Origin of the sequence: Streptomyces sp. NPDC096136 (assembly GCF_044763325.1) — a bacterium.
Lineage (GTDB): Bacteria > Actinomycetota > Actinomycetes > Streptomycetales > Streptomycetaceae > Streptomyces.
Genome location: NZ_JBIWFZ010000006.1, coordinates 1 through 224,038, shown reverse-complemented (window position 1 = coordinate 224,038; position 224,038 = coordinate 1). Strand labels below are relative to the sequence as shown.

The following is a 224,038-nucleotide window of genomic DNA, read 5'->3' as shown; positions in this document are numbered from 1 at the left end:
GGTTCGGCGCCCGCGCGGTGATGCTCTGGGCCGACCTGGCCCGCGTCCTGGCCACCGCGGGCGTGGCCGCCCAGGTCGCGGCGGGCGGCCGGAGCGTGTGGGCGATCGCCGCCTGCGGGCTGCTGCTGGGCCTCGGCGACGGGGCGTTCGAGCCCGCGTTCACCCTCGCCTTCACCGAGTTGCTGCCGAAGGCCGAGCTGCTGGCCGCCAACTCGCTCCAGGCGATCGCCCTGCGCACCGCGGGCATCGCGGGGGCGGCGCTCGGCGGGATCCTGCTGGCAGCGGCCGGCGCCGCCGTCTCGCTGGGGCTGGGCACGGCGGGGTTCGCCCTGGCCCTCGCCCTGGTGCTGCTGGCGGGACGGTGGCCGGTGGCCGACCGGCCCGCCTCGGGGGACGGCCTGTTCAAGGAGGCCACCGGCGGGATCCGCTACGTCTTCTCCCACGCCTGGCTGTGGGTCTCCATCGGCAGCTTCGGTGTCAGCGTGGCGCTCGTGGTGGCCCCGGCCAAGGCCCTGCTGCCGCTCGCCTCCGCCGACGTACTCGGCGGCGGCGCGAGCACGTACAGCCTGCTCGTCGGCAGCCAGGCCGCCGGCGCCCTGCTGGGCGGGCTGCTGGTGGGCCGGCTGCGGCGGATCCCGCCGGGCCTGCTGATCTTCGGCGGAATGGCCGTCGTCTGCGGGGGCTTCGTCGTGCTCGGCCTGTCCCCGTCGGTGATCGCCTCCGTTCTGGTGGCCGCCCTGGTGGGAGCCGTTCTGTCGGCCGCCACCGTGGCCTGGGCGGCCACCCTGCAGAGCAGGGTGCCCGGTGAGCTGATCGGCCGGGTCTCCAGCGTCGACTGGCTGATCTCGCTGGGGGTCTCGCCGCTCGCCCTGGTGGCCGTACCGCACCTGCTGGCCTACGGCGCCCCGGCGACCGTCCTGATCACGGCCGCGTCGGTCGCCCTGGTGGTCAGCGCGGCGACCGCGCTGGTCCCGGCCGTACGCAGCCTGGCCTGGCCGGCCGCACCAGCCTGAACCCCGGCCCGTACGACCCCTGTTCGTTCCGTTCACCGCCCCTTGCACGCACCGCTTGCACGCACCGCACTCCCAGGAGGAAACCATGGACGACCGCCGACTGTTCACCGACGCCCCCGCCGCGCCCGCCGCCAACGAGACCGAGGCCGCGCTGGTCCGGCTCTGGGAAGAGGCGCTCCAGGTCCGCCCGGTCGGGCGGGACGACAACTTCTTCGAGCTGGGCGGCACGTCGATGCTCGCCTCCCGGATCTGCGCCGGCGTGGAGCGGGTCACCGGCACCCGGCCCTCCGTCCACGAGCTGTTCGACACCGACACGCTGGCCGACTTCGCCCTTCACGTCACCGCCCCCGCCCCGGGCCGCGCCCTGGTGACGGCCGCCTGATGGCCCGCGTGCTGATGGTGGACCCGATCCACCCCGACGCACTGCACGACCTGCGCCGCCGCTACCAGGTGGCCCTGCACCCCAAGCCCGACCCCGGCCGGCTCGTGGAGCTCGCCCGGACCGCCGACGCCCTGGTCCTGCGGGCCGGGGTGCGGGTGACGCAGGAGGTGATCGCCGCCGCGCCCCGCCTGCGGACGGTGATCCGGGCCGGCGTGGGGCTGGACAACATCGACCTCGCGGCGGCCGCCCGGGCCGGGGTCGAGGTGCGCAACGTGCCCGGCGGCTCCGGCGACGCGGTGGCCGAGCTGGCGCTCGGGCTGATGCTCGCCGTGTGCCGCCGGATCGTGGTGGGCGACCGGCACACCCGGTCCACCGTGTGGCACAAGCAGGGGCTGATGGGCAGCGAGCTGCGCGGCAAGACGCTCGGACTGATCGGTTTCGGCGGCATCGGCTCGCGGATCGCCTCGCTGGCCCAGGGGTTCGGCATGGAGGTGGCCGTGGCGGTCGCCCGCCCCGGGCGCGACCGGGCACGCCAGCTGGCCGAACGGGGGATCCGGCTGGTGTCCCTGGGCGAACTGCTGCCCGCGGCGGACGTCGTCTGCCTGTCCGTGCCGCTGACGGCGGACACCCGCGGGCTGATCGGCCGCGCCGAACTGGCCCTGATGAAGCCGGACTCGTACCTGGTGAACGTGGCCCGGGGAGGGACGGTCGACGAGGAGGCCCTGCTGGAGGCGCTGCGGTCCGGGGCGCTCGCGGGAGCGGCGACCGACGTACTGGTCCGGGAGGGCGCGCCCACCGAACTGGCGGCGCTGGACAACGTGGTGCTGACCCCGCACATCGGGGCGCTGACCCGGGAGGCCCAGCGCCGAATCGGGGAGCGGGTGGTCGAGCTTCTGGACGAGGCGCTGGCCCCGCTGGAGCGGCTCAAGCTCACCGCCTGACCAGGCAGTCTTCGAGTTTGAATAGTATTCCACAATGTGAAATTACATTTCCAAAACAAACCCCCTGCGGTAGCATCCGCGCTGGAATTCTCAGACCTGCAGGGGGGAATGCATCGTGAGTCTGATGAGTCTGGGACTGAGCCGGGGCGAGGAAAGCGTCTATCGGCACTTCCTCCGCACACCGGATTTCGGTCCCGACGCGGCGGGCGAGAAGCTGGGGATGAGCCGGGACGAAGCGGACTCCGCTCTGCGCAGCCTGTGCCGGCACCAACTGGTCCGGGACGCCGGTGGGGGACGATGGGTCGCGATCGACCCCGCGCTCGGGATCGAGCGTCTGATCGAGCAGCGGCTGGGGGAACTCAACGAACAGCTCCGGCTGGTCTCCTCGGCCCGCTCGCTCATCCCCGAACTGGTGGAGGAGGCGCGCGCGGCGGACCGCGCGGAGAGCCCGGCCGGCGGGATCGAGCGGATCGACGGGCTCGCCGAGATCCGGGCCCGGCTGGACGACCTCGCCTTCTTCGCCCGCGAGGAGATGTCCGCGCTGCAGCCCGACGGGCCCCTCACGCCGGCCTTCATCGAGGCCGCCCGCCCGCTCGACCTCCGATGTATCAGGCGCGGGATCACCATGAGGACGGTGGTCCTGCGCACTGCGCTGGAAGACTCCGCCACCCGCGGCTACCTCTACGAGATGGCCGACCTGGGGGCACAGTTCAGAGTGGTCGACAAGGTCATGGACCGGATGGTCATCTACGACCGGGCCACGGCGGTCGTGCCGCTCGACCCGGCCGACAGCGCCCGCGGGGCGCTCCTGGTCCGCCAGAGCGGGCTCGTGTCCAACATGGTGGCCCTCTTCGAGAAGGTGTGGGCCTCGGCGGAAACCCTCCCGGGCAAGGACGGGAGCGCGGACTGCGACACCCTCACGGAGACCGACCGCGAGGTGCTGACCCTGCTCTCGCGGTTCGACAAGGACGAGGTCGCGGCCCGCGAGATGGGCATCTCCATCCGCACGTTCCGCCGGCACGTGGCCGACCTCCTCCTGCGGCTGGGGGCGTCGAACCGCTTCCAGGCGGCCATGCTCGCCAAAGACCGCGGCTGGATGTAGCCGTACGAGCCGTACGGGCCGCACCGCACCGCGCGCACCACGACATGCGCGCATGACAAAAAGGGCCTGACCACTGCACCCAGTGGATCAGGCCCTGCTCCGTATGCGTACGCCCGCACCGCGCGGCTCATCCGACCTCGCGGCAGGACAGGAACTCCCAGCCGTCCATGGCGGGATCGCTCAGCGCGCGCCGCGCCTCGGCGCAGGCGCGCGACACCGCGACGTCCCGGTCCCGCGAGAACCGCAGGACGATCGAGAGCCCGTCGTCCCCCAGGCCGTGGAACCGCGCCTGCCAGGTGGCGGGCAGCAGCGCGAGCCAGCGGACCACGCTCAGCGGCGCGCCTTCGGCGATGGCCGCCGAGCCGGCGCGCGCCACCAGCTCGATCTGCCGGCTGCGGACCGGCGCGCGGTGCTCCAGACGGGCGGTCACTGCCAGCCGTTCTCGGACTTGTCCAGGGGGGCGACCTGCCAGCCGTTCGCGAGGACGGCGGTGGCGGGCGTCGACTGCCAGCCGTTCTCGGCCCGCGCGGCCGGCTCTTCGGCGGTGGCCACGACGCCCAGCGCGATGGCCGTACAGAGACCGATCAGGACGGCGGCGGCCTTGGTACGGGTGGTGGGCTGGGCGTTCATGTCTTCCTCCGAGTGGGTCGTCGTGTGCTGGTGACAGGGAGAAATCTGTCACCCGCGGAAGCCCGCTCCAATGACCCACGACGCCAGCAAACTGCCGCCGGAGCTGCAGTTTGCTGCCAGACGCCCGACGCCGGCCGTGCGGGCCGGTACCGTGAAACAAGACGAAGCCCCGCAGGAGACCCGCCCATGCCCCAGCCCGGCCGCCCCACGTACCGCGTCGAGTTCACCGAGTCCGCCGCAGCCGTGCGCGACACCCTCCCCGCGGAGCGCCGGGCCCAGCTCGCGCGCGGCATCCGCGTCCTCGCCCGCGACCCCTACACCAAGTACTCCGCCCCCATCGGCCCCGACGACTACAGCCGCAAGGCGATGGTCGCAGAGTCCCTGCTGATCGAGTACGGCATCCTCGAAGGCGTCATGATCGTCATCGTCGTGGCGGTCCTCGACGACATGCAGTTCATCGCCGACGACGAGGACTGACCCGTTCCCGCACCACGGTGAGCCCCCGCCGGTCGAGCGCGTGGTCGGATTTCGGCCAGCGTCCGCCGGCTCCGCCACGCAGTCTGAGCGCATGACAGCAACAGCCCATCACCCGTCGGCCATCGCTCCACACGTCCTCCGGGAGCTCCGCGACCACGACGACGCCGGTGCCGTTCCCCGCCCTTATCCGTACGACGCGGCAGGAGCGCCTCTGCGCTGCTGTCTGCGGCGTGGCCGCGCCGAGGAGCGGATCTCGCTGGTGTCGTACGCTCCGCTGCGCAGGTGGGCGGCGGAGGTGGGCTGCGACCCGGGAGCCTACGACGAAACCGGCCCCGTCTTCATCCACACCGACCGGTGCGAGGGGCCGGATCCGGCCTCCGGCCATCCGTTCGCCGAGACCGGTGCGCTGCGCGCGTTCCGCCGCTACGACGGTGAAGGCCACATCGCGGGTGGCGCGATGGTACGGCTGCCGGACGACCCCGCCCGGTCTCAAGAGGCCGTGGACCAGGCCCTGCGCACCGCCTTCGCCTCACCCGACGTCGCCCTCGTCCACGTCAGGGCCGTGGAGTACGGCTGCTTCCTGTACGAGGTGCGCAGGCCCTGACCGGAGCCCGGTCGATCCGGGTGCGGTGAGCGCCCGTCCCGGTTCCTTCAGCCGGTGTCGATGACGAGGTCGGCCCGGTGGCGGCCCGGGGCGACGAGGCGGGCGTTGGGCTCGTCCGACCGGGCCACCCAGTCACGCGCGCGGGCCGGGTCCTTGCCGTGCCTGACATGGCGGGCGATCAGCCGGTCCAGGCGCAGGTCATCGGCCGGGGCGAGGTACCAGGCCTCGTCCAGCAGGGGCCGTACCGAGGCCCACTCCCCCGCGTCGTGCAGCAGGTAGTTCCCCTCGGTGATCACCAGCGGTACGTCCGGGGCGACGGGGATGCTGCCCGCGATCGGCTCCTCCAGGGAACGGTCGAAGGCGGGCGCGTACACCGTGGACCCCTGCCGCGGTACGCGCAGCCGCCGCAGCAGGGCCACGTAGCCGGCGGCGTCGAAGGTGTCCGGGGCGCCCTTGCGGTCGGCGCGGCCCGTCCGCTCCAGCACGGCCTGCGCGAGGTGGAAGCCGTCCATCGGGACCACCACGGCCCGCCGGGGCCCGAGCGCTTCCGCGATGCGGGCGGCCAGTGTCGACTTTCCGGCCCCCGGGGGCCCGGCGATGCCCAGGACGCGCCGCCCGCCCCTGGCGGCCAGCGCCTCCGCCCTCGCTACCGGTTCCGTCGTCCGCATCCGTCCATCCTGCCCGAGGAACACCGCCCGCCCGTACCGGTTCCGACCGGTCGGCTAGAGGAGCGGTCGGCTGCCGTCGAAGCCGCTGATCATGGTGTGCAGGCCGGTTTCGAACCAGCGCCGGCAGTACTCGTCGCTGGCGGCCTCAGCCGGGGCGCCCCGCGCGCGCCGCGCCGCCCGGGGGCCGGGCGGCCGAACGCGGAATGGATTCTTCGCCCGTCGATGGAGTGACGTCCCCCCGCCGCGGGCCTGTCGGCCGGCCGCCGCGGCCGTACCGGGCCGAGTGTGGAGGTCAAGCCGGTACGTCCGGTTCCTGGCGACTCCGAGGGAGAAACGGCCATGGACTACAGCAAGCTCGCACCCCAACTGGCGGCCACCTACACGAGGTACCAGCAGGAGGGCCGCCGACGCTCCCCGCTGGCGGCGACGGGCCGGATGCTCGGACTCGTCTCGCTCCGGGAGCGGGCCAAACCGCTGCGGGTGGTGGTCTCGCTCGTGTGCGATCCGGACGTACCCCTGGACGGCGACCTGGGGGAGGGCGTCGAGCTCAACGCGGGCGGCCGGCGGATCCGTACCGCCATCGTCCCGCTGGACTCCCTGGCGGACCTCGCCGCGCACCCGGGCGTCCGGCGCATCCTCCCGGCCACCCGGCTGCGCCCGCTCCTCGACCGGGCGCAGGCCAAGGTGCACGTGCCCGACTTCCGGACGCGTACCGAACTCACCGGCAAGGGGGTCGTCGTCGGCATCGTCGACACCGGTATCGACCCGAGGCATCCGGCGTTCACCGGCCGGATCGACCGCATCTGGGACCAGACGGTCCAGGGCGGTGGGGGAGTGCCGGAGGGCGGCTACGGCGTCGAGTTCACCGGAATCGGAGCGGCCACCCCGTCCCGGGACACGGAGGGGCACGGGACCCACGTCGCGGGCATCGCCGCCGGCAAGGACGGCGTGGCTCCCGAGGCCCGTCTGGTGATGGTCAAGACCGACTTCCAGGACGCCCACATCACCGACGGCATCCAGTACGTCTTCCGGGTGGCACGCGATCTGGGCCTGCCGGCGGTGGTGAACCTCAGCCTGGGCGGGCACCACGACGCGCACGACGGCAGCGACGCGATGTCCCAGGCGATCGCGGAGGAGTCCGGACCGGGCAGGATCGTCTGCTGCGCCGCGGGCAACGAGGGCGAGGACGACATCCACGCGCAGCTCACGGTCACCGAGGACGCCACCGTCTCCGTCCCCTGCCACCCGGGCGTCCTGAACGGTCGTCCCGACACGTTCTGGCTCAACGGCTGGTACGCCGGCACGGACCGGTTCGAGGTCGCCGTCGCCGCGCCGTCGGGCGCCTCGACCCCCTTCCAGCCCGTACGCGGGCCCGGGGAGGAGACGGTGGAGTTCGACCTGCCGGAGGGCACGGTCCAGATCACCACTCCGGGCCCCAGCCCGGACAACGGGGACGTCAACTTCTTCGTGCAGGTGGATCCCGAGCCCCTGGGCCCCCACACCTCCCCTACCCCTCCGGGGAAGTGGCGGCTGCTGGTGAGGGGTGACGCGGTGAACGGCGACGGCAGGGTCGACGTGTGGATCCTCGGGGACGCCGAAGCCCGGCCCCAGCCGCAGTTCAGCGGTCCCGAGGTGCACGACGCGATGAAGATCGGCTCGCCCGGCGCCGCCGCGTCGGCGATCACGGTGGCCGCCTTCACCACGCGTACCGACTGGAAGGACATCGACGGCGTCGCCGAGCAGGCGCCGTCGCTGGAACTGGGGAAGATCGCCGGCTTCAGCAGCGAGGGCCCCCTCCGGGACGGCTCGCAGAAGCCGGACGTCACCGCCCCCGGCGCCATGGTCGTCTCCTCGCTGTCCCGGGAGGCCGTCGACCAGCCGAGGGCGCTCGTCATCAGTCAGCGCGAGGTGGCCATGGCGGGGACCAGCATGGCCTCGCCGTTCATCGCGGGGATCGCCGCGCTCGTGCTCCAGCGCGATCCGCACTGCGACCCGGCCGCGTTCAAGTCCCTGCTGATCGCCAACGCGGCCATTCCCGGGAGCCCCCAGGGCGCCGTCGACCACAAGTGGGGTCACGGTCTCCTGGACGCCACCGGGCTCTGAGGACGTACGTGGACTACCGCAAGCTCGACGCCGCCCTCGGGCGGGCCGTCGGCGCCGGGGACGCCGACCCTGCGGCCCGGGACCTGCTGGTCCTCGTCCGCCTCACGGAGCCGCCGTCGCAGGCGCAGCTGGAGCAGCTGCGCCGGGCGGGGGTGAACGGCACCGCCGGCGGGCGCACGGTCCTGACGGGCACCCTGTCGCGTCGGGACGTCGAGACGCTCTCCGAGCAGCCCTGGGTCCGCTCGCTCTCCCTGTCCGGCAGCAGACGCCCGCTGTAGGCCGCCTCTTCCGGATCCCGCTCCGGACGGGGCGGTCTTGTCCCCGAGGGCATCAGATGGTTTCGGGCAGGTCATAGTCATAGCGGACGCCTTGTGCCCCGTGTTCGGGAGGTTCGGAAGGTTCGGAAGGTTCGGGCCAGGCTCCTTGGAGGGATTCCGTCCGATCGGCGGCGGAGGGCCGGGGGAACAGGAAGTTCTCGAAGGCGTCCAGTCCGAACGGCATCAGCAGGACCATGAGCGACAGGAGCAGGGCCGTCACGACCATGGCGCCTCCCGGAAGGTCAGTGATCACGGGACCCGGCGGTGAAGACCTCGGTGGGGCCAGGCTGTGCCGCTCACCCCCTCGACGCGAAAGCTTGTAGGCCGTCCGGGTGAAAGGCGGTGAGGTGCCGTCCGCGCTGTTGCGCGGGGCCGGCCAGGCGGTGACCATGTTCGACGGTCCCGGCTCGGACGGGCGGGGCTGCCGCCCTCGCCGTAGACCTTGACGGGGCGGGGGCGAGCGAGGTCATCACCCTGTGGCTCCGGACGCGAAGGCAAGAACGTCTCGGACCGCTTCGCGCAGACTGCCGAAGTGACGGTGCACGCCATCGACTGCCGCAGGGGCGTTGACGCCCCACACCGTCATCCCGGCACGCAACCCCGACCGCACCCCCGAAGGGGCGTCCTCGATGACCAGGCAGTCCCCGGGATCGGCACCGAGTCGCGCGGCTGCCTGGAGGTAGGGCACCGGCGACGGCTTGCCTTCCGCCACGGCGGCCGCGTCCACGACGACCTCCGGGACCGGCAGCCCCGTCCGCGCGAATCGTCCGCGTACCCGGTGCTCGTAGTTCGAGGTCACGAGCGCCCACGCCCCGGGCGCCAGGGCGCCCAGCAGTTCAGAGGCTCCGTCGAAGGCCTCATAGGAACCGGACCGGACGTCCTCGTCCTCCAGCTCGTGCAGTGCGGCCAGGCACTCCCGGGGGTCCTGGTCCGGGGCCACCTGCGCGAACGTCTCCATCGGCCTGGTCCGCAGCGCCACTCGGTGGACCTCGTCAGGATCCAGTCCGTACCGCTGCGCCCATGTGCGCCAGACCAGGCGCTGGTTGTCCACGGCGTCGATCAAGGTGCCATCGACATCGAACAGAACGTACCTCATCGGGCCGGGACGGCCGGGTTCACTGATCACGCCTCGATCCTGCCATCAGCCCCTGGGCGGGCGGTCCGCGAGGGCGGCCCCGCTCGCTCCGCCGTCCCTCACCTGTGGTCGCGCAGGAAGGCGGGGATCTCCTCGCGGGTCGGGTAGTCCGGCAGGGGCGCCGGCCGGTCCTCGAGGAACGCGGTGATGACGGCGACGGCGCGGTCGTTGTTGTCGTCGAGGCCGTTCCACATGTGGTGTCCGACTCCGGGCATGTACTGCGTGCGCTGGACGGCGGGGTCATGGGCGAGGACGGCGGTCTCCCATGGGCGGACCTGGGAGGAGCACTCGGCGATCATCAGCATCGCGGGGGTCCGGGAGCGGTTCAGCTGCGGGGCGATGGAGGGCGAGTCCTTGACCGTCTGCTGGATGCGGAGGCTGGCGGCGGGGCTGAAGGAGAAGTTCTGCGCGGTGTCCTCGACGGGGATGCGGTGCGCGTCGCGCGCGCAGTAGGCGGACGCGGTGTCGCCACCGAGGTCCGCGGCGGTGAAGGCGTTGTCGCCTTCGGCCTGTCCGATCAGTCCGGTGCCGGGGGTGAGGAGGCCGAGCCGCATGAGGCCGAACGCCACGGCGTACCGGGGGAGGCGCGTCGATCGCGGTCCGGTCGGGGCCGGCGCGAGGCCGCGTGCGGATTGCCGGCCCGTGTGCCCGGCGGTGCGTGCGGTGGGGCCGTCCATGGGGCCGGGCTCGGCGATGACGGCCCGGTGCAGGCGGGTGGCGACGCCCGGGTCGGCCAGGGCTCGGGTGAGGACGGCCCCGCCCGAGGAGAACCCGAGGACGTCGACCTGGCCTCGGTCCAGGCGGCCGATGAAGGCGTCGAGGTCGCGGACCGACCTGGAGATCGCGTACTGGCCCGCGGGGAGCAGGTCGCTCCGTCCGCCACCGGCCTGTTCGTAGGCGTAGACGTCGTAGCCCTGGGCTGCCAGGAGTTGCAGGAACCGGTGGTCGAGCACCGAGATGCCGCGGACCGGACCGCCGTTGAGGTACACGAGCGGCACGGGGTGCCGGGTGCCGGGGCCGGTGGGCGGGTAGTGGTACACCGCCACCCGGCTGCCTGTGGCCAGGCTCCACTGCTGCGCGGCCACGAAGGGAAGGGCGGGCGGGTACCGCCGGGTCGTCGGCACGGTCGGGACGCAGACCGTCGCCGTCAACGCCGCCGCGACGACCACCGGCAGGAACGGCACGAGCCGCGCCGGCCAGGTGCGGCGCCGGCCCCGCCACAGCGCGAGGACGACCCCGGCCCCGAGGGTCGCCGACCAGGCGGCGAGCCCCGAACCCGCCCCGTCCGTGAGGGCGATCAGCGCGAGGAAGACGACGACCAGCGTCGCGACGGCGGCGAGGGCCGCCAATAAGCGTCCGGTGAAGCGGACGGGACGCAGGGCGGACGCGGACGCGGGCACGGGCACGGCGGACGTGGGCACGGCGGACCTCCGAGAGTTTCAGAACGCTGTTTCAAAACGACGTTATCAGAGGAGGTAGGCTGCTGACCGTGGGTAGGCCCAGAACGAACGACGAGGCCGTGCGAGACCGGCTGGTGGAGTGCGCGACCGAGATGCTCGCCACGCGCCCGCGGGAGTCGGTCACGGTCCGCGCCGTGGCCGCTGCCGCCGAGGCGTCGACGACGGCGGTGTACTCGTTGTTCGGCGGCAAGGACGGGCTGATCGGTGCGGTGCGCGACAGGGCCGTCGCCGGCCTGTTCCAGGACCTGTCGGCCGTGCGGGCCTCCGCGGAGCCTCTCGCCGACCTCTACGCGCTGGCCGTCGCCTACCGTCGTTGGGGGTGCGGACACAGCCACCTGTACACGGTGCTGTTCGGTGGCGTGCAGTCCTTCGACCCCTCGGGGGACGTCGGTGCCGGCGACCCGATCCGTCCGCTCCTCGCGGCGATCGACCGCGCCCTGACGGCGTCCGTCCTCGCCGGCGACGCAACCGCGATCGCCCTGTCGATCTGGGCCGCCCTGCACGGGATCGTGACCCTCGAATTGGCCGGGGCCCTCGACGCCGCCACGGCCGAGGCCGCGTTCCGCTCCTCGATCCACGCCACGCTGCGCGGGTGGACCACCCCGGAGGTGTTCCGCGGCCTCCGCCGGGCCGAACCCGCTCGGTGACGGGATCGGGGCCGGCGTCCGGGCCCTGCGGGTCCCGGCCGCAGCCGTGGTGCCTGCCCGGTGAAGACCGGCATGCCGAGGTCGGCCGGCTTGCGGCCGTCCCCCAGCCGGAGCCCGCTTGGTGCGCTGGTGCGTTGGCGCGCTGGTGCGCTGGCGCGCTGGTGCGCTGGTGCGTTGCTGCTGTGAACGGTCGGGTCCGCGAAGCCGACCCGACCGGCATCCCGCGACCCGTCACCGCACCCGCGGGGTCCGCCGCGTGCGCGCGGCGGCCGGACGGTGCCCCGTTCCACTCCGTTCCGTTCTACTCCGCCCCGGACGAGCTGCCCGCCCACGAGGGCGCCGGCCCGCGCCGCCCGGCGACGAAGGACGGGGGCGACCTGCGCTTCACCGGATCATCGACATCAGCAGCCCGTGGGTCTCGTCGTCCGCGGCGACCACGAGCCCACGGCCCGCCTCGCCGATCGGGGCACCGTCGATACCGGTGACGGTGCAGCCGGCAGCCCGGCACAAGGCGATGCCGGCCGCGAAGTGCACGCTCCCGGAGAGGTCGCCGCCGTCGGTGACGTACGCGGCGCGCTTTCCGGCGGCCACCCAGGCCAGCGCCAACGTCGTGGAGACGACGCGCGGCCGGAATCGATCGATGAATTCGGGGTGGGCGAGCAGGTCCACGGCCCGGAATCCCGGCGCGTTCGGGAACGGCGGATCCAGGTTGACGTCCACCAACCGGGTCGCGGGCGTGGGCGTCAGCGGTACGTCACCGGCCCCGTCGCGCCGCACCCAGGCGCTCTCCCCGTCGGTGAAGTAGACCTCGCCGCCGAACGGGTCGGCCACGGCCGCCGCTCCGTCGCGCAGCGCCACGTTGACGGCCACCAGCATGGTGCCGACGGCGTAGTTCAGCGTGCCGCACAGGGGATCCACCAGCCACTGGCGCCCGGCGCCGAGGGCGCCCTGCTGCCCGCCTTCCTCGCCGAGGACCGCGTCATCCGGCCGTGCGGCACGGATGACGCCGAGGATGGCCTCCTCGGCGTCCACGTCGGCGGCGGTGGCGAAGTCCCCCGCACCCTTGTCGATGCGGTCGAGCCGCCGGCCGTACATGCTGCGGACCACGTCCGCGCCGGCCCGCGCCCCGGCTATCGCGACGGCGGCATCGTCGGAACGCGCACATGAGTCGATCATGCCGCGCAGCCTATCGAGGCGGGGCCACCGCCAGGGCGCACTTTCCCGGTCGGAGCACTGGAGGCGAGGTGCGGACACGCCGCCCGCGCAGCGCCGGGACACCCGGTCCGCTGCATGGCTCTGACCAGCGAAAACAACCGCGTGGCAGCTCCTACCCGCATGCGGTGCTTGAATGGACCTTCGTTCGTGGTCTGACAAGGAGAAGTGCTGTGCCCCTGGTGTCTGTCGTGATGCCCGTGTACAACTCGGCAGCGACCCTCGGTGCGGCCGTCCGATCAGTGCTCACCCAGACGCACAGCGATCTGGAGCTGCTGGTCACCGACGACCAGTCCTCCGACGGCTCCATGGACCTGCTCCGCGAGTTCGCCGAGCAGGACGAGCGCGTCCTGCCGGAGCGGGCTCCCGAGCAGGGCGGCGCGGGCCGGGCGCGCAACCGCGCGATCGAGCGGGCCCGCGGGGACTACGTCGCCTTCCTCGACAGCGACGACATGTGGCTGCCGGAGAAGACCGAGAAGCAGCTCGCCTTCGCCGCGCAGTCCACCGCGCCACTGACGTTCACCTCGTACTTCAAGATGGACGCCGACCACGCCGGCGAGAGCACCGAGTGGGTCCCGAACGGACGCGTGGTCCGTGCGCGGGAGCACGTGGACTACCGCGCGATGCTGGTCCGGGACCACATCGGAGCCCTCACCGCCATGTACGACCGCAAGGCCCTGGGCACGCGGCTGATGCCGGAGATGCGCAAGCGCCAGGACTACGCCCTCTGGCTGTCGATTATGCGCGACGGCGCCGACGCCCGGGGCCTGGCCGAACCGCTCGCGGTGTACCGGGCCCACCAGGCGGGATCGCTGTCCTCCAACAAGATGTCGCTCGTGCAGTACAACTGGGCGCTGTACCGCGAGCACGAGCACCTGTCGGTCCCGCGGGCGACGCGGGCGCTGGCCGGCGCGGTGTGGCAGTCGGTGCGCAACTCGCGCATCTAGCGCGCGGGGGCCGCTGCGTGCCCGCTTCCGGGTGGTTCACAGGGCCCGGCCGGGGCACCCGGCGGCGCGGTCGGCCATGCAGCCGGGTCGGTGTCGGCAGGCGTGCGCAGGACGAGCCGGAGGAACGACCGGCGGTCGGCGACCGGAACGCCCGCCGGGCCGTGCTGCGGCCAGGAGGGCGGATCGCCTGCGCCAAGGACCTCCCCGGCCCCCACGACCGCACCCCCGGGATCACCGTGGCGGCGGTCCTGCCCCGCGAGGACGTCCGCGACGCCCTCGTCCTGCCCGCGGGCCGGCCGCCCGCCGCCCTGGCCGAGCTCCCGCCCGGCACCCGCATCGGCACCAGCGCACCCCGCCGGGCCGCGCTCCTCAGGGCGCTCCACCCCCACCTCGTCCCCGTACCGATCCGGGGGAACGCCGACACCCGGCTGAACGCCCTCGACGCCGGAACCCTCGGCGTCGACGCGATGATCGCCGCGCTGGCGGGCCTGCGCCGCCTCGGCCTCGCCGACCGCGCCTCCCAGATCCTGGACCCCGGCCTCTGGCCACCGGCCGCGGGCGCCGGGATCGTCGTCATCGAGCACCGCATCGACGACCACACCACCGGCAGTCTGCTGGCCCCGCTCACCCACGCCCCGACGCGGCTCCTCCTGGACGCCGAACGCGCCGCCCTGGCCACCCTCCACGGCGGGTGCCTCACCGCAGCCTCCGTGCACGCCACCCTCGACGAAGCCGCCGGACAGGTCACGGTCCACGCGACCGTCCTCGATCCGGCCGGTGGCGCCCCGCTCCGCTCGGCGGCCACCGGCCCCCTGTCCGCCCCGGCCAGGGTCGGACGCCACGCAGGAGAGCACCTGCTGGACAACGGCGCCGCGCGACTCCTGGAGGCGGGCCCGCCGTGAACGGCGCGGCGACTGCCGGAAGAGGGCGGGTGCGGTGCATGCCGCCGGACGGCCGTCCCGGCTGGCAGGGGGTGCGGCGGCGGGTGAGCATCGAACGGGCCGCGCCCGCGACGCGCGACGAGCGCGCGGGCCGGGGTCCCCGAGAGCCGCCTGGAAGGACGTCCCATGAAGCGCAGCTCGTTCGCCGAGATCGATGCGATGGTCGGCGAGGGCAAGGTCGTCATGTCGGCGGACGACAGCGCGGTCGTGGCGGCCGTGCAGGACGCCCTCAGGGTCGGCAGATCGGTGACCTTCTACCTGTCCCTGAAACAGGCCGACGCGTTCAGATCGTGGTACTGGAGTCCCCGGCGCATCAAGGACCGGGGCATGGAACCCGTATCGCGCGAGGAGCGCAGGAGGATCACCTCGAAGCTGGGCGTCAAGGACATCGGGCCCGCGTACTCCAACCGCCTCGACTGCGCGTGCGGGGCCCGGTACGGCGCCTTCGAGTTCATCGAGCAGGGCATCGCCGAACACGGCAGGGAGGCCGTCGAGGCCGTGCTGGCACTGGAGAACACGTACGTCCTGCGGGTGAACCCCGCGACGCCCGCCGTCTGCTCCGTCTGCCGCTCCGTCGTCCTGGTCGGCCACGAGTACGACATGACCGGCAGGTACGGATGCAGCCGCTCGGAGCCGTCGGTCCTCTTGTGAGCCCGCCGCGTCCCCACCCGGGCCCGGTGACGGGGCGGGGTGCCCGGGAGCGTCGGGCGCGGGCGGTCATCGGGGGGCGGTCATCGGGGGGTTGAGGCGGGCGAAGCCCTCCTGGCGCTCGTACGGGAAGTACGGGTACGGCGCGGGTCGGTGGCTGGCGGTGTCGAGGCGGGCGATCTGTTCGGGGGTCAGCTCCCAGCCGACGGCGCCGATGTTCTGGCGCAGCTGCTGCTCGTCGCGGGCGCCGACGAGGACGGTGGAGACGGTCGGGCGGCGCAGCAGCCAGTTGATGGCCACCTGGGGGATGGTCCGGCCCGTCTCCTGGGCGACGTCGTCGAGGGCGTCGACCACGTCGTAGAGGTGGGCGTCCTCGACGGGCGGGCCGTAGTCGGCGGTGGCGTGCAGGCGGCTTCCGGCGGGCAGCGGGCGGCCGCGGCGGAGTCTGCCGGTGAGGCGGCCCCAGCCCAGGGGGCTCCACACCATCGCGCCGACGCCCTGGTCGTGGCCTAGGGGCATCAGCTCCCATTCGTAGTCGCGGCCGACGAGGGAGTAGTAGACCTGGTGGGCCGCGTAGCGGGGGAAGCCGTGCCGGTCGGCGGCCGCGAGGGACTTCATCAGCTGCCAGCCGGCGAAGTTGGAGACGCCGGTGTAGCGGACCTTGCCGGAGCGGACCAGCTGGTCGAGGGTGGACAGCACCTCCTCGACGGGGGTGGCGGCGTCGAAGCCGTGGAGCTGGAAGAGGTCGATGCGGTCGGTGCCGAGGCGGCGCAGGGCGTCCTCGACCGCGCCGATCAGGCGGGAGCGGGAGGTGCCGAAGTCGCCGGGGCCGTCGCCGGTGGGCAGCCCCGCCTTGGTGGAGATGAGCACCTGGTCGCGGCGGCCCTTGACGGCCCGGCCGAGGACTTCTTCCGAGGCGCCCGCCGAGTAGACGTCGGCGGTGTCGAAGAGGGTGATGCCGGCGTCGAGGCAGATGTCGACGAGGCGGCGTGCTTCCTGGGCGTCGGTGCTGCCCCAGGCGCCGAAGACGGGGCCCCGGCCGCCGAAGGTGCCGGCGCCGAAGCCGAGGGCGGGGACCTCGAGGCCCGACGCACCGAGCTGCCTGTATTCCATGACGGACTCCTCCCTATGAGCAGTAATGGGATTGCAGACCCATTAAGATGATCCCAACGTAACAGCCGATCACGATTAATGGAACCAGGGACCCGTTATGACGTTGCCGAGTGATGCCCCGATGTCCGCCGACGGCGCGCGGGACGCCGAGGATGCGGGGGCCGCGGGGGGCGGGGCCGCCGAGCCGGGGACCGTGCGCCCCGGGGGCCGGACGGCCCGGGTGCGGGCCGCCGTACTGGACGCGGCCGGGGACATGCTGGCCGAGCAGGGCTTCCACGGCCTGGACCTCGCCGAGGTCGCGCGGCGGGCCGAGGTCGGCAAGACCACCGTGTACCGGCGCTGGGGCACCGTGGCCGGCCTGGTCGCCGACCTGCTGACGGACATGGCCGAGCAGTCGCTCCCCCGCACCGACACCGGCTCGCTGGCGGAGGACCTGCTGGCCAACGCCCGGCTCGTCCTGCGCACCCTGACCGACCCGCGCCAGGGCCCCCTGTTCAAGGCCGTCATCGCGGCCGCCACGGGTGACGCCCGGACGGCCGAGGCCCTGCACCGCTTCTACGAGGTCCGGGTCGCGGAATGGGCGCCCTGCGTCCAGGAGGCCGTCGCGCGGGGGGAGTTGCCCGAGGACACCGACGCCGCCGAAGTGGTACGGGCCGTCTCCGCCCCGCTGTACTACCGGCTGCTGACCACCGACGCCCCGCTGGACGAGGCCGCGGCCCGGCGGGCGGCCGCGGCGGCGGTCGCGGCGGCCCGCGCGGGAGCCTTCGTACGGACTCCGTGAGCGCCGGCGACCCGCCGGGGAGCGGCCCCCGGGGGACGGCCGGGGATCGCCTGCCGCGGGGTCGGGCTCCGGCCTCCGGCGCGCGACGAACCGGCCCGTTTCCGCTCGCTCCCCAGGAGGACGCACGTGTTCAAGGTCAACGAGTACTTCGACGGCACGGTCAAGTCGATCGCCTTCACCCGGGAAGAGGGTCCGGCGACCATCGGGGTGACGGCACCCGGCGCGTACGAGTTCGGCACCGCCGCCCCGGAGACGATGCACGTGGTCAGCGGGGCGCTGACCGTGGAGCTGCCCGGATCGGACGGCTGGGAGACCTTCCCCGCCGGCAGCCGCTTCCAGGTCCCGGGCGACAGCACCTTCCGGCTCACCGTCGCGGTCGAGACCGCCTACCTCTGCGAGTACCGCTGACCGACGGCGGGTGCCGCTGCTCCTCGGCCGCTCACCAGGCCCCTGGGAACCGACCCTCTACGCTTGCGCGATGACTGAGGGGCAGGAGCGGGTGCAGCCGTCGGGCGTGTGGGCGACGGCGGTGGGGGTGGCCCGGGTGCGGGCGCTGGAGACCGAGCGGAAGGACGCGCTGTTCCGCGACCCGCTGGCACGGGCCTTCGCCGCCGCCGGCGGCCTGTGGCCGTCCTCGCCGCCGCCCGGTGACGAGGACGCGCGACGCCGCCGGCTGGCCGTGTCGTTCTCCATCGTCATCAGGACGAGGTTCCTCGACGACCTGGTGCAGGAGGCCTGCGCGTCCGGGGTCCGGCAGGTCGTGCTGCTCGGCGCCGGCATGGACAGCCGGGCCTTCCGGATGGACTGGCCGGAGGGCACCCGGCTGTTCGAGGTAGACACCGCCGCCCCGCTGGACTTCAAGGCTTCGGTGCTCCGCCGGGAGCGGGCCGTGGCGCGCTGCGAGCGGATCGCCGTCGCGGTGGATCTACGGGAGGACTGGCCGGGCGCGCTCGCCGCGGCAGGGCACGACCCGGCCGTGCCGACTGTGTGGATCGCCGAGGGGCTGCTGATCTATCTGCCCGAGGACGCGGTGGAGCTGCTGCTCGCCCGGATCGGCGCGCAGTCGGCGGCAGGCAGTCGGATGGGGCTGACGCTGGGCTCGCGCGGCGTGATCGAACGCTTCGGTGCGGACGCCGCGCCGGGATCGGCGGCGTCCCTGTGGGTCTCGGAGATGCCCGACGACCCGGTGGGCTGGCTGGCCGGGCATGGCTGGAAGGCCAAGGGCCACACCCTGCGCGAGCGCGCCGCCGCCTACGGCCGCCCGACCGGCACCCCGCCGCAACGCGAGGAGCCGCGGTACGGCGGGCTGATCTCGGCGGTCCGCCGGTAGCGGTCCGCCGGTAGCGTCCTTCCCGCCCGCGGCACGCACGAGCCGTCGGCCGCCGGGCGTCCGGACCCATTCCGCCGTCCTCAGGCCGGCCTGCTGCCGGCCGACACCGAAGTGCGAGGTCGCCGGAAGCGGCCCTGCCCCTTGGGCGGGGGGACGCGGATCACCCGTGCCGCGGGCGAACGAGCCTGCCGCCCACAGCGCGAGGGCGGGCTTGCGCAGGGCGGCGATCCGCCGGGCGGCAGCCGCGTCCAAGGGCGGCGGGGGCGGCGTCGTCGCCAGCTGGTGCTGCGCCTCCCATTCCGTGGGCGAGCCCGCGGCGACGGCCGCCAAGGTGGTCGCTTCGCTGCTGGAATGGCGCGACTGGCTGGAGGAGCTGGCCGAGCGGTTCGCGCACTTGGCGCCACCCGCCGGGGCGGATGCCGAGGAGCGCAGCCGGCACCTGGAACGGGCGGCCACCCGACTGGTGACGGTGGTCGTGGACCGCACGGGTACCGAATGCGGCTGGTACGGCCTCTGCCACACGGTGCTCACCTGGTTCCTCACCTCCACCGGCATGGGCCGGGAGGCGGCGAGGGAAGCGGTCCGTGCGGCGATCGGCGGAAGGTTCGAGAGCTGGACGCAACCGTCACGGGCCTTGGTCGACTCCGTGGGAGAGGACCTCGCCCTGGGCCTGACCGGGGAGCCTCCGTACCGTGACCGCTGACGCCTTGGCCGCCTGGTGCCGTGTGCGCAGCGAGATCGACTGGGCTTCCGTGGTCGGGGAGACGCCGGCCCCGGTCGAGGCCGCTGTCGACGGCCTCTACAGACCACGCGCTACGCGGACGACGCCGCCGGCGCGGCGGACCCGGCCGTGCTGGTCTCCGTCCTCATCCGCTCGGCCCATCGCCGGGCGGCCTCGCCCTCGCTCCACTGACCGCCCGCTCCCGGGCCGGGCCTGCTACGGCAGATGGCGGGCGAAGAAGGCCCCCACCCGCCGCCGTACCCCGGCGCGCGTCACCGCCGGGTCGCCGGTGCCGACGAGGGCGGCCCGTACCGTCGCGGTGACGAGGCCCGCGGCCTGGAGCTGCGGGACGAGCGCGCCGTAGTCGGTGAACGCCCAGTGGTTCGCGCCGGCGAGCAGCGCGCGGCGGCCGGGCAGGCCCGCCCAGGAGGACTCGATGCGGGCGGCGCCCTCGAATCCGTCGGTGCGCAGCAGGAGCAGCGGCCGGCCGAGGCCGGCCGGCGTCGGGTACAGGTCGAGGTAGCCCTCCAGGTTGGCCACCGCGCCGACCCGGCGGTCGCCGCGGGCCGCGTACACCGCTGCCGTGCCGCCTGCGGAGTGCCCGTACAGCCCGATCCGGTCCGGGTCCATGACCGGGGCGAGCGGGAGGCCGCCGAGCCGGTCCAGGACGCATCGGAGGTCCGCGATCCGGGTGTCCGCCATCGTGCGGAAGGTCGCCGGGTCCGGCGGCCCGGTCAGCACGGTCCTGCGCATCCCGGTGGGCAGCTCCACCTGGGAGGCGTCACCGGGATGGTCGACGAGGACGACCACCCGGCCGTGGCTCGCCAGGTCCTCGGCGAGGCCCGTGCCGAGCGTGCGGGAGTCGCCGCCGCCCGGTGAGTACACCAGCACCGGCCACCGCCCGGGCAACGGCGGCGCGCCCGCGTATCCGTGGGTGAGGACCGCTCCCCAGTCCACCGCTCCCCGTTGCGGCAGCCCCTGGTGGACGTGCGGCGCGTACTCGGCGAACGCCTCGGCCTCGGCCGGGGTGAGCTGCGGGGCCCGGGAGCGGCCGCGCACCGTCCGGGCCGGGTACAGGACGGTCAGCATCAGCTCCCGTACGCCGCCCACCCACGGGTCGGTACGAGCCGGGTCCGTGAGGTGGACCGTCCGCAGGCCCACGGGGTACGGGCCGGAGGGTGCGGGCAGCCGGAGCAACGGGCCGCCACCGGAGGCGGATGCGGCCGTGGGCAGCAGGGCGGCCGCGCTCCCGAACAGGGTGCCCTTCAGAAGGGTGCGTCGAGACGTCATACCGGGCATCCTGGGGGCGGGGGTCGTCGTGATGCGAAGGTTCAGGCCCTGACCGAAAGGCCGGCCCAGGACGGGGAGTTGTGAGCGGTGAGGGCGCTGCGCATCCATTTCACCGGGGAGGACTTCGCCCGGGTCCGCTTCGCGCCCCGCGCCGCGCCGCTCCAGGAGCTGCACGCCGCCCTGACGACGGCCGTGGCACCGCGTACGGGGCCTCTGTTCGCGCCGTGGCGCGGCCGTGTCCTGCGCTCCCTTCCGGCTGCCGCCGGCCCGCTGGCCGACCTGGTTCCGGTCGGCCGTCCGCCGTCGTTCCTCGACGTCCTCGGCGACACCCTGGCGGACGGCTTCGGGCTGATCCGCGCGACCGGGCCCGGCCTCGTCCGCTCCGAGCTCGAGCGGGTCTACGGGGCGGTGCCCGCGCCCCGCTGGATCCGTGGCCTGCACGCGGGCGACGAGACGGCCTGGCGCACCGTGCGCCACGCCCAGCTGGCCGCGTACGAGACGGTCCTCGCCCCGGTCTGGTCCGTCGTACAGGACCTGCACCGCGAGGAGTTCACCCGCTACGCCCTGGCCGTCGCCGAGCACGGCGTGGCCGCCGCGCTGATCGGCCTGGCCCCGGGCAGCCGGCTCCACGGGGGCGTGTGGGAATGGCCCGGCGCGGCGCCGGCCCGGGACGTCCGCCTCGACGGACGCGGCCTGGTGCTGCTCCCGACCTTCCACCACCCGTCGGGCCCGCTCCTTCAGGACGCCCCGGGCCGCCCCGCGGTCCTGACCTACCCGGCCGGCCCCGGGCTCCCGCCCGCCGCCGGGGGCGCGGCCGTTCCCGCCGAGGCCCTGGCCGCCGTCCTGGGCCGCACCCGGCTCGAAGCCCTGTGCCTCCTCGCCGAGCCCCACACCACGACGTCCCTGGCCCGCGCCCTCCGCGTCAGCAACGCGACCGCCTCGTCCCATGCGGCGGCGCTCAGATCGGCGGGCATGGCGAGGACGACCCGTACGGGCCGCTCGGTCACCCACGAGCGGACGGCCCTCGGCACACTGGTGGCGGGCGGGGGCGGGCCGCGCTAGGCCTCAGGGCCGAAACGGTCGCCGGGGGTCGTCCATGAGGCCCTGAGCCTCTGCCGGATCGTTCGTCACTGCCGGATCGTTCGCGCGCCGGGCCAGCAGGTCGGTGACCAGGGCCAGTGGCGGCCAGTCGAGGCGGCCCGGGTGGGCCAGGGCGTGGGCGCGCAGGGTGACGGGCGGGCCGGACAGCGGTACGAGGTCCACCGCGGGGAAGGTCGGGGTGCCCACCGGCAGCAGGCCCACGCCGAGTCCGGCGGTGATCATGCCCTGGACCAGGTCGAGGCTGTCGGCCTGGTGGGTGATGCGGGGGGTGAACCCGGCCATCGAGGCCAGGGTGCGGATCACCGTCTCGTCGGCGGTGTTGCGGGAGTTGACGATCCAGTCGTGCGCGGTGAAGCGCGCGAAGACCTCCAGCGTGCCGGCCCCCTCGGGCACCTCGGCGCGGGCCGGGACGCCCAGGCCCCAGGGGGCCGTCCACAGGGCGGTGGCGTGCACGGCGGGATCGTGGTCGGCCGGGGCCAGGTCGTAGTCGTAGGTCAGGGCCAGGTCGGTCTCGTCGGCGGCCAGCAGCCGCAGGGCCTCGGCGGGCTCGTGCTCGCGTACCAGGATCCGCAGGCGCGGCACCGTCCGGGCCAGCTCGGTGATCAGGGGCAGGAGGTGGACGCGGATGGCCGTGGAGAACCCGGCCACGCGCAGGGTGCCGTTCGGCTCGGCCCCCGGGGCGAGGTCGAGCCGGGCGGTCTCCACCGCGGCGAGGATCGTCACGGCGTGCTCGGCCAGGCGGCGGCCGGCCGGGGTGAGGCGTACGCGCCGCCCGTCCGGTTCGATCAGGGCGGCGCCCATCTCCTTCGCGAGGACGGCGAGCTGCTGCGAGACCGTCGAGGTGGTGGCGCCCGTCGCGTCGGCGACCGCGCGCATCGAGCCCAGGCGGGACAGTTCCGCCAGCAGGCGCAGACGTCGGGTTTCCATCCTGTGATTGTCCGGGTTTTCCGAACGAACTGTCCATGATCGGCACGTGGACATGAACGATGCCGGGGACATCTACTGGGGCCCATGACCCCTGAGACCCCCGCGGCGCCCCGGACGCCCGCGCCCGGACACGGGCCCGGAGCCGCGCCCGGACACCGGCCGAGCCCCGCCCGCGCCGGCGTGCTGATGGCCGTGGCCGCCATGTCCGCCGTGCAGCTCGGCTCGGCCCTGACCGTGCCGCTGTTCGACCAGCTCGGCGCGCCGGGCGCGGCCGGGCTGCGGCTGGGCTGGGCCGGCCTGCTGCTGTTCCTGTGCATACGGCCCTGGCGCCGCGACTTCGGGCGCGGCGACCTGCGGGCCTGTCTCGCGCTGGGCGTGGCGACCGCCGGGATGATGGTCTTCTTCACGCTCGCCCTCAGCCGCCTGCCCCTGGGCACCGCGAGCGCCCTGGAGTTCCTCGGCCCGCTCGCGGTCTCCTTGTACGGGCCCGGGCGCGGGCGCCGGGTGTGGACGGCCGCGGCGGCGCTCGGCGTCGTACTGCTCACCGAGCCCTGGCACGGGTTCCTCGACGCGCTCGGCATCGGATACGCGCTGGCCGCCGCGGCCTGCTGGGCCGCGTACATCCTGCTGACCCAGCGGGTCGGCGACAGCGTCACCGGGCTGGCGGGCCTGGCCGTGTCCATGCCGGTCGCGGGCGTGCTCGGGATGCTCGTCGCCGCCCCCGCCCTCACCGCGCACCTGACCTGGTCGGCGCTGTGGGTCATGCTGGCGCTGGCGCTGCTGAGCCCGGTCCTGCCCTTCGCCCTCGAATTCCTCGCCCTGCGCCGGCTCACCACCTCCGCGTTCGGCACCCTGATGAGCCTGGAGCCCGCTTTCGCCACCGTGATCGGGCTCCTGGTCCTCGGGCAGAGCCCCGGCCCGGCGCCGGCCGTCGGCATCGCCTGCGTCGTGATCGCCGGCGTGGGCGCGACCCGCGCCGGCGGCCGGCAGGCCGCGGACGCGTCCGCCGCACCGGGCACACCGCGGCCCTCCACCTACGGCACGGCCGACGGCCCCGCGGCCCCGGCCCGCTGCCCGAGCTGAACCGCAGGGACGGATGACCCCGGCGGGGGCGACGGGCCAGGGGGCTCGGCCGAATCGTCGGGCGCGGCGACGGGGCGCGGCGACGGGGCACCGCGACGGGACGCGGCACGGTCGGTGCCCCCGGCGGGCGGCCGTCGCGCGGGGGAACACGGGCCGCCCCCGCGGTCGGCTGATCGCCGCCCCAGGCGTGCCGTTCCCTCGCGGCCGCCCGGATCGGGGCCATGCTGGCGGCAGCGGGTACGCCCCCACGGTCCCGTCGGCCACGGCGGTACGGCCCCTTCGCGGAAGGCTTGCTCATGTCGGCACCTCACCACCTCGGACCGCTCGCGCCGGCCCGTGAGCTGTTCGACATCCCCGATGACGTCGCCTACTTCAACACCGCCAGCCTGGCTCCCACCCTCCGGGCCGGGCTCAGCGCGGGAAGCGCGGCACTCCGCTGGAGGGCGCAGCCCTGGCGGATCCGGGCCGATGACTGGTTCGGCGGGGCTGAAGAACGCCGGGCCCTGTTCGCCGCGCTGATCGGGGCGGGTGCGGACGACATCGCGCTGGTGCCTGCGACCAGTTACGGCATGGCGGTGGCCGCCGCCAACCTGGACGCGCCGCCCGGCAGCCGGGTGCTGGTCCTCGCCGACGAGTACCCGTCGGGGATCTACACCTGGTGGCGATTCACCGAACGCACCGGCGCCCGCATGCTGACCGTACGGCGCGAGGCCGGCCAGACCTGGACCGACGCCGTGCTGGCCGCGCTGGACGAGACGGTGGCCGTGGTGTCGGTACCCCAGGTGCACTGGACCGACGGGACATGGCTGGAACTGGACCGTATCGCCGGGGCCGCCCGCGCCGTGGGCGCGGCTCTGGTCATCGACGCGAGCCAGTCCGCCGGCGCCGTCCCCCTGGACGTGTCGTCCCTGCGCCCCGACTTCCTGGTGTCCGTGGGGTACAAGTGGCTGCTGGGGCCCTTCGGCCTCGGCTACCTCTACGCGGCACCCACCCACCAGGACGGCCGGCCGCTGGAGGAGAACTGGATCCTGCGCCAGGACGCCCAGGACTTCGCCCGGCTCGTCGACTACCGCGACACCTACCAGCCCGGCGCGCGCCGCTTCGACGCCGGGGGCCGCACCGCCTTCGAACTCACCCCCATGGCGATCGCCGCCCTGCGCCGGCTCACCGCCTGGACCGTCCCCCGCGTCAGCGCCACCCTGAAGGACACCACCGCCCTCATCGCCCGGCACGCCGGTCGGCGCGGTCTGACCGTCCCGGCCCCCCGCGGCCCGCACATGCTCGGCATCACCGTCCCCGCCCACGTCCAACAGGCCACCGTCCGCGCGCTGGAACGATCCGGCGTGTTCGTCGGGGCCCGCGGCGACGCCCTGCGGATCAGCCCCCACCTCCACACCACCACCCACGACATCGACCGGCTCTTCGCCGCACTCGACACCGCCCTCGACGCCCCGCCCACCCCCTGACTTCTCCGGCGGGCCGCCGATGGCGCGGATCCGGGTCCGGGTCCGAACGGGTGACGGCGAGGGGCACCACCCGCAGAGCTCGGCGAGGGCTCCAGCGGGTGCGTCGCAAGGGGCTCGGGGCGGCGGTGTCAGTCTCCGTCGTGGAGCGCTTCCAGCAGGCCCAGCGCGTACACGCGATCCGCCTCGCCCGCCGCCACGCGCGCGCGGACCGCGGCCGCGCTGTCCGGGTCGGCGGCGACACCGGGCTCGACGACCGCCCAGCCCGGCCGACCGCCCGCAGTGGGAACGGCGATGACCTCCAGGTCGCAGCGGCCGGTCATCAGGACCGCGAGGAGCGCCAGGTACTCACGCTGCAGCGCAGGACCGAATCCTTCGCCGTCCGGGCCGGCCAGCACCGCCGGATGGCCCTCGGCGAGCATGGCGCAGGTGTCACTGGCCGCAGCGACGACCGCCTCGAACCCCGTCGGCCCGCACCGGGCCGCGAGCGCCGCCAGGTAGACGCCGAGAACATCCCCCTGCCCGTCAGGCCCCGGCGGGCCCTGCGAGGAGGCCGGTAATGGTCCGCTCACCGGCTCGCCACCCCCGCTCGATTCGGCTGAAAGTTCAACTGCCCGTCAACCCTACCGCCAATCCCCGCTCCTGAGCGGCGGGTTCGGGCCAGACCACCGCCCGGGCGGTGCGGGCCGGGTCGGTGCTTCGCCCGGACGTCGCGCGCCCGGCCCATCCGCTGTTGCGTAGTGCGGGTCACGCGCCGAGGCTGGGGCTTGACCTGGGCCGGATCGCCCCGGTCGAAGCGGCCCGGCACGATCGGAGTCACGGGAGGGCCATGACGACTCCGGACGGGTCGGACGACGGCGGGAGGGCATCGCCGCGGGCGTCGGACTCGGCTCAGCGCGGTTTCGGGCCTGCGGTCGCGATCGCCCTGGTCATCGGCACGATCACCGGCGTCGGGGTGTTCAACCTGCCCACGTCGCTGGCCGCCTACGGGCCGATCGGTCTGGTCTCGATGGGGCTGACGACCGTCGGCGCGCTGGTGCCGGTCGGGCTGTGGCTGCCCGCGTGGGTGAACCTCGCCGGGGCCCGGCGGAGGGGCCCGGTCCAGGTGGTCACCACGGTGCTGAAGTTCGTGGCGCTGGCGTTCATGGCGACCGTCGGGCTGTTCTTCGTGGACGGGGCGAACTACGGCCCGGCGGTGCTCTCGCTGGTGTCGCCCCCGGCCGGGCCGGGTGCCTGTTCGCCACCGCAGGTGCGTCCAACGCCGGCCTGTACCCGGCCGCGGGCCTGTCCGAGCGACTCGTCGACAGCGGTCTGTTCCCGTCGGTCATGGCCCGGAAGGTCGGCGGGCCGGTGCGGTCCTGGTGGCCTTGCATCGTCACCACCCTGGTCCACGAGCCCGCCTCGATCGTCACCCTGCCGGCCATCCCGGCCAATCCTGGCGATCAGCGTCGGGCTGGACTTCGGCCGGCACGGCCGGCGCGGCGGCCGGCCCCGCAGCACGGGCACCACCACGGCCGAGAGGTGACCGTGTCGGCCGCCTCGGCCCCGATGCCCGACGCCGGGGCCCGCGGGGCGGGAGGGGGCGCGGGCGCGCCCAGGACGCGGAAGCCACTCGGCGCCCGGTTACGTGCGCCCCTCGGCCGGAGCTCGTAGCCCTGGTCCATGGCGGAGGCCACACCCGACCGCGGGCCGGACAACAGCCACGAGACGGGCGACGCCTCCGGACGAACTCCTTCCGACCGCCCCGCGGCCTCCGCGACCGAGGGCGACGCAGGAGCCGACCTGCTGCCCGCAGGGACCAAAGCCCTCGGCTGGTGCGGAGTCGCCGGGCTGATCTACCTGCTGATCTGCGCGGTCAGCATCATCAGTCGCGGCTTCGCGGGGCTGGGCGGCGATGCGGCGCACACCATGTTCGCCTTCGCCGCGCACCCGTGGGTCGGGCTGAGCGTCAGCATCCTCGGTACGGTCCTGATCCAGTCGTCGACCACGACGACGGCCATCGCCGTCACCGCCGTGGGGTCGGGCGCGTTGCCCATCCAGGGCGCGATCCCCCTCATCCTCGGCGCGAACGTCGGCACCACCGTGACGACGAGCCTGGTCGCACTGACCTTCATCGGCAACCGCACGGAGTTCCGCAGGGCGCTGGGCGCCTCGACCGTCCACGACTTCTACAACTGGCTCGCGCTGCTGGTCTTCTTCCCCGTGCTGATCCTGGTCGCCGTCCGCTACCTGGGGAAGCTCCTCAAGGTCCTCATGGTCGGCAGGGCCCGCGACGTCCTGATCAAGGCCGTCGGCCGCAACGCCTACCTCGCCATGGCGTCGGGCATGGGAGTCACCGTCGTCACCCAGTCCTCGACGATCACCACGTCCGTGCTGGTCCCCTTCGCCGGAACGGGCATCCTGACACCGGCCCAGGTGTATCCCGTGGTCGTCGGATCCAACCTCGGCACGACGTTCACGGTGGTCTTCGCGGCGTTCGCAGGCGTCGGACAGGACGCGAAGATCGGCCTGCAGGCGGCCTTCGTCCATCTGATCTACAACCTCTTCGCGATCGTCGTGATCTACGTGATCCCGCTCCTGCGCCCCGTACCGCTGTTCTGCGCCGAGACCCTCGCCCGCGTCGCCTCCGAACACCGGTGGGTCCTCGGCGTCTACCTCGGCACCGTCTTCGTGGCACTGCCCGCGCTGGTCATCGTGCTGGTGGGCGTGCTCTGAGGGCCGGCCGGGCGATGTCGGAGGCGGATCGTAGAGTCCCCCTCATGGGTACCTACTTGTGCAGCGTCGACGCCGGCGACTGGTCGGACGATGACATCCTCGGGCCGGCTGCCCGGCTGCTCGACGGCGAACTGCTGAGGCGCGGCCTCCCGCCCTGCACACCGCCGCCGGCGGCCGGCCCCCTGCGGCGGGGCGGAACGTCGTTCGCGGAGAAGATGTACCGGCCGATGCGGACCTTCGAGGATCTGTGCCGGGCCCAGCCCGGGGGCGAGGAGTGGTGCGAGGCCCTGCTCGGCTGGGACCTGCTGGTACCGGTCGACTTCGAAGGGGCCGTGACCCTGCCGGTGTCGGGCCCGTACAGCGAGACCACGACCGTCCACAGCGCACATCGCGTCCTCGGGGTGGCGCGGCGCCTGGCCGCCCGGATCGCCCTGCCGCCGCAGGTGCCCCGGCACTGCGACGACCTCGACCTCGGCAACTGGTTCGACGGCCCGGCCGCCACCGAGGCCGCCACCACCCACCCCGGCCCGTGGGCCGAGGACCCGGACGCCGCGTACTACACGGCGCTCTACCTCCGCGCCGCCGAACACTCGCTCCGCAGGCAGTGCCCCATGAACTACGTCTGACGGACCGACGGCCGCACGCGTGAACGGACCCCACGGCCGGGCCCCGCGAGCCGCTCCACCAGCTCGCGCGGAGTCAGCCCTCGGGCCCTCACCGTCAGCGGACGGTGAGGCTGGCGCTGCTGACGTGACGTCCACCCCTCAGGAGACAGGCCCCTCCCGACGTGGGCGGTAGTCCTGCCGGCCGTGCTGGGAGCAGTCGCGGTGGCGGCGGTGACGACGTCGATGTTCCGGGGCGGCACGCCCGCCTCCGCCGGCGGCTCCGAAGCGCCCCGGGGCGCGGCCGCGTGGATCATGAACGCCTGCTACGCGCCGCTGGTGCTGTGGGGGCCGCTGCTCGCCGTCGTCACGTTCGCCTACGCCCTACGGCGCCGCCGCACCGCCTGACCGGCGCCCGCGGACGACCTCCGTCATGCGCGGGGCGAAGACGTTCCGGCGGCTCCTGGCGTCGGGCTGACCGGGCCGCGCGCCGCGTGTTCGCGTACCGCGATCCGAGCCAGTTTCGTGAGCATCATGCCGTTGCGGACGGCGACGACGTAGTCCACGGGGAGGCCGTGCATCCGCGTGCCGGGTCCCCGGAGGGGGTGCCAGTCGAGGGTGAACAGGGTGTGCTCGCCCCACGGGATCAACCGCATGGCGATGCGGGCCGCGCCGAAGGGGCCCGCCTTCGCTTCGAGTTGCAGGCGGTGCAGTGGTTGCGAGATGCGGACGACGCAGGTGTCGTCGAGGGTGAGGGGGCCGGCGCCGACGCGGACCTTCAGCCGTGCGCCGACGTCCGGCCAGTGCGGGTCCACGGCGAGGACCTCCTGGGTTCCCGTCACCCACTCCCCGTAGCGGTGGCCGTCGGAGAGCAGGTCCCAGACTTCGGACGGCGAGCTGAGGATCAGACGGCGGTTCCGGGCCATGGTCACGCTCCTGGGGGAAGGACGGCATGGCGCCCCGTGGGCTTGGCTTCCAGCGTCATGCCGGGCGTGGTGTCTGCACAGCCCGGGGACTCCGGACGGGTGACGCGTGCCGGCTGCCCTGCCGCCTGCGCGTTCGTCCATGCGGTCCCGCCGTTTCAGGGGGCGTGGCCGGTGGCGTGCAGGGTGCGGTGGGCGGTGGTGCGCAGGTGGTCGAGGACGTCGGGGTCGGCGTCCAGGGTGTAGGCGGCGGGGAGGCCGGCCAGGGTCTGGGCGATGCGGGTGAGGGAGTCGTCCGAGGCGTCGACGAGGCAGGTGGACTCGTCGAGGGGGCGGATGCGGGTGTCCAGGTGGCGCGTGCGGGTGCGGACGCGGTCGGCGGCGGCGTGGACAGTGGCGACGGCGCGGTGGCGGGTGGGGGCGGCGGTGAGGCGGGCGGCGACGAAGGCGGCGGGGTCTTCGCCGGGCAGGGCGCGGGCGGGGACGCGGTGGCCGGTGGCGGTGGCGCCGGTGATGCGGTCCAGGCGGAAGACGCGCCAGTCGTCCCGGTCCCGGTCGTGGGCGAGGAGGTACCCGAGGTCTCCGGAGGCGACGAGGTGCTGGGGTTCGACCCGGCGCGGCAGGGTCGTGCCGGTGCGGGCGGCGTAGGCGAAGGTGATGATCTCGTGGTCGCGGCAGGCCGCGGCGAGGGTGGCCAGCAGGGCGGGGTCGGCACGCGGGCCGCGGGTTTCCCAGGCGATGCCGGACAGGGACTGCTGGAGGGCGGTGACCTGGGTGCGCAGGCGGCGGGGCAGGACCTGTTCGAGTTTGGCCAGCGCCCGGAGGGCGGTCTCCTCGATGCCGGTGAGGCCCCCGGCCGCGGTGCGCAGGGCGACGGCGATGGCGACGGCTTCGTCGTCGTCGAGGAGGAGCGGGGGCAGGTCGGTGCCGGCGGCGAGGCGGTAGCCGCCGGCGTGGCCGCGGGCGCTGTCGACGGGGTAGCCCATGTCGCGCAGGCGGTCGATGTCGCGGCGGACGGTGCGGACGGTCACCCGGAGGCGGTCGGCGAGGTCGGGGCCGGACCACTCACGGCGGGTCTGCAGCAGGGACAGCAGGCGGAGCATGCGGGCCGTCATGTCGCTCGTCATGGTCCCCACTATGACCGGGTCAAAGGACACCTCGTGTCCTCAAAGGGTCCTACGGTGGGAGCTGCCCAAACCCCCCGAAACGGAAGACATCCCCATGAAGATCGCCGTTCTCGGTACGGGTGGCGGTGCCCGTGCGCACGCGGCCAGGCTCGTCGGACTCGGGCACGAGGTGTTCGTCGGCACCCGCGACCCCGAAGCCACCCTGGCCCGCAGCGAGCCGGACATGATGGGCAACGTGCCCTACGGCCAGTGGCTCGCCGGGCACCCCGGCATCACCCTCACGTCCTTCGGTGACGCGGCGGCCGCCGCCGACGAGCTCGTCATCAACGGCATCGACGGCCACAGCGCCGTCGCCGCCCTGACGGCGACCGCCGGCCCGCTCACCGGCAGGACCCTGATCGACTACGCGGTCCCCTATGTCTACCGGCATCGGAGCGAGCACCCGTGGCCCACGCCGTGGGGCGTCATGCCGAAGCTGGACCCGTGCGACACGGACAGCCTCGGCGAGCAGATCCAGCGCGCCCTGCCCGGGGTGAAGGTCGTCAAGTCCTTCGTCACCCAGGAGCAGGCCACCGTCGTCGACCCGCGGTCCGTCGGCGGCGGCGACCACACCATGTTCGTCGCCGGCGACCACGCCGACGCCAAGCAGCGGACCACCGGCCTGCTGGAGTCCTACGGCTGGACGGACGTCCTCGACCTCGGCCCCCTGGTCTGCGCCCGCGGCATGGAGATGTACGCCCACATGCACTCCGCCATCGGGTTCGGCCTCGGCCAGCGGTTCGGCGGCCACTTCGGCATCAAGGTCGTCCGCTGACACACGGGCCGGGGCGGCGGTTCAGAGCCGATACCAGTCGTCTCCGCCGGTACGGAGCGAACGACCGAGGTAGTCCCGCAGGTCGTTGGCCACCCATCGGCGGCTGTCGCTCTCGTGTTCCCAGACGAATACGTCCGGACGCCCGGGCTTCTGCACGAAGGCGAACTGGTCACCGCCTCCGTTGTCGCCGAAGAACAGGAGGGCGTCGAAGGACATGTACAGCCGGGCGAAGGACTCGTCGGACCAGAAGAGCAGGTTCTCCTGGACGATCCGGTCGACGGTCCAGACGGTGTCCACGTGGCTGCGGCCGATCACCCCGTTGCTTTCGAGAAGCAACTGCCTGAGCTCCCCGGGCAGCGTTCGCCCCAGCCGCTTCTCGGCTTCGACGATCTCGGACACCTGAGCCGGCTCCTGGAGGCCCGCCTCGGCGAAGACCTCCCGGACCACTTCATTCCACATGACCGAGAGCATAGCCAGCCGGTACGTGGAACCCCATCTGTCCAGGTCAGGAAGGGAGTTGCTACTGTGCCCATCGTTTGGCCCGTCATCGTGACCGGGCCTTGTTCTATCTGTACAGATGGGTTCTCTCGTGAAGAAGTCGTTCGCCTCCCTGGCGGTGGCCGGCCTTGCCGCCGCCTCCGTCATCACCCTGGCGCCCACCGCCTCGGCCTCCGGCTGCACGTCGACCTGGCTGAGGAGCCCCGGCACGACCACGGACGGCGCCATGGTGGCCACCAAGGCCAACTCGCCCTGCCACGACCTGAACGTCTCCTGGTCCCACAACCCCTACGGCAACGGCTCGGGCTACTTCGGCCTGTACCGCAAGTCGAGCACGTCGGGCTGGATCGGCGGCTCCAGGGGCTACGTCCAGATGGACAACGGCTACCACGACATCAACAACTCCTACTTCGCGCTGGTCACCGACCTGACGCCCGGTACGCAGTTCACCGTGATCAGCCGCAACCCCGGCGACGAGGTCACCATCGTCCACTGATCCGGCTCCGTGTCTGCCGGCCATGCGGTCCGGTCCGGCAGGCACGGCTCCGCGTACCCGATCCACCCTCGTCATCGGAGGTAGGCGGTATGTCCAGACCCGCCCGGCTCTTCCGCCGCCCCCTTCTCCTCAGCGCCTTCAGAGCAGTACTGGCCGGCACCCTGTTGGTGCTGGCGTCCGCCTGCTCGGCGCCCGAGCAGCCCGATTCCGTCCCGGGCGGCGCCCCGGCGGGCGCGGCAGCCGCCGACCCCGCCGCACCGGTGTCCTACGGGATTCCGCAGGACGTCACCGCCATGGTGCTGCCCGCCACCGGCAAGGACACCCGGCTCACGCAGGGCCTCGAAGGCTTCGCCGGCCTGGTCCGCTCACAGTCCCTGCGGGACTGCCTGGCCACCGCGCACACCCCTGTGCCCGACATGCCTCCGCCCATGTTCATCCGGCTGTTCGAGATCCCGGATACCGAGGCCATCGCACGCAACGGCTTCCAGGCCGGCGTCGTTCCCGCTCCTGCGCCCTCGCCCCCGCCCGCGCCCTCGGCGAAGGCGGACGACGCCGTGGTCCAGCGTTGTACCAAGCAGGGCGACGCGGCCGCCGCCGAGCTCCGGTCGGTCTACGGCCCGCTGCTGTCGCGCTGGCTGCTCCAGCTCGCTCCGCTGGAGCAGGACGGGACCGTCGTGTCCGCGCGCAAGTCCTTCACGGCCTGCCTGGCCGGCAAGGGCGTACAGGCGAAGGACGAGAACGGCTTCTTCGACGGAGTCGACAGGAAGCTGCGGACGATCGACGACCGCGACGCCGTGAAGGCCGAGGACCGCAGGCTCGGGGCGATCTACGCCGCGTGCATCGGCCCGGTCGAATCAGCCCGGGAACCGCTGCGCGCGCACCTGCGGGAACAGTTCGCCGCGGAGCACCAGGCCGAGCTCGAAAAGGTCCGCGGCCTCCCCGGCCTGGTCACCGAGATGGAGAAGCGCTACACGATCCGCTTCTCCGTGCCCACGACCGCCTGAACCGGGGCGCGAACCGCCCGGAGCAGCGCCCCCTCTCCCGCGCGGCAGGAGCAGGGGGCGTCGGCTACCGCATCGTCCACCCGTGGTCGGGCGCGGCCGGACCGGTCGTCCCCGGCCTGTGGTGCCGGCCGGCCGGCCTCTATAGCCTGTGTCACCATGATGCGCGCTTGGATCCTGCCGATGGTGCTCGTGCTCTGCGGCTCGGCCGTCGCCGCCGGGCAGTTCTTCAACGGGAACCCCGGCCAGGCCGCCGTCCTCTTGCCGGCGTTCCTGGCGCTCGCCGGGGTGAACTCGCCCCTGATCTTCCCGAAGTCGATCCGGGCGCAGGAGGCGCAGGGCCGCAGCGCGGTCGACGGACGGCCCGTCGTCTTCTGGCGGCCGGGCTGCAAGTACTGCATACGGCTGCGCATCCGGCTGGGCCGCGGCGCCCGCCGGGTGCACTGGGTCGACATCTGGCGCGACCCGGCCGGAGCGGCAGCGGTGAGGGCGGCCAACGACGGCAACGAGACCGTCCCGACCGTCTTCGTGGCGGGCCGGCCGCACACCAACCCCGATCCCGCATGGGTGCGCGAGCAGCTGTCTTCTTCAGCGCTCCGGCGCCCCTGAGGAGCCGCGCCGGCACTCGGGTGCCGGGAGGTGATCGGCCCTCCTCCTCACCCGAGGACGTGTCCGGTGGTCGCGTCCACGTGGGCGGGGATCTCTTCGTGGCGGTCGCCCACGGTCGGCGTCCCGGTCGGCTCGAACAGGAGGATGGCGGCGCCGGTGGGCGCGGACGGCTTGTGTTCCGTACCCGCGGGCACGGTGAAGACCGCCCCCCGGGGCAGCACGACCGTGCGCTCCCCCTCGGGCTCGCGCAAGGAGATGCGCAGTTCACCGTCGAGGACGAGGAAGAACTCGTCGGTGTCGTCGTGGGCGTGCCAGAGGTGTTCGCCCCGGACCTTGGCGATCCGGACGTCGTAGTCGTTGACGCGCGTGACGATGCGGGGGCTCCACAGCGCCTCGAAGCGGGTCAGGGCCTCGTCGAGGGAGATGGGTTCGTCGCTCATGGGTCCATCCTGGGCTGTTCCGCCGGGTCGGCGTGAGTGCTAGGAATTGCACATGGCGAAAGAATCCTCGCAGCGGGCTCCTGCGGGCGTCCACCGGGTGGTCGTGATCGTGGACGAGAACTCGAACCCCTTCGAGCTGGGTTGTGCGACCGAGGTCTTCGGCCTGCGCAGGCCGGAGATCGGCCGCGACCTCTACGACTTCAGGCTGTGCTCGCCCGAGCCCAGCACCGCGATGCGGGACGGGTTCTTCACGCTGACGGGAGTCGCCGGCCTGGAGGCGGCCGATACGGCGGACACGTTGATCGTCCCCAACCGGCCCGACGTCGAGGTACCCCGCAGACCCGCGGTGCTCGAAGCCATCCGACGGGCGCACGCGCGCGGTGCCCGTCTGATCGGCTTCTGCAGCGGCGCCTTCACCCTGGCCGAGGCCGGGGTCCTCGACGGCCGCCGGGCCACGGCCCACTGGCAGTGGGCGCCTTCCTTCCGCGTACGCTTCCCCGCCGTCCGCCTCGAATCGGACGTGCTGTTCGTGGACGACGGCGACATCCTCACCGCCGCGGGGAGCGCGGCCGCGCTCGACCTCGGGCTGCACGTGGTCCGCCGCGACCACGGCGCCGAGATCGCCAACTCCGTGAGCCGGCGGCTCGTCTTCGCGGCGCACCGGGACGGCGGACAGCGGCAGTTCGTGGAACGTCCCATGCCCGATCTCCCCGACGAATCCCTGGCCCCCGTCCTGGCCTGGGCACAGGAGCGGCTCGACGCACCGCTCACGGTCTCGGACCTGGCGGCGCGGGCGGCGGTCAGCCCGGCGACGCTGCACCGCCGCTTCCGGGCGCAACTGGGGACGACGCCCCTGATGTGGCTCACCGGCGAACGGCTCGCCCTGGCATGCCGGTTGATCGAGCGCGGCGAGTCGCGTGTCGAGGTCGTCGCACGGCGGAGCGGGTTGGGTACGGCTGCCAACCTGCGGTCGCTGATGCGCCGCGAGACGGGCATCACTCCCTCGGCGTACAAGCGCCGGTTCGGGCCCGGGACGAGCTGACCCGGCCGCCGCGGCCGGCGGGACGGCACGGATAGCCTGGGCGGATGGAGCGGATGCAACGCGCTGCCGGCGCGGTCGTGGGCTCAGCGGTGGGTGACGCCCTGGGCGCCCCCTTCGAGTTCGGTCCCCAGGGCGCGTTCTCCGCGCGGTTTCCCGCAGCCGGTGCCGGCGGCGAGATGTGCGGAGGCGGGGGCTGGGACCCCGGCGAGGCCACCGACGACACGCAGATGGCCGTCCTGGTCGCGGAGTCCCTGCTGGAGCGGGGCGCCCTGGACCTGCCGGACGTCTTCGCCCGCTTCCAGCGGTGGGCGGCGTCGGAGCCCAAGGACATCGGCCTGCAGACCGAGGACGTCCTCACCAACGGCATGCCGTGGGACAGCGCCGCCGCTCTCCATTTCCAGGTCAACCAGCGGGCAGCGGGCAACGGTTCCCTGATGCGGGCATCGACCGCCGCGGTCCACTTCGCGCCCGCCGGCCAGGAAGCCACCATGGACGCGGCCCGCCGCATCGCCGCTCTCACCCACGGTGACCGTGCGGCCTGGGAAGGGACCGCGATCTTCCACGAACTCGTCCGCGTCACCCTGGAGGAGGCCGACCCCCTCACCGTGCTCCGGGACGTCCTGGACCTCGTCCATCCCGACCACCGCGACCGCTACGCCACGGTCCTCGCGCCCGACTGGCACCCCGATCGGGCGACCGAGTTCAACGGTGCCGTCTGGCCCTGCCTAGGCTCCGCCGTCTGGGCCCTGCGCACCACGGACGGCTTCGAAGACGCGCTGCGCGCGGCGATCGACCTCGGCGGCGACACGGACACCGTGGCCGCGGTGACGGGAGGTCTCGCGGGGGCGTACTACGGGCTGGACGCGATCCCCACCCGCTGGACCCAGCCGCTCCACGTCCCCCTCCCGGGGTTCGACGGAAGGGTGTTGCGCCTGCCGGATCTGCTCCACCTCACGCACGGCCTCGCAGGCTGAACCGGAGGTCGCTCCGATGCGAGCTCCCGCGCCCCAGGGCGGTGGGACGGACGCACGTGACGGGAGCCGCGTCCGGGCCGGGGGGTGCGGCTCCCGTCGGGGGCGGGGTCAGCTGTCGTCGTCCGAGTCGGACTGGGCGGTGACCTTGCCGGTCGTGGCGTCGACGGAGCCGTCCCAGGTCTTGCCGTCGGCCGCTCGTACCTCGACGTGCCACGACGCCGCCTTGCCGTTGTCGTCGTCGGAGTCCCACTCGACGCTCCACGCCTCGCCCGGGTGGGCGGCGACGGCCGCCTTGAGGGCCTGCGCGGCGGTGACCTTGGCGGCCAGCACGGCCTTGTGCTCGCCCGCGTCCTCGTCGGTGTCGACGCTGTCCCGGGTGACCTTGCCGGTCGCCGCGTCGACCTTCAGCTCGGCGTGGCCCTTGCCGTCCCTGGTGATCACGTCCACGTGCCAGACGTTGCCGTCCCTGTCGAGGGACTCGACGACCCCGGGGTAGGCCTTCAGGGCCGCCGCGGCGGCCCCCTCGGCCGTGACGTCGGCCAGGGCGGCGGAGACGGCCGCGGGAGCCGCGGGTGCCGCTTCGGCGGACGCCGCGAAGGCGGTGGCCGCCGGGCCGCAGGCGAGCAGGACCGCGGCCGCGACGCCGCACACGTTGCGCTTCATGGGCTCGACCTCCTCAGGCCGGCCAGGACCGCGTACCCGCGGTTGCCCGGTTCGGGCGGCCGGCAGCGAGCGTTCCCGCCCATTGTCCGGCCGGTCGCCGCGACCCGCCGCCCGGAGCACGGTGGGCGGGCTCGTCGCCTCGTGTGGCCGGCCCGGTCGCCGGGGTACGGGATGAGCGGGCGGATCCGGCGTCGTCGCAGGTGGGAGCAGACGGCCCGGAGGAGCGGCGCGATCGGCGGGCACGGCCGGCGGCCGGCGTCAGCCGGTGGCGAGACCGATGGCCGTGAGGGAGGCGGCGAGGCCGAGGTGCGAAAGGACGAGGAAGACCCATTGAAGGGGGTCCATGCGCCATCGGCTGCGGGCCAGCAGCCGCCACTCGTACACGACGGCGCAGACGGCCAGCACCAGCAACGGCGCCCACAGCAAGGCCCACCAGGACCGGACGCCGGCGAGGCGGAGGGGGATGCCGGCCAGGCCGGCCAGGAGAAGGGGCACGGACCAGCCCGGCTTCTGTTGCTGCGCGACGGCCTGCGGTGCGGCAGACGGGGATTTCACGTCATGTCCTTCGGATTCATGGGTGTCGAGCCAGCCGGGTGTGCCGCGATCTCGCGCGCCGGTCCGTGTCCCATGAACGTATCGCAGCCGCCCGATCTTGCCCACGGGCTTGCGCGCGTGGGGTGGGTCACAGCACGCGATTCGGCCACGCGTCCCCCTGCGGAAAGGGTCCCCGACCCTCCCCTGCGCGGCCCTGAACAGCAGAACCTCCCTGGGGCGTGCGGGGCCGACCGTTCCCTCCCGCCGCGACAGACGGCCTGAATCATCAGGGGTCACGGACGGCGGGCCAGGCCCGCGCGGGCTCCTCCCCGGGTCATCCGAGCCACACTCCGTCGCGCATCACGACCCTGCCCCGCAGTTCGGGCACGCCCCGCCAGGCGCGGACGGTCCGCGGTGCCACGCGCAGGTACTGGAAGGGGGTCCCCTCCGTGCGCGGATCCCAGCCGAACTTGCCCGCGAACGCGTCGGCGGCCTCGTGCGGCACCTCCTCCGCGGGATGGCACCTCGCCTCGCCGTGCAGGAGCACCACGTCGAAGGCGTCCGGCAGCGCCAGCCGTACCCGCGGTTCCCTGCGGGCGTTGCGCACGGTCGCGGAGTCCGCGCCGGTGCACATCCACACCGCCTGCCCGTCCCACAGGAACCACAGCGGCACCTGATGGGGACCGTGTTCGGGATGGGACGTGGACACCCAGATGTCGCGCTCCGATCCGAGCCGTTCCAGGGTGTCGCTCCTGCGCTCCGCCGTGGTGCGGCGGGTGATCTCCGTGGCGTGCATGGGGGTGACGTTAGCCAGCGGATCCACGGTGCGCATGGGGCGCGGGTCCTACGTCCGGAGACGGACGCCGGCCTGCCGAAACTCCGGACGGGTCAGGGCAGCGGGATGCTGCGCGCCGGCCGTACGCTCGGCTGGGTCGGCGGGGAGATCTCCAGGAGGCCCTTGTCCGCGGAGGCGGCCGGGGCGTCGCCGCCCACGGGGGTCGTCGTCATCGGCCGGGCGGCGGCGCAGCGCTGCTTCTCCGCCTCGGCCATGGGGCCGGTGCGCTGGAAGATGCGGTCGGGCACGGCGCGGGAGGGTGCGTCGATCACGGCGTGCAGCCGGTAGTCGTCCTTCCCGCTGACGAACCATCCCTCGACGCGCTCCCTGCTGGGCTGGATCTCCACCCAGCTGACCTCGCCGGGCTGGATGCGCTCCACCACGGTCCGCTGGTCGCTGCTGAACCACTGGAACGGGCGCTGCCGGGCGATCTCGTAGGCCAGGGCGAACTGCGCCGCCATCGGACGGTCTTTGAGCCGCTTCCTGTCCTCCGTGCGGTCCCCGGTCGTGGGCAGCCGTGCCACCTCGTCGAGGCGGAGGTTGGCGGCGGCGTAGGTCTGGGAGATGCTGTCGTGGCCGCGCTCGGTGTAGGAGAGGGTGCGGCTGTGGTCCAGTGCGTTGCGGGTGCAGTTGACGAAGGCCTCCCCGATCACCCGGGCCTTGTCGTAGTACCTGAACGAGTAGCGCGGATCGGGTTGGAAGGTGCACGCGTTCTCGCCGTTGCACGCGGCGGCGGCGTTGTGCAGCCAGGCCTCCTTCTCGTTGTCCCGGTACGCCTCGGCGGTGCCGAGGGCGTACTTGTCGACCGTCTTGTCCGCCGGGAGCGGCAGTTCGACCGCCCGGACCCTGGTGATCATGGGCGAGCAGGGGACCTGGGCGCGGGTGTCGGTGACCTTCGAGGTGAAGGCGAGCACCGGCTCGTTCTCGTCCGCGGTGAAGGCGTACGTCCGCTGCGTCCAGTGTCCCGTCCCCGGCTTGCCCTTCGTACGGCCGGGGTCGGGTGCGGTCGTCATCTCCTGGACGGTGCCGCCGCTCGCGTGCACCGTGTACGGCTGTCCGTCGGCCACCTCCTGGGGGGCGCACTCCTTGGCCACGGCGGGGCTGTCCTCGAAGGTGACGGTGACCCTGGAGCCGGTGCGCACTCCGCGCAGCCGCTGCTGGAGGGTGTTGTCGGCCTTGGAGAGACCGACGCCGTTCGCGCCGTCGGTCCGGCCCGAGGCCGCGGCCGAGAAGCGCTGGTTGAGGCCGGTCCAGTGGCTCAGGGCGACGGTGGACTGGTCGCCCTTGATGGCGGGATCGGTGAAGTCCCCGTTCAGGACGGGGACGTCATTGCGGACGGCGGCCTCGGCCGCCCCGGCGTGCTCGTCCGCTCCCGCCGCGCGGGTCGCGAGCAGCGCGGGGAGCAGGAGTCCGGCGGCTGCGAGGGTGCGCAGGGCGGGGCGGACGGCTGGACGGGGGATGTGCGGCATGGCAGTGGACTCCTCAGCGGGCCGGGCGCCTGCCGTCGGCGGCAAGGGCGTTGTCCTCGTCGGCGGCGGTGTCGCCGCCGGGGCGCTTGCGGCCGCAGAGGCCGTCGGAAACGGCGTACGTCTGGGCGACGAACCGGCTCGCGTTGACCATGGAGGGGCTCTCCACCGCCACGTCGGTGAGCTTCTTGCCCTGGTCGGTGACGAGGCTGCCCACGACCCGCCGCATCGCCGCGCTCGCGCCGAAGACGAGCATGTCGTAGGGCTTGACGGTGGTGCGGTAGGTGGTGGTCTCGGTGTTGTCGGTGGTCCAGGCGCGTGCGTAGGTCGACTTGTAGGCCGTCTCGAAGGCCTGCTTGACGCTGGTCGATCCGGATTCCCTCGATCCGCTGGAGACGGTGTTCTTCGTGCCGTTCTCCGAGGTGGGGCCGGTGTTGAGGTAGGGGGTCTTGTGGCCGTTGGAGGATTCGTCGGCCAGGTTGGCGGTGATCTCGCCGGTCGCGGTGACGGTGCCTTCGGTGGTCGCCCTCCCGGAGATCTCCCCGCCGATGTTGTCGGAGCTGCCGGTGCGCAGGGTGACGGTCCGGTCGACGGTCATCGGGTCGGTGGTGCAGTTGACGACGGCGTTGCCCAGGGAGGTGACGGCCGTGGCGTACTCGCGGGTGCGGGCCGGGTCGATGTGGAAGGTGCAGGCGCCGCGCCGGGTCCCGCAGTACTCGACGATCTCCTCGGCCCGCACCTCGCGGTCGTCGGCGGTCAGTCCCCTGGCCACCGGTACGGTCCCCGGGCCCGGCCGCGCTCCGGCGTCGGCGGCGGCCGCGGCGGCGGGCGGTACGGCCAGGCCGAGGACGAGTAGGGGCAGGAGCAGGCGACGACGGCAGCGGCGACGGCGGCGAAGGGCGGGGCGGTTCATGGGGAGTTCCCCTTCTGTGGGGCTGCGGGGGCCGCTTCGGATCCGAGGAGCGAGCAGACCTGTGAAGCGGGGAAGGGTGCCTGGCCCTGCTCGGCGGCGCCGCCCGGAAGGGAGGAGGGGTAGTTCCTGCAGACGGTGGAGGAGGCGTCGGCGCCGTTGTCGGAGGGCTCGGGGCGGAAGGAGGCGAGCGTGTCGGACATGCCCTTGATCCCGCTCTCCTCGCGCCCGCCCTTGCCGGACAGCGTCTCCATGCAGGCGGCCGAGCCCGGCGGGCACTGCGCGATCTTCTCGCCGACGGCCTTGATCCCCTTGGCGGTTCCCTCCGCGGCGGTGCGGTTCCTCGCCTGGCGTTCGGCGATCCGCGCGGCCGCCTCGGCGTTGATCTCGACGTCGCTCCTGCCCTTGGTGCCCGCGCGGTCGCACACGGAGGCGGGTACGGGGAAGGTGTCCGCCATGAAGGTGCTGTTGTTGACGGTGGAGGGGCCGTCGACGACGATCCCGCTCGCCTTGAGGCCGCTGCTGGTGGTGAGGGTGCCGGCGATGCGCTGCATGGCGGCGCTGGCGCCGAAGGCCAGGGCCTCGCCGGGCCGGACGGTGGTGGTGTAGGTGGTCGTCTCGGTCTGGTCGGTGACCCAGGTGCGCTGGTAGGTGCGTTTGAACGCTGCTTCGAAGGCCGCTTTGACACCGACGGAGCCGCCCACCTTGCCGCTGCCGTTGACCCCGGCCTCGGCGCCGACCGTGGCGCTGGGGCCCTGCTGTTTGTTCGGCGTGGTGAAGTCCCCGCTGCCCTTGGCGGTCACCCCTGCGGTGACCTCGCCGGTGGCGGTGATCTGGCCCTCGACGGCGATCTTCCCCGTGATCTCGCCGCCGAGGTTGTCGGTGCTGCTGGTGCGCAGGGCGATCTGGCGCGCCACCGTGACCGGGTCCCTGGTGCAGTTGACCACGGCGTTGCCGAAGGACTTGACGGCGGTGTAGAAGCCGCCGGAGGCCAGGGGGTCGATCGTGAAGCGGCAGCCGCCCGGGTGGGCGGCGCAGTACGCGCGGACGCGGTCCGCCGAGGGCAGCGGCTCGTCCCCGTCGAAGGCCTTCACGGCGGGGATCGCCGGGGCCTTGGGCAGGGGGTCGGCGGCGGCCGCGGAGGGCGCGCAGGTGGGCAGCGCCAGGCCCAGGACGGCGGCGAGGGCGAGTGCCCTCGGGAGGCCGGGACGGACGGCGGCGGGACCGGGAGCGGAACGGACGGCGGCGGGACGGGGAGCGGTCACGGGTTCATCAGCTCGCAGACTCCGGGCCGCGCGAACGGGCCGCCGGGGGCCGTCAGGACGGCGGGCAGCTCGGCGGCGAACGCGGGGCACGCTCCGCGTACGGCCCCGGTGGCGTTGTCGTCGGGAGCGGGTGTGTAGGCGTCCATGTCCTTGCGGGTCCTGTCCACGTCCTGGCGGGTCCGGTCCAGGTCCTTGCGGTCCCCGTCCCCGGATGCCACGAGGCCGTTCATGCAGTCCGTCGACCTGGGCGGGCATTCCTCGGTCCGCTTCCTGGCGTCCGCGATGTCCTCCTTGGCCTTGCCGACGTCCTTGGTGACGTCCTTGCGGTCCCCGTCGACGGTGTCGCGTTCCTTCGATGACGCACCGCAGGGTTTCGGTTCGCCGCTGGGACAGGGTTCCTCGTCGTCGCCGGGCGCCGGACGGGTGGGGGACGCGGGTGCCGGCGCCGCGGTGGCCATGGGGGCCGGACCGCGGACGGCGGCCGCGGCGAGGAGGGCCGCGAGCACGAGCAGGGCGCGGAACCGACGAACGGATGGGGGCATGACCGCTCCGGGGGACAGCGAAGGGGGTGTGACACCGACCGGGGTGCGCACCCAAAGTAACGAGTCGTCATATCCCGTGCCATGCGCCGAGCGGAGTGCGGTACCGCCTCACCTCATCGGCGGATCGTGCGCGAGGTCCGCGCAGGCCGCTGGATCCACAGCCGTTCGAGGGCCGGCGACACCCGGGTGCCACCCGGTCGACCCGCCGCACGCCGCGGCGCGCCGGACCCGTTCGACGCACCGCGGAGCACCGGCACGCCGGGCGCACGCCGCCGGCCGACCCGGGTGGACGCGGCCAACCGGCCGGACCTCCGCGGCGCGCGACGCAACGCGCCGCGCGGCCCACGGGTTCACCGCGATGGCGCAGGCCCGGCGCCCGCGACCGCAACCCGTACGGAGGGCGGGCGCACGGGTGGGCTCGCCGGATTCCGCTCACCCTCCGGAATCATTCGGACCATCTGTTGGTATCCCTGACTCGCATGCCGGTGCTCCTGCGGCACCGCCCCGGGCGCCCCGCCCTCCACGTTTCCACGGCCTCCGGGCACCACGGAACCCGCTGCGCCCCGCACACGGCGCACCACGTCCGCCCGTCGCCCCGAGCCGTCCCGCCTGCTCCCGCCCCCTCATCGAGGAGACGCCATGTCCCGTCCCACGGGCCGCACCCCGGCCCCGCGTACGCTCGCCACCGCCGTCGCCGCCTTGGCGCTGGCCGCCGTACCGGCCACGGCCCCGCCCGCCACCGCCAACGAGGGGAATCCGACCGTTCTGGCCTGGGGCGCCGGCCGGACCGGCCAGCTCGGCAACGGCTCCCTGGCCGACAGCCTGTCCCCCGCCTCGGTGACCAGCCTCTTCCGGGGCGACGTGGACAAGATGTCGGCGGGAGGCACCTCGTCCTCCGACTCCTTCGTCCTCGCCCTGACCGACAAGACCGTCAAGGCGTGGGGGCACAACTCCTCCGGCCAGCTGGGCAACGGCGGACGTGCCGGCCAGGCCGTGCCCGCCACCGTCCCGCGCCTGAACGGCATCAAGGACATCGCCGCCGGCGGCTCGCACGCCCTCGCCCTCGACGACCGGGGCCAGGTCTACTCCTGGGGGAGCAACTCCTACGGCCAGCTCGGCAACAACCGCACCGGCGAGAGCCGCACCGTCCCCGACCGGGTCCAGCTGCCGCCCAGGGTCTCGCAGATCTCGGCGGGCTGCGACTTCAGCCTGGCCCTCATGGAGAACGGCACCGTCTACGCCTGGGGCCGCGGCGTCCACGGCCAACTCGGCAACGGCAGCCGCGCGCTGAGCTCCGTACCCGTGAAGGTCAAGGGGCTGGACGACATCGTGGAGGTCGACGCCGGCTGCCACCACGCCCTCGCCCGCACCTCCGACAACACCGTGAAGTCCTGGGGCTACAACCTCTACGGCCAGCTCGGCGACTCGAGCACCACCTCCTCCACCGTGCCCGTCGACGTCGACTGGCTGGAGGGCGTCGTCGAGATCGAGGCGGGAGCCGACCACAACTACGCCCGCACCGGCGACAGCAGGATCTGGGGCTGGGGCAGCAACCAGTACGGCCAACTCCTGGAAACCGACGAGGACTTCGCCAACGGCACCCTGCGGACCAACCGCACCGCCCCCATCGAGGTCCGCCGCCTGGAGGGCGTCCAGCACCTGGCGGCCGGCGCCCGCCACGGCATGGCCGTCACCGCCGACAAGGTCTTCACCTGGGGCGACAACAGCGAGGGCCAGCTCGGCAACGGCACCACCACCCCCCGCTACGCGCCGGTGGACATCCTCGACGAGGGCTCCGCGATCAAGGACGTCACGGCCTCGCTCGGCGGCAACACGTCCTACGCGTACTGACGCGGACTGCCGCGTACTGCCGCGTACTGCCGCGGACGCCCCGACCCACCCGGCACCCCCACCCCGTCGAAAGGCCCAGGCATGCCCCCCGCCCGCACCACCACGCTCACCCTCACCACGGCGCTCACCCTCACGGCACTCACCGCGTCCACCCTCACCGCACGCGCGGACAGCAGCGACCCGTGGATCCGCAGCTGGGGCAACAACACCGGCTCGCAGCTCGGCAACGGCAACACCACCCTGCAACCCACCCCGGCCAACGTCCAGGGCATCGCCCGGCAGGACGTGCAGGAACTGGCGGCGGGCGGAGCGGAACCCGCCGGCAGCGGTACCACCGCCACGCCCGCCACGGCCTTCACGGTCGCCCTGCTCAAGGACGGCACCGTGATGTCCTGGGGTGCCAACACCTCCGGGCAGATCGGAAACGGCACCACGAACGCCCAGGGCGCCCCGGCCGCGGTCGCCGGGCTCTCGGGCATCGGCCACGTCGCCGCGGGCCTCAACCACGCCCTCGCCGTACGCAACGGCCGCGTCCTGTCCTGGGGCAGCAACACCTCCGGACAGCTCGGCAACGGCGTGGCGGCCGCCGACCCCGCCGGGGCCCAGAAGGTCCCGGTGACGGTGCAGAGCCTGGACAGGGTCGTCGACGTCGGCGCCGGCTGCGACTTCAGCGTCGCCCTGCGCGACAACGGGAGCGTGTGGACCTGGGGCTCGGCCACGGACGGCCGCCTCGGCATCGACGACGACAAGAACAACAGCAGCACTCCCAAGCAGGTCAAGGCCCTCACCGACGTCGTGGCCATCTCGGTCGGCTGCGCCCACGTCCTGGCCCTGGGCGCGGACGGCACCGTCAAGTCCTGGGGCAGGAACGGCGACGGCCAGCTGGGCAACGACAGCAAGGCGAACAGCGCGGTGCCCGTCACGGTCCAGTACCTCGACTCCGTCGCGAAGGTGTCGGCGACCACGAACGGCAGCTTCGCCGTCCTGGACGACGGCAGCGTGAGGGCCTGGGGCGACAACGGCTCGGGACAGCTCGGGGACGGGACCACCGACGACCGCACCACCCCCGTTCCCATCGACGCCGTCCGGGGCGTGAAGGAGATCGCGGGCGGCCCGGACCACACCATCGCCGCACTCGACAACGGCTCCGTGATCGCGTGGGGCGCGAACGGCGCCGGCCAGCTCGGCAACGGCAGCACGACGCAAGCGGCCACCCCGGTCACCGCCCTCCCCGCGGGCAGCGACATCAGCCACGTCACCGCCCCCACGAACGCCAGATCCAGCTTCGCGTACTGAACGGGACGCCGGAGCGGCGCCCCTGCCGGCGGCCCGGGTGACCCGCCGTGCCCGGGCGGCGCCTGATCAGGGAGGATGGCTGGCCGGAGGGGCCGGTGGGGAGAGGGGAGCAGGGCATGGCGGGCAGGCATGACGAGCGGCTGCGGGACCGCGACGGCTACGCGGCCCTGCTCGCCGCCATGGGCCTGGAGCCCGTCGGCACCTGGCGGGTCCCCGGCGTGCGGAGGGCCTGGGCGGCCCGGCGGCTCCTGGACGGCTCCGCCGGGGCCGGCGAGGCCGGCACCGAACCCTCACGGGCGGCCCGGCTCCTGCTCGGCGAGGGCCGGGAGTTCCTGCTCGCCTTCGACGGGCCGCACGCCCCGCACGGATGCGGGGGCCGGGCGTGGCACCGGGTGCGCTGCCTGGCCGCCGACCCGGCCGCCGCCGTCGCGGGGCTGCTCACCTCGGCCGACCCCGACCCCCGCGGAGTGCTGCTGGCCGCGACCGACGGGGAGACGGTGGTCGGAGTGCCGTCCGGCCCCGGGGCTCCACGGCTGCTCGCCCTGACCGGATGGACCACCCGCGTCGGGGCGGCGGCCGAGACCGCCGGCCGGGAGACCGCCGAGGAGGGCGCGGCGGCCTGGGCCGCGTTCACGGACGCCCTCGACGCGCACACCGCCCGGCCGCCCTCCGCGGACGCCGACGCCGTGACCGCCGTCCTCGACGACTGGCGCAGGGGCCTCGTCGCGAACCCGGGCACCCCGCGCGGCGTACGGCTGGACCTGGTGCGCCGTGACCCCGGCCTGATGTGGCTCCTCCCGCCGGACGAAGCCGTGGAGGCGGCCCTCGCGGCACCCGACCGGAAGCTCATGCTCCATGTCGCCGAGCGGGGGCTCGATCTCGGGCCCGCCCACTGGGCCCGCTTGTTCCGCGCGGCCGCGACCGAACGCGAGCGGTGGCTGTTCGCCTTCACCGCGGTCGACACGCGCGGCGTCCTCGACGACGGCACCTACGCCGCACTGGCGGCCGACCCGTCCGCACGGGTCCGGGCCGAGACCGCGCGGCTCGCCGGCCTGCCCGACCGGGTCGCCACCGCCCTGGCCGGCGATCCCGCACCCGAGGTGCGGGCGGCGGCCTGCCCGAGGGCCTGGGGCGCCCTGCCCGCGGGGCGCCGCCGCGCCCTGCTCGCCGACGCGTCCGCCGACGTACGGATCGCGGCCCTGCTGTGCCGGCACGCCGAAGTCCCCCTGTCCCGCGAGGACTTCGAGGGCGAGGCGGCGCTCGGGGAACGGGCCGTCCGGTCCTGCCTCCTGGCCCCCGGCCTCGTCGACCACCTCCTCGCCACCGGAGGTCCCGGCCTGCGCAGGGCCCTCGCCGAGAACCCCCGCCTGAGCCCGGACGCGGTGGCCCGGCTCGCCTCGGACACCGACGCGGGGGTCCGCCACGTGGTCGCGCTCCGCGCGGACCTCACCGAGGAGCAGCGGGCCGCGATCCCCGTCTCCATCACCCCGGAGAACCACTCCCGGACCCTGGAATGGGTCGCGGACCTGCACGGGGACGCGGAGGCCATGCGCCGGCTCGCCGCCTCCTCCCACGTCCTGGTGCGCCGCAGCGTCGCCCGCGCCCGCCGCCTCCCGCCCGACGTGGTCGACCGCCTCGCCTGGGACACCGACCGGGCCGTGCAGCTGTTCCTCGCCGAGTCCTGTGACGACGCCCCCGCGGAGATGCTCCTGCGGGTGTGGACCTGGTGGACCGGCAGCCTGTCGTCCCCGGGACGCCCGCGCACGCACCCCAACTTCCCCCGCGCGGGCCTCCTGCGGTACGCCGACGACCTCCACGGGCGGATGCGACGGCTGGCGCTCGACGACCCGCTGTCGACGCCCGCGCTCGTCGCCCGCTTCGCCCGCGACCGCGACCCCGAGGTGCGCCGCCGGGCCGCCGAGGACCCCCGGCTGTCCGCGACCGACGCGGTCCGCCTCTCGGAGGACCCGGACGACGGGATACGGGCCCTCGCGCTCGGCCACCGCGCACTGCCCGCGGGTGTACTGGCGGCCCGGCTGCTCGACCCCCACACGGCCGCGGCCGCCGCCCGCAACCCCGCCGTCCCGCTCCCCGTCATCCACGCCGTGGCCGCCCGCTGCACCGGCCGCCCCGGCCCCTGCCCGGCAGGGTCCGACAGATGATCACGGATTGGTTTCGCGGAGCCAGAGGGTCGGCGAGGCCAGGACGACTCCGGCGCGGTAGCGGCCGGCGAGCTTCGCGGTAGACCTCCTTGCCGAAGGCGGCCGGCCGGCCGCCGAGGCGCCCTCGGCGCCGGCGGTCGGCCGCTCGGTAGTCCCCCGAGCCGGTTCCCGCCCCGCCTCCGGCCGCCCCCTTCCGCCGCGTTGGGGAGGTCCTGCTTGCTCTGCGGGTTCGCCCCGGTCTATTCTCGTCATCATGACGATAACCGCTCAGTGGCCCCCGCTCCCTGCGGGCATCGCCTCCAGGAGCCTCGATCCGCCGCCGCGCGCACGGCCGTGACGTCGAGCACGAACCCGCCGTGCCGGCACGCGCACCAGCCGCCCGGTGGCCCCGGTCACCGTTTCGGATGACGCAACCCCGCATCGACAACGACCTCAGGACGGAAAAGTGAGCATGTTCGAAATGCCGGTCAATCCCTTCGACCTCTCCGAAGCCACCCTGAGCCGGATATCCGCCGATGACTCATGGGCCCCGACCGAGTCGGATATCCCTCACGTCGACGCCAGGGTGATCCGCCGTTTCCTCACTCCGACCGAAGTGGAGGCATTCGCGGCCGAACTCGCTGCCCAGCACTTCGTGCCGGTGGGTCTGGACGGCATTGCCGCCAACTACACAGAGGGAGATCCGGTCGGCTCCCTCCGCGCCACGGCTGAATCCGAAGTCTTGGCGGCGGAGTTCTACCGCAGGCTGCGGACGTTCCTGTCGCCTGAAGTGGGACCGGACGCTCCGACGGATTCAGACGGAAGGCGCTGGAAGCCGGCGTCCGTCAATCCGCGTATGCGCTTCATCACGTACGAACACGGCGGATTTCTCGTCCCGCACTACGATTCGCCCTATTTCGCCCCCGACGGAACGCGCACTCACCTGACGGTCGTCGTCTACCTGTCGTATGAGGCAGTGGGCGGAGAAACGCGGTTCATCGCCGACAAGCAGAACGACCTTCCCTTTGCGCAACGCGACTTCTCGGACTGGCCCCGGCTCGCAGAGCCTGAGGAGATACTGAGCGCCCACCGCCCCGAACCGGGCGATGCGCTCCTCTTCTGGCATCGGACGCTTCACGACTCGGCGCCGCTTCTTGAGGGTACGAAGACAATTCTCAGAACCGACGTGCTCTACGAGCCCGTGGACGCGTCTTGAGCAAGGTGAACAGCAGGGCAACCGGGCGCCCGGGGCGGGCTTCGTCAGACCCTGCCCCAGGGCCGCCCGTCCGCGCCGCACCGCGGCGCCGCCGCCCGTCGTCAGCCGGGGAAGGAGAAGTAGAGCGCGTCGGCGTAGAAGGAGGCGAAGTGCGTCTGCCAGTCGGCTCGGACCGCAGCCAGCCAGTCGTCGTCGTCACCGGCGATCGCCGCCTCGGCCTTGGCGACGGCGTCGGGGATGTCGTGGGACGCCAGGTGCCGCACGCTCGCCGCCGGATCGTCGCCCCACATCGAGACGATCTCCCCTGTCTCGAGGACGAAGTACTCCGCCTGCTGCTTCTCCAGGTGGGCCGTGGTCCTGGCCACGCATGCGGCGAACTCCGCGTCGTCCTCCAGGCCCTTGCCGACCGCGCTCAGGAGGTCGAGGAGCAGGGCCGCTCCGCCGGCGTAGTCCGCGGCGATGCCGATCGGAGGGTTCCAGATCATGGACGGGACGATCGTCGTCCCGCGCCCCGCCATGAGCTTGTGCGCGAGCGGGACGTCCCGGTTGTGCTCGGATATGCACCGGATCCGCTGGGGGATGTCCGCCTCGCTCGGCATCGAGTCGGCGGAGTAGAGGTATGAACGGTGTGCCATGCCTGAGACGCTAACACCGGGGACCGACAACGCCGGGTCAGCGCCGTCGGACCCGTGCCGCACCGTCAGGCGGGCGGCACCGGTGGGTGGTGTGCCGTTCGGTCGGCAGCGGCGCTGACGGGACCGGGCCACCCCGCACCAGGACGGTCGGCGACGCCCCGCTGGGCGTGGCGGTGGCACCCGACGGATGCACCCGCTACGTCGCCAACGCCGCGTCCGGCACCGTCTCCGTGGTCCGGACCGCCACCGCAACGGTCACCCGTACCGTCCCCGTCGGCAGCGGACCGACCGCTCTGGTGCTCACCCCCGACGGCCGCCACCTGTACGTCTCCGACCTGGCCTCGGACGACGTGTCGGTGGTCGACGTCCACGACGGCACGGAATCGGACCGCATCCCGGTCGGGGACCGGCCCGCGGGGATCGGAGTGCGACCGGACGGCCGCCAGGTGTACGTCGCGGACACCGGGTCCGACAGCGTGTCCGTGATCAGCACCCGCGCCCGTGCCGTCACGGCGACCGTCGCGGTGGGGCACGGCCCAACGCCCTCGCCGTCAGCCCGGACGGATCCCAGGTCTGCGTCAGCGACTTCGACTCGGACACCCTGTCGGTCCTCGACACCTCCACGGCCCGCACCGCGGCCGCGGTGGCCGTGGGCGGCCGGCCGACGGGCGTGGCGGTGGGACAGGGGAGGAGGGCCTGACCCCGGGTCCGCGGACGTCACCACCCGGGTCCCCGGGACGTTCACTCACCCGAGCCGAGGCCGGTCGTGCGTGTCGCCCGACCGGATACGGCGCGGGGGCCCAGGATCTGAGCATGGGCATCGCTCCTGAGGGACGGAACGAGTTCAGCGGGTCGGCGGCAGGCGCGGACAGCGACCGGCTCAAGCGGTTCGACGCGCGGATGCGGCTGCCGATGGTCGCCTCGGCGGTCCTGCCGCTCGTCGTCGTCCCCGAGCCCGGCGAGTGGCTCAGCACCACCGTCAACGTCGCGGCCTGGCTGGTCTTCCTGGCGGACTACGTGGTGCGCGTACGCCACCTCGACACGTACGCGAGCTCGGTGCTCGGCCGCTTCGACCTGTTCGTCGTGATCGCCACGGCCCCGTGGTTCCTGCTGCCGGGCGCCGAGGCGGGACGCTTCGTCATCGTCCTGCGCCTGGCGAGGCTGGCCCGCCTGCTGCTGGCGGCCAGAGGAGCGCGACGGCTTCTGGCGCGCCTGGAACGGCTGGCCGTGGTCGCCACCTGCGTGGTGCTCGTCGCGGTCGTGGTCGCCTACCGCGCCGAGCGGCCCGTCAATCCGGAGTTCGCCTCGTTCGGTGACGCCCTGTGGTGGGGCGTGGTGACGCTCACCACGGTCGGCTACGGCGACATCTCCCCGCAGACGCCTGCCGGACGCTGGGCGGGCTTCACCATCATGATCACCGGGCTCGCCGTCCTGGGCCTCCTGGCCGGTTCACTGGCCAGCTTCTTCGGGGGTGAGAACGGCGAGGAACCGCCCGCGGACCCCGGTGGGCCGGCCCGGGAGACCGGCGCGCAACCCGCCGCGGCGGCCCCGGCAGCCCTGGCAGCCCCGGCAGCCCTGGAGGCCCTGCGCGCCGAGATCGCCGCCCTCCGCGGGCAGGTGGAGGTCCTCACCCGGGCGGTCGCCGGGGCCGGTCCGGATCCGCCGCACCCGGGGCACGGCGACGGCGTCGATCCGCCGCACTGACACGAAGCCCTGGTCGGGGCACCACCCGCCGCACCACAGCGTCACTCCACACGGCCCGGAGGCCCAAAACGGCACCTGTCAACCGCGAGACCGTTCTGAGGGCCGTGACCTTCTGGCTCCGCCCCGCGTTCGCGCTGCGCGTGGCCGGCAGGTTCCAGCAGCTCGTCGGTTTCGACCGCTCGATGGCCCTGGCTTCCGGCGCGCTGACGGCCCTGGTGCCGCTGGCCATCCTCTGCGGCCTCCTCACGACCCGGGTGGTCGGCACGGACCTCGCCGAAGGCGTCATCAACCGCTACGGACTGACGGGGGACGGCGCCGAAGCCGTACGCCACGTCCTGTCCGCGTCCGGCGACTCGACCTCGCTGGGAGTCTTCGGAGTCGTCTTCCTCCTGATCTCCGTGCTGAGTTTCGCGCGTGCCACCCAACGGCTCTTCGAGCAGGGCTGGGAGCTACGGCCGCTGAGTGTCCGCAACACGGTCAACGATCTGAAATGGATCATGATGTTGGCCGTGTACGCCGCCCTGAGCTGCTGCGTCCACGCCGTGCTCGGCCGCAGGCCCCTGGCGATGGAAGCGTCCGCCGTCATGGCGCCGCTGACGGCGGGCTTCCTCGTCTGGGGCGGCCGCATCCTGTCCGCCGGCCGGATCACGAAGCGCGGGCTCCTGCCCTTCGGATGCATCGGAGCGATCCTCCTCGCCGGCTACTCGATGGCCATGACCGCCTATCTGCCCCGCCTGTTCAACTCCTACACGAACCGCTACGGCGCCGTCGGCGCGGTCTTCGCCATGCTCTCCGCCCTCTTCGGCGCCATGCTCGCCATCGTCGCCTCGGCCGCCCTCGGGCGCGAAGTGCAGGACGAACTCGCCAGGATCGGCCGCGGCGAACGCCCGCCCGACCACGAGGTCCGCCGCCAATGGGACACCCTCCTCAGCCAGACACGGTCACGCTGGCGGACCACCCGCGGCCAGGCCCTCCTGGCCCGCCTGACCAGAAGGCGCGGCGACCGCGGGTGTTGACGTTCCGCCCTCCTCTGCGTGCGGCCGCCCGGCGCGCCGGAGCCGCCTACCCGTCGTAGGAGTACAACGTCCGACGGAGCTGTATCAGGTGGGAGACGTCCGCCACGTATTTGAGGCGGCCCAGCAGGAGGCCGATGCGGCGGTCGTCTCCTTCTCGCACAGCGGTGGCGATGGCCTCGACGAGCTGAACAGGATCTTCGTGCATGGGAACATCCTGGACCGTTGCGCGGCAGTCTATTCCCGCCGACGGCACTTCACTCGTGCGCACGGGGAGGAGGGGCCGCCGACCACGCGGCCGGGTCTTAGGGTGATCGCATGGACATGCGGACGAGCGTCGAGGGTCTGGCCGAGGAAGCCGAGCGGCAGGTCCGCGACCACACCTGGGAGCCGGCCCCCACCGACCGCACCGTCGCAGCGAAGGCCGCCGCCGACCTCCACGCCGCCATCGGTTCCCCGCACGCCCAGGAAGCCCTGTCCGAGATCGACCGCCTGGAATGCCTGCGCGAGGCGCTCGCCGTCCTGGCCACCGCCGTCGCCAGCGTCCACGGACGCCTGGCCTGGTTCCTGGGCGCGGCCTCCACCGCCCTGACGCCGGTCCTGCACTGGCGCGCCCTGCCCGCCGAGGACGGCTTCGCCTTCGGCGCCGTCCAGCCCACCCCCGAGCAGTACGCCGAGGCCGAAGACGCCGTCCGCCGCCTCCACACCACCCTCACCCGCGTCGCCGCCCCCTGAGCAGCGACGGAGTCCCCGCGGTCAGCGGGTGCTGAAGGTGCCGGTGTAGACGTCCGTTCGGTTCTGTGGTGCGCCGGAGTGGGTCTCGGTGAGCACCGCCCGCACCCCCTGGCCGTCCGCCACCAGGCCTTGGTAGTCGCCGAGGAAGTAGCCTCCGGCGAAGGGCGCCTGAAGCCAGTCGAAGATCCGCGAGATCCGTCGTTCGGTGCGGTGCTCCGGGTTTCCGTGCGGGAGCGTGGCCAGTTGGTAGGCGGTGGGCAGGGTGGTGGTGTTGCCGGGCTCGAGGAAGCGCAGGTCGTAGTAGGTGAGCGCGACCGTGCCCCGTTCGGCGACCGCGATCGACGGGGAGAAGGCCGGAACGCCCTCGGGGCTGATCAGCTCCGGGGGCCCCCAGGTGCGTCCGCCGTCGGTGGACCGCACGAGCTGGACCGAGTCGAACTTCCCGCCGGAGAAGTCCGAGCCCTCGTACGCCATGTACAGCGTTCCGGTCCCTGGGTCGACGGCCGGGCTCGGCAGGGTGGCCGCGGCGCGCAGCGGCTTGTCGGGGTCGTTCGGGTCGACCTCCGGTACGGAGGTGTCGCGGGCCACGGTGACCGGGGCGCTCCAGGTCTCTCCGGCGTCGGCGGAGGTGACCATCTCGTAGCGGGCTCCGACGACGGTGCCCAGGTCGGCGGAGTAGGTGATCCGGTCGAAGAAGTCGTAGAGGGTGCCGGTGTGCCGGTCGACGACGATCAGATGGCCGATGGTCTGGGTGTTGGGCACGGCGCTGGTGTCGACGAAGGGCCGGCCCTCGCTCCAGGTGCGGCCGCCGTCGCGGGTGAGGGAGATGTAGCCGGGACCGTCGAGGGAGCTGGGGCCGGGCGGGTCGTTGTCGAGGCGGTTCCAGACCTGGTAGGCGGTGCCCTTGCGGATCGGGTCGGCGGTGAGCGAGGGCTTGTCGTTGAAGAACGGCTGTTCGTCGACGTGCGTGGTGGTGAGGTTCTGCCAAGTGCGGCCGCCGTCGCGGGACGTGACGGCCAGGAGGGCGGTGCGCGTGCTCTTCGTGAAGTCGACGCCCTCCCCGCCGGCGTAGACGGTGCCGTCCGGTCCGGTGCTCACCCAGGGGTCGGAGGCCCGTTCGTAGTCCGCGCCGCCGGGGGCGCACAGGCTGAACGGCAGCGTGCTCCGGTGGAAGGTGTGTCCGTCCGTGGTCCAGCCGGCCGCCAGGCCGCGGGCGCCGCCGTCGTTCCAGCGGTCCTGCTGGAACACGGTGACCACGCGCTTGGGGTCGCGCGGATCGACGGACAGGTACGGCTCGACCTCGGTGCCCGGGTAGACGATGCTGTCGGGGGACCTCGCTCCGACGGTGCACTTCGCGTACGGGTCGCCGTGGGACACCTTGACCAGGGGTGTGCCGTCGGGGTTCCCGTCGGCCGCGGCGGGGGTGGCACCGGTGGCCGTGAGGAGCAGGAGCGCGGCGGCGGTGACGGCGGTCAAGGGCGTGAGGACGCGCATGCGGGATCTCCTCCGGGCCTGTCGGCCGGGGTAGGGGACCGCCGTCATCGGGGCGGCCTGGGGCGCGGAGGCGTACCGGGTTGCGGGGGTGGGGCGACTCTGCTTGGTCCTTTTCGGCGCTGCGGGCGGCGCCCTTGATCGCCCGAACGACGGAGTCGCCCCCGGGGGGGGCGTCCCCGGGGGCGTCGGGGAGCACGACTGAGGAGCCGACCGGCGGGTGCAGCGTGCCGGTCGGCTCCTCAGTCGTGCTGTGACGGGCCGTCGCGTAGGTCTACGCCGAGGGCCGTGGCCGCGGACCGCGTGCCGGTCGGCGGTGCCGGCGGGGGCGGCGTCGGCCCAGACGGGCAGAGGCGGCTTCGTTGCGGCAGCGGGGAGGGCCGTGTCAACGCGGCCAGGACATGCGAACGAACGGCCTCGCGGTCACCGTAGGACGATGCGGCCGGGGCCGTTCAGGACGGCGCGGACCGCTCTCGCGGCGGGGACGGCCTCGGCTTCGGCTTCCGCCTCGGCTTCGGCTTCGAGACGGCGCCGGCGGTCAGGTGATCGCCTGCGTGGTCCCGTCAGGGAGCGCGCAGGCTTCGCCGGCGTAGGGGCGTGAAACGATCTGCCCGCCGGCGGCCGTGCAGTCGTCCCGGGAGATGTTCGGAGACGAGGCGGCCCCGGCGCCGACGGCGCTCACGCCGACGAGGGTCGCGGCGGCCAGGGCCAGGCCCAGGATCCTTCGCATGCGCATGGCTTCCTCCTCGCAGGCGCCTTCGTTCGGCCTTCGGGAAGGACGGGTCTCCACACGAGGGCGCCCTCCTCCTCAGCATGGGCGCTCGGCATGTGGCCCGCGAGGCGAGGCCGACGCGCCGCGTACGCGCCGGTAGGAGCGGGGCGACGTCGACGTGCTCGGCGTCGAACCGCGAGCGGTCCTCTAACGCGGTTCGTGGGCCGCCGCCCGGCAGGCGGCGGTCGCGGCACCGCCCGCGACTCCGGCGCCGGTCAGCCCGGTCACACAGCCCTGCAGGTCTCCGCTCACGCCACGGCCGCAGGCCGCTGTGACGGAGTCGGAAGCGGTGGCACCGGCCGCTTCGGCCATCTGCGTACAGGCGGGGATGTCCGCCCGGACCGCGGGAGCGGCGAGGACCGCACCACCGAGGGTGAGGGTCAGGCCGGTGAGGGCACCGGCGATACGGGTCGACGTGCGCATGGGACGTACCTGCCTTCCGGGTTGGTGCTCCGGACCGGATGGGACGCGCTCGGACCTCCACCCCGGGCCCTTCACTCCAGCGTCGCACCCTCTCCCCCGCCCGTCGTCCTGGACCCTGGGGGCGGCCGCGCTGAGTGACGGCGATGGCGCGAAGCGTGCGGCCGGCCCGCCAGGGCCGGCCCGGTGTCGGACGGGATCTACCCCGGACACGGGTCGGTCTGCCACAACTGGCCGTGGTCGTCTGGCCCGAGCCGTCGTCCGGTGTCGATGAGCAGGACGCACGCGAGGGGCTGTACTGGAAGACCCGGGCCCTCGGCCCGTGGCCGGCCGGGTACGCGGAGGGCGGCGGCTCCGGTGGGGGCCCGGAGTGAGCAGGCGGCCGGGCCCGGCCCTCCGCCGCCCCGTCCGGCGGCTGCGCCTACTGTCGTCCGGATGACGGAGCACCACACCCTCACGGTCAACGGCGTCCGGCTCGCCTACCAGGTGGCCGGCCCGGCCGGCGGCGAGCCGCTGCTCCTGCTGCCGGCGCTGGGCGAGAGCGCGGACGACTGGGCCCTCGTACGGGACGTACTCGCGCGGGACCGCCGGGTGTACGCCCTGGACCTGCGGGGCCACGGCCGCAGCGGGCGGCCCGGCGCGTACTCGCTGGAGCTGATGCGCGACGACGTGCTGGGCTTCCTGGACGCCGTCGGCCTGGACCGCGTGGACCTGGTCGGGCACTCGATGGGCGGGGTGGTCGCGCTCCTGGTCGCGCAGCACAGTCCGTGGCGGGTGGTCCGGCTGGTCCTGGAGGACGCCCCGGCGCCCTTCCCCCGCGAGCCGCGTGTTCCGGTGCGGCCCGAGGGGGAGTTGGCCTTCGACTGGGCGATGGTCATCGCGGTCCGGGCTCAGCTGGACCGCCCCGACCCGTCCTGGCGGGAGGGCCTCTCCCTGATCACGGCCCCGACCCTGGTCGTGGCGGGCGGGCCGGACAGCCACGTCCCGCAGGAGGCCCTCGCCGAGCTCGCCCGCCGGGTCCCGGACGCCCGGCTCACCACGATCCCGGTCGGCCATCTGGTGCACGCCGCCGCCCCGGAGGAGTTCACCGGGGCGGTCGCCGCCTTCCTGGCCGACGTACCGGACGGCGAGACCGCCCGGCGCTGGCTCGCCGAGGACGGCATCACCCAGACCGGGCCCGACACCTGGTACGACGCGGAGCCGCCCGCCGAGACCCTCACCGGTGAGGACCTGTGCAACGGGCTCGGTTCGATGGCCTTCACCGACGAAGGGCTCGACCTGGCGGGCAGGTTGCGGGTGGCGCTCGGGCTGATGGACCTGCTCGGCGGTCACTTCCTGGTGACCGGTCAGATCCACTCGGCCCATCGCGGGCCCGGGGGACCGCTGCCGGCGGGGCTGCTCTGGGGCGGCTACCGCCGCAGGCTCGAAGCCGTCCGGGAGTACCCGGCGATCGCCGAGTCGCTCTGGTACGACTGGTTCGAGGTGTGGGAGACCTCCGAGGAGGCCTTCGCCGAGGTCCTCGGCAACGACCGCGACCGGCTGCTGCCCGGCGCCCCGCAGCCGCTGCTGCGCCGGGCGCGCCGGGTCCTGGAGGTTTCGGGCCCGGTGCCGTGGGGGGCCAAGGCCGCCACCTACGAGGCGGCGGCCCGGGTGCCCGAGCTGCACCCGGCCGTCTTCCGGGCCCTGCGCGCGAGCTACCACGATGTGTACGGGCAACTCGAACCGGAGCCCGCGCTGGCCCTGTTGGAGCGGCTGGAGCTCCACGCCCGCACCGAGCACCTGCCCGCGCTGCGACGGGTGCTCGCCGCGGGACACCGCAACCACTACCGCAGCCCCGAAGCCTGGCGGGCGGAGGCTGCGCCCGGTGGCTGAGCGGGTGTCCGGGCACGGCCGGAGCCGCGGCCACGGGCCGGGTCTTCGTGGCCGGGCCACTCAGGCCGTCGGCGTCGACCTGTCGAGGACTGCCCGGACCGCGGCCACGAGTCTGTCCCCCGCGCGGTCGACGCTGCCGTTCTGCGCGCTGACCTGGGCGCCTTCCAGGAGGAAGGTGAGCTCCGCGGAGACGTCGTCGGGTGCGGGCGCACCGGCCCGCTCGCACATGGCGGTGAGGCGGCGCCGCTGAGCGGCCTTGTGGTCCTCGATCAGCCGGCGGGCCGGGTGGCCGGGGTCGAGCAGGCCCGCGATGGAGTTCACGAACGGGCAGCCCCTGCGGACGACGTCCGGCAGCCCTTCGGCGAAGTAGCGCGCCACACCGAGCAGCTGGGCCCGGCCGTCGCCGGGATGCTCGGCCTCCACCCGGTCGAAGGCGGCCGCGTAGCCCGCCGCGACGATCCTCAGCCACTCCTCGATCAGCGCGTCCTTGGTGGCGAAGTGCCGGTAGAGGGCCGTCTTCGTGGTGTTCGCCCGCTCCGCGATGGCCTGGACGCCGACCGCCCGCACGCCCTCGCTGAGGAACAGTTCCTCGGCCGCGTCGAGGATGCGCTCGCGCGGGGGGAGGCGGGCGACCCTCGAGTCCCGGCCCGGTCTCGGGGGGCTGCTCGTCATCGTGTGCCTCGCTTCGATCGTGCTTGCCGGCGTCTGCGGCCATGTTACGTTACCGATCACCCTCAAGCGATACCGATCGGTATCGCACGGGACCGATTGGGAACGCAGGTGGGGCACAGTGGAGCTGCACGAATACACCCAGTACGACGCAGTGGGGCTGGCCGGGCTCGTGGCTCGGCGGGAGGTGACCGCGGCGGAGCTGACCGACGCGGCCCAGGCCGCGATGGCGGCCGTGAATCCGCAGGTCAACGCCGTGGTGGAGAGCTGGCCCGCCGGAGACAGCCCCGTCCCGGGCAGCACCCCGCTCGCCGGGGTGCCGTTCCTGATCAAGGACCTGGCCGTGTCCATGCGGGGCAAGCGCGTCGAGCTGGGCAGCCGCCTCGCCGCCGGCAGCGTGGCCCGGGAGGACTCGTTCCTCATGCGGCGCTTCCGCCGGGCCGGTCTGGTGACGCTGGGCCGCACGGCCACACCCGAATTCGCCTACAGCACCACCACCGAGCCGGTCCTGTACGGCGCCACCCGCAACCCCTGGGACCTCGCCCGGACGGCAGGCGGCTCCAGCGGCGGGTCCGCCGCGGCCGTCGCCGCCGGGATCACCCCCCTCGCACACGCCACCGACGCGGCCGGATCGATCCGGGTACCGGCCGCCAGCACCGGATTGTTCGGCCTCAAGCCCACCCGCGGCCGGATCTCCCTGGGCCCGGACGCCGACGAGGTCTTCAACGGCCTCGCGGTGCACGGCGGGCTCAGCCGGACCGTGCGGGACAGCGCGGCCCTGCTCGACCTGATCCAGGGCCCGGAGGCCGGCGACCCCTACTTCGCGGAGCGCCCCCGCCGCCCGTACGGCGAAGAGGTCACCAGGGAACCCGGACGCCTGCGCGTCGGCCTGGTCACCACCCCCTGGGGCGGGCGCGACGTGGAACCGGCCGTGGTGAAGGCCGCCGTGGCCGCCGCCCGGCTCATGGAATCGCTCGGCCACCGCGTCGACGTGACCACCGTGGACCTCGGCGTGTCCTGGGAGGAGTTCGTGCTCGCCAACGCCCGCCTGTGGAGCGCGAACCTGGTGACCTGGATCGACGGCCTCGCCGACGCGCTGGGACGCCCGGTGGACGGGTCCACGGTCGAGCCCCGCATGCTCGCGAGCTACGCGTGGGGACGCGAGGTGAGCGGCACGGACTTCGTGCACGCCCTCGGCGTGCGCAACCGGGTCGCCCGCGCGGTCGGCGCCCACTTCGAGACCCGGGACCAGCTGCTGCTGACGCCCACCCTCCCCGAGATACCGCTGCCCCTGGGCACCTACGGCCGGGGCGCCGAGGACGCCGACGGGCGGGGCTGGCTGGAGCACCTGTTCCACCGCTCGCCGTTCACCGCCGTCTTCAACGTCGCCGGCACACCGGCGATGTCGGTGCCGCTCGCGTCCGACCCCGCCACCGGGATGCCGGTCGGCGTGCAGTTCGCCGCGGGCTACGGACGCGAGGACCTGCTGTTCCGGCTCGCCGCCCAACTGGAGGCGGCCGCGCCCTGGGCGCAGCGCAAGCCCGCCGTGTGGGCGGGCGCACGCCGGCCGGCCTGATCCCCGGGGCCCTCGGCGACCGCTCGGCCGGCGGACCCGTGGAGCCGCCGGGAGGCCGGCCCCGCCGTCGCGTTCACGCCGGTCGGCCGTCCTCGCCGCCGGCTCCCGGCGCAGCGGGGCGCACCCTGCTCATGAGCGCCGTGTAGAGCAGTACGGACGCGGTCAGGCCCACCGCCCAGCCGTAGTCCGCCAGCGGCTTCAGGAAGGGGATCACGCCCTCCTCGGGGAAGGGGCCCTTGCCGGGGGCCGAGTGGGAGCCGCCGATGGCCAGCACCCCGCCGACCACGAACGCCGCCACGGCCCGGAAGTTCCAGCCCCCCGCGTACCAGTACGGGCCGCCCTCCCGGTAGAGGTCGGGCAGCGACAGCCGGGTGCGGCGGACGATCCAGTAGTCCGCGATGAGGACGCCGGCCACGGTGCCGAGCAGTCCGCCGACCAGGCCCAGCCAGGTGAAGATGTACAGCTCGGGGGTGGACGTCAGCTTCCACGGCATGATCAGCACGCCGACCACGCCGGTGATCAGCGCGCCCCGGCGGAAGTCGATCCGGCGGGGCGCCAGGTTGGCCAGGTCGTAGGCCGGGGAGACGACGTTGGCCGCGACGTTCACCGAGATCGTCGCGATCAGTACGGTGACCAGGGCGAACAGCAGCCCGAAGACGTTGTCGGTCTTGGCGACGAGCTCCACGGGGTCCCAGATCGGGGCTCCGTACACCGCCTCCGACCCGGAGGTGACGAACACCGACAGCAGCGCGAAGAGGGTCATCGTCGTGGGCAGGCCGAGGGTCTGCCCGAGGATCTGGGAGCGCTGTCCCGCGCCGAAGCGCGTGAAGTCGGGGATGTTGAGGGAGAGGGTGGACCAGAAGGCGATCATCCCCATGAGCGCGGGGAAGAAGACCTGCCAGAAGTCCGCGCCCCAGCCGAGCCGGGACGGCTGGTCGAGCAGTTCGCCGAAGCCGCCCGCCTTCACCCCGATCCACACCAGCAGGGTCAGCGCGCCGACGATGACGAAGGGCGCGGCCCAGTTCTCGAAGCGCCGCAGGGCCTCCATCCCCCGGTAGATGATGGCGAGCTGGAGGGCCCAGAAGACGACGAAGCACAGCCACAGCGTCCACGGCTCGCCGCCGATCTCGGCGGCCCCCGCCCAGCCGCCGAAGATCCTGCCCAGCAGGACGAAGATCCCGGACCCGCCGATCCACGTCTGGATCCCGAACCAGCAGCAGGCCACGGCCGCCCGGACGAGCGCGGCCATGTTGGCCCCGCGGACCCCGAACGAGGCCCGGGCCAGCACCGGGAACGGGATCCCGTACTTGGGGCCGGCGTGCCCGGTGAGGAGCATCGGCACGAGCACGATGAGGTTGGCGAGCGCGATGGTGAAGACGGCCTGCTTCCAGTCCATCCCCAGGGCCACGAGCCCGGAGGCGAGCAGCCAGGAGGGGATGTTGTGCGCCATGCCGACCCACAGGGCGGTGAAGTTGTACGTCGTCCAGCGCCGGGCCGCGACCGGTACGGGGAGGAGGTCGGGGTTGGCGAAGCGGCCGTCGGCGGGGACCTCGCCGGGGGCGAGCTCGACGCGGTCCCCGGGCTCGGCGGTCGGGCGGTCGGGCATGGGCGCACACCCCTTCGGGTCGGATGGAGAGCTCGGCCGGGACGGGGAACCGGTTCGCGGTTCCGCGTCCAGGAGCCGCCCCATCGTGTCCCGGCGGGTCGGTGCACGGCTAGGCGCTGTACGGCGGATCGTTCGGGGAGCCGCGGGGGCCCGCTACGGGGCTCAGCCGTCGGTGGGCGGCGCGTCGAGGTAGGGGTTGCTCGGTGGGGCGACGGGCTTGAGGCCCTCGACGCCCATGGTCGGGACGGGGTTCTCGGCGCTGGCGCAGCCCGTCCGCAGGACGCCCGTGACCTCGACCCAGGTGTCGCCGGGTGCCTTGCCGTCCGCGTGTCCCCGTCCGGCCCGAAACCGCCCGCACCCCGCCGCATGTCCATGCCATCGATGTCATAGTCTGACGTTGTGTGGACAACGCTTGCGCCGCTCATCGGCGTCCTGCTCGGCGGGCTCATGTCGATACTGACCCAGCGCTCGGCAGGTCACGCCTTGGAACGCGGCGAGGCGCGCCGCAGTGCTCGTGAACTTGCCGAGGCGCGCCGTAACGAGCGTCTCACTCACCTCATCGAATTTCTGTCCGCGGTGCAGGAAGCCGAGCGGGTCGCGGTGGATCGGCATCACCACAACCTGGCTGACGAGCAGTGGCAGGCCCGGGCACGGCAGGTCCTTGACAGGGTGTGGGTGACGCAGAAGACGATCCACGTACTGTGCGCGCCCGAGGTCGGCGAAGCGGCACACAGCCTCGCCTGGGCAGTACAGGAAGTGATCAGAAAGGGCCCCGAAGACCGGGAGCATCCGCAGGACGAGAAGGTCTGGGCGCACATACGTCCGAGCCGACAGGCATTCCTTGATCTCGTGCGCGACCAGCTGAATTGAACCCCGGGAGGGATCCAGCAGCCGTCGTGAGCGGCCCGGGACGGGCAGCACCGGCTCCGGCCTCCCTCGTGCGGCGAGCGTCATCCGCCGGCTTCTCCAGGGACGCAAGGCCGGCCTTGGGGCAGTAGGCATGCATGTCCACGGACCAGCAGCACGCCGTCGAACAGCGCACGGGGACCGGAGAACGGAAGGGCCCGGTGTCCGCCCGGCGGACCGGGCCCGGGAGGGCCGTTCGGCCCTGCGTTCGAGGCCCGGTCGGGACCATTCGTCCCTGTCGGCGGCGAACGCACCCGTTTGATCATGTTCCGGCGGCAGTCGGCCTGCCGTCGCCCGGGACGGGCTCCCGTGCGCAGCGGAGCGGATGCAGATGGGGAGGCCCTGTCCGGTGGACACGGTGCGTGGTGACGAGGTGGCGACCGCGGGGCGGCCGCCCGCAGCCGGCGGGGCGCCGGCGCGGGCGGACCGCCCGACGTGGGTGGAGTGGCTGACGACCACCGACCACAAGAAGATAGGCACGATGTACCTGGTCTCGGCCTTCTTGTTCTTCATCGTCGGCGGCGTCATGGCCCTGGCCATGCGCGCCGAACTGGCCCGGCCGGGTACGCAGATCATGTCGAACGAGCAGTTCAACCAGGCGTTCACGATGCACGGCTCGATCATGCTGCTGCTCTTCGCCATGCCGCTGTTCACCGGCTTCGCCAACTGGATCATGCCGCTGCAGATCGGCGCGCCCGACGTGGCCTTCCCCCGGCTGAACATGCTGGCCTTCTGGCTCTTCCTGTTCGGCTCGCTGATCGCGGCCGGCAGCTTCCTCACCCCGCAGGGCGCCCCGGACTTCGGCTGGTTCCTCTACGTGCCGCTCTCGGACGCCACCCACTCCCCCGGCCTCGGCGCCGACATGTGGATCATGGGTGTGGCCCTCTCCGGCTTCGGCAGCATCGCCGGCGCCGTCAACTTCATCACCACGATCATCTGCATGCGCGCCCCCGGCATGACGATGTTCCGCATGCCGATCTTCACCTGGAACGTGCTGCTGACCGCGCTTCTGGTGCTGCTGGTCTTCCCGGTGCTGGCGGCGGCGCTCTTCGCCCTGGAAGCGGACCGCAAGTTCGGTGCACACGTCTACGACCCGGCCAACGGCGGCGCGCTGCTGTGGCAGCACCTCTTCTGGTTCTTCGGCCATCCCGAGGTGTACATCCTGGCGCTGCCGTTCTTCGGCATCGTCTCCGAGGTGATCCCGGTCTTCTCGCGCAAGCCGATGTTCGGCTACATCGGTCTGGTCGCCGCGACGATCGCGATCGCCGGCCTCTCGGTGACCGTGTGGGCGCACCACATGTACGTCACCGGCGGTGTGCTGCTGCCGTTCTTCTCCTTCATGACCTTCCTGATCGCGGTCCCGACCGGTGTGAAGTTCTTCAACTGGATCGGCACCATGTGGAAGGGCTCGCTGTCCTTCGAGACCCCGATGCTCTGGACGGTCGGCTTCCTGGTCACCTTCACCTTCGGCGGTCTGACCGGCGTCATCCTGGCCTCGCCCCCGATGGACTTCCACGTCTCCGACTCGTACTTCGTCGTCGCGCACTTCCACTACACGCTCTTCGGCACCGTGGTGTACGCGATGTTCGCCGGCTTCCACTTCTGGTGGCCGAAGTTCACCGGCAGGATGCTGGACGAGCGGCTGGGCAAGATCACCTTCTGGACGCTCACCCTGGGCTTCCACCTGACCTTCCTGGTGCAGCACTGGCTGGGCGCCGCGGGCATGCCGCGCCGTTACGCGGACTACCTGGCCTCGGACGGCTTCACCACGCTCAACGCCCTGTCCAGCATCGGCTCGTTCCTGCTCGGCCTGTCCTTCCTGCCGTTCTTCTACAACGTCTGGAAGACCGCCAGGTGCGGGAGGAAGGTCGAGGTGGACGACCCCTGGGGGTACGGCCGCTCGCTCGAATGGGCGACCTCCTGCCCGCCGCCCCGCCACAACTTCCTGGTGCTGCCGCGCATTCGCTCGGAGTCGCCCGCCTTCGACCTGCACCACCCGCGGATCGCCGCCGTCTGCGCCGGTACGGCCACGCGGGAGGGGGAATGACCGGCTCTGCGGTGGTGCCCGTGCTGGGTCTCGCCGCGGTGACGGCCGCGGGGTGCGTCTGGTACGTACCCTCGCTGGCGGAGCTGCGGGCGGGCGCCGACCGGCCCGCCTCGCGCAGGCTCGCCGCCGCGGGCTGTCTCGTCGGCTGGTCCGCGGTCGCCCTGCTGGTCCCGCTGCTGTCGGCGCCCGGGTGGGCGTTGCCCGGGGCGGCGGTGGCGGTGGCGGGCGCGGCGGCCACCGTGGTGCTGCGGCTGCTCGCGGTGGCGGTGCGCCGCCGCGAGGAGCGGGAGGCGGCGGCCGACTGGGCGGCGCTTCGGCTGCCGGACCCGCTGCCCGGGGACGGCGGGGACCGGGCCGCTTCGCCGGGCCGGGTGGCGGCCGGGCTGGGCCTGGCGCTCGCCGCCGGGCCGGCGCTGGTGCTGGGCGCGGCCGCCCTGGGGGCCGGGCCGGCGGCGCTGCTGCTGGGGCCGGCGGTGCCGGTGGCCGCCGTGGCGGCGGTGGCGGCGCGGGCCGCCCGCCGGCCGAGGGGCTGAGAAGTCCGGGCCGAGGCAGCCGGCGCCTGCGAGCTCCCGCTGGCGGCACCCGGCCGGGGCTCCTTCCGGCCTCTCGTACGGGGCTCCGGCGGTCGGAAACCGCCCGCCGGGGCAGGGGGGCCGCCAGCAGGGGCCGGGGGGCCGCCAGCAGGGGCAGGGGGCCGCCAGCAGGGGCCGGGCCCGCGCCAGGACGGCACCGCCGCCCGGCCGGGACCGCGCCGCCGCTCGGCCGGGCCCGGGCCGCCGGGCCGCCCGCCGGGGCAGGGGGGCCGCCAGCAGGGGCAGGGCCCGCGCCAGGACGGCGCCGCCGCCCGGCCGGGACCGCGCCGCCGCCGGCCGTCCCGCGGCGGCGGCGCGGCGCCCGGCGGGAAGCGTCCGGTGCGGTCCGCGGGGCCGTTCAGCCGGACGGCAGCACGCCCGCCAGTCGCCCCAGCGCCGCTTTGATCCGGTCCGGTGTCACTCCCTGCGCGCGCTGCTGGAGGAAGACCTCCGGCGCCAGCGGCGCCAGCAGGGCGTCCACCAGGGCCTCCGGGTCCGGAGTGCCGGACTCGCGCAGCAGGACGAGGACGTGGACGCGCCAGAAGCCGTACGCGCCGACCGTGAAGCGCCTCTCGCCGGTCTCGGCGCCGAGCACCAGGTGGCCGTGGGTGTCCAGCAGGTCGACCATGGCGGCGTAGAAGGCGGTGAGCCGCTCGGCCGGCGGCGCGCCGGGGCCCAGGGGCGGGGCCCCGCGCAACAGCTCTTCCTGCAGGCGGCGTTCGTGCTCGTCGAGGAGGGCCGCCGCGATGGACGTGACGTCCGGGTAGCGGCGGTAGAGCGTGCCGCGGCCGATGCCGGCCGCCCGGGCGATGTCCTCCATCGTGACCGACCGCGGATCACCGGCGGCGAACAGCTCTGCGGCGGCGGAGAGCACCTTGGCCCGGTTGCGGGCGGCGTCCGCGCGTTCCCTCGTCCCCATGGCACCCCAGCCTACAGGAATAACCGGACGCCCTGTCCGGTTGAGCCCCTCGCCGGGTATAACTGGACGCCGCGTCCGGTTACCGTTCCGGCCGATACCGAGGGGTCCCCGTCATGACCACACTGCTGCATCTCGACGCCAGCGCCCGCCGCCGGTCCTTCAGCCGGGAGGCCGGTGACGCCGTCGCCGCCGCCTGGCGCGCCTCCCACCCGGAGGGGGTCCACCTCCACCGCGATCTGGCCAGGACGCCCGTCCCGCAGATCGGCGAGGCGTGGACCGAGCTGTGCGACTACGTCCTGGAGCACGGGATCACCGACCCCGCGCGCTACCGCGAAGCCGTGCGCACCCCCGCGCAGGAGGCGGCCTGGGCCGTCGTCGAGCCGCTGCTGTCCGAACTCGTCGCCGCCGACGTCGTACTGATCGCCACGCCGATGTACAACTACTCGGTCCCGGCGTCCCTGAAGGCCTGGATCGACCAGGTCACCTTCCCGCGCATGTCCCTCGCGGGACGGCGGTTCGTCGTGGCGTACGCCCGCGGCGGGGCGTACGGCCCGGGCACACCGCGCCACCCGTACGACCACCAGGAGCGCTACCTGCGCGACTTCTTCACCGGACACTTCGCCGTGCCGGAGGAGGCCGTGACCTTCCTCGGCACCGAACTGGCCAACTCCCTCACCGATCCGGCCCTCGCCGGACGGCGCGGGGCGCACGACGCGTCCCGCGCGGCCGCGCTGGAAGCCGCCCGCACGACGGGAGGGTCCCTGTGAACTGGCTCCTCCTCGTCGCCGCCGGCCTGGTGGAGGTCGCCTGGTCGCAGAGCATCAAACCGACGGCCGGGTTCACCCGCCCGCTGCCCACGCTGCTCTGCTTCGCACTCGCCGCCGTCGCCGTCTACCTGCTGTCCCTGGCGATGGAGGGCCTCCCGGTCGGCACGGCCTACGCCGTCTTCACCGGGATCGGCGCGGCCGGAGCCATCACGCTCGGCGCCGTGGTCCACAGGGAACCGGTGACCCCGGGCCGCTTCCTCGCCCTGGCCCTGATCATCGCCGGCGTGGCCCTGTCCCACGCGACCTCCCCGGCCGAGTAGGGAGCCCCGGCCCGCCACGGACCGCCCCGCCGGAGTGCGCCGAAGGCCCACGACCTGACGGCGCACTCCGGACCGTGCCGTGTCACACCGGGGACGCGGACTCGACCGCTACGACCAAGCCCCACATCACCGCCCGCGAACCGGCGCGGGTCGTAACGCTCCCGTCCAGCCACCCGTGCGCCTGGAAGGGGCACGACCCGCGCGTGGCCGAACGAGTGGGCCGCGGCCGCGACGAGGTCGATTCCTGTCGTGAATGTCCGATTGCGTTCAGATATGCCCAGTGAAGTGGATCACTCTCCGGGCCGTCTTCCACATGCTTCCGGGAGGCGGGGGCAGCCGGGCTTCCGGGCGGCCGGCAGGTCGCTCTGGTTCTCCGGGCGACCGACGGGGGACCCGAAGGAACGAAAGGCAATACCCGACGTGACCGCAGCACAGCAGACCATCCACGTGGGCGGCGAGTGGCGCGCAGCACTCTCCGGTGACACCCGCCGGATCATCGACCCCGTCGACGCCACCGCCTTCGCGGTCGTCGCCGAGGGCGATGTCCGGGACACCGACGACGCGGTGGCCGCCGCCCGCGCCGCCTTCGACGCGGGCACCTGGCCCCGTACGCCGGTCGCCGAGCGCGCAGCCCTGCTGCGCCGCGTCGCCGACCGGCTGGAACGCGATCGGGAGCGGATCGGCGCCCTGGAGAGCCGGGACGCGGGCAAGACGCTGGAGGAGGGCCGGACCGACGTCGACTGCGTGCGCGACGCCTTCCGCTACTTCGCCGACCTGGTGGAGGAGGAGAGCGCGGAGCGCGTCGTCGACGCCGGTTCGCCGGACGTCCGCAGCGTGGTCGTCCACGAGCCGGTCGGCGTCTGCGCCCTGATCACCCCGTGGAACTACCCGCTCCTCCAGGCCAGCTGGAAGATCGCGCCGGCCCTCGCCGCCGGCAACACCTTCGTCATCAAGCCCAGCGAGATCACCCCGCTGAGCACGGTCGCCCTGGTGGAGCTGCTGCTGGAGGCCGGGCTCCCGCTGGGCGCGGCCAACATCGTCACCGGTCCCGGGCACACCGTGGGCGCGCGGCTCGCCGAGCACCCCGGCGTCGACCTGGTCTCGTTCACCGGCGGGCTCGCGAGCGGCACGAAGGTCGCCCGGGCGGCGGCCGACAGCGTCAAGAAGGTCGCGCTCGAACTGGGCGGCAAGAACCCCAACATCGTCTTCGCGGACGCCTGCGCCACCCCCGAGGGCTTCGACACCGCCGTGGACCAGGCCCTCAACGCCGCGTTCATCCACAGCGGCCAGGTCTGCTCGGCCGGCTCCCGCCTGATCGTCGAGGAGCCGCTGCGGGACCGGTTCGTCGCCGAACTGTCCCGCCGGGCCGGGCTGATCCGGCTGGGCCGCGGCACCGACCCCGGCGTCGAGTGCGGGCCGCTGGTCTCGGCCGCCCAGCGGGAGCGGACCGAGGAGTACGTGGCCTCCGCCCTCGCCGAGGGCGCGGTGCTCCGCGTCGGCGGGGTCCGGCCGCAGGGCCCGGGCTTCTTCTACCGGCCCACCGTCCTCGACCGCTGCCACCGCGGCATGCGCGTGGTGCGCGAGGAGGTCTTCGGCCCGGTCCTGACCGTGGAGACCTTCCGCACCGAGGAGGAGGCCGTCGCCCTCGGCAACGACACCGAGTACGGCCTGGCCGGCGCGGTGTGGACCTCCGACGAGGAGCGGGCCGGGCGGGTGGCCGGGCTGCTGCGCCACGGCACCGTCTGGATCAACGACTTCCACCCGTACCTGCCGCAGGCCGAATGGGGCGGCTTCGGCAAGTCAGGCATCGGCCGCGAACTCGGCCCCGCCGGCCTCGCCGAGTACCGCGAGGCCAAGCACGTCTACCGGAACCTCTCCCCGCGTCCCGTCCGCTGGTTCGCCGGCGGACAGGACGACGGCGCACGCGGCGAGCACCAGAAGGACCAGGCATGAACCACCACCCCCACACGCACGACCCCCACACGCACCACCCCCACCCGTACGACCCGCACGCCCGCCACGAGCCGGACGCCCCGCTCGACGGGCAGGTGTACGACTACGTCGTCGTCGGCGGCGGCACCGCCGGTTCCGTGATCGCCTCCCGGCTGACCGAGGACCCCGCGGTCAGCGTGGCCGTCATCGAGGGCGGGCCCAGCGACGTCGGCCGCGAGGACGTCCTGACCCTGCGCCGGTGGATGGGGCTGCTCGGCGGCGAACTGGACTACGACTACCCCACCACCCGGCAGCCCCGCGGCAACTCCCACATCCGGCACAGCCGGGCGCGGGTGCTGGGCGGCTGTTCCTCGCACAACACGCTCATCTCGTTCAAGCCGCTCCCCTCCGACTGGGACGAGTGGGCCGAGGCCGGGGCCGAGGGCTGGGACGCTGCCTCCATGGACCCGTACTTCGACCGGCTCCGCAACAACATCGTCCCGGTCCACGAGGACGACCGCAACGCCATCGCCCGGGACTTCGTGGAGGCGGCGCAGGACGCCCTCGGCGTCCCCCGGGTGGAGGGGTTCAACAAGGGGGCCTTCCACGAGGGTGTCGGCTTCTTCGACCTGGCGTACCACCCGGAGGACAACAAGCGGTCCTCGGCCTCGGTCGCCTACCTGCACCCCTTCCTGGACCGGCCGAACCTGCACATCGCCCTGGAGACGTGGGCGTTCCGGCTGGAGCTGGAAGGGACCCGGGCCACCGGAGTGCACGTGCGCACCGCGGACGGCCGGGAGCACGTGGTGCGGGCCCGCCGCGAGGTGCTGGTGTGCGCCGGGGCCGTGGACTCGCCGCGGCTGCTGCTGCACTCGGGCATCGGACCGCGGGCGGACCTGGAGGAGCTGGGCATCCCGGTCGTGCACGACCTGCCGGGGGTCGGCGAGAACCTCCTCGACCACCCGGAATCGGTCATCGTGTGGGAGACGAACGGTCCGATACCGGAGAACTCCGCGATGGACTCGGACGCCGGGCTGTTCGTCCGCCGGGATCCGGCGGCTCAGGGGCCGGACCTGATGTTCCACTTCTACCAGGTGCCGTTCACCGACAACCCCGAGCGGCTGGGCTACGAGCGCCCCGCCCACGGCGTGTCGATGACCCCGAACATCCCCAAGCCGCGCAGCCGCGGCCGGCTCTACCTGACGAGCTCCGACCCCGGGGTCAAGCCCGCTTTGGACTTCCGGTACTTCACCGACGAGGACGACTACGACGGCCGGACCCTGGTCGACGGCATCAGGATCGCCCGGCGGATCGCGGCGGCCGAGCCGCTGGCCGGCTGGCTGCGGCGCGAGGTCTGCCCGGGCCCGGAGGTCACCTCCGACGAGGAGCTCAGCGCGTACGCCCGGCAGGTCGCGCACACCGTGTACCACCCGGCCGGGACCTGCCGGATGGGCGCCGAGGACGACGCGCTCGCCGTCGTCACCCCCGATCTGAGGATCCGGGGCCTGTCCGGCGTCCGGATCGCCGACGCGTCCGTCTTCCCGACCATGCCCGCCGTGAACCCGATGATCGGGGTGCTGATGGTCGGGGAGAAGTGCGCCGAACTGCTGGGAGGTGCCCGCCGATGAGCCGGAACACGAGACGTCCGGGGACCCGGCCCGAGGGCCGGCCGGAGAGCGGGCCGGCCGCCGGACGCGCGGGGGACGGGCCGGGGGCCGGCTCCGCGCCCGCGTCCGGATCCGAGTCCGTCTTCGCCGTGCGGAACCTGTGGAAGGTCTTCGGGCCGAAGGCCGGACGGGTCCCGGCCGATCCGGAACTGGCGTCGCTGGACGCCGCCTCGCTGCGCGAGCGGACCGGCTGCACGGCCGCCGTCCGCGACGTCTCCTTCGACGTGCGCAAGGGCGAGGTGTTCGTGGTGATGGGCCTGTCGGGTTCCGGCAAGTCGACGCTGGTCCGCTGCCTGACCCGGCTCATCGAGCCCACGTCGGGCAGCCTCTCCATCGACGGCGAGGACGTCCTCGGCATGGACCCGGCCCGGCTGCGCGAACTGCGCCGCCACCGGGCCGCGATGGTCTTCCAGCACTTCGGGCTGCTGCCGCACCGGACCGTCCTCGACAACGTCGCCTACGGCCTGGAGATCCAGGGCGTGGGCCGCGGCGAACGCCGCGAGCGCGCGGCGGGGTTCGTGGCGAAGGTCGGCCTGGAGGGCTTGGAGCGGCGCCGGCCCGGGCAGCTGTCCGGCGGCCAGCAGCAGCGGGTGGGACTCGCCCGCGCGCTCGCGGTGGACCCCGAAGTACTGCTCTTCGACGAGCCGTTCAGCGCGCTCGACCCGCTGATCCGGCGGGACATGCAGGAGGAGGTCGTCCGGCTGCACCGCGAGGAGGGCCGCACCATGGTGTTCATCACCCACGACCTCGGCGAGGCGCTGCGGCTCGGCGACCGGATCGCGCTGATGCGCGACGGCCGGATCGTGCAGCTGGGAACGCCCGAGGAGATCGTCGGCTCCCCCGCCGACGACTACGTCCGCGACTTCGTCCGGGACGTGCCGCGCGAGCAGGTGCTGACGGTCCGCTCGGCGATGCGCCCGGCGCGGGCCGAGGAGACCGGGGCCGGGCCGGCGCTGGCACCGACCGCGACCGTCCACGAGGCCATCGAGGCGGTCGCCCGCACCGGGGAGAACGCGCGGGTCGTCGAGAACGGGCGGTGCCTGGGGGTGGTGGACCAGTCGGCGCTGCTGGGCGTGGTCGCCGGGGTCCCCGCCGCGGACGGGAAGGCGGTGGCCTGATGCACTCCCCCGGCACCTGGCCGCCGCCGGGCGGCGGCACACGGGTCCCCGGCCCGGGGCGGTGGGGCCGATGAGCGCCACCGCCGCCTCCGCTCCCACCGACCGTACGGCGCCGCCCGGCGCCGGCCCTGCCGCCGCGGCCGGACAGCCCGGCTCCGGCGGCGGCACCCCGAGGGCGGGCTCCGGCGCGGACTCCGGTTCCGGCGCCGCGCGGGCCCCGCTGCGGCGCCGCCGCGTCCCGCTCGTCGGTGCGGGCACGGCGCTCCTGCTCGTCCTGGGCGCCGTCCTGCTCGGCGGCGGCAGCTGGCCGGGCGGGCTCACCGTGGACGTGTCGGGGCCGCTGGAGCGCGCCGGCGACTGGATCATCGACAACCGCGACGGCCACCCGCTCTTCCTCTACTTCCTCGGGCACGTCAGCAACGCCGTGGTCGTCTCCGTGCGCGGCGTGTACCTGCTGCTGCTCGCCCTCGGCTGGGCCGGGGTGACCGCCGCCGCCGGCCTGGCGGCCTGGCGGCTCGCGGGGGTGCGCCTCGCCCTGGTCTCCGTCGCCGCATGCGCGGCGTGCGGACTGCTCGGCATGTGGGTCCCCACCCTGCAGACCCTCGCCCTGATGGTGGTGGCCGTCCTCGCGTCGGTGCTGGTCGGCGCGCTCCTCGGGCTGGCCGCCGGCCTGTCCGGGCGGATGGACCGCCTGCTGCGCCCGGTGCTCGACACCATGCAGGTGCTGCCCGCCTTCGCCTACCTGCTGCCGGTGGTGCTGGTCTTCGGCATCGGCGTGCCGGCCGCGGTCCTGGCGACCGTGGTGTACGCGGCCCCGCCCATGGCCCGCCTCACCGCGCTCGGGCTGCGCGGCGCGGACGCCGGGGTGCTGGAGGCCGCAGCCTCCCTCGGCGCGACCGGCCGGCAGCGGCTGCTGACGGCCCGGCTGCCGCTGGCCCGCAAGGAGCTGCTGCTCGGCGTCAACCAGTCGATCATGATGGCGCTCGGCATGGCCGTGATCGCCTCGGTGATCGGCGCCGGCGGTCTCGGCGACCGGGTCTACCAGGCGCTGGCCTCCGTGGACGTCGGTGCGGCGCTCGCCGCGGGCGTGCCGATCGTGCTGCTCGCCGCGGTGCTGGACCGCGTCACCGCCGCCGCGGGCGCCCGGATCGGCTCCGCTCCCGCCCGCCCGGCCGGACCCGGCCGCGCGGTCGCCCCGGCGTCGGCCGCCCTGGTCGCCGCGATCGCCGCGGCCGGTCACCTCACCGGCCGGCCCGACTGGCCGCGGGCGTGGACCGTGGACACCGCCGGGCCCGTCAACCGGGCCGTGGACTGGATGACCGCGCACCTGTACTCCGGGGTACCCGTCGTCGGCGGCACCGCCGACTGGGCCTCCCACTTCACCACCGGGGTGCTCAACCCGCTGCGCTCCGGCCTCCAGTGGCTGCCCTGGTGGTCGGTCCTGCTGGCGGTCGGCGCCCTCGCCCTGCTCATCGGCACCTGGCGGACCGCCGCCACCGCGGTCCTGGCGATGGCCGCGATCGGTGCCCTCGGCGTGTGGGGGCCGGCCCTCGACACCCTCTCCCAGGTGCTGGCCGCGGTCGCCGTGACCCTGCCGCTCGGCTTCGCCCTGGGCGCGGCCGCCGCGCGCGGCGCCCGCCTGGACCGTCTGCTGCGGCCCGTCCTCGACGTCTTCCAGACGATGCCGCAGTTCGTCTACCTCATCCCGGTGGTCGCGCTGTTCGGCGTGGGCCGCGCCCCGGCCGTCGCCGCGGCCGTGGTGTACGCGCTGCCCGCGGTGGTGCGGATCACCGCGCAGGGCCTGCGGGCGGTCGACCCGGGCGCGGTGGAGTCCGCGCGGTCCCTCGGGGCGACGGCGCGCCAGCAGCTGTTCCAGGTCCAGCTGCCGCTGGCCCGGCCGGCGCTGCTGCTGGCCGTCAACCAGGGCGTGGTCCTGGTCCTGGCCGTGGTCGTCATCGGCGGCCTGGTGGGCGGCGGCGCGCTCGGCTACGACGCCGTGTTCGGACTCGCCCGGGGCGACCTGGCGACCGGTCTCGTCGCCGGTGCCGCGATGGTCTGCCTGGGCCTGGTGCTCGACCGGGTCACCCAGCCGACGGAACGCCGCACCCGCACCGGAAAGGGGGCCTGAGATGGCCCGTACCCGTATCGCCGCCCTGGCCGCCGCCGCGGCCCTGACCGTCGGGGCCGGACTCACCGGCTGCGGCGCCGCCGACATGACCCGCCAGTCCTCCCCGTTCGCGGACACCGGGGGGTCCCGGACGCTGACGCTGTCGGTGCAGTCCTGGGTGGGCGCGCAGGCCAACGTCGCCGTCGCCGAGTACCTGCTGGAACACGAGCTCGGCTACCACGTGGACACCGTGCAGATCGACGAGGTGCCGGCCTGGGACGCGCTCAGCCAGGGCCGGGTGGACGCCATCCTGGAGGACTGGGGGCACCCGGAGCAGGAGGAGCGGTACATCGACGGGAAGGGCACCGTCGCCCGGGGCGGCGACCTGGGGGTCACCGGGCACATCGGCTGGTTCGTGCCGACGTACTTCGCCCGGCAGCACCCGGACGTCACCGACTGGAGGAACCTGGACAAGTACGCCGAGCAGTTCCGCAGCGCGGAGAGCGGCGGCAAGGGGCAGCTGCTCGACGGCTCCCCGTCGTACGTCACCAACGACAAGGCGCTGGTGAAGAACCTGGGCCTGGACTTCCAGGTGGTCTTCGCGGGCTCCGAAGCGGCCCAGATCACGCAGATCAGGCAGTTCGCCAAGGAGGAGAAGCCGTTCCTGACCTACTGGTACGAGCCGCAGTGGCTGTTCCGGAAGGTGCCCATGACGGAGGTGAAGCTGCCCGGGTACGAGAAGGGCTGCGACGCCGACGCGGAGAAGGTGGCCTGCGCGTACCCGCACACGCCGCTGCAGAAGTTCCTCAACGCCCGGTTCGCGAAGGACGGCGGTGATGCGGCCGCCTTCCTGAAGAAGTTCCGCTGGACGACGGAGATGCAGAACGACGTCGCGCTGATGATCGCGGAGGAGAAGCTGCCCCCGCAGGAGGCGGCGGCCCGCTGGGTGAAGGAGAACCGCCCCACCTGGCAGTCCTGGCTGCCGTCCTGACGGCGCCCGGCTGCCCCTGAAGCCGGCCGGCTCACACCGGCCGGCTCACAGCGGCCGGCTCACAGCGGCCGGCTTCAGGGGCGGTGGTCAGGACCGCCGCCGGCTACCCGGCGGGACTCCACCTCGGCGCCATCCACCTCTGGTCGGCCAGCGCATCCGAAGCGGGCGGCGCCCCGTCCGGCACGGCACCGGCTGCCCGGTCACGCGCTTCGGCGTCGTCGACCCGCCGGAGCAGCTCGTGCGTGAGCCCGTCCTGGTACGGCGTGCACTGGAGCTGCGGCGGCGGAGCCATGTCGCCGAAGGACTCGGCGAACGCGTGCGGAAACCGAGCCAGTTCCAGCAGCGTCCGGTTCGCCGCGTCGTCGCCCACGAGGCCGGGCGCGAGGGCCGCGCAGACCCGGACGCCGGTGTGCGGGCTGGCCAGCCAGGGGCGCGTGTCGCCGCCGAGGCGGCCGACGGCGATCAGCGCGGTAGCCAGGCCGTGCGGGGTATCGGCGGCCCGGGCCACCGAGGTCAACCGCCGCACCAGCGCCGGGCGCTGCGCCGCGGCCGACGGATGCCGGGCCAGTACCCCGACGGCCGCGGCCGCACAGGCCCTGCGGCTGCCGCGCTCCGACGCGAGGTGGGGCAGCGCGCACCGCAGGAGCGGGGGAGCCAGGTCGAAACAGCCGAGTGCCGCCTGGTCCAGGACGAGTTCTCCCCGTTCCGTGCCGTCCTGCCACATCCGGACCCGGGCGTCGGCATCGGCCGACAGGTAGCGGGCGGTCCAGGCCCGCGACTGCGCCGCACGGCTCTCGACCCGGGCGCGGGTCTCCGCCGCCCGGCCGCCCAGGTCGCCGGCGACACCGACCGCATGCAGGTAGGCGAGCAACCCGTCCGGCAGCGAGGGATCGTCGGACCCGAGGGACGGATCGTCCAGGAGTCCGGCGACGAGCCGCGCGGTGGGCGCCGTCGAGGGCCAGGCCTTGCCCTCTCGGCGCAGCGTGGCCGACCAGAGGTGGGCGTACCCGTCGGCGGACGCCCGCGCATCGTCACCCGGGAGCGCCGCCACGTGCCGCGGGGTATCGGAGGCCGGCCCGAGGCCGTGGAACAGCCCGGACCAGTCCACGTCATCCATGCGATCGTCCACGACCGGGATGGTGTCACAGCACGGACGCCGGCGACGGACGGCCGTGACGGGTCTGTACCTGCCGGAGGGCGGGTCGGAGACTGCGGGGATGGACCGGCTCCGGAACACCCGCCTCCCCGACCTGCCCCTGCACCACCTGGAGGTCCCCCTCCCCCACCTGCTGCCCTTCGCGATCGGGACCTTCGACACCATCGGCCCGCTGTCGCGCGCCGCGTTCCCCCACCGGCACACCTTCTACGAGATCGTCTACGTGACCGGCGGGAGCGGCGCGCACGTGCTCGACCTGGTCCGCCGACCGGTGGAGCCCCCGCAGCTGTGCGTGATCACCCCCGGCCAGGTCCACCACTGGGCCGAGGCGGACGGACTCACGGGACACGTGGTGCTCTTCCACGAGGACTTCCTCCTGCCCCACGCGGACGACGCGTCCGCCCTGCGGATGCTGGCCGGCCGGCCCGGGCACCCGGCCGGTGACCAGGCCGCGCCGATCGCCGCGCTCCTGGCCGACATGGGCGGAGAGTACGGGGCCCTGCGGTCCGGATACCGGAACGTGCTGCGGGCCTGCCTGCACATCCTGATCGCCCGGGCGTCACGGACCCTCGACCGGACCGGCGCTCCACCGGACGCACCGGCTCCGGGGCGCGACCGGGCCGCGGAACTGGCCGCGGCCTTCGGCCGCCTGCTCTGCGAGCCCGGTGGAGCGGGGCGGTCGGTCGGCTGGTACGCACGGGAGCTCGGCATGTCCACCGGGCACTTCCAGACGCTCGTGCGGCGGGCCACGGGCCGCTCGCCCGGCAGCCTGATCCGCCAGCAGCGGACGCTGGAGGCGAAGAGGCTGCTGTCCGGCACGGACATGACCATCCGCCGCATGGCGCACCTGGCCGGCTTCTCGGACCCGGCGTACTTCTGCCGGTTCTTCAGGAGGGAGACGGGGATGTCGCCGGGCGAGTTTCGGAGTTGGGCCTGCCGAAATCACCACGATCCCCGGATCGAGTCCATCGCCGCGCCCCCGGACGGCCCGTAGGTTGGCTGCTGGCCGCGAGCGGACCGGGGTCCGCCCGGGACGCCTCGCCCCCACCCACCCCCCATCCGTCCACGCGAGGAGGCCTCGATGCCCGCGCCGAAGGAGCCCACCGCAACACCGGAGCCCGCAGGAGACGAACGCCGGGTCAGCCGCAAGACCGTCCTGCGCGCGGCCGCCGCCCTCGGCGCCGCCCCGCTGCTGATCGGGGGACCGGTCGCACTCGCCCGCGCACAGCCGGCCTCGGGCAGCGCCACCACCCTCGCCCCCACTCCGGACTGCCACGACGGCGACGAGCCGACGGTGGAACAGATGGAGGGCCCGTACTTCAAGCCCGACTCCCCCCTGCGGAACTCCCTGGTCACGAGCGGCACACCGGGAACCCGGCTCACCGTCACCGGATACGTCTTCGGGCGCGCCTGCCGCCCGATCCCCGGCGTACTGCTGGACTTCTGGCAGGCGGACCACAACGGCGCGTACGACAACAGCGGCTACGGCTTCCGCGGGCACCAGTTCAGCACGGCGCAGGGCTCCTTCAGCCTGACCACCATCGTTGCGGGGCTCTACCCCGGGCGCACCCGCCACCTCCACGTCAAACTCCAGGCGCCCGGGGGCCGGGTGGTCACCACCCAGCTGTACTTCCCGGGCGAGCCGCGCAACGGCACGGACACCCTCTTCGACAGCCGCCTGCTGATGAACCTGCGCCAGGCCGGACCCGGCCAGGAGGGCACCTTCGACTTCGTCCTGGACGTGTCCCAGGACCCGACCACCCCGCCGACCACTCCCCCGCCGACGACCCCGCCCACGGGTGCCTGGACACCGGGCCGCGCGTACCGGGCCGGCGACGGGACCACGTACGCGGGACTCCCCTACCGCTGCCTCCAGGCACACACCGCAGCCACCGGCTGGGAACCCCCGAACGTCCCGGCCCTCTGGCAACGCCTCTGAGCCCCCCGTCCGGCCGGGACCGGTGAACGAGCGGGTTTGACGGACCGTGTAGAAAGAGATTTCGAACGACCGGTGACAACCGCCTGGTCGGAGCCACTTTCCCTGGGGGGAACCCGTCATGCGCACCCACGCGCTCCGAAGAACCTTCGTGTCCCTGCTCGTCGTGTCCGCCTCGGCGACGCTGGTGCCCGCCGCGGCCGCCCCGGCCTCGGCCGCGCCGGCCCAGTGCCGCGGACCGCAGAGCGGCGTCCTCGCGACGCTCTACCCCGGCCAGCGCCTGGAGGCGGGGGCCCGCCTCGTGGACAGGGTGAGCACCACCGAACTGGTCATGCAGCCCGACGGCAACCTGGTGCTGTACGCACTCGGCACCCCGGGCGGCTACAAGCTCCCCCTGTGGGCCAGCGGCACGCACGGCAACCCCGGCGCCTACGCCACCATGCAGGCGGACGGCAACTTCGTCGTCTACAAGAAGGGCGGCGGCAACGGCCTGGGCGGCGCCCTCTGGCACACCGGGACGTACGGCAACGGGGGCACGGGAAGCGTCAAGGCGTCCCTGCTCGGCGGCGAGTTCCTCGTCGAGGGCCGCAGCGCCACCCGGTGGTCCACCCGCAGCTCGGAGCGGCAGGCCTGGCTGTGCTCGGACGCCGCGACGGCCGCGGAGGGCTGGTGGACGGGCAACTGGGCCCAGTCCGCGACCGTGTGGCTGGTCCTCCAGCAGGACAACAACCTCGTCATGTACCGCAAGCGGGACGGCAAGGCCATCTGGAGCAGCGGCACGTACGGGGGTGGCCGCCGGGTGACCCTGCAGATGGCGCCCAAGGACCGCGGGGACCTGACCCTCGTCGAGGAGGGCCGCACCACGGTCCGCTGGCGGACGGGCACGGCGAACAACTCCGGTGCCTACGCCCTGCTCCAGGACGACGGCAACTTCGTCGTCTACAAGAAGGACGGCGGCCCGGGCAAGGGCGGCGCCCTCTGGCACACCGGAACCTACAACAAGGTCTGACCGGCCCTACGGTCCGCGCCTCCTGGGCGGGCGGCACGACCCGCCCGCCCAGGGGGCCGTCCGGCCGCGTCGGATCCCGATGCCGCGGGCGCCGCCCGCTCAATGGCCTCCGGCCTGCCGGAGGCCGTCGAGGATCAGGTCCAGTCCGTACGCGAACTCGTCGCCGAAGCAGTAGCCCGGCCGCATGACGTGGGCGGTCGCGATCTCGGCCAGGTACGGGTACTCACCGTCGCCGAAGCCGCTCATGATGGCGTCCGCCAGGTCGGCGGTCTCCTCGGGCGACCCGAACGGCAGGCCCTTCTCCTGCAGGGCGAACCCGTAGATATAGCTGTCGAGGACCGAGACGGCGTGCGCGGTCATCGCGAGGGAGAACCCTCCTCTGCGCAGGCAGCCGAGAACGGCGTCGTGGTGACGCAGCGTGGCCGGCCCCGGCGTGGACCGCGACTCCATCAGCCCGATCGCCCAGGGATGGCGCGCCAGCGCGAGGCGCATGTCGATCGCCCGCCGTCGCATCGCCGGCCGCCACTCCTCCGACGGGGCGGGCAGTTCGATCTCGCCGAAGACCAGGTCGACCATGCCGTCGAGGAGGTCCTCCTTGTTGGCCACGTGGTTGTACAGGGACATCGCCTCGACTCCGATGGCCTCACCGAGCTTGCGCATGCTGAGCGTGGCCAGGCCGCCCGCGTCGGCGAGCCCGACGGCGGCGTGCAGGACACGCTGCCGGGTGAGCGGCTCGCGGGACTGCGGACGGGTGCTGCGCGGGGCCATGGCGGACGGTCACTCCCTACTCGTCGGTTCGCATCATTGACGAGCTTACGGCGTAAGTGCTCTACTTACGCCGTAAGTCGCATACTTACGCCGTAAGTAGCGCGCGACGGGACAGGGACAGGACAGGGACTGGGGCCATGGAGAACACGAGTCGGCCTGCGACGACCGCAGGCGCAGCGGAGACGATGACGGCCGTCCTCCAGGACCGCTACGGCACCGAGCCGGAAGCCGTGCTGCGCACGGCGCACCTCGCCCGGCCCCGGATCGGGCCGGGAGAGGTACTGGTGCGGGTGCGCGCCTCCAGCGTGGACCGGGGCACCTGGCACCTGATGGCCGGACGGCCCTACGCGGTCCGCCCGGTGAGCGGCCTGCGCAGGCCGAAGCTCCCCAACCCCGGCCGCAACGTCGCCGGTGTCGTCGAGTCGGTCGGCTCCGGGGTGACCGCCTTCGCACCCGGCGACCAGGTGTACGGGACGGCGGTCGCCGCCTTCGCCGAGTTCGCGGCCACGCGCCCCGACAGGATCGCCCCCAAGCCCGCCGGACTCACCTTCGAGGAGGCGGCGGCGGTACCCGTCAGCGCGCTCACCGCGCTCCAGGCGGTCCGTGACCGGGGCAGGATCCAGGAGGGCCAGAGCGTCCTCGTCACGGGGGCCTCCGGCGGCGTCGGCACCTTCGCCGTACAGCTCGCCCACGCCTGCGGCGCCCGGGTCACCGCCGTGGCGAGCACCGCCAAGCTCGACGCCGTGCGGGCGCTGGGCGCGGACCGCGTGATCGACTACACGCGCGAGGACTTCCTCGCCGAACCCGGACGCTACGACGCGATCATCGACATCGCGGGCAACTCCGGCCTGCGCAGCCTCCGGCGCGCCCTCACCCCACGGGGCCGGCTGGTCATCACGGGCGGCGAGACCGACGGGCTCTGGCTCGGCGGCACCGACCGGCAGATCCGCGCCCAGGCGCTGTCCCCCTTCACCCGCCGGCACCTCGGCACCTTCATCGCCTCCGAGCACGCCGACGGGCTGCGCGACCTCACCGCCCACTTCGACGCGGGCACCCTCAAGCCCGTCGTCGACCGCGTCTACCCGCTCGCCGAGACCGCCGCGGCCATCCGCCACCTCCTCGACGGCCGCGCCACGGGCAAGGTCTCGCTGACCCTGCCCGCCGACTGACACGGCCCGCCGCCGGTGCGGACGGCCGCCCCGCCCCGGGACGTCCGTACGAAGGGCCCCGCCGGACCGTACCCGGTCCGGCGGGGCCCTTCGTCGTGCCGTGCTCCGGAGCGGTCAGTCGCCGGTGTTGGTGGCCCAGACCGGCTGGTTGCTGCCGTTGTAGACGACGACGTTGCCGTCGTCCTGGACGGCCAGGTACTGGCCCTTGTGCCAGGTGCCGGCGGCCCAGACGGGGTTGCCGTTGCTGTCGTAGACGACGAAGTTGCCGTCCGCCTGGAAGACCGCGCTGTTGGCCTTGGGCCAGACGCCCGGCGCCTGCCAGGCCGCACGGCCGTCCTTGTAGAGGACGAAGTTGCCGTCGCTCTGGACCCGCAGGACGGTCCGGCCGTTGCCGGACGTCCACGCCTGGTTCTTGTGGAGGGTGGAGCCGCCGGAGAAGTGGGCGTCGCTGCGCGCGGCGGACGCGGCGGGCGCGGACGAGGCGTCGGCGGCCGGGACGGAGGCGAGTACGGGCAGGAGGGCGAGAGCCAGCGCGGGGAGACCGCGCCGCACGAAGTGCTTGATCATGGAACGAAGTTGTAGTCGCGCCGCGTTCCGGGCCGACAGTGAAGAAACGACGCGCTCACCCATCCGGTCGAGCACCTTCAGTGCCGAAACGCCACTTCAGCTCCTCGCCGTCTCGCCCTCCGCCACTTCAAACCAACGAAAAAGCCCCTCTACGGCGTAAAACCGCCCCTGGCTCAGCTCTCGGCGTCGCCCATCCGCTCGAGGCTCCAGCGGACCATGATCTCGGCAACGGCGGGGTAGCGCTCGAAGAGCTCCTCGTCGGTCAGCTCCACCTCGGCTCGCGTCGACGTCGTGCGGACGGCGGTGCCGTTCGGCAGGGTCATCGCTCTCGTGTGGAACTTGCTCACGGGACCTCCAGCGCTCGCGTAGCCGAGGCGATCACGATCCGTCCGACCGGAGGCCTGCGTCAACCCTTCCGGAGGAATTTATTCCGGGGAGCGCACCACGCTCGCACAAGGGCTGAAGGATGTTACGGAGGGCTCCCTTCTCGCCGCTGTCGGTGGGGTGTTGGGGGCCGGACCGGTGCGGGTGGAGACGCCCGGACTCACCGGTCGCCGACGAACGCCACCGCCGGGAAGGCCGGCGACGGTCCGTCGAGGAGGTGGCTCCGGCGGTGGCGCAGGTGCTCGTCGAAGAACGCGAGCGGGTACGCCTGCTGGATCTTCACCGCCTGGTCGGGATCGAGGGTGCCGATCACCTCCTGGAGCTGCTGTCCGCTCCAGCCGAGCAGCTTGGCCACCTGCGGGAACAGCGCCTCGTTGTCGCCGTACGAGACGTGGGCGGCGCCTTGGGCCTGGAGGTTCAGCCGCCGGCCGCGCAGGTGCGACCAGAACGCCTCGGCCTCCGGGTCCGTGGCCCGGGTGAACACGGCGGACATCATCATGAAGGGCCGGTCCAGGTCGCCGGCCAGCGGCGGGTTCATCTGCATCGGGCCGTCGAGGCTGATCCCGGCCCGGATGCGCTCGTCCGCGAGCGCGGCGCAGGCGGTGGCCGTCCCGCCCTTCGACCAGCCGAACGCGCCCGCGCACCGCGGGTCGAGGGAGCCGAGCAGCCCGGCCGGGAGTTCCCTGCGGTCGACGTCGGGGTTGCACCCGGCGGCGAGCTGCTCGACGCAGTCGAGGACGAAGCGCACGTCGGCGGCGAAGTCTGCGGGCAGCGTCGGCGCCCGCCGGTCGCGCAGCGGGACGCCGATCCGGCCGTCGGGGAACTCGGTGTACGTGTCGTACTGGTGGGCCACCGTCACGGCCGCGTATCCGTGGCTGGCGAGCTCTTGGACGATGACGGTGTGGTCGCCCTGGTGGCTGTGCGCGCCGTGGGAGAACACGACGACGGGCAGCCGTCGGCCCGTGCGCCGCACCGGAGCACCCACGTGGCCGGCGGTGAGCGGCCCCAGGGGGGCCAGACCGGCGAGCCCGACGTCGGTGAGGAACGCCCGGAACGCTCCTGCCGGCATCCAGGGCGCCACCGGGTACCGCTCGACGTCGCGGGCGGGGTACCAGACGGTGGCCATCAGCTCGCGGAAGTGCCCCGGGCCCGCGATGTCGTCCGGGCGCGACCGGTCGACGAGGTGCAGCTGGACCGTGCCCACCGGATACGGCCCGGTCGGCTCGGGCAGGACGAGCCGCGCCGGGTCGGAGGCGGCCGCGGCCGGAGCGGCCCACGCGGGGCCGACGGCGGCGGCGAGCGGCACGGCGGCCCCGGCCGCCAGCGCGGCTCCCATCATGCGGCGGCGCGTCATGCCCTTCCGGCTGCCGAACGGCGTGCTGAACGGCGTGGTGATCAAGTTGCCCTCCCCTGGTGACGGATCGTCGATCGTGCCGCGACGGTGAGCTTGTCGGCACGAAGGGAACCCTGCCAGGGACCCTTGCGCGCGGCATCGGCCCACGGGCTTACGCCCCGGGGCTAAGCGGCCCGGGCGGGAGAAAACCCCTTGTCGGGGGCGGAGGTGCTGCTTCAGAGTGTGGCGAGACGGAACGTATCGTTCGGTTTATTTCATCCCGTCTCGTCTCGTCTCGTCTCGTCTCGTCTCGTTGGGAAAGGGGGTCACGCTGTGCGTGCTTCATCAGGTGGTGCCGGTCAGGTCGTGCTGACCGGGGTGGGCAAGCGGTACGGGACCCGGACGGTGCTGGACCAGGTCGGGTTCTCGGTGCGGCCCGGGGAGCGGGTCGGGGTCGTGGGGGACAACGGGGCGGGGAAGTCGACGCTGCTGAGGCTGCTGGCCGGGTGGGAACGCGCCGATGCGGGCGAGGTGTCCGTACGGGCGCCGGGCGGGGTGGGCTACCTCGCCCAGACCCTCGACCTGCCGGCCGGGGCGCGGGCCGGCGATGCCGTGGACCGGGCGCTGGCCGGGCTGCGGGAGCTGGAGCGGCGGATCCGGGCTGCCGAGGAGCGGCTCCATCTGGCCGGTCCCGAGGAGGTCGAGGCGTACGGGCGGCTGGTCGCCGAGTACGAGGTGCGGGGCGGCCGGGACGCCGACCGGCGGGTGGCCGCTTTCCTGCGGCGGCTCGGCGAGCGGGAGCCGATCGAACGGGGGCGGCTGCTCGGGACGCTGTCCGGCGGGCAGCGGTCGCGGCTGGCCCTGGCCGCGGCCCTGGCGGCCGAGCCGGAACTGCTGCTGCTCGACGAACCCACCAACGACCTGGACGACGAGGCCGTCGGATGGCTGGAGGAGCATCTGGTGCGGCGCAGCGGCACGCTCGTGGCCGTCACCCACGACCGGATGTTCCTCGACCGGGTCACCACCGCGATCCTGGAGGTCGACCACGAGCGCTCCACCGTGCACCGGCACGGCAACGGCTACGCCGGCCATCTGGTCGCGCGGGCCGCGGCGCGGGCCCGCCGGGAGAGGGAGTACGAGGAGTGGGTCGCGCGGACGCGGCACATGGAGCGGCTCGCCGACAGCAACATCGGGCGGCTCGCGCAGATCCCGCGGAAGGCGCCGGCCGCGTTCAGCGGCGCGGGGGCCTTCCGCGCCCGGTCGCGGGCGCACGGGGCGATGAGCCGCGTCCGCAGCGCGCGGGAACGGCTGGCACGGCTGACGGAGCACCCGGTTCCGGAGCCGCCGCAGCCCCTGCGGTTCACCGGGCGGTTCGGGGCGGACGACGGCCCGAGCGGTGGGGTGGACGTCCAGGGGCTGGCCGTGCCGGGGCGGCTCGACCCGGTGTCGTTCCGGCTGGCGCCGGGCGAGCGGCTGCTGGTCACGGGGCCCAACGGGGCGGGGAAGTCGACCCTGCTCCAGGTGCTCGCGGGTCTCGTGCCGGCCGGGCACGGGAGCGTACGGGCACCGGGGCGGGTCGGGTTGCTGCGGCAGGACGACCCCTGGTCCGGCGAGAGCCGTTCCGCGACGGGGGCGTTCGGGGAGGAGGTGGCGCGAGCCCTGGAGCGGTTCGGGCTGCTGGGCGCGGGCGACGCGGGCAGGCCGGTGCGGGAGCTGTCCGCGGGGCAGCGGCGCAAGCTGGAGCTGGGCAGGCTGGTCGCGGGCGGGCCGTACGACCTGCTCCTGCTCGACGAGCCGACCAACCACCTGGCGCCGGGGGTGGTGGAGGACCTGGAGGCGGCGCTGGCCCCGTACACCGGCACCCTGATCGTCGTCAGCCACGACCGGCGGCTCCGGTCCGGGTTCTCCGGGGAACGGCTGGAACTGGGCGGGGCAGGGACCCCGGACGGCCGCTCGGTCACGGCCGGCGCTACCCCCGCCCGCCGCTGACCGCCCGCGCGGAGCCGGGGGTGGCGGCGGTGTCCCCCGGCACCGGTATGCCGGCGCCCCGGAAGGGCTGCTGCCGCCGACGGCCGACGCGGCCTCCGGGGGACGGGCCGTGGCCGTGCGGCAGCCGACGCGGTCTTCGGGGGACAGGCCGTGGCCGTGCGGCGGCCGTCCCCGCCGTGGCGCGGCCTTCGGGAAGCAGGCCCTGCCCGTGCGGCCGCCGCCGCGCGGGCGGGCGCAGCCTCCTCGACGGCCTCGCCCCCCACACACACACGAGGGAGCGAGACCCGCGTGACCGGCCGCCGCCCTACGCGTGGAGCACCGGCCGTCCACAGCCCGCCGATCGCTTCGGGTGCTGCTACGCCCTGCAGTTGACGACGGTGCCCGCTGCGGGCTGCTCGGTGCGGCAGAGGTTGTCGCCGTTGCCGCCGTCGACGGTTCCCTGCGGGCCCACCACGGCGGCCGTGCCGCCGGGCCCCTGGATGACGTCGTCGCCGTCGTCGCCGGAGACGGCGGCGCTGCGGCCCTGCCCGAGGGACGGCACTTCGATCAGGTCGGCTCCGGCTCCCCCGCGGATGACGCCGGCCCGCTCCTCCTGCGGCTCGCGGGCACCGATCGGCCCGAGGCGGATGACGTCGTCGCCCTCGTCGCCGTCGACGACGACGGACCTCGGCAGGCGGGACGTCGCGCGGTTGATCGCGTCCACGGTGATCACGTCGTCGCCGGGGCCGGCCGTCAGCGGGCCGCCGAGCGTGCCGACGGTGAGCGTGTCGTTGCCGGGGCCGCCGCTGAGCCTGCTCGTCTTGTCGTACTCGGGCACGATGTAGGCGGCGAGGCGGAGCGTGTCGTCTCCGGGGCCGCCGTCGATGTCGGTGCCGTGCACCCGGCCGGTGGTGATCGTGTCGTTCCCGGTGCCGCCGTCGATGAGACCGCGGTACGACATGTCTCCGGTGGTGATGGTGTCGTTGCCCGCGCCGCCGTGGATGGGGCCCTCGGCGCTGAACCGGTCCGTGTCGGTCACGGTGATCCGGTCGTCTCCGTCACCGCCGTCGATGGATCCGCGGATCTCTACGGGGTCGCCGCCGGCGGCGATGCGGTCGACGGTGATGACGTCGTCGCCGCCGAGGCCGTTGACCGCGCCGTTCAGATGGGCGTCGCCGCCCCGCACCTCGATGACGTCCGCCCTGTCGGTGCCGCTGAGGGGCCCGTCGGTCGGGCGCAGCCCCTGCGTGCACACGATGTGGACACCGCCGCCGGGCAGGGCGCTGCGGGTACAGCCGGGCGGGAGGGCCGGGGCGCCGGCGGGCGCGGCCGCGGCCGGGAGCGTGGACGCGGCCACGAGCACGAGCCCCGTGACGAACGTGCCGACGGCGGTGTGCCTCAAGGGCATGGCTGTTGCCTCCTGTGGGCTCGGGTGCGTGAGCGCTGAGGCCAACAGCGTTCCCGTGCGCCCCGGGACCTCACAAGGGGAGAACCGGCCCGGCCGACAGCCCCGGCGGTTCGCCGCGGCGAGCAGGCTCTGGCGGACGTCGAGCCGCGCGGTCGGCGCGCTCGGACGCGCTGTGCCAGCGCTCCCCGTCCTCGCCCGACCGCTCCTTGACCCGGTACTCGGCTCGACCGGCGAGCACGGCCTGCACCAACTCGTGTACGAGGTCGTCTCGTACGCCGTGGACGGACACCTCGCCGGGCACGCGGACGCCATCGACGTCGTGATCACCGCGGACGGCGGCGTGCGCGTCGCGGACAACGGGCGGGGCCTGCCCGTCGAGGCGGAGGGGCCCGGCGGCCGGTCCGCCGTCGAACGCGAACTGACGGAGCTGTCCTTCGGCTCCGCGCGCCACACCGGCTACGGGGTGGCCGGCGGCCTGGGCCCGTGCGTGGTCAACGCGCTGTCGAGCCGTCTCACGGTCGAGGTGCGCCGGGACGGCCACCGACGCGGACCTCACCGACTGGCTGGACCACCACCCGGACGAAGCCACGGCCGTCATCCGCCACGTCCTCCGCTCCTTCGCCGGACGGGAAGGTCAATGACGACGAGCTCGTCGGTGTCGCCTGCACGTCGAGGCACCGCACACCACTAGGCGGCGGGGAGGAAGTCGGCTACGAGGGTGGCGAATTCCTCGGGGTCGAGGATGCGGATGCCCAGTTCTTCGGCCTTGGTGCGCTTGGAGCCGGCCTTCTCGCCCGCCACCAGGAGGGTGGTGCGCTTGGACACCGACGACGACGCCTTTCCGCCGGCCCGCTCGATCAGCTCGTTCATCTCGTTGCGGGACAACTCCGCGAGGGGGCCGGTCATGGAGCCCGTCACCACGACGGCCTGGCCGGTCAGCGGGCCGCCCTGCGCCGGGTCTTCGGAGCCGTCCGGCTCGGTCGCGGGCTTCTGCGGCTCGGTGACCTGCGTGCCGACCCGCTGGTCCCGGAGCTTGTCGAGGAGCGGGGCGAGTTCGACGAGTTCGGCCGCGATCACGCGGGCCTTCTCGGTGCCGATGCCGTCGACCGTGGCCAGCGTGTCCGCGTCGGCGGCTCTGATCGCCGCCATCGAGCCGAAGTGCGCGGCGATCCGGCGGGACATCGTACGGCCGGTGCCGCGGACACCGAGCGCGCAGAACACACGGCTCAGCGCGGCTCCGCGGGCGGTCTCGATCGCGGCCAGGAGGTTGCCTGCGCTGGTCTCGCCCATCCGCTCCAGCCCGAGGAGCTGCTCGCGGGTCAGCGTGAACAGGTCGGCGACGTCCTTGACCAGACCGGCCTCCACCAGCTGGACCGCGCGGGTGCCGCCGAGGCCTTCGATGTCGAGCTGGTCGCGGCCGGCCGCGTAGATCACCGAGGCCACGGCCTGGCAGCTCCGGCCGCGCACGCACCGCCAGCGCTGCTCGGCGGTGTCGATCGCGTCGCCGCAGCGGGGGCACGCCTCGGGGAAGACGATCGGGGTCTCGGCGCCGGTGCGCTGGTCGGCGAGCGGTGCCTCGACCCGGGGGATCACGTCGCCGGCCCGGTACACGAACACCTGGTCGCCGATCATGAGCCCGCGGCGGGTGATGTCGGACGGGTTGTGCAGCGTGGCGTAGGTGACCGTCACCCCGTCGATCACCACGGGCTCCAGGACGGCGCGCGGGGCGATGATCCCGGTCCGGCCGACGTTCCATTCCACCGCCAGCAGGCGCGTCACCTTGTGTTCCGCGGCCAGCTTCCGGGCCACCGCCCACCTGGGGGCGCGCGAGCCGTTGCCGGCCTGCCGCTGGTCCTCGGCCGTGTCGGCCTTGACGACGACGCCGTCGATTCCGAACGGCAGGTCTCCGCGCAGGCCGGCGATCACGTCGATCCGTTCCTGCACCTGCTCCAGGCTCTCGCAGCGCATGGGGGCGGCGGCCGTGCTGGCGGCCGTGTTCGCGCCGAGCGCGGCCAGGCTCTCCAGCAGGGCGGTGTGGCCGAGGTCGTCCAGGCCGATGGCAGCGTAGGCGAAGAAGGTCAGCTCGACCCGGTAGGGGCGGTCCTTGGCCCGCAGGGTGCCGGCGGCCCCGCTGCGCGGGTGCGCGAAGGGCGTGGCCTCGTGGGCGAGCCGGATCCGGTTGGCCTCCTCGAACTGCGCGGTCGTCAGCAGCACCTCGCCGCGCAGCTCGACGTCGACCGGCTCGGTGAGCACCGGCGGCAGACCGAGGACGGCGTCGGCGGCGTGGGTGATGTCCTCGCCGGCCAGGCCGTCGCCGCGGGTGAGGACCTGGACGAGCCGGCCGCCCCGGTAACGGGCGGCCACCGCGAGGCCGTCGAGCTTCGGCTCCACGCACCAGCCGGCCACGGGGTGCCCGAGGCGCCGCTCCAGCCCCGCGGCCCACTCGGCGAGCTCGTCGGCGTCGAAGACGTTGTCGAGGGAGAGCATCGGCACCGAGTGCGGCACGTCACCCTGGACGGCCCCGCCGGCCACCTTCCCGGTCGGCGACTCGGCGAGCACCTCGTCCGGGTGGGCTTCCTCGTAGGCCGCGACGGCGCGCAGCAGCCCGTCGTACTCGTCGTCGCCGAGCGGGGTGGTCCCGTCGCCGTAGTACGCGGCCGACGCCGCGACGGCGGTGGTCACGGCCTCCAGGTAGGCGGCGGGAGAGAGCAGGGCACTGTTTTCGGTCATGCGGATCATCATGCTGCCCGGCACTGACAACGCCCCCTTCCCGCCCCTCGCCGCCGCGGCGGTCGACCGGCCCGCCCTGCGGCACCGGGCGGCAGCGGCGACGGCCCGCCGATCGGCGCCGCCCTCGCGGATCGGCCGTCCGGACCGGGTCCGGCTCTCAGCGGATCGCACAATCATGGGTCGTGGCCTGCGGAGATGCCGCTCGTTACCGATCGGCCGCACGGGGGTTATGGTCGTCCGGTGGCGGACGGCAACGGGCCGTCCGTTCGACCCAGGGGAGCCGACATGTCCGATCTGAATGCCCTGCGGGCGAGCCTCGCGTCGGGTGAGCACGAGTTCGCCGACACCTTGGCCTTCGTCGCCGCGCACTACGCGTACCAGCCGCAGGCGTTCCGCAACGGGGCGCTGGAGAACGCCGCGGGCGAGAACGAGGGCTCCTGCAAGACGCTGGGACTGGCCCTGCTCGAAGGGCTCAGCGACCAGGAGGCCCTGCTGGCCTTCGGCGAGTACTACCGCGGTGTGCTGGCCACGCCGGACGGCACCGATCACGGCAACATCCGCAACCTCATGGCCCACGGCCTGGCAGGGGTGAGCTTCGCCGGCCAGCCGCTGGCCCGCACGAGCTGACCGGCCACGGCACGGGCGGCGGGGTCAGTCCGGCCTCCCCCTCCCCCGTGACCCACGCCCTCCCGGGCGGTCCGGCTCGGGACCCTAGCCCCGGTTCAGGTCGGTGGACACCAGGTGGTGGTCCGAGTACGCGCTGGGGCGGACGTGCTGGGTGTGCGGGGTGACGCCGCGTAGGAAGACGTAGTCGAACGTGAGGTTCCAGTCGGTGGTCGCCGGGCAGGCGTCGGCGTCGGCGCCGGTGGTCGCGGGGCGGCAGCCGGGGTCCGTGTCCGGGGCCAGGGGCCACATCGGGGCGAGTTCGGGTGCGTCCGGCACGGCGTTGAAGTCGCCGAGGACGATCGCGCGGTCGTGGCGGGCGACTTCCGCGGCGAGCACCCGCACCTGGCCCGCCCGTGCCTGCGGCTGCCGGCGCTCGGCGAGGTGGGTGTTGAAGACGCGGACGGGTCGGCCGCCCACCAGGGTGGTGACGGCCAGGTAGCCGCGGTCCTCGGAGCCGCCGTCGGGGTATGCGACGTTGACCCGGTCCGTCATCGGCGCCGCCGAGAGGATCGCCTGGCCGAAGCCGCCGGGCCGCCACGGCAGTCCCCCGCAGCGGTTCCAGTTCCGCAGGACCGACCCGTACGCGACCCGGTAGACCAGCCCGTAGACCTCCTCCAGGTAGGTGCGGATCTGCTCGACGTCCCGTACGCACGCCTCCTGGAGGCCGATGACCTGCGGCGCGGACCGGGCGATGTCGGTCGCCCGGCCGAAGTCGTGCCCGATCCCGCCGCACGGGTTGCAGAGGTTCCACGTGGCGACCCGGTCCGCCGCGGCCTCCACGGGCACGTCGAACGGCAGCGGTCGGCCACGGGGGGCGCCGCCGCCCGGTGCGCCGGAGCCCGGGAGCAGCAGCATGCAGACCGCCGTCATCGTGCCCGCGGCCCACCGCGCGCCCCTGCTCAGCACCATCGCCTCCCCGGAGTGGACGCACATCATCACACGGCGTCCTCGACGCACGATCGAGGTGTTTTCCGGCAGGGCCGTCCCGCCGGGCCGCAACCGCCCGATGTCCTCAAAACCGGGTGCGGCCGCGGGCCCCGGGCTGTTCCCTCACCTCATGAACACGACGAGACACGCGCGTCTGCGCCCTTGGACGGACGACGACCTCTGGCTGCTCCGGCGGCGCAACACCCCGGACATGACGGCCCACCTCGGCGGCCCCGAAACCGACGGCGCGCTCCTCGCCCGCCACCGCCGCTGGACGGCCATGAGCGCGAACGCCCCGCACGAGGGCCGGGTGTTCCGCGTGGAATCCCCGGCGGGGGACACGGTGGGTACGGTCTCCTTCGCGCCGAAGGAGCACCGGGGCGAGCCGGTCTTCGAAGTGGGCTGGGGCGTCCTCCCCGAGCACCAGCGCCAAAGCTGGGCGACGGCCTCCGTACGAGCCCTCCTCGACCATCTGGCCGCCCTCCCCCCGGCACACCGCCGGCCGGCGGTCCACGCCTTTCCCCGGGTGGCGAACGCGGCCTCGAACGCGGTCTGCCGCGCGGTGGGCTTCACCCTCGTCGCCGAAACGGTGCACGAGTACCCCCCGGGCGAGCACCACGCCAGCAACGACTGGCGCTTCATCCTCCCGTAGGACTTGCCCCAGAGGCACGGGAAATTCTTACGGATGCGGCCGCGCTGGCCGGAAATCCTTGCTCAATTTGGTGACAAGCGCATTGATGTTTCATCATCGTGACTGTACGTCAAGTTCTGACGCACCGTGAGCGCAGGCGGGGGCACCGGGGGGTCCCCCGTTCACACCGGCCGGTCCGGCCGGAGAGTCCGCGCTCCCGCACAGCCGCGCCGCGCCGCGCCGCGGCTCCGTCCCGTTCCGTTCCGTTCCGTTCCGTCACCTAGGCAAAGGCCCATGTCCGCCCAGCAGCTCTCGGACCTCATACGTTTCGCCCGTCACAACTCGCCCTTCTACCGGGACCTCTACGCGTCCCTGCCGCCGCACGCCGACCGCCTCACCGACCTGCCGGTGGTCGACCAGACGGCGTTCTGGGCGGCCAACACCCTTCACGACAGCCGGGTGCTGACCGGCCCGCTCAGTGAGGCCACGGTCTACAAGACCGGCGGCACCACCGGGTCCCCCAAGTTCTCCGTCTACACCCGTGACGAGTGGCGCACGTTCGTCACCGCCTTCGGCCAGGGGCTCGTGGACACGGGTCTGCGCCCGGGGCACCGCGTCGCCGACCTCTTCTACGCCGGGGAGCTGTACGCGAGCTTCCTCTTCGTCCTCGACTCCCTGGCCCACGCGCCCGTGGACAACGTCCGCCTGCCCGTCGGCGGCGGCGCGCCGCTGGAGTCGACGATCCCCACGCTGCGCGATCTCGCCGCCCAGGTCCTGGCCGGAACGCCGACCACCCTGTGCCGGCTCGCCGAGCAGGTCGTGTCGTCCGGTGCCCGGCTCGACGCGGTGGAGTTGCTCCTCTTCGGCGGCGAGGCCCTCTTCGACGACCAGCGTCGCCTGCTGGCCACCGCGTTCCCCCGGGCCGAGGCCCGTTCCGTCGGGTACGCCAGCGTCGACGCGGGCCTGCTCGGCCGCCCCGTGCCCGGGCCCGACGCGCGGGTGCACCGTGCCTTCACGCCGTACTCGGTCGTCGAGATCCTCGACGACTCCACCGACGAGCCCATCACCGAACCGGGTCGGCCCGGCCGGGTCGTGGTCACCAGCCTCTTCCGCCGCCTCATGCCGATCATCCGCTACCCCGCGGGCGACCGGGCCGAGTGGACCGGCGGCGGGCCCGGGCACTTCCGGATACTCGGCCGCGCCGAGGAGGGCGTCCGCGTGGGCCCCGTCTCCCTCTACACCCAGGACGCCCAGGACGCCGTGGCCGCGGCGGACACGGCGGGAGACGTGGTCGGCATGCAGCTCGTCGTCCGCCGCTGGGACGGCCGCGACGGGCTCGTCCTGCGGCTGGCCACGGCCCCCGGCGGACGGCACGGCAGCCGGGAGGAGCTGGCCGGCGCCGTCGTCGCGCGGCTGGAGAAGGTGCGGCCGCTGTATCCGGACAGCGTGCGCACCGGGTTCGTGCACCCGCTGTCCGTGGAGTGGGTGCGCCACCGCGACCTCGCCGTCAACCCGCGCTCGGGCAAACTCGTCCGGGTCCTCGACGAGAGGCCGACCGCATGAGCACCGCCTCACCTGAGACGAAGAGCGTGACGGGGACCGCGGTGGAGACCAGGACGGAGACCGGGGCGGAGACCGCGGTCGGCCGCCGGCGCGCTCCGCTGGTCCTGCGCAACCGCGCGTTCGCCGCCGTGTGGCTCGGCCAGATCCTCACCCAGGCCGCCGTACGGATGTTCCAGGTCGGCGTGGCCTGGTGGATCGTCGCCTACGCCGTGCACGACGCGCGCGGGCTCGCCTCCGGGCTGTTCATGGCGGCGTGCACCCTGCCCGCCGTGGCGCTGGCGCCCGTGGTGGCCGCGGCGGTCGGCCGGTTCCCGCACCGTTGCGTGCTGCGGACCGCCGCCGCCCTGGCCGGCTGCGCCTCGGGCGCCCTCGCGCTGTGGGCGTACGACGGTGGCCCGCCGCTCGCCACCGTGTACGCCGCCGGGCTCGCCCTGGCGACCTGCCAGGCGTTCTTCGACCCCTGCCTGACCACCTCGGTGCCCGAACTCGTCGACGACGCCGACATCGAGACCGCCACCGGCTTCGAGCTGTCCACCCAGTCCCTGGCCGGCCTCGCCGGTGCGCTGCTCGGCGCCCTGACCGTCGACCGGGCCGGTGTGGCCGGGCTGGCCGCGGGCTGCGCGGTCGCCTACCTCGGCGCCGCCCTCCTCGTGGCGGGCGCCCGCTTCCGTACCGCCGTGACCGCCGCCCCGGGCCCCGGAGCCGACGCATCGGCCGCCCCGGCGGGGCCGCGCCCGCTGCGCCGCATCCTCGGGGAACTCCCCTACGTGCGGCGGATCCTGGTCTGCTTCACCGCGGCGAACCTCTTCACCACCGCCGTCTTCGTCGTCATCCCCCTCTACACCCGCTCGGTCCTCGCGGGCGGCGGCGCCACCGTGGCCCTGCTGGAGGCCTCCCTGGGCACCGGCGCGCTCCTCGGCGCCTTCACCGGCGCCCGCGTGCCGGGACGCCCCACGACCGCCGGCGCCTGCTGCCTGGGCCTGATGGCCCTCGCCCTCGCGCTTCCGGGGCTGCTCCCGCACCGCCCGGTCGTCGCGGGCTGCCTGGCCGCGGCCGGCTGGTGCGCAGGAGCCGTCAGCGTGCGCTTCGTGGCCCTGTTCCAGCGGCTGGTGCCGACGGCCGACAAGCCCGGCTTCTTCGCCGTGATGCAGGCCGTGCTCGGCGCCTCCCTGCCGGTGGCGTCCCTGGCGTTCGGCTTCGCCGGCGACTTCCTCTCCCCTCGGACGCTGTGCCTGGTGCAGGGCGTCGGGCTGGTCCCCGCGGCCTGCGCCCTGGCCCTGCTGAAGTCCCCCGCGGCCGCGCCGGCCCCGTCGGAACCCGCCGGAGGTGAGCGGTGAGCCCCGTCATCACCCCCCTCGTCACCCCCGCCGCGCGCTCGGACATCGCCGAACTGCGCCAGCTCTACTACGCCGTCTACGGGCCCCACTACCCCGTCGCCCTCGGCACCGACCCGGCCGAGATGGCCCGGCTCATCGAGGACCCGTACTCCCTGTGGCTCGTCGGCCGCTGCGCCGACACCGGGGCCCTGACCGGATCCGCCGCCATCCACGGCGAGGCGGGCAGCCGCATCGGCCGCCTGGAGGGCATCGCCGTGCACCCCGAGCACCGCTCGGCGGGCCTGGCCGCCACCCTGACCGAGGCCCTGTGCGCGGGCATGCTGGACACGGGGCGGCTGGACTCGGTGTACGCGACCGTGCGCACCGTCAGCGCCGGCCCGCAGCGCGTCGTCGCGCGCAACGGCTTCCGCCCGCTGGGCATCCTGCCCAACGCGGTGGACCTCCGCAGCCGCGAGAGCCTCGCACTCTACGCGCGTCACTCCGCCGGGGTGCTGGAGCGCCGCATCCCCGTCACCGAAGTGCCCGCCCCCCTCCTGCCCTTGCTGCGCACCGCCGGGGCGGCGCTGGGCATCGGCTACCCCGGGGTGCGGGCCGCCACCGTCCCGCGCCCGGCTCCGCCCGCGCCGCCGGGCGCCGGCGACCGGCTGGAGATGATCGAGGCGCCGGCCTTCGTACGCCGGCGCTTCCGCGAGCGGTTCCCGAGCGCCGAGGGCTGGTTCTACCCGCTGCACACCCCGAACGTGCTGCTCACCCCCGAGGACGGCCGGTTCGAGGTCTACGCCTACCTCAACCGCGCCGGAGGGTACTGCTCCCTGCTCACCGCCCACCCCGACCCGGCCGCCGCGGCGGCCTGCCTCGAACCCGTCACCCGGGCCCTGGCCCGCGCGGGCGCGGGCTACGTCGAGGCGCTGGTGCCGCTCGCGCACCAGGAGGTCCTCTCGGCCTTCCTGGCCGAGGGGTTCGTCGCCGGCGCCGTCTACCCCGCGATGCGCGCCGACGGCGACGGCTTCCACGACTACGCCGTCCTGTCCCGCTCCGGCGAACGCATCGACTTCCGCGGCGTCGCCGTCGAACCGCCCCTCCAGCCCTATCTGGACTGCTACGTGTCGGCCTGGGCGTCGGCACACCTGCCCACATCATCCGAGGTTGCCCCATGAACCCCCATCTCGCGCCGGTCGCCGTACCCGACCCGGCCCTCCTGCCGCACGTACAGCAGCTCTGCGACCTGACCGACCCCTACGCCTTCGGGCCCGCCGTGGACGAGCTGTTCGCCGCCGCCATGGCGGAGGCCAACGCCTGGCACGTCGAGCGGTCCCCCTTCTTCCGCTCCCTGTACGAGGCCGCTCCCCCGGCGGAGCCGTACCGCACGCCCCTCGTCCACGCGAACTTCTTCAAGCGGCACGAGGTCCTCTCCATCCCGCGCGAGGACGTCGAGCTGCACCTGACCTCCTCCGGCACCACCGGCCAGAAGTCGCAGATGTTCTTCGACCGCTGGACCATCCGCTCCGCCCAGCGGATGGTCGCCCGGATCTTCGAGCGCAACGGCTGGATCACCCCCGACCAGGAGGTCAACTACCTCCTGTACAGCTACGAGCCGTCCCCCTCCCTCAACCTCGGGACCGCCTTCACCGACAACTACCTGTGCGACTTCGCCCCGGCGCGCAGCGTCGCGTACGCCCTGCGCAACACCGGCGGCGACCACGAGTTCGACCCCTTCGGCTGCATCGCCGCGCTGCGCCGCTTCGAGCGGGAGGACGCCCCGGTCCGCATCCTCGGCTTCCCGGCCTTCCTCTTCTTCACCCTGGAGCGGATGCGGGCCATGGGGCTGCCCCCGCTGCGCCTGCCCGAGGGCTCCCTGGTCGTCCTCGGCGGCGGCTGGAAGGGGCACTCCGACCGGCGCATCGAGAAGGAGGAGCTGTACGGCCGCGTCACCGAGCAGCTCGGCATCCCGGGCGAGCGGATCCGGGACACCTTCGGGTCGGTGGAGCACTGCATCCCGTACATCGAGTGCGACCACCACCGGCTGCACGCCCCCGTGTGGTCCCGGGTCACGATCCGCTCCACGCGCACCCTCGAACCCCTGCCGTACGGGGAACGGGGCTACCTGCACCTCGTCTCGCCGTACATCACCTCGGTCCCGGCGCAGAGCGTGGTCATGGGCGACCTCGCCTCCCTCCAGCCGGGCGACGCCTGCGGGTGCGCGCTGGAGACCCCCTGGTTCACCGTCCACGGCCGGGCCGGGGTGAGCCGCAACCGCAGCTGCGCGGTGGCCGCAGCGGAACTGATGAAGGGCATGGCGTGACCGTGACGGAGACCATGGCGCACACGACGAACGAGGCCGCCGCGTACGAGCAGCACGGCGGTGACGGGGACGCGCACCACTACTGGCAGGGTTCCCTCATCGGCGACGAGGAGGCCGGGCGCCGCCTCGCCGGCCTGCCGGCCGCCGTCGAGGCCGCGCTGGCCACGGTGCTGGAGACCGAGACCGTGCTGGCCGCCTGCGACGCCCTCGCCACCGCCCTGTGCGACCCGGCCCACCCCGTGCGCGCCCGGCTCGCCGCGCACCTGCCCGAGGGAGAGGATCCGGCCGTCCTGGCCGAGCTCGGCGGCCTGCTGGGCCGGCGGGAGCTGACGCGCAAGCTGCGCCGCGAGCTGGGCAGCGCGACTCCCGGCCGGCTGGACCGGGCCGATCCCCGCGAGACGGTCTACGAGGCCTGGGCACCCGTCGGCCTGGTCGCCCACATCGCCCCCGGCAACGCCGCGACGGTCGCACCGCTGAGCATCGTCGAGGGGCTGCTCGCCGGCAACGTCAACGTCCTCAAGACCAGCGGCGCCGACACCCTCCTGACCCAGCACCTGATGGCCGAGCTCGCGGGGTTCGACCCCACCGGCGCGCTCGCGGCACGGGTGATCGTCCTGCGCTTCCCGTCCTCCCGGCAGGAGTGGCTGCGGCTGATGTGCGCGCCCGCGGACGCGGTCGCCGTCTGGGGCGGGGAGGGCGCCGTCGAAGGGGTGGCGGCCCATGTGCCGGCCGGTTGCCGGCTGGTGGAGTGGGGGCACCGGATCTCCTTCGCGTACCTGACGGGCGACGCCTGGTCGGACGCCGGCACGCTCGACGCCCTCGCGGACGACGTGTGCCTGTACGAGCAGCAGGCCTGTTCCAGCCCCCAGGTCGTCTACCTCGACACCGGGGACGAGGCGGAGGTGTTCGCCTTCGCCGAGCGGTTCGCCGCGGTCCTCGCCGCCCGCCCGCCGGCCGCGGGCTCCGCCGCGGGCGCCGCCGCGGCGGGCGGGACGGACCCGGCCGAGGCGGCCGAGCTGACCACCACCGAGCTGGTGGCCCGGCTGGAGGAGCACCTGGGCCTGACCCGTGTGTTCGCCGCGCCCGACGGCTCGTGGCGGGTCATGGCCGACACCCGGTCGCCGCTCACGGCCTCGCCGCTGCACCGCAGCGTGTGGGTCAAGCCGCTGCCCCGCGAGCGGCTGATCGCCACCCTGCGCCCGATGCGCCGCTACCTGCAGACGGCGGGCCTCGCGGGCAGCCGGTCGGACGTCGCCGAGCTCTCCCGCACCGCACTGGCCGCGGGCGTCACCCGCGTCACCCCGGTCGGCGCCATGCAGGCGAGCTACGCCGGCGAGCCGCACGACGGGGTCTACGCCCTCCAGCGCTACAGCCGCCGCGTCGCGGTCCAGGCCGACCCGGCCCGGTTCGCCACCACCGCCTGCCTCGACGACCTGGCCCGGCCCGTCGTCCTGCCGCCGCCGGCGGGCCCCCTGCGGGGCAAGGAGGACGTGCGGGAACCGGCCCGGGAGCTGGCCCGGGCCGATGCCGAGCTCTACTTCCGCAGCGGCGGCAGCACGGGCGCCCCCGCCCTGTCGGTCTTCAGCTACGACGACTACGACACCCAGATGCACGCCGCGGCCCGCGGCCTGCTCGCCGCCGGCTACGACCCGGCCGGGGACCGCACCGCCAACCTCTTCTACTGCGGCGGCATGTACGGCAGCTTCATCAGCTTCTTCTCCGTACTCGAACGGCTCGGCGGAGTGCAGCTGCCCCTGTCCGCGGGCCCGGACCACCGGGCCACGGCCGAGGCCATCGTCGAGCACCGGGCCGACACCCTCTTCGGCATGCCCTCCTACCTGTGGCAGCTGCTGCACGCGCAGGAGGAGGCGCTGCGCGCGTACGGGGGCCTGCGCAAGGTCTTCTACGGCGGCGAGCACTTCACGCAGGAGCAGCGGCGCACGCTGAAGGAACGATTCGGTATCGAGGCCGTCCGCTCGATCACCTACGGCAGCACCGACCTCGGCCCGCTGGGCTACCAGTGCGCGGACAGCTCCGGCGGCGTCCACCACCTGCACGCCGACCTCCACACCCTGGAGATCGTGGACCTGGCCGAGGACCGGCCGGTGGCCCCGGGCGAGACGGGCCGGCTGGTGTTCACCACGCACGCCCGGCGCGGCCAGCAGCTGGGCCGCTACCTGATCGGCGACCTCGGCCGGGAGGTCCCCGGCCGCTGCCCCTGCGGCCGGCACGCGCCCCGCTTCGAGCTGATGGGGCGCACCGGTGACGTGATGCGGGTGGCCACGTACTTCCTCAACCACCGCCGCTTCCTGGCCCTGGCCGAGGAGCAGGGCGGCCACCGCGGCGAGCTGCAGATCAGGCTCGACGGCACGCAGGCGCGCGAGCGGCTGACCGTACGGGTGGAGCGGGCGCCGGCGACGGATCCGCAGCGGCTGCGGGAGGTCTTCCTGTCCGGCTACCCGGAGCTCGGCTCGGCGGTGGCGGAGCGGCTGCTGGACCTGGTGGTCGAGGCGGTCGACGGCGCGTCCCTGGACCGCAGCCCGACCAGCGGCAAGCTCCTCGCGGTGGTGGACGCGCGCCGCTAGGCGGTGGTGGCGGGGGCTCCCGGATCCCGGGAGCCCCCGCTCCGCCCGGGGGTGGTGCGTCCCCCGTCAGCGGTCGAGGGGCCGGTGGGCGCTCTCCGGCAGCCGCAGGTACACCGCCGAGGAGCACAGGCACAGCACGGCGACGTACCAGGGGAACAGGCCCGGCCTGCCCACGTCCTGGAGCAGGGTGCCGATGTACGGGGCCGTGCCGCCGAAGAGCGCGACCGTCAGCGAGTACGGGAAGCCGATGCCCGCCGCCCGGACCCGGGCCGGGAAGACCTCCGCGTTGACGGCCGCCGAGATGGAGGTGAAGCCGGTGAGCAGCACCATGCCGGCGCACTGGACGAGCAGCAGGGAGCCGAACGAGCCGTCCAGGGCGCGCAGCAGGGGTACGACGAGCAGGGCGAAGCCGAGGCCGAAGAACAGCAGTGGCGGCTTGCGTCCGAAGCGGTCGGACAGCAGGCCGCCGATCGGCTGGAGCAGCGCGAAGAACGCCAGGGACAGCGTCCCGGCGAGGAGCGCGTCGCGCTTGGCGATGCCGGTCTCCAGCTCGGCGTAGGTGGGCAGGTACGAGGTCCAGGTGTAGTAGGCGAGGGTGCCGCCGGCCGTGATGCCGGCGATCCGCAGCGAGGCCCCGGGGTGGTGCCGGAGCGCGTCGAAGAGCCCGGGGCGGGGGGCCGCGGCGGGCCGGGTGTCGAGGGTCTCCTCGGCGCCGCGCCGGATCCAGAATCCGGCGAGGCTGAGGACGGCGCCGAGGAGGAAGGGCACGCGCCACCCCCAGCCGTTCATGGCGTCCTCGGCGAGCACGGCCACGAGCAGCGCGGCGAGGCCGGAGGCGGCGAGCTGGCCGAGGGTGGTGGACACGTACTGGAACGACGAGAAGAGCCCCCTGCGGCCGGGCCCGGCGGACTCCACGAGGAAGGTGGTCGACGCGGCGAACTCCCCACCCACGGAAAGGCCCTGGAGCAGCCGCGCGGCGACGAGGACGACCGGGGAGAGCACGCCGGCGGCCGTGTACGCCGGCGTGAGGGCGACCAGCAGGCTGCTGCCCCCCATGAGCAGGATGGTCACGGTCAGCGCGGTGCGCCGGCCCCGCCGGTCGGCGATCGCGCCCATCAGGAGCCCGCCGACCGGGCGCATGAAGAAGCCGACGGCGAAGACGGCGAAGGTGGAGAGCAACGGGACGAGGGAGTCGTCCGCGCCGGACGGGAAGACCTGCCGTGCGATGTGGGTGGCCAGGAAGGTGTACGCGTACCAGTCGTACCACTCCACGGCGTTGCCGACCGAGGCGGCCAGCAGCTGGCGTAAGGGGTGGCGCGGCGGGGCGGGGAGGTGCGTCGCGATCTCTGTCATGATCACGCTCTGCCCCCCGAAGGCCCCCCGCACGCCACGCCCCGAGCGCAAACTGCGGTAGGCAGGCGCTTCAGCGGCTGATTCCGGGCGCTCCCGCCCGCATCACTGCGGGTCTGGTCAGGGAACCAGGTCGGGCGCGACGGCGTAGCCGATCGCGGCTGCCGCCGTGGTGACCTCCGTCAGGGGTGCCTGGTCGTTCAGAGCCCTGACCACGTCCCGGGTCAGCGGGCGGAGGGCGTACACGTGGCGCACGGCGTCGATGTCGACCCGGAGCTCGTAGTAGTCCTCGGCGAACTCCCGGAACGCCTCCGGCGACGGGTCGACCAGCAGCCGGAACAGCCAGCCCGAGCCGTCGGGGTCGGGGGTGTCCTCGGGGAAGTCGATCTCCCCCGCCTCCCAGCGCCCGCTCCCCGCCTCACGCCACAGGCAGGCCGTCACCCTGGGTATCCCGTCGTCCGTGGAGGCCGGCTCTTCGACGCAGCTGCGGAACACCTCGGGCACCGAGTCCACGACGCCCGGCCAGGGCACGTCCTCGACATACGGGCTCATCACCGACTCGTGGTCGAAGCCTCTGACATAGGCGCCCGCAGGAGAGAAGACGATGTCGAACTCGTCCCCCGAGCCGTTGCGCATGGAGGCGATCTCCTCCGTCTCGGACCAAGCCGGGCTGAAGGAGTAGCAGCGCTCGCCGTCGGGGTTCAGCACGGCCTCCAGCATGGCCATCGACCGGCACCGGTCCCGCAGGGTCGGGATGTCGGGAAGGGCCTCGGCAACGTCGTGAACGGTCATGCCGCCCATCCAAGCGCACACCACTGACATCCCGGGCGGACGCACCACGGCATGTGCTGCGGCTGCGGCCACCGGGCCATCGGGCCATCGGGTAGTTCATGGCATCCGCCCGCCCGCAGACCGGCCGACCCCAGGAAGTCCTGAACTTTGGCCCCTCCAGACCCTGTTGGCAGACTGTCACTGCCGTTCGGAGCAGGACGGCCTGTCATCCGGACCGTTACCCATTGGAGGGTTTCCGTTGGACCTGTCTCAGCCCGTCCTCAGTTTGGACCCGTACGCCGACCCCGCCGAGGAGGCACAGAAGCTGCGCGCCCACGGCTGCCCCGTCGTCCCGGTGCAGCTGCCGGGAGAGCCCGCGGTGGCCGCATGGGCGGCGGTCGGGCATGCGGCGGCTCGTGAGGTGTTCCGGCGTCACGAGGACTTGACCAAGGATCCGCTGGGCTGGCCGGCCTTCGCCGAAGGATCCATACCGATGAGCTGGCCGCTGCTGCCCGTGATCGCCGGCGGCGGGTTCCTCCACGAGGACGGTGAGCCGCACCGGCGTCACCGCGGCCTGGTCAGCGCGGCCTTCAGACGGTTGTCGGTCGCCGAGCTCCGGCCCGCGATCGAGCGGATCGCCGACGAGCTCCTCGCGGATCTGCTGTCCGCCGCCCCCGGGACGGCGATCGACCTGCGTGCCGCGTTCGCGGCGCCGCTGCCGATTCGCGTCATCTGCACCGTCCTGGGTGTGCCCACGGACATTGTGGCCGGGCTGCGCTCGGCGTTCGAGCAGATGGTCACGCCTCCCGAGCACCCCGACGACATCCCGAACGCCAAGGCCGAGATCGACCGGGTCCTCGCACAGTTGATCGCCGAGAAGCGGGCGAATCCCGGTCCGGACCTGACCACGCAGCTCATCGAGGCCAGCGAGGAGGGTGACCGCCTGACCGAGGACGAGCTCGTCCAGACGTTGTTCCTCCTCATGATCGCCGGACACGAGACGACGATCAACCTCCTGGCGAGCGCCATCCACCGCCTGGCGGAGCACCCTGCCGTGCTGGAGGCGGCGCGGACCGGAGGGGTGAGCTGGGACGCGGTGGTGGAGGAGACCCTGCGGCACGATCCTTCCGTGCGCTACGCCCTGATGCGGTACGCCACCCAGCGGATCGAGATCGACGGGGTGACGATCGAGAAGGGCGACCCGGTCCTCGTGGCGACCTACGCCGTGGGGCGGGACCCCGAGCAGCACGAGCGTCCCGACGAGTTCGACCCCTCCCGCCCCACCGCCGCAACCCACCTGGCCTTCGGGCACGGGGTCCACCACTGCCTCGGCTCGGCACTGGCGCGGCAGGAGGCCGCCATCGCGCTGGAGCGGCTGTTCGAGCGCTTCGACGTGTCGCCGGCCGCCCGGCCCGAGGGCATCCCCTCGATCCCCATCCACGGGCCGCAGGCCGTCCTCGCCCGCCTGGAGATCCGTCAGTAGACCCTCATCGGTCTCCACGGGCGCGCCCGAGCGTGAGCCTCCCGTGTGAGGGACTCTTCGCCGCGGGGGGTCGGACCGGCGCCGGTCCGACCGCCCGCGGCGCGATCGGGGTCAGCTTCGACGGCCCCACAGGTTCGCCCACCACGAGCGGCGGCGCGGTGCGGGCGCGGCCGTGTGCTCGGGCGCCCGGGGGGCGAGTGCGGGGGAGCGCAGGGCGTTCGCCTGGCCCTGTGCGGTAGGGCGGGGGCGGAACCTGGTGGGCAGGGCTCCGAGGGGGCTGGAGATGAAGGACAACTCGATGGGGAGCTCCGCCTCCGGCACGGACAGCTCGATGTCGGGCAGGCTGGCCAGGAGGGTGTCGATGCCGGTGTCGGCGATGGTGCGCCCGATGTCCTGGCCCGGACACTGGTGCGGGCCGGCGCCGAATGCCAGGTGGGCACGGTTGCCGTGCATGGGGACGGACAGGTCGGGCCGGACCTGCGGATCCCGGTTGCCCGCGGCCAGGGCGAGCATGACCATGTCTCCCGACTGAATGTGCTGGCCCCCGAGGAACACCGGCTCGGTGGCCCAGCGGTTCGGGATCAGGGTCAGCGGGGGCGCTTCCCACATGACGTGGTCCAGGGCGTCGGGCAGCGTCATCTGCCCGCCGGCGAGGTTGCCGCGGAAGCGCCTGTCGGTCAGGACCACGCGCAGCACGTTGGCGGTGAGGTTCACCGTGTTCTCCACCGCGGCCACCATGGCGTGACGCAGGTGCTCCTCGGCCTCCACGTCACTGAGGCCGGATTCGTGGGCGAGGAGCCAGCTGGCGAAGTCGTGCCCCGGCTTCGCCCGCTTCTCACGCACCAGCTCGCGCATGATGTGCGTGATGAACCGGTTGCTCTCCAGCGCGCTGTCGGTGCCCCGCACCATGTCGCGTACGGCCCATCCGAGGGGAATGGCCTGCTTGGCCGGGACGCCGAACTGCTTGCCGAGGACCAGGGCGGGCAGCGGCTCGGCGAAGTCGGCCACGAGATCGGCCCGGCCGGTGGCGGCGAAGTTTCCGACCAGCTGGTGGGTGTAGCGGGTGACGTAGCGGCGGATGCCCTGCCGGTTGAAGCGTTCGAGGCCGTCGGTGACGGCGCTGCGGAGCCGTGCGTGCTCCTGGCCGTCCGTGAAGGCGATCAGCGGCTGGTACTCGGTGACCGGGCGCAGGGGGTTGGTGGGCCCCAGCCGCCCTTCCTTGACGGCGTTCCAGTGGCGTGAGTCGCATGAGAACTGATTGGTGTTCCGGAGCACGTACTGGATCTCCTGGTACCCCACCACCAGCCACGCCTCCAAGTCCCCGGGCAGGAGCACCGGGACGACGGAGCCGTGCGCGTCGCGCAGCCGCTCGTGCAGCTCCTGCGGCGGGACGTCGGACTCCATCAGTCGCGCGCGTCCGCCGCCGAACGCGTGGGCGGGACACTCCGGCGGCGGCACAGAGGCATGCGGGGGTCCTATGTGGTGCGGTGATGTGCTCAAAAAAGCCTCCGGGGCGGTGCCGGCACTGACCAAGGCGATGCATCGATGGGGCTGGTCGGGCCAACGCATACGGGTAACAGCGATCGCAGCATATCCATGGCCCGGAAACGGCCGACCGGCGCGGCGGTCTCCCCTCCACACGTCCAACTCTCGTACGAACAAAGGCCGGAAGGCTCCTTGCGCGAGCGCTCGCGAGGGCTCACGCGGGGCGCCGAACCCGGCGCACGGCGACCGCTCTCCCCGGTCCGGGCCGCGCTCGGCGTCCCTGCCTTCTGGCGCGCCCGGCGGAATCCGGCAGAGTATGGCCAGCTCATCGAGCCGCATGATCCGTTGACGGCCCGGCCACGAACCGTGCAACAGCCGTCCCCAGTGAAGGACTTGTCATGTCGACTGTCGTCGCACTCCAGTCAGTTCCGCGGGCGCGTGGCGGCCTGCCCCTCCTCGGGCACGCCGTGCACCTGTGGCGCGATCCACTCCGCTTCTTCTGCTCGCTGAGGTCCCAGGGAGAGCTGGTCCGGGTGGACCTGGGCACGATGCCGATGTACGTGGCGACGACCGCCCGGCTCGTCCACGACATCACCACCACACACGCACGGTCGTTCGAGAAGGGCCGCTTCTTCCAGCGGCTGAAGCCCCTCGCGGGCGAGGGCATATCCACCTCGGACGGGGAGCTCCACCGCAAGCACCGGCGCCTCATGGCGCCGATGTTCGCCCGCGACCGGATCGTCGGATACTCCCGGACCATGAGCCGCAACGCCCTCGCCCTGGCCGACTCCTGGCAGCCGGGCGACGAGGTGGAGATGGAGCAGGCGATGGCCGAGTACGCCATCGAGACGCTCGCCTCGACCCTGTTCTCCACGGACATCGGCCTGCCGGCCGTGACGGCGGTGCGGGAACACCTGCCGGTGCTGTTGAAGAACCTGCTGATCCGCGCCGCATCGCCCAAGGTCCTGGACCGCCTGCCGATCCGGGCCAACCGCGACTTCGACGCGGCGGCGACCGCACTGCGCCAGGTGATCGACGACGTCGTGACGACCGCCCGCCGGACAGGCCACACCGACCACGGCGACCTGCTGTCGCTGCTGCTCTCCGCCCAGGACCCCGACAGCGGCGCCGGCCTCACCGACGTCGAGGTCAGGGACGAGCTCAGCACCATCCTGTTCGCCGGGGCGGAGACCACGGCCGCGACCCTCGCGTGGGCCTTCCACAAGCTGGCCACCCATCCCGAGGTCGAGGAGCAGGTGGTCGCGGAGATCCAGGAGGTCGTCGGCGACCGGCCGGTGACGATCGACGACGTTCCGCGCCTGCCCGCCATCCGCCGGGTCCTGGACGAGGTGGTCCGCCTGCACGGCGTGACCATGCTGATGCGCCGCACCACCGCTCCCGTCCGGCTGGCCGGCGTCGAGTTGCCCGAGGGCACCGAGGTGGCGTTCAGCCTCTACGCCGTCCACCGCGACCCGGACGTGTACGAGCACCCCGACCGGTTCGACCCGGACCGCTGGCTGCCGGAACGTCAGGCCGCCGCAGGCATCGGCCGCGACACCTACCTGCCGTTCGGGGCGGGGAACCGCAAATGCATCGGCGACGCCTTCGTCTACACGGAGGCGACCATCGCCCTGGCCACCTGGCTCGCCCGCTGGAAGTTCACGCCCGCGCCCGGTCACACGCCGAAGGAGGTCGCGTCCGCCGTGGCGCACGCAGACCGCGTTCCCATGATCGTCACGCCCCGGCGGTAGGACGGCGACGCGCTCGGCCGCCCGCTGACACGGGCCGGGCGGAACGGGCGTGCCGCCGGGCCCCGGTCGCCCGGTGCGGGAGCGCGGCGGCCGCCCTTCGTGGTCCCGCTTCCCGGTCGGGGATGCGCGGGAGGGCCGTTGAGCGGTCCGGGTCAGGAGGCCGGCCCTCGCCCGTCCTGCCGGAGCCTCAGCCGTCCGGCGAACGCCCGCGCAGCGGCCAGGTCCCCGGCGTCCGGCCGCTCCTTGTTGATTCCGCCGACGAGTTTGAAGGGCGCCCAGGTGTCGAACGCCCGGCACGAGAAGGTCCCCTCCACCTCGAAGCCCTTGGCTTCGAGGAGCCGGACCACCGGGCGGGCGAAGGGGGCCGGCGGCGTTGCGGGGAGCCCTCTGGTGGCGAACACGAAGGCCCGGCCCCGCCCGGGGGGAAGTGCCTTGACGAAACCGGTCAGGCGGGGGTGGAGCCTGCCGTAGAAGACGCCCGAGCCGAATCCCACGAGGTCGGCGCCGGCCAGCTCCGCCGGGTCGGCCCGCTCGGGGGAGACGACCTCGGCGCCCAGTACCCGGGCCATGCTGTCGGCGACGCGACGCGTATTGCCGTGCGACACGGAGGCGCACACGATGACGGTCCTCATCCTCACGGTCCTTTCTCTCGCTTCCTCCATGAGGACAGCGCAGCCCCGCCGGATGTGACATCCGGCGGGGGCGGCGTCGCGCATCATCGGCGCCGGGGCGGAAACCGGTCGGGAAGACCGCACCCGGTCCGGCAGCGGGGGCCTCGTACGGTCGCGCGCTACCGCGGGATGCCGCCCTGGTAGCTGCGGCGGCAGTCGTCGATCTCATCCCTGGTGTGGGTGTTCAGGAAGTCCCGGCCCGCCTGCTTCTTCTCCTGGACGGAGACGTTCGGGTCGGAGATCAGGTTGATGAGCGCCGCACAGTCGCCGCTGGGCTGGACCGGGACGGCCCGGGACGGTGCGGCGGCGGGAAGTACGGCGACGACCGCCGCGGCGAGAGCGGCGAAGGCGAGTCGTCCCTTCATCGGACTGTCCTCTCCGGACGGCGGAGCGCAGCACCGCGTGCGCGCCCCTCGATCGGGCGGATCCCGCACAGGGGTCCCTGCGAACGTACCGCTCGGGACCCGGCTCCGCACGGCGGCCGGTGACCGCGGCCCGCGGCCCGCGGCCGTCGGCCGCCGGCCGCCGACGATCGTCACGGTCCGTACGCGAAGACTGCGGAGGGTCACCGCGGGTGCCCGTGCACCGGACGGCCGGGCCCGGTCGAGGGGATCCGGGGGAGCACGGGAAGGCCGTGAAGCAGGAAGTCGCGCCAACTCCTGCGGAGGGATGGGAACTTGAGTCACCCATCAGTAACATCCGACCGGCCAGTAGCACGCCGTCCGAGAAGCCCCCCCCCTCGAAAGGCCCTCCTGCATGCGCCGGACCTCCCGCTTCGCCCCCGTCGGCCTCGCCGTGGCAGCCCTCCTGCTCGGTGCGCTCCCCGCTCAGGCCCAGGCCCGTCCCGACCGCTCCCCCGACCGGGTCACCGTCGGTGACCGCACCTTCATCGCCGACGGCCAGGGCCGCGCGCTGCAGTGGCGCGGCTTCAACCTCGCCGACAAGAGCGGCCGGGGCTCCGACGCGTTCGCCGACATCCACGAGAGCGACCTCAGGGACATGGCCGCCCGGGGTTTCAACCTCGCGCGCCTGGCGTTCTTCTGGGACGACCTCGAACCCGCCCCCGGGCGCTACGACCGCGGATACCTCGCCAAGATGCGCCGCATCCTCGACTGGGCCGACCGCTACCACGTGAAGGTCGTCCTCGACGCCCACCAGGACGTGTACGGCCCGCACTTCGGCTCGCGCGGCGTTCCCGCCTGGGCCACCCGCGACGAGGGGCTGCCGTTCACGCCGATACCCGACGACTGGTTCTCCGAGTACTTCGAGCCGTCCGTGCAGACCGCCTTCGACCACCTGTACAAGGACGCCGACCTCCGCGCCGCGCACGCCCGGATGTGGGTGACGGTCGCCTCCGCCCTGGGAAACCACCCGGCGCTGCTCGGCTACGACCTGATGAACGAGCCGTTCGCGAAGTTCCTCGAGGGTGAGGACCTCCCCGCCGCCGCGGGCCGCTTCGAGGCGGGCGAGCTCACCGAGATGTGGAACCGCCTCGCGCGGGCGGTCCGCCTGGTCGACCGGAAGTCGTGGGTGTTCGTCGAACCCACCGTCATCGTCGGTCTCGGCGTCCCCACACGGCTGGGGCGCATCGACGACCCGCACGCCGGGTACGCGCCGCACTTCTACGAGACCTCCATGGAGACCGGCGGCGACTACGACCCCGACGGGACCTTCATCCCCGCCTACGAGGCCGCGATCGGCGACTACCCGGCCCGCCACCGCATGCCGGTGATCGTCGGCGAGTGGGGCGGCAACCCGTACGTTCCGCACGCGGGCCGGTTCGTCACCGACATGACGGCCTCCCTGGACCGGTTCTCCAGCGGCTGGACCTGGTGGCAGTGGTGCCGGGGCGGCGGCTACTGCTTCCTCGACCAGACGGGCGCGGCGAAGCCCAACGCCCGGCTCCTCGCCCAGCCCTACGCGCCGGCCGTCGCGGGTGACCCGCTGGGCTTCGCGTACGACCCCGCCACCCGCACCTACACCCTCACCTTCCGCACCCGTGACGGCGCCGAGGGGCCCACCCGGATCACCGTGCCCCGGGACGCCTATCCCGACGGCTACCGCGTCGCGGTCCGGGGCGGCAGCGCCAGGTGGGACGGACACGGCCAGACCGTCGACGTGACCACGCGCGGGCGCGCCGGAACCACGTACAGGGTCACGATCAGCCCGAGGTAGCCCACCCCTGCGGAGGCCGGCGCAAGTCCCTGATCGGGTAGGAACGCGGCGGCGACCACTCGAACGAAGGAGTTCAAACGGCGCCGGTCAGGCAGCAGTTGCCCCGCGCCCCGGTTTCGCAATCGTGTTCGACCGACTCGCCCTTCCGGGGCCGTTACGGCTCCGAAAGCGGGCCGTTCTTAGAGCATCTGTGCCAACCGACGGCCCCCATGGAGGACACGATGACCCCCGGAACCGCTCCCGCCCTCGCCGTCCCCGAAATCGAACGAAGGCGGCCGTCCGCCGCGGGCGCACGCCGTCCGGTGCGAGCGGATACGAGGTGGACGGCATGAGCGGGTCCACCCGTACGGCGTCCGGCGCCGTACCCGGGCCGCGGCCCGCGCCCCCGGCCCTGCCCCTGCCCCCGGCCGCGGCGCCCGGCGCGGCCCAGGACGCGGACGTGACCGAGGGACTGGAGGAGGCCTACTGGTCGGTGCACGACGGCGCCGCCGCGAGCGCCACCGTGCCGCAGGTCCTGGCCCGCCTTCCCCGGATCGCCCTGCTGATCGGACGGCTCGCCTGACAGGCGGACCGCCGTTCCACCCTCGCGGCCGTCGTCTGCCAGCTGGGCTCGGCGGCGATGGCCGCCTTCGGCCTGGTCGCCTCGGTGCAGGTCCTCCAACACCTGTTCGCCGCCGGCCCCACCCCCGACCGCGTACGCGCGGCCCTCCCCCAGATCGTGCTCGTGGCCGGATTCCTCTCCGCCCGGGCCCTGCTCGAAGCGGCCGTCGCCGTGGCCCAGGCCCGCGTCACGCCCAAGATCCGCACCGCGCTCGAATGCGAGTTCCTGCGCCTCACCGCCCACGTGCGTCTCGAAGCCGTCGAGGACCCCGACTGGCACGACGAGGTGTACCGCGCGAACGACCGCGGGCTCTTCTACGCCCGGATGATCGTCGGACAGGTCGTCTCCCTCGTCTCCGCCGTCCTCGGCCTCATCGGCAGCGCCGGGGTCGTCAGCGTCCTGCACCCCGCCCTCCTGCCCCTTCTCCTGCTGTCCGTCCTGCCGGTCGGCGCGGCCGCCGTGGGCAATGCGCGGGCCCGGTTCCGGTCCTTCAAACGCTGGAACGCCCTCCAGCGCCGTGTCCGGGTGTTCTCCTGGCTGCTGCTCGACGTGGACGCGGCCGCCGAGCTCCGCTCCGACGCCGTCCAGGACGCGCTGCTGGACGAGCACCACCGCCTGACCGTCAGGATCGCCGAGGAGGACACCCGGCTCGGTGTCGGCTCCGCCGCGCTCGGCCTCGCCGGACGGGCGGTGGGCGGCATCGGCACCGGCATCACCTACGCGGCGCTGGGCGCCATGCTGATCGCCGGCTGGCTCCCCCTGGCGGCCGGGGCCGGCGCCGTCCTGGCCATCCAGGCGGGCCGCGCCTCGCTCACCCAGCTCGTCGAAGTCGGCCACCTCGTCTACGAGCACGCCCTGTGGGTCGACGACCTCCTCGCCGTCCAGGAGCGCTGCCGCGGACTGCAGTCCCGGACGTCCGCGGTGCAGGCGCCGGACCGGGTCGGGGAGATCGCCGTCCGGGACGTCCGCTTCACGTACCCCGGCAAGGACACCCCCGCCCTGGACGGGATCTCCTTCACCCTCCGGGCCGGGGAGACGGTCGCGTTCGTCGGGCTGAACGGGTCGGGGAAGTCCACGTGCGCCAAGCTCCTGGCGGGCCTGTACGAGGCGCAGCAGGGCAGCGTCCGCTGGGACGGCGTCGACGTCCGCACCATGGACGCCCGGTCCGTGCACCGGCGGGTCGCCTGCGTGCTGCAGGATCCCGTGAGGTTCCCCTTCAGCGCGCTGGCGAACGTCACCGCCGGCGCCGGCACCCTCACCGACGCCGCCCCCGAGCGGGTGATGGCCGCGGCCCGCGCGGCGGGGGCCGACCGGGTCGTCGCCGCGCTGCCCGGCCAGTGGGACGCGGTGCTGTCGAAGCGGTTCAAGCACGGACAGCAGCTGTCCGGCGGCCAGTGGGCGAAGATCGCCGTGGCCCGGGGCTTGTACCAGGAGGCGGTGCTCCTGCTCCTGGACGAGCCGACCGCCAGCATGGACCCGCCGTCCGAACACGCCGTCTACGAGGCGGTGCTCCGCGGCCGGCTGCGGCCGGACCAGATCACGGTGCTCGTCTCCCACCGGCTGGCCAGTGTCGTCGCCTGCGACCGGATCCTCGTCTTCGACGGCGGTCGCGTCGTCGAGTCCGGATCCCACGCCGAGCTGATGTCCCTGGGCGGCGACTACGCCGCGATGTTCACCCTGCAGGCCAGCGGTTACCGGACGGGCACCGCCGAGGTCGAGGAGGCGACCCCGTGACCGCCGCCCCGCCACCCCCGCACCACCCCACCACTCCAGCCGTACCGGACCGGGAGCCCGGGAGGGCCGCCTCTGCACGGAACTCGGCCGGTCCTGACGGGTCGGCCACGCCTTAGCCTGTGACCTGCACCGGAGCACACCGCTTCGGTGCAGGTCACACAGGTGTGGAGGGTACGGACGTGAACAGCAGCCGGGGCAGGACCGTGGCGGTGACGGCCGCGGCCGTCACGGCACTCGCGGGCAGCCTCGTCATCGGCGAGATCGTCCGGGCGCCGTCCGAGCCGGCCCGCGGGGCCGGCTGGGTCCGGGAACCCGCCGACGGCCGAGCCCCCGCCCGCGCCGGGAAGGACCCCTCGCGCGGCACGGTCGAGGCGGAACTCGCAGCCGCCGCCACGGCCGCCGGGATCGCCCCGGGAGCCGCGTCCCCCGCCGGGGAGGGCGACCTCGCCGACTGCCTGGCGCACTGGTCCGGCAACGGCCCCGCGGACGACGGCCGGCTGGCGGCCCTCGAGTCCGCCCTGGTGGAACGCGGCTGGCGGGTCGCGGCGCGCAAGGGGGAGCCCGCCCCGGCAGTGGCGCTGGAGAGCGGCTCCTGGCACCTGGAGTTCACCAACGGCGGCCTCCTCCAGAACCTCTCCCTCACGGCCACCCGCTCCGGCCCCGCCTGCGACCGGGCCTTCCGCCGCGACGCGGCGACGCGGGCACCGCACGGCTAGCGGACGGCCTGTCAGCCCCGAGGGCCGGCGGCCGGCCCGGGGCTGGTCGCCGACCTCGGTCGCGCCCTGCGCGATCGCCCCGCGGACGCCGGCGCGCGCCGCGCGGCAGCGGTCCGAGACCACGACTGCACAACCCGGCTGGCCGAGATCACCGCGGCGAAGTCCGGCGTCCTCCGCCCCTGACCGCGGCGGCCCGATGGCGACCGGGCGGCCGCGGCCGTTCCGGCGTGCCGGGGTCGGTAGCGGCCCTCAGAGCCTTCGGTGGGCGTGGAGGAGGTACTCCTCGCGGTGCAGCGGGTTGTGGTCGGTCCGCTGCCGGACGCGCGGGGTCCGGGCCGGGCGGTGGTGGGCGAACTCCGTCTCCAGGACGCCGTCCCCGCCGGTGAGCCCGGGCAGTTCCCGCTCCAGGCCGTGTACGTGCTCCGCGGGCAGGTGGCCCTCGACGAGGTACGCGTCCCCGACGGCCACGGGGGTGCCCGGGACGGCCCGGTGGCGGGCCAGGGCGAGCGACACGGGCGGGTACGCGTGCTGGGGGAACTCCAGGCGGAACCGGTGCACCGGCTCGTGGACCGCCGTCCCGGCCCGTCGCAGCGCCGACATCAGGACGAGCGGGGTCAGGCCCCTGAACTCGCCCGCCGTGCTGCGGATGCTGCAGAAGCCCGAGTGGGTCATGGTCACCACGCAGTCGGGCACCTGCCAGCCGAGCAGTCCCTGCCGCAGGGTGGTGTGGACCGTCTCCTCGACGGCGCGCATGTAGCCCAGCGGGAGCGAGCCGAGTTCGACGTCCCGGCGGAAGAGGACCCCGCTGCCGACCGGGGCCGGCTCCACGCGCAGACCGACCGTCGCCAGGAACGGGTTCCCGTCGTGGTCGAGGACCTCGTGCGCGGCTCCCGTCCCGGTGACGCGCTCCACGCAGATCGGTGTCGTCTCGCGGAAGGAGACGGCGGTTGCGTACTCCTCGGCCAGGGTGGCCGCGAGGACCTCCTTCTGGACCTCGCCGTAGAGGGACACCGTCAGCTCCCCGCTGTCCGGGTCCTGGCGCAGGCCGATCAGCGGGTCCTGCTCGGCGAGCCGGGCGAGGGCCGCGTGCAGGGCCCCCGTGCCGTCCGGGTCGGCCGGCACCACGACGCTCTCCAGGGAGGGCGCGGCGAAGGCACGGCCGTACGGGCGGCCCTCGGGCTCCCGGCCCACCACGTCCCCGATCCGGACCGACGACAGGCCGCGCAGCGTCGCGATCTGCCCGGCCCGGGCGACGGTACGGCGCACCGCCGTGCCCCCGTCGAAGACGGCCAGGTCCGTGACCTTGCACCGGGTGCCGGCGACCGGGACGTGCTCGCGGGCCCCGATCCGTCCGGAGAAGAGCCGGACGTAGGCGATCCGCTCACCGCCCTCGCCCCGCTCCACCTTGAACACCCGCCCCGACAGCGGCCCCCGGGCATCGCCGTGCTCGGCGGGCAGCAGTTCCCCGATGCCCTCGACGAGGTCCGCGATACCGGCGCCGGTGATCGCCGAGCCGACGTACACCGGGTGCACCAGCCCGCCGCGGGTCTGCTCCGCCAGTGCGGCCCGCAGCCGTGCGTACGGGAGGGACCGCTCGTCGGCGACGTAGGCGGCGAGCAGGTCGTCGTCGTGGGCGGTGAGCACGTCCAGGAGACGCCGGGTGAAGGCGGTGTCGTCCGGGGTGAGGGCCGTGACCCGGGCCGTGCTCGTGCCGAGGCCGCCGGTGACCCGCGCCATGCCGATCACGGGCGCGCCGAGCCGGTGCCCGATCTCCCGCAGGACGCGGTCGACGTCGGCGCCGGCTCGGTCGGCCTTGTTGACGAACAGCAGGGTCGGGATGGAGAGCCGCTTCAGCGTCCGCATCAGGACGCGGGTCTGCGGCTGCACTCCCTCCACGGCCGAGACGACGAGGACCGCGCCGTCCAGGACGCCGAGGGCGCGTTCCACCTCGGCGATGAAGTCGGGATGCCCGGGGGTGTCGATGAGGTTGACGGACACCGCCGAATCCCCGCTGCCGAGCGGGAAGTTGACCACCGCCGACTTGATGGTGATACCGCGGCGGCGTTCCAGTTCGAGACGGTCGGTCCGGGTGTTCCCCTCGTCGACGCTGCCGATCTCGCCGATGACCCCGGCCGCGTACAGCAGCCGCTCGGTCAGGCTGGTCTTACCGGCGTCGACGTGGGCCAGGATGCCCAGGTTCAGCGTGCGTGGAATGGATGGCACAGAGCGTCATGTCCTTCAGGTGGAGGGGCGTTCCTTTCGCGGGGGACATGAACGGTCGGCGCATGGATCGGCTCCTCGAAGGCAAGTGGGCTCTCCCCGGGAGGCTCGCACACGGGCGGGCGGGACGGCCACTGGATTTCGGCACGCGCCGGCAGGGCCTGCGGATACGCGGCTGACAGATCGTCCCGGAGGTGCCTATGATGCCGCCGATGAAGACCTTCCCCTCTCCCGGATCGGAGGAATCGTCCGCGCAAGGTGAGTGCTGATGGCAGCTCACTTCGCGGATACGGTTCCCGCCCGCCTGTTGATGTGGCGGCGCGTACGCGAGTACGCCGTGCCACCGTCCATGATCGAGATCGCGACCGCCCGCCGTGCGGCCGGTGACTGGGCGGGCGCCTGCGCCGCCGCCCGGATCGACGTCGATCTCGATCTGCGCACCGTGCGCGTCCGCCACGGCACCGACCTCGCCTCCCGCCTGCGGGCGGACCTGCGCCGGCTGGCGCCGGACCTGCTGCGCTGGCACATGCCCCGGATCGCCCCCGACGGGCGGCTGCGGCCCGGACTCACCCTCTCGTTGGCCCGCTACGGCGGCCCGGACACCGCGGCGGCCCGGCTCGTCGTGCGGACGCCTCCGGCCTGGGCGGACGCGGGCCAGCGGATGTCGCTGGCGCTCTGGGAGGACTCCCGGGCGGACGCGCCCGGACACCATCCGCACCCCCACCCCGACCGTCGCTTCCGCCTCGACCTGCACCGCCACCTCTGGGACGGCGCGCGCAGCGCCGAACTCGCATGGCGGTGCGGCGCGGACGCGCCCGGCGGGCCCGGTGGCCAGGGGCTCGCGTGGCCGCCGGACCACTGGGCGGCGGAGGCGGAGCTGTTGCTGCGGGCCGAGGGCCGCTCGCGCGGAGCCCTGACCGTACGACTCGGTGCGCGCAGCCGCGCCGTGCTCGAACTCGTCGCCCCCGACGACAGCCACGCCCCGGTGCTCAGGCCGGTACGGGAGGCGCTGTCACCGCGGCGGATCGCGGCGCTCCCGGTACTGCCGGAGGCCTCGGTACGCGCCCTTCCGGACCTGGAGCTCCTGCGGGCCGGGCTGTTCCCCGCGGAACGGCTGCACCCGCTGGTCGCGGCGGCACTGGCGGCGTCGGGGCTCACGGGCCCCGGAGACCCGTCGCCGCCCGCCGGGCCCGGGGCCGCGGCAGCGGGTCCGGACACGGGCCCGGGGCACGGGTCCGCGGACCCGCACCGGGTCGAGTGCCGGGGGGCGGTGCACCGGATCGCGCTGCGGGACGGGGTGCTGGCGGCGGTCGACCACGACCCGGCCCAGCTGGCCCGCGAGGACCTGCTCAGGGCACTGGGCGGGCCGGTGCTGCCCTGCCTGCGGGCGATCGACGCCGTGCACCGCAGCCCCGAGGCGCTGCCCGCCGTCCGCGACCGGCTCGGCCACGGTGACGTGACCGGGGCCCTGGCCGTGGTCGAGGGTCTGCTCGGCCCCGGCGCGGTCCTGCGCGAGGGGCCCCTGCGGGACGCCCTGAAGGGGGCGCTGGCGGGCCGCCTGGAGCACGGGCTGTTCCGCTCGGGCCTGGTGCCGGTGCACCCCGCCGCGGACGGGGCGGGGGGCGACGGCGGCCACCGGCCACGGCTCGACCGTCGTCTACCGCAGGTACTGCACCTCAAGCGCGCCGGCCGGACCCGTCCGCGGACCGGCCTGCGCGGCTGAAGCCCCACCGTCACCGCCCTCCGCGGGACCGGACGCCCCGGGGCCCGACCCGGACCCGGCGGCTCGGCCGACTCCGCGCCGGATCCCCGGCGCACCGCCCGAATCCCGCGTGCGTACCGCGCCCCGAGCACCGTACGCCGCCCCTCCCACGACGGGTCTCCCGTCCACGAACCCCTCCAGGTGATGCCCATGACCCCCAGCACCGTCCTCGCCCCGCCCGTACCGCCGACGGCCGACCGGTCGCAGCTCGGCCTCGCCGAGGACCTCCTGGCCCTCCTGCGGACGACCACCACCGAGCCGCGTCCCGACGAGCAGTTGGAGGCGCTGACCCTCTCCGTCGCGGCGGACCTGCCCGTGCTCCTCTGGGGCGAGCCCGGCATCGGCAAGACCGCCGCGCTGACCCAGCTCGCCGCCTCCCTCGACCTGCCGCTGACCACGGTGATCGCCAGCGTCCACGAGCCCACCGACTTCTCCGGGCTGCCCGTCGTGGGTGAGGACCCGGCGGTGAACGGGGTGCCCATGGCCCCGCCGCAGTGGGCCGTGGAACTGGTGCGCGCCGGGCGGGGGCTGCTCTTCCTGGACGAACTGTCCACCGCCACCCCGGCCGTCCAGGCCGCGCTGCTGCGCGTGGTCCTGGAGCGGAGGGTCGGTGCGCTGCAACTGCCGCCCGGCGTGCGGATCGTGGCCGCCGCCAATCCCCGCGCGTCGGCCGCCGACGGCTGGGAGCTGAGCCCGCCGCTGGCGAACCGGTTCGTGCACCTGTACTGGGTGCACGACCGGGAGGTGGTGGTGCGCGGCCTCGGCGGGGTCTGGCCGCGCGCGGAGCTGCCCCGGCTGGACGCGGCGGCGCTGCCGGAGGCGGTGGCGTTCGCCCGCCGGGCGGTGTGCGGCTTCCTGGACACCCGGCCGACGCTGATCCACCGGCTGCCGACCACCGAGACCCGGCGCGGCGGTGCCTGGCCCTCGCCCCGCAGCTGGGAGGCCGCGATGACGCTGCTCGCCTTCGGGACGGCCGCTTCCGTCTCCCGGGAGGTGCTGGCACTGCTGGTCCGGGGCGCGGTCGGGGACGGGCCCGGCCTCGAACTGCTCGCGCACATCGACCGGATGGAGCTGCCCGACCCGGACGCGCTGCTGGCCGACCCCGGCGCCGCGGAACTGCCCGGGCGCGGTGACCTGCGCCAGGCCGCGCTGGAGGCGGTGGTGGCCGCCGTCGGCGCCCGCCCGGAGCGGGAGCGCTGGGAGGCGGCCTGGGCGGTGCTGGTCAGGGCGCTGGAGACCGGCGCACCGGATCTGCTGGTCGCTCCGGCGAAGGCGCTGGCGGCGTTGCGGCGCGAGGGCTGGGAGGTGCCGGAGGCGGTGGAACGCCTCTCCTCGGTGGTCGGGCTGGCCCGGCGGGCGGAGGGCTCGGTGGCCCGGACCGCCGCGGCCGCCGGCGCCCGGGGTGCGGCGGGCGGGTGCGCGTGACCGGGGCCGTGGAACAGCCCGAGCGGCGCGCGGCGGCCCCGGCCGCGCCCCCGCCGCCCCGGCCGACGCCCCCGCTGCCCCGGCCGATGGCCCCGCCGCCGTCGCCGCGGCCGGTGCGGGGCGCCGTGCCCGGACCTCCGCCGGGGCCGGCCGTCCCCCTGGACGTGGAGAAGCTGCTGGCCGCCCGGCTGCACGCGGTCGAGGTCCGCCCGTACCTCGCCAGTGCGCTCTTCGCGCTGCACGTGGTGGAGGACCGGTCGGTGCCGACGATGGCGGTGGACGCCCACTGGCGCTGCTACGTCTCCCCGCTGTTCGTGGCGCGCACCCCGCTGGAGGAGCTGGCGGGCGTGTGGGTGCACGAGGTCTCCCACCTGCTGCGGGACCATCACGGGCGCGGTGAGCGGTACGCGCGGGAGCACGGGGAGCAGGGGCCGGGGCAGCGGCTGCGGCAGAACATCGCGGCGGACTTCGAGATCAACGACGACATCTACGGTGACGGCCTGCCGATGCCGGCGGGGGCGGTGCGGGCGTCGATGCTGGGCCTGCCGGAGGGGCTGCTGATGGAGGAGTACCTGCGGACGTGCTCGATGGCGGGCCTCACCGCGGGGACGTCCTGGCTGGACTGCGGCAGTGGGGCGGACGGGCGGGCGCGACCCTGGGAGCTGGGGCCCGAGGGGGCGCACGGGCTGAGCCGGCAGGAGCGGGACGCGGTGCGCTTCCGGGTGTCCGAGGCGATCACCGGCCGGCCCGGGGAGGCTCCGGAGGGGTGGCGGCGGTGGGCGGACGAGGCGTTCCACCCCCCCGCAGCCGTGGCGGCAGCTGCTCGGGGCGGCGGTCCGCGCGGCCGCGGGTGCGCCGGGGGCGGGCGAAGACCACAGCTACCGGCGCCCGTCGCGGCGTTCGGCCGGCCTCCCCGGCGTCGTGCTGCCGAGCCTGCGCCGGATGCCGCCCCGGGTGTGCGTGGTGATCGACACCTCGGGGTCGGTGAGCGACGCGGAGCTGGGCAGCGCGCTGCTGGAGGTGGCGGCGATCTCGCGGGCGGTGGGCGGACGGCGCGACCTGGTCTCGGTGATCTCCTGTGACGCGGCGGCGGGCGTCGCCGTGCCGCTGTGCCGTGCCGAGAACCTGGAACTGATCGGCGGCGGCGGTACGGACCTGCGGTCCGGCTTCGCGCGGGCGCTGCGCTCGCGGCCCCGACCGGACGTGGTCGTCGCCCTCACGGACGGGCAGACGCCGTGGCCCTCCGCGCAGCCGCCCTGTCGCACGGTCGTCGGTCTGTTCCCGCGCGTGCCGCGCGCCGTGGACGAGGAGGACCCGGACTACACCCCCGACGCCCCGCCCGCGTGGGCGCGCGTCGTCCCCATCGGGTAGCTCAGCGCCCCACCCGGGTGAGCTCGCGGTTCATCTCGGCCAGGAAGCGGATGACGACGTGCAGTTCGTCCGGGCTGAAGGCCGAGCGGGCGGCATCGGTGGCCCGGGCCAGGGGACGGAAGTACGCGCGGGCCGCGGTGCGGCCGGCCTCGGCGTAGTGGAGGTGGACCACGCGCCGGTCGTCGGCCGCGCGGACCCGGCGGATGTGCCCCGCCTTCTCCAGCCGGTCCAGACAGGCCGTGACGGCGCCCGAGGTCAGGTTCATGCGCGTCCGCAGGCCGCCGGGGGTCATCGGGCCGGCGTCCTCGTCGTGTTCGGCGTCCAGGACGGCGATGAGCGCCTGTACGTCCGTCAGGTGCAGGCCCTGCGCGTGGGCGAATTCCTGGGCGATCCGGTTGAACTCCGCGTTCATCGCCCGCAGCAGCACGGCGAAGGAGTGCAACCCGATCGGGTCGTCGGAGGGAAGTACGGGACGGGAGCTGTCGGCGCTGCGCATGGAACCAGCATATGATCTCTCAATGATTGAGATACTTGACGATTGAGCAAATGGAGGTTCGTCATGGCGCGCACACCGCGCTGGGCCCGCCGGCTGGTGCCCGTCGCACTGCTGCTGGTCTGGCTGGGCATCGGCGGAACGCTCGGCCCGTACGCCGGAAGGCTCGGCGAGGTCGCCACGAACGACCAGGCCGCGTTCCTGCCCCGGAGCGCCGAGTCCACCGAGGTCATCGAGGCCCGCAAGGCCTTCGAGCGTTCCGCGTCGGTACCCGCGGTCATCGTCTGGCAGGCCTCCGGGGGCGGCAGGGTCGGCGACGGGCAGCAGCAGGACGCCACGCGGGCCGTGGCCGGGCTGGCCGGCGGGAAGGGCATCGCCGGCCGGCCGTCACCGGCGCTGCGCTCCGCGGACGGCGCGGCGCTCCAGGCGGTCGTCCCCCTGTCCCCCGGCCTCGGCGACGAACTGGCCGCCGTCCTGGACGAGGTGCGCGCGGCGGCGGCCGTACCGGGACTGACCGCGCAGATCGCGGGACCGGCCGCCACGCGGGCCGACCTCGCGGACGCCTTCTCCGGCATCGACGGACTGCTGCTGGGCGTCGCGCTGGGCGCCGTGCTGCTGATCCTGCTGCTGGTCTACCGCAGCCTGCTGCTGCCCTTCCTGATCATCATCAGCGCCGTGTTCGCCCTCGGCCTGGCCTGCGCGGTCGTCTACGCCCTCGCCGACCGCGGCGCCGTACGCGTCGACGGACAGGTCCAGGGCATCCTGTCCATCCTGGTCATCGGAGCCGCCACCGACTACGCGCTGCTCCTCGCCTCCCGGTTCCGGGAGGAGCTCACCGCCCGCGAGGACCGCGCGGCCGCCGCCGTCGCCTCGGTGCGCCGCTCGGCGGGCGCGATCACCGCCAGCGCCGCCACGGTCGCCCTCGGCCTGCTCGCCCTGCTGGCGAGCGACCTGACCAACAACAGGGCCCTGGGCCCGGTCGGGGCGATCGGCATCGCCTGCTCGGTCCTGGCCACCCTGACGTTCCTCCCGGCCGTCCTGGCCCTCCTCGGCCGGACCGCCTTCTGGCCCGCAGTGCCCCGGGCGTCCGACCGCGCCGGCGAGGGCCGCCGGCTCTGGCGCCGGGTCGCGGCCCTCATCGACCGGGGACCCCGGCGCGTGTGGGTGTCGACGACGCTGCTCCTGCTGGTCCTGGCGGCCTTCGCACCGACCCTGTCCGCGCGCGGCGTCCCCCTGGACGAGGTCTTCGTCAACGACGCCCCTTCCGTAGCCGCCCAGGACACCCTCGGCCGGCACTTCCCCGGCGGCTCCGGCCAGCCCGCGGTGATCATCGCCGACGCCGGCGCCGCTCCGGAGGTGCAGGCGGCGGCGCGGGCGACCGAGGGAGTGGCCTCCGCCGCGCCCGTCACCGCCTCCGGGCGACCCGGCGGGGGCGAGCCCCTGGTCGTGGACGGCCGGATCCGGATCGACGCGACGCTGACGGCGGCCCCGGACAGCGATGCCGCGAAGCGCACCGTCGCGGAACTCCGCGACCGCCTGCACGCCGTACCCGCGGCCCACGCGCTCGTGGGCGGCTACACCGCCCAGGCCTACGACACCGAACGGACCGCGGCCCGCGACCGCACCGTCATCGTCCCCGTCGTCCTCGCCGTCATCCTGCTCATCCTCGTCCTGCTCCTGCGCTCGGTCCTGGTGCCCGTCCTGCTCGTCGCCACCGTCGCGCTGAACTTCCTCGCCACCCTCGGCGTCTCCGCCCTGGTCTTCGAGCACGTGCTGGGCTTCAGCGGCGCGGACGCGTCCGTGCCGCTCTACGGGTTCGTCTTCCTCGTCGCCCTCGGAGTGGACTACAACATCTTCCTGATGTCCCGGGTGCGCGAGGAGACCCTCGGGCACGGCGTCCGCCGGGGCGTCCTGCGGGGGCTGACGGCCACCGGCGGCGTCATCACCTCCGCCGGCGTCGTCCTCGCCGCCACGTTCGCCGCGCTCATGGTCATCCCGCTGGCCTTCCTCGTCCAGATCGCCTTCATCGTCGCCTTCGGCGTCCTCCTCGACACCCTCGTCGTACGCTCCCTCCTGGTCCCCGCCCTCGTGATCGACATCGGCCCCCGCAGCTGGTGGCCCAGTTCACGGCTGGTCGACTCCCCTTCGCCGCACGGGACATGAGGGACGGTCCGCACCTCCCCCGCGGGCGTCACGCGGGGTCGGGCGCACCCTCCCGGACGGGCTCCGGCTCCGCCGGGCGGTCCGGGGCGGCGGCGGGTGCGGCCGCCGGGGCGGCGGCGCGCAGGGCCGCTTCGACGCGGCGGTTGGTGGTCATGGACGCCGTGACGGCCGTCATCGCGAGGAGGAGGCACGCGGCGGCGTAGAGCGGGGTGCGGATGTCGTAGGCGGTGGCCAGCCAGCCGCCGAGGAAGGCGCCGAACGGGGCGGCGCACATGGCGAGCATGCGGGAGGTGGAGGCGACCCTGCCCATCAGGTGGGCGGGGACGATCGTCTGCCGGAGGGAGGGGGCGAGCACCATCGTGGCGCCCATGCCCGCTCCGCAGACGGCGAGCGCGAGGCCGGCGACGTAGGCGCTCGGGGCGGCGGCGAGGCCCAGGACGGCGAGCCCCTCGACGGCGGCCGTGCAGGTCAGCGCGGTACCGGTGCCGAGTCGCCGGCCCAGGAAGGAGGCGATGCCCGCGCCCAGCAGACCGCCGGTGGCCTCGGCGGTGAGGAGCAGGCCGAAGCCGAAGGTGCCGATGCCGAGGCGCTCGTGCGCGAAGAGGGCGAGTACGGTCTCCACCGCGACGAAGGCGACGTTCCCGACCGCCGGACGCAGCGCCAGCCCGAGCAGCAGCCGGTCCCGGAACACGTACGAGGCGCCGGCCCGCGCCTGCCCCAGCAGCGACTCGCGGGCCTGCGGTACGGGCCGGGGCACGGCGGGCAGCGACCGTACGAGCAGTGCGCAGAGCGCGAACGAGACCGCGTCGGCGAACAGCGGGACCGCCCGCCCGAGCGCGAGCAGGGCGCTGCCCGCGGGCGGCCCGGCGAAACCGGACGCGGCGGTCTGGGTGCCGCGCAGGCGGGAGTTGGCGCGCTCCAGGAGCACGGGGTCGCGGCCGAGCAGATCGGGCAGATAAGCCGTGGCGGCCGTGTCGAAGAAGAGTCCGCCGAGGCCCAGCAGGAAGGCGACGGCCGCGAGCAGCGCGATGTCCAGCACGTCGAACACGGCCGCCGCCGCGGGTACCACGAGCAGCAGCGCACGCGCCGCGTCCGTGACCCACATCGTGCGCCGCCGGTCCCAGCGGTCCACCAGCGCGCCGCCGAGCACCCCGAAGAGCAGCCACGGCAGGGTCCCGGCGGCCGTGACGACGGCGAGCGCCATCGGATCCCGCGTCAGCGTCAGCGCGAGCAGCGGCAGCGCCGCATGGGTCACCCCGTCACCGAGCGAGGACACCGTCTGCGCGGTCCACAGCCGTCCGAATCCGGTCGGCAGCTTCCGGACGTCCGAGGTCACTTGGCCTCCCCTGCGGCCTGCCGGCCCGAGGCCGGGTGGAACAGCGCGAAGACGAGCGACGCGTCGGGCAGCGACGGATCGGACAGCTCCCGGTACTCGTCCGCCAGCGCCTCCAGCCGCGCCCCCAGCTCCGCGAACTGCTCCTCGGTGAGCCGCAGGTGCGCCATCCGCACGTGCCGCTCGCCGTCCGCCGGCGCCGCCTCCAGGTCCGCCACCGCGTGCCGCATCAGCATGTCCGGGCCCCCCTCGCCCGGATCCGGCAGCACGATCGACCGCGCGGCCATCGCGTAGTACCGCTCGTTGACCCCCCGGACCTTTCGCGTCCGGACCACCTTCACCAGGCCGGCCCGCTCCAGCAGCCGCACGTGGTAGCTGGAACTCCCCTTCGCGAGGCCGATCCGCTCGGCGATCTGGGTGATCGTCGCGGGCTCGAAGCGGAGCACCGCCATGATGCGGTGGCGCGTGAGGTTGGAGACGGCGCGCAGCTGCTCGTCCGTGGTGACGTGGAACGTCTCGGGAAGATCATCGGTAGGCATGGGAGTAATGGTCAACGATTCTTGACCATTGAGCAAGGGGTTTCGCGCGAATCCCCGGAACGGCTCCGGCCACCCGCTCCGAAGTCCGCCCGAACACGACGAAACCCCCGCTGCGGCACGGGGCCGGACAGCGGAGGCTTCGTCGTGTTCGGGATCGGAACCCGTCGTGGGCGCCGTGCCGATGGCACCGCCCTGCTCGACCCGGGGGTGCGTGCCGCGGCCGCCTACGCGGGGGTGCTCGTCTCGGGGCCCGCCGTGCGCGACGGGGTCGGCCCTCGCCCACCCGAGCGGCCTGAGCGGACTGGGGCCGTGGGGCGGTGTGGTCAGAAGCGCGGGGCGCCGCCCCAGTAGCCGCCGACCAACTGGTGGTACCCGGCGTCGCCCAGGTGCCCGCCCCGGGTGAACTCGGGCGAGTTCCTCACCTGTTCCCTGGTCCGGTCGACGTGGACCTTCTCCTCGGCGGTGTCGATGCGGGTGATCGTGCCGGCGGGCAACAGCACTTCGCGGCCGAAGATCCACGGGCCGGTGTCGACGACGATCCAGGAGTTCCCGGTCTCGTACGAGTGCTTGTCGACCTTGCCGATGCTGCCGTCCACCGCCTCCACCGTGTAGCCCGTGAGGTCCCGGTCCTCGAAACGGGCGACGGTCAGGTGGTAGGCCCAGATGCTGTCGTTCACGAGCGCGACTCCCTCTCCCGACGGTCTTGGAAGCGGGTTCCGCCCCGCTCCGACCCTCGCCTGCCCCGGATCGACGCGGTGAAGCACCGGAAGGGTCCCGGGAGTCACGCCGACGGCGCCGTCCTTCTGCGCCCGGGTCCGCGTGGCATGTGGCCGTGTCCTCTCCCTGCAGCCGTCACCGGCCGGAACCATACGGTCCGCTCGGGACGGCGCGGCCGGTGGCCGCGGTGCGTGGACGGCCCGCGAGCCAGGCGGCGGTCCGTTCCTTGAACTCGCGCAGGACGTAGGGGCTGTCGTCGGACGCGATCCGTTCCAGATGCCGCAGGACGTGCTCCGAGCGGTCCGGCCGGCGGACCGCGATCACGCCGACACCGGTCTCGCCCGTCGAGGCGCTGATGTACACCCCGCCGTCGAGGGCCATCATGGCGAAGCCCGGGTGACCGGCGCGGACGCCGAGGAACGCCGACGCCGCGCCCCGGCCCATGACGTCCCAGCGGTCCAGGAGCCGGACCCGGGTCCACAGCGCCGGTGCGGCGCAACGGTCGCCGTGCAGGTGCTCCAGGGCGGCCCGGTGCGTACGCGTGCCCTGCGGGAGCTGGACGAGGAACTCGCGGCGGTGGTCGAAGAGCCCCTGGGAGACGGCGAGGCCGTACCAGTCCTCGTTGAGCCGGTCGACCAGCCGGGGGGCGTCGTACCGGTGGGAGAAACCGCCGGCGACGTCCTCGGAGCGGTATCCGACGACGAAGGGCACCGTGCCGTCCGGCACGGCGTTCGGGATCACCTCCAGGCCGGCCCGCCGCAGCGGCCGGTACACCTTGCGCTCGCGTTCCCGGATACCCATCGTCCACTGTTGTAGCAAGGGCGACGCGCCACCACCCCACCGCCCCCCGCCGGGCCTCAGGCGTGGCTGACGATCACCAGCAGCGCGGCGCACTCGGCGAGGACCTGGACGGCGAGCGCGGCCCGCCGGACCCGCACCGCCGGCGCGGCCACGGCGACGACCAGCGCCACGACGCCGAGTGCGGCACCCCATCCGAACAGCCACCCCGGCAGTCCGGAGGCGCACTGCTCCCCGTACGTCACGCACCGCGACGCCCGCTCCGACGCCAGCGTCAGGACACCGGCGACGGCGGCCGCGGGAAGGAAGAGGACGGCGGCCACGACCGACCAGATGCGGGTGAGGTCCCGCGGCGGGGCCGCCTGGACCGGGGGAAGGGGATCGGATGCGTTCATGCCCCCAGCCAACCCGCACGGGCGGGCCCGCGACAGCGTCCGGCTACTCAGATCACCGGACGCCGCGTACTCGGGTACCGCCTGCCCGCGGAGCCAGGGGAACGGCCGTCAGGTGCGCGGTGTGGCGGGGAGGCCGGTGGCGGGGAACTCGGTGGCGGGGCGGGTGGCGTAGCGGGCCATGGCCGTGGCGTTCGCCTCCGGGGTGAGCGGGCGTCCGTCGGCGAGCAGGTCCCGGAGGTCCCGGAAGTACTGCGCGTACCGGGCGGGGGTGAACGTGCTGAGCATGACGGCCGGCTGGTCGGTGACGTTGGCGAAGGTGTGCGGGGCGCCGGGCGGCACCACGACGAGGGTGCCGGCGGGGGCGTCGTGGCTGTCGTGGCCGACGGTGAAGCGCACCGTGCCGGAGAGGACGTAGAACCCCTCGCGGGTGGAGCGGGCGCGGGTGCGGGTGGCGGCCGCGGCCGGCGCCGGGACCCTCACGGTCGGCATGATGACCGATCACGCCGACCCGGGCGCCCACCGCCTGGCCGCCGCGTACCGGCGGCGCCATCCGGGTGTCGAGGTCCGCGTCCGCGAGACCGACCTGGCCGATCCGACGTGCGGGCTGCGGGCCGGGCTCGTCGACGTCGCCCTGACCCGCGGGCCGTTCGACCAGAGCGGTCTGACCGCCCGTGAGCTGCGCGCCGACCCCGTGGGGGCGGTACTGCGCGCGGACGACCCGCTGGCGGAGCGCGACGGCCTGGAGCTGGCCGATCTCGCCGGCCGGCGGTGGTTCCGGTTCCCCCCGGACACCGATCCGCTCTGGCAGTCCTACTGGCACGGCGGGGAACCCCGCGAGGGCCCCGTCGTCCGCGCGGTGCAGGAGTGCCTCCAGGCCGTGCGCTGGAACGGGACCGTCGGCCTCGCCCCGCTCCTTCACGCCCCGCCCGAGGGGCTGGCCCTGGTGCGGGTCGTCGACATGGCTCCGAACCCCGTGGTGGTGGCCTGGCCGCAGGGCGACGCGAACCCGCTGGTGACGGCCTTCGTCCGGATCGCCGTCGGGGCCTACCGCCGCTGACCCCGGTCCGGCGGACCCGCCCTACGCCGGCCGGCCGCCGTCGGCGAGCAGCCGCCAGGCCGTGAGGGCGAGCCCGGCACGAACGGGGCCGGCGGGTGCGGTGAGGTCCATGCCGAGACTGCGGCCGATGTGTTCGAGACGGCGGGAGACGCTGCTGTGGTGGAGGTGGAGGAGTTCGGCGGCGCGCCGCAGCGAGCCCGTGGCGCAGTAGGCGTCCAGGGTTTCCAGGTCCTGCGGGTCGGACGCGAGACGGGCGATGGCGGCCACGTCCGGGTTGTCCCGCAGGGCCTCCCGCGGGATCTCCGCCAGCAGGGCCAGCGCGCCCAGGTCTGCGTAGGCGACGACGGGTGCGCGCGGGCCGGTGAACCGCAGGGCCGCCCGGGCCTGGCGCCAGGAGCGGTCGGGGGCGGCGTCCGCGCCGATGCCCGCACGGGCGTCGACCGGGAGCCGGCCCGGGTCGACGGCGGTGGCCAGGACGACGCCCACGTCACCGACGAGCGCCGCCTTGACGGTGCCCGCCGGGCACACCAGGGCGCCGAGGCGGGCGAGCGGCAGCGGCGACCGGACGGCGAGGACGCGGACCGGCACCCCGGCGGCGAAGCCCAGCAGCCGCAGGGCGCGGGCCCGGTCCGCCGCGTCGGCGTCGGCGCTGATCGCCAGTTCGACGAGGGCGGGGTCGGCCATGGTGGTCCGGGCGGGACCGTACCGTTCGACGGCTCCGGCGGCGGCGAGGGCCAGCCGGTCCAGGAGCACCTCGTCGAGCGGGCCGGGCGCACCGGGGCGCTCCAGCCACACCGTGCCGACCTCCTCCTCGTCGAGCGTGATCGGGACCGTGGTGGACGCGGGCGGCGGCGGGGCGGGGGCGGGCCTGCCGTCGGGCGCCACGCGCACGACGCGCCCCGTGCCGTGGAGCCGGAGCCCCACCACGCATTCGGCGAGTCCGGCCGACGCGCGGCCGAGGGCCGGCAGGTCCACCCGCCGGCGCATGAGCGTGTCGTAGAAGGCGACGATGCGCATCGCCCCGTCGACGTACGGATCCAGCCCCGACAGCCGTACGGCCAATGCCTCCATGCCCGAAGGATAGGGCGAGGGGGCCGCGCCGTTCGGTGCGCCTGCGGGGCGGGATGCGCGACGGGTGGCGGACGACGCCCGCGGGCCGGGGCCGCCAGGATGGTCGCCATGGACCCCGAACTCGAAGCATTCATACCGCTGTTCCCGCTCTCCGACTGGACCGATCCGGTCGCCGACCGCAAGGTCTACGCGGAACTGGCCGCCGCACGGCCGGCCCCCGACACCTCCGGCCTGCTCGTCGAGGACCGCCTCGTACCCGCCGACCCGCCCGTGCCCATCCGTCTCTACCGCCCGCACCAGCCGCAGGGCGCCGTCGTCTGGATGCACGGCGGCGGGCACGTCGTGGGCGACCTGGACACCGAGGACCCGTGGGCCTCCCGGATCGCGGCGGCCAGCGGCGCGGTGGTGGTCTCGGTGGGCTACCGGCTGTCGCCCGAACACCCGTACCCGGCCGCCCTGGAGGACGTGTGGGCGGTCCTGGGCTGGACGGCCGGCCATGCGGCCGACCTCGGTGTCGACCCCGCGCGGATCGCGGTCGGGGGACACAGCGCCGGGGCGAACCTCGCGGCGGCGGTGGCGCTGCGGACGCGCGACGAGCAGGGCCCGGCGGTCCACTTCCAGCTGCTGAACGAGCCCGGGCTCGACGACCGCCAGGAGACCTGGTCGCAGCGGCGGTTCACCGACACCCCCTGGCTGACCCGGGACAAGCTCCGTACCTCGTGGCGGCACTACCTGGGCCCCGGGCCCGCGACCGCGTACGCGGCACCCGCCCGCGCCGCCGACCTGTCCGGGCTGCCGCCCGCCTACATCGCCACCGCCGAATTCGACCCGAACCGCGACGAGGGGATCGAGTACGCGCTGCGCCTGCTGCGGGCGGGCGTACAGGTCGAGCTCCACCAGTGGCCCGGCACCTTCCACGGATCCCTCGCGATCCTGTCCGCCGAGGTGTCCCAGCGTCAGGTCACCGAGCTCGGGGCGGTCCTGCGGCGCGCCCTGGCCCCGTGAGAGGAGTGGGGAGTAAGGCCGTGGCGAAGGCCGTGAGGTCCGGCTGACGGCGTGCGCGCGCGTGGTCGCCCTGCCCGTGTCCGCGGGCATCGGCCCGATCGCGGCGGCGGCCCCGGGGCCACTGCGACCCCGGCCGGCGCCGGGGCCCCTCCGCGCTTCTTCGCGGGATTCCGAGGCGGCGGCCGTGGCCGCCGGGTGACGGAGCGACGGCCGGTGAACCGGCCCCGCGGAACCTCAGGCGCGGCGGCCTGTGAGCCGGGCCGCGGTCCTCAGGCGCGGCGGCGGCCGCTGGCCGAGCCGAAGCCCAGCCAGGTGTGCCGGTTGTTCCACCAGCACCAGCCCACTTTGGGGGCGTCGCGCCGCTCGCGGCCGTCCCGGCCGGTGCCGTTGCTGATCCAGATGGCCGGGGTGCGGGTGTCCAGGGCGCCGTTGGGCTTGCGCAGCCGTGAACCGATGGTCATGAAGCAGTGGTTGCGCTCCAGCACCTCCGGCCGCTGCAGCAGCCAGTGGATGCCCTCGGTGAGCACGAGCGGGGTGCGGCCCTTCTCGCCGAGGGCGGGCAGGGCCTCCTCCGGGCTCCGGTCGGCCAGGTCGTCGCCCCGGTCGAGGCCGTCGACGAGGTAGAGGGGTGCGTCGGGCAGCTCGGCGTGGTACGGCACGAAGCCGTCGACGTCGGTCATGTCGACGACCACGAAGCCGGGCTTGCCCGCACGGTGGAGCAGCGGCGCGAGGACGGAGGCGGGGGCCCGGTCCGGGTGGACGGCGAGCAGGGCACCGCCGCTCCCGGCTCCGGCACCCCCGGCGCTCCGGGCGAAGTCCCGCAGCTCGGCGGCGGAGATCCCGGAGAGCTCGGGCACCCCGAGCCCGATCAGGCGTTCTGCCTGGGCGGCGAGCGGCGGAAGCGGGGTCACGGTGTCGGCGGAAGCGGTCTCGGGCACGGGCACGGGCACGACACTCCTCGTATGCGTGATCGAAGCAGCGGCCCCGGCTCAACGAGGCGGACCGCAGGAACGTTCCCGGCCCGCACGCCGAGGCGCCGCCCCTCCCCCTCCGCTGCCGCTCCCGCCGCGGCGGCGGAGGGGGAGAACCCGTCTACCGGGGGTCAGCGGCGCCGGCCCCAGGTCTCCGTGTCGACGACGCGGCCCCGCTCGTCACGCAGGACGGCGGTGTCGCCGTTGTTGCCCCAGATGTATTCGTGGCTGTTCTGGAACAGGTCGGTACGGGAGTTGCGGCCGCTTCCGGTGTGGATGCGGATGGTGGCGTGGCTGTTGATGCGGACGTTGTCGAAGCGGTAGCGGTTGCCGTCGTCGTCGCGCAGGGTCCAGCCGCGGAGGTTGATGGCGTTGCGGGTGGTGTTGGTGATCTCCACCCATTCCGCGTTCAGGGAGCGGTTGGAATGGTCGTCGCGTCCGGGGCTGTCGGCCTGGACCCGGCTGATCTCGACCCGGGGGTGCTGGCGGTGGTCACGGTCCTGCGCGGCGGCCGGCAGGGCGGCCGCGCCGACGACGGCTCCGGCGGCGAGGACGGTGGCGGCGATACGGCGGGCGGAGGAAGAAACGGAGGACATGGGTGACGCTCCCTCAAGAAGCCTGCTCCACCAGCCGAAACAGGTGGTGGCAGCGGTGCGGATTCCCGGCCCGGAGTGAGCCGGTGGCCACACTCTCGACCCGGCACCCGCCCCGCTGCAGCCTCCGCCGGGGCCGGTTACCAGAAGCGGACATTTCCGTCACAGTCGCCTGCACACCCCACACATCTCCCGCCGCCCCGGCCCTGACAACCGGTGCCTCCTGCACCCACCCGCCCGCCTCACCGGCACGGCCGTCGCCGCGCACCGGCGCACCACCCGGCGCACTCGGAACACCCGCCACCCAAGCGGAGCTAGATATTCCGTAACAGCCGTTCGCCGGATTTCTTCGCACGTCCGTACGTAGTCGGCACGCATCTTCGTATCCTCGACCCCTCGACGTCACTCGCCGCGGGCGGTCAGGCGTCCGGCGGCGGCGAGCCGTGCGAGGCGGTCGTGTTCCCTCTCGGCCCACCGCCGGACCCGGTCGGGATCCAGCGCGCCGCCGTGGCCGACGTGCAGGCGGGTGGGGTTGAGGGCGAGCATCTCGCGCAGGCTGGCGAGGTTCTGCCGGGGGTCGTCGTGGAAGGGCGGATCGGCGGGCCGGCCGGGTATGAGGCCCATGAAGGAGTTCGCGATCAGGTCACCGGCGACGAGGTCGCCGTCGTCGGTGAGGACGGAGACCGATCCGGCGGTGTGGCCGGGGGTGGGCATGATCCGCGCCGCGAGGCCGAAGTCGTCCAGGGCCGTCTCGCCGTCGATGAGTACCGCGGGGTCGAACGGCTCGGCCCGGGCGTGGAGCTTGCGGTTGCGGGCCATGAGGCGGCCCATCGGACCGGTGGGCAGGTAGGGTTCGCGGACCCGGCCCGAGCGGTACGGGCCGAGGTCGGCCACGTGGCCGGCGAGCGGCGCGCCGGTGAGCCGGTGCAGTTCGGCGGCGGAGCCGAAGTGGTCGATGTGGCCGTGCGTGATGACGATCAGGGCGACATCGGCGGGATCGACGCCGTGGCCGGTGACCTGGCCCAGGATCGCTCGGCCGCTGCCGGGGGTTCCGGCGTCGACGATGACCGGCCGGCGTCCGAGGAGCAGGTAGGCGTTGATGTGGTGCCGGCCCAGGACCGGGATCGGGACGACCTTCGTGCGGGACATGGCTCTCCTCCGAAACGTGCCGGCAGGCACCGCGTCCGGGCATGGCGGGGCCCGCCCGGTGCGCGGGTGCGCCCGGTAACCGGCGGTGGTGTGGGTGATTGGGCGGGGCGGGGTGGCGGGGTGGGGCGGGCGGGCTCAGAAGCGGCGGCGGTACTCGGCCGGGGTCGTCCCCAGCCGCCGCCGGAAGACCCGGTGCAGCGTCTCCACGGAGCCCAGCCCGCTGGCGGCGGCCACCTCGGGCAGGCTGCGGTCGCCGTCCTCCAGCAGCCGCCGGGCCGCCTCCAGCCTGGCCGCCTCCACGTAGGAGGCGGGCGTGGTGGAGGTGCGCTGCCGGAACAGCCGGCTGAAGTGGCGGGTGCTCAGGTGCGCACGGGCGGCGAGGGCTTCGAGGGACAGGTCCTCGGCGAGGTGTTCGGCGATCCACCTGCGCAGCCCGTCGATCCGGTCGTCCGAGGAGCTCTGGACGGACAGGGGCACGCTGAACTGGCTCTGTCCGCCGGAGCGTTTCACGTACATCACCATCGTGCGGGCGGTGGCGAGCGCGAGGTCCTGGCCGTGGTCCTCGGCGACCATGGCCAGCGCCATGTCCATCCCCGAGGTGACGCCGGCGCAGGTCCACACCCGCCCGTCCCGGATGAAGATCGGGTCGGGATCGACCCGCACGCCGGGGTGATCGGCGGCCAGCCGGTCCGCGGTGAGCCAGTGGGTCGTGGCGGGCCGGCCCTCCAGCAGCCCCGCGGCCGCCAGCAGGTGCGCCCCCGCACAGACCGACCCGATCCGCCCGGCTCCGGGTGCCGCACGGCGCAGCCATGCGGCGACCTCCCGGTCGACCACCGGCTCCACACCGCCGTCGACGAGCTCGATCGCCCCCGACACGACCAGGGTGTCGATCGGGGCGGCCACCTCGTCGAAGGCCAGATCGGCCATCAGCCGCACACCGCTGGAGGTGGCCACGGGGGCGCCGTCGGGCGTCGCGATCAGCACGCGGTAGCCGGGCCGGTCGGCTCCCGCGACCCGGGAGGCCACGGAGAACACCTCGGCCGGACCGGTGGCGTCGAGCAGCTCGATCCCCGGGAAGGCGACGATCACGATGCGGTGCGGTGCGGACACGCCCTGATCATTCCGCCCGGTCCGGGATGGCCGCAATGACCAGGATCTGTCACATCGGGCCATCGGAAGGGGCGGGCCGTCGGGAGGGGGCGGGCCGTCGGGAGGGGGCGAGCCGTCGGGAGGGGTGGGTGCTCGACGGGGGCGCGGCCCCGTCGCAGCCAGGATGGCCGGACCGCACCCCCTGCAAGGACCCTTACCCACGTTCCGTCCCGCCCATGAGGGGTAGGGCGGCCGGCTCGCCCATATATTCGAACAGGTGCTCTAATAGATGAGTGACGCCCCTCCGCTTCCCCGACGACCTGGTCGAGCTGCAGGCCGCATGGCTCGACACCTACGCGGCCCTGGCCCGCCGACCCGCGCCCCCCGGCACCACGGCCCTGCGCCGCCGGCTCATCAGCCTCTCCTGCCGCATCGCCGCCCACCCCTACTGGACCGTCCCGGGCCGCTCCCGGGCCGCCCGGGTGGAGCTGCGCCGCCAGGCCCGCGCGCACCGGTGGACGGAGGCGGCGTAGACACCCCGGCAGTGATCCACACCCCCGGCCCGGATCACTAGGATGTCCGGCATGTCCGGTCTGGTCGCCGTTCCGTACGTGTCCACCCCCGGCGGCCGACTGCGGTCCGCCGCACGGCTGGCCCTCTGCGCGGCCGTGTCCTGGTACCTGTGCCTGTGGTGGGGCACGAGCACGGCCCCCGTCCCCGCCGCGCTCCCCGCGGTGCTGATCCTGCGCGAGGACGTCTACGCCTGGCCGCGGCTCGGGTGGGAGCGCCTCGCCGGCGTGGTCGTGGGCGTGGTGCTGAGCACGGTCCTGCTGCACTGGGTGACGGACCCGGCGTGGTCCTTCCCGCTCGTGCTCCTCTGCGGCTGCGCCGGGATGTACCTGCTGGGGCGGCCCGGTTCGCCCAACCAACAGGTGCTCATCACCGCGCTGATGGTCTACGCGACCGCGGTCCCCGGGTACCCGCTGGCCCGGCTGGAGGAGACCCTCGTGGGCATCGCCGTCGTCGTCCTCCTCGGGCCGCTCCTGTGGCCTCCCGACCCCTACCGGTCCGCCACCGCGGGACTGGACGGCTACCGGACCGCGGTCGGGGAGCTCCTGGCCGGGATCACCGGCGCACTGGAGCGCGGCGCGACGGCCCACGAGGCCCTGGGGGCCGCGGCGGCGGGCGCCCTGCCGGAGCGGGCGCGCCTCTGGCTGCGCCCGCAGGCCTGCCGGGACGCCTTCGACCGCGCGTCGGGCGGCCGGGCCCCGCTGCGCCGCCGGACCGGCCGGCCGCCGGAGGGACTCGACGGACGCCTGGTCCTGGCCGCCCGGACGGCGCTGACCCTCCAGTACTTCACCGAGGAGCTGTACGAGCGGACGCGCCCCGGCGGCTCCGCCAGGCCGGCGGCACCCGCCGCGGACGGTCCGCACGACCCCGCTCTGCAGGCCTTCGCCCCCCTCGTCCGGGTCACCGCCGACGCCCTGGACGCCGCGCTGCGGGGCAGCGACTTCGCCGAGCCCCTCGACCGGGCCCGCGCCCTCGACCTGGCCCACCGCAAGGCCCACCCGTCCCGGCACGACGCGGTGCTGCGGGCCGGGCTCCACCTGACCCACGAGGCCCTCGCCGACCACCTCCGCCTCGGCGGCGCCCCCGTCCCCGCCCCGCCCGACCGGCCACCGCCGCCCCCGGCGTGACGGGGCACGACCGCCGGCCGGACCACGCCGAGCACGGTCTTCCCGTCGGGCCGGACCTCCGCCCTGAGCGCCACCTCCTGGACGCCGCCGCGCGCCGACGCCCTCTGCACGTCCACCACGGCGAGCCGCGCCGGCGGTGGTCCGGCCCTCGTGGAGGCGGAGGCGGTCAGGAGCCCTCGGCCGCGGTGTCACCGCAGGTCTGGGCCGCCTTCCGCCTGCGGTACACCACCACCGCGCACACCGCGAGGAGGAGGGCGGCCACGGCGGACACCCCGAGGGCCGTCCGTTCGGCGAAGAGCCTTCCCAGCACCTCGAGCACGCCGAGTCCCGCGGTCGCGTAGACCAGCGCCCAGGCCGCACCGCCCACGAACAGGGCGGGGAGGTAGCGCGGCAGCGGCATGCGCATGCTGCCCGCGAGGAAGTTGGCGGCGGTCTGGAGACCCACGGTCAGGAAGGAGACGGCCACCACGGGAGCGCCCCACCGCTGGATCGCCCGCTCGGCACGCAGGAACTTCGCCGAGGAGATCCGCGCGGCGAACCTGCTGCGCCGGGCACCCGCACCGGTGAGCCACCCGACGGCGAACGTCCCTCCGGCGCGGAGCAGGACGATGGCGTACAGGGCTCCGGCGGTGAGCACGATGCTGTCCACGGGCCTCCTCCAGAACTCCGGGCCGGAACCCGGGCCGGCACGCCCGCGGATGCAGGCAAGGTTAGCCTAACCGAACACGCATGCGGAAGCGTAGGACGCCCGCCGCCCCAGCCCCCGCCCCGGTCCCCGCCGCCGCCCCGCCCCGCCCCGGTCCCCGGCCGCGCCGCCGTCCCCGCGCCGGTCCGGCCACCGCGGGGGCCGCGGGAGGGGCCCGCAGGAGCCGACATAGGCTTTTGATCATGCCTACCGAGCTTCCCGACCTGGCCTCGCTGATCGCCGCCCCCCACGAGACGTACGTCCGGCTCCGGGAGGCCGGGCCCGTACACCGGGTCACCGGGCCGGACGGACTGCCCGCCTGGATCGTCACCCGCTACGCCGACGTGCGCCGCCTCCTCGCCGACCCGCGGCTCTCCCTGGACAAGGCGCACCGTCTGCCCGGCCACTACCAGGGCTTCTCACTGCCCCCGGCCCTCGACGCCAACCTCCTGAACATGGACCCGCCGGACCACACCCGGATCCGCCGCCTGGTGGCCAAGGCGTTCACGCCCGGCCGCGTGGAGGGGATGCGCGGCGGCATCCAGGCCCTGGCGGACCGGCTGCTGGACGAGGTCGCCGACCGGGGGCGCGCCGACCTGGTCGCGGACTACGCCGCACCGCTGCCGATCACGGTCGTCTGCGACCTGCTGGGCGTACCGCAGGACTCCCGTCCGGACTTCCGCGCCTGGACCGACGCGCTGGTCGCCCCCGACCCGGCGAACCCGGCGGCGACGAAGCAGGCCGTGGTGGCCATGCTCGGGTACTTCCCGCAGCTCATCGACGACAAGCGCCGCACGCCGGGCAACGACCTGCTGACGGACCTGGTCGAGGTCCGCGACGGCGGCGACCGGCTCACCGAGGACGAGCTGACCTCGCTGGCCTTCCTGATCCTGTCCGCCGGCTACGAGAACACGGTCCAGCTGATCGGCACCGCCGCCCTGGCCCTGCTGGACCACCCGGAACAGGCGGCCGCCCTGCGCGCGGACCCGGACCGGATCGAGGCCGCGGTGGAGGAGTTCGCCCGCCACGACGGCCCGGCGCTGCTGGCCATCCGCCGCTTCCCGGTCGAGGACGTCGAGGTCGGCGGCGTGCGCATCCCGGCCGGGGAGACCGTGATGCTCTCGCTCGCCTCGGCCAACCGCGATCCCGAGCGGTTCGCCGAACCCGACCGCCTCGACCTGGACCGGCAGGACGGCGGCCACCTGGCGCTCGGCCACGGCATCCACTACTGCGTGGGCGCACCGCTGGCGCGCCTGGAGACGCAGATCGCCGTGGGCACGCTGCTGCGCCGCTTCCCCGGCCTGGCGCTGGACGTGCCGCGCGAGGAGCTCCGCTGGCGGCCGTCGATGCGCGCCCGGGGCCTCGTCGCCCTGCCGGTCCGGTTCTGAGCCCTCGTCACTCCGACCGGGTCGGGGACGGCGGATTCCTCAGCATCCGGTGCACCTGGGACCCCGCGGCGAACGGAAGCTCCCCGGTACGACGCCGGTACCCGTCGCACACGTCCGACAGCGGCTGTCCGTCGGGATGCCCGAGCGCGTTCAGGAACTGGCGCACGGCCGCGCACGCATCGCCCACGCGCAGCCCGGTCCTGGCGAAGAACGTGGCGTTCGCCGACCACAGCCGGTGGGCGAGAGCGCACACCTGTGTCGAAGGGATGGACGCCCTGGAGCCGAGGTCCACGAAGGGCGGCAGGTACGGCGCCCGGGCGACGAGTCCGCCCGGGCCCTGCACCACCAGCCCGCTGTCGTCGGCACCCACCAGGAGGTCCCTGAGATCGAGGAGGTCCATCGGCCGGGGTCGGTCCGGTTCGATCACGGACATCAGGGAAACCGTCCGCGATATCCCTATGCCGGCGCCTTCGAGCAGGGCCGAGGCGTAGTCGATGGTGGCGCCCGTCCAGATGTCGTCGTCCACGAGGACGACCGACTTCGCCGCGATCGCCGCCACCTGTTCCTGCGGGCTGGGCCACCCCGGGCGCGCGACCATCCCGTGCGCGCGCAGCTGCGCGTCGAACGGGTGGAACACGCGCGACAGGCCCAGCCGGTGGGTCGCCGGGGTCGAGGTGTCCAGGGAGACGACGACGTTGCCGGCGCAGAGCTCGCGGGCCGCCTCCCTCTGCCTTTCATGGCTCAGGAGGTCGATCGTGACCGGCGTCCCTCCGACACCGGACAGACCGGCCTCGATGCTCGTGAGGGCGCTGTGGGTGAACTCGGCGAGGGCGGGCTCGAGGACCCTCCTCGGCACCGACTCGCGCCAACGCCTCGTCGCCCACTCCAGATCGTCCCGCACGGCGTACCGGCGAACGGCTTGAGCCCCGACACCGGCACCACCGCCACCGCCACCACCGCCACCGCGCCGGCCGGATGCGCGATCCGCCGGTGCGGAGGTCGTTGCCGCCGCGGCGCGGACCTTCGTGGAGGACAGGAAGGCGGACCTGGGGAAGGCAGGGGCGACGAGCACCCTCTTCTCCTGCAGGGCGGACGCCATCCCGGGGTCTTCGCGGACGTCGGCGAGCCGGCGTTCACAGCCTCCTCGCGCGACGATCACGCAGCGGCCGTGCCTGACGAAGCACCGGGCGAACTCCGCGTTGTCGGCGCCGACGACCAGCACCACGTCGCACTCCGCGTCCCAGGACCGGCGCAGGTGGTTCTGGAGGCGGAGCAGGACCGTGGTGAAGTTGACGGGGTTGGCCACCCACGTCGACTCCCACGGGCACGCCATGATCCAGTCATGCCGTGCGAGCTCCTCGTGGATGAGCGCGAGGCGCTCATCGGCCGGCACCGCCTCGTGCGACAGCTTGACCGATACGTACCGGTCGTGGCTGGGAGACAGGTAGGCGCCCGCCACGTGCTCTCCGTGCGCTTCGAGCGCCCGGCGCGCGCTCAGCAGCATGTCCACATGTCCCTGATGAACCGGGGAGAACGCCCCGGTGGCCAGCAGGACGAGCGGCCTGGTTCGGCCCGGACCCCTGGTCAGTTTGTGAACGGGCGTGCAGAAGAACGGCTCCCCCGTTGCCTCCCGCACGTCCTCGCTGGTCGACCCGTCGTCGAAGTATCCGGTGCTCTGCAGGGCCGGTGCGCCCCACTCCGTGATCACGTCCCGGTAGAAGGGGTCACGCCACGCGTGTTCCTCCTCCGCGGACACGACCACCGATGATGCGAGTGCCATGCGTCAGGCCGGACCCGTCGGCCCGTAGAGCACATCGGTTCTGAGGATCGTCTTCGTGCCTTCGACGAGGGGGGCCGAGTCGTGGAGCGTCCGGTGCCAGAAGACGAGCGCGTCGCCCGGTACGGGGTGGTACGCGGTCAGTACCTCCTCGGGCTTCGCGACCCGCTGCCAGTCCGAGAAGTCCCGCTCTGCGAAGGGAAGGCCGTTCTGCCGGTCGGCGATGAACCGCGTTTCTCCCCCCACGGCCTCGTACGACAAGTAGACGACCACCGTCAGGAGGGTCCGCGTTCCGTCCGGGGCGCAGTAGGGCGCATCGTAGTGCGGGACGAGCAGTCCGCCGCGCTCGTACCTGATGAACCGCATCCGCGGATTGACGGACAGCGGCTTCCAGGACCTTCCCTCCGTATCGGTCGGGTCGCCGGGCTCCACCTCCAGCGACAGGCACGACCGGAGCCGTCGGTGGAATTCCGCCGCCAGGGCGCCGGAGTCGGCCGTGGCGCGAAGGGAACCGACCGGATCGCCCGGGGAGTAGTGGGCGAGAATGCCGTCCCGGCCGGTCGGAACGAGCTGCTGGGCGGCGAGCTCGGCCGAGAGGAGTTCCGCTTCGGCCGGGGTGAGGAAGTTTCCGATCACCGTGGCGTCGACGTGCGGAAGGTGCGACACGGTCGGGGCCCATGACCCGTCGGCCGAGATGCCGCGCTCCGTGTCCGGGGACAGGGAAAAGGGATTGACCGCCGTTCCTGCCATGGTCAGTCCTCCACGCCGGCGTCGCCGTGGCCGTGGCTCCAGCCGCCCGGGACGGCGGAAGGCAGCACGTTGAGGTGTACGGCCGGACTGCCGGCCACGTACTTGTGCGCGTTGAAGGAATGGAGGGACTCCAGGCGGGTCGCCATCTCCTCGAATGCGAGGCGGGCCGGCTCCGGCCAGCCCGTCGCCCGCCGCTCCCGCTCGTCGGACGGGAGCGTGAGCCAGTTGAGGTAGAGCTCGACGAAGTCGTACGGGGTTCCGAAGACGTCTTCGTCCGTGCGCCCGTCGTACATGTCACCGGTGGGAACGGCGTCGATGACCGAGCGGGGCAGGTCCAGGTGGCGGGCCAGCGCGTACACCTCGCTCTTGTGCAGGTCGGCGATGGGCTGGACGTCGACCATCGCGTCGGACGCCTTGCCGAAGAAGCCCAGGTAGGCGCCCTCGTCGCGGTTCGTGGTGCCCAGCAGGATGGCGGCGTGCCCGCGCTCGGTGAGCGTGCTGACGGCGTAGTAGAAGGCCGGCGTGCGTATGTAGCTGGCGAGCTGCCCCGAGGCCCAACCGGCTCCGGGGAGGGGCAGATCCGCGTCCACCGCGCTCTTGAGGGCCGCGTGCGCCCCGGTCAGGTCGACCAGCAGGGGCGTCAGGCCCAACGCGTCACAGACCTCCCGGCCGCGCTTCACCCCGTCGGACTGTCCTGTCGCGGCGGAGGTGTCGTGGATCGGCGCCATCACCGGAACGACGTTCACGAGCGGCGAGCCGGGCGTCGTGCGGGCGGCCTCCGCGATGGCCAGGACGACGGCCGAGTCGACACCGCCGGACAGGCCCACGACGACGGAGTCGAGGCCGTTGTGCCGCAAGTACCCGTTCAGTACCCGGCACTTCTCGCGGAGGTGGTCGGCCGCGTCGAACGCCCGGACCGCACGCACGTCGGAGAGGCAGTCGAGGAGGGCGGGGTGCAGGGCGGAGAACGGGGGCGGACTGGCGTGGCGCACGGGGTGTTCCTAGCGGGATGCGTCGTCGGGGTGAGGGGGAACGCGCGTGATCGCGGTGTGATGGATGACGACTGCGCGGGGAGCGGGAACCCCCACCGTTATCGTCATGCTGACGATATTAGACGGAGTCGAAGCCGCGAAGCAAGCCGTGACGGCGCGCGCTCACCTGAACCGGTGCGGCCCGGCGCGGGCCCGGGCGGCCGCGAAGGGTCGCCGGAAGCCGGGTCGGACGGACGGACAGACGGACGCCCCGAAGGCGGCTCCTGCGCGGGAGCACGGCCACAGCGGGTTCCGGTCTTCGGGACGCCCAGGGGCGGAACGCGGTTCCACACCCTCCCGGGTACGGACGTCGAGGGGGACACCCAGGGTCCCGCCGCGGGCCGGCCGGCTCAGCGCCGAGTGGAGCGGGGCCTCCTGTCGCGCCCCGCGTCCGGGTCGTCCTCCGCCCGGGGCAACGGGCTGTGCCCCTCGGAGTGGTCGTTGACCCAGCCGCAGAGCGCGCAGGCATAGCGGCCGTTCAGCCCGGCGATGAGCGTCCCGCACTGCCGGCACTCCTGCTCCGTGATCTCCAAGGCGTCCAGGAGTCGCGACGGGTCCTTGGGCGAGCCGGGTCGAGTGTCCATTCCCGCAGGCTAGCGGCCGTGGCTCACGGGGACCACCCGCACCGGTTCGTGCGGTACCAAGGCCCGTCGGGCCCCCGCTGCGCGGCCGCCCCGCACCTGCCGCGGTTCATCGTGCCGCTTCCGCGTACGCCGGGCGCCGTGGACGCGTCGGGCGGTCAGGCGTTGAGCGCGGACCAGAGCCACTGGCCGCCGACCCGGACGTAGAGCCGCTTGTTCGCGGAGTCCACGGCCATGGTGCCGTCCAGGGGCTGCCGGGTGAAGGAGGCGTCGGTGACCGGGCCCGGCACCAGCCGCAGGGGCGGGTTCGGCGCGTTCTTGACGGGGATCGTCCCGGTCGCCTGGGCGCCGGTGCTGCCGTAGCTGTTCTCCACCCGGAAGTCGCCGGTCGACGACTGCTCGTAGTAGATGTGCGTGCCGGTCGGCGCGGTGGTGTAGAGCCCGACGACGTTGCGCAGCACGGCGGTGGAGCCCGGGCCCGAGTAGAGCGCGACGCCCGCGTTGACGGTGGCCTTGTCCCGGTTGGCGATGACCACGTTCTCCAGCGCGCTGGCGCTCGCCGCCCAGCTGATGATGTTCCGCGCGGTGGCCGGGGTGCCCGCGGCGAAGTCGCCGGCGTAGCAGTAGATGTTGGTGGCGTAGACGTGCCGGCAGCCCGCGTCGGTCTTCAGGTGCGGGCCGCCCTGCATGCGGGAGGTCTCGAACTTGCAGTCCGTGAGGTAGACGCCGTTGGGGTTGTTGGTGGTGACGGCGCCCTGGCCGATCCACAGCGCGCCGGTGCCGAAGGCCTCCAGGCGGCAGCCGATGAAGTGGATCTGGTTGATGTTGTCCTTGCTGTGGCCCCAGGCGCCCTCGGTGGCGGAGGAGGCGTTGCGCAGCCAGATGTTGGGCTGGGTCGTGCTGGCGGTGGTGCCGGTGCAGTCCTCGATGACCAGGTTGTAGAAGCGGGAGTCCCAGAACTCCACGGCGTCGATGCACATGTCCCTGTTCGAGGTCATGAAGACGTCGCGAAAGTAGGAGTTGTTGTTGTAGTAGAGCTCCAGCAGCAGGCCGGTCTTGCCGTTGCCGTTGAAGCCGAGGTTCTCCACGGCGCAGTAGCGGCGGTGGGTGGAGCCGGTGGAGTAGGCCGCTCCGGTGCCGGACATCCGCAGCAGGATGCCGTCGCCGCCCTTGATCAGCATCGAGGCCTTCGCCCCGGCGCCGGCCAGGCGGATGCCGTCGGCCTTGAGGGCCAGCGCGGGTGCGCCGGCTGCGGGCTTGACCAGGTACTTGCCGACGGGGAAGTACACGGTGCCGCCGCCGGCCGCGGCCGCCGCGTCGAGTGCGCGCTGGACGGCGGCGGTGTCGTCGGCGGAGCCGTCGCCGACCGCGCCGTGGTTCTTGACGTCGAACCAGTCCGGCGTCCCGGCGGCCGCGGTCGCCGCGGCGGCCGTACCGGTGCCGGATATCAGCGCGGTCCCGGTGAGCCCGGCCACCGCTCCGGTGAGCAGTGCGCGGCGGGCCTTCTTGTGCTGTTCGGTCATGGTCTCCCCCTGGTGACGACGGACAACGGGGATGATCTTGCCATCCGGCGGTGACAACGGCCGGGAGGTGCGGTTCGGCCCAAGTGTCGTGGGCGGCAGGGGGTTGGGCGCCGGCATTCCGCCGTGTGGCCCCCCTCGCGGGTCACGGCGCGCCGGGTCCGTGCCGCCTGCCATCGGCCCCCTCGCATCCCCGCATGGCCCCGCGCGCCCCGGGGCGACCGGGGTAGCGTGGCGGGATATGAGCGAGGTCGCGGAAGCCAGAGGTCCGAAGGTCCCACCGAGTTTCCCTCCCAAGTCGCCCCCGCCGCAGAGGAAGCCCGTCGAGGCACCGCGGCCGCGGCCGGCGACCAAGCCGAAGTCCGCCGCCGGGCACCCGCCGCGGCTCGGGGCCGCCGTACGGGGAACGCTCGGCGTCGCCGCCCGGGGAACGCTCGGCGTCGCCGGCCGGGGGACCCTCGGCGTCGCCGCCCGGAGTTGACCGGCAGGACCCGCCGCCCCGGCCCCCGCGAGCGCGCGGCGACGTCGCGCCCCCCCCAATCCCCCGGAGGCGGCACCTGCGGCGCCCGCGGCAGCGCGGGGCGCGGACTGCCGCCCGCGGGTTCATCCCCGTCCGTGACCCGTCGGCGGCGCGGCGAACCGGACCTGGGTGAGCTCTTCGGAGAGGTCCCAGAGCCGGCCGGCCCGCGCGTCGTCCTGGGCGTACGGGCTGCGCCGGGCGGGGGCCGGGTGCCCGCGCAGTTCGCCGCGGCCGTCCGGGCCGGTGTAGCTGTCTCCGGGCAGCGGCTGGGTCGCGGCGTAGAGGGAGGGCAGTGCGCCCATGGTGTCGGGCTGGGCGACGAGGCGGTTGGCGACGGCCATCATCAGGCGCTGGCCCGCGCCGGCGGTGCGCCCTTGGAGGCTGGTGGCCGCGTAGCCGGGGTGGACGGCGTGCGCGGTCACGGGGGAGCCGGCCCGGGTCAGCCGCCGCTGGAGTTCGCGGGTGAAGAGCAGGTTGGCCAGCTTGGACTGCTGGTAGGCGCGCCACGGGCGGTAGGAGCGCTCGGAGTTGATGTCGTCGAAGTCGATGTCCACGCCCGGTCTGCGGTGGGCGTTGGAGGCGACGGTGACGACCCGGTCGGTGAGGTGCGGGAGCAGGAGGTTGGTGAGGGCGAAGGGGCCGAGGTGGTTGGTGGCGAACTGCATCTCGAACCCGTCGGCGCTGCGCGCCTCGGGGACGGCCATGACGCCGGCGTTGTTGACGAGGACGTCGAGGGGGCGGTCCCAGGCGTCGGCGAAGGCGCGGACGGAGGAGAGGCTGGAGAGGTCCAGGGGGCGCACTTCGGTACTGCCGGGCAGGGTCGAGGCCACCTGCCGGCCTCGGGCGGTGTCGCGGACGGCGAGGACCACATGGGCTCCGGCCCGGGCCAGTTCCCTGGCCGTGACGGTACCGAGGCCGCTGGTGGCCCCGGTGACCACGACGGTCCTGCCGGTCAGCGGGGGCAGGTCGGCGGCGGTCCAGTGGGTGCGGTGCGGTGTGTTCATGGCTCCACGCTGACACCGCGCCCTCAATGTTGTCAATGGACACATAGTTTCCACTGGAAACATTTCCGCGTACGATGGCCCCATGCAGGAGCGCAGCTACCACCACGGCAACCTCAGGACGGCCCTACTGGAGGAGGCGGAGCGCTCCGTCGTCGCGCACGGCGCCGCAGCGCTGTCCCTGCGGGAGATCGCCCGGGCCATCGGCGTCAGCCACACCGCGCCGAGGCGGCACTTCCCCGACCGGACGGCCCTCCTGGACGCACTGGCGCAGCGCGGTTTCGACACCCTCGCCCTGCGGCTGACCGAGGCGATCTCCGCCGCCGGGCCCACCTTCGAGGAAAGGCTCCGGGCCGTCGCCCACACCTACGTCGGCTACGCCGAGGGGCGGATGCCGCTCGTCGAGCTGATGTACGCGAGCAAGCACGGGGCGGAAACCCTGGCGGCGCCCGGCGCCGCACGTGCCGCGTACGCGATCCCGTACGCCGTGATCGAGGAAGCCGCGGGCGCCGGCGAGCTCGCCGGCGGACTCACCCCGCAGGCCGCGGCCCGCCTGGTCTTCGCGGCGGTCCACGGACTCGCCGTCCTGCTCAGCACGGGCATGATCGCCTCCGACGACACCCCGGACGTCGTGGACGCCGCGGTCGACGGCCTCCTGGGGGGCCTGAGGCCTTGATCCGCCCCGGGCGGCGCCGGAGCGCCTCCGGCCCGCTTCGCCGACCGGCGGATTTCCCTGTGGACCGCCTGTGAACCCAGGGTAAAGTCCCGAGGACTTTACGCATCGGTAATCGGACGACAGTGCGATCAAGGGGGCGGGCGAAAGGTGAGGACGCGGAGAACGGAGGAACGGGCCCAGCGCTTGGCGGTCCTCGACGGCATACGGGTCCTCGCCGCGCTGGCCGTCCTCTTCTACCACTACACGGTCCTGGCCAGCGCCTGGGGCGAGCCGACCACCGCCGTCTTCCCCGTCGCCCGCCGGTTCGCCGTCTACGGCTGGCTCGGCGTCGAAATCTTCTTCCTCGTCAGCGGGTTCGTCATCTGCATGAGCGCCTGGGGCCGCGGCCTGGGCGACTTCGCGGTGTCGCGGGCCGCCCGGCTCTTCCCCGCCTACTGGGCGGCCGTGGCCGTCACTTCGCTGGTGCTGCTCGCCTGGCCCGAGGTGCGGTCGATCACGAACTACACCGACGTGGTGGTGAACCTGTCGATGCTGCAGGGCGGCCTCGGGGTCCCGCACGTCGACGACGCGTACTGGACGCTCTTCGTGGAGCTCAAGTTCTACGCGCTGTTCGCGCTCCTCGTCCTGCGCGGGGTGACGTACCGCGGCTGCCTCCTCTTCTGCGGAGTCTGGACCGCGGCGGGCGTGGTGGCCCCCACCGTCGACGACGGGGTGCTGTCCTTCTTCGCCATGCCGTCCGCGTCCCCGTACTTCATCGCCGGCATGGCCTTCCACCTGATGCGCCGCTTCGGGCCGAACGCCGTCCTGTGGCTCGTCGTCGGCGTCCAGCTCCTCCTCGCGCAGCACTACGTGCACGACCGCATGGCCTCCAGCCTCGGCCGGGCCGCCGCCGACCAGACCCCCGTCTGGCCGGCCCACGTGGTGATCCTGCTGGGCTTCGCCGTCATGGCCGCCCTCGCGCTCGGCGCCCTGGACCGCGTCCGGTGGCGCTGGCTCCCGCACGCCGGCGCGGTCAGCTACCCGCTCTACCTGATCCACATGATGGTGGGGCTGACCGTCATCCACCACTTCCGCGACCGTGTGGCCCCCGTGCCGCTGGTCCTCGCCACCACCGGCGGCATGCTGGTGCTCGCCTGGCTCCTCCACCGGCTCGTCGAACGCCCGCTGGGCCGGCGGCTGGGCGCCGCACTGCGCCGCGGGATCCACGACGTCCGCGTGGCGACCCCGCCCCGGCCCGCCCTCACCGCACTGCCCGCGCAGCCCTCCGGCCCCGAGGCGGAGCGCTTCCCCGCCGGGCGGTAGCCCCGGGGTGCATCCAGGTCCACCCCGGTCCGGTTGCCAGGTGCAGGGGCCCGCCGGGCTCCGGGCGGCATCGTGGTCCGCGTACGGGTTCACGGACGGACGGGGAGGGCACATGGGACGCAAGGTGCGCAGGGGGCGTAGGAACGGGGACGGGGCGGGGCGCGCCGGGGTGTGGGCGGTGGGCGGCGTGTTCACCGCCGTGGCCTTCGTGGCGGCCGGGGCGTTGGGGGCGGCACAGCCCCGGACCGGGATACCGGAAGAGGTCGTACAGCTCACCCAGTTCGGGCCGGCCCTCGCGGTGGGAGCGGTCGCGGTGTTCCGGCGCCGGCGGACCCGTGAGCTGCTACGGGACGCCGCGGCGACGGCAGCGGGCGCCCGGCCCCTCGGCGGTGCGCTGCTGCTCGGTGCGGCCGGGCTGATCGTCGCGCTCTCCGTGCTCGGGTGCTACGCGGTCGGCGGGGAGGCGGGCTTCACGCCGCCGGGGTCGCTCCACCATTCCTTCGCGCTGATCGCCGTGGCGCAGCTGGTGGGGGCGTGCGGGGAGGAGGTCGGCTGGCGCTGCTTCCTCCAGCCGCTGCTGCGCACCCGTCTGGGCGTGCTCGCCTCCTCGGTGACGGTGGGTGTGCTCTGGGGGGCCTGGCACGTGCCGGTCTTCGCGCAGGCACCCGCCTACGCCGCCGGGTTCCTCGTGGCCACCACGGCGATGTCGGTGCTCCTGGGCATCGCGCTCGACGGCGTGGGCGGGTGGCGGCGGCTGCTGCTCGCCGGCGGCTTCCACACGCTGGTCAACCTCGGACTGCTCCTCTTCCTGGACGAGGAGTCGGGAGCGGTCCCGCCCATGCTCTGCTTCGGGCTGTCCTGCCTGGTCGTGGCCGCGTCGGCGGCCGCGCCGGGCGCCGGCCGGCGGGCACCGGAACCGGCGGCGGCGCCCGGACCGACTACCCTGCACGGGACATGAGTGCGAAACCCCGCCCGCTGCGTGCGGCGTTGTCCCGCCGCGCGGCCGCCGTCGGCCGGTGCCAGCTCGCCGGTCTGCTGGGCCTGCGGGTGGCGCTCGCTGGAGCGGGCGTCGTGGGAGCCCTGCTGCTGCTCCCCGTCGGACTGGGCCTGCGGCTGCTGCCGCCCGCCGCGGCCGCGCTGCGCCGGTGCGGCGACCGCGCCCGGCAGCGGGCGGAGCGGTGGTCGGGGGTGCGGATCACCGCGCCCGATCCGCTCCCGCGGACCGCGGGGGCCCGCGAGGTCCTGGCCGACGCGGGGTTCTGGCGGGACCTGTCCTGGGCGTGGCTGGAGCCGGTGGTGGGCGGCCTACTGGTCGCCGTACCACCGGTCCTGGTGGTACAGGGGCTGTTCGGGGTCGTCGTGCAGCCGTTCGTGTGGCGGCTGTTGGACGACGGTGGCAACTGGTACGCCTTCGTGCCCGTGCACAGCACCGGCCTGATGCTCGCGGCGCTCGTGCTGGGCCTCGGCTTCACCGCGGCGGGACTGCTCCTCGCCCCGCCCGTCCTGCGCCTGCACGCCCGGTGGGGACGGCGGCTGCTCGCGGCCCCGCGCATCACCGAACTCCGGCGCCGCGTCGGACAGCTGACGGACAGCCGGGCCGAGGTCCTGGACGGGCAGGCGGCCGAACTGCGGCGCATCGAGCGGGACCTGCACGACGGCGCCCAGGCACGGCTCGTCGCCCTCGGGATGCGCCTGGACAGCGCGACCCGGCTGCTGGAGACCGACCCGCCGGCCGCCCGGGCCGCGCTGCTGGAGGTGCGCGAGCTGTCCGGTCGGGCCCTGGAGGACCTGCGCGGCCTGGTCCGGGGCATTCAGCCGCCGGTCCTCGTCGACCGCGGCCTGGGCGACGCCGTGCGCTCCCTGGCCCTCGACAGCTTCCTCGACGTGGACGTCGAGGTCCGGATGGCGGGCCGGCTGCCGGCCGCCGTCGAATCGGCCGCCTACTTCGCCGTCAACGAGCTGCTGGCCAACGCCGCGAAGCACTCCGGTGCCGGCCGCGTGGACATACGCCTCGCGCACGACGACGCGGGCCGCCCGGGCGACGGGGACGCCGGCGGCCCGCGGCTGCGCGTCACCGTCACCGACGACGGCCGCGGCGGTGCGGACCCCTCCCGGGGGACCGGGCTGCTCGGCGTCCGGGGGCGATTGGCTACCTTCGACGGGAGCCTCGTCCTGCACAGCCCGCAGGGCGGCCCGACCACCGTCACCCTGGAGATCCCGTGCGCGTCGTCCTTGCCGAAGACCTCTTCCTGCTGAGGGACGGCCTGGTCCGCACGCTCACCGAGCACGGCTTCGACGTCGTCGCCGCGGTGGACAACGGCCCCGGCCTGCTGCGCGCCCTGCTGGAGGAGCGGCCGGACGTGGCGGTCGTCGACGTGCGCCTGCCGCCGACCCACACCGACGAGGGCCTCCAGGCCGCCCTGGAGGCCCGGCGCCGCCACCGCGGTCTGCCGGTGCTCGTGCTCTCGCAGTACGTCGACCAGCTCTACGCGAACGAGCTCCTGTCGAGCGACGACGGCGCGGTGGGCTACCTGCTGAAGGACCGGGTCACCGACACCGGCCAGTTCGTCGACGCCGTACGCCGGGTCGCCGCGGGCGGCACCGTCCTGGACCCGCAGGTGATCGGACGGCTGCTGTCGCGCGGCGCGGCCCGCGGCACCCTCGCCGCCCTCACCCCGCGCGAACGCGACGTCCTGGAGCTGATGGCGGAGGGCCGCTCCAACGCCGCCATCGCGGGGGCCCTCCACTTCAGCGAGAGCGCCGTCGCCAAGCACACCGCGAGCATCTTCGGGAAACTCGGCATAGCCCCCTCGGCCGAGGACAACCGGCGCGTCCTCGCCGTCCTCGCCTACCTGAGGCGCTGAAGGCGCTGAAGGCGCAGGCGCCGCCGGAACTCCGCTTCGTCCGCGGCCCGGGGGCCCCAGGGGGCGGTCGCGACGGTCGCCGGGGAGGTGAGGCCGAGCGCCCGGTTGTCCTTGCCGTCCCGCATGTGGTCGAGCCAGCGTTCGTACCAGCTCAGGAAGTCCCGGGCCGAGGAGACGTTCGCCTGCCGGAAGCCCTCCGCGTTGCCGGTGAGCACGCGGCCGGTGAGGGGCCCGGTGACCCCGATGAGGCACAGATCGCTGCAGCCCGTCTCGATGACGTGGAGGAACCGGTCCCCTCGCAGCGCGTCCGGGTGGTCCTCGTGGTGGAATCCCCGCGGTGAGCCGTCCGGCGGCTGCCGGTCCATGGTGTACAGCCTGCACTCCTCCAGCGGAAGCAGGCCGTAGAACGGGCCGGCGCCGCTGCCGCCGACTTCTGCGAGGAACTGCCGGTAGGCCGGCGGCAACACGAGGCGGTGTTCGCGCTCGAAGTCGTCCACCCGCGCGGAACCGACGCGCGGGCCGACGCGAAAGCCATGGCGCTCGGCGCCCATCGAATGACTGCGCTGCGGCTGGTACGGCACCCTCGCCAACTTGGAGCGGATGCGCACGGTACGGGAATCCATCGGAGGATCTCTTCTCTCGTCCGGCGCCACCCTACCGGCGGCCGACGGCGGCACCCGTCGGTCCGCACGGGCGCGAACCGCTCACTCCGACGGGGACCGGCCGACCAGACGCCCGTCGAGGACGACCTCCAGCCAGGTGTAGCAGTCACCGGTCCACAGCCCGACCTGCGCCCCGCACCCCGCGCACGCCAGGTTCGGCCCGTCGTACCCGCCCGGCCCGCAGCAGCCGCCCCAGCGGCTCGCGACCTTCGCGGTGCCGACCAGATCGCCCGGGCTCAACACCAGGTCGCCCCCCGGCCCCTGCCCCGCCCGGGACCTGCGGAAGCCCTTGGGCAGCGGGCCCCAGGTGATGCGTCCCGGCTGCGGGTCGCGGGCGAAGGTACCCGCCGCCATCCTGGGCGGACAGGGGTCCACCGGGGAGTCGAGCGGCGTCCACGTCTCGTCCTCCGCCGGCGGCTCCACCTCGCGCACCGGCACCGACAGCCGGCCACCACACACGACACAGGAGAAAACCTCCGCCCCACCCGCCCCCATACCGTCCCTCTCGCCCTTCGTCGCCGGCCGCCGAAACCTCCCCACGACCCTGGCACACCCCGGGCGCCGGTGAGGAACGGCGCTGCTGCGGCTCAGGCTTCCGGAGCGGCCGAGGGACGGGGTTGAGCACTTTCGGTGAGTTCTTGATGGGCATCCATGACGTCGCCCACGTGCAGCGTGGTGACCTCTTCCTGTGACGGCACTCCGGTGCTGCCGTAGTGGTCGAAGACGCGCAGGTCCCGGGCTGCAGCGGCCTTCCGCGCGAGTTCGCGGGCGAAGCGGCCGTTGCCGAGCTGGTCGATCAGGCCCTGGGTGACGGCCAGGTCGCATGACGTGCGCAGCGCGACAGCCGCCTCCTCCGTGAGCGAATCCCCCTGGGAGGCCAGGAACGACTCCGCGATCAGCACCAGCTCGTCGGTCCCATAGGCAGGGAAGTCCACCCGCGTGTTGAACCGCGACGCCAGTCCCGGGTTGGTGGACAGGAGCTCGGCGATCTCATCCGGATAGCCTGCCAGGACGACGACGAGGCGGTGCCTGTCGTCCTCTGCCCGCTTGAGCAGTACCTGCAGCGCCTCCTTCCCGAAGGCGTCACCACCCGAGTAGCCGGTGTTGGACAGCGCGTAGGCCTCGTCGATGAAGAGGACTCCGTCCAGCGCCCGGTCGATGGCCTGGGACGTCTTGACCGCCGTCTCTCCGAGGTGCTGTCCCACGAGGTCGACGCGCTGCACCTCGACGACATGGCCCCGCTCCAGCAGGCCCAGCCCGGCGAAGACCTGGCCGACGACACGGGCGACCGTGGTCTTGCCCGTGCCGGGCGGCCCGGCGAACACGAGATGCTGGGGAGCCGGTGCCCCGGCCAGACCCTGGCTTCTGCGCACCGCCGCCATCCTCAGCTGCGCCGACAGACTCCGCACTTGGCGCTTCACCGGAGCCAGGCCGATCATCGCGTCGAGTTCGGCCATGGCCTCGTCCAACAGCTCCGAACGCTCGTCTTCGCTCAGGGCGGCGCCGGAGGACCCCTCACGATCCCGCGTCGCGGCGGCGGCCCGGGCCGGGACGCGTACGGCGGGCGAGGGCGACGCCTTTGCGCGCTGGGCCACATCGCCCAGGCCCGGGCTGTACCGGAACGCCGTCTGGAAGTGCTTCAGCGCTTCCTCAGCCTGGCCCAGCTGCTCATGGGCGCGGCCGCGCAGATAGAAGATCTCACCGAGGAAGGCGGCGTCGTCACCGAGGGCCTGAGGAAGGGGATCCAGCACATTGAGCGCTTCGTGGGAAACGCCTTGGGCGATGAGGCCTGCCGCGACGTAAAGCTGCGACTCGTCCCGCAGCAGTGATTCCCGGATGCCCTCGGCGAACGTCAGAAGGAGCGGCCAGTCCTTCTTCAGGGCGGCGTATCGTGCGCAGACGAACCGGGTCTCGTCACAGTCGAGCACGGCGTGGGAAAGCATGTTCCAGGCCTGGTCGAGCTGCCCGTCGTCCAGGAGTTGCGCCACCCGCGCCAGCCAGAGGTCGCGGAGCGTCTCCAGACGGAAGTTCACGTAGCCCCCGATCCGGAACCGGGAGGACAACGGTGTCTGGAGCTTCGTTCGCAGGGCACCGAAGTGCTGGGCCTGACCGTGCATCGTTTCGACCGCCCGGTCCGGGAGCTGTCCGGCGGCATGGAGCCCCAGCCAGGCATCGGCCGCGAGCGGATTGTGCTCGACGGCGACACGGAAGGACTCGACCGCGGCGGTCCGGTCGCCCATCCCCAGCTGTGCGACCCCTCGGAGCCAGGCCTGTTCGCACTTCTGGATCGAACGCCGTGATACGTACGGCCCTTGCACCGAGGTCTCCTCTGCTGTCGTCAGGTGGTTCGGGATCCGCCCACGCGGAAACACGCGCGCCGATCGCATCGTCAAGTAATACCTGAGAGTTGCCTTCACCAAGGAGGGGGAACCCGTCGGCCGCCCCTGCGGACCCGACGGCCGACTGCTGCGCGCCCGCCCTATTCGGCCCGGTCGACCTCCATGTCCACGTCGGCCGTCGCCATGGGACGTTCGGTGCCCCGTCGCTGATCCTGCAGGGCGGCGAGCAGCTCCTCGGGCTCGGGCTTCAACCCGCCGCCCAGGTAGCGGATCCCGTCGCCAACGGGCGCGGTCTCCGTGTGCTTGCCCATGGGGTGTCTGCGGTTGGTCGCGGTCCGCCACCCGAAGCGCGAGTCCCACACCAGGGCCGCGGCCGGCTGGTCGGCGTCGAGCGGCACGGCGGTGGCGAAGTGCTCTCCGCCTACCCGGCGCATCTCCACCCGGACCCGCTGGGCGATACCGGAAGTGGCGAGGAAGTCGGCGGTGCGCTGCAGGTACGGCAGGACGCTGCGGGCGCGCAGTTCGCGCTCGGCCATCACGATGGCGCCGCGGTGGGTGCTGGTGGGGTAGCCCAGCCGGAGGGCGGCGGTCCTCGGGTCCAGGCCGGGCCGGGCCTCGACGAGGTCGGCGATCCGCCGGCCGCGCAGGGTGACCAGGCCGGACTGTGCGGTGGGGAACTTGGCGATGCCGAGGGTGCCCGCGACGGACTCCAGGGTGACGGCGGGGTCTGCGTCCAGGAGCTCTGCGATCCGTGCCGGGATCTGGTCGCGGGGGATCATGTCGCCGCTGCCTTCGGGACGGCCGCCGCCGGAGCCTCGGCCGGGGCGGTTGTTCTTGTACGCGAGGACCAGTCGGCGGGGCCAGTGCTCGATGCCCGTGGGGCCTTCGGGTACGAGGACCATGCCGTCGACCAGGTCTTGGTGGCGCTTGTACCCGCTCCAGGTCGCGGGGCTGACGTCGAGCAGCCGCGCGGCCTCGTGGCGGTCCAGGAGGTCCTCGTCGTCATCGGCCTGGGGCAGTTCGGGGACCGGACGGCCGGCGTAGTAGGCCCTGGTCTGTTCGGCGTCCCAGAGCTGCGCCCGCGAGGTGGGCGAGCTGATCGGCACCGGGTGGCCTTCCGCCGCGTATGGCCTCTGGTTTCGAAGGGTGGCCGGCTTCTTGCCGAGGGCTTCGGCCAGGTCGGACATGGTCTGGACGTGCTTCAGGCGTCCGGCGCGGATCATTTTCTGCTCCTCTGCCACACAGTGGCGGGTGTTCACGGCTCCCCGGCCAACGGGATGTCAGGGGAAGGGCCTGCACGGAGAGGAGGACATGCTCCGTCCTCCAGGAGGTCGGCGTGCGCCGTGTCGGAGGGTGAGGCTCCCCCCACCCGGCCACAAAAAAACATCACCCGGCTTGCATCACCGGGTGTTCAGTCCGCCGATCGGCGACGCGCGGAACATCCGGCCCGACGAACGGCCATACGTGTGACATCCGTACTGGAAGGACAGTTCATGTCTTTGGGTGACTTGGGGACGGCGGATAGCTCCGTCTGCTCGCGTGCATGACGCCTCTGCCGGAGGTGCTGGACCACGCCCTTGAAGCGATGGGCAGCGCTGAAGAGGAGATAGGGCGGCAGAACGAGCGTCTCCAACGAATCCTCGACCCCCTGCAGGGGAGCGCAGGACACTCGCGGGAGATCCTCAGCGAAGCGCGCGTCTACCGGGATCCGGAGGGGCTCGTCGAGCGATACTGCTTTCCCCTGTGGGCGGATTACGAGTTCGAGGTCGAGTACCACTCGGCGGACAGGTTCTTCACGCGGCTTTGGTTCGTTCGCGCGGCAGGAAGTGCGGTGCCCGCCGGAGAGCCGACGCCATGGACCTGGCTCAAGGACGAGACGCTCCAGCGGTACGAGGACGTCAAAGAACTCACCCTGTGGCTTCCCTACGAAACCTATGACGTCCTCGATCCACAGGACGGCAAGTGCTGCTTCCTGCGCTTCGGATGGCACGTACTGCAGGAGATCGACGAAATGTGAGATCCCCTCAGCCCGGCGCCCCCGGCAGGTCCAGGGTGGCGACCGCGCCTCCCTCCGGGGCGTTGGCGAAGGTGAGGCGGGCGCCGAGGACGGCCGCCTGCCCGAGGGCGATGGTCAGGCCGAGGCCGTGTCCCCGGCCCCGTTCGGCCGACCCGGTGCGGAAGCGCTGCGGGCCCTCGGCGAGCAGGGTGGGCGGGTAGCCCGGCCCGTGGTCGCGTACGACGATCCGCGCGCCGGTGACGGTGACCTCCACCGGGGCCGCCCCGTGGCGGTGCGCGTTCGCGACGAGGTTGACCACGATCCGCTCCACCCGGCGCGGGTCGGTCTCGACCGCCCGGGCGTCCTCCGCCGCCTCCAGCAGGGCGGCCGTGCCGGTCCGCCCGACCACGTCGGCGACGAGTTCGCCCAGGGGCACCAGGTCGGTGCGGGGCCGCTCGGCGCCGGCGTCGAGCCGGGAGACCTCCAGGAGGTCCTCGACCAGCCCGCTCAGCGCCCGGGCCCGGTCGCGTACGAGGGCGGCCGCCTCGTCGTCCTCCGGCAGCAGCCCCGCGGCGGTGGTCAGGCCCATCAGCGGGGTCCTCAGCTCGTGCGCGACGTCCGCGGTGAACCGCCGCTCGCCCTCCAGCTTCCGCTGGAGGGCCGCCGCCATCTCGTCCATGGCGGCGGCCATCTCGGAGATCTCGTCGCGGGCCCGCCCGGCCGGCCCGATGCGGGCGTCGAGGTCTCCGTCGGCGATGGCCCGGGCGGTACGGGCGCCCCGGCGCAGCCGGCGGTTCATGGGCTCGGTGGCCAGGGCGGCGAGGGGGACCACGACCGCGAGGGCGGCGAGCACGGCCTTGACGATGCTGCGGTCGAGCAGTTGCAGGGCCCGGACCTCGAAGCTCATGTCGGTCCGGGCGACGAGCACCCGCCCGCCCTCCACGGGCATCGCCGCCCACAGCCAGAACGAGTTGGGCGGCTCGCGGTCGTACCAGGTCGCGTACGGGTCGGCCGGCGCCTTGGCCGCCAGGGCCCGCGCGAGGGGCGGGTCGAGCTGCTCGGGCCGCAGGACCTGGACGTCGAGCGGGGTCCTGCCCGTACGGGCGTACTCGCTCTCGGCGGCGCCCAGCCGGGCGACGACGCGATCGGCGCCCGTCCGCTCGCTGCGGTCCGCCATCGAGCGGTGGACGAGCACGCCGACCACCGCGGCCACCGCGCAGCACGCGGCGGCGGTCAGCGCGGCGATCTTCCAGCGCAGGGCGCGGGGGTTGGGGAACGCCATGGGCCGGCCCTCCCTATCCGCGGACGAGTTTGTAGCCGAAGCCCCGTACCGTCTCGATCCGGTCGGCGCCGATCTTCTTGCGCAGCCGCAGCACGCACAGGTCCACGACGCGGGTGTCGCCCTCCCAGCCGTAGTCCCACACCTCGCGCAGCAGCCGGCGGCGGTCGAGCACGGTGCCGGGGGCCGACGCGAACTCCAGCAGCAGGCGCAGTTCGGTGGGGGTCAGCGGGACGGTCCGCCCGCCGCGCCGCACCTCCAGGCCGAGGGTGTCCACGGTCAGGTCCCCGAAGACCAGCGTGCCCCCGGCCGGCGCGGTGGCGGCGGGCGCGGCCGACGGTCCGGTCCCCCGGCCGGCCGGCTCCTGCGGCGGGCGGAAGGTCGCGCGGCGCAGCAGGGTCCGGATCCGGGCGACGAGGACGCTCGTGTCCACGGGTTTGACGACGTAGTCGTCGGCGCCCGCCTCCAGTCCGGCGACCACGTCGAGGGCGTCGCCGCGTGCGGACATCATCAGGACCGGGACCGGGCTCTCCTCGCGGACCCGCCGGCACAGGCCGATGCCGTCGAGCTCGGGCAGCATCACGTCCACGATCAGCAGGTCGTGCGCGCCCGTCCGGTGGGCCTCCAGTCCGGCGAGCCCGTCCGCGGCCGGGGTGACGCGGTAGCCGTAGCGCTCCAGGGACAGCTGCACCGCGCGGCGGATGGTGTCGTCGTCCTCGACGAGCAGGACACTGACGAGTTCCGGGACCGGGATTGCCGACATGCCGCCTTCTCGCTCATACGTACGGGTTGTGGGGTCCACCGTAGCCAAAGGGTGTACGGGACGTGCCCGTCAGAGCCGGACGGAGGCCGCGACGGGCAGGTGGTCGCTGCCGGTGGCCGGCAGGGTCCAGGCGGAGACCGGGGCCATCCCCTTGAGCAGGACCTGGTCGATGCGGACCATCGGGAACGCGGCCGGCCAGGTGAAGCCGAAGCCGGCGCCGGACTCCCGCTGCGCGGAGCGCAGCCCGGAGGTGGCCGGGCGGAGCGCCGGGTCCTCGGCCGTCCCGTTGAAGTCGCCCACCACCAGGACCCGGGGCAGCGGCTCCGCCCGCAGGGCCTCGCCCAGCTTCCGGGCCGAGTCGTCGCGGCGCCCGGTGGCGAAACCGGCGTCCGCGGTGACGCGTACGGAGGCGAGGTGGACGGCGTAGACGGCCACGGGCCCGCGGGGGGTGTCGACGGCGGCCCGCACCGCGCGCGTCCACGGCATGATCGGCACGGTCTCCACCCCGTCCAGCGGGTACCGGCTCCACAGTCCGACGCCGAGGTGCACCGAGCGGTACGGGTAGCGGGCGGCCAGCTCGCGCTCGTACACGCCTGCCGAGGCGGCGGACAGTTCCTGCAGCGCGAGGACGTCCGCCCCCGACGCCGCGAGTGCCCGGGCGGTCCGCGCGGGATCGGGGTTGTTCTCGTCCACGTTGTGGCTCACCACGGTCAGCTCCCCGCCGCCGCCCCGCTTGTCGGCGAGCGTGCCGGCGAACAGACAGCCCCAGGCGACCGCGGGCAGCAGGGCGGCGGCCACCGCGAGCCGGGAGCGGAGCACGAGCGCGGCCGCGAGGAGCACGGGCACGCTCAGACCGGTCCAGGGGAGGAAGGTCCGCAGCAGGCTGCCGGGATGGCCGGCCCCGTTCGGTACGAGGCCGTGCAGCAGCATCAGCAGGACGCACCCCACCGCGACGGCCGCGACGACCCGGCCGGGGGTGCGGCGCATGGCGGCGGGGGCGGAGACATCGGCCGGGGCATCGGCGGGGGCGGGGGCATCGGCGGGGGCCGGGCGCACGGTGACGGGCGGGCCGGTGACGTTCGAAGTACTCACACCGGAAGGCTCCAGGAGCCCCGCTTCGACCCGGTCAGGGCTCCGCTTCGACGACCTCACAGCTGTGCTTCAAACGTGTATCGGCACGGGCACCGAGCGCTCCGCGGCCCCGCGGGCGAAAGCGACAACCGACCTTGCAGGATGGGGGGATGACGACCATCACGAAGACGAGGGCCCGGTTCGGGATGCTGCCGTTGGCGGTGGTGCTCCTGCTGGCGGCGGGGTGCGGAACGCAGCGGGCGGAGGGGGCCGCCGACGCCGCCGGACGGCGCCCGGATTCCGAACCGTCCGGCACACCGGTCCCGAGTGCACCGCGCGACTTCGCCTGCCCCGGCGAGAGCCCGGCGCCCACGGACACCGCGGACGCCGCTTCCCCCGCCTCACCCCCCGATCACTACGCCGAAAACCACGCGTTCAGGATCCCCCTCCCCCTGCACGGCCAGAGCCGCTGCGACGGGCTGGCGGCCGCCGGACGTGTCGAGAAGGCACTCGAACCGCTCCGCCGGCGCGGAGACTTCGCGCCGGAGAGCGTCCGCAGCACGCTCATGGGCCTCGGCTACGGCGAAGGACAGGTCCGCGCGTCCCGGAACGGCCCCACCGGGGTCGGCTTCCTCATCGACATCGGTTCCTCGCCGTGGTGCGTGGAGGGCACGATGAGCAGCGACTCCGCCAAGGCGGACGCCTTCGGCGGCTACCCCGACGGCACCCACTGCGAGCCCCCGAGGGGCGGGCACTGACCGCATGCGTCCCCCTGTTCAAGCAGCCGGGCCGCACCCCTGCGCCCCACCCCCGCATGTCGACGACGCCCGCCCCGACCCGGGCCGCGATGCGGCCGAGGTCCGTAGCGCAAGACCAGCACATGGATTCATGGCCCCGAACGGTTGACGGCCCACCCGACGGTGTTGCCCGGGTCGTTCAGCGGCCGAGGGCGGTGCGGAGGGTGATGCCGTGGTGGGTGCGCAGGCGGCGGACCTCCCAGAACGAAAGGCCGGTCACCGACAGCGGGCCGCCGAGCATGAACGTGTACAGCACCTCCGGCGGCGCGGCCACGTCGGGCCCGTTGATCAGCTGGAACGTGAAGAGGGACCAGACCAGCAGGGGCGACAGCAGTGCCGGGAGCAGTTGGTGGACGTCCGCCGTGCGGAAGCAGGAGAAGACGCACGTGTAGGCGATGACGACCGTGTAGGGGATCGAGGCGATCAGGACGACGAGGCCGAGCAGCCACCCGATCACCATGGTCAGGAAGGCGAGGATCGCGGCGGTGATCCCGGTGCCGATGATCGAGGAGTAGAAGTCCTTGATCTCTCCCCCGCTGGTCAGGTCGCCCGTGATGGCCGCGAAGGAGAGCCACATCAGGGCGGGGCCCAGGGCGAGCGCGAGCAGCGACACGATCGGTCCCAGCAGGCGCCGGGAGAAGGTGCGGCGCCGTTCCGGGGTGCCGGCGATGAGGAAGGCGGCGATGCCGAGGATGCTGCCGACCACCAGGATGCCGCAGGAGATGCCCAGTTCGACGAGCTTGCCGACGAAGAAATCCTGCCCGCCCACGGCGAGCGGGTAGGCCACGACGAGCCAGACGGCCGCGACGATGCCGAGGACGGTGCGCAGGCGCTGCATCCGGGTGATGAGCCTGTCCTCGGGGCGTTCGGCCGCGGTGGGTCCGGCGTGTCCCATCGCCGATTGGAAGAACTCGCCGATCATCGTGCTGCTGCCGCTCATATGGCGTTCCCCCGAGTGCCGCTGCCTCTGCCTGTGCCTGTGCTCTGTGTGCCGCGTGGGGCACCTGCGCACCACCACAAACGTCGAACACCCTATCGGGACTCGTTCGCATCCCCTTCCGTGCCGGACCGGTGGCGTACGGACGGGGCGCCTCCGGGTCCCGCCGGAATACCCGTACGGATGTGGCATCCTGCGGGGACTCCGGCGGGCCGGCCGCCGGCGGCGGAAAGGATCCCCGTGACCCGCAGCGCGCTCCTGGTCGGAGCCACCGGACTGGTCGGCGGACAACTGCTGGCGCGGCTGCTGCGCGACCCGCGCTACGACCGCGTCACCGTACTGGCCCGCCGTCCGCTCGGCCTCGAACACCCGCGGCTGGACGCCCGGGTGGTGGACTTCGCCGCGCTCGGGGCCGACGACCTGCCGACCGCACCGGGCGGGGCGGACGTGTACGGCGCGCTGGGCACGACCATCCGGCAGGCCGGCTCGCAGGAGGCCTTCCGCGAGGTGGACCAGCACCACACCGTACGGGTGGCCGAGCTGGCCCGGGACGCGGGCGCCGAGCGGATCGCCGTGGTCTCCTCGGTCGGTGCCGGATCCGGCTCCCGGGCCTTCTACCTGCGCGTCAAGGGGGACATGGAGGCGGCGGTGACGGCCCTGGGCTACCGGCAGACCGAGTTCTTCCGGCCCTCCTTCATCCTCGGCCACCGCCCCTCGCACCGCCGGGGCGAGGGGCTCGGCGGCTCCGCCGCGACCGTGCTGGCCCCGCTGATGGTCGGGCCCGGCCGCCCCTACCGGCCGGTGCCCGCGGGCCGGCTGGCCGCCGCGATGATCGCCGTGCTGGCCGAGGACCTGCCCGGCGTCCGGGTCCGCACCTACGACGACTTCCTGGCCCTCGCGCCGGAACCGGGTGCGGCGCCCGCCGCGGCGGTCGCGCCCGCCACGGCAGTCGACCGGGCGTAACCCCGGCCGCACGGCGCTCGTTGGGGAGGCCGGCGGCCGGGAGGGACCCGGCCCCGGCGAGCGGAGGCGGTGCGCCGTGCAGGCTGGCGGACTGGTCGATCTGACCGGCAGGTCGTGCCTGGTCACGGGCGCGGCCAGCGGCATCGGACGGGCCACCGCGACCCTCTTCGCCCGGCTCGGAGCCCGGGTCACGGCCGTCGACCTGGACACGGCGGGGCTGACCGCGCTGCGCCGCGACTGCGCCGACCGGGGGGAACCGTACGAGGTGACCGTGGTGACCGGGGACGTCTCCCGGCCCGAGGACGCCGAGCGGATGACCGGCGCCGCGGTGGCGGCGGGCGGCGGGCTGGACGTGCTGGTCGCCAACGCCGGGATCCTGCCGCTGTCGGACCTGCTGGAGACCAGCGCCGAGGACTGGGACCGGGTGATGGCCGTCGACGGCCGCGGGATGTTCCTCTCCTGCAAGTACGCCATCGCGCAGATGGCCGGGCAGGAGACCGGCGGGTCCGTCGTGTGCGTCTCCTCGATCTCCGGCCTGGCCGGCCAGGCCCGTCAGGCCGCCTACGGGCCCGCCAAGTTCGTCGCCTCCGGGCTCACCAAACACCTCGCGGTGGAGTGGGCCGGACGCCGCATCAGGGTCAACGCGGTGGCCCCGGGGACCATTCGCACCGAGCGCGTCCGGCGCCTCGTGGACGAGCCCGGCGGCCCCGAGTACCTCGACCGCGTCACGGCCCTCCATCCGGTGGGCCGCCTCGGCGAGCCGGAGGAGGTGGCCCGCGCCATCGCCTTCCTCGCCTCCGACGCCGCCTCGTTCATCACCGGCGCCGTCCTCCCCGTCGACGGCGGCTACCTGGCCCAGTAGCGGGCGGCGGGGCTATTTCCGGTGCAGGCGGTCCAGTTCCCCGAGGGTGGTGTTGACGACGGCCACCGCGGCGAAGACGAGGGCGGGACGCGTGCGGCCGAGGGAGTAGAGGGCGGCCGCGGCGGATCCGAAGAACAGGGCCTTGACCACGAGGACGGCCGCGAGCGGCACCGCGAAGGTCGCCTTGGGCGCGGCGAACAGCCCCCAGGCGGTGGCGGCGAGGGCGGGTGCTCCCACGGCCGGCAGGATGCGTACGGCGGTGTTCTGGCCGGTGGACCACCCCCACCAGCCCAGCAGGGCCAGTCCGGCCAACTCCATGAAGAAGGCCAGGCCTTCGTTGACCACGTGGAGCGGGGTGGGAAGCATCGGCCGGAGTCCCTTCGTGGCGGGCGGCGAACGGTCGATGCATTACAACAGGCCGGATGCAGTCATGAACAGGCCAAGCGCTGACCTGGTTCGCCCACCTCCTGGACGACGGCGGCCCGTGAGGCCGGGGCCGGGCGTGGGCGTCTGAGGGCGGCCGCTCGACGCCCTCACCGGCATGAGAAGCTTCACGCCATCGACGTCGAGATCGACGGCCACTGCCAGAGCGGTGAGCCCCTCCACGCCGACGTGACCGCGTTCCTGCTGGCCCGCGGGGCGGATCCGCTCCGCAGCACCCGGGGCGTGCTCCCGGCCGACGAGGCGGAGCGGCGCGGGCACTGGCTGGCCGCGGAGCTCATACGGGCCCGGGTCGCAAGGCCGTCCGCCACCTGACGACCACGCGGGCGGGCCTCGCCGACGGGAGGCGGGGCGCGAAGGGCGTGTCAGGCCGGGTTGAGGGTGAGGCCGAACCGGTAGAAGATGTCGCCGACTTCGATCCAGCCCACCAGGTCGCGGCAGACCCTGTCGTTGCCGGTGCCCTCACAGCCCCACGCGTTGACGACCATGCCGTTGAGCTGCCGGGAATCCTGGTCGTTGATGGTGATCACCGGGCCGCCGCTGTCGCCGGGCCGGGCGACGACGCTGTACGTCTGCGGGGCGCCGGCGCTCCCCCAGATGGAGGCCCCGTCGGTCACCCAGGTGGCGCTGCCGGCGTACGTGGTGCGGATGTTGCAGACGACCTTGGAGTTGTAGCCGAGCTGGCAGGTGAAGTCGCCCACCGCCGCGTTGCGCACGCCGTTGAGGTAGCGGGAGTACCCGTTCTCGTCGAGGCCGTCCCAGGTGCGGCGGCTCGTCGGCGCCTCGATGAACGCCGAGTCGAGGTCGGCCAGCTTGGCGTTCACCCGGCCGATCTGGCTGCCGCCGGCCGTGTAGACGAGCTCGCCCTGGGCGTAGCAGTGGCCGGCCGTGACGAGCCACTGGCGGTGGTCCGAGGGGCTGATGGCCGGAATGCCGCTGGTGCAGTGCGCGAACGAGCCCGTCGCGGGGCCGAGCGCGGCGCCCGCGTAGAACGGGGCGGAGTCGTTCCACCGGTTGAGCGGCACCGAGGGGGCCTGCCGGTGGACGTGCACGGGGGTGCCCCCTGCGCTCGTGAGCTGCTGTGCGACGGCGGGCCTGGCGAGGTACTGCCGTGCGGCCTCGGTGTCGTTCACCCCGAGCTCGATCGCACTGCCGTCGACGGTGCTGCCCGCCATCTCGATCCTGAAGGGGAGGTCCTTGCGGCTGCGGAAGGCCGTGATCTCCTTTCTGAGCTCCAGTCGTGTCCTCGCGCTCTTGCGTACGTTGAGCAGATTCGTGTCGGCCTTCGGGTTGGCCTCGCGCACGGCGTCGAGGAAGGCCGAGCGGCGCTTCGGATCGGTGAGGTAGACGTTGACGGACCGGTAGTCGGAGGCCATCTCGACCTGCGTGTACACGTCCGACTGCGGCCCCTGTCCGGCCCTCGCCGCGGCGTCGGCCACGACCCGCAGGGGTTCGAGGACCTCGCCCTGCCGCTCCGGGGTCATGGCCGCCACGGCATCGGCGGACAGGGGCCCGGGCGGTTCCGCCTCGGCGGCCGCCGCCCCGAGCGGAAGGACGGCCAGCACGGTCGCGAGCGCGAGCGAACGCCAAGCAGCCTTGTTCATGGATCCCCTCTCGGTAACTTTGCGTGCACGATGCGCACGCTGCGTGACCGTAGTGAGCACCCGAAACACCCGGCAAGGGCGCGCGACGCCCCTTGGAAGCACGCCGAGGGCGTACGGACATCAGCGCGCGCCTGCCGTACGGGCGGCGAGGCGCGGGGAGGGAACGGTGCCGCCTTCGTGGTGGGTCGCTCGTCGGGGATCGCTGCGGAGGCGCGCAGGGGCCGTCACCGGTTCACCGACCGGTGACGGCCCCTGCGCGGGGGTTCACCCGTGCCAGAGCTGGGTTGCCCCGCCGTAGCAGTCCCACTGGGTCACGGCGGTGCCGTTGTTGTGGCTCCACACGGCGTCCAGGCACTTGCCGCTGTCCACGTTGACGGCGTAGCCACCGCTCGCCGCGAGGGCCGGGCCCGCAGGCTTGGCCTGAGCACCGGCCGGGGCGGCCGCTACGGGACTGCCCCCGATGAGGGAGGCGACGCCGACCGCGAGGGCGGCCGTCCGCTTGGCGTGAATCCGCGCCATGATGGGGTGCTCCTTCGCTGATGCCACAGGTGTGGCGGGTAGGGGCGAACCTTGCTGTCCGTGGATCGGGGGGCGGACGAGAGGAGCCGGCTGCCGTCTCCGATGCAAAGGTCCCGGATGTTGCCAGGCGGGTCGAGCAACTTTTCGGACGGTCCGGGACGTTCTCGGGCGGGCGTCCGCCGGTACCACCGGTCGGCCCGGAGGCTGCCGAGATCCGTGAACGTTCGCTCTTCCTTCTGACGTGCGGAGCCACCCGCCAGCCCCGCTCCGAGGTGCCCCACCCCGTCCCAGCAGGGACTGCGCATCTCCGCCGCCCCCGTCTACCGCCACCACGACGACCGCGCCAGGCGGGTCCTCGTCGTCACGGTCGAGCAGGCGGGAACGACTGGCGCGCCGTGGCGGCCTTGACGTTGTGGGCAGCATCTCGTCGGTGGCTGCGGGTCTGGGGTGTCATGCGTGCGACCGTAGGACCTCAAGCCGGCTTGAGGTCGACCCGCCCGGTCGAGGACCCCTCGCCTCCGGGACCGGACGTGACGCCGGGGTCGACGCCCGGGAGGCGCGGACCCCGCCCCGCCCGCGGACCGCGGCTCCTAGGTCAGGACGGGGAGCGAGGCCAGCCCGCGGACGAGGCGGGTGCGCCGCCACTCCAGCCGGCCGGGCGGTACGGCGAGGCGGATTCCGGGGAACCGGGTCAGTACCGCGCGCAGGGCGATCTCCATCTCGGCCCTCGCCAGAGGGGCGCCGACACAGCGGTGGATCCCGTGACCGAACGCGAGATGGGCGGCCGCGTCCCGGTCCGGGTCGAGGCCGTCCGGCGCCGGGAAGCGGGCCGGGTCCCGGTTGGCGGCTCCCAGTGCGACCAGGACCGGGACGCCGGCCGGGATCTCGGTGCCGCCGAGGGCGACGGCCTCCGTGGTGAAACGGAAGGTGGCCGTGCTCACCGCCGAGTCGAAGCGGAGCAGTTCGTCCAGCGCGGCGGGGATCCCGTCCGGGTCCTGCCGCAGGCGCTCCAGTACGGGCGGGTGCCGGAGCAGCGCCAAGAGGGCGTTGCCGAGGGCGTTGGTGGTGGTCTCGTGTCCGGCGACGAGCAACAGTACGGCGAGGGAGACCAGTTCCTCCTCGCTCAGGCGGTCCTCTCCGTCCCGCGCCGAGACGAGCCGGTCCAGGAGCGAACTGCCGGGGTCCCGGCGCTTGGCGGAGACCAGGTCGGCCATGTACGCGGCCAGGGCGTGCGAGGCCGCGTCGATGACGTCGGGCTCTCCCGCCGCGAACAGCTCTGCCGACCAGCGCCGGACCGCGGCCCGGTCGGCCTGCGGCACTCCGAGCAGCCGGCAGATCACGATGACCGGCAGCGGCACCGCCAGGCGGGCCATGAAGTCGAGCGGTTCGCCGACGGGCCACTGGTCCAGCAGTTCGTCGGTGACCCGGGCGATGAAGGGCCGCAGCTCCTTGACGGCGCCGGTGGTGAACGCCTTGGTCACGAGCCTCCGGAGCCGGGTGTGCGCGGGCGGGTCGCTGGCCAGCATGGTGCGGGACACCGCAGGATGCAGGCGGCGCCGTGACTCCCGGCCCGCGAAGAAGACGCCCGTGTCCTTGGAGAGACGCGGGTCACGGAGGGCCTCCCGGGCCTCCGCGTAGCCGGTGACCAGGTACGTCGCACGCCCTGCGGGGCCGTCGGGGAGGGACTGCACCGGGCATGAGGAGCGCATGGCCGCGTGGGCCGCGTACGCCGCATAGGGGTCCCCGAGGGCACCGGGGTCCTGGGCCGGCCCGCTCACCGCCTCGGACCCCGTCCGGCCGCGCGGGCCGCGGCGGGTTCCGGCGGGTCCCCGCACCTGCGCCGCTCCGTCGGCGGCGGACCGCGGCGCGGCTTCGTCGCCCCCGCTCTTCGTGCTGAACGGCCTCAGCCCCGACACCCCCTCCGTACGACCCGACCACGTCCCCACCCCCACAAAGTAGCCGGTCATCAGCACGCCCTCCCCCCTCCCTCCGGGGTGGGCCGGTTCAGCAGGTGGTGATCGTCTCGGGCAGCGGGCTCGTGGCCGCCTCGACGGCGGAGGTGTGGGCGTCCCGGTCCGGTCCTGGCAGCAGGCGTCCGCCTGTTCGCCGGCGGCGTCCTCCAGGTCCTGCTCGCCGATCGCCGGCCAGTCCAGGCCGCGGTCCGGGCCGGTCCAGCCGCACGAACAGACGCCGCGGGGTCTTGCCGGGCTTCGGGAGGTACCAGAACGTGCCGTCCGCGTCGCGGGCCACCGTGCACTGGACGCCCTTGAGGGAGGAGGGGTGGTGGCGCCGCGCCCGCTCGTCCAGTTCGGCGAGCGCCTCGGCCCGCGTCCTGTTGCCGGTGAGGCGGTCCCGGCTTGGGGGGCGGGCGAAGTAGCTGTCCGGCTCCCCGGTTCCGTCGCATCCGGCGCACTCGCCGGTTCCTTCGCAGGCCTCGCATCGGGGCACGGGTCGGCCGGTCCTTCCGGGGTTCGGGGTGGTGGGAGAGGGCGGACGGTCCACGCCCTCCTCGGGAGGGTCAGCCGACGACGCGCAGGGTCTTCGGCCAGCCGTTGCGTTCCAGGAGTCGGAACATCTTCTTGATCTCCTCGGGCCGCATCTGGATGCAGCCCTCGGAGCGGAAGTCGTTCGGGGCGCGGTCGGTCCACCTCCGCTGTTCGGTGCTGCCCTGGCTCCCGTCCCGGTTCATCTCGCTGTGGACGAACAGCGGATCGCGTACGCGGCCCGAGCCGTCCGCCACCGACGACCAGGATGAGCGGAACGGGCTGCCCCGGAAGACCCGTACGTTCGTCGAATGGGCGGGCGGACGGCCGTTCGCACGGGTCGACGACGAGACGACCCGGACCGGTTTCGTCGCCCCGCACCGGGGTTTCGTCACGCAGTCACGGGGTTTCGTGACGGTCGCCGGCCGCGGCCGCAACCTACTGCGCGGCGGTCAGGCAGGTGGGTGAGCAGTACCGGGCCGGCCGCCCGTTGACCGGACCCGCGGGCCGGGGCGGCAGGGGGTTGCCACAAGCAGGACAGGCGGGACGGGCGGAGGCGGCGGACACGCGGTCCCGGACTCCGCGGTCTCTCCGTCTCCGGCGACTCCGGCGACTCCGGCGACTCCGGCGACTCCGGCGACTCCGGCGACTCCGGCGACCACTGTGGTCTCACCGACCTCTGTGCGCTTTCTGACCTCTGTGGCCCCGGCGACCTCTGCGGCCTCCGCGCCCACGGGCGTCGGTACGTGGTGCCGGGTCAGCCCCGTCGTTCGGCGATGACGCCCGCTTCGAAGCGGCTGTGGGCTCCGAGGGTCTCCAGGAGCTCCGAGACGTGCCGGCGGCAGGCGCGCAGGGAGATGCCGAGGCGGCGGGCGATGGTGTCGTCCTTGAGGCCCTTGGCGAGCAGGACGAGGACGGCCTGCTTCATGGTCCGGCAGGCGCCGGACGCGGCCTGGGGGCCGCTGGCGTACAGGGTGGCGTTGGCCCAGTCCCGTTCGTAGACGTCCAGGAGGTAGCCCTGGGGGAAGGCGTGCTGGCGGGCCTGGAGGTAGACGGGCGTGAAGGCGGCGAGGCCGTCCAGCTCCGCCTGGGTCCGGCGGCGCCGGGTGCGCAGGGCCTCCTCCCGGGCGCGTAGCGCGGCGTCCCGGTCGGAGAAGCAGCCGGCTCGCGGCGGCCTGCGGACTGACCGGTTGTCAGCGCACGCTCTGGCTCCCGGCGGCGAGGAGGGAGTCCAGGGCCCGGGCCGCCTCCTGGTCGTCGATGCCGGTCTCCGCCGCGGCCCGGGCCAGGGTGTCCCGGGTGAGGTGGGCGTGGACGACGGTCCAGCGGTAGAGCGGACCGCGGCGCCGTCGAGTCCCGTCCCCGTATTCCCGCCGACCCGCCGTCACCTGCTGGTACGTCCACGGAACCCCTCCTAAAACTGCATGGCACACAGATGATGCCCGCCAGGGCTGCCGCCGCCGGCGCCGGGTTGGCACAGTGGTGCCCACAGCCGGCCGGGACGGGCGGCGGTGCACACAGGACCACGCACCGGCGGAGTGACCGCCGCCGGGTGACAGCAGGAGTTGACGCACATGCGGGGAAACACGCGCCGGGCCATGGTGGCCTTCGTACTGGCCGCGGGCATGACGACGGGCGGCCTGGCCGCCTCCGCCACCGCCTCCGCCACCGCTTCGGAGGTGCCCGGCACCGGGCACCGGGTCGGCGGCGGCGTGGAGATCCCCGGGCTCGACCCCGGCAAGGACTGCATCGTGACCACCGCGTGGGGCGATACCACCTGCCCGGCCCGGCAGTACTAGACCTCCCGGAGGAACGGGAGAGGGGGCGGCGGGACCCATCCGCCGTCGGTTGGGTGGTCGTGGGCCCTGTCCCGACTGAGCCGGAGGCGCGGAACGACACGGCACGCGCGGCACGTACAGCAAGCACGGCACGCGCGGCTCACCGGGCACGCGGCACACGGGCCTGACGCAGCGGCCTGCCGCAGCTGCCTGACACACGCCCGAACACAGCGCCCGGCCACCGCCGTCGACCGGCGGGTGGCCCGGCGCACCCTTTCACACGCCCCGCCGAAGGACCAACCGCCGTGAACCCGCCCAAGCGCGAACCTCGTGGTCTCGACGAAGGACAGCGGCTGCACGCTGTACTGGAAGGGCGAGGTCCCCGCCGCGGTCACCAACCTGATCGACGCCCAGCGGACGACGGCTCCTTCATCGCCCGCATCACCGTCATCGGCCTCGACGGCAAGCCCTGGCAGCGGGTCCGGCCGAACATCGGGGGCTCCTGGACCGCGCGGCAAGTGGCGCCGAACGTGGGCTGAGTCCCAGCTCGGGGGTCCAGCGGAGAGCGCGGCCCGCGTGACCACGAGATGGAGCGCCTCGGACGCGGCGCCGCCGAACTCCTGGTCATCGCGGAGGACTTGCGCCACTACGACATCCAGTGCGAACTCCTCACCGGACCCTCCAAGAGGTCTACGACCCATCCGGGCACGGCGTGGCCCTCTTCGCGTTCTTCGCCGGCATGGCGGAGTCCGAGCGCGAATACGTCCGGGAGAAGTCCCCGGAGGGCCAGGCGTCCGCCCGCGCGCGCGGCCGACAGAGCGGCGGACACGGACAGACAATTCACCCTGAAAGGAATTTCCAACAGTGAGCGGTAAAGCTCATTCGAGTCGATTGCAGAAACGCTTCCCTCTCATAGGGGCTCTGCTCTGCGTTCTCAGTATGCTCATCCTGATTCCCGCGTCACCGGCCCAGGCTGATCCGACTCCATTCACCAGTATCAACCTGGTGACCTGGAACTCTCTCGGTCAGAACTGGAGCAGCGTCGCCGCGCTCCTGAGCCGTGGACACGGTCGGGAGAACCAGTTGGCGGTAATCCAGGAGGCAGGCCCCGCGCCCGCCGAGATGCAGGACTTCGGCGTCGTGGCGGAACGGACGTTCGGCAACGTGACGTACCAAGTCCGCCGTTACCGCTGGGAAGCACCCGGCGCGACCTACCAGGTCTACTGGATGAACGGAAACGCCGCCAACGGGGGACGGGTCAACTTCGCCATAGTCGCCAGGGAAATGGCGCTGTCCGTCCTCATCGCGCCGCCCCCGCGCCCCAACACCCGCCCCTCCTTCGGTATCAGGATCGGCCTGGACTACTATTTCAACGTACATGCGCCGTCTCCGAACAACGGGCAGGATGCTGTTCAGATCCTGTCGAACATCAGCGCCACCGTGGCAGCTGTCGACGGCTTGAACTGGACCGCGATAGGGGATTTCAATGTCAACCCTGGCGACCTTCAGCCCTACATCAACGGAGTGTGGCCGACGGTGGGCAGGCGGCCGGTGATCTATCAACCCGGTGTCCCCACACAGGACAGCGGGGGAACTCTTGACTACATGGTGTCCAGCCATAGCTTCCCGGGGCTGCGCATGGTCCGTGACGGCCAGATCGGAAGCAGCGACCACTACCCGGTGTACAACGAGTTCAATTTGAGCGGCGGGGGCGAGGAATACTACCTTCGGTCCAACAAGTATCCGGATTACACCATGCAGCCCAACGGCAGCCCGTACACCGGGGACAGCGTCATTCTCGGATACCCCTCGTCCCCGTTCGATGAATTCGTCTTCTCCGGCTCGTTTTCGAAAGCGAAGGCAGCGGGCGCAGGGGCGGCACCGGCACTGACAACGATCAAGGAAGCGGACAGCGGCCTCTGCCTGGACCCGCTCGGGTACGTTTCGCAGGTCAGGGCGAAGCTGGAACTCTACCCGTGCTCCGGGTCAGTGGATCAGACGTTCTCCACAGACCCCGCCGGCGCCGCAGGCACCGGCATGAAATCGATGATGATACGTCACGATCTCTCCGGGCTCTGCTTGAGCGTGTTCGAAAGCAGTACGTCTGCCGAACCGACGTGGATTGGGCTCGACAACTGCAATAAGAACTCGATCAACCAGAGGTTCTCCATCATTGCGTGAGCGCGTCACGACGACGCTTGCCTGACCGGAACCTCGACACCGTTCCGAAGCCCTGTCATCGCCCCGCCCGCAACCTGGGCGGGGCGATTCACCTGTCACGACGCACCCGCTGGATCAATCGCGACATCCGGACCGCCGGCTCGTCGGGCAGACGCTGCCCGGGCACTCCTCCCGGGCGGTCCCGTGACGACGGCATCAGGCAGCGCCTCCCGGGCCGGCGAGTTCCACCCCCGTCCCGAGACTTCAGGCACCCGGATCCTGAGCATCCCGGCAGGGCAGACCGTCTCACGGACCCCGGCGGGTGCGCCACGCCCCGGGAGGACGTCCCCTTCGCCTACCAGGGGGTGGGCTGGGTCCTCGCCGAGGACGCCGACGCGGGCTCGTACGAGCTCTCCCCCACCGCGCACCTCTACCCCCCCACCGCGGCATCTGGAAGCCGGACCTGATCTGGCCGGACCGGCCCCTCTGACACCCGCACTCGCCCCGGACCCGACGGGCACCCGCCGGCCCCGGCCCGGCTCGCCGGGCCCGAAGGGCGGAGGGATCCGGACAATCAGCGGCCAGTTCACGACAAGCGCGCCCGCGGTGGTGCACGGCCCGTGACACGGACCGCCGCGGTGGGGCCAGGATGCTCCCACTGTGGAACGGGGGGCCTCATGAGCGATGCCGTGAGTGACACGGAAGCGGAGCTGGTTCGGCGTGTCTTCGCCGGGGAGGAGCGCTGGGGCTGGGAGTTCGTCCAGCCGCCCGAACCGCCGCCCCACCCGGACGCGGCAAACCCGCCCGCGCACGTCGAGCCCTCCCACACCCGGGTGCGCGACCTGACGGAGCGGGCCACGGAGAAGCGGAACAGCTCCGGCTGCGGATGTTTCACCTTCCTGCTCGCCGTGGGCGTCTTCCTCGGCGCCGGCGGCGACGGCGCCGGGATCGTCGCCGCCGGGATCGCCGTCGTCCTCCTCCTGGTGGCCTGGGGTGCGAGCTCCCCCCGGGCACGGCTGCGCGCGGCCCAGCGGGATCTGGAGCGCGCACGCGAGCAGGCCCTCCGGGAGCACCAGAACCGGACGCGGGCATGGCAGCGCCGGCTCGACACCCACCGGGCCGAACACCTGCGCCGCAACGAGGAACTGGACACCTGGTTCCCCCTCGCGCTGCCGTCCCGCCCCAGCCGCATCGACGTGTTCGGCGGTACCGCCCACGGATGGGCGAGCCTGCTGGCCACCGTCGGCGGCCCGCTGCTCGGCTCCGGACAGCCCCTGCTCGTCCTGGACCTCACCCAGCAGGCCGTCGCCCTCGAACTCGCCGGGTTCGCCGCCCGCCGCGAGGTCCCCGTCCTGCACGTACCGGTCCCCGGGGCGTTCCTGGGGGTCGACCTGTGCGCGGAGTTCACGCCGGAAGAGCTGGCCGAGGCCATCGCCGAGGCGCTCGCGACCATGCGGCCGCCGGGCACCGACGTCGACCTGCACGCCATCGACGTGGACCTCCTGCAGACCGTCGCCTCCCTGCTCGAAGGAGCGGTGACCTTCGCCCGGCTCGCCGCCGGCCTGCGCGTCCTGATGCGCGTGTACGACGCCGACCCCGACCGGCCGGGCCCGCTGGAGCCGTCCGAGATCGAGGCGATCAGCCGGGCGATCGACCTCGTCGGCCACACCGAACGCGTGCAGAACGAACTCCGCTACGTGCGCGCCCAGCTGGAGCTGCTCGCCCGTGCCGAGGGCGGGGCCGCCGACGGGTCTGCCGGCGGGTCTGCCGGCGCGGCCGCCGACGGGTCTGTCGGCGGGCCCGTCGACGGATCCGCCGCCGGCCCCGTCGACGCGGGGGTGCCGGCCCTCGCGCAGTGGTGGCGGCCCGGCGCCCTGACCATCGTCACCAGCGAGGACGTCGTCCACCGCCGCAAGGACCTCACCGACCGGCTCGTGTTCTTCCGGCTCCTGCACGCCCTGCGCAAGCGGACCTTCGCCGGCGGCACCGGAACCCTGGTGGTCGCCGGGGCCGACCGTCTGGGCCGCGACGCCCTGGAGTCGATGGCACGCCAGGCACGCACCAGCGGGGTCCGTCTCGTCCTGCTGCTGGAGCACCTGCGGGAGGGCGCCGTGCAGGTCGCCGGCGGCTCGGACAGCGCGACCGTGTTCATGCGGATGGGCAACGGCGAGGAGGCCAAGGCCGCCGCCCAGTTCATCGGCCAGGAGCACCGCTTCCTCGTCAACCAGCTGACCCGGCAGGTGGGCGAGACCCTGACCGAGGGCCGCTCCGACGGCTACACGTACCAGCGCGGGACCTCCGAGACCGACGGGACCAGCCGCGGCGGTTCCTCCGGCAAGGGCGGATGGGGCCGGAACTGGGGATCGTCCCGTTCCTTCTCCACCTCCCTCTCGCGCAGCTGGCAGGAGTCGACCAACACCTCGACGGCGCGGTCCACCACCAGGGGGGAGAACCTGAGCCGCGTCTACGAGTTCGCGGTCGAGCCCACCCAGCTGCAGGCGCTCCCGGTGACCGGCCTGGTCCTGGTGGAGGCGGGCCCCGGCGGACGCCGGGTGGTCTTCGGGGACTGCAACCCCGGCATCACCCTGCTGCCCCGGCTGTCCGCCCGACCCCGCGCGAGCCTCACATGACCTCCGGCGCGGCGGCGGCACTGGCCGGCCACCGCTTCCACCGCCTCCTCACGATCCCCCGGCGTCCCGAGGAGCCGCACGCACAGGACCGTACGCCCGCCCAGCTCACCGCGGCGGTGACGGCCGCCCACGCGGTGCTGTCGCTCCGGGGCGGCCCGGACCCGTCCGGCCTGGCGATGGCCTGGATCCGTCCGGGCCGCCACGAGCCGCTGCACTTCCTGGCCGGCGGCGCGCCCTTCTTCCCTCCCGCGGGCGAGGAACCGGCAGGGGGCGGGGAGCGCCCGTTGCGCTATCCGCCCGGGGCCACGGCCCGCGAGGTCCCGCCCGAGGAGGTCGCCGGGCTGCTGGGGCGCCTGCCGTACTGGGTGCCCTGCACCGGGGTGCACGAACCCCTGCGCCTGGGCGAGGACGGCCGGTCCCTGCCGACCGAGCGCCGGGGTTCCTTCGACGACGCGGCCGCCCACCTGCCCGACCCCTTCGCCTGGCTGGTCCTCGCCGCGCCGGTGCCCCACGAGCGGCTCGAACGGGAACGCACGGCGCTCGGCGTCGCACTGCCCCGGCTGCGCCAGCGGGAGAACTCCGAGGCCGACCGGATCGCGGCCGAGCGGGCCGAGGCCCGCTACCGGGAGCTGACGCGGGCGCTCGCCACCGGGATCTGGAGCGTGCGGGTCCTGGTCGGCGCCGACCGCCCGGAGACCGCCCTGGCCTCGGCGGCGCTGCTGTGCGGTTCCGGCGAACTCGACGACCTGCCGTACCTGCTCGTACCGGCCCGGCACCCGGTACCGCTGGCCGAGGCGCTGGCGATGGACGGCGGTACGGCGGGGGCCGCGCAGGACGGGGGCCCCTTCACGGCCCCGGCCGAGCTCGTGGCGGCACTCGCCCGGCCGCCCGCCCGCGAACTGCCCGGCATCCAGACGGTGACGGCGAACCGGTTCGACGTCAGCTCCGACGTCCCGGAGGCGGCCGCCGACGGGTTCCTTCTCGGCGACGTCCTCGACGAGTCCCTGACGGCCTCCGGGCCGTTGCACGTCTCCCGCGCCACGCTCAACCGGCACGCCTTCGTCTGCGGCGCCACCGGCTCGGGCAAGTCCCAGACCGTGCGCAGCCTGCTGACCGCCCTGTCCACGCACGAACGGCCCGTCCCCTGGCTCGCGGTCGAGCCCGCGAAGGCGGAGTACGCGAGGATGGCCGGACGCCTCGCCGCGCGCCGGGCCGCCGGCGGGGAAGGAACCGCCGCACGGGAGGCAGCCACCGGACAGGAGGCAACCGCCGGACAGGAGGCAACCGCCGCACGGGAGGCAACCCCCGGGCCGTCGCCGCTCTCCCGGGTCACCGTGATCAGGCCGGGCGACGTGGACGTCGCGCCCGCCTCCCTCAACCCCCTGGAGCCGGAGCCGGGCTTCCCCCTCCAGAGCCACGTGGACCTCGTACGGGCCCTGTTCCTCGCGGCGTTCGAGGGCCACGAGCCCTTTCCGCAGGTCCTCGCCCGGGCCCTCACCCAGTGCTACACGGCCGCCGGCTGGGACCTCGTCACCGGCGAGCCGCGCCCCGCCCACAAGCCCAGGTTCCGGCTGGACGAACCGGAGGTGCCGCGCACCGCGCACTATCCGACGCTGACGGACCTCCAGACCACCGCCCAGCGCGTCGTCGAGATGATCGGGTACGGGCGGGAGGTCACGGCGGACGTCCGCGGCTTCGTGGACGTGCGCATCGGGTCGCTGCGGGAAGGCACCCCGGGCAGGTTCTTCCAGGGCGGTCACCCGCTGGACGTCGCCGGCCTCCTGGCCGGGAACGTCGTCCTCGAACTGGAGACCATCACGAACGACCAGGACAAGGCGTTCCTGATCGGCGCCGTGCTGATCCGCATCGTGGAACACCTGCGCGTCCACCACGGCACGGGCGGGGTGGCGCTGCGCCACGTGCTGGTCGTCGAGGAGGCCCACCGGCTCCTGAAGAACGTAGAGTCGGGGCCGGCCGCCGCGGCCGTCGAGCTGTTCGCCTCCCTCCTGGCCGAGATCCGTGCGTACGGCGAGGGCGTGGTCATCGTCGAGCAGATCCCCAGCAAGATCCTGCCCGATGTGATCAAGAACAGCGCCCTGAAGGTCATGCACCGGCTGCCCGCCGAGGACGACCGCCGCTCCGTGGGCGCGACGATGAACCTCCAGCCCGAGCAGGGCGAGAGCGTGGTCGCGCTCCGGCCCGGACGCGCGGCCGTGGCGGCCGACGGCATGGACCGCCCGGTACTGACGGCCGTCCCCCACGGCGAAGGGGACGAGAGCGCGGAGGCGGCCTCCAGCGAGCCTCCCCTGCTGGGCAGCCGCAGTGCGCTCTGCGGCGCCTCGTGCCGGCGCAGCCCCTGCACCCTGCGCACGATGAACGACGCCCACCACCGCTCCCTCGCACCGCTGCACCTGATCTGGGTGGAGGCGGCCGCCGCGGCCCAGGCCATGGGGATGCCGGCGCCGGGCCCCGCCCCCGCCGTGCGCGAGGCCCTGAGGGCCCTTCCCGAACGCGACCTCGACTGCGCGCTCGTCTACGCGGTGGAGCGGGCGGTGGCGGCCCGCGAACCGCTGATGCGGGAGGAGGTCGACCCCGGGGACTTCGCCGCGCGCCTGCACTCCGTACTGGCCGCGCGCCTTCTCGGGACCGCCCCGCCGGACGAGGACCGCCGCCGGTACACGTACGCCAACTACCGCTTCCGGGACGTCCTGGAGGTCATCCACAAAGCCCGCCGGGACCGGCCCGACGGCCCGCACGACTACCCGGGGCACGCGGCGGAATGGGCGGCCCGCGGGCTGGTCCTGACCGGCACCTCGGGAGCCGACCACCGGCGGCAGGTCCGCGCCCTGGCGTGCTACGGGCCCGACCGCGCCCACGGCCGGGTCGGCGACGTCGTACGCAGCGGCCTGTCCGAGGCGGTGACCTCCGTGACGGGCGGGACGACTCAGGAACACATCGGACGCGCCTTCCGGCTGGCCTGCACCCCGGGACCGCTGGTGGAGACCCTGCTGGAGGAGACGGCCGAGCGCATGGCGACGGAATGCGCCCGTGGAAGGGAGCCTCGGTCGTGAAGGAAGCCCCCACCCCCGGCTCGTACACGCCTCCGCCGCCGCCACCGCCCCCACGCGCTGAGGGGGACGTCCGCCGGGCCCCTGACGACACGGCATCCGAACGCCATTCCACCGGCACCCCGAGCGGCTCGGACGCACGGGAGGACACGGACCCGCAGGACACGGCGGATCCGCACCGCGCCGCCGAGCACGGTGACGCCGCGGATCGGCCGGAGGGCGTCGGTACCGGCGCCCACGGCGCGGCGGAGGAGAAGGAGTCCGCGGAGGGCGACGACCACCGCTACGGCTCGTTCCACGAAATCGAGGACGGGGGGCCGGACCAGGCGTCGGTCCCGGCCGGGGGGCCCGCCTCGGAGGCCGGGGAGGCACAGGAGTTGCCGGCCCCTGGGGCCGACAGCCCGGAGCGCCGGTGGCGGACGACCCTCTCGCCCGAGGAACTGGATGAGGGGTACAGGAGAGAGGTCCGTGAGTTCGTCTTCGGTGACCGGTGGCAGGAGGGCTCGGTGGCCGGGGACCCCCCACCGGAGGCGGAGGCCGACAAGCCGACCGTCTTCTTCGTGGGCGGCCCTCCCGGAACGGGCAAGAGCCGTGCCATGGACTTGGTGAAGGAGCAGGCCGGTGGCGACGTCATACAGATAGAGGGCGATGCGTTACGGCCGTTCCACCCCGACCACCACGCCGTCATGGCCAGGGAACCGCACAACATGACGGTGGTGACGGGTCAGGCCGCGGGAGAGTGGACGAAGAGGGCGATCAGCGACGCCCGGACCCTCGGGCTTGACGTCGCGATCGAAGGGACGCTGCGGAACCCGTCCGTACTCCTCGACACGGCACGTGACTTCGGCCCCGAATGGCGCAGGGAACTGCACGTCGTCGCGGAGCCCCCGGAAGTGAGCCGGCTCGGAACCGTCAGCCGCGTCCTGACGGAGGGCCGCCACACCCCCGGAGCCGTGCACGACGAGGCCTACAGGAACAATCCGGACACGATACGCCAGGCCTTCGATTCCGGGCTGTTCGACCGCATCACCCTCTCGACCAGGAACGGCCTGGCCGTCGACTGCCGGAAGACGGACACGGGATACGAACCGGACCCCGGCGCCTTCATGGACAGGCTGGCCGAGATCCGTCAGGCGCCCATGGCCGCCGAGAAGGCCAGGGACCACATGGCGGCCTACTACGACACCATGGACGGCTACTTCAAGCAGGAGAAGGTGGACGACGCGACACTGCCGTCGCTCAACCACGTGACGGGCGACGCCTACGCGGTCGGCCTGCGCGCCCGCTTCGACTCCTCCGAGCGGGTCGAGCACGGCGCCCGTATGCACGCCTACGAACTGGGCCTCGAATGCGAGTACTTCAAGGAGTCCATGCAGTCGCCCGAGGAACGATGACCTGGCACCGGGGTTCTGCCGGGGCGGGCACGCCGGCTGACGGGTCCGGGGAGGAGCAGTGGCGATAGACGGTGGAGGGGCCGCCGACGCACCCCCGCCTCCGCCTCCGCCGCCTCCGCCCGTCGAGGCTTCGGGCGGTCCCGACAAGGGCGCGGACCCGCAGGACCGTGGTGGAGGAGCAACGGCGGAGGAGAACGCCGACGGCCGACCTGAAGGCGCGGACCACCGGGCGGACGACGACGGCCGCGAGGGGGGCGCCGGACGGCGCGAGGAGGCCGACGCCGGAAGCACCGGCCTGTCCGACATGGCCTGGGACGCGGACGAGGGGCGCACCGCCGACGAGGAACGGCGGCCGGAGCCCGAGCCGGAGCCGACGGAAACGGAGACGGAGGCGCAGGCACAGGCGGAGGCGCAGGCGGGGACGGAGGCAGAGGCGCAGGCAGAGGCACAGGCGGAGGCGGAACCGGAAAGCACGGGGGCGCAGGCAGAGGCGGAGACGGGGGTGGATCCGCCGTCCTCCTCCGACCCGGACCGGCCGGTGGAGGAACTGCCGGAGCGTACCGATCCGGACCGGCCGCCGCCGGACGAGCCGCCTGCCGTGCGTGCCGATGGGCAGCAGGGCAACGGCGGTCGGCCTCCCGAGCCTCCCGGCGGTCACCGGCCGGTGACGGACCCCCCGCCGGAACCTCCCGCCGGCGACCGCGGGCGGTCCGGGCCTCCACGGCAGCCCGACGACGGACGACCCACGCAGCAGGAACCGAAGAAGGGACAGCAGGACGGCGTGACCGGTCCGCCCGGCCCGCGGCCCGCTCCACGCGGACAGGAGCCACGGCCACGCCCGGGCACCGGTCCCGCCGGCCCTGACGGCGGCGCAGCGGCGGAGACCAGGACCCGGCCGGGCCAGGAGGAGGGGAGGGGGCCCGGCAAGGGCGGCGGACCCGAGGCTCCCCCGACCACAGGCCGTACCGCGGACGCACCGCAGCCCCCCGGCCGGACCCGGGCCGACACGACCCCCGGCGCGGGCGCCCCCGCAGACGGCGCCCCGGGCACCGGCGGACGGCCGCCCCGGCCCGCCGACGGCAAGGCCCCCGCCCCGCCGGGCAGCCGTGAGCCGGCGCCCGAGGGCGTCCGTACGTCCTCGGCCCCCTCGGACACCCCGACCGACGGGTCGCGGACCCGTGCGCCCGAGCAGGCGGACCCGCCGACCCCAGCCGGCCAGTCGTCCGCCGCCCGGGATTCCGCGCAGGGAGGGGCCGACTCCGCCTCGCGGGGCGACGCCGGGGACACGGCCTCCGGCGGCAGTCCGGGCAACCTGAGCGACGAATGGGGACGGACGGTCGCCCTCCTCGCGGAAGGCGCCGCGAAGGTGGCGGAGACCGTCGTGGACCTGGCCGCCGAGCTCGTCGACACGGTCGCCGAAGCGGGCGCGCAAGCGGAGTTCGAAGCCCGTGCCGGCGACGCCCGCGCCGACTTCTCCGCCGCCCACAGACCCGACGCCGGCGCCGACGCCACCCGGAACACGACCGGAACGCCGGCCGACGACGTCTGGGAGGAAGGGGACCCGCTGCCGGACGACCGGACTTCTTCCGGCAGGAGGGCCGGGGACGTCATGGACGACGAGCACAACCGGAAGGGCCCGGGCTGAGCAGCGGACGAACCGCGCCCCGCGCCCCGCGCCCCGGCGGATCAGCCGGGGAGGCCCGCCAGCAGCTGGACGTCGACCTCGTGGCCCATCGTCTCGATGCGCCAGGCGGCCAACTCCCGGTAGGCGGGCGACGCGTACCAGTCGCGGGCCGCCCGCTCGGTGGGGAAGCCCACCAGGGCGGTCTTCGTGTACGTCGAGGGCCCCTCCAGCCGGGCCGGGGCGTCGAAGGCGAGCAGCCGGCCGTCGAACGCGTCGAGCGTCGGGCCGACATGGGCCAGGTAGTGGCCGAGGGCGGCGTCGGGCGTGTGGTCGGTACGGATGAACAGCACGTAGTGCACGGACTTCTCCTCGCTCCCCCGCCGTACCCCGGACGGGCACAGGCGGGACATCAAACACTCCGATGGCGAAAACTTCGATGTCGAAGTTTCCATGGACAGGACACTAACCACACATCAACATCGGAGTCAAACGATTCGACGTCGAAGCGTTCTGCTAACCTGGAGCCATGCGCGACACGGTGGACGAGGTCATCGAGCAGTGGGACGCCCTGCGCCCCGGGCTGGACACCGAGCCGATCGGGGTGGTCCTGCGGATCTTCCGCGCCTCACGCCACCTCGACCAGGGGATCAAGGGGTACTTCGACGAACACGGCCTGGAGACGTGGGAGTACGACATCCTCGCCACGCTCCTGCGCGCGGGCGGCGGCAACACCCTCCGCATGAGCGACCTGGCCGGCGCCGCGATGATCAGCCCGGCCGCCCTCACCAACCGCATCGACCGGCTGGTCGCCAAGGGCCTGGTCACCCGCGCGACCGACCCGGACAACCGGCGCCTGGTGCGTACGGAGCTCACCGCCGAGGGCCGCCGCCTCGCCGAGGACCTGATCGAAGGCCACCTGGCCAACGAGCGCGAACTCATCGAGGCCCTCACCCCCCGGGAACGGCTCCAGCTGGCCTCACTGCTCCGCAAGCTGCTCGTACCCTTCGAAGCCGACTCCCGCAGCCCCAGGAACCCCTGACCCGCCGACACCTCGCCATCCGCGGCAGCCGCACCCGCGCGAGGCCACCCTGCGGCCCCGGCTCCTGCGGCTGCGACAGGACTGGCCGGACGCAAGGACCGTCCGGGGGTTCCGGGCCCCGCTGGCCACGGAGGACCTCGCCGTCGCCATGAGGTTCCGCCACGCCCGGAAGGCCGCGACAGCCCGCGGCATCACCGACCTCCTGGCCGCCGACGGAGTCGATACGCGCGACGACCTCCACGCCTGGCTCGGCCACCAGGCCCATCGTGCGGCTCTGCGCACCGTGGAGGGGGTGGGGCCGAAGAGCGTCGACTACCTCGGCAACCTCGTCGGCCGCTCACAGATCGCCGTCGACGTCCATCTCCGTGCCTTCGCCGCGGACGCCGGTGTTCCGAGCCTCGGCTACGAGCGACTGCGCACGGCGTACGAGGAAGCCGCCACGCTCCTCGGGCACGACAAGGCCGGACTGGAACATGCCGTCTGGCGGTACACGAGGGCGGCGGGCTAGAGCGGGATCCCCTCCCGCGCCCACGCACCGGCGTCCTCCGACGGGTCCGGGGGCGCCGCGTACTCGGGCGACGGGTGGACGAGTTCGGGATGGTCCACGACGTACCGGTCGCCGTGGATCGCCGTCATCGCCCAGTGCCACGCCTCGTCGTGGAAGACCAGCCCCCGGAACGGCGTCCCGGCCGGCTGGTACGGATACCACTCCACGGCGGCCTTCCTGGCTTCCTCCGGCATCACGCCGCCATGGTGCTCCATCACCCACGCATAGCCACGCCGCTCGGACGTCAGGCAGTCGACGTAACCCGATTCGCTCCATGTCACGGCCCAACGGTACGGCAGACCGCCGGACGCCCGGCTCCTCGACCGCCGCGGGTCCGGAACCCGCCGCTACAGCGCGTAGTCCTGGGCCAGTTCCTCCCAGTGGAGGCCGCGCAGGCCGGGATCGGCGTCCTCGCCCGACGGTACCTCCGGTACCGACTGGAACCAGGCGACGACGAGCACCGAGGCGTCCATGGCCGGGTCCAGCGCCGCCGAGGAGAAGACGCCGACGCACGCCACGGAGGGCAGCACCTCGACGGGGCCGAAGGGACCGGCGGGCTCGTCCGGGTAGGCGCGGGAGGGCGGAACGAGGTGGACCGGCCCGGCGGATGAGGCCTGTTCGGCCTGCCGCTGCAGCCAGGCGACCTTCAGGTCGTTGATGCGCGCGCACGGGTAGCCCTCGATCAACCCCCCGTAGGTCGAGTACATCCGCAGCTCGGTGAGCCTGAGTGAGCGACCGGACGGGAGGAGTATCTGGCTCAGTGACATGCGGACACCCTAGGCACGCGGTTCACTTCCGCCGTAGGCAATATCCACCGGCAGAGCGCCTCCGATCTCCGCGGATCCGGACCGCGGGCACCCCAGCCCCCGGCCGCCGGAGGGATCACCCCGCCGGACGAGGCGCGCCGCACCGGTCACGGGCGGGCGGCGTTGCAGGCTCGTTCTCCGTGGCGCCGACGACAGCCCCATCCCCGGGAGGCAACATGAACGAGCGGCCGGTCCCCCTGCCCTACGCCGACCCCGCCTTCGTCGCGGACCCGTTCCCGCTGTACCGGCAGCTGCGCGAGGAGGGGCCCGTGCGGCGGGTCGTCGTGGCGGGCGCCCTGGAGGCCTGGCTCGTCACCCGGTACGACGACGCGCTCGCCGCCCTGTCCGACTCCCGGCTCAGCAGCGACGTACGGGACGCCTCGGACACCCGCCTGCTGCGGCAGCTGCCCGCGACGGAGCGCGCCTCCCTGCTGAGCAACATGCTCCGCAGCGACCCGCCCGACCACACCCGCCTGCGCCGGCTGGTCTCCAAGGCGTTCACCGCCCGCCGGGTCGCGGGGATGCGGCCGCGGATCCAGTCCCTCACCGACGGGCTGCTGGACGCCCTCGTCCCCGCCGGGCGCGCCGACCTCGTCGCGGACTTCGCGCTGCCGCTCCCGGTCACGGTGATCAGCGAACTGCTGGGGGTGCCGGTGGACGACCGCCACGACTTCCAGCACTGGACCGACCGCATGGTCAGGCGGGGCGCGGAGCCGCTGGACCCGGCCGTGGTGGACGAGGCGTGGCGGCACATGCGGGCGTACGTGGCCGGGCTGATCCGCGCCAAGCGGGCGGATCCCGGCGACGACCTGCTCAGCGGCCTCATCACCGCGCGGGACGAGGAGCAGCGCCTGTCGGAGGACGAACTGGTCGCCATGGTGTTCCTGCTGCTGGCGGCCGGCTACATCACCACGGTCAACCTGATCGGCGGCGGCATCGCCATGCTGCTCGCCCATCCGGGACAGCTCGAACTGCTGCGCTCGGACCCCGGGCTGCTGCCGGGCGCGATCGAGGAGTTCCTGCGCTACGACGGTCCGGTCAGCCCCGGCATCGCACGGTTCGCCCGTGAGGACGTCGAGATCGCGGGCGTGCGGGTGCCACGCGGCGCGACCGTGCTGATCGGCTCCGCGCTCGCCGACCGGGACCCGGAGCGGTTCCCCGACCCCGACCGCCTCGACCTCACCCGGCAGGACAACGCCCACCTCGCGTTCGGGCACGGGATCCACTACTGCCTGGGCGCTCCGCTGGCCCGGCTGGAGGGGGAGATCGCCATCGGGACCGTCCTGCGCCGGCTGCCCGGCCTCGCGCTGGCCGTGCGGCCGGAGGAGATCCCCTGGCGGCCCGGCGGGCTGCGCGGCCCCGAGAGCCTGCCGGTGACGTTCGACCCCGGTGACCCACCCGGTGGGTCACCCGGTGGGTCATAGGAGGCTTCCGGCGGCTACTCGGGGCGGCCGAAGCGGTGGGCGGCCCACAGGAGGGCCAGGACGCCGATCGTCAGGAGGCCCGCCGCTTCGAGGGCGAGCGGGGGCTGGCGGCCGAACCATTCGATGCCGGCCACGGCCGCCTGCTGCGGTTCCCTGACCCCGATGGAGCGGCGCAGCAGGTCGATGCCGTAGGCGAGCGGGTTGCAGGCGGCCAGGGTCCGGGCCCAGCCGGGCAGGTTGGCCAGGGGGAAGAAGCCGCCGGAGAGGAAGAGCAGCGGCGTCATCACCAGGCCGAGCAGCATGTGGAACATCTCGGCGCGGGCCAGGCTCACGGCGAGGGCCAGGGACATCGCGGTGATGGTGAAGGAGACCAGCACCACGCCGGCCAGGAGCAGGGCCAGCAGGAGCGGGTCGTAGGGCAGGCCGGCCACCCCGGCGAGGAGGAGCAGCAGGGCACCCTGGACCGCGGCGACCGCGGTGCCGCCGGCGCAGCTGCCCAGGAGCAGGGTGGAGCGGCGTACGGGTGCCATCAGCAGTTCGCGCAGGTAGCCGCTCTGCCGGTCGGTGATCAGCCGGATGCCGACCATGATGGCCGGGGTCTGGACCGTCATCATCAGCATGCCGGGGAACAGGTAGGTCTGGTAGCCGACGCCCAGGGCCCCGTCGGGGATCAGGGCGGCCAGGCCGCCTCCGAGGATCAGGAGGTAGAGCACCGGCTGGGTCAGCATCAGCGCGGTGTGGAGGCGCTGGGAGGCCAGGCGCAGCAGGTCGCGGTGGACGAGGGCGTGGACGGCGCGCAGTTCGCGGCGCAGGCGGTCGACGGGCGCGGGGTCGGGGGCGTAGGGGGTCTGCGGAACGTCCGGCGGCCGCACGGCGGATGTGGTCACGGGCCCTCCCCGCTCGTCGTCGTGGTGGCGGTCTGCGTCCCGGCCGCGCCGGCCGCCGGGAGGGGGCCGGCCCCCTGGATGCTGCGGCCGGTGTGGTGGAAGAAGACGTCGTCGAGCGTCGGCGGGGTCGCGGAGGCGGCGTGCACGGGGATGCCGTGGGTGGCCAGGGCCCCGCACAGGCGCGGGATCCAGGAGCTGCCGTCGGGCACGCGCAGGCAGAGCCCGTCGCCGTCCAGCGTCGTGGCGGTGCCCGGGGGCGCGGCCTTGCGCACGACCTCGCGCGCCGCCCGGTCGTCGCCGGTGCGCAGCACCACGCGGTCGTCCCCGATCGCGGCCTTCAGGGCGAGGGGGGTGCCCTGTGCCACCAGGCGGCCGCCGTCGATGATGGCGAGGCGGTCGCAGTTCTCGGCCTCGCCCAGGTAGTGGGTGGTGACGAAGAGCGTGATGCCCTGCCGGTCGCGCAGCGCGCGCAGGTGTTCCCAGACCTGGGCGCGGGCGTGGGGGTCGAGTCCGGTGGTGGGCTCGTCGAGGAAGAGGATCTGCGGCTCGTGCAGCAGGCCGCGGGCGAGTTCGAGCCGTCGTCGCATGCCGCCGGACAGGGTGCGTACCGGGGAGTGGTTCCGGTCGGCCAGTCCGACCGCCTCCAGCGTCTCGGCGGCGCGTCGGCGGGCGTCGCGGCGGCCCAGCCCGTAGAGGCGGGCGTGGATGCGGAGGTTCTGTTCGGCCGTCAGGTCCATGTCCAGGGCGCTGTGCTGGAAGAGCATCCCGACCTGTCGCCGTACCCGGTCGGGCTGGTCGAGCACGTCGGCGCCGGCCACCGTGGCGCGTCCGGCGGTGGGCCGGGCGAGGGCGCACAGCAGGGAGATGGTGGTGGACTTGCCGGCGCCGTTGGGGCCGAGGAAGGCGAAGGTCTCGCCCTGGTGTACGTCCAGGTCCAGGCCGCGTACGGCCTCGACGGCGGTGCCGTCCGGGCCCGGGTAGCTCTTGACCAGGCCGCGCGTGCTGATGGCGTACGCCGGCCCGTGCTCCGGCCGCGCGGTGTCCGGGTCGGCGGGGGCGGTGGCCAGGAGGGTGGCCCGGGCGGGGGCGTCGTCACCGGCGTGTGGCTGCATGGTCGGGTCCTCGTCTGCGGGGTGTGGTCTGCGGACTCGGGCGGGCAACGGGTGAGCCGGGCACGGACGGGCCGTGCCCGGCTCCCCTGTGGAGCGGGTGTGTGCTCCGGCCGGTGGCCGCCGCCATGGGCAGGCCACCGGCCGGAGGTCGTCCGGCCCCTGTCGTTCCGTCCCGCGCGGCACTGGCGGGCAGTACGGGGTGCTCCCCGCCCGCGGGTCCGCTGCTCAGCGTCCCGTCGACGTGACCGCTGTCGTCGGGGCCGCCGGGCAGTGGCGGAGTCCAAGGGGCCTACCGCCGGGTCAGGCGCAGCTGATGCCCACACAGACGGTGTTGAGCAGCGTCAGGAGCCCGACGCACGCGCAGGTGTCGGCGAACGGGACTCCGTCGACGCCGATCGGGTCGGTCTCGGGAAGGGCGTGCAGGTGAGCCAGCAGTTCGAGGTCGCGGTTCTCCATGGCTTTCTCCTTCTCTCTGAGGTGGCGGCAGGTTCCCTGCCGCTCAGCCCGGCTGCTGGATCGTCCAGTGCCGGGAGTCTGTGTGTCGGGTCCGCAGGAGGAACGCGAGGATCCCCGCGGATCCGTCGCTCCAGCTCGTCGAGACGTCCCCGTACTCGGTGGGGAAGACGACGTGGCCGTCGCGGTGGGCCCGTTCGGCTGCGATGAGGCGGGCCAGGTCCTCGGCCATCGCGTGGTAGGAGGGGTCCCCGGTGGCCGAGGCCATGTCGAGGAGGAAGTCCCCGTTGCCCGCGAGCCCGTGGCACTGGGCGAGGGGGGCCCGGGATGCGCGTTCGACGACGGCGCGGGCGGCGCCGCGGGCGAGTTCGGCGTAGCGTTCGTCGCCGGTGGTCCGCCACAGCCGGATCAGGAAGGATCCGATGCCCGCCGAGCCGTGGCACCAGTACGGCGCCGTGGGCACGTCGCCGGCCTGCGCCGGCCACTGGGTGGCCCCGCCGATCCGCACGGCGCCGGCCACCAGCTCCTCGCCGGCGGCGACGGCCAAGTCCAGGTAGTCCCGGCGGTCCGCGACGGCGGCTGCTTCGAGCAGGAAGTACCCGATGCCGGACGTTCCGTGGGCGAAGCCGAGGTAGCGTTTGCCGACCTCCTCGGAGACGGCTTCCGCCGGGATCGGCCAGCTCACGCCGGAGGGCTCGGGCCGCGCGGCGGCGGCCAGCCGGTCGGCGGCGGCGACGACGCGTTCGGCCAGCCGGGGGTCTCCGGTGCGGTGCCACAGGTGGGCGGCCGCCAGTCCGCTGCCCGCGTGGCCGTGGGTGATGTCGTGGCTGAGGGTCGTCTCCTGCGGGGCCAGGGCCAGGGCCACCGCGTGGTCGGCGAGGCCGCGGTCGTCGACGGCGCGGGCGGCGTCGTACAGGGCCCATGCGGTGCCCCTGCCGCCGAAGTGCAGGCCGGGGCGCGTGGAGCGGGTGTCGGTCCGGTCGGCGATCCAGCGGCCCGCGGTGGATATCACCTCGGGCAGGCGCGGATCCCCGGTGAGCTCGAAGTACCGGGTCAGGACGGCCAGTACGCCGGCCGCGCCCTGCTGCACGGTACAGGGGTCGGTCTCCCCGGCCCGGGTGGACACGGGCCACAGCCGTTGCGCGTCCTTCGGCGTCATCGAGTCGACGAGGTGGTCGACGATCCCCGCCGTCACGTCCGCCGTCACGTCCGCCGTCACGTCCGCCGTCACGTCCGCCGTCGCGTCCGCCGTCGTGTCGGGCCGCGGGGCGGCGGGGCGGCGCACGTCCGGGGCGGCGGGCGGCTGCTGCCGCGTCCCGGCCGTCCGGCGCAGGGCCGCGCGGGCCAGGTCCGGGTCCCAGCGCTCGGCGGGGTCGTCCTGCATCAGCCCGAGGATCATCTCGGGCAGGCCGTCCGGGAGGGGGAGCGCGGCTCCGGCTGCGGTGAGCCACTCGGCGAGCCGCTGGTCCGCCGTCCGGTCGGCGGGTTCCTCCGGCAACAGGTTGGGCACCTTGCCGGCGAGGACGAGGCAGATGGTGGCGCCGAGGCTGTAGTAGTCGGCCGTCGGGGAGACGGGTGCGTCCCACAGGCGCTCGGGCGCGCTGAATCCGGGGGTCCCCACCGTCGTCGGGAGGGCCTCGTCGTCCTCCAGGACGGCGAGTTCGAGGTCGATGAGGCGCAGTTCGCCGTCGGGGCGGACCATGATGTTGCCGGGGGTGAAGTCCCTCAGGACGCAGCCGCGTGCGTGGGTCGCGGCGACGAGGTCGATCAGCCGGCCGGCCTGGGTGAGGGCGTCGGCGCGGTAGCGTTCGGCGCCGACGTCGCGGAAGTGCTCGGCCACCCAGTTGCGCAGGGGGACGCCGGGGATCTCCTCCTGTGCGAGGAACAGGTGTCCGCCGTGCTCGAACATCGCGAGGAGCTCGGGGGCCAGGCCGGTGCCGGCCAGTTTCTCCAGGGTCCGGGCCTCGGCGCGCAGCCAGTCGCGTACGTCGGCGCCCGAGGCGTCGGCCTCCACGTGCGGGCGGGCCTCCTTGATGACCGCCGGCGCGCCCGTGGTGACGTCCGTGCCCCGGTAGACGCCGCCCTTGTTGGTGTGGCGGATCGCCTCCCGGACCGAGAAGCGGCCGCCGAGCAGGACCGGGCCCGCCGGCGCCTGCTGCTTCTGCGGCGGGAGCGGCACCGACGCGGGGAAGGGGCTGACCGCCCAGGACGGGGGCGCGTACTGGCCGGTGCGGACGTCCTCGACGGGGTTGCCGTCGGGGTCCTCGATGTACCAGACGAGCAGTCCCTCGTCGGACAGCCGCCGCCGGCCGACGAAGGCGCCGTAGCGGTAGTGGACCAGGCTGTTCGCGGCGTAGGGCTGGTCGGAGAGGATCCGGGGGCCGGCCAGCCCCGCCGTGGCGGTGTGCAGTTCCTGCGCGATGCGGGCCGCGTCGGCGTCGGAGCGGGGGTAGACGGTGATGAACTTGCCCGAGCTCCCCCGGGGCGTGGCCCGGGAGTTGAGCGCGCCCACCTGTTCCAGGGAGCGGGCGAACTTGAACGCGGACCCGTCCCGCAGCAGGACCCCCAGGGCCTTGGCGAGGACCACCGGTGCGGAGGCGGACGTCGCCGACACGTGCAGTTTCCAGCCCTGCTCGGGGAGGGTCGCGGACTCGGGCGTGAGGCGGCACCACATCTCGTCCGTTTCGGTGGTCCACCGCGTGCCCGCACCGGTGGATTCCAGTACCCGGCGGAGGAGTTCTTCGAGGTCGACTTCGGTTGCGTGGCTCGTCATGCCCGTCCCTCTCAACGGTGAGGACCGCTGGTTGGAATATGCCTTCGGTAAGGAGAAACGTACAACCGGGGCCCGGTTCGCGTCACTTGATTCGACGGGCGCACGGTGTTGTTGCAAGGCCGGATGGTGTCAACCGGCGCAGAAAGGAAGTGCGGGAATGGTGCGCGCGGTGGTATTGCTCCGGGCGCCCGTTCGGTGCTGAAACCGATGGGACCACAGGGGACTACAGGGAATGGAATCAGCCCGAGTCGATGCGCCCCGAATCCGGCGCGGCGCCGCTGTCCCCTGCGGGGGCGACCGGGAGGGGGAGCGTGGTGCGGACCGGGGGTGGAGGTCTCCGATTGTCACGGTGACCAGCACTGTTCTCGGCATCAGTGCCAGTCGGGCCTCGATTTCGATGGGGGTTCCGGGTCGATGCGGGAGGGTCGCGGTTCGGTTCGACCCGGTTCGCAGTGGACGTTATCAACGCCTCGCTTACGGCCCACAGCTTTCCCGCTGCACGGGCTGCGGTAAAAGGTTCGATTCCGCCATGCTTCCAACCAGCTACGGAACGTGATCCGGCGTCCGTTCATGATTCGCGATCACGTGCCTGAGCTGCACACCATGGAGAATGTTGAAGAATAAATGAACTGTGCGGCCGCTCCGGAAACGGCTCAATCCTGCGAGTGGACCCCCGAAGGCGCGCTCGGCCATGCGATGAATTGTGGGACCACTGGTGGGGCAGGGACGCGCAATGCCTCGTCTGCCTGCTGTGACCGCACCGCCGGAGGCGTGCCGGCGCGGCCGCGTCGACGGCTGCGCCGCCGGCCCGCGGCTCCCTCGCCGCGTCCGCTCCGGGGCGTACCGTGACCGCATGGAACAGCGCATCACCCTCGTCACGCTGGGGGTTTCCGACCTCGCCCGCGCCAAGTCCTTCTACGGGGCCCTGGGCTGGCGGGGCCAGGAGGTCGAGGAGACCGTCTTCTTCCAGGCGGGCGGTCTGGCACTCGTCCTGTGGGACCGCGACGAACTCGCGGCGGAATGCGGCCTGGAGACGGGACCGGAGCGGGACCCGGGGCCGGGGCCGGGCCGGGCGGCCGGCTTCGGCGGGATCGCCCTGTCCCACAACGTCCGCTCCGACGCCGAGGTCGACGCCCTGCTCGCGGCGGCGGAACGGGCCGGCGCGAGGATCACCAAACCCGCGGCCGTGAACGCCGTCGGCTTCCGCTCCGGCGCCTTCGTCGACCCCGACGGCCACGCCTGGGAGATCGCGCACAACCCCGGGTTCCCGTTCAACAAGGACGGCTCGATCACCCTCCCCGACTTCGGCGGCACGGCCTAGCGCGGCGACCGGAATCCACGCGCCTGCGCGGCGCCTCCGAAGCCCAGGCGCAGAACAGCGAGAGGTTCTCGGTCAGGGTGACGGGCCCGCACGCGGCCTTGGTGTGATCATCTGGATCATCTAGGGTGACGACCGGAGAGAAGAGGGGGCCGTCATGACCGGCAAGCCATCGCTGCGCGACTACATCGACCGCTACGCAGCCGGCGAGATCCCCCGTGACGAGGCGCTGGCGGCCATCGCCGCCTGGGACTTCGAAGAGGAATGGTTCGACCCGGCCCACACGGCGCCGACGCACCAGGACAACACCGTGGCCGTCGTGGCGCAGGCCCGGGCGCTCGGGAAGCTCGCGCCCGAGGACGTCGAGGTCATCCGGGAGCACCTCCGGCGCCGCGGATTCTGAACCGCGGCCCGAAGTCGATCAGGGGGAAGCACGCGTGCCCGTGACGGGTGAGTACGAGCCGCTCTACCGGGAGCTCCAGCAGCGGATGGGGCCGGGCGGGGACCTTTCGGTGGCCGGGGAGTTCGACACCAAGAACCGCCACCAGACGTCGGGGCTGTGGACGCCCGAACGGGCTTCGCTGCACGATGCGGTGATCGAGCGCTTCAAGAGCCGGTGCCGGGGCAAGCCGCGCGACGGCCACGCCGTGCTGTTCACCGGCGGCGCGCCCGGGTCGGGCAAGGGCAGGGCGCAGCGCAGCCTGCCGCAGTGGCAGGCGCAGGACTCCGCGCTGGGCGACGAACTGCGCCGCGTGCACGGCGTGGACCTCGACGACTACGTCGTCCTCGATCCGGACGAGTTCAAGGTCGCCCTCTTCGAGCAGGGCGGCGCGCCCGAACTCCCCGCGGCCCTGGAGCGCCTCTCCGACGGGCGGCCGTTGTCCCCGTCCGAGAAGGCCTCCCTGGTCCACCGGGAGTCGGGCCACGTCCAGGACGTGGTCGAGAGGTGGGCCCGCAACGAGGGCTACAACCTGTTGTACGACCAGTCCCTCCGGGCCCTGGGCTGGACCTCGAACCTCCTGGCGGACCTTCAGCGGGAGGGCTACGACAAGCGCGTGCTGCTGTCGGTCGAGGTCCCCGAGCAGCAGTGCCTGGAGCAGAACGCCGACCGCTGGCTGGCCGGCCGCCGCGAGTTCGACGCCGGGCGCGACTGGTACGGCGGGCGCATGGCGCCGGAGGGGTTCATCAGGAGCCTCTACGCCGACAGCAGCACGGGCCGCGGCTACTCCGTCGGCCGGGAGAACGCCGAGAAGCTCGCGGAACAGGGTCTGGCCACCGGGCTGATCACCACGGACCGGGGCGACTTCGGCCCGCAGGCAACGGCACAAGCGGAGCCGGAGACCCAGGCGGCAGCCGCCGCCGGCCAGGCGTTCCGGCAGGGCGACACCACGGTGCGGGTCCGCCGGGGCACCGGATTCCTTCCCGGTGTGAACCTCCAGGGCCCCCCGATCCGGGCCCCGCGGGTCGCGGCCGCCCCGCCCGCGCCGCAGCCGCCGGGGCCGGGCCCCTCGCTCGGCGCCGGAGGCGTCGGTCTGTGATGCGGGCCCGAGCGGGCGGCGGGTCCTGTGCGCAGCGCCCCGTTCATCCCGTCTTGCTAAAATGGGGTGGTTCCACCCGTGTCGGGGGCCGAGCGCTACGGTCGTGATGCGCGCATGAAAACCTCCCGAGCTCCCCGGGCTCCCCGGGTCCTCCCGCCGTCCCGGTCGGACCACCGCACAGCGCGCCGCCTGCCCCGCAGGACCCTGGTGGCCTCCTGCACGGCCCTCCTGATCGCGGGCGCCGTCGGGCCGGCGGCCGCCGCGACCGTCCCGGACCCGTCCGCCAACCCCGCCGCGACGGCGAGCGCCCACCCGCCCGGGTCCTCCGCGTCCGTACTGAAGCCCATCGACCCGGCCGCCTTCCAGGCCTCCGTCGCACGCATGGCGAAGAAGCTCATGGTGCCCGGAGCGTTCGTCCTGCTCCGCACCCCGCAGGGCACCTACCGGGCCGTCGTCGGCACCACCGAGCGGGGTACGGCGAAGCCGCCGGACGCCCGGACCCACTTCCGGATCGCCTCCAACACCAAGACCATGACCGCGGCGTTGATCATGCTCCTGGCGCAGGACGGCCGGCTCAAGCTGAACGATCCGGTCTCCGCCTACGTTCCCGACGTGCCGGGCGGCGCGGACATCACCATCGCCGACCTCCTCAAGATGCGCAGCGGGCTCTACAACTACACCGACGCACCCGAACTCTCCGCAGCCCTGGACGCCGACCCCGGCAAGACCTACACCCCCCAGGACGTCCTGGCCATCGCCTTCCGGCGGCCGCCCGACTCCGCACCCGACACGGCCTACGAGTACTCCAACACGAACTACGCCCTGCTCGGCCTCGTCGCCGAGAAGGCGGGCGGCCGCCCCCTCGCCCAGCAGTTCCAGGACCGGCTCCTCACCCCGCTGGGCCTCTCGGCCACCTCCCTGCCCGGCATCGACGACCGGTCCCTCGCCGACCCCTTCTCCCACGGCTACATGTACGGCGGCACCTCCTACGCCCTGGTGGACCAGCCGTACCCCCCGGCCATGGCCAAGGCCGCCGAGGCGGGGAAGCTCGCGCCCGTCGACTACACCCACCAGAACCCCTCCTACGCGAACGCCGCCGGAGCGGCCGTCTCCACCGCGCAGGACCTGGCCACCTGGATCCGGGCGCTGGTCAGGGGCGAGGTCCTCGACCCCGCGACCCAGCAGCGGTGGCTCGCCTCCCCGCGGGCCGAGAACCCGGCCGCGCCCCACGGCCAGGAGTACGGCTACGGCATCGCCCGCCAGAGGTTCGGCCCGAACGCGGCGATGTACTACCACGGCGGCGAACTGCCCGGCTTCAACTCCTTCATCGGCCACGACCCCGACAACGACGTCACGCTCGTCGTCTGGACGAACCTCACCCTGTCGCCCGACGGCCGGACCACCGCCAACGCCCTGCTGCCCACCATCCTCAACCAGGTCTACACCGGCCTCGCCCTCCCCACGGGCTGACGCCCCCCGGCAGGGCATCGGAGTGGTGGTCGCGGGCGGGGCGGGGGTGTCGCAGGCCGGCCCGCCCCCGTACGCGTCCGACCGCGTGGTGCGGGTGGCCGCCGGCGGCGGTCCGCGGAGCACGGTACCGGTGACCGGCCTGAACTCCCCGCCCGGCCCCGCGCTCGACGGCACCGGCAACCTGTACCTGGCGGACGGCTTCGGCAACCGTGTGGTCCGCGTCCGCGAGACGGACGCCGGCCAGACGACGCTCGCCCCCACCGGCCTCAACACCACTACGCTGCGGCGATGGAACTCTTGAACGACGGGCCAGAGCATCCCTCCCGGTCCGCCACAGCGCCGGGCCGGGTGAACGACTACGACCGCTTCGCCGCAGCCTACGCGGCGGAGAACGAGGGCAGCCTCGTGAACGCGTACTACGAGCGGCCCGCCATGCTGGCGCTCGCCGGAGACGTGGCCGGCCGTCGCATCCTGGACGCCGGCTGCGGCGCGGGCCCCCTGTCGGCCGCGCTGCGCGACCGCGGCGCCCTGGTCACCGGTCTCGACGCCAGCTCCGGCATGCTGGACCTGGCGAGACGGCGGCTCGGCGACGACGTCCCCCTGTACCTGGCCGACCTGGGCGACCGGCTGCCCTTCGAGGACGGCGCCTTCGACGACGTGGTCGCCTCCCTGGTGCTGCACTACCTGGAGGACTGGGACCCGGTGCTGGCCGAGGTACGACGCGTGCTGCGGCCCGGCGGACGGCTGATCGTGTCGGTCGACCACCCGATCGCGGCCTACACCATCCACGCGGCGCGCCCCGACTACTTCGCGACCACCAGCTACGACTTCGCCTGGACGTTCGGCGGGCAGACCGTGCCGATGCGGTTCTGGCGCAGGTCACTGCGGGCGATGACCCAGGCCTTCACCGCCGCGGGCTTCCGGCTCGCCGTCATCGGCGAGCCGCAGCCCGATCCGGCCGCCCGGGACCTGTTCCCCGAGGAGTTCCAGGCCCTGTCGGCCGCGCCCTGCTTCCTGTTCCTCGTCCTCGAACTGCCGCCGCAGGCCCGGGATCACCGCGGGGTGGGCCAGGGGACGTCGGTCTCGACCGGCCGGCCGTAGTCGACGGCGTCGACGTTCCAGCCGTACAGGGCCCTGACCTCGCTCATGAACCAGTCGGCGCCGGACCGGGAGGCTTCCAGTCCGCGGTGCGGGTCGGCCCACAGTTCCCGGACCCGGTCCTGGACGCCGGCGTCGAGTTCCCAGCCGTCGAGCCGGATCCGCCCCTCGTCGTCCAGGACGAGGGGGGTGCGCCCTTCGAGCTGGTCCCACAGGTCCACGGCCTGCTCCGCAGTGGTCCGGAAGCCGCTGTCGCCGAGGACGGTGCGCAGGAAGGCGGTGTAGAGGGCGATGGAGGGGATGGCGCTGGAGGCCTGGGTGACGGCCGCGCCGGCCACGACCGTGAAGGCGCGGCCGTTCCTCTCCTTGAGGAGGGGCGAGGCGTCGAGGTCGCGGGCGGTCTGCTCCAGGTGTGCCTTGGCCGCGCCGATGGTCCCCTGCCGGTAGACCGGCGCGGTCACCTCCGAGCCGACGTAGGTCAGGGCCGCGGTGGTGAACCCGTCGGCCAGGAGCCCGCGGGCGGCCAGGGCGCGGACCCACGCCGCCCAGTCGTCGCCGCCCATCACCGCGACGGTGGCGCGCGTCTCCGCCTCGGTTCCGGCCTCGATCCGGGTGTGCGCGACGGAGGGTTCGGCGGTGGAGAAGTCCAGTGCCGGGGCTTCGTAGGCGGCGCCGAGCGGTTTGATCACCGAGTGGTGGACCTCGCCGGTGGCCGGGTCGGTGCGGCGGGGAGCGGCGAGGCTGTAGATGACGTGGTCGACGGCGCCGTAGTGCTCCTCCAGCAGGTCCGCGACCCGGGATTTGGCGTCGGCGGAGAAGGCGTCGGTGTTCACGAGGCGGACGTCGTGCCCGTGCTCGGCGGCGAGTTCGGCGACGGCCGCCGTGCGGTACCAGCCGGCGCCTGCGGTACGGCGGCCGGTGTCCGGGGTCTCGAAGGCGACACCCATGCCCCGGATGCCGTGTCGGCGCAGCCCGGCCAGCAGGGTGGCGAGCCCGTAGCCGGCGGAGTGCCCGAGGACGAGGACGACCGGGCGGCGGCCGTCGGTGCGGGCCGGGATCGCCTCCCACATGCGGCGGACGGTACGGGCGGCGCCTTCGGGGTGGGAGTTGACGATGAGGAATCCACGCTGCTTGGGCTCGATCTGGCGAAGGCTCACGGGTGTCCGTTCCGTTCGGGGCGAGGCGGACGAGGAGGCGCGGGCGGGGCGGTCTCCTCGCAGGGATGACGACGTACGGCCTGCTCCGGCCGTCCTTGCGTCCCTCTTCACGGATCGTATCCACGGGACGGCCGGGCACTTATGACAGACCGTCACCCACCGTGCGTCCGGTCCTTGTGGTCTTGCGACCTTGACATCCGGGCCCGGACCCTCCCGCCGTACCCTCGACGAAGGGAGCCCTCGGGAGCTCGCTCCCGGCAGACTCGTACACCCCGACGGAGGGCGCGTATGACGACGGACCGACAGCCGATGGATCTCGAGGCGTACACGAACCGGGCGCGGAGCGGGCCTTGTTTCGTCTGCGCCTTCCTCGCCGGAGATCCGGACTACCCGCACGAGACGGTCTTCGAGGACGAGGACCACATCGCGTTCCTGGACCGGTGGCCCACGCTGCCGGGGAAGGTCCTCGTCGCGCCGAAGGCGCACATCGAGCACGTGGTGCGCGACCTGGACGAGACGGCCTACAGCCGGCTGATGCTGTGCGTCCGGGAGGTGGCCCTCGCCGTGGAGGAGGTGTGCGGGCCGGAGCGCACCTACCTGTACTCGCTCGGCAGCCGGCAGGGCAACGCGCACCTCCACTGGCACATCGCCGGCCTCCCGCCCGGTGTCCCCTACCAGGAGCAGCAGTTCCACGCGCTGATGACGGAGAACGGGGTCCTGACGCCCGCGCCGGACGAATCGGCCGCGATGGCCGCGCGCCTGCGCGAGGCGCTGCGGACCCGCGGCCGCCTCCCACGGGGCTGACCGGCGCCGACGGCGGCGCCGCCAGGCGCCGCCCGGATGCGCTCCGCCCGGATGCGCTCCGCCCGGATGCGGGGTGCGGGATCCCGGATGCGGGGTGCGGGGTGTGTTCGCCGCTGCTCAGCGGATGGGCGACGATCAGCCGGACGGCGGCGGCCGGGGCCGGCCGACGGTCCGCCCGGGTGGAACGCCCCCGGGCGGACCGTGCCGTGCGGGTCAGCCCTCGATGCGGTGCTGGGTCCAGAACGAGGTCAGGTCGGTGGCCGACACCGCCTGGGCGGCCGCCTTGAACTCGGCCGTCGTCGACACGCCGTACCAGTGCGCGGCCGCGTAGTCCTTCAGCAGCTTGGCCATCACGGTGTCGCCGAGCTGGCGGCGCAGGTCGTGCAGGGCGCACTTGCCGTAGCCGTACACGACGGTCGAGTACCGGGAGGAGTTCGCGTCCCAGTAGGCCATCGAGTTGGTGATCTTCTCGGCCGAGGAGGCCCAGGAGACGCTGTTCCAGCAGTTCGTGCCCGTCTTGCCCAGGGCCAGGTCGGTGGCGTAGTCGGTGAACGCCTCGTCCAGCCAGGGGCTCGCGTACTCGTCGTCGCCGACGATGCCGTAGAACCACTGGTGGCCGATCTCGTGGGTCAGCGCCGTGGTGCTCACCAGGTCGAGGACGAAGCCGGGGTACTCCATGCCCCCGAACCAGTAGTTGTTGTCGATGACCGCGTCCAGCTCGCCGTACGGGTAGGCCCCGAACCGCGCCGCGTGGGCGTCGACCGCGTTCTTCGCGGTGGTCAGCATCGACTGCGCGTCGCTCGAACTGATCCCGGACACGGAGTAGATGTTGATCGGCGTGCCGGCGGCCGAGGTCCCCGAGATCTTGGCGAACGGGCCGGCGCCCCAGGCGAAGTCGCGCACCTTGGAGGCGGTGGCCTTGGTGACCGTGCGGCCGCTGGTGCCGGGGGTGTCCGCCGAGGTGCCGGTGGCCGGGACGAGCAGGCCGGCGGGGTGGTCCAGGGTCACGTTGAAGTCGGCGGCCAGGGAGTAGAAGGACTCGCCGTTGTTGGTGTACGGGTCCAGGTGCCAGCCGGCGCCGTCGCGGACCGCGAGCACCGGCAGGGCGTTGCCGATGTTGCTGAACGCGCCGTCGTGGCCGAAGCGGTCCGCGCCGCTGGGTACGGTGATCGACAGGTCGAAGCCGATCGTGGCGCTCTGGCCCTGGGCGAGCGGGGCCGGCAGGTCGATCTTCAGGGCGGTGCAGGCGACCGAGAGGGCGCCGGCGGTGCCGCCGGTGACGTGGGTGACGGTGATCGGCATGGCCGAGCAGCTGCCGTGGTAGTTGTCCCAGAGCCTCAGGTACACCTCGCTGAGCGGGGTGGCGGAGGCATTGGTGAAGGACGCGGTCTCGTGGCCGGTCCACACGAAGCCGTTCGTGTCACTGCTGAGGTTCACGGTGTACGAGGGCGCTGCCGGGGTGCGGGTGGAGTCCGTCGGCGGGACCGTGCCGCCGGAGGTGTCGAGGGCGACGTCGTCGACGACGAAGCTGGTCTGGAGGCTGGAGTCCTCGGAACCGGTGAACGCGACCGTCACGGTCTGGCCGGCGAACGCCGAGACGTCGAACGACTTCTGGACGTAGCCGGTGTTCTTGTCCAGGTTCGAGTAGGTGGCGAGGGCCGTACTGCCGATCTTCGCGGTCAACGTGTCGTACTTGACCGACGTGGTCCGCTCGGCGGTGTCGACGTGCAGCCAGAAGGTGAGGGTGGCGGTGCTGCATCCGGAGGGGATCGTGACGCTCTGGGAGAGCGTGTCGGTGTGCGTGGAGCCGACGCCGTTCAACCAGGCGAACCAGCCGCCGGCGTGGGCGCTCTGGCCGGTGCGGTTGGTGATCAGGCCGGTCTGCGACTGGCTCCAGGGGGTGGTGCCGCTCTCGAAGCCGCCGTTGGCGACGACCTGTGCGGGGGTGCAGGCCGCGGCCCGTTGGGCCGGGGCCGCCGTGGTGCGGGCGGCGGCGGGCTGCGCCGCGGCGGCGGCCGGTGCGGCGGGGAGCAGCGCGGCCGCGGCCAGCGCGGCGACGGTGCTCACGATCGCGGCGACGGCCTTGTGGGGGGTGCCTCTCACACGTGACTCCTTCTCGGCGGCCGGGGTTCCGGCCTGCTCGGTGGCCGTCCGGCGCCGGCTGGGTGCGCCGGCGGACGGCCGCGGGGGCGCACCGCTCGCGCGGGCGCCGTGGTGAGACGTGCCGTGCCCCCGGTTGGGGGGACACCGCTACGCAGCCTCGCAGTATTGACCGGAACATGCCATCCAGGGCAGGTAAAGCGTTGCCTGCGGCCCCCTCCTCATCACATCGAGACGGCATTCTCCGGGCGCCGGACGCACCAGCCTTGCCGAGGCGCGCGGGCACCGGGACGAGAGGCCCGCCAAACCACCTGTTGGTGTTGTCCGGACCGCCGACCCTGGACCGGCCGGCCGTCATCACGTCGAGGGGCACGGGGCGGAGGCATGGGACGGGGCGCGAGACGGGGGCGGCGGGGCGGGGCAGCGGGCCAGGTCAGGCCAGGTCACGTCACGTCAGGCCAGGCCAGGCCAGGTCAGGCCACTAGGGTGCGGCCCATGGACGCTGCCGTACTCGACCGCCGGACCCGCACGCACCAGGAGTGCGTCCCGCCCGACCTCGTCGAGCGCCTCCTCGCCCTCGGCCACGCCGACGCCGTGCGCGCCCAGGCCCTGGCGGAGGACGGCGACTGGTTCTGCGCACGGGCCTGGGCACGGCTCCTCGCCGGGCGCGGCGATACTCCGGGCGCCCTCGCCGTGCTGGCCCCGTACGTAAGGACGGGCTGGTACACGGCGGCGGAGGAAGCCGCCCGTCTGCTGGACGCGGCGGGCCGCGGCGACGAGGCCCTCGACCTGCTCCGCCCCTTCACCGAGGACGGAGAGCGGTCCGCGCTGCGCGAGCTGGCACGGCTGCTGGCCCGCCGGGGCCGGGCCGAGGAGGCGTACGCGGTACTGCTGCCGCACCTCGGGGACTGGTACCTGGCCGGGCCGATCGCGGACCTCGCCGTCCGACTGGGCCGGGGCGACGCGTTCGCGGGAATGCTGGCGGAGCGGATCGCGACGGACCGCCCCTGCAGCCGGTGCGGGGGCCGGGATTGCCCGCGCGAGCCCGAACCCTCCCACGCGGTGGCCCTCCTGGCGTCCGTCCGCGAACGGCAGGGCCGCACGGACGAGGCGCTCCAGGTGCTGTACGCACACGGCTCCGCCCCGGTCAACGACCGGGACCCGCTCGCCGAACTCCTGGTGCGGCAGGGCCGGATCGACGAGCTCCGCACCTACGCGGCCGACGGCGAACACCCCTCGGCGGTCCGCCGGCTGGCGGAGCTGCTGGAGGAGCGGGGGGACGTGGCGGGCGCGGTCGACCTCTACCGGGCCCACGTGCGGCACCCCCTCGGACACGCCGAGTCCCTGCTCGCCGAGCTCCTCGCCCGGCACGGCCGGGGCGACGAGGCCATCGAGGTGCTGCGGGCGCGGGAGACGTCCGACGACTGCACGCTGGACCTGCTGTGCCGGCTGTTCGCCGCCGGGGGCCGGGCGGAGGAGGGCCTCGCGCACCTGGACGCCCTCAAGGCGCGCCGGGGCAAGGAGGAATGGGAGCTGTTCCGGCTCCGCGGCCCGCTGCTGGCGGCCTGCGGGCGGCTGGACGAAGCGGTGCGGCAGGCCGGTGCACACCCCGAGGGCAGGAGCCCGTACGCGGTGGAGGAGCTGGCCCGCCTCCTGGCCGACCACGGCCGACGGGAGGAGGCGGTCGCCCTCCTGGACACCGACCGCGTGCAGCACGGCCGCACCCTGGGCCCGCTCCTGGTGGACCTGGGCCGCATAGAGGAGGCCATCACCCTCCTCCGCACCCCACTGCCCCAGGTCCCCCCGCCGTCCCCCGCGGTCTACAGCGACTACCCACCCTTCTAGACCGCTTGTTTCAGACCATCGGATCGCGGTCTGGCGTGTCGTCGACCGACGCCCAGTGGGCCGTATTGAGCCGCATTGAGCCGTTGCCCCGGTCGCCGCGTCGGCCTACGGCGTGACGGACGCTGCGGCGACCGCGCGGGGCAGGGCGCGGATCCGTGCTCCCGCGTACACCGCCGTCTCGCCGGGCAGGATCAGCAGCCCGGTCTCCTCGTCGGCCCAGGCCGTGGCGACGGGCCGTACCTGCACGGCCGCGCCTTCGGCGCCGGCCAGGTAGACCATGGGGTCGACCTCCCAGCCGTGGCCGGCCAGCCAGGCCTCCAGCTCGGCCGTGTCGGCCGGTGTCGCCCGGCGCGGCCACACGTGGCTGCTCTCGATGTCCATGTCCGTCCCCCTGTCGTGGCCGGGTGCCCCCGGCAACTGGGGATCCTGCCAGCCGCCACCGACAGCGGTCCTGCCATTTTCTCCAGACCCCGGCATGACGTCTGCCGGGCTCTGCCAGATCCCGCGATCGACGCAGTCGTCCGTGCCTCCATCGACCCCGCGCTGCTGCACCACACCGCGCAGGCGCTGCGCCGGCTCCTGACCGCACTCGCACACGACAGGGTCGGCACACCGGCCGGTTGAGGCCCGGGCCCGAGCGACGTCCGAGGGGTTCACCGGCGGACACCCCAGAGCGGCCACAAGACCACTGCACGTCCCCAGCACGGCTCCGGGGCCCTCTCCCCGAGCCGGACCCCACACCACTCCACGGTTAGCATCTGCCGCATGTCCACGACACCGCCGGCCAGCCCTGCCCCGTCGCCCCCTGGCCCGTCGTCCCGTGGCCTGCGCATGCGCGAGACCTTCCGCACCGTGGTGGCCGACCACTTCGCCGACGGGGCGGCCCCCGTGCACGCGGAACTCGTCTTCTCCGACGCCCCTTTCGACTCCGACGACGAGTTCCTGTGCGACTTCTACAACGAGATCCTGCACCAGGGCACCTGCGACAGGTACACCCAAGACGGCGTGCCCCTCCTCGCCGTGCTCGCCACCGACGACCGGGTTCCGCCGTACGAGCGGATGTCGCTGGTCGGCCTGTTGTTCCGCATCGCGACCGTGGCCGGGCGGGACGAGGCCGAGTGCTGGCCCCAGCCGCGCTCCTGTGGGAACCCCGCCGCCGAGGCCCGCGCCCGCGCGGCCGTCCGGGAGGCCGTTCCCCGGCTCCTGGCGCGGTGGGAGGCGGAGCCCGTCATCGTCCGCATGCCCCTGACGGCCATCGCCGCGGCCTTCCCGACGACGGAGGCGGCGCAGGCCCTCCTCCCCGAGCTGCGGACACTGGCGGGCCGGTACCGGGGCCGGACCCTTCCGGGGGACTACGTCCGGCTGGCGGGCACCGTCATCGGCAGACGGGAGAACCTCCTCACCGCGGTCGAGGTCCTCACCAGCCAGTACTGGAGCCCCACGGTCAGGTCGGCTCCCCTCCCCGGCCGGGCGATGCACCTCCTGCGGCAGATGCTGGACCGTCTCCTGTCCACCGCGAGGGCGTGATGCCGGGGCCCTGGCCGGCCCGCGCCCAGCGGTGATCGTTCCATCTGCCGTGCGGGACACCTGACGGACCCCGGTACGGGCGTGCCGGGGAGCCTGCGGCGGTACGGTTCCCGCCCCGCACGCCTGCGCGGAGCCCATCGCGTCCTGCCTCCCATCCGCGCCACGACGGCCGGAACCGTCCCCTTCGCCCTCGCGCGTATCAGCCAGCGCCAGCCCGCCAGAGCGCACTTTGATGCCATGTTCCGGCCACTTCGCCTCCACTTCGGTCGGAACATTTCACTCCGGTACTAGCGTTCGAACCCTGCTCGTCGCCCCGCGCAAGGGCCGGCCGACGGGCCCGACAGTCCGGTGGGTGTCCCGGCGGAAGCCGCCCCGGGGCACCCACCGCTCCACCGCCGGGCGGAGGAGAATCCCGGGCCCGTCCCGCGGTGCGTGCAGCAGGATGGCGCGATGGACCGCCTGCTGCTCGGCCTCGCCGTGAACCCCGCCCTCCCCTCCCACCTGGTCGACCGGCTGATCGGCATCGCCGACGACGACCTCGCCCGGGAGCTGGCGGAGCGCGCCGACCTGAACCGCGCCCAGGTCCGGGCGCTGGCGGCCCGGTCCGAGGGGGCCGCCGTCCGGCTGGCCCACGACGGCCGTCTGCGGCCGTCGGACGTGGACCCGGCCGCGCAGCCGCTCGCCGCGCTCGCCCTGATCGACACGGGGGCCGGCCCGCCCGAGTGGGCCCGGCACTTCGCCGCCGCTCCGCTCGTGCGGCACCGGGAGAAGCTGGCCGAGTGCCCGGGGCTGCCGCAGGACGTGGCCCGCCGCCTCGCCGACGACCCCGACCTCGCGGTCGTCACGGAGCTGGCCTTGTGGGCCCCGGCCCGGCTCGCCGCCGAACTCGCACACCACCCCCACGCGGAGGTCCGCCGCTCGGTCGCCGGCAACGAGGCGACACCGCCCCACCTGCTGACGGCCCTGCTCACCGGTGAGGGGCTGCCTCCGGCCCGGTCCTGCCGGGTCTGCGACCAGGAGCGGGTGCCGTTCGTCCACCCGCCGGAGTGTCCCCGTACCGATTGCGCCCTGCTGTCCGGGGACGCCTGCGACGGATCCCACCAGTCGGCCGTGCACGAGGTCCGGTGGCAGGCGCTGCACAACCCGGCCACCCCGGCGGCGGCCGTGGCCCGGTTCGCCGGGCACCCTTCGGCGCTGCTGCGCGAACCCGTCGCCGCCCGCGAGGGCCTTCCGCAGCCGGTCTACGCACGGCTCGCCCAGGACCCGGTGCCGATGGTCCGCACGGCGCTGGCGAAGAACCCGTCGATCGACGGGGCGCTGATGCGCGAGCTGGCGCAGGACCGCGACCACGACGTCCGGCGCTCCCTCGCGCACCAGCCCCGCCTGCCGCTGGACCTGCTGGCGCGGCTCGCCCCCTCGGTGAAGCCCGGCCCCGTGCCGCTCCCGCGCATCGCCGCGGCCACCCGGACGGAGCTCGCCGCCCTCGCCTCTTCGGCGGAGCCGACCGTACGCATGCTGGTCGCCCTGCGCCGGGACCTGCCGGACGGCCTGCGCGACGCGCTCGCCCGCGACCGCGACGCGAAGGTGCTCAAGGCGATCGCCCCGCACCCGGGCCTCACCGAGGCACAGCTGCTGGCCGTGATCGACCGTCACGGTGCCCGCGTGGCGGTGAAGGCCGCCGCGAACCCCGACGCGACGGCGGCCGTCCTGGAGCGCCTGGCCCGGCAGGCGGGCCCGGCACGGAAGGTGCTCCGTGAGATCGCCGTCCATCCGAACGCACCGCTCCCGGCCCTCCTCGCCTGTCTGGCGGACCCCCGGGCCCGCCCCCTCGCCGCCGCGCGCCCCGAGCTGCCCGGAGCCGTCCTCGTGGAGCTGCTGGCCGACGAGGACGGGCGGGTCGCGGCGGCCGCCGCCGCCAATCCCTCCCTCCCCGCCGACGCGGTCAGGGCGCTCCTGCCCTGACCGCGCGGCGCCCCGCCGGCCGGCGGGCCGGAGGGATCAGTCCTCCGCCTCCGCCACCTCCTGGCCCGGTTCCGCGGCCATGACCAGCTGGGTGATGTCGAAGCCGTCCTGGGTGCGGACCTCGATGCGGTACAGGCCCGGGGCCGGGGCGGTCGCCGGTGCGGTGGCCACGCCGTCCTCCCAGACCGGTGTCAGCGGCACGGGCCGGTCGGGGTGGGCGAGGTCGGTGAGGCGGCAGGTCAGGGACGCGAGGGAGTCGATCCCGGTGAGGCGGAGCTTCCACGGGCGGCCGGCCTCGACGAGGTCGGGCGCCGTCAGCCCGCAGCCGGCCTCGCCCTGCGGGGGGCCGGGGTTGATGTCGCCGCGCAGGATCTCCGTGACGGTGTCGAGTGCCGTGCGCGCCTTGGCGACGTCGCCGTGCTGGAGGGGGAGGTGGGTGACGATGTCGGTGAGGACCGCCGACTCCTTGTAGACGGTTCCGTCGCCGTGGACCCGGAAGTAGCGGACGCGGTCGTGGCGGTCGCGGATGAAGGTGCCGTCGGAGTTCTGCCGGGCCCCGTCGAGGTGCGCCTCGACCGTGCCGGCCGTGATGGTCAGGTTCTGCCAGGTGGGCTGGTTGACGCCGATGACCGAGCGGTGGCCGGGCAGGGCGATGTGCTGCTGGCCGTAGTGGAAACGGGCCGCCCTGCGGGCCAGTTCCGCGCTGCCGCCGATCGACTCGACGTCGCTCGGGGTGAGGTGGCGTACGTCGTCCCCCGCGCGCAGGCTGCGGTACTGCGGCAGCAGGTCGTGCAGGCCCGGCATGGTGGCGCAGATCGCCCGGAGTTTGCGGTGCGGCAGCCGTACGGGGGCGCCGCGGCCGGTGGCGAGGATGACGGCCGCCTTCACCGAGCCCTGGAAGGGCGTGCCGAGGGTGACCACGCCCCGGGTGTCGGCCTGGAGGTCGCCGTCGTAGCCGGGGTCGAGGGCCGCACGGGTGACGAGGCCGCCCATCGAGTGGGCGACGAAGACGAGCCTCCCCTCCCGCTGGTCCGTGCGGTGGCGTCGGGCCTCGTCGTGGGCGGCGTGGCCGCGCCAGTCGGTGAGGTGGCGGCGCGCGGCGTCGGCCAGGAGGCGGCCGTTCGTGGCCACGGGCAGGCGCCAGTCGTAGGCGAACTCCAGGATCGCGGCGTCGTCGGCGACGCTGGTGCGGATCGTGTCGACCAGGTCGGTGTACGGCTCGCTGCCCGCGAGGTACGGGGTCCACGCGGAGTGCCTCAGGAGCCCGGTCGCCGCGATCCGGCCGGTCTTGCCCTCCAGTTCGTCCTCGGTCATGGCCAGGGGCTTCAGTCCGGAGGGCGTGGTCCAGGCCTTCAGCAGCCAGGAGATGCCGCCGATGCCCCAGACCTCCTTGTGGCTGGTGGTGTCGTAGAGGGTGCTGCCCATGATGCCGGGGACGACGACGACCGCGTCCTGGGTCACGTACTCGGGTAACTCCCCGGCCCGGGGCCGGTTCTGCTGCTCGTTCATGGGAGGGAACAATAGGGACCGTGGACGGGCAGCGGGGCGATATCGGCTTAGCCGGTGCGGTGGAGGCGGCCGCGCCGGCGGCGGTGGCCGCGCCGGTCGCGGGCACGCTGTTCGTCCTGCCGATGGAGGACGGTACGCCGGCCCTGCGGGACTCCTTCCGCGCACAGCTGGATGCGGTGGCCCTGTGGTGGGAGCGGCCGCCGCCCGACGGCCCGGGCTTCGTGAAGGTGGCGCCGACGCAGCCGGTGGCCGACCGCCACGGCGTCGAGCGCTTCCTTCAGGAATCGGGGATCCGGAGGGCGGAACCGGACGTTCCGCTGGTGCTGTACGTGACGGGGCACGGGCTGACCTCGCCCTCGGCGAAGCACTTCGCGGTCCTGCGGGAGACCCGGACCGGCCGGCTGCTGGCGACCGGGCTGCGGACGACGGAGATCGTCGTCGCCGCGCTCGACTCGCACGCCCGCGACGTCCTGGTGATCGTCAACATGTGCGAGTCCGCCGACCTGGGGGGCGAGCTGCTGGAACTCGCACGGGACCTGTCCGCCGAGCGCACCCGGACCGCCACCCTGAACGTGCTCACCACCGCGGCGCCCAAGACGCGGGTGCTGGGCGGGGAGTTCGCGCTCGTCCTGCGCCGGGCCCACGCGTGGCTGGCCACGGCCGGGGGGATCGCCCGCCCTCACCTGACGATGGGCGAGTTCAGCCGGGCCCTGTCCCGGGCGGCGGAGGCGATCGGCGCGGAGCTCGGCCGGCCCCTGTCCGTCGACTGCCGCCCGCTGCTGGCCGGCAGCCTGCACGTGCCGACCCCCGCCCTGCCGAATCCGGGGTACCGGCCGGAGCCGACGGTGGTGGAGGAGGTCCGGCGGGAGGTGGCGGCGGCACCGAAGGACCTGGAGCACTGGCTGGAGAAGGCCAGCGGCCGCACCGGCGCCGAGGACACCGGCTGGTACTTCTCGGGCCGCAGGGACCTGAACGCCGCGGTGGTCTCCTTCCTGGCGGGTCCGGCCGGGGTACTGGTCGTCACCGGCATCACGGCGAGCGGGAAGTCGGCCGTCCTGGGCCGTGCGGTGACCCTGAGCGACGCGCGGTTCAGGCGGTCCGCCCTGTTCGAGGCCGCCGTCCGGCACTGCCCGCCGGAGACCGTCCCGGACGAGGGCGCCGTGGACGTCGCCGTCACCGCGCGCAACCGGGAGGCGCTCGGGCTGCTGAAGGCCATCGCGCAGAAGCTGGGCGCCACTCCCGACCCCTCGGGCCGGGACCAGCTGGGCCGCTGGCAGCTGGGGCTGCGGAAGTTCCTCGGGGCGACAAGCCGCCCCGTCACCATCGTGGTCGACTCCCTGGACGAGGCCTCCGACCCGGCGGCGGTCCTGCACCAGGTCCTGGTCCCCCTGGCCGGCCCCGCGCCGGGCGGCACCGTACCGCCCCAGGCCGGCCACCCGCACGGCGGCGAGGACCCGTCGCCGGCCGGGCGTGCGCCGACCGGCGACGGGCCGGCGGCCGGGGATCGGCCGGACGACACCGCCCCGTGGCGCGCCGGCCACCCGCCGACCGGCACCGACTCCGCGGCCGGGGATCCGCCGACCGGCACCGCCCCGTCGCCCGGCGGTGCCGGGACCGTGCCCGGCCGGGGCCGGGTGCGGTTGCTCGTCGCCGTGCGCAGCAGCGATCCGGCCGGCGGGGCGCAGGGCGGCGGCGGGCAGGACCTCCTGGGCCGGCTGCGGGAGGCGTTCGGCGGGGCGGCCGTGCTGCGCACGGACGGCCCGGAGATGCGCGCGGACGTCGAAGGGTACGTACGGGCCCTCCTGCACGGGGAGACCCTCTGGGCGGGACGCGACCTGGACGGGGTGGGGCGGACGGTGGCCGGCGCGGCGGGACGGTCCTTCCTCGACGCCCGTGTGGCGGCGGGCCAACTGCGCACCGAGGGGCCGGGGCTGCTGGCCGACCCGCACTGGCTGGCGCGGCTGGGCGAGGGCACGACCGGGCTGCTGGAAGCCGACCTGGCGGGGGCGGCCGAGGACGGCCTGGCGGCGGACGAGGCGCTGGCCCTGCTGCGGGCGGCGGCGTTCGCGCAGGGCCGCGGCGTCGCCTGGGGCGAGGTGTGGCCGGCCGTCGCCTCCGCGGTCCTCGGCCGACCCCTCACGGACGCCGACGGCAAGATCCTGGTGCTGCTGGGAGGCCGTCTGGCGGGGTATCTCACCCATGACGTAGAAGAGGACCAGCGGGTCCACCGGCCGGCGCACGAGCGGCTGGCCGCGGTCCTGCGCGCCTGGCCCGCCGCCGGCGCCGCGCCTGCCGGGGGGATGGGAATGACGAGTGCTCAGGACGGGCCCGACGACGATACGACCGGGCCCGGCACCGCGGACCGCGCGCGGCAGGACCCGTACGCGCGGCAGGATCCGTACGCGCAGCAGGACCCGTACGCGCAGCAGCAGGAGCCGTACGCGCACAAGGACGAGGACGACGCCGCCGTGCACGCCCGCATCGCCCGGGCGCTCGCCGATCTGGCCGCCCCGCACAGCGCCGGAGCCTCCGGCGGCGCCCCGCACCCGTACGTGCGCCGGTACCTCGCGCACCACGCCCGCCTCGGCGGGGTCCTGGACGACGCGCACGTGCCGCCGGAGGTCCTGCCGTGGCTGACCGGCAGCCCCGTCCGCGGGCTGCTGGGGCCGGCCCGCGGGCAGGAGGGCCGGCTCTGGCTGGAGGCGTGGGCCGCGGTGGAGCCGTACCTGCACCGGATCGACGACCACCCCTCGCGCCTGGCCAGCCTGCACCTGGCGTACACGGCCCTGCGCTTCCCCGGTCTGGCGCGCCCGCCGATGCCCGAGGAGGAGACCGGGCCGGCCCGTCCCTCCCCTCCGGGGGCGCCGCTGACCGTGCTGTGGTCCCAGTGGGCGCCTGCCGTCAACGTCCTGGCCACCCTCGGCGCCACGGTCCGCTCCCTCGCGGCGCTGGCGGCGCCCGACGGACGCGCGGCCCTCGCCGCCGGCGACGAGAACGGCGGCATCGAACTCTTCGACGCGGTCGAGGGGACGGCGCTGGGCGAACGGATCCACGCCCACGGCGGGGCCGTCCGCCGGCTGCTGCTCGCCCCGCGCCCCGCGCAGTCCCCCCTGCTCGTGTCCGGCAGTGCGGACGGCACCGTGCGCCTGCGGGACCCCGCGACCGGCCGGCTCGTCGACCAGGTGCACCGCCCCGGCGGGATATGGATCGCCGACGTGTGCGCGTACCGCGACAGCCGCCACGAGCTCGCCGTGCTCAGCGTCAACGGCAACGGTGAACTGGTCTGGTGGAACGAGCGGATGGGGCCGCAGGAGCTGCTGACCCTGCCGGGGGACGTGCCGCGTACGGCGGCCGTCTCCCTGGCGGTGGTGGAGGACCCGCCCGGCCGGATCCTGCCGGCCGTCGCCGACGGGACGGAGCTGGCGTTCCTGGACGCCGCCTCCTGGGCCGAGGTGGCACGGTTCGAGCTGCCGGCCCCCGTACGAGTGCTGGCCGCCACCACCCGGCCCGGGACGGTCGCGGCGGGCCACGCGGACGGCAGCGTCACGCTCTGGGGCACCGACGGGCCGCGCTCCCCCCTCACCGGCGCCCCCGGGCCGGTGACCGGCCTGGCCGCCCTCACCCTGGACGGACGCCACCTCCTCGCCGCCGCCGCCGGCAACGACATCGCCGTGTGGGACACCGCCCTCCAGGAGCCCCCCGGGCTGCTCGGCGGGCACACCGCCCCGGTGACCGCGCTCAGCCCCGTCTCCTCCCCCGACACCGGGATCCTCGACACCGGGATCCTCGCCTCGGCCTCCACGGACGGAACGCTGCGCCTGTGGAACCGGGAGGCCCTGCGCCGCGCACTGGACGCCGCGCACGCACCGGCCGCACACGCACCGGCCGCCCCCGCACCGACCGGCGGAGCGCTGCTGACGCGGGACGCGGGCGACGCGCACGGCCCGTCCTGGTTCGCGCTGAGCGGCGGCGTCCCGCACGTCGACGTCCGGGACATAGACACGGGGGACGCGGTCGCCAGGATCGACACCGGCCGGCCGGCGACGGCCCTGGCCTGGGCCCGGCGCGGGCGGGGCCGCGTCCTGGCGGCGGCCGCGGGCGCGGACCACACCATCCGGCTGTGGGACGCGGACACCCGGCAGGTCCTGCCCGACGCCCTCGAAGGCCACGTCGACCACGTCCGCTCCCTCGCCGCATGGACCACCGCGGAGGGCCGCGGCCTGCTGCTGAGCGGCGGGGACGACCACACGGTACGGCTGTGGGACCTGGAGCGCCCGGGCCCGCTGCGGAAGTGGAGCGGACACGGCATGCGGGTGCGGGCGGTCGCGGCCGCCGCGGACGGGACGGGCCGGGACTGGCTCGCCTCCGCCGGATCCGACGGCACCGTACGGCTGTGGGACGCGGAACACGGGCAGCTGGGCGCCCCCCTGCGCTGCGCCCAGGGCCTGCTCCACGCCGTCGCCCTCAACCCCCGGCCGCTCGGCGGCCTCCCGCCGCATCTGGCCAGCGGCGGCGACACGGGCACCGTACGGCTGTGGGACCTGCTCGGACACCGGCCGCTGGGCGGTCCGCTGACCGGCCACACGACGGCCGTGCGGGCCCTGGCCGCGTGGAGCACGGAGGGCCACGGCAGCCTCGTCGCCGCCGGAGCGGCCGACGGGACCGTCCGCGTCTGGGACGCCGGCACCGGCCGGTGCCGACTGTTCCTCGCCACGGGGAGCCCGGTGCGCAGCCTCGCCGCGCACCCCGCGGCAGCCGACGGGCGCGTGGTCCTCTCCTTCGCCGGGGACGCCGGCGCCGCCGCCGTGGAGCTCGACCTCGCACGGTGCGGAAGGGGCGGAGCCTGACCGCCGCCCCCGCATGCGCCCCCGTGCTCCTTCGTGCGCCCCCGTGGACCACCGCAACCCTGTCGCTTCGGTCGTACCCGCGCATGAAAATGATCGTTCGGCATGTGTCACGGACCGGAACTCCGCGCGGAAGCCCCCGGCCCGTCACGCACCGCCGGCTCCACCCGTCCATCACGCACCAACCGAGCAGCACCCGTTCGTGAGCACCCCTCACGAACGGGGACCACACCGCCAAGGGACCGGTTCCCCCGGCGGACGGGGGCGGCCCCGCCGGCCCGCCCGCCCGCCCCGGGAGCCCACGAGCATCACCGGCACGCGCCCCCGGAGGGCGGCCGGAGCAAGGAGAGCGGCCGCATGAGCCGGGACACCGCACAGCCCGACGTCGTCCTCGTCCCCGCGCCGGAGCGCGGCATCTGGCGCCTGGGGAAGGCCAAGAACCCGGTCACGTACGAGATCATCAGCCAGGAGGACGCCGACCGGACGGGCGGCAACCGCTGGAGCCTGGTCAGCTACGGCACCCTGTACTGCGCCTCGGAACACGACGGCTGCTTCGCGGAGGCGTTAGCCCCCTTCCGCGTGCACCCCGGGATGCGGGAGGTCATCGCGGACGACTGGCAGGAGCCGTACTACATGACCCCCGGCAAGATCCCCCGTGACTGGACCACGCGCCACACCCTGGTCCGCCTGCTGCCCCCCGAGGACGCCCGCTTCCTCGACGTGGACGAGGAGCGGACCCTGGAGACCCTCTCGCGCGAACTCAAGGACCAGCTGGCGGAGCAGGGCGTCGACCGGCTCACCACGGAGCACATCCAGGGCTTCAACCGCCGGATCACCCGGCTGATCTCGGCCTGGGCCATCACCCAGCGCACCGGCCCCTCGGAGCAGGAGCGCCTCATCCACGGCATCGCCTACCGCTCCCGCTTCGGCATGCGCCAGTGCTGGGCCGTCTTCACCGACGTGGCGCTGAAGCAGGAGGAGTCCAGCCTCATCTTCCCGGAGGCGGAGGCACTGCGGCGGGTGGCGGACGAGTACGGGCTGACGATGCTGTGACGGGAGGGGCGGCCTCCGCCCCCGACCCACTCGAAAACCCCCCGAAAGCCCTCCTGAACCCCCTGCGAAAACACCCCTTCAACCACCCTCCAACCATCCGATTCCCCTCACCCGAAAGAACGAAACCACCTCACCCGGAACGGTGACATCATCCCAGGTCAGGCCGCAACCACAGCTTCAGGCAGGACAGTTGACACCCCATCGACATCTCGACGGATTCTTCCCAAGAGGTGGAGTTGGAGGGTGATAATGGGTAACCTAAGCGGTACATCGACCAACGTGGAGCATGTGGGGGATCTCATGAACAGCACCGGATGTGCCGCAGTCGCGTCCTTAGCGGCCGGACTCGCGCCATGCGTCGCGGCACCACCACCCGCCATGGGCGCCCCGCTCCCCCCAGCCCTCCCCCTCGGCAGCCATCCATGGGCCGGATCCGCCCCGCGGACCGGAATACGTCGCGGCTGAAGGACGACCGCCGCCCGCCATCGGCCGGCACACCCCACCCGCCCTGGTCACGCTTCCCGGCGGGTCGGAGGAACACATCGTGAAGCGTTCGCAGCTCGCCGAGACCGAGCGTCCCTCCCGTCTGCCCTGCGGCAGCACACGACAGCCAGGTCCTGCGGGCACACCCGACACCCGTCGCCTGAGCACGCGACCCGCCATCCGCGCGGGCGCACAGTCAGGGCAACGAGGGAGACCCGACCATGCCTTCTGACGCCACCACGCCCCCCACCAACGTCGCCGTCGCCGTCGCCAAGAGCGTCGCCAGCGCCGAGCGGGCCCATGTCACCACCGTGCGCATGCACATCAGCGAGATCGCCCGCTTCCTCCAGGACAACCTGGGCCAACGCCTGACCGCGCGCATCGCCAACATCAACGACCCCAAGCAGGTCGGCAAGTGGGCCTCGGGCGACACCAACCCCCGCCCCGAGTCGGAACAGCGCCTGCGCGCCGCCCTCCAGGTCTTCCAGCTCATCCAGGACGCCGAGAGTCTCTACACGGCCCGGGCCTGGATGATCGGCATGAACCCGCAGCTGGACGACGAGGCCCCGGCCCAGTGCATCGCCGACGGCCGGATGCGCGACGTGATGGTGGCGGCCCGCGCCTACGTCGACGGCGGCTGACCCGAACCCGCGCCGTCCGCCTGTCAGTGGTCGTCCGTACAGTCGTGGCATGAAGCCGATCACGTTCACCGCCGGTGACGCCACGAGCCCCCAGGCCAAAGGCCCCAAGGTCATCGCGCACGTCTGCAACGACCTCGGCGGCTGGGGCAAGGGCTTCGTCCTGGCGATATCCAAGCGCTGGCCGGAGCCCGAGAAGGACTACCGGAGCTGGCACCGCGCCCGCTCCGGCAACGACTTCGGCCTCGGCGCGGTCCGGCTGGTCCAGGTCCGGCCGGACCTGTGGGTCGCCAACATGGTCGCCCAGCGCGGCATGCGCACGGGCAGCTCGGGCGTGCCCATCCGCTACGACGCCCTCGAACGCTGCCTGGCCGCACTCGCCGACCACGCACGCGCACGCGGCGCCTCCGTCCACATGCCCCGCATCGGCTGCGGCCTGGCCGGCGGCAAGTGGTCCCGCGTGGAACCCCTGATCACCGACACCCTGTGCGCGAAGGACGTGGCCGTCACGGTCTACGACCACGCCTGACCCGGCTACCCGGCCGGAACCAGGAACGCGGACAACCCCTCCCCGGGGCCCGCACCGAGTCGGCCGCCCGGGCGCACACGAATCCCCTTCGGCACGGCGCCTCCTTCGGCGAGAAGGGAGCCCGCCGTGTCGAGGACCCATGGAATCTCCGTGGCGCACGCGTTGGAGCCGTACGAGTGGTCCAACGAGGAGACCGCCGCGTACGAGGCGGCGATCGAGGCGGTGAACGGGGCCGTCGGCGCCTACAGCGCGCGGATCGCCACAGAGGAGGCCGCGCCGGAGCCGGACCCGGCCGTCATCGCGCGGGCACACGCCGCCCGGAACAGGCTCGCCCGCGAGCGCGAAAAGCTGCGCCCGAACGACCGCGAGCAGATCGCCGCCGCACGCCGGCACTACGCCCGGCTCGCCCGGGAGATCCGGGACGGCAACGCGTGATCCACCCCGACCAGGTCGAGCGCCACCGGTTACCGGATGCCGAGAACCAGCGGATCTTCCGCGACCACATCGTCCCCGACCTCCTGACCGGGCGCGTCCCACAGGCACCGCCCACGGTGGTGTTCCTCATCGGCCAGCCCGGCGCGGGCAAGAGCCGCGTCTCGGAGGTGATCGCCGGCCTGCTCGACCGGCACGGCGGCTTCGTCGACGTCGACAGCGACCTCTACAAGCCCTACCACCCCGCCTACGACGCCCTGCTGGCCCAGGACGACACCCTCATGGCCGCGTGCACCCGCGCCGACGGCCGCGCGTGGATGGCCCGGGCCGAGGAATACGTCCGCGCCCACGGTCTCCACGCCGTCGTCCAGGAAACCTCCCAGAACGCGCAGGCCGTCGAGGAGAAGATGCGGGCCCACCGCAGGTCCGGAGCCCGCGTCGAGGGGCTGTTCATGGGCGTGCCCCGGGCGATGGGGAACCAGGGCATCGTGCACCGCTACGTCGAACAGCTCGCCGACCGCGGGCAGGGACGGCTCACCGTCCAGGCCAACGCCGACGAGTCCTACGACGGGATCCTCGAACTCGCCGACCGCGTCGACAGCCGCGGCCTCCTCGACCTGGCCGTCGTCTACCGCCACGGCGAGGCGAGACCCCGCTACTCCAACACGACGGACGCCTCCGGGACCTGGACCGGCCCGCCCGCCCTCAGCCGGGCCCTGCGGAACGAGCGCACCCGCCCGTGGACGCGGGCCGAGAGCGCCGGCTTCACCGCCACCCAACTGCACCTGCGGGAGACCGCCCGCACCCTGGGCCCGGAGTGGCCCGACCGCCTCGCCGGGATCGAACGGCAAGCCGCCCCCCTCCTCCACCCGACCGACGCCCGACGCCTGGCACCGGCCCGCCCGCCGTCCGGCGAACCCGAAGTCCCCGCCCCCACGGCTGCCCCGCCCCCCGGGACCACGCCACCGGACCGCCCCGACACCACCACCGCCGCCCGCTGACCCGCACCGGCTCCATGGCGTCGCGGTCCGCCACCGAGCGGACACTCCGCCCCTCGACGTACTGCGCGACCCGTTCACCGCCGAATGCGAGGGCTGGTCGGGCCGTCCGGACCGAGTACGACCTTCTACGTCGCCAGCCGAGGCGCGCGGGCAGCCTCGGGCACCGGGGTGGCCACGCGGGGTGCCGGAGCTGTCGCCTGGGGCATCGGTGGGGTGTTGGGCTGGGTCGCCGACAGGCGGGACGCGTGAGTGTGGGCCGCACGGGCCATCGTGTTCAAGGCCGCCACGTCCTCGGGGGCGAAGCGGCCCGACGCGACCGCGGCCGTGACTGTCGCACCGGCGTGCTCGGCCACCGCCCCGTACGGGAGCGCCGCACGGCCCGGGCCTTCGGGAAGGTCGTGCGGGGGCAGTTGCCGCCAGGCTTCGCGCAGGGCGCGGATACGCGGGTGGTCCGAAGCCGCCAGTTCTCGGCCCATGTCGCTCCGGATCCAGGTCTGGAAGGAGCGGGTGACGTCCTCGCCGGCCTGTGTGGCGTCCTGCGCCGTGGCATACGGGGCCGGTGCTGCCAGGCCGTCGTACTGCTGGGAGGGGCCTTGCGGGCCGGGCTGTGGAGGAGTGTTGCCCGAGAGGCCCTGTCCGCCGTCGTCCGGGGGGCGGTGGGCCGCGCGGTGGCGGGCGAGTTGGGAGCCCTGGAGGGCGGTGGCCATGAAGCCCGCGGACACATTGCCGCTCTCCGGCGGCGCCACCTTGGCGTCGAAGGCGGCCAGGCGCGCCATGTCCTCACCGCCGAACACGTGGCCGGGGAGCATGCGGGACGCGGCGCCGGTCACGTCGACCGTGTGCCGCCGGCCGTGCGCCTCGAGCTCCAGCCGGTAGCCGAGGTACTGCCGGTCGTCGTCGAAGACCAGCTCACCCCGCACCGTGCCGCCCGCGGACCGGACGGCCGACTCCATCGGGTCGAGGGCGTGTGGGAGGCGGGAAACCCGGCCGAGGCACGCCACGTACGCGTCTCCCTCGATGCCGAGGGATTCGCCCGCGCTGTCGAGGGCTTCGAGACGGACCCGGCCGTCGGGGGCGGTCACCGTACCGACTGCCCCGAGGTAGCGGCCGCCGTACACGACGAGGCGGCCGTCGCCGCCGTAATCGGCGTCGTGTGCGCGGCGCAGGGCCGTGTACTGGGCGTCGTTGTGGAGGACGAAGGGCGCGTCCTTGCCGACCATGAAGACCCTGGCCTCGGGGTTGGCCTGGAGGATGATCTCCGCATTGGCGATGGCGGCGCCGCCGACGCCGGCGATCACCCAGTCCTTTGCGACGGTCGGGTCGTAGTCGCCGTCGCCGATCTCGTCGCCCATGAAAACACGTCCGGGCGCGAGGGCGCAGGCCCGCTCCCAGGCCGCGGTCGCCCGGAGGGTCTCGGTCGCACCCGCGGTGCGGGTGTCCTCCGAGGTGTTCAGGGCGTCGGAGACCCTCGGATCGGCCAGCAGCTCCAGGCTCGCCGCGGCTCGTCCCTCGCCGTCGCGGAGGGCGAGAAGGTGGTCACGGGCTGCGTCCGCTTCGGGGGTGCCGGTAGCTGCGAGGGCGTCCGCGAGGACGTCGGCCGCTTCGCGTACGGTCGGCACTCGGCGGTCTGCGCCGGGGATGATCTCGGGCGGGATGCCGGTGGCGAGCAGCGGGGTGCCCTGGACCTCGACCTTCACCGGCTCGGAGCCGTCAGCCGGAACGATCTCGGCGATGAGGCGGCCTTCGGCGCTGACGCTGAGCTCCGCACGCCCGTCGATGAGGGGGCCGCGCACGGCCGCGGTGTCCTCCCACAGCTGGAGCGCGGGGAGGGGCACCCGTTCCTGCGGGTCGGCGAACTGGTACGGGTCGCCCATGCCGCTCTGGCGGAGGTGGCGGACCTGGTCGGCGGACTGGACGATCGCGACGATGGGGTCGACGTGCCACCTGCCACGGGCGTCGACGAGCAGGGCGCCCGGGTCCCGGCCGGCGAGCGCTGCGCCACCCCCGATCATGATCTCGAACTGCGGGTGTCGGCCTTCGGGGAGAACGGCCTGCTGGGCGCGGAGTTCGGCGAGCGTACGGCTGCTGAGCTCGGTACGGCGACGGGCCGCTTCGGCGGTGGCCTGGCCCAGCTCCTCGCGCGGGACGGGGGTGCCGTCGGGGCGCAGTCCGGGCATGGGGAAGTCGCTCGGACGTGTCGCCTGCGGGGTCTGCGCTCGGGCTGCGCGGGCGGCACGCAGCGCCTCTGCGTCGGCCGATTCGAGCCGCTCGGCGGGAACGGCGAACGTCGTCATGGCGTCCCCCGTCTCCTTCGACAGGTACCAGCGAACGGTTCTGAGCCGCACGTCGGACGCGTACTCGTCGGCGGCACGGTCTGCGTCGTCCGGCGCCGTCAGAGGCCTCAGACCGTATTCGTCGACGAGTACCGAGAACCGGTTCCGGGCGTCTTGCCGCTCGGGACCGGTGAGCCCGACGTCGTTCATCCTGTGCGCCAGGTAGTCGAACTCGGCCACACGTCCCCGGTCGGCGTCCGACAGTTGGAGCTCCGTGGGCAGTTCGACGCCGGGGGGCAGCAGGTTCTCCAGCGGCACCCGTCCGTCGGCTGCGGTCCGATCCCGTACAGCGAGCAGCTCACCCAGCTCGCGGGCCGAGACGCCCGGGGATCTCGCCAGGATTGGCTTGACGACAAGCCCTAAAATCGCTGATACGCCCTGCGTAGCAGTAGTGCCCTTGTTCGTCGATCCCGATTTCCCCGTCGGCACTCGCCTGGAAATCGTCTGGAATCGGCTGGGGTGGGCCAACATTGGAATACCATTCAGACTTGCCCGGCCTTTCGTCCGCCACGGCCGGCGCCGAGAACGCGCCCAGAGCACACAGCAACGTCGCGACCAGAACCAGCAGAGCCCGCGCCAGGAGAAGCAATGAAGCCTTAGCCTGCATGCTGGACCTGCCTCCACCCGTCGAGCCAGGCAGTCGCGGACCCGGGGGAGTACGTCATGGGGTAGTTCGAGTGCTTCACGTAGTCCGGCTGGTTGGTGATTCGCCACATCCCGTTCTGCCAGCGCAGAATCACGTTGGTGAGCTGGTTCTTCAGCGGCTTTTCGTCAGGCTGTCCATTCGGTCCCGTCGCGTACCGGTCGTAGGTCAGCCAAACCTCAACGACGGCACCAGGCTTCTCTCCCTCCACCGGCAGCGAGTATGTACGTTCCGCAATGACCGACGTGGTGAAAGTGATGCCCGACGGGGTGCCGCCCGAGGGCGGGAGCCCGATCCCCTCCCGCAGCTTGCGCACTTCGGAGACCTGCTGGTCGATGTAGCCCTTCGAGTCGGGCGAGACCACAGCCTCCAGCTGCTGCCGCGCCTTCTGGTCATCCAGCCAGGCGTACTCCTCCCACCAGTACACCGCCGCACTGATGGCCCCAGTAGGTGAGGGAGCGAATCCCGTGGCCACGCCGTTGGCGTGGTCCTTCGGCTTGTCCAGGACCATCTTGAAGCCCGTCTCCGGCGTCTTCGGTCCTTGCTTCCCGGGCGCCGACATCGACGGCGCGCCCGAAGGGGCCTTCCCGGGGGCTCCCGAAGCTGCGGCACCCGCAGCGGGAGTCCCAGATCCGCCGCCGTCGTTCAGCAGCACCGCTGCCGCGTACCCGCCGCCGACGAGCACCGCCGCCGCGAGCACTCCCAGGCCGGCGAGGGTCAGCCGGGCCCGGCGCGTCTTCCGGTCGGCCCCGGAGCTCACTTGTTGCCGATCAGGTTGTACGCCATCAGCACCAGGGCCGAGGTCGCGCCGATGCCTCCGGCCCCGATCAGCGAGGCCAGCACGCCTGTCTTGCCGGGGGCGGCGAGCTGCGCGTTGGCGCTGTTGTGGCCGACGGCGATGGCCGCCCAGGACAGGAGGCCGCCCAGGACCGCGACCGCGAGGCCCACACCGGCGGTCCAGCCCAGGACCGTACTCACGGCAGTGTTCAGCTCGGTGGGGACCGTGGGCGTGAACTTCGGGACGACGTCGTCGGCGAGAACGAAAGTGATCATGCTCATGGGGAGATACCTCTTAGGCAGGAAATGCAGGGGATACGGGGCGCAGGACCGCCGGCTGCGGGGCCGGCGGGAGCGGAGAGCCCCAGGATTCGTGGGCCGCGGACAGGACGGCGGCGGCGATGCGGGCCGCCGCCTGCCGGGTGCGGGCGTGGACACGTCCCGAGCGCAGGCCGTTGGCCCGCAGGGTGGTGTCGTACGGCAGGTGGACGACTTCGGCCGTCCGGCCGGAGAGCATCGTGGCGGCGGCGCGGACGACCGGGGGCAGCCGTCCGTCGCCGGTGGCGACGAGCACCGCGACCACCCGGTGGAGCGGCAGGTTCTCCGCCGACATCGCCATGACGGCCTGCTGGAGCGCCTGGACGCCCTCGGCCGAGGCCGCCGCGCACAGGACGGGCACCGCGTACGGGAGGGAGAGCCAGGTCCGGGTCTGTCCGGGCAGGCCGGCGCAGCGCGCGGTGAGCAGGTCGTGGGTCACGGGGTGCGTCGTGTCGGCCACCACCGCCTGCCAGCCGCCGATTGCGGCGAGTTGGTACCACGCGGCGGGGTCCGAGGGAAGGTCGAGAGGAGGGGCGCTCCACTCCCGGCCGTCGGTCAGGAGATCCCACGCGCCCGCCGGGCCGCCCATCACGGCGCAAGCGGAGCGTACCTCTGGAGGCGGGCTCCGCGGGCGCAAGTGCGGACAGGCCGCCACCAGCCGGACCCGTGGTCCACGCAGGCCAGGGCGAGGCCAGCCGAGGGGTGGTGTCGAGTACCACCGTGTCGCCCGCGGCGGCCAGTTCGGTCGCGAGCAGGAAGGCGAGCGTCGACCGTCCGGCCCCACCCGTCGGCGCCAGTACCGGCACCGTCAGCCGGACATCGGCAGGCAGCACGCCCAGGAATTCTGGACGTTTCCGCATTAATCCCCCCAGAGAAGCGCAGCAAATGCTTGCTTACGCAAATTTTGCACACTCGAACAACAGAAGTCCCGAGCACCAACACCCTACCTAGCACATCTGACAGACCAGCAGAAGTATCCACCAACCTCACCACGCAGTGGAGGTGGCATAGTGTCACGCACCATCACAGAAGCCGGCCCGCTCACCGACCTGTTCGAGCCAGGCCGAAACCTTCTTTGATGGAGCAAACGATGGGGTGGCCGCCGGGGCACGGGCGGGATGGGGAACCGGGGGGAGACACGTGGCGTCTAAGAAGTGGATCGCCGCTGCCGCAGCGGGAATCGTCGCCACCCCTGTGGCGATCGGGCTCGGCACGGTAATGCTGGTCGCCGTGCTCGCCGACGACGGGAACCGCGGAGCCGGCGGCAGCTGGCCGACCGCGAGCAGCCTCAAGATCGGTGGAGCGGACGGCGTCCCGCCCCAGTACGCGCAACGCATCCTCGACGCGGCAGCACACTGCGACCAGGGCCTGCCGCCGGCCATCCTCGCCGCCCAGATCTGGGCCGAGTCCACGTTCAAGCCCGACGCCGTCTCCCGCGACCCCGCCACCGGCGCGCCGATCGCCTACGGCATCTCGCAGTTCATCCCCAGTACATGGGCCACCGAGGGAATCGACGGTGACGGCGACAAAGACGTCATGGACCCCAAGGACGCCATCCCCTCCCAGGGCAGGATGATGTGCGACCTCCTCAGGACCGCCAAACAGCACCCCGATTACAGCGGCTCCCCCATCGAACTGGCCCTGGCCGGGTACAACGCCGGCTGGGGCGGGGTGGAGAAGTACCACGGCGTCCCACCGGCCTCCTTCGCGGGCGGGCAGACGTACGACTACGTCAAGGCGATCATGGAGAAGTCCGTCCAGTACACCGAAATGACACCCGGCGGTGCGGTGGACCTGCCCCCTGGCTTCGATCTCCCCGCCAACACGCCTCCCCAGGTCCGCACCGCCGTGGCATGGGCCCTCCAGCAGAAGGGCGGCTGGTACCACCTCGGCGGGGACTGCACCAACCCCCACGGCCAGGACCCGGACCAGTGGTGCGACTGCTCCTCACTCATGCAGCAGGCCTACAAGGCCGCCGGCATCGACATTCCGAGGGTCACCTACGATCAGATCAACCTGCCGAACCATGTCGACCTCGACCATCCCAAACCCGGCGACCTGGTGTTCAACCCCGGCAGCGACGGCAGCGAGTCCTCCCCCGGTCACGTCGGCATGTTCATCGGCGGGGCGGGCAACGGCTTCGTCATCGAGGCTCCGCGCACCGGCGTCCAGACGCGCATCGTCACGTACGACAGCTGGCGCAACTCCACCAACTACATGACCAAAGTGACCGGAATCCGCAGGGTCGTGAACTGGTGACCCGAGACGAGCACACCCCGACGGGAACCACGCAGATGACGGACTCACCCGACCTCTACCATCCGTGGGGCATCGCCAGCCCCGCGTTCTGGACCGGCTCCGAGCCCGACCAGCCACCGACACCACCCGCCCCCTCTCCCCTGGCCGCGATCCAGGATGCCGCGGCGGCAGGCCTGCACGAGAAGGCACTGGCCCTGGCCGAGGAACTCGACGCCACCACGACCGCCCTTCACGGCGAGATCCATCTCGACACGATCCAGGTACGCGAAGTCCGGGGCTATCTCACCGATCTGACCGGCCGCCCGGCCGAGGCCCTGGACTGGTACCTCCACACCCTCCGTCTGCGTGCTCGGCTCCACGGCCCCGACTCCCCCGACACCGAATCCGCCGCCCGCCGCACGTACAGCCTCTGGCGCACCCTCCCACCCCTCGAAGCCCAGGACACCGCCCCCGCCCTGCTGGCCGCCCTCACCGAAACCCAGGGTCCGGACTCCCCAGCCGCCCGCTGGACCCGCCGTCGCAGCGCCGAACTGGTGGTGCACCCGAAGGAACCGCCGGTGGGGGAACGGTCTGAGACGATCCGGCGCGACGCAGAGGCCGCTCCGGAGCCGGCCTGACCGATTCCTGTCGTCGAGCGGCTGCCCGGCCTACGTGGAGGTGGTCGTCGTCGGCGATGCGGGCCGCCTGGGCGGCGACACGACCCGCGTCCAGGTGCTCGGGGCCTTCGAGCGGTTCCCCCGCCGGGGGTCCCCGTCGCGAGGCGGGCAGCCGCACCCGGTCCCGTGGAACGTCACAGGGTGCCGGCGTCCGGCCAATGGGACCAGTGGGTGTTGGGCGGGAGTGTCGGCCGGTAGCGGGTCGGGTCCCCGGAATCCAGTACCTCGGCGAGCATCCGGAAGGTCTCGTGCTCGCTGGGCCTGGTCTCCCAGAAGTCCTCCGGCTGGTTCCACTCGTCCAGCCGCAGCAGCTCCGGCAGGTCGGCGGGAAGGCCCGCCCGCAGCTCCGTCGCGTCGGCCAGGAGGAGTTCCCGGTGCGCGGGTGCCAGCAGCCGGAACAGGTCCTGCAGCGGGGTGCCGGCGTCGGCGGCGGCTGTCAGGGGCGTGCCGCGGACGATCACCGGCGCCCCTCCCCCGTACTCCTCGACGCCCAGCGGATCGATCTCCTCCATGTTCTCCACCCGCTCCAGGAAGGCGCCGTACCCGGGCTCGCCGCTCGTAAGGCAGTTCCCGAAGCGGTGCACGACGTCGACGAGGTTGCCCATGCGCGGGTCGTAGCCGAGCAGTTCGGCGACCACGGCCCAGCGCGTGGCGTCGCCGAACAGGTGGATCCGTGCGTCGACGGGGTAGGAGTAGCCGTTGTCCAGGTCGGGGAAGGCCGACCGGTTCGCGCAGAGGTCGAACTGGCCGAGTATCGCTGAGGTCGCCATCACCGCTCCAGGCTAGGGCCCGGGCGCCGTCGGCCCGACCCGACTTTTGTCCGCGGACAAAAGTCGAGGGGGATGCACCGGGCTGCTCCGGCTGATGTCAGTGCCGGTCGGCATCATGGTGATCATGAGTCACAACATCGCCTACTCCACCGCCGACAAGGCCGACGTCCTGGCCTTCCTCGGGAGCAACGGCCGTCTCACGGACGACCAGTCGCGCCGCCTCGACGGCATGCGCCGGGATGCCCGCGTCCATCAGGACGATCTGGACGACCAGGGCGTCGATTGGGGCCTGACCGTTCCCGAGGCCCTGGAGCACCTCCTGGCCGGACACACCGACTCGGACGCGGAGTGTGCCGGCAACGCCTACAACGCCGCGCTCCAGCACATCATCGACCGCAACGCCTCCGACCCCTCCCACCTGGGCACCTACTCCAAGCCCGCCACGTTCTTCGGCCTGGTCGACGACGAGATGCGCCGCCTCGGCGTGCCCCCGGACCTCCTCCCCCAGGGCTACCTGTACAGCGAGCTGCCCGACGGGTTCCCCTTCGTCCCGGGATCCGTGGACGGATATCCCGCGATAGGCCACCTGCCGCTGGCCAAGGCGAAGCCCGCCGCGGATGCCTACCGGGCCGTCCTCGACCAGATGGATCCCGACTTCCGTTTCGACGTACAGGTACTCATCGACAAGCTCGACTTCGAGCACGAGGAATGGGCGTTCGCCACGGAGAAGGTCGACTGGTACACCCAGGACACGCTCTTCTTCAAGCTCACCTGACCGGGCTCGTCCGGCCCGCTCCCCCGTCCGGTTCGAGGAGGTGTCGGCGCCGGCCCGATGGGCAGGGCTACTCCGTGCCAGCCGTGGCACGGAGCGGAGAGAAAGCATCAGGATGGCCGGACCCGACCCGACTGCCGTGATCGTCCATGCCTGTCTGCGCGACGGCGTCGGCGGCAGCCCCACCGCGGTGGTGCTGGACGAGGACCGGCTGAGCGATGGGGATCGCCGACGCGTGCCGGTGGAGCACGGGACCTCGCACGCCGTCTTCCTCCGAGTCGGCAGGGACGGGGTGACGCACCAGCCCTCCCCTTCTGTCCGCATGCGCTTCTTCACCTCCCGGGGCGAGCTACCCGCCTGCGGCCACGGCACGGTCGCCGCGCTGGCCTTCCTCGCGGCCCGGGCCGAGACCGAGGGGAGCCACCGGGCCACGTTCCACACGGCCGTGCGCGTCTTCGACGGCTGGGCCGTGCGCGACGGAGCGAGTACGGCCGCGTCCTTCGATCCCGGCCCCGTCAGCCTGCGCCGGCCGACCTCGACCGAGCGGGCCTCCGTCCTTCCCGCGCTGGGTATCGCCGCGGACGCGGCCGGTCCCGAAGTGCGGGTGGCGGGGGTGGGACGCGAGCGCCTGCTGGTGCCCGTCACCGACCGTGCCGCGCTCGCGGCTCTGGTGCCGGACCTCGAACGGCTCCGTGACGCCTGCGACCGTGCGGGCCTGCTCGGCGCGTACGTCTACTCGCCGCCCTCCCCCGCCGGCACGCTGGCGGCCCGGATGTTCGCACCGTCCATCGGTGTCCCGGAGGACATAGCCAACGCCAACAGCACCGCCTGCCTGGCCGCCCACCTGGCCGGGCAGGGCGTCAGAGAGATCGCCGTCGACATGGGCGACGCGGTCGGCAGCCCCGCCACGATCACCGCCACGGCCCACCCGGGACCGTCGGGCCCCCGGATCCGCGTGGGCGGCACCGCCACGACCGGTCTGCCCCTCCCCCACCCCTGAGACGACCTGGTCGAGGAAGACGGAATGGGGGGCCGACTTTTGTCCGCGGACAAAAGTCGGCCCCCGGCGGCACTGCGGTGTCGGTGCTGTGGATCGGCCTCGAAGGTGCCTGACCAGAGCGGCACGAACGGCTTGGGCTCGCACCGCTGGAGGAGCTGAAGGGCTTCCTCGACCCGGCCGAGCGCGATGAGGTGCCCGGCCAGGGGGGTGGGGGCGGGCGGAGCCACGGGGTTCCAGGACGGCGACTGCCTCCTGGATCCGGCCCGACCCGACTCGGCGAGGAGGCGGGAGGAGAGGGGCCAGGCCGCAAAGCACGTGCCGCCCTCCTGGTGCCCTCGTGCCAGCCCTCTCCCCTCGTCGAGCAGGCCGCAGGTGGCCATGAGCCTCAGCCGGAGCCTGAGGAACTCCCACTCCTCCCGGCCGCCGCCACGGCGTACGGAAAGGGCGTCGAGGTAGGCCAAACCGTCGGCTGCGCGGCCGTGGTCGGCGTGCAGGGTGCAGAGCGTGTCGACGAGCCGGTCGTCCGTACCGTCGAGGGAATCCGCGAGGGTGCGCATGACCTCGATCGCCTCGTCGGCCCGGTGCCGGCGGGCCAGGAGCCCGGCCAGTGCCACCGCCGTATGGACCCGGTCCCGTCGTGAGTCGTCCGGCTGCCGGTACACGGCGGTGGCGGCGTCCACGTCGCCGCGCTCCTCCAGCAGCTCGGCGACGCGTCGAGCGGCATGGCCGTGGGGCTCCGAGTCGGCGTCGACGCGCAGCTCCTCGATCCGGTCCTGCCTCGCCAGCAGGTCGGCCAGCTGGTCCCGGTCGTCGACGGAGCTGAACTGCCGGGTGGGCAGCAGGGCGATCGCCTCGTCGAAGCGGCCCTGACGTTCGCGGACTGCGGCGAGCAGGCCGATGGCCATATCCGGATCGAGGCCCCGGCAGCACCACGCTTCCTCGCACCGGTGCCCGGCGGGGATCCGGGCGGCCAGGAGCAGGGCGGGCGAGTAGGCGGGCGAGCAGCTCCAGCTTGAATCCCCCGCTGCGCGCGGACGGTCGAGCCCGGGCGATCGCCTCCTCCTCCCCGTCCCCAGCACTCCAGCAGCTCCACTTCGGCCCGGGCGCCCGGCCACCGGCCCTTGGCGACGTACGGGGCGAGGACGTCCAGCGCCTCCTCCTGCCGCCCCTGTCCCCGAGCACCTGCGCCCACTCCTGCGCGCAGGACCTCTCCCCGCGACGGGCCTGGCGTTCCACTTCCTCCTCGTACAACGATGCCGGTGAGCGTCCAGGCACAGTGGCCGAGATCCCACCGCGCAGTCCTCGATGCCCCTGACTTTTGTCCGCGGACAAAAGTCAGGGGCATCGGCCGGTCCGGGCCCTGGCTGGGGCGCGACCCGGCCGGCGGGTCTACGGAGGCCGCAGGGCATGTCGGCGGGAGAGGGAGAGCCTGCGTCGTGAACGGTCCACTGCCAGGGCGACGACCGTGATCTCGTCCCCGACCCGGACGATCTCTTCCGGGGATTCGACGGGTACCGGTGCGAGGTCCCGGAGGTGGACCAGCCCCTCGATGCCGTCGGCGACCCGAACGAAGGCTCCGAACGGGACCAGCTGGGTGACGCGTCCTCGGATCCTCTCCCCCACTGCGGTGGCGTCGGCGAAGGCCTGGAAGGGGTCCGGCTGCGTGGCCCGCAGGGACAGCCGGGCCTCCCCGTTCGTGGTGTCGGCGGCGAGGAACGTGCACGAGATCTGCTGCCCCACCTGAACCACGTCCGTAGCCGCCTCGAAGCGCTGCCATGACAGCTCGGGGATCGTGATGAACCCGACGCCGGGGTAGACGGGGTGGGCAGGGCCGTCGTCCAGCGCCACGAACACACCGAACGGCTCGATCCGCGCGACCCTGCCGGACAGCAGCTCTCCGGCTCGGAGGGACATCAGGAACGCCCAGAGCTCAGGATTCTCCGCCGCTGCCATCGACAGCCAGGCACGCCTCTGATGGAGGTCGACGGCCGTCACCTCGGCAGTGATCCGCCGGCCGACCTGCACGGCCGAGGCCACCGGCCGGCGCCAGAAAACGTCCAGTGACCCCACACACCCCAGTGGGCGTGGATGGGCTTCGGGCGGTCGCCGACGAGTACCGGTCCCCCGGGGCCGCGGTCCTGGCCCCCGATGCGTGCCCGGACTTTTGTCCGCGGACAAAAGTCCGGGCACGCATCGGCTCGCCCTCGGCCAGTGCACCCCCTACTTGATCGAGACGTCCCTCTGGGAGCCTGATGCCGTGGAAGACTTCGTGGGCCAAGGGCTTGATGACTGGATCGCCGCGGCGCAATCTCCGGCCTGGTCCGTGAGAGCCGCCGCAGGACGACGGCTGGCGGCAGTGCCTCGGATCAAGAGCGTCGCCGGTGTCCTGCACCGTCTCCTCCTGGACGGTGAGGACACCGGCGTGACCTCGGATACCGCGACGGCCCTGCTGGCCCGGAGGGATCTGGCCGGCCTGCGTGCCGTGCTCTCGGCCCGTGCGGTTGCCTGCGGCGAGGGGACCGCTGATCAGCTCGCGGCGGAACTCGACTGTGACCCGCGCTGGGCGACCGGAGAAGACGGCGACGAGCTGATCACGCAACTGCGCGCGCTGGCATCGTCGGACCCGGACCCCGAGGTGCGGAGCGAGGCCGCGCTGCGACTTTCACGCCTGCGCTGACCGGCCGGACGGTCCCCTCCCGGCGCGGGCGAAGCACAGGCATTGCCGGGGGGCGCCGTTTTTTGGCCGGGCAAAATAGGGCCCCCCCGGCGGGGCGCCCCCCCCACCCCCGGGGGGGGGCCCCGGGGTGCCCCCACGGGGGGGGGGGGGGGGCGGGCGG

At 73.7% G+C, this 224,038-nt stretch carries 210 protein-coding genes and 6 pseudogenes (1 of these 216 cut by a window edge); 120 read left to right on the top strand and 96 right to left on the bottom strand.

Annotated features, from left to right (window positions below):
- The 4 genes from ACIRBY_RS15570 to ACIRBY_RS15555 all read left to right on the top strand — a co-directional run.
- Positions 1–1,013, top strand: partial view of an MFS transporter gene (locus tag ACIRBY_RS15570; protein ID WP_403900924.1) — the 3' portion only. The gene continues 307 nt to the left of window position 1, outside the view; only the last 1,013 of its 1,320 coding nucleotides appear in the window; its start codon lies beyond the left edge, outside the window; it ends in the stop codon at positions 1,011–1,013.
- 85 nt (positions 1,014–1,098) lie between these two features.
- Entirely contained in the window at positions 1,099–1,395 is a 297-nt protein-coding gene (locus ACIRBY_RS15565) for a phosphopantetheine-binding protein (RefSeq protein ID WP_403900923.1), read from the top strand.
- Positions 1,395–2,336 (top strand): NAD(P)-dependent oxidoreductase, encoded by a 942-nt coding sequence (locus tag ACIRBY_RS15560; protein ID WP_403900922.1) that lies wholly within the window; start codon positions 1,395–1,397, stop codon positions 2,334–2,336. Before ACIRBY_RS15565 ends, ACIRBY_RS15560 begins: the two co-directional genes overlap by 1 nt.
- Positions 2,337–2,460: 124 nt before the next feature.
- Complete coding sequence (locus ACIRBY_RS15555) at positions 2,461–3,438, top strand: LuxR C-terminal-related transcriptional regulator (RefSeq protein ID WP_403900921.1); 978 nt, start codon at positions 2,461–2,463, stop codon at positions 3,436–3,438.
- 127 nt (positions 3,439–3,565) lie between these two features.
- Here ACIRBY_RS15555 and ACIRBY_RS15550 read toward each other — a convergent pair whose 3' ends face one another.
- Both ACIRBY_RS15550 and ACIRBY_RS15545 read right to left on the bottom strand, forming a co-directional pair.
- A complete protein-coding gene (locus ACIRBY_RS15550; protein ID WP_403900920.1) occupies positions 3,566–3,868 on the bottom strand; it encodes a hypothetical protein in 303 nt (100 codons plus the stop codon).
- The gene (locus ACIRBY_RS15545) at positions 3,865–4,068 is read right to left on the bottom strand and encodes a hypothetical protein (protein ID WP_403900919.1); all 204 of its coding nucleotides are present in this window, start codon (positions 4,066–4,068) and stop codon (positions 3,865–3,867) included. Before ACIRBY_RS15545 ends, ACIRBY_RS15550 begins: the two co-directional genes overlap by 4 nt.
- A 186-nt stretch (positions 4,069–4,254) precedes the next feature.
- On the opposite strand from ACIRBY_RS15545, the gene ACIRBY_RS15540 reads away from it, so the two are divergent.
- Together ACIRBY_RS15540 and ACIRBY_RS15535 are read left to right on the top strand one after the other, a co-directional pair.
- Positions 4,255–4,545 carry a type II toxin-antitoxin system RelE/ParE family toxin gene (locus ACIRBY_RS15540; protein ID WP_403900918.1) on the top strand — a complete coding sequence of 97 codons (291 nt, stop codon included), beginning with the start codon at positions 4,255–4,257 and terminating at the stop codon, positions 4,543–4,545.
- Positions 4,546–4,636: 91 nt separating this feature from the next.
- Positions 4,637–5,149, top strand: coding sequence for a DUF1203 domain-containing protein (locus ACIRBY_RS15535; RefSeq protein ID WP_403900917.1), 513 nt, complete (start codon positions 4,637–4,639; stop codon positions 5,147–5,149).
- Positions 5,150–5,196: 47 nt separating this feature from the next.
- Here the strand turns inward: ACIRBY_RS15535 and ACIRBY_RS15530 are convergent, their stop codons facing one another.
- Complete coding sequence (locus tag ACIRBY_RS15530) at positions 5,197–5,817, bottom strand: nucleoside/nucleotide kinase family protein (RefSeq protein ID WP_403900916.1); 621 nt, start codon at positions 5,815–5,817, stop codon at positions 5,197–5,199.
- 339 nt (positions 5,818–6,156) lie between these two features.
- Between ACIRBY_RS15530 and ACIRBY_RS15525 the strand changes: the two genes are divergently transcribed.
- Complete coding sequence (locus ACIRBY_RS15525; protein ID WP_403900915.1) at positions 6,157–7,920, top strand: S8 family serine peptidase; 1,764 nt, start codon at positions 6,157–6,159, stop codon at positions 7,918–7,920.
- A gap of 8 nt (positions 7,921–7,928) precedes the next feature.
- Positions 7,929–8,198, top strand: a complete 270-nt coding sequence (locus ACIRBY_RS15520; RefSeq protein WP_403900914.1) for a hypothetical protein — start codon at positions 7,929–7,931, stop codon at positions 8,196–8,198.
- Between the two features lie 52 nt (positions 8,199–8,250).
- On the opposite strand, the gene ACIRBY_RS15515 is transcribed toward ACIRBY_RS15520, so the two are convergent.
- The 3 genes from ACIRBY_RS15515 to ACIRBY_RS15505 all read right to left on the bottom strand — a co-directional run bounded on the left by ACIRBY_RS15515 (position 8,251) and on the right by ACIRBY_RS15505 (position 10,793).
- Positions 8,251–8,463 (bottom strand): hypothetical protein, encoded by a 213-nt coding sequence (locus ACIRBY_RS15515; protein WP_403900913.1) that lies wholly within the window; start codon positions 8,461–8,463, stop codon positions 8,251–8,253.
- A 243-nt stretch (positions 8,464–8,706) separates the two neighbouring features.
- Positions 8,707–9,363: an HAD family hydrolase gene (locus tag ACIRBY_RS15510; protein ID WP_403900912.1), complete on the bottom strand. Its 657-nt coding sequence runs from the start codon at positions 9,361–9,363 to the stop codon at positions 8,707–8,709.
- Positions 9,364–9,431: 68 nt separating this feature from the next.
- Positions 9,432–10,793: an alpha/beta fold hydrolase gene (locus tag ACIRBY_RS15505; RefSeq protein ID WP_403900911.1), complete on the bottom strand. Its 1,362-nt coding sequence runs from the start codon at positions 10,791–10,793 to the stop codon at positions 9,432–9,434.
- A gap of 68 nt (positions 10,794–10,861) precedes the next feature.
- Between ACIRBY_RS15505 and ACIRBY_RS15500 the strand changes: the two genes are divergently transcribed.
- A complete protein-coding gene (locus ACIRBY_RS15500) occupies positions 10,862–11,479 on the top strand; it encodes a TetR/AcrR family transcriptional regulator (RefSeq protein WP_403900910.1) in 618 nt (205 codons plus the stop codon).
- A gap of 384 nt (positions 11,480–11,863) precedes the next feature.
- Here ACIRBY_RS15500 and ACIRBY_RS15495 read toward each other — a convergent pair whose 3' ends face one another.
- Entirely contained in the window at positions 11,864–12,655 is a 792-nt protein-coding gene (locus ACIRBY_RS15495; protein WP_403900909.1) for an inositol monophosphatase family protein, read from the bottom strand.
- A gap of 209 nt (positions 12,656–12,864) precedes the next feature.
- On the opposite strand from ACIRBY_RS15495, the gene ACIRBY_RS15490 reads away from it, so the two are divergent.
- The 3 genes from ACIRBY_RS15490 to ACIRBY_RS15480 all read left to right on the top strand — a co-directional run bounded on the left by ACIRBY_RS15490 (position 12,865) and on the right by ACIRBY_RS15480 (position 15,230).
- Positions 12,865–13,638 carry a glycosyltransferase family 2 protein gene (locus ACIRBY_RS15490; protein ID WP_403900908.1) on the top strand — a complete coding sequence of 258 codons (774 nt, stop codon included), beginning with the start codon at positions 12,865–12,867 and terminating at the stop codon, positions 13,636–13,638.
- A gap of 161 nt (positions 13,639–13,799) precedes the next feature.
- Positions 13,800–14,540 (top strand): hydroxymethylbilane synthase, encoded by a 741-nt coding sequence (gene hemC / locus ACIRBY_RS15485; protein ID WP_403900907.1) that lies wholly within the window; start codon positions 13,800–13,802, stop codon positions 14,538–14,540.
- Positions 14,541–14,705: 165 nt separating this feature from the next.
- Positions 14,706–15,230, top strand: coding sequence for a hypothetical protein (locus ACIRBY_RS15480; protein WP_403900906.1), 525 nt, complete (start codon positions 14,706–14,708; stop codon positions 15,228–15,230).
- Positions 15,231–15,296: 66 nt separating this feature from the next.
- On the opposite strand, the gene ACIRBY_RS15475 is transcribed toward ACIRBY_RS15480, so the two are convergent.
- Positions 15,297–16,340 (bottom strand): aldo/keto reductase, encoded by a 1,044-nt coding sequence (locus tag ACIRBY_RS15475; RefSeq protein WP_403900905.1) that lies wholly within the window; start codon positions 16,338–16,340, stop codon positions 15,297–15,299.
- A gap of 121 nt (positions 16,341–16,461) precedes the next feature.
- Between ACIRBY_RS15475 and ACIRBY_RS15470 the strand changes: the two genes are divergently transcribed.
- The 4 genes from ACIRBY_RS15470 to ACIRBY_RS15455 all read left to right on the top strand — a co-directional run bounded on the left by ACIRBY_RS15470 (position 16,462) and on the right by ACIRBY_RS15455 (position 19,154).
- Positions 16,462–17,121 carry a TetR/AcrR family transcriptional regulator gene (locus tag ACIRBY_RS15470; RefSeq protein WP_403901138.1) on the top strand — a complete coding sequence of 220 codons (660 nt, stop codon included), beginning with the start codon at positions 16,462–16,464 and terminating at the stop codon, positions 17,119–17,121.
- Between the two features lie 126 nt (positions 17,122–17,247).
- Positions 17,248–17,529 (top strand): pyrimidine/purine nucleoside phosphorylase, encoded by a 282-nt coding sequence (locus ACIRBY_RS15465; protein WP_403900904.1) that lies wholly within the window; start codon positions 17,248–17,250, stop codon positions 17,527–17,529.
- Between the two features lie 70 nt (positions 17,530–17,599).
- Positions 17,600–18,451, top strand: coding sequence for a class I SAM-dependent methyltransferase (locus tag ACIRBY_RS15460; protein ID WP_403900903.1), 852 nt, complete (start codon positions 17,600–17,602; stop codon positions 18,449–18,451).
- A gap of 211 nt (positions 18,452–18,662) precedes the next feature.
- A complete protein-coding gene (locus tag ACIRBY_RS15455) occupies positions 18,663–19,154 on the top strand; it encodes a hypothetical protein (RefSeq protein WP_403900902.1) in 492 nt (163 codons plus the stop codon).
- Positions 19,155–19,388: 234 nt separating this feature from the next.
- Here ACIRBY_RS15455 and ACIRBY_RS15450 read toward each other — a convergent pair whose 3' ends face one another.
- A complete protein-coding gene (locus tag ACIRBY_RS15450) occupies positions 19,389–20,462 on the bottom strand; it encodes an alpha/beta hydrolase family protein (protein WP_403900901.1) in 1,074 nt (357 codons plus the stop codon).
- 87 nt (positions 20,463–20,549) lie between these two features.
- Here ACIRBY_RS15450 and ACIRBY_RS15445 point away from each other — a divergent pair, with 87 nt between their 5' ends.
- Positions 20,550–21,524: an ArsR/SmtB family transcription factor gene (locus tag ACIRBY_RS15445; RefSeq protein ID WP_403900900.1), complete on the top strand. Its 975-nt coding sequence runs from the start codon at positions 20,550–20,552 to the stop codon at positions 21,522–21,524.
- A gap of 3 nt (positions 21,525–21,527) precedes the next feature.
- Here the strand turns inward: ACIRBY_RS15445 and ACIRBY_RS15440 are convergent, their stop codons facing one another.
- On the bottom strand, positions 21,528–22,490 hold the full coding sequence (locus ACIRBY_RS15440) for a LysR family transcriptional regulator (RefSeq protein WP_403900899.1): 963 nt from the start codon (positions 22,488–22,490) through the stop codon (positions 21,528–21,530).
- Positions 22,491–22,574: 84 nt separating this feature from the next.
- Here ACIRBY_RS15440 and ACIRBY_RS15435 point away from each other — a divergent pair, with 84 nt between their 5' ends.
- Positions 22,575–23,573 (top strand): EamA family transporter, encoded by a 999-nt coding sequence (locus ACIRBY_RS15435; RefSeq protein ID WP_403900898.1) that lies wholly within the window; start codon positions 22,575–22,577, stop codon positions 23,571–23,573.
- Positions 23,574–23,869: 296 nt separating this feature from the next.
- Entirely contained in the window at positions 23,870–25,039 is a 1,170-nt protein-coding gene (locus ACIRBY_RS15430; protein WP_403900897.1) for an aminotransferase class V-fold PLP-dependent enzyme, read from the top strand.
- A gap of 128 nt (positions 25,040–25,167) precedes the next feature.
- Here the strand turns inward: ACIRBY_RS15430 and ACIRBY_RS15425 are convergent, their stop codons facing one another.
- A complete protein-coding gene (locus tag ACIRBY_RS15425; RefSeq protein WP_403900896.1) occupies positions 25,168–25,608 on the bottom strand; it encodes a hypothetical protein in 441 nt (146 codons plus the stop codon).
- Between the two features lie 257 nt (positions 25,609–25,865).
- Here ACIRBY_RS15425 and ACIRBY_RS15420 point away from each other — a divergent pair, with 257 nt between their 5' ends.
- From ACIRBY_RS15420 to ACIRBY_RS15405, 4 genes are all read left to right on the top strand, one after another.
- On the top strand, positions 25,866–26,561 hold the full coding sequence (locus ACIRBY_RS15420) for a hypothetical protein (protein ID WP_403900895.1): 696 nt from the start codon (positions 25,866–25,868) through the stop codon (positions 26,559–26,561).
- A 137-nt stretch (positions 26,562–26,698) separates the two neighbouring features.
- Positions 26,699–27,751, top strand: a complete 1,053-nt coding sequence (locus ACIRBY_RS15415) for a Na/Pi symporter (protein ID WP_403900894.1) — start codon at positions 26,699–26,701, stop codon at positions 27,749–27,751.
- Between the two features lie 44 nt (positions 27,752–27,795).
- Complete coding sequence (locus tag ACIRBY_RS15410; RefSeq protein WP_403900893.1) at positions 27,796–28,377, top strand: hypothetical protein; 582 nt, start codon at positions 27,796–27,798, stop codon at positions 28,375–28,377.
- A 183-nt stretch (positions 28,378–28,560) separates the two neighbouring features.
- Positions 28,561–28,761, top strand: coding sequence for a hypothetical protein (locus tag ACIRBY_RS15405; RefSeq protein WP_403900892.1), 201 nt, complete (start codon positions 28,561–28,563; stop codon positions 28,759–28,761).
- A 23-nt stretch (positions 28,762–28,784) separates the two neighbouring features.
- Here the strand turns inward: ACIRBY_RS15405 and ACIRBY_RS15400 are convergent, their stop codons facing one another.
- Both ACIRBY_RS15400 and ACIRBY_RS15395 read right to left on the bottom strand, forming a co-directional pair.
- Complete coding sequence (locus ACIRBY_RS15400; RefSeq protein ID WP_403900891.1) at positions 28,785–29,279, bottom strand: SRPBCC family protein; 495 nt, start codon at positions 29,277–29,279, stop codon at positions 28,785–28,787.
- Between the two features lie 155 nt (positions 29,280–29,434).
- Positions 29,435–30,403 (bottom strand): helix-turn-helix transcriptional regulator, encoded by a 969-nt coding sequence (locus ACIRBY_RS15395; RefSeq protein WP_403900890.1) that lies wholly within the window; start codon positions 30,401–30,403, stop codon positions 29,435–29,437.
- Positions 30,404–30,497: 94 nt separating this feature from the next.
- On the opposite strand from ACIRBY_RS15395, the gene ACIRBY_RS15390 reads away from it, so the two are divergent.
- A complete protein-coding gene (locus ACIRBY_RS15390; protein ID WP_403900889.1) occupies positions 30,498–31,217 on the top strand; it encodes an NADPH-dependent F420 reductase in 720 nt (239 codons plus the stop codon).
- A gap of 21 nt (positions 31,218–31,238) precedes the next feature.
- Here the strand turns inward: ACIRBY_RS15390 and ACIRBY_RS15385 are convergent, their stop codons facing one another.
- Complete coding sequence (locus ACIRBY_RS15385) at positions 31,239–31,676, bottom strand: SMI1/KNR4 family protein (protein WP_403900888.1); 438 nt, start codon at positions 31,674–31,676, stop codon at positions 31,239–31,241.
- A 118-nt stretch (positions 31,677–31,794) separates the two neighbouring features.
- Between ACIRBY_RS15385 and ACIRBY_RS15380 the strand changes: the two genes are divergently transcribed.
- The 3 genes from ACIRBY_RS15380 (at position 31,795) to ACIRBY_RS15370 (ending at position 33,821) form a co-directional block, all read left to right on the top strand.
- Positions 31,795–32,211 (top strand): hypothetical protein, encoded by a 417-nt coding sequence (locus tag ACIRBY_RS15380; RefSeq protein ID WP_403900887.1) that lies wholly within the window; start codon positions 31,795–31,797, stop codon positions 32,209–32,211.
- An 89-nt stretch (positions 32,212–32,300) separates the two neighbouring features.
- Positions 32,301–33,215: a hypothetical protein gene (locus tag ACIRBY_RS15375; protein ID WP_403900886.1), complete on the top strand. Its 915-nt coding sequence runs from the start codon at positions 32,301–32,303 to the stop codon at positions 33,213–33,215.
- A 156-nt stretch (positions 33,216–33,371) separates the two neighbouring features.
- A complete protein-coding gene (locus ACIRBY_RS15370; protein ID WP_403900885.1) occupies positions 33,372–33,821 on the top strand; it encodes a glutaredoxin domain-containing protein in 450 nt (149 codons plus the stop codon).
- Positions 33,822–33,868: 47 nt separating this feature from the next.
- On the opposite strand, the gene ACIRBY_RS15365 is transcribed toward ACIRBY_RS15370, so the two are convergent.
- Positions 33,869–34,261 (bottom strand): cupin domain-containing protein, encoded by a 393-nt coding sequence (locus ACIRBY_RS15365; protein WP_403900884.1) that lies wholly within the window; start codon positions 34,259–34,261, stop codon positions 33,869–33,871.
- Between the two features lie 52 nt (positions 34,262–34,313).
- Between ACIRBY_RS15365 and ACIRBY_RS15360 the strand changes: the two genes are divergently transcribed.
- Together ACIRBY_RS15360 and ACIRBY_RS15355 are read left to right on the top strand one after the other, a co-directional pair.
- On the top strand, positions 34,314–35,303 hold the full coding sequence (locus tag ACIRBY_RS15360; protein ID WP_403900883.1) for a GlxA family transcriptional regulator: 990 nt from the start codon (positions 34,314–34,316) through the stop codon (positions 35,301–35,303).
- 44 nt (positions 35,304–35,347) lie between these two features.
- A complete protein-coding gene (locus ACIRBY_RS15355) occupies positions 35,348–36,277 on the top strand; it encodes an ADP-ribosylglycohydrolase family protein (RefSeq protein WP_403900882.1) in 930 nt (309 codons plus the stop codon).
- A gap of 108 nt (positions 36,278–36,385) precedes the next feature.
- On the opposite strand, the gene ACIRBY_RS15350 is transcribed toward ACIRBY_RS15355, so the two are convergent.
- The 7 genes from ACIRBY_RS15350 to ACIRBY_RS15320 all read right to left on the bottom strand — a co-directional run bounded on the left by ACIRBY_RS15350 (position 36,386) and on the right by ACIRBY_RS15320 (position 42,492).
- Positions 36,386–36,940 carry a PepSY domain-containing protein gene (locus ACIRBY_RS15350; protein WP_403900881.1) on the bottom strand — a complete coding sequence of 185 codons (555 nt, stop codon included), beginning with the start codon at positions 36,938–36,940 and terminating at the stop codon, positions 36,386–36,388.
- 258 nt (positions 36,941–37,198) lie between these two features.
- Entirely contained in the window at positions 37,199–37,495 is a 297-nt protein-coding gene (locus tag ACIRBY_RS15345) for a hypothetical protein (RefSeq protein WP_403900880.1), read from the bottom strand.
- 313 nt (positions 37,496–37,808) lie between these two features.
- Entirely contained in the window at positions 37,809–38,270 is a 462-nt protein-coding gene (locus ACIRBY_RS15340; protein WP_403900879.1) for a pyridoxamine 5'-phosphate oxidase family protein, read from the bottom strand.
- A gap of 92 nt (positions 38,271–38,362) precedes the next feature.
- Complete coding sequence (locus tag ACIRBY_RS15335; protein WP_403900878.1) at positions 38,363–39,778, bottom strand: hypothetical protein; 1,416 nt, start codon at positions 39,776–39,778, stop codon at positions 38,363–38,365.
- Positions 39,779–39,791: 13 nt separating this feature from the next.
- Positions 39,792–40,688 carry a hypothetical protein gene (locus ACIRBY_RS15330; RefSeq protein WP_403900877.1) on the bottom strand — a complete coding sequence of 299 codons (897 nt, stop codon included), beginning with the start codon at positions 40,686–40,688 and terminating at the stop codon, positions 39,792–39,794.
- Complete coding sequence (locus ACIRBY_RS15325) at positions 40,685–41,950, bottom strand: hypothetical protein (protein ID WP_403900876.1); 1,266 nt, start codon at positions 41,948–41,950, stop codon at positions 40,685–40,687. The genes ACIRBY_RS15330 and ACIRBY_RS15325 overlap by 4 nt, the downstream gene beginning before the upstream one ends.
- Positions 41,947–42,492 (bottom strand): hypothetical protein, encoded by a 546-nt coding sequence (locus tag ACIRBY_RS15320; protein WP_403900875.1) that lies wholly within the window; start codon positions 42,490–42,492, stop codon positions 41,947–41,949. The genes ACIRBY_RS15325 and ACIRBY_RS15320 overlap by 4 nt, the downstream gene beginning before the upstream one ends.
- Before the next feature lie 639 nt (positions 42,493–43,131).
- On the opposite strand from ACIRBY_RS15320, the gene ACIRBY_RS15315 reads away from it, so the two are divergent.
- The 4 genes from ACIRBY_RS15315 (at position 43,132) to ACIRBY_RS15300 (ending at position 48,996) form a co-directional block, all read left to right on the top strand.
- Positions 43,132–44,343, top strand: a complete 1,212-nt coding sequence (locus ACIRBY_RS15315) for an RCC1 domain-containing protein (protein ID WP_403900874.1) — start codon at positions 43,132–43,134, stop codon at positions 44,341–44,343.
- A gap of 81 nt (positions 44,344–44,424) precedes the next feature.
- Positions 44,425–45,639 (top strand): RCC1 domain-containing protein, encoded by a 1,215-nt coding sequence (locus ACIRBY_RS15310; RefSeq protein WP_403900873.1) that lies wholly within the window; start codon positions 44,425–44,427, stop codon positions 45,637–45,639.
- Positions 45,640–45,755: 116 nt separating this feature from the next.
- Positions 45,756–47,801, top strand: coding sequence for a PE-PGRS family protein (locus ACIRBY_RS15305; protein ID WP_403900872.1), 2,046 nt, complete (start codon positions 45,756–45,758; stop codon positions 47,799–47,801).
- A 451-nt stretch (positions 47,802–48,252) separates the two neighbouring features.
- Positions 48,253–48,996, top strand: a complete 744-nt coding sequence (locus ACIRBY_RS15300) for a 2OG-Fe(II) oxygenase (RefSeq protein ID WP_403901137.1) — start codon at positions 48,253–48,255, stop codon at positions 48,994–48,996.
- A 101-nt stretch (positions 48,997–49,097) separates the two neighbouring features.
- On the opposite strand, the gene ACIRBY_RS15295 is transcribed toward ACIRBY_RS15300, so the two are convergent.
- Complete coding sequence (locus ACIRBY_RS15295; protein WP_403900871.1) at positions 49,098–49,631, bottom strand: hypothetical protein; 534 nt, start codon at positions 49,629–49,631, stop codon at positions 49,098–49,100.
- Positions 49,632–49,717: 86 nt separating this feature from the next.
- On the opposite strand from ACIRBY_RS15295, the pseudogene ACIRBY_RS15290 reads away from it, so the two are divergent.
- From ACIRBY_RS15290 to ACIRBY_RS15275, 4 genes and pseudogenes are all read left to right on the top strand, one after another.
- Positions 49,718–50,158: pseudogene (locus ACIRBY_RS15290) on the top strand (YncE family protein); the annotation flags it as partial.
- 41 nt (positions 50,159–50,199) lie between these two features.
- Positions 50,200–50,331: pseudogene (locus ACIRBY_RS15285) on the top strand (hypothetical protein); the annotation flags it as partial.
- 113 nt (positions 50,332–50,444) lie between these two features.
- Positions 50,445–51,335 (top strand): potassium channel family protein, encoded by an 891-nt coding sequence (locus tag ACIRBY_RS15280; protein ID WP_403900870.1) that lies wholly within the window; start codon positions 50,445–50,447, stop codon positions 51,333–51,335.
- A 104-nt stretch (positions 51,336–51,439) separates the two neighbouring features.
- The gene (locus tag ACIRBY_RS15275; protein WP_403900869.1) at positions 51,440–52,351 is read left to right on the top strand and encodes a YhjD/YihY/BrkB family envelope integrity protein; all 912 of its coding nucleotides are present in this window, start codon (positions 51,440–51,442) and stop codon (positions 52,349–52,351) included.
- A 46-nt stretch (positions 52,352–52,397) separates the two neighbouring features.
- Here ACIRBY_RS15275 and ACIRBY_RS15270 read toward each other — a convergent pair whose 3' ends face one another.
- On the bottom strand, positions 52,398–52,556 hold the full coding sequence (locus tag ACIRBY_RS15270) for a hypothetical protein (RefSeq protein ID WP_403900868.1): 159 nt from the start codon (positions 52,554–52,556) through the stop codon (positions 52,398–52,400).
- Between the two features lie 110 nt (positions 52,557–52,666).
- Here ACIRBY_RS15270 and ACIRBY_RS15265 point away from each other — a divergent pair, with 110 nt between their 5' ends.
- Positions 52,667–53,083, top strand: coding sequence for a hypothetical protein (locus ACIRBY_RS15265; RefSeq protein WP_403900867.1), 417 nt, complete (start codon positions 52,667–52,669; stop codon positions 53,081–53,083).
- A 21-nt stretch (positions 53,084–53,104) separates the two neighbouring features.
- Here the strand turns inward: ACIRBY_RS15265 and ACIRBY_RS15260 are convergent, their stop codons facing one another.
- From ACIRBY_RS15260 to ACIRBY_RS15250, 3 genes are all read right to left on the bottom strand, one after another.
- Entirely contained in the window at positions 53,105–54,577 is a 1,473-nt protein-coding gene (locus tag ACIRBY_RS15260; protein WP_403900866.1) for a sialidase family protein, read from the bottom strand.
- A 535-nt stretch (positions 54,578–55,112) separates the two neighbouring features.
- Positions 55,113–55,310 carry a hypothetical protein gene (locus tag ACIRBY_RS15255; RefSeq protein WP_403900864.1) on the bottom strand — a complete coding sequence of 66 codons (198 nt, stop codon included), beginning with the start codon at positions 55,308–55,310 and terminating at the stop codon, positions 55,113–55,115.
- Positions 55,311–55,493: 183 nt separating this feature from the next.
- Entirely contained in the window at positions 55,494–55,769 is a 276-nt protein-coding gene (locus tag ACIRBY_RS15250; RefSeq protein WP_403900862.1) for a hypothetical protein, read from the bottom strand.
- Positions 55,770–56,201: 432 nt separating this feature from the next.
- Between ACIRBY_RS15250 and ACIRBY_RS15245 the strand changes: the two genes are divergently transcribed.
- Positions 56,202–57,638 carry an alpha/beta fold hydrolase gene (locus ACIRBY_RS15245; protein ID WP_403900860.1) on the top strand — a complete coding sequence of 479 codons (1,437 nt, stop codon included), beginning with the start codon at positions 56,202–56,204 and terminating at the stop codon, positions 57,636–57,638.
- 60 nt (positions 57,639–57,698) lie between these two features.
- Here ACIRBY_RS15245 and ACIRBY_RS15240 read toward each other — a convergent pair whose 3' ends face one another.
- Positions 57,699–58,310, bottom strand: coding sequence for a TetR/AcrR family transcriptional regulator (locus ACIRBY_RS15240; protein ID WP_403900858.1), 612 nt, complete (start codon positions 58,308–58,310; stop codon positions 57,699–57,701).
- A gap of 118 nt (positions 58,311–58,428) precedes the next feature.
- Here ACIRBY_RS15240 and ACIRBY_RS15235 point away from each other — a divergent pair, with 118 nt between their 5' ends.
- Positions 58,429–59,883 (top strand): amidase, encoded by a 1,455-nt coding sequence (locus ACIRBY_RS15235; protein WP_403900856.1) that lies wholly within the window; start codon positions 58,429–58,431, stop codon positions 59,881–59,883.
- A 73-nt stretch (positions 59,884–59,956) separates the two neighbouring features.
- On the opposite strand, the gene ACIRBY_RS15230 is transcribed toward ACIRBY_RS15235, so the two are convergent.
- A complete protein-coding gene (locus tag ACIRBY_RS15230; protein WP_403900854.1) occupies positions 59,957–61,489 on the bottom strand; it encodes an NCS1 family nucleobase:cation symporter-1 in 1,533 nt (510 codons plus the stop codon).
- A 399-nt stretch (positions 61,490–61,888) separates the two neighbouring features.
- Here ACIRBY_RS15230 and ACIRBY_RS15225 point away from each other — a divergent pair, with 399 nt between their 5' ends.
- The 3 genes from ACIRBY_RS15225 to ACIRBY_RS15215 all read left to right on the top strand — a co-directional run bounded on the left by ACIRBY_RS15225 (position 61,889) and on the right by ACIRBY_RS15215 (position 64,975).
- Positions 61,889–62,359, top strand: coding sequence for a hypothetical protein (locus tag ACIRBY_RS15225; protein ID WP_403900852.1), 471 nt, complete (start codon positions 61,889–61,891; stop codon positions 62,357–62,359).
- Positions 62,360–62,753: 394 nt separating this feature from the next.
- Positions 62,754–64,442, top strand: a complete 1,689-nt coding sequence (ctaD, locus tag ACIRBY_RS15220) for a cytochrome c oxidase subunit I (protein WP_403901135.1) — start codon at positions 62,754–62,756, stop codon at positions 64,440–64,442.
- Entirely contained in the window at positions 64,439–64,975 is a 537-nt protein-coding gene (locus ACIRBY_RS15215; protein WP_403900850.1) for a hypothetical protein, read from the top strand. The genes ctaD and ACIRBY_RS15215 overlap by 4 nt, the downstream gene beginning before the upstream one ends.
- Before the next feature lie 397 nt (positions 64,976–65,372).
- Here ACIRBY_RS15215 and ACIRBY_RS15210 read toward each other — a convergent pair whose 3' ends face one another.
- Complete coding sequence (locus ACIRBY_RS15210) at positions 65,373–65,933, bottom strand: TetR/AcrR family transcriptional regulator (protein WP_403900848.1); 561 nt, start codon at positions 65,931–65,933, stop codon at positions 65,373–65,375.
- Positions 65,934–66,046: 113 nt separating this feature from the next.
- On the opposite strand from ACIRBY_RS15210, the gene ACIRBY_RS15205 reads away from it, so the two are divergent.
- The 7 genes from ACIRBY_RS15205 (at position 66,047) to ACIRBY_RS15175 (ending at position 74,835) form a co-directional block, all read left to right on the top strand.
- Positions 66,047–66,700, top strand: coding sequence for an FMN-dependent NADH-azoreductase (locus ACIRBY_RS15205; protein WP_403900846.1), 654 nt, complete (start codon positions 66,047–66,049; stop codon positions 66,698–66,700).
- Positions 66,697–67,020: a DMT family transporter gene (locus ACIRBY_RS15200; protein ID WP_403900844.1), complete on the top strand. Its 324-nt coding sequence runs from the start codon at positions 66,697–66,699 to the stop codon at positions 67,018–67,020. The genes ACIRBY_RS15205 and ACIRBY_RS15200 overlap by 4 nt, the downstream gene beginning before the upstream one ends.
- A gap of 420 nt (positions 67,021–67,440) precedes the next feature.
- The gene (locus ACIRBY_RS15195; protein ID WP_403900842.1) at positions 67,441–68,973 is read left to right on the top strand and encodes an aldehyde dehydrogenase family protein; all 1,533 of its coding nucleotides are present in this window, start codon (positions 67,441–67,443) and stop codon (positions 68,971–68,973) included.
- Entirely contained in the window at positions 68,970–70,580 is a 1,611-nt protein-coding gene (locus ACIRBY_RS15190; protein WP_403900840.1) for a GMC family oxidoreductase, read from the top strand. Before ACIRBY_RS15195 ends, ACIRBY_RS15190 begins: the two co-directional genes overlap by 4 nt.
- On the top strand, positions 70,577–71,737 hold the full coding sequence (locus tag ACIRBY_RS15185; protein WP_403900838.1) for a glycine betaine/L-proline ABC transporter ATP-binding protein: 1,161 nt from the start codon (positions 70,577–70,579) through the stop codon (positions 71,735–71,737). Before ACIRBY_RS15190 ends, ACIRBY_RS15185 begins: the two co-directional genes overlap by 4 nt.
- A gap of 70 nt (positions 71,738–71,807) precedes the next feature.
- The gene (locus ACIRBY_RS15180) at positions 71,808–73,865 is read left to right on the top strand and encodes an ABC transporter permease subunit (protein ID WP_403900836.1); all 2,058 of its coding nucleotides are present in this window, start codon (positions 71,808–71,810) and stop codon (positions 73,863–73,865) included.
- A gap of 1 nt (position 73,866) precedes the next feature.
- Positions 73,867–74,835 (top strand): ABC transporter substrate-binding protein, encoded by a 969-nt coding sequence (locus ACIRBY_RS15175; protein ID WP_403900834.1) that lies wholly within the window; start codon positions 73,867–73,869, stop codon positions 74,833–74,835.
- Between the two features lie 103 nt (positions 74,836–74,938).
- Here ACIRBY_RS15175 and ACIRBY_RS15170 read toward each other — a convergent pair whose 3' ends face one another.
- Positions 74,939–75,964 carry a hypothetical protein gene (locus ACIRBY_RS15170; RefSeq protein ID WP_403900832.1) on the bottom strand — a complete coding sequence of 342 codons (1,026 nt, stop codon included), beginning with the start codon at positions 75,962–75,964 and terminating at the stop codon, positions 74,939–74,941.
- 88 nt (positions 75,965–76,052) lie between these two features.
- Here ACIRBY_RS15170 and ACIRBY_RS15165 point away from each other — a divergent pair, with 88 nt between their 5' ends.
- The 3 genes from ACIRBY_RS15165 to ACIRBY_RS15155 all read left to right on the top strand — a co-directional run bounded on the left by ACIRBY_RS15165 (position 76,053) and on the right by ACIRBY_RS15155 (position 78,936).
- Positions 76,053–76,985, top strand: coding sequence for an AraC family transcriptional regulator (locus ACIRBY_RS15165; RefSeq protein WP_403900830.1), 933 nt, complete (start codon positions 76,053–76,055; stop codon positions 76,983–76,985).
- 87 nt (positions 76,986–77,072) lie between these two features.
- Positions 77,073–77,930 (top strand): carbohydrate-binding protein, encoded by an 858-nt coding sequence (locus ACIRBY_RS15160; protein ID WP_403900828.1) that lies wholly within the window; start codon positions 77,073–77,075, stop codon positions 77,928–77,930.
- Positions 77,931–78,048: 118 nt separating this feature from the next.
- On the top strand, positions 78,049–78,936 hold the full coding sequence (locus tag ACIRBY_RS15155; RefSeq protein ID WP_403900826.1) for a hypothetical protein: 888 nt from the start codon (positions 78,049–78,051) through the stop codon (positions 78,934–78,936).
- Positions 78,937–79,035: 99 nt separating this feature from the next.
- On the opposite strand, the gene ACIRBY_RS15150 is transcribed toward ACIRBY_RS15155, so the two are convergent.
- The gene (locus ACIRBY_RS15150) at positions 79,036–79,704 is read right to left on the bottom strand and encodes a TetR/AcrR family transcriptional regulator C-terminal domain-containing protein (RefSeq protein ID WP_403900824.1); all 669 of its coding nucleotides are present in this window, start codon (positions 79,702–79,704) and stop codon (positions 79,036–79,038) included.
- A 137-nt stretch (positions 79,705–79,841) separates the two neighbouring features.
- Between ACIRBY_RS15150 and ACIRBY_RS15145 the strand changes: the two genes are divergently transcribed.
- Positions 79,842–80,873, top strand: coding sequence for an NAD(P)-dependent alcohol dehydrogenase (locus tag ACIRBY_RS15145; protein ID WP_403900822.1), 1,032 nt, complete (start codon positions 79,842–79,844; stop codon positions 80,871–80,873).
- 114 nt (positions 80,874–80,987) lie between these two features.
- Here ACIRBY_RS15145 and ACIRBY_RS15140 read toward each other — a convergent pair whose 3' ends face one another.
- From ACIRBY_RS15140 to ACIRBY_RS15130, 3 genes are all read right to left on the bottom strand, one after another.
- A complete protein-coding gene (locus ACIRBY_RS15140) occupies positions 80,988–81,440 on the bottom strand; it encodes a hypothetical protein (protein ID WP_403900820.1) in 453 nt (150 codons plus the stop codon).
- Positions 81,441–81,613: 173 nt separating this feature from the next.
- On the bottom strand, positions 81,614–81,787 hold the full coding sequence (locus ACIRBY_RS15135; RefSeq protein WP_403900818.1) for a hypothetical protein: 174 nt from the start codon (positions 81,785–81,787) through the stop codon (positions 81,614–81,616).
- Between the two features lie 197 nt (positions 81,788–81,984).
- Entirely contained in the window at positions 81,985–83,223 is a 1,239-nt protein-coding gene (locus ACIRBY_RS15130) for an alpha/beta hydrolase family protein (RefSeq protein ID WP_403900816.1), read from the bottom strand.
- Positions 83,224–83,490: 267 nt separating this feature from the next.
- Between ACIRBY_RS15130 and ACIRBY_RS15125 the strand changes: the two genes are divergently transcribed.
- Positions 83,491–85,146 carry an ABC-F family ATP-binding cassette domain-containing protein gene (locus ACIRBY_RS15125; protein ID WP_403900814.1) on the top strand — a complete coding sequence of 552 codons (1,656 nt, stop codon included), beginning with the start codon at positions 83,491–83,493 and terminating at the stop codon, positions 85,144–85,146.
- Between the two features lie 355 nt (positions 85,147–85,501).
- On the opposite strand, the gene ACIRBY_RS15120 is transcribed toward ACIRBY_RS15125, so the two are convergent.
- On the bottom strand, positions 85,502–86,533 hold the full coding sequence (locus tag ACIRBY_RS15120) for a hypothetical protein (protein WP_403900812.1): 1,032 nt from the start codon (positions 86,531–86,533) through the stop codon (positions 85,502–85,504).
- Positions 86,534–86,750: 217 nt separating this feature from the next.
- Between ACIRBY_RS15120 and ACIRBY_RS15115 the strand changes: the two are divergent.
- A pseudogene (locus ACIRBY_RS15115) lies at positions 86,751–87,077 on the top strand (ATP-binding protein); the annotation flags it as partial.
- Positions 87,078–87,220: 143 nt separating this feature from the next.
- Here the strand turns inward: ACIRBY_RS15115 and ligA are convergent.
- A complete protein-coding gene (gene ligA, locus ACIRBY_RS15110; protein ID WP_403901133.1) occupies positions 87,221–89,272 on the bottom strand; it encodes an NAD-dependent DNA ligase LigA in 2,052 nt (683 codons plus the stop codon).
- A 276-nt stretch (positions 89,273–89,548) separates the two neighbouring features.
- Here ligA and ACIRBY_RS15105 point away from each other — a divergent pair, with 276 nt between their 5' ends.
- A complete protein-coding gene (locus ACIRBY_RS15105) occupies positions 89,549–89,890 on the top strand; it encodes a HopJ type III effector protein (RefSeq protein ID WP_403900810.1) in 342 nt (113 codons plus the stop codon).
- 84 nt (positions 89,891–89,974) lie between these two features.
- Here ACIRBY_RS15105 and ACIRBY_RS15100 read toward each other — a convergent pair whose 3' ends face one another.
- Positions 89,975–90,838 carry an endonuclease/exonuclease/phosphatase family protein gene (locus tag ACIRBY_RS15100; RefSeq protein WP_403900808.1) on the bottom strand — a complete coding sequence of 288 codons (864 nt, stop codon included), beginning with the start codon at positions 90,836–90,838 and terminating at the stop codon, positions 89,975–89,977.
- A 148-nt stretch (positions 90,839–90,986) separates the two neighbouring features.
- Here ACIRBY_RS15100 and ACIRBY_RS15095 point away from each other — a divergent pair, with 148 nt between their 5' ends.
- From ACIRBY_RS15095 to ACIRBY_RS15070, 6 genes are all read left to right on the top strand, one after another.
- On the top strand, positions 90,987–91,508 hold the full coding sequence (locus tag ACIRBY_RS15095) for a GNAT family N-acetyltransferase (RefSeq protein WP_403900806.1): 522 nt from the start codon (positions 90,987–90,989) through the stop codon (positions 91,506–91,508).
- A 273-nt stretch (positions 91,509–91,781) separates the two neighbouring features.
- The gene (locus tag ACIRBY_RS15090) at positions 91,782–93,050 is read left to right on the top strand and encodes a phenylacetate--CoA ligase family protein (protein WP_403900804.1); all 1,269 of its coding nucleotides are present in this window, start codon (positions 91,782–91,784) and stop codon (positions 93,048–93,050) included.
- Positions 93,047–94,387, top strand: coding sequence for an MFS transporter (locus ACIRBY_RS15085; protein WP_403900802.1), 1,341 nt, complete (start codon positions 93,047–93,049; stop codon positions 94,385–94,387). The genes ACIRBY_RS15090 and ACIRBY_RS15085 overlap by 4 nt, the downstream gene beginning before the upstream one ends.
- Positions 94,384–95,544 (top strand): GNAT family N-acetyltransferase, encoded by a 1,161-nt coding sequence (locus tag ACIRBY_RS15080; RefSeq protein ID WP_403900800.1) that lies wholly within the window; start codon positions 94,384–94,386, stop codon positions 95,542–95,544. Before ACIRBY_RS15085 ends, ACIRBY_RS15080 begins: the two co-directional genes overlap by 4 nt.
- The gene (locus tag ACIRBY_RS15075) at positions 95,541–96,689 is read left to right on the top strand and encodes an acyl-protein synthase (RefSeq protein WP_403900798.1); all 1,149 of its coding nucleotides are present in this window, start codon (positions 95,541–95,543) and stop codon (positions 96,687–96,689) included. Before ACIRBY_RS15080 ends, ACIRBY_RS15075 begins: the two co-directional genes overlap by 4 nt.
- Complete coding sequence (locus tag ACIRBY_RS15070) at positions 96,686–99,274, top strand: acyl-CoA reductase (protein ID WP_403900796.1); 2,589 nt, start codon at positions 96,686–96,688, stop codon at positions 99,272–99,274. The genes ACIRBY_RS15075 and ACIRBY_RS15070 overlap by 4 nt, the downstream gene beginning before the upstream one ends.
- A 66-nt stretch (positions 99,275–99,340) precedes the next feature.
- Here the strand turns inward: ACIRBY_RS15070 and ACIRBY_RS15065 are convergent, their stop codons facing one another.
- Both ACIRBY_RS15065 and ACIRBY_RS15060 read right to left on the bottom strand, forming a co-directional pair.
- Entirely contained in the window at positions 99,341–100,627 is a 1,287-nt protein-coding gene (locus ACIRBY_RS15065) for an MFS transporter (protein WP_403900794.1), read from the bottom strand.
- Positions 100,628–100,744: 117 nt separating this feature from the next.
- Positions 100,745–101,416 carry a hypothetical protein gene (locus ACIRBY_RS15060; protein WP_403900792.1) on the bottom strand — a complete coding sequence of 224 codons (672 nt, stop codon included), beginning with the start codon at positions 101,414–101,416 and terminating at the stop codon, positions 100,745–100,747.
- Positions 101,417–101,654: 238 nt separating this feature from the next.
- On the opposite strand from ACIRBY_RS15060, the gene ACIRBY_RS15055 reads away from it, so the two are divergent.
- Entirely contained in the window at positions 101,655–102,878 is a 1,224-nt protein-coding gene (locus ACIRBY_RS15055; RefSeq protein ID WP_403900790.1) for a cytochrome P450, read from the top strand.
- A 111-nt stretch (positions 102,879–102,989) separates the two neighbouring features.
- On the opposite strand, the gene ACIRBY_RS15050 is transcribed toward ACIRBY_RS15055, so the two are convergent.
- Positions 102,990–104,282: a cytochrome P450 gene (locus tag ACIRBY_RS15050; protein WP_403900788.1), complete on the bottom strand. Its 1,293-nt coding sequence runs from the start codon at positions 104,280–104,282 to the stop codon at positions 102,990–102,992.
- Between the two features lie 479 nt (positions 104,283–104,761).
- Here ACIRBY_RS15050 and ACIRBY_RS15045 point away from each other — a divergent pair, with 479 nt between their 5' ends.
- Entirely contained in the window at positions 104,762–106,114 is a 1,353-nt protein-coding gene (locus tag ACIRBY_RS15045; RefSeq protein ID WP_403900786.1) for a cytochrome P450, read from the top strand.
- 152 nt (positions 106,115–106,266) lie between these two features.
- Here the strand turns inward: ACIRBY_RS15045 and ACIRBY_RS15040 are convergent, their stop codons facing one another.
- Complete coding sequence (locus tag ACIRBY_RS15040) at positions 106,267–106,746, bottom strand: flavodoxin family protein (protein ID WP_403900784.1); 480 nt, start codon at positions 106,744–106,746, stop codon at positions 106,267–106,269.
- 158 nt (positions 106,747–106,904) lie between these two features.
- Positions 106,905–107,150 carry a hypothetical protein gene (locus ACIRBY_RS15035; protein ID WP_403900782.1) on the bottom strand — a complete coding sequence of 82 codons (246 nt, stop codon included), beginning with the start codon at positions 107,148–107,150 and terminating at the stop codon, positions 106,905–106,907.
- Between the two features lie 391 nt (positions 107,151–107,541).
- Here ACIRBY_RS15035 and ACIRBY_RS15030 point away from each other — a divergent pair, with 391 nt between their 5' ends.
- The 4 genes from ACIRBY_RS15030 to ACIRBY_RS15015 all read left to right on the top strand — a co-directional run bounded on the left by ACIRBY_RS15030 (position 107,542) and on the right by ACIRBY_RS15015 (position 112,011).
- Positions 107,542–108,960, top strand: coding sequence for a cellulase family glycosylhydrolase (locus ACIRBY_RS15030; protein WP_403900780.1), 1,419 nt, complete (start codon positions 107,542–107,544; stop codon positions 108,958–108,960).
- 328 nt (positions 108,961–109,288) lie between these two features.
- Positions 109,289–109,522 (top strand): hypothetical protein, encoded by a 234-nt coding sequence (locus tag ACIRBY_RS15025; protein WP_403900778.1) that lies wholly within the window; start codon positions 109,289–109,291, stop codon positions 109,520–109,522.
- A gap of 57 nt (positions 109,523–109,579) precedes the next feature.
- Positions 109,580–111,295, top strand: a complete 1,716-nt coding sequence (locus ACIRBY_RS15020) for an ATP-binding cassette domain-containing protein (protein ID WP_403900776.1) — start codon at positions 109,580–109,582, stop codon at positions 111,293–111,295.
- Positions 111,296–111,474: 179 nt separating this feature from the next.
- The gene (locus tag ACIRBY_RS15015; protein ID WP_403900774.1) at positions 111,475–112,011 is read left to right on the top strand and encodes a hypothetical protein; all 537 of its coding nucleotides are present in this window, start codon (positions 111,475–111,477) and stop codon (positions 112,009–112,011) included.
- A gap of 249 nt (positions 112,012–112,260) precedes the next feature.
- Here the strand turns inward: ACIRBY_RS15015 and ACIRBY_RS15010 are convergent, their stop codons facing one another.
- A complete protein-coding gene (locus tag ACIRBY_RS15010) occupies positions 112,261–114,234 on the bottom strand; it encodes a GTP-binding protein (protein ID WP_403900772.1) in 1,974 nt (657 codons plus the stop codon).
- Positions 114,235–114,499: 265 nt separating this feature from the next.
- On the opposite strand from ACIRBY_RS15010, the gene ACIRBY_RS15005 reads away from it, so the two are divergent.
- From ACIRBY_RS15005 to ACIRBY_RS14995, 3 genes and pseudogenes are all read left to right on the top strand, one after another.
- Positions 114,500–115,954 (top strand): hypothetical protein, encoded by a 1,455-nt coding sequence (locus ACIRBY_RS15005; RefSeq protein ID WP_403900770.1) that lies wholly within the window; start codon positions 114,500–114,502, stop codon positions 115,952–115,954.
- Between the two features lie 189 nt (positions 115,955–116,143).
- Positions 116,144–117,418 carry an AAA family ATPase gene (locus ACIRBY_RS15000; protein WP_403900768.1) on the top strand — a complete coding sequence of 425 codons (1,275 nt, stop codon included), beginning with the start codon at positions 116,144–116,146 and terminating at the stop codon, positions 117,416–117,418.
- A gap of 164 nt (positions 117,419–117,582) precedes the next feature.
- Positions 117,583–118,789, top strand: a pseudogene (locus ACIRBY_RS14995) (VWA-like domain-containing protein).
- A gap of 1 nt (position 118,790) precedes the next feature.
- Here ACIRBY_RS14995 and ACIRBY_RS14990 read toward each other — a convergent pair.
- Positions 118,791–119,285 (bottom strand): MarR family winged helix-turn-helix transcriptional regulator, encoded by a 495-nt coding sequence (locus ACIRBY_RS14990; protein WP_403900766.1) that lies wholly within the window; start codon positions 119,283–119,285, stop codon positions 118,791–118,793.
- A 63-nt stretch (positions 119,286–119,348) separates the two neighbouring features.
- On the opposite strand from ACIRBY_RS14990, the gene ACIRBY_RS14985 reads away from it, so the two are divergent.
- Entirely contained in the window at positions 119,349–121,445 is a 2,097-nt protein-coding gene (locus ACIRBY_RS14985; RefSeq protein ID WP_403900764.1) for an MMPL family transporter, read from the top strand.
- A gap of 28 nt (positions 121,446–121,473) precedes the next feature.
- Here ACIRBY_RS14985 and ACIRBY_RS14980 read toward each other — a convergent pair whose 3' ends face one another.
- The 6 genes and pseudogenes from ACIRBY_RS14980 to ACIRBY_RS14955 form a co-directional block, all read right to left on the bottom strand.
- Entirely contained in the window at positions 121,474–122,781 is a 1,308-nt protein-coding gene (locus ACIRBY_RS14980) for an MFS transporter (RefSeq protein ID WP_403900762.1), read from the bottom strand.
- Complete coding sequence (locus ACIRBY_RS14975; protein WP_403900760.1) at positions 122,778–123,317, bottom strand: ArsR/SmtB family transcription factor; 540 nt, start codon at positions 123,315–123,317, stop codon at positions 122,778–122,780. The genes ACIRBY_RS14980 and ACIRBY_RS14975 overlap by 4 nt, the downstream gene beginning before the upstream one ends.
- 323 nt (positions 123,318–123,640) lie before the next feature.
- Positions 123,641–123,994, bottom strand: coding sequence for a PRC-barrel domain-containing protein (locus ACIRBY_RS14970; RefSeq protein WP_403900758.1), 354 nt, complete (start codon positions 123,992–123,994; stop codon positions 123,641–123,643).
- 175 nt (positions 123,995–124,169) lie between these two features.
- Positions 124,170–124,835: a hypothetical protein gene (locus ACIRBY_RS14965; RefSeq protein ID WP_403900756.1), complete on the bottom strand. Its 666-nt coding sequence runs from the start codon at positions 124,833–124,835 to the stop codon at positions 124,170–124,172.
- Positions 124,836–124,891: 56 nt separating this feature from the next.
- A complete protein-coding gene (locus ACIRBY_RS14960; protein ID WP_403900754.1) occupies positions 124,892–125,227 on the bottom strand; it encodes a hypothetical protein in 336 nt (111 codons plus the stop codon).
- A 108-nt stretch (positions 125,228–125,335) separates the two neighbouring features.
- A pseudogene (locus ACIRBY_RS14955) lies at positions 125,336–125,650 on the bottom strand (cupin domain-containing protein); the annotation flags it as partial.
- Between the two features lies 1 nt (position 125,651).
- Here ACIRBY_RS14955 and ACIRBY_RS14950 point away from each other — a divergent pair.
- Positions 125,652–126,284: pseudogene (locus tag ACIRBY_RS14950) on the top strand (LysR family substrate-binding domain-containing protein); the annotation flags it as partial.
- Positions 126,285–126,305: 21 nt separating this feature from the next.
- Here ACIRBY_RS14950 and ACIRBY_RS14945 read toward each other — a convergent pair.
- Positions 126,306–127,355, bottom strand: a complete 1,050-nt coding sequence (locus tag ACIRBY_RS14945) for a helix-turn-helix domain-containing protein (RefSeq protein WP_403900752.1) — start codon at positions 127,353–127,355, stop codon at positions 126,306–126,308.
- 108 nt (positions 127,356–127,463) lie between these two features.
- Here ACIRBY_RS14945 and ACIRBY_RS14940 point away from each other — a divergent pair, with 108 nt between their 5' ends.
- Positions 127,464–128,360: an alpha/beta hydrolase gene (locus tag ACIRBY_RS14940; RefSeq protein WP_403900750.1), complete on the top strand. Its 897-nt coding sequence runs from the start codon at positions 127,464–127,466 to the stop codon at positions 128,358–128,360.
- A gap of 269 nt (positions 128,361–128,629) precedes the next feature.
- Here ACIRBY_RS14940 and ACIRBY_RS14935 read toward each other — a convergent pair whose 3' ends face one another.
- From ACIRBY_RS14935 to ACIRBY_RS14920, 4 genes are all read right to left on the bottom strand, one after another.
- Positions 128,630–129,298 carry a DUF5701 family protein gene (locus tag ACIRBY_RS14935; protein ID WP_403901132.1) on the bottom strand — a complete coding sequence of 223 codons (669 nt, stop codon included), beginning with the start codon at positions 129,296–129,298 and terminating at the stop codon, positions 128,630–128,632.
- A 164-nt stretch (positions 129,299–129,462) separates the two neighbouring features.
- Positions 129,463–129,927 carry a lamin tail domain-containing protein gene (locus tag ACIRBY_RS14930; RefSeq protein WP_403900748.1) on the bottom strand — a complete coding sequence of 155 codons (465 nt, stop codon included), beginning with the start codon at positions 129,925–129,927 and terminating at the stop codon, positions 129,463–129,465.
- Positions 129,928–130,326: 399 nt separating this feature from the next.
- Positions 130,327–131,073: an MBL fold metallo-hydrolase gene (locus ACIRBY_RS14925; protein ID WP_403900746.1), complete on the bottom strand. Its 747-nt coding sequence runs from the start codon at positions 131,071–131,073 to the stop codon at positions 130,327–130,329.
- A gap of 135 nt (positions 131,074–131,208) precedes the next feature.
- Positions 131,209–132,183: a GlxA family transcriptional regulator gene (locus tag ACIRBY_RS14920; RefSeq protein WP_403900744.1), complete on the bottom strand. Its 975-nt coding sequence runs from the start codon at positions 132,181–132,183 to the stop codon at positions 131,209–131,211.
- A 272-nt stretch (positions 132,184–132,455) separates the two neighbouring features.
- Here ACIRBY_RS14920 and ACIRBY_RS14915 point away from each other — a divergent pair, with 272 nt between their 5' ends.
- Together ACIRBY_RS14915 and ACIRBY_RS14910 are read left to right on the top strand one after the other, a co-directional pair.
- A complete protein-coding gene (locus tag ACIRBY_RS14915) occupies positions 132,456–132,695 on the top strand; it encodes a hypothetical protein (protein WP_403900742.1) in 240 nt (79 codons plus the stop codon).
- 51 nt (positions 132,696–132,746) lie between these two features.
- Positions 132,747–133,859 (top strand): FUSC family protein, encoded by a 1,113-nt coding sequence (locus tag ACIRBY_RS14910; RefSeq protein ID WP_403900740.1) that lies wholly within the window; start codon positions 132,747–132,749, stop codon positions 133,857–133,859.
- Positions 133,860–134,025: 166 nt separating this feature from the next.
- On the opposite strand, the gene ACIRBY_RS14905 is transcribed toward ACIRBY_RS14910, so the two are convergent.
- Positions 134,026–134,508 (bottom strand): DedA family protein, encoded by a 483-nt coding sequence (locus ACIRBY_RS14905; protein WP_403900738.1) that lies wholly within the window; start codon positions 134,506–134,508, stop codon positions 134,026–134,028.
- Between the two features lie 239 nt (positions 134,509–134,747).
- Between ACIRBY_RS14905 and ACIRBY_RS14900 the strand changes: the two genes are divergently transcribed.
- Positions 134,748–135,932 (top strand): cytochrome P450, encoded by a 1,185-nt coding sequence (locus ACIRBY_RS14900; RefSeq protein ID WP_403900736.1) that lies wholly within the window; start codon positions 134,748–134,750, stop codon positions 135,930–135,932.
- A 7-nt stretch (positions 135,933–135,939) separates the two neighbouring features.
- Here the strand turns inward: ACIRBY_RS14900 and ACIRBY_RS14895 are convergent, their stop codons facing one another.
- The 6 genes from ACIRBY_RS14895 to ACIRBY_RS14870 all read right to left on the bottom strand — a co-directional run bounded on the left by ACIRBY_RS14895 (position 135,940) and on the right by ACIRBY_RS14870 (position 143,115).
- Positions 135,940–137,712, bottom strand: coding sequence for a hypothetical protein (locus tag ACIRBY_RS14895; RefSeq protein ID WP_403900734.1), 1,773 nt, complete (start codon positions 137,710–137,712; stop codon positions 135,940–135,942).
- 3 nt (positions 137,713–137,715) lie between these two features.
- Positions 137,716–138,459: a 2OG-Fe(II) oxygenase gene (locus ACIRBY_RS14890; protein ID WP_403900732.1), complete on the bottom strand. Its 744-nt coding sequence runs from the start codon at positions 138,457–138,459 to the stop codon at positions 137,716–137,718.
- A 2-nt stretch (positions 138,460–138,461) separates the two neighbouring features.
- Positions 138,462–139,451, bottom strand: coding sequence for an NAD(+) synthase (gene nadE, locus ACIRBY_RS14885; protein ID WP_403900730.1), 990 nt, complete (start codon positions 139,449–139,451; stop codon positions 138,462–138,464).
- Between the two features lie 389 nt (positions 139,452–139,840).
- On the bottom strand, positions 139,841–140,074 hold the full coding sequence (locus ACIRBY_RS14880) for a hypothetical protein (protein WP_403900728.1): 234 nt from the start codon (positions 140,072–140,074) through the stop codon (positions 139,841–139,843).
- Between the two features lie 155 nt (positions 140,075–140,229).
- Positions 140,230–141,594 carry a glycosyl hydrolase family 28-related protein gene (locus tag ACIRBY_RS14875; protein ID WP_403900726.1) on the bottom strand — a complete coding sequence of 455 codons (1,365 nt, stop codon included), beginning with the start codon at positions 141,592–141,594 and terminating at the stop codon, positions 140,230–140,232.
- 600 nt (positions 141,595–142,194) lie between these two features.
- Positions 142,195–143,115 carry an oxidoreductase gene (locus tag ACIRBY_RS14870; protein WP_403900724.1) on the bottom strand — a complete coding sequence of 307 codons (921 nt, stop codon included), beginning with the start codon at positions 143,113–143,115 and terminating at the stop codon, positions 142,195–142,197.
- 82 nt (positions 143,116–143,197) lie between these two features.
- Here ACIRBY_RS14870 and ACIRBY_RS14865 point away from each other — a divergent pair, with 82 nt between their 5' ends.
- The 5 genes from ACIRBY_RS14865 (at position 143,198) to ACIRBY_RS14845 (ending at position 147,954) form a co-directional block, all read left to right on the top strand.
- Positions 143,198–143,788 (top strand): TetR/AcrR family transcriptional regulator, encoded by a 591-nt coding sequence (locus tag ACIRBY_RS14865; protein ID WP_403900722.1) that lies wholly within the window; start codon positions 143,198–143,200, stop codon positions 143,786–143,788.
- 147 nt (positions 143,789–143,935) lie between these two features.
- Positions 143,936–145,090 carry an acyltransferase family protein gene (locus ACIRBY_RS14860; RefSeq protein WP_403900720.1) on the top strand — a complete coding sequence of 385 codons (1,155 nt, stop codon included), beginning with the start codon at positions 143,936–143,938 and terminating at the stop codon, positions 145,088–145,090.
- Positions 145,091–145,202: 112 nt separating this feature from the next.
- Positions 145,203–146,048, top strand: coding sequence for a CPBP family intramembrane glutamic endopeptidase (locus ACIRBY_RS14855; RefSeq protein WP_403900718.1), 846 nt, complete (start codon positions 145,203–145,205; stop codon positions 146,046–146,048).
- Positions 146,045–147,346, top strand: a complete 1,302-nt coding sequence (locus tag ACIRBY_RS14850) for a sensor domain-containing protein (protein ID WP_403900716.1) — start codon at positions 146,045–146,047, stop codon at positions 147,344–147,346. Before ACIRBY_RS14855 ends, ACIRBY_RS14850 begins: the two co-directional genes overlap by 4 nt.
- On the top strand, positions 147,310–147,954 hold the full coding sequence (locus tag ACIRBY_RS14845) for a response regulator (RefSeq protein WP_403900714.1): 645 nt from the start codon (positions 147,310–147,312) through the stop codon (positions 147,952–147,954). The genes ACIRBY_RS14850 and ACIRBY_RS14845 overlap by 37 nt, the downstream gene beginning before the upstream one ends.
- On the opposite strand, the gene ACIRBY_RS14840 is transcribed toward ACIRBY_RS14845, so the two are convergent.
- From ACIRBY_RS14840 to ACIRBY_RS14825, 4 genes are all read right to left on the bottom strand, one after another.
- On the bottom strand, positions 147,939–148,577 hold the full coding sequence (locus ACIRBY_RS14840) for an SMI1/KNR4 family protein (RefSeq protein WP_403900712.1): 639 nt from the start codon (positions 148,575–148,577) through the stop codon (positions 147,939–147,941). The two genes, ACIRBY_RS14845 and ACIRBY_RS14840, sit on opposite strands and share 16 nt — an antisense overlap.
- 81 nt (positions 148,578–148,658) lie before the next feature.
- Positions 148,659–149,054, bottom strand: coding sequence for a hypothetical protein (locus ACIRBY_RS14835; RefSeq protein WP_403900710.1), 396 nt, complete (start codon positions 149,052–149,054; stop codon positions 148,659–148,661).
- 149 nt (positions 149,055–149,203) lie between these two features.
- Positions 149,204–150,856 (bottom strand): AAA family ATPase, encoded by a 1,653-nt coding sequence (locus tag ACIRBY_RS14830; protein WP_403900708.1) that lies wholly within the window; start codon positions 150,854–150,856, stop codon positions 149,204–149,206.
- A gap of 239 nt (positions 150,857–151,095) precedes the next feature.
- Positions 151,096–152,178, bottom strand: coding sequence for a DUF6292 family protein (locus tag ACIRBY_RS14825; protein ID WP_403900706.1), 1,083 nt, complete (start codon positions 152,176–152,178; stop codon positions 151,096–151,098).
- Between the two features lie 320 nt (positions 152,179–152,498).
- Between ACIRBY_RS14825 and ACIRBY_RS14820 the strand changes: the two genes are divergently transcribed.
- Positions 152,499–152,972, top strand: a complete 474-nt coding sequence (locus ACIRBY_RS14820; RefSeq protein WP_403900704.1) for a hypothetical protein — start codon at positions 152,499–152,501, stop codon at positions 152,970–152,972.
- Between the two features lie 7 nt (positions 152,973–152,979).
- Here the strand turns inward: ACIRBY_RS14820 and ACIRBY_RS14815 are convergent, their stop codons facing one another.
- The 3 genes from ACIRBY_RS14815 to ACIRBY_RS14805 all read right to left on the bottom strand — a co-directional run bounded on the left by ACIRBY_RS14815 (position 152,980) and on the right by ACIRBY_RS14805 (position 155,980).
- Positions 152,980–154,233: a sensor histidine kinase gene (locus tag ACIRBY_RS14815; RefSeq protein ID WP_403900702.1), complete on the bottom strand. Its 1,254-nt coding sequence runs from the start codon at positions 154,231–154,233 to the stop codon at positions 152,980–152,982.
- Positions 154,234–154,246: 13 nt separating this feature from the next.
- Positions 154,247–154,993: a two-component system response regulator CseB gene (gene cseB, locus ACIRBY_RS14810; protein WP_403900700.1), complete on the bottom strand. Its 747-nt coding sequence runs from the start codon at positions 154,991–154,993 to the stop codon at positions 154,247–154,249.
- A gap of 69 nt (positions 154,994–155,062) precedes the next feature.
- Positions 155,063–155,980 (bottom strand): endonuclease/exonuclease/phosphatase family protein, encoded by a 918-nt coding sequence (locus ACIRBY_RS14805; RefSeq protein ID WP_403901131.1) that lies wholly within the window; start codon positions 155,978–155,980, stop codon positions 155,063–155,065.
- Positions 155,981–156,234: 254 nt separating this feature from the next.
- On the opposite strand from ACIRBY_RS14805, the gene ACIRBY_RS14800 reads away from it, so the two are divergent.
- The gene (locus tag ACIRBY_RS14800) at positions 156,235–156,822 is read left to right on the top strand and encodes a hypothetical protein (RefSeq protein ID WP_403900698.1); all 588 of its coding nucleotides are present in this window, start codon (positions 156,235–156,237) and stop codon (positions 156,820–156,822) included.
- Between the two features lie 178 nt (positions 156,823–157,000).
- Here the strand turns inward: ACIRBY_RS14800 and ACIRBY_RS14795 are convergent, their stop codons facing one another.
- Complete coding sequence (locus tag ACIRBY_RS14795; protein ID WP_403900696.1) at positions 157,001–157,801, bottom strand: hypothetical protein; 801 nt, start codon at positions 157,799–157,801, stop codon at positions 157,001–157,003.
- A gap of 237 nt (positions 157,802–158,038) precedes the next feature.
- On the opposite strand from ACIRBY_RS14795, the gene ACIRBY_RS14790 reads away from it, so the two are divergent.
- Both ACIRBY_RS14790 and ACIRBY_RS14785 read left to right on the top strand, forming a co-directional pair.
- The gene (locus ACIRBY_RS14790) at positions 158,039–158,761 is read left to right on the top strand and encodes an NAD(P)H-binding protein (protein WP_403900694.1); all 723 of its coding nucleotides are present in this window, start codon (positions 158,039–158,041) and stop codon (positions 158,759–158,761) included.
- Between the two features lie 76 nt (positions 158,762–158,837).
- Positions 158,838–159,623: an SDR family NAD(P)-dependent oxidoreductase gene (locus ACIRBY_RS14785; RefSeq protein WP_403900692.1), complete on the top strand. Its 786-nt coding sequence runs from the start codon at positions 158,838–158,840 to the stop codon at positions 159,621–159,623.
- A gap of 12 nt (positions 159,624–159,635) precedes the next feature.
- On the opposite strand, the gene ACIRBY_RS14780 is transcribed toward ACIRBY_RS14785, so the two are convergent.
- Entirely contained in the window at positions 159,636–159,989 is a 354-nt protein-coding gene (locus ACIRBY_RS14780; protein ID WP_403900690.1) for a YrdB family protein, read from the bottom strand.
- Between the two features lie 246 nt (positions 159,990–160,235).
- Between ACIRBY_RS14780 and ACIRBY_RS14775 the strand changes: the two genes are divergently transcribed.
- Positions 160,236–160,379, top strand: a complete 144-nt coding sequence (locus ACIRBY_RS14775) for a hypothetical protein (RefSeq protein ID WP_403900688.1) — start codon at positions 160,236–160,238, stop codon at positions 160,377–160,379.
- Positions 160,380–160,429: 50 nt separating this feature from the next.
- Here ACIRBY_RS14775 and ACIRBY_RS14770 read toward each other — a convergent pair whose 3' ends face one another.
- The 7 genes from ACIRBY_RS14770 to ACIRBY_RS14740 form a co-directional block, all read right to left on the bottom strand.
- Entirely contained in the window at positions 160,430–161,668 is a 1,239-nt protein-coding gene (locus tag ACIRBY_RS14770; RefSeq protein WP_403900686.1) for a hypothetical protein, read from the bottom strand.
- A 264-nt stretch (positions 161,669–161,932) separates the two neighbouring features.
- Positions 161,933–162,187, bottom strand: a complete 255-nt coding sequence (locus tag ACIRBY_RS14765; RefSeq protein ID WP_403900684.1) for an RICIN domain-containing protein — start codon at positions 162,185–162,187, stop codon at positions 161,933–161,935.
- 590 nt (positions 162,188–162,777) lie between these two features.
- Positions 162,778–163,965 (bottom strand): cytochrome P450, encoded by a 1,188-nt coding sequence (locus ACIRBY_RS14760; protein WP_403901130.1) that lies wholly within the window; start codon positions 163,963–163,965, stop codon positions 162,778–162,780.
- Between the two features lie 226 nt (positions 163,966–164,191).
- Positions 164,192–164,635, bottom strand: a complete 444-nt coding sequence (locus ACIRBY_RS14755) for a hypothetical protein (protein ID WP_403900682.1) — start codon at positions 164,633–164,635, stop codon at positions 164,192–164,194.
- Between the two features lie 70 nt (positions 164,636–164,705).
- Positions 164,706–164,927, bottom strand: a complete 222-nt coding sequence (locus ACIRBY_RS14750) for a hypothetical protein (RefSeq protein ID WP_403900680.1) — start codon at positions 164,925–164,927, stop codon at positions 164,706–164,708.
- A 500-nt stretch (positions 164,928–165,427) separates the two neighbouring features.
- On the bottom strand, positions 165,428–165,598 hold the full coding sequence (locus tag ACIRBY_RS14745) for a response regulator transcription factor (protein ID WP_403900678.1): 171 nt from the start codon (positions 165,596–165,598) through the stop codon (positions 165,428–165,430).
- A 265-nt stretch (positions 165,599–165,863) separates the two neighbouring features.
- Positions 165,864–166,058: a hypothetical protein gene (locus tag ACIRBY_RS14740; RefSeq protein WP_403900676.1), complete on the bottom strand. Its 195-nt coding sequence runs from the start codon at positions 166,056–166,058 to the stop codon at positions 165,864–165,866.
- Positions 166,059–166,244: 186 nt separating this feature from the next.
- On the opposite strand from ACIRBY_RS14740, the gene ACIRBY_RS14735 reads away from it, so the two are divergent.
- From ACIRBY_RS14735 to ACIRBY_RS14705, 7 genes are all read left to right on the top strand, one after another.
- Positions 166,245–166,469 carry a hypothetical protein gene (locus ACIRBY_RS14735; protein ID WP_403900674.1) on the top strand — a complete coding sequence of 75 codons (225 nt, stop codon included), beginning with the start codon at positions 166,245–166,247 and terminating at the stop codon, positions 166,467–166,469.
- 284 nt (positions 166,470–166,753) lie between these two features.
- Positions 166,754–166,987 (top strand): hypothetical protein, encoded by a 234-nt coding sequence (locus ACIRBY_RS14730; protein WP_403900672.1) that lies wholly within the window; start codon positions 166,754–166,756, stop codon positions 166,985–166,987.
- A 400-nt stretch (positions 166,988–167,387) separates the two neighbouring features.
- Positions 167,388–168,629, top strand: coding sequence for a ricin-type beta-trefoil lectin domain protein (locus ACIRBY_RS14725; protein ID WP_403900670.1), 1,242 nt, complete (start codon positions 167,388–167,390; stop codon positions 168,627–168,629).
- A gap of 668 nt (positions 168,630–169,297) precedes the next feature.
- Positions 169,298–171,238 carry a hypothetical protein gene (locus ACIRBY_RS14720; RefSeq protein ID WP_403900668.1) on the top strand — a complete coding sequence of 647 codons (1,941 nt, stop codon included), beginning with the start codon at positions 169,298–169,300 and terminating at the stop codon, positions 171,236–171,238.
- The gene (locus tag ACIRBY_RS14715) at positions 171,235–174,309 is read left to right on the top strand and encodes an ATP-binding protein (RefSeq protein WP_403900666.1); all 3,075 of its coding nucleotides are present in this window, start codon (positions 171,235–171,237) and stop codon (positions 174,307–174,309) included. The genes ACIRBY_RS14720 and ACIRBY_RS14715 overlap by 4 nt, the downstream gene beginning before the upstream one ends.
- Complete coding sequence (locus ACIRBY_RS14710) at positions 174,306–175,700, top strand: zeta toxin family protein (RefSeq protein WP_403900664.1); 1,395 nt, start codon at positions 174,306–174,308, stop codon at positions 175,698–175,700. The genes ACIRBY_RS14715 and ACIRBY_RS14710 overlap by 4 nt, the downstream gene beginning before the upstream one ends.
- A gap of 1,366 nt (positions 175,701–177,066) precedes the next feature.
- Positions 177,067–177,345, top strand: a complete 279-nt coding sequence (locus ACIRBY_RS14705) for a hypothetical protein (protein WP_403900662.1) — start codon at positions 177,067–177,069, stop codon at positions 177,343–177,345.
- A 41-nt stretch (positions 177,346–177,386) separates the two neighbouring features.
- Here the strand turns inward: ACIRBY_RS14705 and ACIRBY_RS14700 are convergent, their stop codons facing one another.
- Complete coding sequence (locus tag ACIRBY_RS14700; RefSeq protein ID WP_403900660.1) at positions 177,387–177,683, bottom strand: DUF1330 domain-containing protein; 297 nt, start codon at positions 177,681–177,683, stop codon at positions 177,387–177,389.
- A 167-nt stretch (positions 177,684–177,850) separates the two neighbouring features.
- Between ACIRBY_RS14700 and ACIRBY_RS14695 the strand changes: the two genes are divergently transcribed.
- Positions 177,851–178,363, top strand: coding sequence for a MarR family winged helix-turn-helix transcriptional regulator (locus tag ACIRBY_RS14695; protein ID WP_403900658.1), 513 nt, complete (start codon positions 177,851–177,853; stop codon positions 178,361–178,363).
- Between the two features lie 148 nt (positions 178,364–178,511).
- Positions 178,512–178,871, top strand: a complete 360-nt coding sequence (locus tag ACIRBY_RS14690; protein ID WP_403900656.1) for a hypothetical protein — start codon at positions 178,512–178,514, stop codon at positions 178,869–178,871.
- Here ACIRBY_RS14690 and ACIRBY_RS14685 read toward each other — a convergent pair.
- Together ACIRBY_RS14685 and ACIRBY_RS14680 are read right to left on the bottom strand one after the other, a co-directional pair.
- The gene (locus tag ACIRBY_RS14685) at positions 178,868–179,191 is read right to left on the bottom strand and encodes a hypothetical protein (RefSeq protein ID WP_403900654.1); all 324 of its coding nucleotides are present in this window, start codon (positions 179,189–179,191) and stop codon (positions 178,868–178,870) included. The two genes, ACIRBY_RS14690 and ACIRBY_RS14685, sit on opposite strands and share 4 nt — an antisense overlap.
- A gap of 66 nt (positions 179,192–179,257) precedes the next feature.
- A complete protein-coding gene (locus ACIRBY_RS14680) occupies positions 179,258–179,677 on the bottom strand; it encodes a hypothetical protein (protein ID WP_403900652.1) in 420 nt (139 codons plus the stop codon).
- A 215-nt stretch (positions 179,678–179,892) separates the two neighbouring features.
- Between ACIRBY_RS14680 and ACIRBY_RS14675 the strand changes: the two genes are divergently transcribed.
- Entirely contained in the window at positions 179,893–181,140 is a 1,248-nt protein-coding gene (locus ACIRBY_RS14675; protein WP_403900650.1) for a cytochrome P450, read from the top strand.
- Between the two features lie 14 nt (positions 181,141–181,154).
- On the opposite strand, the gene ACIRBY_RS14670 is transcribed toward ACIRBY_RS14675, so the two are convergent.
- The 4 genes from ACIRBY_RS14670 to lanL form a co-directional block, all read right to left on the bottom strand.
- Complete coding sequence (locus tag ACIRBY_RS14670; RefSeq protein ID WP_403901129.1) at positions 181,155–182,012, bottom strand: ABC transporter permease; 858 nt, start codon at positions 182,010–182,012, stop codon at positions 181,155–181,157.
- A gap of 11 nt (positions 182,013–182,023) precedes the next feature.
- Complete coding sequence (locus ACIRBY_RS14665; protein ID WP_403900648.1) at positions 182,024–183,139, bottom strand: ATP-binding cassette domain-containing protein; 1,116 nt, start codon at positions 183,137–183,139, stop codon at positions 182,024–182,026.
- Positions 183,140–183,439: 300 nt separating this feature from the next.
- The gene (locus ACIRBY_RS14660; protein ID WP_198959863.1) at positions 183,440–183,595 is read right to left on the bottom strand and encodes a VenA family class IV lanthipeptide; all 156 of its coding nucleotides are present in this window, start codon (positions 183,593–183,595) and stop codon (positions 183,440–183,442) included.
- Between the two features lie 43 nt (positions 183,596–183,638).
- On the bottom strand, positions 183,639–186,365 hold the full coding sequence (gene lanL, locus ACIRBY_RS14655) for a class IV lanthionine synthetase LanL (RefSeq protein WP_403900645.1): 2,727 nt from the start codon (positions 186,363–186,365) through the stop codon (positions 183,639–183,641).
- An 853-nt stretch (positions 186,366–187,218) separates the two neighbouring features.
- Between lanL and ACIRBY_RS14650 the strand changes: the two genes are divergently transcribed.
- The 6 genes from ACIRBY_RS14650 (at position 187,219) to ACIRBY_RS14625 (ending at position 191,792) form a co-directional block, all read left to right on the top strand.
- Entirely contained in the window at positions 187,219–187,686 is a 468-nt protein-coding gene (locus tag ACIRBY_RS14650; RefSeq protein ID WP_403900643.1) for a VOC family protein, read from the top strand.
- Positions 187,687–187,840: 154 nt separating this feature from the next.
- Positions 187,841–188,086 (top strand): hypothetical protein, encoded by a 246-nt coding sequence (locus ACIRBY_RS14645; RefSeq protein ID WP_403900641.1) that lies wholly within the window; start codon positions 187,841–187,843, stop codon positions 188,084–188,086.
- A 34-nt stretch (positions 188,087–188,120) separates the two neighbouring features.
- Entirely contained in the window at positions 188,121–189,221 is a 1,101-nt protein-coding gene (locus tag ACIRBY_RS14640) for a zeta toxin family protein (RefSeq protein WP_403900639.1), read from the top strand.
- A 207-nt stretch (positions 189,222–189,428) separates the two neighbouring features.
- On the top strand, positions 189,429–190,691 hold the full coding sequence (locus ACIRBY_RS14635) for a serine hydrolase domain-containing protein (RefSeq protein WP_403900637.1): 1,263 nt from the start codon (positions 189,429–189,431) through the stop codon (positions 190,689–190,691).
- A gap of 22 nt (positions 190,692–190,713) precedes the next feature.
- Positions 190,714–190,992 (top strand): hypothetical protein, encoded by a 279-nt coding sequence (locus tag ACIRBY_RS14630; RefSeq protein WP_403900635.1) that lies wholly within the window; start codon positions 190,714–190,716, stop codon positions 190,990–190,992.
- Entirely contained in the window at positions 190,980–191,792 is an 813-nt protein-coding gene (locus ACIRBY_RS14625) for a methyltransferase domain-containing protein (protein ID WP_403900633.1), read from the top strand. The genes ACIRBY_RS14630 and ACIRBY_RS14625 overlap by 13 nt, the downstream gene beginning before the upstream one ends.
- Here the strand turns inward: ACIRBY_RS14625 and ACIRBY_RS14620 are convergent.
- On the bottom strand, positions 191,744–192,946 hold the full coding sequence (locus ACIRBY_RS14620; RefSeq protein WP_403900631.1) for an enoyl-[acyl-carrier-protein] reductase FabV: 1,203 nt from the start codon (positions 192,944–192,946) through the stop codon (positions 191,744–191,746). The two genes, ACIRBY_RS14625 and ACIRBY_RS14620, sit on opposite strands and share 49 nt — an antisense overlap.
- A gap of 288 nt (positions 192,947–193,234) precedes the next feature.
- Between ACIRBY_RS14620 and ACIRBY_RS14615 the strand changes: the two genes are divergently transcribed.
- The gene (locus tag ACIRBY_RS14615) at positions 193,235–193,750 is read left to right on the top strand and encodes an HIT family protein (RefSeq protein ID WP_403900629.1); all 516 of its coding nucleotides are present in this window, start codon (positions 193,235–193,237) and stop codon (positions 193,748–193,750) included.
- A gap of 213 nt (positions 193,751–193,963) precedes the next feature.
- Here ACIRBY_RS14615 and ACIRBY_RS14610 read toward each other — a convergent pair whose 3' ends face one another.
- The gene (locus ACIRBY_RS14610) at positions 193,964–195,853 is read right to left on the bottom strand and encodes a M1 family aminopeptidase (protein WP_403900627.1); all 1,890 of its coding nucleotides are present in this window, start codon (positions 195,851–195,853) and stop codon (positions 193,964–193,966) included.
- 492 nt (positions 195,854–196,345) lie between these two features.
- Here ACIRBY_RS14610 and ACIRBY_RS14605 point away from each other — a divergent pair, with 492 nt between their 5' ends.
- Positions 196,346–197,695, top strand: coding sequence for a tetratricopeptide repeat protein (locus tag ACIRBY_RS14605; protein ID WP_403900625.1), 1,350 nt, complete (start codon positions 196,346–196,348; stop codon positions 197,693–197,695).
- 105 nt (positions 197,696–197,800) lie between these two features.
- Here the strand turns inward: ACIRBY_RS14605 and ACIRBY_RS14600 are convergent, their stop codons facing one another.
- A complete protein-coding gene (locus tag ACIRBY_RS14600) occupies positions 197,801–198,076 on the bottom strand; it encodes a hypothetical protein (protein ID WP_403900623.1) in 276 nt (91 codons plus the stop codon).
- Between the two features lie 384 nt (positions 198,077–198,460).
- On the opposite strand from ACIRBY_RS14600, the gene ACIRBY_RS14595 reads away from it, so the two are divergent.
- Positions 198,461–199,222: a hypothetical protein gene (locus tag ACIRBY_RS14595; protein WP_403900621.1), complete on the top strand. Its 762-nt coding sequence runs from the start codon at positions 198,461–198,463 to the stop codon at positions 199,220–199,222.
- Positions 199,223–199,672: 450 nt separating this feature from the next.
- Positions 199,673–201,184 carry a hypothetical protein gene (locus ACIRBY_RS14590; RefSeq protein WP_403900619.1) on the top strand — a complete coding sequence of 504 codons (1,512 nt, stop codon included), beginning with the start codon at positions 199,673–199,675 and terminating at the stop codon, positions 201,182–201,184.
- A gap of 36 nt (positions 201,185–201,220) precedes the next feature.
- Here ACIRBY_RS14590 and ACIRBY_RS14585 read toward each other — a convergent pair whose 3' ends face one another.
- Complete coding sequence (locus tag ACIRBY_RS14585; protein WP_403900617.1) at positions 201,221–202,693, bottom strand: esterase/lipase family protein; 1,473 nt, start codon at positions 202,691–202,693, stop codon at positions 201,221–201,223.
- Between the two features lie 59 nt (positions 202,694–202,752).
- On the opposite strand from ACIRBY_RS14585, the gene ACIRBY_RS14580 reads away from it, so the two are divergent.
- From ACIRBY_RS14580 to ACIRBY_RS14555, 6 genes are all read left to right on the top strand, one after another.
- The gene (locus ACIRBY_RS14580) at positions 202,753–207,540 is read left to right on the top strand and encodes a hypothetical protein (RefSeq protein ID WP_403900615.1); all 4,788 of its coding nucleotides are present in this window, start codon (positions 202,753–202,755) and stop codon (positions 207,538–207,540) included.
- Between the two features lie 354 nt (positions 207,541–207,894).
- Positions 207,895–208,590: an RES domain-containing protein gene (locus ACIRBY_RS14575; RefSeq protein WP_403900613.1), complete on the top strand. Its 696-nt coding sequence runs from the start codon at positions 207,895–207,897 to the stop codon at positions 208,588–208,590.
- Between the two features lie 704 nt (positions 208,591–209,294).
- On the top strand, positions 209,295–209,714 hold the full coding sequence (locus ACIRBY_RS14570) for an XRE family transcriptional regulator (RefSeq protein WP_403900611.1): 420 nt from the start codon (positions 209,295–209,297) through the stop codon (positions 209,712–209,714).
- A gap of 49 nt (positions 209,715–209,763) precedes the next feature.
- Positions 209,764–210,240 carry a macro domain-containing protein gene (locus ACIRBY_RS14565; RefSeq protein ID WP_403900609.1) on the top strand — a complete coding sequence of 159 codons (477 nt, stop codon included), beginning with the start codon at positions 209,764–209,766 and terminating at the stop codon, positions 210,238–210,240.
- A gap of 150 nt (positions 210,241–210,390) precedes the next feature.
- Positions 210,391–210,675 carry a hypothetical protein gene (locus ACIRBY_RS14560; protein ID WP_403900607.1) on the top strand — a complete coding sequence of 95 codons (285 nt, stop codon included), beginning with the start codon at positions 210,391–210,393 and terminating at the stop codon, positions 210,673–210,675.
- Positions 210,672–211,673, top strand: a complete 1,002-nt coding sequence (locus ACIRBY_RS14555) for a zeta toxin family protein (protein ID WP_403900605.1) — start codon at positions 210,672–210,674, stop codon at positions 211,671–211,673. The genes ACIRBY_RS14560 and ACIRBY_RS14555 overlap by 4 nt, the downstream gene beginning before the upstream one ends.
- Positions 211,674–211,798: 125 nt before the next feature.
- On the opposite strand, the gene ACIRBY_RS14550 is transcribed toward ACIRBY_RS14555, so the two are convergent.
- The 4 genes from ACIRBY_RS14550 to ACIRBY_RS14535 all read right to left on the bottom strand — a co-directional run bounded on the left by ACIRBY_RS14550 (position 211,799) and on the right by ACIRBY_RS14535 (position 216,336).
- Positions 211,799–214,264, bottom strand: a complete 2,466-nt coding sequence (locus tag ACIRBY_RS14550; RefSeq protein WP_403900603.1) for a hypothetical protein — start codon at positions 214,262–214,264, stop codon at positions 211,799–211,801.
- Between the two features lie 338 nt (positions 214,265–214,602).
- A complete protein-coding gene (locus tag ACIRBY_RS14545) occupies positions 214,603–215,409 on the bottom strand; it encodes a hypothetical protein (RefSeq protein ID WP_403900601.1) in 807 nt (268 codons plus the stop codon).
- Complete coding sequence (locus ACIRBY_RS14540) at positions 215,406–215,708, bottom strand: hypothetical protein (RefSeq protein WP_403900599.1); 303 nt, start codon at positions 215,706–215,708, stop codon at positions 215,406–215,408. Before ACIRBY_RS14540 ends, ACIRBY_RS14545 begins: the two co-directional genes overlap by 4 nt.
- A gap of 13 nt (positions 215,709–215,721) precedes the next feature.
- Complete coding sequence (locus ACIRBY_RS14535; RefSeq protein WP_403900597.1) at positions 215,722–216,336, bottom strand: hypothetical protein; 615 nt, start codon at positions 216,334–216,336, stop codon at positions 215,722–215,724.
- Between the two features lie 548 nt (positions 216,337–216,884).
- Here ACIRBY_RS14535 and ACIRBY_RS14530 point away from each other — a divergent pair.
- The gene (locus tag ACIRBY_RS14530; protein WP_403900595.1) at positions 216,885–218,003 is read left to right on the top strand and encodes an NlpC/P60 family protein; all 1,119 of its coding nucleotides are present in this window, start codon (positions 216,885–216,887) and stop codon (positions 218,001–218,003) included.
- 35 nt (positions 218,004–218,038) lie between these two features.
- Positions 218,039–218,620, top strand: coding sequence for a tetratricopeptide repeat protein (locus tag ACIRBY_RS14525; protein ID WP_403900593.1), 582 nt, complete (start codon positions 218,039–218,041; stop codon positions 218,618–218,620).
- Between the two features lie 173 nt (positions 218,621–218,793).
- Here the strand turns inward: ACIRBY_RS14525 and ACIRBY_RS14520 are convergent, their stop codons facing one another.
- The gene (locus ACIRBY_RS14520) at positions 218,794–219,429 is read right to left on the bottom strand and encodes a DUF7003 family protein (RefSeq protein WP_403901127.1); all 636 of its coding nucleotides are present in this window, start codon (positions 219,427–219,429) and stop codon (positions 218,794–218,796) included.
- 124 nt (positions 219,430–219,553) lie between these two features.
- Between ACIRBY_RS14520 and ACIRBY_RS14515 the strand changes: the two genes are divergently transcribed.
- From ACIRBY_RS14515 to ACIRBY_RS14505, 3 genes are all read left to right on the top strand, one after another.
- Positions 219,554–220,204: a hypothetical protein gene (locus ACIRBY_RS14515; protein ID WP_403900591.1), complete on the top strand. Its 651-nt coding sequence runs from the start codon at positions 219,554–219,556 to the stop codon at positions 220,202–220,204.
- A gap of 112 nt (positions 220,205–220,316) precedes the next feature.
- Positions 220,317–221,201, top strand: a complete 885-nt coding sequence (locus tag ACIRBY_RS14510; protein ID WP_403900589.1) for a PhzF family phenazine biosynthesis protein — start codon at positions 220,317–220,319, stop codon at positions 221,199–221,201.
- 722 nt (positions 221,202–221,923) lie between these two features.
- Positions 221,924–222,217, top strand: coding sequence for a hypothetical protein (locus tag ACIRBY_RS14505; protein WP_403900587.1), 294 nt, complete (start codon positions 221,924–221,926; stop codon positions 222,215–222,217).
- Between the two features lie 373 nt (positions 222,218–222,590).
- Here ACIRBY_RS14505 and ACIRBY_RS14500 read toward each other — a convergent pair whose 3' ends face one another.
- A complete protein-coding gene (locus ACIRBY_RS14500; RefSeq protein WP_403900585.1) occupies positions 222,591–223,238 on the bottom strand; it encodes a S1 RNA-binding domain-containing protein in 648 nt (215 codons plus the stop codon).
- A 220-nt stretch (positions 223,239–223,458) separates the two neighbouring features.
- Between ACIRBY_RS14500 and ACIRBY_RS14495 the strand changes: the two genes are divergently transcribed.
- Positions 223,459–223,878, top strand: coding sequence for a hypothetical protein (locus ACIRBY_RS14495; protein WP_403900583.1), 420 nt, complete (start codon positions 223,459–223,461; stop codon positions 223,876–223,878).
- Positions 223,879–224,038: the final 160 nt, after the last annotated feature.

Bases quoted from the DNA above. Each gene is read 5' to 3' on its own strand.
- ACIRBY_RS15565 (WP_403900923.1), top strand. From the start codon at position 1,099: ATGGACGACCGCCGACTGTTCACCGACGCCCCCGCCGCGCCCGCCGCC.
- ACIRBY_RS15560 (WP_403900922.1), top strand. From the start codon at position 1,395: ATGGCCCGCGTGCTGATGGTGGACCCGATCCACCCCGACGCACTGCAC.
- ACIRBY_RS15555 (WP_403900921.1), top strand. From the start codon at position 2,461: ATGAGTCTGGGACTGAGCCGGGGCGAGGAAAGCGTCTATCGGCACTTC.
- ACIRBY_RS15545 (WP_403900919.1), bottom strand. From the start codon at position 4,068: ATGAACGCCCAGCCCACCACCCGTACCAAGGCCGCCGCCGTCCTGATC.
- ACIRBY_RS15540 (WP_403900918.1), top strand. From the start codon at position 4,255: ATGCCCCAGCCCGGCCGCCCCACGTACCGCGTCGAGTTCACCGAGTCC.
- ACIRBY_RS15535 (WP_403900917.1), top strand. From the start codon at position 4,637: ATGACAGCAACAGCCCATCACCCGTCGGCCATCGCTCCACACGTCCTC.
- ACIRBY_RS15530 (WP_403900916.1), bottom strand. From the start codon at position 5,817: ATGCGGACGACGGAACCGGTAGCGAGGGCGGAGGCGCTGGCCGCCAGG.
- ACIRBY_RS15525 (WP_403900915.1), top strand. From the start codon at position 6,157: ATGGACTACAGCAAGCTCGCACCCCAACTGGCGGCCACCTACACGAGG.
- ACIRBY_RS15515 (WP_403900913.1), bottom strand. From the start codon at position 8,463: ATGGTCGTGACGGCCCTGCTCCTGTCGCTCATGGTCCTGCTGATGCCG.
- ACIRBY_RS15495 (WP_403900909.1), bottom strand. From the start codon at position 12,655: ATGATCGACTCATGTGCGCGTTCCGACGATGCCGCCGTCGCGATAGCC.
- ACIRBY_RS15480 (WP_403900906.1), top strand. From the start codon at position 14,706: ATGAAGCGCAGCTCGTTCGCCGAGATCGATGCGATGGTCGGCGAGGGC.
- ACIRBY_RS15475 (WP_403900905.1), bottom strand. From the start codon at position 16,340: ATGGAATACAGGCAGCTCGGTGCGTCGGGCCTCGAGGTCCCCGCCCTC.
- ACIRBY_RS15470 (WP_403901138.1), top strand. From the start codon at position 16,462: ATGTCCGCCGACGGCGCGCGGGACGCCGAGGATGCGGGGGCCGCGGGG.
- ACIRBY_RS15460 (WP_403900903.1), top strand. From the start codon at position 17,600: ATGACTGAGGGGCAGGAGCGGGTGCAGCCGTCGGGCGTGTGGGCGACG.
- ACIRBY_RS15450 (WP_403900901.1), bottom strand. From the start codon at position 20,462: ATGACGTCTCGACGCACCCTTCTGAAGGGCACCCTGTTCGGGAGCGCG.
- ACIRBY_RS15440 (WP_403900899.1), bottom strand. From the start codon at position 22,490: ATGGAAACCCGACGTCTGCGCCTGCTGGCGGAACTGTCCCGCCTGGGC.
- ACIRBY_RS15435 (WP_403900898.1), top strand. From the start codon at position 22,575: ATGACCCCTGAGACCCCCGCGGCGCCCCGGACGCCCGCGCCCGGACAC.
- ACIRBY_RS15430 (WP_403900897.1), top strand. From the start codon at position 23,870: ATGTCGGCACCTCACCACCTCGGACCGCTCGCGCCGGCCCGTGAGCTG.
- ACIRBY_RS15420 (WP_403900895.1), top strand. From the start codon at position 25,866: ATGACGACTCCGGACGGGTCGGACGACGGCGGGAGGGCATCGCCGCGG.
- ACIRBY_RS15415 (WP_403900894.1), top strand. From the start codon at position 26,699: ATGGCGGAGGCCACACCCGACCGCGGGCCGGACAACAGCCACGAGACG.
- ACIRBY_RS15410 (WP_403900893.1), top strand. From the start codon at position 27,796: ATGGGTACCTACTTGTGCAGCGTCGACGCCGGCGACTGGTCGGACGAT.
- ACIRBY_RS15400 (WP_403900891.1), bottom strand. From the start codon at position 29,279: ATGGCCCGGAACCGCCGTCTGATCCTCAGCTCGCCGTCCGAAGTCTGG.
- ACIRBY_RS15395 (WP_403900890.1), bottom strand. From the start codon at position 30,403: ATGACGAGCGACATGACGGCCCGCATGCTCCGCCTGCTGTCCCTGCTG.
- ACIRBY_RS15390 (WP_403900889.1), top strand. From the start codon at position 30,498: ATGAAGATCGCCGTTCTCGGTACGGGTGGCGGTGCCCGTGCGCACGCG.
- ACIRBY_RS15385 (WP_403900888.1), bottom strand. From the start codon at position 31,676: ATGTGGAATGAAGTGGTCCGGGAGGTCTTCGCCGAGGCGGGCCTCCAG.
- ACIRBY_RS15380 (WP_403900887.1), top strand. From the start codon at position 31,795: ATGGGTTCTCTCGTGAAGAAGTCGTTCGCCTCCCTGGCGGTGGCCGGC.
- ACIRBY_RS15375 (WP_403900886.1), top strand. From the start codon at position 32,301: ATGTCCAGACCCGCCCGGCTCTTCCGCCGCCCCCTTCTCCTCAGCGCC.
- ACIRBY_RS15370 (WP_403900885.1), top strand. From the start codon at position 33,372: ATGATGCGCGCTTGGATCCTGCCGATGGTGCTCGTGCTCTGCGGCTCG.
- ACIRBY_RS15365 (WP_403900884.1), bottom strand. From the start codon at position 34,261: ATGAGCGACGAACCCATCTCCCTCGACGAGGCCCTGACCCGCTTCGAG.
- ACIRBY_RS15360 (WP_403900883.1), top strand. From the start codon at position 34,314: ATGGCGAAAGAATCCTCGCAGCGGGCTCCTGCGGGCGTCCACCGGGTG.
- ACIRBY_RS15355 (WP_403900882.1), top strand. From the start codon at position 35,348: ATGGAGCGGATGCAACGCGCTGCCGGCGCGGTCGTGGGCTCAGCGGTG.
- ACIRBY_RS15350 (WP_403900881.1), bottom strand. From the start codon at position 36,940: ATGAAGCGCAACGTGTGCGGCGTCGCGGCCGCGGTCCTGCTCGCCTGC.
- ACIRBY_RS15340 (WP_403900879.1), bottom strand. From the start codon at position 38,270: ATGCACGCCACGGAGATCACCCGCCGCACCACGGCGGAGCGCAGGAGC.
- ACIRBY_RS15335 (WP_403900878.1), bottom strand. From the start codon at position 39,778: ATGCCGCACATCCCCCGTCCAGCCGTCCGCCCCGCCCTGCGCACCCTC.
- ACIRBY_RS15330 (WP_403900877.1), bottom strand. From the start codon at position 40,688: ATGAACCGCCCCGCCCTTCGCCGCCGTCGCCGCTGCCGTCGTCGCCTG.
- ACIRBY_RS15320 (WP_403900875.1), bottom strand. From the start codon at position 42,492: ATGCCCCCATCCGTTCGTCGGTTCCGCGCCCTGCTCGTGCTCGCGGCC.
- ACIRBY_RS15315 (WP_403900874.1), top strand. From the start codon at position 43,132: ATGTCCCGTCCCACGGGCCGCACCCCGGCCCCGCGTACGCTCGCCACC.
- ACIRBY_RS15310 (WP_403900873.1), top strand. From the start codon at position 44,425: ATGCCCCCCGCCCGCACCACCACGCTCACCCTCACCACGGCGCTCACC.
- ACIRBY_RS15305 (WP_403900872.1), top strand. From the start codon at position 45,756: ATGGCGGGCAGGCATGACGAGCGGCTGCGGGACCGCGACGGCTACGCG.
- ACIRBY_RS15300 (WP_403901137.1), top strand. From the start codon at position 48,253: ATGTTCGAAATGCCGGTCAATCCCTTCGACCTCTCCGAAGCCACCCTG.
- ACIRBY_RS15295 (WP_403900871.1), bottom strand. From the start codon at position 49,631: ATGGCACACCGTTCATACCTCTACTCCGCCGACTCGATGCCGAGCGAG.
- ACIRBY_RS15280 (WP_403900870.1), top strand. From the start codon at position 50,445: ATGGGCATCGCTCCTGAGGGACGGAACGAGTTCAGCGGGTCGGCGGCA.
- ACIRBY_RS15270 (WP_403900868.1), bottom strand. From the start codon at position 52,556: ATGCACGAAGATCCTGTTCAGCTCGTCGAGGCCATCGCCACCGCTGTG.
- ACIRBY_RS15265 (WP_403900867.1), top strand. From the start codon at position 52,667: ATGGACATGCGGACGAGCGTCGAGGGTCTGGCCGAGGAAGCCGAGCGG.
- ACIRBY_RS15260 (WP_403900866.1), bottom strand. From the start codon at position 54,577: ATGCGCGTCCTCACGCCCTTGACCGCCGTCACCGCCGCCGCGCTCCTG.
- ACIRBY_RS15255 (WP_403900864.1), bottom strand. From the start codon at position 55,310: ATGCGCATGCGAAGGATCCTGGGCCTGGCCCTGGCCGCCGCGACCCTC.
- ACIRBY_RS15250 (WP_403900862.1), bottom strand. From the start codon at position 55,769: ATGCGCACGTCGACCCGTATCGCCGGTGCCCTCACCGGCCTGACCCTC.
- ACIRBY_RS15245 (WP_403900860.1), top strand. From the start codon at position 56,202: ATGACGGAGCACCACACCCTCACGGTCAACGGCGTCCGGCTCGCCTAC.
- ACIRBY_RS15240 (WP_403900858.1), bottom strand. From the start codon at position 58,310: ATGACGAGCAGCCCCCCGAGACCGGGCCGGGACTCGAGGGTCGCCCGC.
- ACIRBY_RS15230 (WP_403900854.1), bottom strand. From the start codon at position 61,489: ATGCCCGACCGCCCGACCGCCGAGCCCGGGGACCGCGTCGAGCTCGCC.
- ACIRBY_RS15215 (WP_403900850.1), top strand. From the start codon at position 64,439: ATGACCGGCTCTGCGGTGGTGCCCGTGCTGGGTCTCGCCGCGGTGACG.
- ACIRBY_RS15210 (WP_403900848.1), bottom strand. From the start codon at position 65,933: ATGGGGACGAGGGAACGCGCGGACGCCGCCCGCAACCGGGCCAAGGTG.
- ACIRBY_RS15205 (WP_403900846.1), top strand. From the start codon at position 66,047: ATGACCACACTGCTGCATCTCGACGCCAGCGCCCGCCGCCGGTCCTTC.
- ACIRBY_RS15190 (WP_403900840.1), top strand. From the start codon at position 68,970: ATGAACCACCACCCCCACACGCACGACCCCCACACGCACCACCCCCAC.
- ACIRBY_RS15185 (WP_403900838.1), top strand. From the start codon at position 70,577: ATGAGCCGGAACACGAGACGTCCGGGGACCCGGCCCGAGGGCCGGCCG.
- ACIRBY_RS15180 (WP_403900836.1), top strand. From the start codon at position 71,808: ATGAGCGCCACCGCCGCCTCCGCTCCCACCGACCGTACGGCGCCGCCC.
- ACIRBY_RS15175 (WP_403900834.1), top strand. From the start codon at position 73,867: ATGGCCCGTACCCGTATCGCCGCCCTGGCCGCCGCCGCGGCCCTGACC.
- ACIRBY_RS15165 (WP_403900830.1), top strand. From the start codon at position 76,053: ATGGACCGGCTCCGGAACACCCGCCTCCCCGACCTGCCCCTGCACCAC.
- ACIRBY_RS15160 (WP_403900828.1), top strand. From the start codon at position 77,073: ATGCCCGCGCCGAAGGAGCCCACCGCAACACCGGAGCCCGCAGGAGAC.
- ACIRBY_RS15155 (WP_403900826.1), top strand. From the start codon at position 78,049: ATGCGCACCCACGCGCTCCGAAGAACCTTCGTGTCCCTGCTCGTCGTG.
- ACIRBY_RS15150 (WP_403900824.1), bottom strand. From the start codon at position 79,704: ATGGCCCCGCGCAGCACCCGTCCGCAGTCCCGCGAGCCGCTCACCCGG.
- ACIRBY_RS15145 (WP_403900822.1), top strand. From the start codon at position 79,842: ATGGAGAACACGAGTCGGCCTGCGACGACCGCAGGCGCAGCGGAGACG.
- ACIRBY_RS15140 (WP_403900820.1), bottom strand. From the start codon at position 81,440: ATGATCAAGCACTTCGTGCGGCGCGGTCTCCCCGCGCTGGCTCTCGCC.
- ACIRBY_RS15120 (WP_403900812.1), bottom strand. From the start codon at position 86,533: ATGCCCTTGAGGCACACCGCCGTCGGCACGTTCGTCACGGGGCTCGTG.
- ligA (WP_403901133.1), bottom strand. From the start codon at position 89,272: ATGATCCGCATGACCGAAAACAGTGCCCTGCTCTCTCCCGCCGCCTAC.
- ACIRBY_RS15105 (WP_403900810.1), top strand. From the start codon at position 89,549: ATGTCCGATCTGAATGCCCTGCGGGCGAGCCTCGCGTCGGGTGAGCAC.
- ACIRBY_RS15100 (WP_403900808.1), bottom strand. From the start codon at position 90,838: ATGGTGCTGAGCAGGGGCGCGCGGTGGGCCGCGGGCACGATGACGGCG.
- ACIRBY_RS15095 (WP_403900806.1), top strand. From the start codon at position 90,987: ATGAACACGACGAGACACGCGCGTCTGCGCCCTTGGACGGACGACGAC.
- ACIRBY_RS15090 (WP_403900804.1), top strand. From the start codon at position 91,782: ATGTCCGCCCAGCAGCTCTCGGACCTCATACGTTTCGCCCGTCACAAC.
- ACIRBY_RS15085 (WP_403900802.1), top strand. From the start codon at position 93,047: ATGAGCACCGCCTCACCTGAGACGAAGAGCGTGACGGGGACCGCGGTG.
- ACIRBY_RS15075 (WP_403900798.1), top strand. From the start codon at position 95,541: ATGAACCCCCATCTCGCGCCGGTCGCCGTACCCGACCCGGCCCTCCTG.
- ACIRBY_RS15065 (WP_403900794.1), bottom strand. From the start codon at position 100,627: ATGACAGAGATCGCGACGCACCTCCCCGCCCCGCCGCGCCACCCCTTA.
- ACIRBY_RS15060 (WP_403900792.1), bottom strand. From the start codon at position 101,416: ATGACCGTTCACGACGTTGCCGAGGCCCTTCCCGACATCCCGACCCTG.
- ACIRBY_RS15050 (WP_403900788.1), bottom strand. From the start codon at position 104,282: ATGGAGTCCGACGTCCCGCCGCAGGAGCTGCACGAGCGGCTGCGCGAC.
- ACIRBY_RS15045 (WP_403900786.1), top strand. From the start codon at position 104,762: ATGTCGACTGTCGTCGCACTCCAGTCAGTTCCGCGGGCGCGTGGCGGC.
- ACIRBY_RS15040 (WP_403900784.1), bottom strand. From the start codon at position 106,746: ATGAGGACCGTCATCGTGTGCGCCTCCGTGTCGCACGGCAATACGCGT.
- ACIRBY_RS15035 (WP_403900782.1), bottom strand. From the start codon at position 107,150: ATGAAGGGACGACTCGCCTTCGCCGCTCTCGCCGCGGCGGTCGTCGCC.
- ACIRBY_RS15030 (WP_403900780.1), top strand. From the start codon at position 107,542: ATGCGCCGGACCTCCCGCTTCGCCCCCGTCGGCCTCGCCGTGGCAGCC.
- ACIRBY_RS15025 (WP_403900778.1), top strand. From the start codon at position 109,289: ATGAGCGGGTCCACCCGTACGGCGTCCGGCGCCGTACCCGGGCCGCGG.
- ACIRBY_RS15020 (WP_403900776.1), top strand. From the start codon at position 109,580: ATGGCCGCCTTCGGCCTGGTCGCCTCGGTGCAGGTCCTCCAACACCTG.
- ACIRBY_RS15005 (WP_403900770.1), top strand. From the start codon at position 114,500: ATGGCAGCTCACTTCGCGGATACGGTTCCCGCCCGCCTGTTGATGTGG.
- ACIRBY_RS15000 (WP_403900768.1), top strand. From the start codon at position 116,144: ATGACCCCCAGCACCGTCCTCGCCCCGCCCGTACCGCCGACGGCCGAC.
- ACIRBY_RS14990 (WP_403900766.1), bottom strand. From the start codon at position 119,285: ATGCGCAGCGCCGACAGCTCCCGTCCCGTACTTCCCTCCGACGACCCG.
- ACIRBY_RS14985 (WP_403900764.1), top strand. From the start codon at position 119,349: ATGGCGCGCACACCGCGCTGGGCCCGCCGGCTGGTGCCCGTCGCACTG.
- ACIRBY_RS14975 (WP_403900760.1), bottom strand. From the start codon at position 123,317: ATGCCTACCGATGATCTTCCCGAGACGTTCCACGTCACCACGGACGAG.
- ACIRBY_RS14965 (WP_403900756.1), bottom strand. From the start codon at position 124,835: ATGGGTATCCGGGAACGCGAGCGCAAGGTGTACCGGCCGCTGCGGCGG.
- ACIRBY_RS14960 (WP_403900754.1), bottom strand. From the start codon at position 125,227: ATGAACGCATCCGATCCCCTTCCCCCGGTCCAGGCGGCCCCGCCGCGG.
- ACIRBY_RS14945 (WP_403900752.1), bottom strand. From the start codon at position 127,355: ATGGAGGCATTGGCCGTACGGCTGTCGGGGCTGGATCCGTACGTCGAC.
- ACIRBY_RS14940 (WP_403900750.1), top strand. From the start codon at position 127,464: ATGGACCCCGAACTCGAAGCATTCATACCGCTGTTCCCGCTCTCCGAC.
- ACIRBY_RS14930 (WP_403900748.1), bottom strand. From the start codon at position 129,927: ATGTCCTCCGTTTCTTCCTCCGCCCGCCGTATCGCCGCCACCGTCCTC.
- ACIRBY_RS14925 (WP_403900746.1), bottom strand. From the start codon at position 131,073: ATGTCCCGCACGAAGGTCGTCCCGATCCCGGTCCTGGGCCGGCACCAC.
- ACIRBY_RS14910 (WP_403900740.1), top strand. From the start codon at position 132,747: ATGTCCGGTCTGGTCGCCGTTCCGTACGTGTCCACCCCCGGCGGCCGA.
- ACIRBY_RS14900 (WP_403900736.1), top strand. From the start codon at position 134,748: ATGCCTACCGAGCTTCCCGACCTGGCCTCGCTGATCGCCGCCCCCCAC.
- ACIRBY_RS14895 (WP_403900734.1), bottom strand. From the start codon at position 137,712: ATGGCACTCGCATCATCGGTGGTCGTGTCCGCGGAGGAGGAACACGCG.
- ACIRBY_RS14890 (WP_403900732.1), bottom strand. From the start codon at position 138,459: ATGGCAGGAACGGCGGTCAATCCCTTTTCCCTGTCCCCGGACACGGAG.
- ACIRBY_RS14880 (WP_403900728.1), bottom strand. From the start codon at position 140,074: ATGGACACTCGACCCGGCTCGCCCAAGGACCCGTCGCGACTCCTGGAC.
- ACIRBY_RS14875 (WP_403900726.1), bottom strand. From the start codon at position 141,594: ATGACCGAACAGCACAAGAAGGCCCGCCGCGCACTGCTCACCGGAGCG.
- ACIRBY_RS14870 (WP_403900724.1), bottom strand. From the start codon at position 143,115: ATGAACACACCGCACCGCACCCACTGGACCGCCGCCGACCTGCCCCCG.
- ACIRBY_RS14865 (WP_403900722.1), top strand. From the start codon at position 143,198: ATGCAGGAGCGCAGCTACCACCACGGCAACCTCAGGACGGCCCTACTG.
- ACIRBY_RS14855 (WP_403900718.1), top strand. From the start codon at position 145,203: ATGGGACGCAAGGTGCGCAGGGGGCGTAGGAACGGGGACGGGGCGGGG.
- ACIRBY_RS14850 (WP_403900716.1), top strand. From the start codon at position 146,045: ATGAGTGCGAAACCCCGCCCGCTGCGTGCGGCGTTGTCCCGCCGCGCG.
- ACIRBY_RS14840 (WP_403900712.1), bottom strand. From the start codon at position 148,577: ATGGATTCCCGTACCGTGCGCATCCGCTCCAAGTTGGCGAGGGTGCCG.
- ACIRBY_RS14830 (WP_403900708.1), bottom strand. From the start codon at position 150,856: ATGGGCGACCGGACCGCCGCGGTCGAGTCCTTCCGTGTCGCCGTCGAG.
- ACIRBY_RS14825 (WP_403900706.1), bottom strand. From the start codon at position 152,178: ATGATCCGCGCCGGACGCCTGAAGCACGTCCAGACCATGTCCGACCTG.
- ACIRBY_RS14820 (WP_403900704.1), top strand. From the start codon at position 152,499: ATGACGCCTCTGCCGGAGGTGCTGGACCACGCCCTTGAAGCGATGGGC.
- ACIRBY_RS14815 (WP_403900702.1), bottom strand. From the start codon at position 154,233: ATGGCGTTCCCCAACCCCCGCGCCCTGCGCTGGAAGATCGCCGCGCTG.
- cseB (WP_403900700.1), bottom strand. From the start codon at position 154,993: ATGTCGGCAATCCCGGTCCCGGAACTCGTCAGTGTCCTGCTCGTCGAG.
- ACIRBY_RS14805 (WP_403901131.1), bottom strand. From the start codon at position 155,980: ATGCGCCGCACCCCCGGCCGGGTCGTCGCGGCCGTCGCGGTGGGGTGC.
- ACIRBY_RS14800 (WP_403900698.1), top strand. From the start codon at position 156,235: ATGACGACCATCACGAAGACGAGGGCCCGGTTCGGGATGCTGCCGTTG.
- ACIRBY_RS14795 (WP_403900696.1), bottom strand. From the start codon at position 157,801: ATGAGCGGCAGCAGCACGATGATCGGCGAGTTCTTCCAATCGGCGATG.
- ACIRBY_RS14780 (WP_403900690.1), bottom strand. From the start codon at position 159,989: ATGCTTCCCACCCCGCTCCACGTGGTCAACGAAGGCCTGGCCTTCTTC.
- ACIRBY_RS14770 (WP_403900686.1), bottom strand. From the start codon at position 161,668: ATGAACAAGGCTGCTTGGCGTTCGCTCGCGCTCGCGACCGTGCTGGCC.
- ACIRBY_RS14765 (WP_403900684.1), bottom strand. From the start codon at position 162,187: ATGGCGCGGATTCACGCCAAGCGGACGGCCGCCCTCGCGGTCGGCGTC.
- ACIRBY_RS14745 (WP_403900678.1), bottom strand. From the start codon at position 165,598: ATGAAGCAGGCCGTCCTCGTCCTGCTCGCCAAGGGCCTCAAGGACGAC.
- ACIRBY_RS14735 (WP_403900674.1), top strand. From the start codon at position 166,245: ATGCGGGGAAACACGCGCCGGGCCATGGTGGCCTTCGTACTGGCCGCG.
- ACIRBY_RS14725 (WP_403900670.1), top strand. From the start codon at position 167,388: ATGCTCATCCTGATTCCCGCGTCACCGGCCCAGGCTGATCCGACTCCA.
- ACIRBY_RS14715 (WP_403900666.1), top strand. From the start codon at position 171,235: ATGACCTCCGGCGCGGCGGCGGCACTGGCCGGCCACCGCTTCCACCGC.
- ACIRBY_RS14695 (WP_403900658.1), top strand. From the start codon at position 177,851: ATGCGCGACACGGTGGACGAGGTCATCGAGCAGTGGGACGCCCTGCGC.
- ACIRBY_RS14690 (WP_403900656.1), top strand. From the start codon at position 178,512: ATGAGGTTCCGCCACGCCCGGAAGGCCGCGACAGCCCGCGGCATCACC.
- ACIRBY_RS14680 (WP_403900652.1), bottom strand. From the start codon at position 179,677: ATGTCACTGAGCCAGATACTCCTCCCGTCCGGTCGCTCACTCAGGCTC.
- ACIRBY_RS14675 (WP_403900650.1), top strand. From the start codon at position 179,893: ATGAACGAGCGGCCGGTCCCCCTGCCCTACGCCGACCCCGCCTTCGTC.
- ACIRBY_RS14665 (WP_403900648.1), bottom strand. From the start codon at position 183,139: ATGCAGCCACACGCCGGTGACGACGCCCCCGCCCGGGCCACCCTCCTG.
- ACIRBY_RS14660 (WP_198959863.1), bottom strand. From the start codon at position 183,595: ATGGAGAACCGCGACCTCGAACTGCTGGCTCACCTGCACGCCCTTCCC.
- lanL (WP_403900645.1), bottom strand. From the start codon at position 186,365: ATGACGAGCCACGCAACCGAAGTCGACCTCGAAGAACTCCTCCGCCGG.
- ACIRBY_RS14650 (WP_403900643.1), top strand. From the start codon at position 187,219: ATGGAACAGCGCATCACCCTCGTCACGCTGGGGGTTTCCGACCTCGCC.
- ACIRBY_RS14645 (WP_403900641.1), top strand. From the start codon at position 187,841: ATGACCGGCAAGCCATCGCTGCGCGACTACATCGACCGCTACGCAGCC.
- ACIRBY_RS14625 (WP_403900633.1), top strand. From the start codon at position 190,980: ATGGAACTCTTGAACGACGGGCCAGAGCATCCCTCCCGGTCCGCCACA.
- ACIRBY_RS14615 (WP_403900629.1), top strand. From the start codon at position 193,235: ATGACGACGGACCGACAGCCGATGGATCTCGAGGCGTACACGAACCGG.
- ACIRBY_RS14605 (WP_403900625.1), top strand. From the start codon at position 196,346: ATGGACGCTGCCGTACTCGACCGCCGGACCCGCACGCACCAGGAGTGC.
- ACIRBY_RS14600 (WP_403900623.1), bottom strand. From the start codon at position 198,076: ATGGACATCGAGAGCAGCCACGTGTGGCCGCGCCGGGCGACACCGGCC.
- ACIRBY_RS14595 (WP_403900621.1), top strand. From the start codon at position 198,461: ATGTCCACGACACCGCCGGCCAGCCCTGCCCCGTCGCCCCCTGGCCCG.
- ACIRBY_RS14590 (WP_403900619.1), top strand. From the start codon at position 199,673: ATGGACCGCCTGCTGCTCGGCCTCGCCGTGAACCCCGCCCTCCCCTCC.
- ACIRBY_RS14585 (WP_403900617.1), bottom strand. From the start codon at position 202,693: ATGAACGAGCAGCAGAACCGGCCCCGGGCCGGGGAGTTACCCGAGTAC.
- ACIRBY_RS14575 (WP_403900613.1), top strand. From the start codon at position 207,895: ATGAGCCGGGACACCGCACAGCCCGACGTCGTCCTCGTCCCCGCGCCG.
- ACIRBY_RS14570 (WP_403900611.1), top strand. From the start codon at position 209,295: ATGCCTTCTGACGCCACCACGCCCCCCACCAACGTCGCCGTCGCCGTC.
- ACIRBY_RS14565 (WP_403900609.1), top strand. From the start codon at position 209,764: ATGAAGCCGATCACGTTCACCGCCGGTGACGCCACGAGCCCCCAGGCC.
- ACIRBY_RS14540 (WP_403900599.1), bottom strand. From the start codon at position 215,708: ATGAGCATGATCACTTTCGTTCTCGCCGACGACGTCGTCCCGAAGTTC.
- ACIRBY_RS14525 (WP_403900593.1), top strand. From the start codon at position 218,039: ATGACGGACTCACCCGACCTCTACCATCCGTGGGGCATCGCCAGCCCC.
- ACIRBY_RS14520 (WP_403901127.1), bottom strand. From the start codon at position 219,429: ATGGCGACCTCAGCGATACTCGGCCAGTTCGACCTCTGCGCGAACCGG.
- ACIRBY_RS14515 (WP_403900591.1), top strand. From the start codon at position 219,554: ATGAGTCACAACATCGCCTACTCCACCGCCGACAAGGCCGACGTCCTG.
- ACIRBY_RS14510 (WP_403900589.1), top strand. From the start codon at position 220,317: ATGGCCGGACCCGACCCGACTGCCGTGATCGTCCATGCCTGTCTGCGC.
- ACIRBY_RS14505 (WP_403900587.1), top strand. From the start codon at position 221,924: ATGGCCGTGGGGCTCCGAGTCGGCGTCGACGCGCAGCTCCTCGATCCG.